Genomic DNA, 227,642 nt, shown 5'->3' with positions numbered 1-227,642 from the left:
GGGTCAACACAAAAAGTTGTGGAGTAAGGAAAAATAAAAGAACTTTGGAACAAAAATTTTCTATGTCCTCAGATTCACTATTATCTATTGCCAATTTATTACTCCCCGAAGTTCTTGTGACCTATTTTGATCTTAAAAAACACGAGGTCAAAGGCGAAGAGCTCCACTTTTATTTTACGGAACTGAACACCGTCCCCGAGGGACACAGTGGCATTAGGCTTCATTCCAAAGGATTCTTCCCTGAGGCCACGGTTCAGGATTTTCCTATACGTGGAAAGAACGTCTTTCTGCACATCATACGTCGCAGATGGGTTGACCGGGACACGGGTACAGTGGTAACCAGAGATTGGCAATTGGTAGCAAAAGGAACTAGGATCACTAGTGAGTTTGCTACTTTTTTAAAACAGATCCGTCAGTAACAATGCCTCGAGCACATCGCTTGTTGCCAAGTTCTATGGCGTCAGTCCCAGGAACCTGCAAAGGCAGTACAAGGACTATCTAAGCGATTTTAAGACCTGGGACCAGAAAGCGCATGCAAAGCAATGGCTCCTCTTCCCACAAAACCTTGGAGGCTACCTATCCCTTGATGAGACCGCTTTTTCCAATGGAGAACTATATACCATAGTGACCAATAAAAACGCCCAGGGAAAAAAGGGGGCCATAGTGGCCATGGTCAGGGGCACCAAGGCAGAGGATGTTATAAGGGTATTGCAGCAGATCCCTTTAAAACAAAGAAGAACGGTCAGGGAAGTCACCTTGGACATGGCCGGGAACATGGGTCTGATCGTTAGAAGATCATTCCCCGAGGCAACCTTGGTCATAGACCGTTTCCATGTCCAGAAACTGGCACTGGAGGCACTGCAGGAGATCAGGATCAAGCACAGGTGGGAAGCACTGGATGCTGAAAATGACGCCATTGAAAACGCCAGGACCAAATCCACAAAATACACTCCGGAGTTATTGCCCAATGAGGATACGTTAAAACAGTTATTGGCCAGGAGCAGATATCTACTTTACAAAGCAAGCAGTAAGTGGACTGATAATCAACAAAAAAGGGCAGCAATACTCTTTGCACGCTATCCCGATCTGGAAAAAGCATATAAATTATGTCAGAACCTTTCCTGGATATTCAACAACACAAAGGACAAGACATCGGCTCTCATAAGATTGGCAAAGTGGGATGAAAAAGTGAGACAGGCGGCATTTAAAAGCTTTAATACCATCTCCAGAACCATGTCAATCCATTATCAAAATATACTGAACTATTTTGACAACAGAAGTACCAACGCTTCTGCAGAATCGTTCAATGCAAAAATAAAAGCTTTTAGAGCGCAGTTCAGAGGGGTTAGAAACATGGAATTCTTCCTGTACAGACTTACAACAATTTATGCATAATCCTAAAATCCCACAACTTTTTGACTTGATCCATTAAAAGCCTAAAACCGCGAAGAGCGGTTTTACGTCTTTTTTTATTTACATGCTTATGCTCAACTGCGTTGGCAACGCTGCAAATAAAAAAAGCCTACAAAATCATAGATTTTGTAGGCTTTTAATGGTCGGGGTGGCAGGATTCGAACCTGCGACCTCCGCGTCCCAAACGCGGCGCGATAACCGGGCTACGCTACACCCCGAATGGTTATCTAAAAATTGCGGAGAGACAGGGACTCGAACCCTGGCGACACTTTCGCGTCGACAGATTAGCAATCTGCTCCATTACCACTCTGGCACCTCTCCTATTTTGTTAAAGAACATCTTCTAAATGCGGATGCAAATGTAGCCCTTCATTCCAAAGAAAGCAACTATTTTAAGGACTTTTTATAATGAATTTTTTATTCTGGATATTCTATCCTGAGATGGAAGATGTTAGCTAATTTATTTTTCAATATTTTCTTAATCGATTCAATCTCTTTGAAGGTAATATCGGCATTTAAAAACTGCCCGTCCTCCATTTGTTTGTTGATAATGTTTTCAACAAAGTGATTGATCTTAGTGGATGACGGGTCTTTCAAACTTTTAGAGGCTGCCTCTACACTATCACACATCATCAAGATTGCCGTTTCCTTACTAAACGGTTTTGGACCTGGATATCTAAAATCTTCAATGTCTGTCGCAATATCCAACTCCTTTTCCTTCATATAAAAATAGTATACCACACTGGTGCCATGATGCGTTCTGATAAAATCAATAACGCGGTCCGGCAGATTGTTCTTCTTTGCTATTTCAATCCCATCCAAGACATGCGAAAAAATAATGTTAGTACTTTCTCGCGGTGACAATTCGTCATGTGGATTGATACCCGTGGATTGATTCTCAGTAAAATAGGTCGGGTTTTTCATTTTCCCAATATCATGATAAAGCGCCCCAACCCTAACCAACATGGCATTAGCACCGATTTCATTAGCAGAAGCTTCAGCTAAATTGGCCACATTTAAGCTGTGGTGAAATGTGCCTGGTGCCTTATTTGACAATTCTTTCAATAAATTAGTGTTGGTATCTGAAAGTTCCAACAGAGAAACATCTGACACCAATCCAAACAACTTTTCATAAATATAGATAAGTGGTTGCACAAAAAGGGTTGCCAAGCCACACAATATAAACATTCCGAAAGCCTCAAAGTTGAGCGTGGCGATACTTCCTTCATGAATCACAAAGAATGCAAAATAGGTAATGATATAAATAAGGGTAATTTGCCCTACCGAAATAAATAAATTGGCCCGTTTATACAATTCAGAAACGGTAAGAATAGTGACAATACCAGCTATGATTTGCAAAAACATATATTCATAACTGTTTGGGACTATAAAGCCCAATAGGAGTACCGTCAAGACATGCGAGAACAATCCTAATCTCGCATCAAAAAACGCTTTTAGTACAAGTGGAAGCACACATAGCGGCACCACATAAACATATTTGGAATTATAATTGACAATGAGGGTTGTCAGTAAAACCATTAACAGAATATTGAAAAATATAAATGTCACTTTTGTATTATCTAAAAACACTTCTTTTCTATATTTTCTTAGAAACAAAAGCAGCATCAATAAAGTTAAGGCCACTAATATGGAATAGGAAATTACCACCCATGTGTAGTTTGAAGCGCTCCATACTTGAGACTCATATTCTGACTCCAAAGATTTTAAGATGTCATATTTATGACCTTCAACCAATTCGCCCTTAGATATAATCAGAGTTTCTCTCTCAACATTACCTCGTGTTGAAGAAATTTTATCCAATTCTTCGTTTAGTGCATTCTGAGTAATAGACTTATTGACCTTGAGATTAGGCTCAATCAGATCAAAAAACATTGAGACAAAAACTGCCTTGAACTTTGCATTGCCACGATCTTCAAGTTGTTTTTCCAATAATCCTCTAAAAGCCTCTATTTTAGAAAGCTCAGAGTAAGTAGTGGAGGCAATCTGGTTTTGACCATCCAACAAGATTACATTCTTATCGTTGGGATAATTATAATCTTCTTCCAAGACGCCATTTTTATAGATCTCGCTCAAGACAGATCTACCAATTCTAAATAACTCCGTTTTTTTTCTGCCTAATGAGTCGTCGAATGTAGCGTTGAATTTTGTGTTGTAATCTTCAAATACATAATCTTTAACTTCTTCCAAAAGATCAAAATACACTGCACTTTCCTTGACAATATTAGATTTTTCCTTCTGTAATTCTTCGGGAGACTTTTGAATGGCAAAGTCAAAAGGCGCATAAAGGTTTTCAGATTGCCATGGTTTATTTTTGTCGAAATTGTACTTGAACTTACCACTTTTCGGAAAGAGATAAACAATTAAAAAAGTAGTCCCTATAAATAAAAGGATTTTGTAAATAAGTGAATGATTCTTATACCACTTGTTTATAATGTTTTTCATCAAAGTCGCATCAATTGTCTTTCAAAAGTAATAAAATATTAAGGGATTTGTAGGTTTAACGTCAGGTTTCATTCCAAAATCAATTTAAAAATGTTTAATTTTGCATCATTCAAATCAAAACCCATTCAAAATGAGTAAAGAAGTCGTCATTGTATCCGCAGCAAGAACTCCAATAGGTAGTTTTTTAGGTGCCTTATCTACAATTCCTGCACCAAGATTAGGAGCTGTTGCCATAATAGGTGCTTTAAATAAAATTAACCTTAAACCTGACTTGGTACAAGAAGTAATCATGGGTAATGTTGTACAAGCGGGAACTGGACAGGCTCCTGCACGTCAGGCTGCCATCTATGCCGGTATACCTAATACAGTGCCATGTACTACGGTCAATAAGGTATGTGCCTCTGGGATGAAAGCCGTGATGCAAGCTGCTCAAGCTATTGCGCTAGGTGATGCAGATATTATTGTTGCCGGTGGAATGGAAAATATGAGTTTGATTCCCCATTACTTACACGCTAGGACAGGTACCAAATTTGGACCAGCTACCTTAATTGACGGCATGCAAAAAGATGGTTTGGTAGATGCCTATGATGAAAATGCCATGGGTGTTTGCGCTGATGAATGTGCTATTGAATATAAGTTCAGTAGAGAAGATCAGGATGCCTTTGCCATACAGTCTTATAAACGCTCAGCAGCAGCTTGGGATGCTGGTAAATTTGATAATGAAGTTGTTCCCGTGGAAGTTCCTCAACGTCGTGGCGACGCTATTGTTGTTTCAAAAGATGAAGAATATACCAATGTCAAGATGGATAAAATTCCGGCATTAAGACCTGCGTTTACAAAAGACGGCACCGTCACTGCTGCAAATGCGTCCACTATTAATGATGGCGCTGGTGCAGTTGTTTTAATGAGCAAAGAAAAGGCCGATGAACTTGGCTTAAAACCATTAGCCATCATTAGAAGTTATGCCGATGCCGCGCAAGAGCCAAAATGGTTTACTACGGCTCCCGCCAAAGCTTTACCGAAAGCACTGGATAAGGCAGGAATCTCGTTAAATGACGTCGATTATTTTGAATTTAACGAAGCCTTTTCGATCGTTGGATTGGCCAATATGAAAATTTTAGGATTGGATGACAGCAATGTTAATGTTAATGGAGGCGCGGTATCTCTAGGACACCCCTTAGGTTGTTCAGGAGTTCGGATTATTATCACACTGTTGAACGTACTGGAACAAAACAATGCTAAAATTGGAGCAGCAGCCATTTGTAATGGTGGTGGCGGTGCTTCAGCAATGGTTATAGAACGCCCATAAAAAAACGTATTTATATAGATTCTTTTCTTAGTATTTATAGATGGACTTTTTTTCAATTACAGCATTTTATCATCTTACATTATTAGGTTGTCGAGGCCCAATAATCAATAAAAACAGTCAATAGCCCTTATCGCCTCTATGACCTACGGAATTGCCAATTTAAGTATTGTTCCCTTAAGAATTGAACCGTCTGACACAACTGAGCTCGTGTCTCAGGTGTTATATGGTGAAATATTCAAGGTGATTGAACGTCGAAAAAAATGGAGTAAAATCCGTTTGGATCATGATCAATATGAAGGATGGATGCACAACAACCAATTTCTTGAGCTCCCAGAGTCTGAATATCATCGATTGACCGAGAGATCGCAAAAACTTTCAGCCGATTTAATAGAATTCGTTCAAGACAACAACAATCAATTACTCACAATTCCGTTAGGATCTTCACTTTCCGCCTTGGATTATCTTGAACACTTGTTTGACGGAACGAGTGTTGAAGGCACTCAGCAGAAATCAAAACTAATTGAAACTGCTTTTCTCTATCGTAACGCTCCCTATTTATATGGTGGCAAAACCCCTTTTGGCATTGATGCCTCGGGTTTGACACAAATGGTTTATAAGCTAAATGGTTATAATCTGTTCCGCGACGTAGAACAACAAGCTAAACAAGGGGAAGCCTTAAGTTTTATTGAGGAAAGTGAAGCAGGAGATTTGGCTTTTTTTGATAATAACGAAGGACAAATTGTGCACGTTGGCATTATTATGTCCGATAATTACATCATTCATGTTAACGGCAAAGTACGTATTGACCGCTTGGATCATTCGGGGATTTATAATACCGACCTAAAAATGCATACCCACAAGCTTCGGGTGATTAAAAAAATTATATAAAAAAAGTGCTATCCAATTCAGATAGCACTTTTTGTATTATTAAGAAGTCAATTTTAATTTTGACCACTTTCTAAAGCATCAACTTTAGCTTTCATTTCTTTTTGTTTTGCTGTATTACCCAAGGCACTGTAAATATTGACTAAGGTTTTTGCTGCTTGCAAATCTGTAGGTCTCAACTTAAGGGTTGTTTCCAAATAAGGAATCGCTTCTTCATAAAGTTTAGATCTTTCATCTTTAAGCTCATCATACTTTTTATTGTCCGCCGCAGAACTTCCAAGGGCATTCATCTCTTCAATAATGGCCTGCTCTTGGCTTAAGATCAATACAGCCATGTTGTTATGAACATCGGCGTAATCTGGTTTGATCTTGATTGCTTTCTCATAATAACCTTTGGCCGCTTCAACTTCTCCACCCTCTGCTGCAACAATTCCTAAGTTGAATAATAACTCTGGATTGTTAGGATCTTTGATCAGCGCTTCTTCAATTAGAGTTTTAAATTTATCTCTATTGCCCATTTTCAATTGCATATTCGCTTCTGAAATGATTAAGCTTGCATCATCAGGATTTGCTGCGCGAGCATCTTTCATTGCTTCAAGAGCCTTCTCATCATTACCTTGATTCATATAAATCAATGCAACATTTCTAACTATTTCAGCTTGCTTTGATTCTGTTTTCCTAGTGGTTGGTGCGACATGCGTACCAGACTTAACAGAAATATCCATCATAGCTTTAGATGGAAATGCCTCTTCCTCATTGGTTTCTTTGTTGGTGGCAATATATTCGGTTTCAACACCAACATAGCCTAAATTCTTAAGCTCTTCGTAATGTTTTAAAGCCGTTTCGTAATCTTCACCGTTAACAGCGGTTGCTGCCGCATAATAAAGGTACAAGGTATCTGATTTTGACATTTTATAAGCTTTTTCGAAGCCGCTAGACGACGCCGAAAAATTCTTTTTTTCTAAAGCTGCATTTGCTTTGGTCAAAAACGAATTGATCATTCCTTGTTTAATTTCCTGAACATCTTTAGAGTACTTTCCGTTTTTCCCTTCTACTTCCGCTACCTTATTTAGGCTTTCAATGGCAACATCCATATCAGCGTCGGTTCCGGTTCCATTGGCATAAAATGCCTGTCCTTTTACGTAATAAAACTGGGCTTTTAATTTATCATCCGCATTTCCTACTAAGGATTCTGCAGCGTTAATTGCAGATTTTGCCTCTGCAAAATTACTTTTCTTTATAGCTTTTTCAGCATCTCTGATTTCCCTTTTTTGCGAAAAGGAAAAAGAACTTACTAAAAGTGCCAAAGCGATAATGATTTGTTTTTTCATTTTTAGTTATTTTAATTTTAAGTGTTAATTATTGTTTTCGTCGTCTAAATTATCAAGAGTTGTGCCGTTTTCTTCATCGGGCGCATTTTCAATGGTCTCATCTAATCCTTCTTCTACTAGTAGATCTTCTTCCTCCTTCATCACTTTGGCGACTGCTGCAATAGAATCACTTCCTTTTAAATTAATCAATTTGACCCCTTGGGTAGCTCTGCCCATAACACGTAAATCGTTAACCGCCATACGGATGGCAATTCCTGACTTATTGATGATCATTAAGTCATCTTCATCGCTAACCGATTTAATGGCAACCAAATCACCTGTTTTCTCAGTAATAGAAATGGTTTTTACACCTTTTCCACCTCTGTTAGTAATTCTATAGATTGCTTCTCCATCTTCAGGGTCATCAATATATGTACGTTTACCATAGCCATTTTCGGAAACCACCAAAACAGATTCTTCCATTGGGTTCTCAATAGTAATCATCCCCACCACTTCATCTTTCTCGTTTGCTAAGGTAATACCACGTACTCCAGAAGCATTTCTTCCCATTGGGCGGGTTTTGGCCTCTTCAAACCGGATAGCCTTACCTGATTTTAAAGCCAACATGATCTGACTATTGCCAGTTGTTAGTTTTGCCTCCAATAAAATATCGTCGTCCTTAATAGTAATGGCATTGATACCATTGGTTCTTGGACGTGAGTATTGCTCTAAGGATGTTTTCTTAACCTGGCCATTCTTAGTTGCCATAATGACGTAGTGGCTGTTAATATAATCCTCATTCTTTAAATCCTGGGTACAGATAAATGCTCTTACCTTATCGTCTTGTTCAATATTGATAAGATTTTGTATGGCTCTACCTTTAGAGGTTTTACTACCCTCAGGAATTTCATAGACACGCATCCAGAAACATTTCCCTTTTTGAGTAAAAAACAACATATACTGATGGTTGGTACCTACAAATAAGTGCTCCAAGAAATCCTCATTACGTGTAGTGGACGCCTTTTGGCCTACCCCTCCTCTATGTTGGGTTTTATATTCTGTCAACGACGTACGTTTAATATACCCCGCATGAGAAATGGTAATGACCACTTGTTCATCAGGAATCATATCTTCAATACTCAGATCGCCTCCTGCATATTCAATTACAGATCGACGCTCATCGCCATACTTTTCTTTAACAACTACCAGTTCATCCTTGATGATTTCCATCCGACGCTCTTTTTTGTCAAGAATATCCTTCAAATCTTCAATGGTTTTCATCAGAGCCTCATATTCCGAACGCAATTTATCTTGCTCCAGACCAGTCAATTGACGCAAACGCATCTCAACAATGGCTTTTGCTTGAATTTCTGAAAGTTCAAAACGTTCAATCAATTTTTCGCGAGCTTCATCAGCGTTGGATGATGCACGAATTAAGGCAATAACTTCATCAATATTATCTGAAGCAATGATAAGTCCTTCCAATATATGAGCACGCTCTTCTGCTTTACGAAGTTCATACGTCGTTCTTCGGACAACAACATCATGTCTGTGTTCAACAAAATGATGAATCATCTCCTTTAAGTTCAATAACTGTGGACGACCATCTACAAGTGCAATATTGTTGACACTGAATGACGACTGTAATGCTGTATATTTAAATAAGGTATTTAAAACAATATTAGGAATGGCATCACGCTTTAACACATAAACGATTCGCATTCCGTTTCTGTCAGACTCGTCGCGTATCATTGAAATGCCATCAATTTTCTTTTCGTTGACCAGGTCTGCCGTTTTCTTGATCATATCGGCCTTATTGACTTGGTACGGAATTTCAGTAACCACAATTGATTCTCTACCCTGCACCTCTTCAATATTGGCTTTTGCTCTCATAACAATCCGTCCACGGCCTGTCTTGAAGGCTTCTATTACGCCATCATAGCCGTAAATTGTTCCTCCCGTTGGAAAATCTGGAGCTTTGATATGTGTAATCAATTCATCAATATCAATATCATGATTATCGATGTAGGCAATGATTCCATCAACCACTTCACTAATATTATGAGGCGGCATGTTTGTAGCCATACCTACCGCAATACCAGAAGCGCCATTGACCAAAAGTCCAGGAATACGGGTCGGTAAAACTGTTGGTTCTTGAAGTGTATCATCAAAATTCAGTTTATGATCTACTGTTTCCTTCTCAATATCTGCCAACATGTCTTCAGATATCTTTCGCATCCGTGCTTCTGTATAACGCATTGCTGCTGGACTATCGCCATCAACGGAACCAAAATTTCCTTGGCCGTCCACTAACATATAACGCAAACTCCACTCTTGAGCCATACGCACCATGGTGTCATAAACGGACGTATCACCGTGTGGGTGGTACTTCCCCAATACTTCTCCAACAATTCTTGCTGATTTTTTATGGGCGGTGTTAGATCTAATCCCGAGTTCATGCATGCCAAAAAGCACTCGTCTGTGCACAGGTTTAAGACCATCTCTAACATCCGGTAACGCACGTGACACAATGACCGACATTGAATAATCAATGTAAGCCGATTTCATTTCATCTTCAATGTTGATAGGAATCAATTTTTCTCCTTCTGTCATATATAAATTAATTAGATATTTTGTAGATTTTCAGCCCGAACACTCGGGCGTGCTAAGATAACCATTTTACGAGTCTTAATGCCACTTTATTGCGGGTTTTTTGGTATATTTTATTAACAATATAAAGGGCTTTTCATTTGATAAGTATCTCGTTAAATGTTTTGAGATTCTGAAGTTTTTTTTGTCACTTAGCCCATAAGAAAACATTTAAGGTATAGTTTTTGCCCTATTCAAGATGTTTTCATTAATTTTATGCAGAAAGGATTTTACTATGGATGATAATTTTTCCCCAAGAGTCAAAGATGTTATAGCCTATAGCAAAGAAGAAGCTTTACGGTTAGGACATGACTTTATTGGGACCGAACATTTAATGCTAGGGTTGCTAAGAGATGGTAATGGTAAGGCCATTGACATTTTGAGCGCTTTGGAAATTGACTTGAACCACTTACGACGCAAAGTTGAAATATTAAGCCCGGCAAACCCGAGCAATGCCACCATGTCAAATGAAAAGAAAAACTTGCACTTGACAAGGCAGGCTGAGCGAGCTCTTAAAACTACTTTTTTAGAAGCTAAGTTATTTCAGAGCAACTCTATTAATACCGCACACTTATTATTGTGCATCTTAAGAAATGAGAATGATCCCACTACAAAACTTTTAAATAAGCTTAAAGTGGATTATGATAACGTAAAAGAACAATTCAAATCTATGATAACTAACAATGATGACTACACAGAATCTCCTAAGGCGGAGTCGTTTTCTGATGATATGGGTGAGGATGAGACCAAACACAACCCATTCAGCCAGTCGGCAGCTAAAGGTGCCAAAAAGTCTAAGACGCCCGTTTTAGATAACTTTGGAAGAGATTTGACGGTTTTGGCAGAGGAAGGGAAACTGGACCCTGTCGTTGGAAGAGAAAAAGAAATACAAAGAGTCTCTCAAATTTTGAGCAGACGCAAAAAGAACAACCCACTTTTAATTGGTGAACCTGGAGTTGGTAAATCGGCTATCGCAGAAGGCTTGGCGCTACGGATTATTAAACGTAAGGTATCAAGAATACTTTTTAATAAACGCGTGGTCACCTTAGATTTGGCGAGCTTAGTTGCGGGAACAAAATACCGAGGCCAGTTTGAAGAGCGCATGAAAGCCGTTATGAACGAATTGGAAAAGAATGATGATATTATTCTTTTTATTGATGAAATCCATACAATTGTAGGTGCAGGTGGCGCTACTGGTAGCTTGGATGCATCTAATATGTTCAAACCTGCTTTGGCCCGAGGTGAAATTCAATGTATTGGCGCAACCACTTTGGATGAATACAGACAGTATATCGAAAAAGATGGCGCCTTAGAAAGACGTTTCCAAAAGGTGATTGTGGAACCAACAACGGTTGAAGAAACAATTCAGATCTTGGAAAACATCAAAGATAAATATGAGGAGCATCACAATGTACATTACACACAAGAAGCCATTGAGGCTTGTGTGAAATTGACCAACAGATATATGACCGAACGCTTCTTGCCAGACAAGGCTATTGATGCCTTAGATGAAGCAGGCTCAAGGGTTCATATCACCAATATCAATGTACCAAAACAAGTCTTAGAACTTGAAAAGCAATTGGAAGCGGTAAAAGAAACCAAGAACACCGTGGTCAAAAAACAAAAGTATGAAGAGGCTGCCAAATTGCGGGATGACGAAAAACGCTTAGAAAAGGAATTGGCTGTTGCACAAGAACAGTGGGAAGAAGAAACCAAATTGCACAAAGAAACCGTAACAGAAGACAATGTTGCGGATGTGGTTTCCATGATGACAGGAATTCCAGTCAATAGAATTGCCCAAACAGAAAGCAACAAACTTGCTCAATTACCGGAACTGATCAAAGGGAAAGTTATTGGCCAGGATGAAGCTGTTGCCAAGGTGGTTAAAGCCATTCAGCGTAACCGAGCCGGCTTGAAAGATCCAGGAAAGCCTATTGGTTCATTTATATTTTTAGGTCAAACTGGTGTTGGTAAAACACAACTGGCCAAAGTATTGGCTAAAGAGCTTTTTGACAGTGAAGATGCGCTTGTCAGAATTGATATGAGTGAGTATATGGAAAAATTCGCGATATCAAGACTTGTTGGTGCTCCTCCAGGATATGTAGGCTATGAAGAAGGTGGGCAGTTAACTGAGAAAATCAGACGCAAACCTTATGCCGTCGTATTATTGGACGAAATTGAAAAAGCGCATCCTGATGTGTTCAACATGCTTTTACAAGTGCTTGATGACGGATACCTTACCGACAGTCTCGGAAGAAAGATTGATTTTAGAAACACTATCATTATCATGACTTCCAATATTGGCGCTCGTAAACTTAAGGATTTCGGACAGGGTGTTGGTTTTGGAACGGCCGCAAAAGCCGCGCAGGCAAGTGATAACACCAGAAGTATTATTGAAAATGCACTTAAGAAAGCTTTCGCACCAGAGTTTTTAAACCGAATTGATGATGTCATGGTATTCAATACTTTAGAGAAAGAACATATCAATAAAATTATTGATATTGAACTTGAAAAGCTGATTATCCGCATTAAAGGTTTAGGCTACGAACTTATCCTTACCTCAGACGCTAAAGATTATATTGCTGAGAAAGGATTTGATCAACAATATGGAGCGCGACCGTTAAAGCGTGCAATTCAAAAATATGTTGAAGATACCCTGGCAGAAGAGATCATCGCTGCAAAAATCAACGAAGGAGATACGATTACAATGGATTTGAATAAAAAGTCAAATGAATTGGTAATCAAGATTGAAAATCCTGAGACACAGCCAGAATCGTAAACATTTTATCAAACCAATTGAAAAGCATCTGTAATTTAACAGATGCTTTTTTTTGATTTAAATTAGTTATTGAGTATCTTTAGTTATGACAGATTTACTAAAATTTGATTTTTGTGAGATGCACATTTTTGATGATTACGTTATTGTAATCATTGATGAGGGCATTACGATCACTCCAAAACACAATAAAGAACTAATCAATGTAGTGGAGACTTATTTTCGCAATACAAATTTTGTTTATATATCGCATCGGTTAAACTCCTACGCCGTAGATCCTGCAACGTATCTTGAAACGTCAAAAATTAAAAATCTTAAAGGATTTGCCGTAGTTTCAAAAGATTACAAGGCAAAATCGAATGCCCAAGTTGAAAAATTATTTCTTGATAAACCACTTGAAATATTCGATGACCTCATTAAGGCCGTTTCTTGGAAAGACTCCATTCTATACGACTAATGATAATGTATTAATCATTAATACAAGCACGCCAGCTATTTGGATCAATTAAACATCAAATCGTTGTCAATAGAGAAATCATCAATAAATTGAACAGACTTTTTCATTAGATCATGAAAAATTTCATCTTGAGTAACAAATTTTATTTCATCCTGATAACTCTTCAAAAACGCCTCAATTAAAGGAGATGACTTCTTTGGTTTTCTAAAAGAAATCGCCTGAGCTGCGTTCAATAATTCGATGGCTAAAATTCGTTCTACATTATATATTAGCGTATGGGCTTGCGTGGCCGCATTTGCCCCCATACTGACATGATCTTCTTGACCGTTGGATGAAACAATAGAATCTACACTTGCTGGCGTTGCCAACTGTTTATTGGCACTTACTATGCTTGCGGCCGTATATTGCGGAATCATAAATCCGGAATTGAGCCCTGGATTATCTACCAAAAATGTTGGAAGACCTCTTTGACCAGAAATCAACTGGTATGTTCGTCGTTCTGATATATTCCCCAATTCGGCCATGGCAATTTTCAAATAATCCAAGGCTAAGGCCAATGGTTGACCATGAAAATTACCTCCTGAAATGATTTCATTTTCTTCGATGAATATATTTGGATTGTCTGTAACAGCATTGATTTCAGTTTTTATGGTATGACGCACAAATTCCAAGGTGTCTTTGGTAGCTCCATGAACTTGTGGAATACATCTGAAAGAATAAGGGTCTTGAACATGTTGTTTCTGTTGTGAGATAAGCTGGCTGTCTTCTAAAAACTCGCGAAAACGTTTTGCGGTTATCAATTGACCATTATGTGGCCTAACCATATGGACCAGTTCATTAAAAGGCTCAATTCGTCCATCAAATGCGTCCAAAGAAATACTTCCGATAAGATCGGCCAAATAAGATAATTTATAAGACTTCAGTAACAAGTGTACCCCATAAGCACTCATAAATTGGGTACCGTTTAAAAGCGCAAGTCCTTCTTTAGATAGAAGCGAGATTGGTTTCCAGTTGAAACGGTCCAAAACCTCCTGCGCCGCAAACGTTTCTCCGTTAAAAAATACATCACCTTTACCAATTAAGGGTAACGCCAAATGTGCCAATGGTGCCAAATCACCAGACGCTCCTAACGAACCTAAGGTATAAATGACTGGCAGAACATCATGATTGTAAAAGTCTATCAATCGCAATACCGTATCCAATTGAATGCCACTATGACCATAGCTCAGCGATTGAATTTTTAATAACAACATCAATTTCACAATAGTCTTTGGCACTTGGTCGCCGATACCACAAGCATGAGACATCACTAAGTTTTCTTGCAGCTGGGTGAGTCTATCCTTAGAGATTTTCACATTGTACAAAGAGCCAAAGCCGGTATTAATGCCATAAATGGGTTCTTCTTGGCCTACCATCCTTTCATCCAGGTAGTTTCTGCAGGCCTTTATTTTAGAAACGACTTCTTCTGATAACTCTAATTTCTTATCGTAGAAAAGTATATCATGTATGGTCGCTAAGTCTAAAGTTCTTGACGATATGGTGTGTGTTAAAATCATGCGTAGTATTTCGGTGTTCAAAAATCAACATAACCATTGCATTTTGCAAAAAATGTTAATAATTAATAAAAATATGTACAAAGTGTCCACAAACTATTACTTTTGAAAAATTATAAAAATTAAATTATAAAAATGAAGAAATTACTTGTTTTCTTATGTGTAATAGCAATTGTATCATGTAAGGAAGAACCTAAAGATTATGTTACGTTATCGGGGAAAATTACCAATAAAAAGAGCGACTCTCTTTTATTGAGAAGCAGAATGGTAACAAAAACCATCCAGTTAAACTCAGATGGCACGTTCTCCGACACGCTTAAAATCGGTCAACCAGAAGTTTTTGGTTTTTTTAATGGTGATGTTGCCGCTCCAATTTTCTTAAAAAATGGATTTGATATCGAAATGACCGCAGACATGGACGATTTAGAGGAAACCGTCAAGTTTTCAGGATCTGGATCTGAACATAATAATTATCTGACTCAACAAATGCAGTTAGAGAAAAAATTATTGGATCAGGATAGGTTAAGTAGTTTGAGCTCTGAAGGTCTTAAAACAGAAATGGAAAGCATCAGAAAAGAATTGACTACATTTTATAATCACGATAAAAACATTGACAGTACGCTCACTAATATGGCTAAAGCTAACTTAGAGCCAATGCTGAATATGTACCAGAATTATTTTGCTGAGTCTATTGCCATTAGAGAGCAATTTCCAGCTGGATCCCCATCGCCGACCTTTGAAAATTATGAGAATCATAAAGGCGGAACAACATCCTTAGAAGATTTAAAGGGCAAGTATGTTTATGTTGATGTTTGGGCTACATGGTGCGGTCCTTGTATTGCTGAAATTCCTTCGTTAAAAGAACTTGATGCTAAATATGCTGATAAAAACATTCAATTTGTGAGCATCTCCATTGATGATGCCATGAGGAGTGGTGGTGGCGATTTAGAAGTTGCAAAAAACAAATGGAGAACCATGGTTGAAGAGGAAAATTTGATAGGTCTACAACTTTTTTCTGATAAAAATTGGCAATCAGATTTTGTTCGAGACTATAAAATCAACGGTATTCCACGTTTTATCTTAATTGATCCAAATGGAAATGTTGTAGATGCTAATGCTCCACGACCATCAAGCAAGAAACTTATAGAGTTATTTGACAGTTTAAATATCTAATCAGAAAGTCAAAACACTTATTAAAACCGCACTTATACATTCGATTTAAGTGCGGTTTTTTTATGTCAAGAATTCCCTGACTTTTCCTCTTGCTTTTGCTGGACTTGTGGCTTGGCAAACAGATCTAGATAGGCCTGCCCCAAATAATCTATGACATGGCTAGCGGTCAAGCTCTGGTATCCATAATCCTCCACAGCAATATCTGCTGACTTCCCATGTAGGTACACCGCGAACAAACTGGCCGTTAAAGGCTCATAACCTTGAGCAATAAGGCCTGTAATAATACCCGTCAAAACATCTCCAGTGCCACCAGTAGCCAAACCTGGGTTACCTGTGGAATTGATGTACAATTTATCTTCAAACACCGTAATGGTATGGGCATCTTTAACAACGAGAATACATTTGTATTTCTTTGAAAAAGCTTTTGCTTTTTTCAACTTATCAAAATCATCTTTCCAGGAGCCCAATAAACGTTCTAGTTCTTTGGGGTGCGGTGTTAAAACGGTTTGAGGTTTTATCAATTTAAAATCGTCTTTATGTTTGGCCAGCAGATTGATCCCGTCGGCATCAATTACTAAAGGGACTTCATTTGATTTAAGAAACTTCTGAAATGCGTGTTGTGTTTTTTGGTCCAACCCCATGCCCATACCCATACCTACAGCGGTTGGTTCAATATCAAATGTAATGCTGGTAAGCTTCTCATCATCAGCATCGGTAAGGACCATGGCTTCCGGAACAACGGATTGCATCGGAATATAACCACACTTAGGAATAAATGTGGTGACCAATCCCGCACCCGAGGCCATCGTACCTCTTGCTGAAAGTATCATGGCCCCCATTTTGCCGTGACTACCGCCAATGAGCAATGCATGCCCGTAAGTCCCTTTGTGCGAAAATTTTTCTCTGGGCTTATAGATGGTCAACATTTCATTCTTCCCAATCAATTCCACTTCAGTTTCGGTTTGTTGTAGAAACTCAAGGTCGATTCCTATATCAAGAACTTCCCATTGACGAGTATATTTTGAAGTATCGGGAAGAAAGAACACCAATTTAGGCGATTGAAAACTCAAGGTATAATCAGCCCAAACGACTCCATTTTCATCTTTAGGAACCTTATCTGCATACAGTCCAGAAGGCAGATCAATGGCTAAAGTAAAGGCTTTTGACGCTCTAAAATGCTGGAACAGACGTTTTACCCATTCGTTTGGAGGTCTATTTAATCCTATCCCAAAAACGGCATCTACTATTATATCATCGGGGCCAATTTCAGGAAAGTCTGCTTCACAATTCAGCATTATTGGCCATTTTTTTGTAGTTTCTTTGATACGATCATAATTGATTAAAAAATCCTTAGTCCGCTTTTCGCTGCAATTCACTACATAAATATGCACATTATAACCATAGTTGACCAATTGTCTCGCTAAGACCAAACCATCGCCACCATTATTGCCAATGCCACAAAATACGTGGATGGGTACTTGAGCTCCTTGCATTCGCTGATGGATCCAATTAAAAATTTGCGTCCCAGCACGTTCCATCAATTCGGTGGAACTGATATTTTGCTTTTCTGCAGTTAATTGATCGCCTTTATAGATTTGTTCTTTTGAGAATATCTTCATTTTAGCAGTCTTTTATTATGATATGCCTAATTCTTTAATAATTATCCCTAAAAAAGGGCTGTAAATTTTTTTATCAAAGTAAAAATAATACTTTTGACAGGTATAGACCAAGATATGCAAACTTTACAACACATAAAAGATGTTTTCATGACCTTTAACTCTTCTGAAGGCAACATTACTTTTAACATTATTACCCTTAGGGGTTAATTGTTATATTTTATCTCGTCCTATTTATTCCTGTTTTTTTCTAGTATTACTTCTAATCCATCATATTTTTAATTATGAACGTATTGAAATTTGGTGGAACCTCAGTCGGTTCCACGGAAAATATTAAAAGAGTCATCGCTATTCTCAATAATTATTCACAAGAGGAGCCCGTTATTTGCGTGGTTTCTGCAGTAGGTGGCATCACCGATAAGTTATTGAAAGCAGGTGAATTTGCGCAACATAAAAACGAACACTATCTATCTGAATTTAAAACCATTAAAGAGATTCATCTTAATCTTTTATCAGAGCTTATTCCCAATCAAAGCGAAGCCGTAAAAGAGTATGTTGAAAGCAAATTGGCAAGTTTAAAAAGCTTACTTGATGGCATTTATTTAATCAATGAACTTTCACCTAAAACCTCCGATAAGCTGGTGAGTTTTGGCGAACTACTTTCCTCTTACATTGTTGCAGAAACAATGAAAAGTCAAGGCTTAAATGCCGTTAGGAAAAATAGCCAGGATTTAATTGTGACCAACTCAAAATTCACGAAAGCAGAAGTTAATTACGGAATTACCAATATGAATATTCGTGAGTATTTTAAAAATGCCAATCAAAAAATCACGATCCTTCCTGGCTTCATTTCAAAATCCGATTCTGGAGAAATTACTACTTTAGGTCGTGGTGGCTCTGATTTTACAGCAGCTATTATTGCAGCAGCACTAAAAGTCAATCGTTTAGAGATTTGGACCGACGTGAATGGCATGTATACCGCCAACCCTAAACTGGTCAAACAAGCTTACCCCATTGAGCGCCTGTCTTATCAAGAAGCCATGGAGTTATCGCATTTTGGCGCCAAAGTACTCTATCCGCCTTCGCTTCAGCCGGTTCTTGTTCTGGATATCCCTATTCACATTAAAAATACAACAGATCCAAATGCCCACGGTACGGTCATCACTAGTGATAAGAGTAATGGTTTCTCTAAAGCTGCCAAAGGCATCAGTAATATTAGCAATATTGCCTTACTGACTCTGCAAGGTAATGGCATGATTGGGATCCCCGGGTTTTCAAAGCGGCTTTTTGAAACCTTGGCTCAGGAAAAAATTAACGTCATCTTCATAACACAAGCTTCTTCTGAGCATTCTATTTGTTTTGGAATTGATGAAAATGACGCGGCCCTTGCGGCGGAAAGTATTAATTTAACCTTCGAAAATGAAATTTCATTGCTGAAAATAGATCCAATTTTAATAGAGAAAGAATTATCAATTGTTGCCTTGGTTGGAGATAACATGAAAAACCACCAAGGTATAAGCGGCAGAATGTTTAGCGCCTTGGGAAAAAACAATATCAATATAAGAGCCATTGCCCAAGGAGCGTCAGAAAAGAACATTTCGGCGGTCATTGCTGAAAAGGATGTAAAAAAAGCATTAAACACCCTTCACGAGCGCTTTTTTGAAGACCAGACCAAACAGTTGAATGTTTATATTACAGGAGTTGGAAACGTAGGTGAACGCCTTGTAGAGCAAATTCATCAACAAAAAAAATATGTAAAGGAACACTTAAAAATCAATATGAGAGTCATTGGATTGTCCAACTCTCGTACGATGATTTTTGATGAATCCGGACTTTCCCTAAAATCTTGGAAAGAGCAATTGGCATCCGGAGAAAAGGCGACATTGGAAGGGTTTTTGGAGCGTGTAAAAACCTTAAATTTACGCAACAGCATTTTTGTGGATGTCACAGCCAACGAAGAGGTTTCAAAAATCTATGCAGATTATCTTAGAGAAAGTATTGCCGTGGTGGCCTGCAACAAAATTGCCTGTTCAAGTACTTTCGAAAACTATAGCAACCTCAAAAGACTTTCCGTAAAGTACAATGCACCGTTTCTATTTGAAACCAATGTTGGTGCTGGATTGCCAATTATTGACACCCTGAACCACCTCATTGCTTCTGGTGATAAAATAACCTCCATCCAAGCCGTGCTCTCGGGGAGTTTAAACTTTGTATTCAATAATTTTGATGATAGCGGCAGTTTTCATGATGTCGTAAAGCAGGCCCAAAAGGAAGGTTATACAGAACCTGATCCGCGTATCGATTTGAGCGGTGTGGATGTGGCCCGTAAAATATTGATTTTGGCCCGTGAAAGTGGTACAAAAATGAACTTGGAAGACATTGAAAATGATTCCTTTTTAACGGAAAACAATTTAAAGAGCGATTCTGTTGACGATTTTTATAAGACTTTAATAGCTGATGAAGCACATTTTCAGAAGTTATATGCTTCTGCCAAAAAGAACGATTGTCAATTGAAATATGTGGCAGAATTTGATGGTGAAAAGGCTAAAGTTGGTTTAAAGGAAATTCCTAAGGATCATCCGTTCTATAACTTAAAAGGAAAAGATAATATCGTCATGTTTTTCACACAACGTTATCCGGAGCAGCCACTAATTATTAAAGGCGCCGGTGCTGGTGCTGATGTGACTGCATCGGGATTGTTTGCGGATATCATTCGAATTGGGAATTAGAATATTAGTATTAAGTACAAAGAATTAAGTATTAAGAGCGCCCCGCAACCGCAAATGCTTTAATCAAGAATATGGGGCTCCAAAACCCACTGGTGGGAATAAACGAAATGAAAAATAATTGTGATTCCAATAGCTATTGGGACGTGGTAAAACATAAAAATTTGTGAATAAAGACGAAATCAAAATATTCTCACCAGCAACGGTGGCCAATGTGTCCTGTGGATATGACGTCCTCGGATTTTGCTTGGATACGATCGGTGATGAGATGATTATCCGTAAGACAGAAAGAAAAGGGATTTATATCACCAAAATCGAAGGATATGATTTACCTCTTGACGCCACAAAAAATGTTGCAGGCGTTTCGGCGTTGGCGATGATTGCCGACGCAAAGCCCGATTTCGGATTCGAAATTGAAATCTATAAAAACATTAAACCAGGTAGCGGTATTGGGAGTAGTAGCGCCAGTGCTTCAGGTAGTGTTTTTGCCATCAACGAACTTTTAGGAAGACCATATACTAAGACACAGGTTACCGATTTTGCCATGAAAGGTGAATCTTTAGCAAGTGGTAGTGAACATGCTGATAATTTAGCGCCTGGAATTTTTGGTGGATTTACTTTAGTTAAGAGTATATCGCCTTTGGAGATTTTACAATTACCAACTCCAAAAGATGTTTATGCGACGATTATCCATCCGCAAATAGAAATCAAAACCTCCGATGCCAGAGCTATTTTACCCAAGTCGTTTCCTCTAAAAGATGCTATTACCCAATGGGCAAACCTGGGAAGTTTTGTTCATGCATTACATACCAGTGATTATGAGTTGTTAAAAAGAAGTCTGCAGGATGTTATTGTAGAGCCACATAGAAGTCAATTAATTCCGCATTTTGCAGAGGTCAAGTTGGCGGCATTGGAACATGGTGCTTTAGGAGCAAGCATTTCTGGAGCTGGCCCTGCAATTTTTGCGCTTTCAAAAGGAATAGAAAATGCGGAAAATGTGGAGAAAGCGATGCGGGAGGTGTATTCTAAAACGGAAATTGCGTTTGAAACTTATGTTTCGAAGATTAATACAGAAGGGATTAGAGAAATAAAATCAGGCGGATGACGGATGACGGATGACGAATGACGAATGATAAGTTTAATTAAGAAAGATTAATGTATTTATGAATAAATTCAAATTTGAAAAGCTACTGATATGGCAAAAAGCAATGGATCTCGGTGAAGAAATCGATGATTTGGCTGAAACTTTTCCTGATAAAGAGAAATATAATCTTTCATCCCAAATAAGGAGAGCTGCCGATTCTATAGCCTTAAATATATCAGAAGGTTCAATAGGACAAAGTAATCCTGAACAAAAAAAATTTATAGGATACGCCATACGCTCCTTGGCTGAAGTCGTAACGTGTCTGTATAAAGCAAAGAGAAGAAATTATTTAAACATAACTCAGTTTGAAAATTTATATGATAAATCCTATGAATTAATGAATATGATGATCGCATTTAGAAATAAAATTAATTAAAAAATGACTTATCGATGTTGACTTCGGTCACCCGTCACCTGTCACCCGTCAATTATTATGAATTATTACAGTTTAAACAAAAAAGCCCCAAACACCTCATTTAAAGAAGCAGTAATTAAAGGTATTGCACCAGATAAAGGGCTTTATTTTCCTGAAACCATAACACCACTACCCGCTTCATTTTTTGAAAATATTGATAATTTGTCTTATGAAGCCATTGCTTTTGAAGCCATCAAACAATTTGTAAGTCCGGATATTCCTGAGGATGTTTTAAAAACAATCATTGCGGAAACCCTATCCTTCGATTTTCCTGTTGTGAAAATCAATGATCAGGTTTCCACTTTAGAACTCTTTCATGGTCCCACCATGGCATTCAAAGATGTTGGCGCCCGATTTATGGCACGCTGCTTAGGTTATTTCAATCAAAACAACACCGAAGAAGTCACCGTTTTAGTTGCGACATCTGGAGATACTGGTGGCGCAGTTGCCAATGGATTTTTAGGTGTGAAGGGCGTTAAAGTCGTCATACTATATCCAAGTGGAAAAGTAAGTGATATTCAAGAAAAGCAATTGACTACGCTTAAACAAAACATTACGGCTTTAGAAGTAGATGGTGTTTTTGATGACTGCCAAGACATGGTAAAGCGTGCGTTTTTAGATGATGAATTGACGAGTAAAATGCAGTTGACGTCAGCCAATTCGATCAATGTTGCACGTTGGTTACCTCAGATGTTCTATTTCTTTTTTGCTTACAAGCAGCTACACAAGACCCATAAAAAAATTGTGTTTTCAGTTCCAAGTGGCAACTTCGGGAATATTTGTGCAGGCATGATGGCACAACAATTGGGCTTGCCAATTCATCATTTTGTCGCAGCAAATAATGAAAACAATGTGGTCACAGAATATCTCACCACTAGATTGTACCAACCAAAACCTTCCGTCCAAACCATTAGCAATGCCATGGATGTGGGCAATCCAAGTAATTTTATCAGAATACAGGAAATTTATAAACATAATTTCGAGGCTCTAAAATCCAATTTATCATCCTTTAGTTTTTCTGATGATCAAACGCGTGAGGCTTTAAAAGAGCTTTATACTGATTTTAAATATATTGCTGATCCACACGGCGCCGTCGGTTATTTAGGGTGTAAATCATATTTGAAAGATAACGAAGATGCACATTGCGTGTTTTTAGAAACGGCACATCCTACAAAGTTTTTAAATGTTGTAGAAGACATCATTCCTGAAAAAATTGAATTGCCATCGCAGATTAAAGCGGTTATGGATGAAGAAAAAGCTTCTATTCCAATTGCGCACTACGACGAATTAAAAGCTGTTTTATTCAACACTTTATCATGAAATAAGAGGCCGAGTGCCTCTTATTTTATTTTGTTCCCCAGAGATATCATAGTCACTGGGGAAAATACGTTTCAAACTAAATCATCCAATAAAAGTCTTGAAATCTTAATCCTACAGCGTAGCGGTCTTGACTCAATTCGTATCTATTATAGAAATTATTTTAATAATCCTATTTTTCAGAAAATCCTTCCAGAGCCTTACCTATAAGGGTATCCCCATTTAAAATTTCAAAAGATACTTTATTTGCCGTATCGTCATTAAGAACCCGCACCAAAGTTTGGGCCACGTCTGCCCTACTGATTTCACCAGATTGGGACAGCTTTTCTTTTAGCTGAATATGGTTTGTGGCATTGTTGTTATTCAAGGTTCCCGGTCTTACAATGGTATAATTTAAACCGCTGCTTTTCAAATGTTCATCGGCATTATGCTTAGCCTTTAAATAATCTTGCAATTGATCAGCTTTTTCTGGAGCATCGGCCCCCATGGAGCTTAACATCACAAACTTATTGATATTGGCGTTTTTTGAAGCGTCAATCAAGCGTTTTGCACCTTCCTGATCTACACCAATCACATTTTCTCCACCTGAACCGGCAGCAAATATGACTTTATCCACATTTTTAAAAGCGTGGGAAACATCCTGCTCCAAATCGCCCAACACCGTTGAAATTCCTTTACTTTCAAACTGATCCATCTGCTCTTTTTTTCTAACCATGGCTACTGGTTTAAAATATTGCGTTTCTGATAGAAGTTTGACAATCTGTTTTCCTGTAGTGCCGTTAGCACCTGCTACTAATACGTTTTCCATACCTATAATGTAACAGAAATTAAAGCACATACAATTTTTATACAACATTTAACTTAAGTTTATCACCACGTTTACCCTGTTATATAATCTGAGAAATTTAATTTGAAACATTATTTCACCAGCATTATTTAGATTCCGAAAGCAGACTTTTCAACAAATTTTTAATCGGTGGGATTCATTTCTAAAACAGATAATTTTCGATACTTTTGTGACACAATGATGGAGGAGATTTTAACGGGAGTCTTGAAAATTCTTGGAAACACTATCGAAAGTATCGTTTCTGCTTCGGGTATTAAAAGATCAATTGTTATGGCTTTTTTAGTACTTGTTCTCGCTATTATCATTGCTTATTCACTTACAAAAGATTTTAAATAAGAAGTACGCCGTTGCGGAAATAAAAAAAACAAAACATGAAAAACACAGCATTAACAGCAACTCACGAAGCTCTTGGAGCAAAATTAGTGCCTTACGCAGGATTTAACATGCCTGTTCAGTATGAAGGCGTCAGTGCAGAACATGAAACCGTTAGAAATGGCGTTGGTGTCTTTGACGTATCACATATGGGTGAGTTTTTAATTGAAGGGCCTCATGCACTTGAGTTAATTCAAAAAATATGTAGTAATGATGCATCAAAATTGACCGTTGGAAAAGCACAATACAGCTATTTACCAAACGAAGAAGGTGGAATTGTTGACGATTTGATTATTTATCAGATGAAGGAAGACGCCTATTTATTGGTGGTAAATGCGAGTAATATTGAGAAAGACTGGAACTGGATCAACGCTAAAAATGATGTTGGTGCTACAATCAGAGACCTCTCTCCTGAGTATTCATTGTTGGCCATTCAAGGTCCTAAGGCGGTAGAAGCCATGCAAAGTTTAACGAGTCATGATCTTTCAGACATTAAATTCTACAATTTTGTAGTGGGTGATTTTGCAGGGATTGAAAATGTCATTATTTCTGCAACAGGTTATACTGGGAGTGGTGGTTTTGAAATCTACTGTAAGAACTCTGAAGTAAAACAAATTTGGGATAAGGTATTTGAAACTGGTGCCTCTTATGGTATCAAACCCATAGGACTGGCTGCGCGGGACACCTTGCGTTTAGAAATGGGTTATTGTCTTTATGGAAATGATATTGACGAGACCACCTCGCCTATTGAAGCTGGATTGGGTTGGGTAACCAAATTCACCAAGGAGTTTACCAATAGTGAAGCTCTTAAATTGGAAAAGGAAAACGGACCTAAAAACAAATTGGTAGGTTTTGAACTTGACGAAAAAGGTATTCCGCGTCATGGTTATGATATCGTGGATGATCAGGGTCAGCGCATCGGAAGGGTAACCTCAGGAACTATGTCACCTTCTCTCAATAAAGGTATCGGATTGGGCTATGTTCCCGCAGACTTGTCTGCAGTAGGCACCAAGATCAATATTCAAATCAGAAAAAAGGCAGTACCAGCAACCATTGTAAAAACGCCATTCTATAAAGTTTAATACATGTTTGATTTCCAAAATGTCATTGACACCGTACATCATAATTTAAAGGATGAAGTCTTTAGAGGATTGGTGGCTAATTATATTCCAGAATTAGCAAACATTGATGTCCAACATTTTGGAATCCATTTGAGACTATTAGACGGCCAGACTTTTGCAACCGGAGATTGGAACAAGAAATTCTCCATTCAAAGTATTTCAAAAGTATTGACACTTGCCATGGCTTTACCTATGTATCCTGAAAACTTATGGCAAAGGGTTGATGTTGAGCCCTCGGGAAACCCTTTTAATCATTTGTCACTTTTAGAACTCGAAAATGGCATTCCCCGGAATCCTTTAATAAATGCTGGAGCTCTGGTAATTGCTGATATTTTGGTAAGCCTTCTTGAAAACCCAAAGGAGGAGTTCTTGAATTACGTCCGCAATGTTGTAGATGACCACTCTATTGATTTTAATTTAAAAGTTGCCGAATCCGAACGTCTGACCGGCTATAACAATTATGCTGCCGCCAATTTGTTAAAAGCGTATGGAAATTTAAAAAATGATGTGGATGATGTCTTGGACTTCTACTTTCATCAATGTGCCATTGAAATGACCTGTGAGCAATTATCTAAAGCCTTTGTGATGTTTGCAAATCACGGCACATGTTGTTTAAAGACCAACCAACTTTCACCTAGCCAGGCTAAACGTATCAATGCCATAATGCTCACCTGCGGATTTTATGATGAAGCTGGAGAATTTGCTTTTGAAGTTGGCTTACCTGGAAAAAGTGGTGTTGGAGGTGGCATTGTAGCCGTTTTACCTAACCATTTTACCATATCTGTATGGTCGCCTGGGTTAAATATGAAAGGTAATTCACTATTGGGAATGCAGGCTTTGGAACAGTTTACCAGCATGACCAAATTATCCATCTTTTAGAAAATTTTGCCCCCAAAATGAAGACACCAGATAACAAACATCGCATTCTTATCCTTGGAGCCAGTGGTTTTATAGGAAATGCCCTGTATAAAGAACTGGCTCCCTATTTTAAAACCTTTGGCACTTATCACATATCTAATAAGACTTACGAAAACAACCAGCACTTTTTTCAATACCGTGTAGAAGAAGATGATGTTTTTGAAATTCTTCAAGCGGTCAAACCGTCCATCATTATTTCTTGTTTACGAGGCGATTTTCATGCTCAGGTGATTGCACACCAACATATAGCGGAATATGTTGCAACTCACGACTGTAAAATAATTTTCTTTTCTTCGGCAAATGTGTTTGACGCCTATAGCAAATACCCAAGTTATGAAGATGATAAAACTCTGAGCGACAGCATTTACGGACATTTCAAAATAAAAATTGAGAACATGCTACTTCGTTTACCCAAAAAGAACGTGGTCATTATCAGGCTGCCAATGGTTTTTGGCACCCAATCCCCACGTCTCAAGGAAATTAAGAATCATATAATAGAAGATACGGCCATTGAAGTATTTCCAAATTTGATAATGAATGTCACAACCGATTTTAAAATGACCCAACAAGTCCACTATATGATTAATCGAAGTAAACATGGCGTCTTCCACTTGGGGAGTTCAGATTTGGTTCACCACGACGATTTTATTATGGAAATGGTGGCATTGATTACATCAAAAAGCGTTCGTTTTAAACAAGTATATACCACTAACGAAGATCGGTATCTGGCCGTGATGCCAAAAAGCAATAAGCTTCCTAAACATTTACACATGAGCAGTACAGAACTTCTTGAAGAATTAGATAATTATATAAATTATAATCCTTAGAGTTCAGTAAATTGTCAATTATAATTTTTAATTTTAAGAAACTTAAAAACCATAATTATGTCTCCGTTATCTGAAGATACCATCGAAAAAAAATTATTGCATTTTCCTGATTGGGAATATTATGACAACGCATTGCATGCTGAGTTTGAATTTGACAATTTCAAGGATTGTTTCAGTGCCATGAGCCGAATTGCGTTTGAATGCGAAGCACAAAACCACCATCCAGATTGGAAGAATGTCTATAATGTATTGACAATTTCGTTGTCCACTCATAGCGCGAAAGGCGTTACAGAAAAAGATTTCAAATTGGCGGAAGCCATTGAAGCCATCGTGGAAGTTCAGGAATAAAATTAGATCCTGTTTCAAATAATGTGGAAATACCAGTTTTTAATGACAGTCATTGCATTTCTCCATATAAATTATAAAAAAATGCTGTTTAAATGAATGGGCAAATGCCATAACAATCTACTGAAATACTCATCGTATAAAACTAACCCTCTCATTGACAATTTTAGCGCTTTAGGCTCTTAATACTTGTGATTAAAACCATGTTATTAATGTTGGTTTTTAAAATACAACAGATTTTAATCTGTCGCCATTGTATCTAATCAATTTGCGATGCTATCTTTCATCTTGGCGCTTGGTTGAATGAGTAAATTGGTGTACCCCTGACTAAAGTTATATTCATTCACGGTGCTTTGGTAATTTTAGTAAATTTAATAGAACATATATGGCATTGAATACGTCAATATATTTGTATGATCATTTAGGATATGATAAGATGATTTTTTTAAATTTGCTCGGAGTTTGGGTTGATAAGAGTGAAACGACCGATAACTATTAAGTGTAGATTTAGAATTTTAAACCTTAAACAAAGAACTTATACCATGGGAAGAGCTTTTGAATTTCGTAAAGCACGTAAAATGAAACGCTGGTCAGCAATGAGCAAGGCCTTTACACGTATAGGCAAGGACATTGTAATGGCAGTCAAGGAAGGTGGGCCCGACCCTGACACCAACGCACGATTGAGAGCCGTTATACAGAACGCCAAGGCTGTAAATATGCCTAAGGACAATGTAGAACGCGCCATCAAAAGAGCATCCGATAAGAGCTTAGGAGATTTTAAAGAAGTTCTTTTTGAAGGTTATGCCCCGCATGGCATTGCCGTTTTAGTTGAGACTGCAACAGATAATAATACGAGAACAGTTGCGAATGTTCGGAGTTACTTTAATAAATGTGATGGGAGTTTGAGCACATCTGGTTCGGTAGTATTTATGTTTGATCATTCTTGTAATTTCCGAATACCTGCGGAAGGTTTAGATGTAGAAGAATTGGAATTGCAATTCATTGATTTTGGTGCAGAAGAAGTTTTTTTAGACGATGATGGAATTTTAATCTACGCCCCTTTTGAGAGTTTTGGCGCTATTCAGTCTGAATTGGAAAAAAGAGAGATTGAAATTCTTTCCTCGGGTTTTGAACGCATTCCTCAAGTAACCAAAAAACTAACCGTCGAAGAAGCTGAAGATGTCGAAAAACTCTTAGAAAAACTGGAAGAAGATGATGATGTACAGAACGTTTACCACACCATGGAAGAAACTTCTGAAGACTAGCCCATACATTCTACTTGATCATTTAAATTAAAAAAGCCAACAATTAAATGTTGGCCTTTTACTTTCTCATATCAATGATTTTCCAATCAAAAGAAAGTTGACATTAATAATTTAAAACCCCTATCCTTGATTAATCTATACGTAAATTTCATATAGACGGTTTTATATTGATAAATTTAAAAAGCTACCTTTTTTTAAAAGATAGCTTTTGGGACGCAAAATAAACTAATGTTTCTTTTTAGGGACAAAAAAATGTTTACTGTATGTTTCACTAGTCAACTGCAACATCTTCTATTCAAAATGCATGCCAAATTAAATTGTTTTTAGTTTTGAATTTAAAAAACTAAATTCTTAAGAATAGGATAAAACTTTGCCCTTAACACCTTTAAAAAAGTTGCGCATAAATTCAAAATCTGATTCTATATCTTCGGTTGGATAAAAAGGCTCTGAAATCTTGTTTTGTTTGTTTTCAAAATCAAAAGTAAACATGATAATAGGCACATTCGCTTTTTTAGCGATATAATAAAAGCCTGTTTTCCACTGCTCCACTTTCATCCGAGTGCCTTCTGGAGACAATGCAAGTCTAAACTCATCCCGACTCTCAAACAGTTTCGCAATAGCCTCTACTTTGTTTTGTCCAGGGCGTCTATCTAAAGGCGCACCACCAATCGCTTTAAAATAATATTTAAAGGGCCATTTGAATAGTTCCTTTTTTGCTACAAAATTTGATTTAATTCCAATCACTCTTCGCATTAAAAGCGCTATATAAAAATCATGCCAACTGGTGTGCGGTGCTGCAATGATGACCGCCTTCTTGATCGTGTCTTTTGACATAGTGACATTTCCAACTAAACGCCAGCCTAAAATTTTATGATAAATAAACTTTGATAACCATCTCATGCTACATTTTTTGATATAAAGCTTTCAGTTTTTCTCTAGTGATTGTCTTTTTCCAGTTCTTACCAATAGCATTTTCCCAAAGGGGCTCCAATCCTAAAGCGACATCAATCATAATATCAAACTCATCATCACTGAGTTGTGAACAAATTCCTTGTGGAATCTCAATGTTGTGTTTTTCTTTCATTTCCTTAAATAATGCTACGCCCTCAGGGTAAAACTCTTCTAAATGATCAAAAACAATACAATTACCTATGCCATGTTTTGTTCCTAAAAGGTAACCAAGCCCATAGCTCATAGCGTGTGCTGCGCCTACCTGAGAATAGGCAATACTCATTCCGCCATGCCATGAGGCCATCATCAATTTATCTTGTAGCTCTTCTTTCGATCCATCGCCGTCAATAAATATTTCTTTACATAAATCATATGCTTTTTCGCCATAACTCTGGCTAAAGGCATTTAAATAAGTGCCCTTTAAAGATTCAACACAATGGATATAACAGTCCATTCCTGTAAAAAACCATTGGTCTTTAGGTACATCTTTTGTTAATTCCGGATCTAAAATTACTTGGTCAAAAGGTGTGTAATCAGAATTGATACCCAGTTTTTTCTCTGGTCCTGTCAACACTGTAGTTCTTGACACCTCTGCTCCTGTTCCGGATATTGTGGGCACACCAACATGATAAATAGCCGGGGTTTTCACCAAATCCCATCCCTGGTAATCTTTAGATTCTCCAGGATTAGTAAGCATAATGGCCACTGCCTTAGCCAAATCCAATATGGTTCCGCCACCAATGCCAATAATGCCTGAAGGCCTATCTTTATGGGACAGGATAATCTGCTCTACCAATTGGTCCACTTGAGAAGTCTTAGGCTCTTCATCAGCAGATATAAAAATCACCTGATCGGCATAAGCCAAAGAAATTCTTGAGGTCAGCCAAGCATTTCCTTTAAAAACATCATCTACTAAATAAATAAAAGGTGCCTTAACGTTTAATCTTTTTGGTGACAGAATATCACTCAATTGATTGAAGCTACCACGTCCAAAAACAACCCTGGACACCATTGGATAATTTTTATAAGTCATTCTTTATGCTGTTAACTTTTGTTTGTCGGGTCGAGTTCAATATTGGAAGAATATCCAATAAACTCGATACCGTTTTAAATTTTTTATTGTCCTGCTTATTGGTCTCAACTTGCTCATGGACCCAAGTGGTATGAAATGGAATATGGATAGCACGTGCTTTAATATTTATCAGTGGCAATACATCTGATTTTAACGAATTACCAATCATCAAAAACTCAGAAGGTTTTACATCCAAATGGTTCAACAGTTTGGAATAATTAGCTTCTTGCTTATCACTGACCACTTCAATATGATGAAAATAGTCCATTAGCCCGGACTTCTCCAATTTTCTTTCCTGATCCAACAAATCGCCTTTAGTCACAACTATCAATCGGTAATCCAAAGATAATGTAGCCAAAACTTCCTCAACGCCATTCAAGAGATGTACAGGTTTGTTGAGCATATCTTTGCCAATATTAAGAATGGCTTCAATAGTTTGATTGCTCACGGAATTGTTGGACAGCTCCAAAGCAATCTCAACCATGGACAGGATAAATCCTTTAATCCCGTATCCATATAAGGGCAGGTTTTCTATTTGCCTCTTAAAGAGCTCTTGATCAATTTTATTTGCTGTTTCATAAGGCGCCATCAACTTTGCAAATGCGAGTTCAGCATCCCTAAAATAGGTTTCGTTGACCCAGAGCGTATCATCGGCATCAAAACCAATTACTTTTATGTTGGTATAATCTATTTCCATAAACGTTTTGCGCGTTCCAAATCTTCCGGCGTATCTATTTCAACACCTTCAATAGTGGTCTCAACCATTTTTATGCGTTTGCCATATTCTAAATAACGGATGCATTCTATCTTCTCTGTGGCCTCAATAAACTGCATTGGCAGCTTATAAAAGTCAAGAAGCGCCTCCTTTCTAAAGGCATAAATACCTTTGTGCTTAAAGTAGCGTGCCCCAGCTTCCTTGTCTCTAGGATATGGAATTGGGCTTCTTGAAAAATACAGTGCAAAATTATTCTGATCTACAATGACTTTTACGGTATTTGGATTGCTGATTTCATCCCAGTCATGAATTTCAACCATTAACGATGCCAGATCAATTTCTTTCTGATGGTCATCTTTGAATGCATTCAATACCTTCTCTAAACTTTCTCTCTCGGTAAAAGGTTCATCACCTTGCACATTCACCACAATGTCAACCTCCAAATCTTCAACTGCCTCTGCAATACGATCGCTACCAGACTGGTGTTCTTTTTTGCTCATGATTGCTTTTCCGCCATTGTTTACAATTTCGTCATAAATGATGGTGCTATCGGTTACCACAAATACATCATCAAAAAGATTGGTGTCAACGGTAGCTTCGTAGGTTCTAAGAATCACGGTCTTACCCCCTAAATCTTTCATCAATTTGGCTGGAAAACGTGTAGCACTGTAACGTGCCGGAATCATTGAAATTATCTTCATGGTTGGTCTAAAGTTTCTACCCAAAAATAACCCTTTTTAGATGATTTTATGGTTTGTAATGTTTAATCTTTTTATAAAGTTTAGTGCCGACTTTGAAGTGTATGTTGGTAATTAAAGGATGAAATAGTTGAATGGTAAGTGCAGGATAATTGATTATTTTAAAATCTCATAAATCTTGGAACGTTAAAACCCACTATTGGAAACAAAAAACTCGTCGGGGAAACCAATTAAATATAATTTATCCTTTGCCCTGGTAATTGCCGTGTACAGCCATCTCAAATAGTCTTTATCGATACCGTTGGGTAGATAGGGTTGCTCCACAAAAACCGTATGCCATTGGCCTCCTTGCGATTTATGACAGGTAATTGCGTAAGAAAACTTGACCTGCAACGCATTGAAATGCTTGTTATTCTTGATTTTTAGAAACTTTTTATAATTGGATGTTTCATCAACATAATCCTTTTGGACCTCTTGGTAGAGCCGGTTGGATTCTTCATAGGGCAATGACGGCGATTCCGACTCAATGGTATCTAAAAGGAGTACCGTTTCAAAAGGTGCCATTTTCGGATAATCAACCATTTGCACCTTGACCTCGGCAAATCTGAATCCGTACAAATCTTGCAAACTGAAAATTTCCAGAACTTGAATGATATCACCATTCGCAATAAATCCAGCTTCTGAAGTAGGTTTGACCCAAAAATAATTGTTTTTGACCACCATTAGAAAGTCCCCAACAGTAAGTTCATTTTCGTTATGTAATATGCGCTCCCTAACTTGTTTATTATATAAATTTGCCCGCTTGTTACTTCTTACAATAATCGCTGTCTCCTCATGCCCCTGATCTGAATACCCATCATTGATAGCGTCCATAATCTCATAACCATCAATTAATCTTACAACATCCGAGTAGCCCTCTAAATCAAATTTAAAGGCTTCGTAAAATTCGCCTTCCAATGTTTCACGCAGATTGGTTGCATTCATCAAAATTCCAGAATCCTGATCTTGTCTCACAACTTCATCCAGTTCAATGGCAATAACGTTTTTGTTGTAATTTAGGTTGAGCTGCACATTGTCCAAGGCCGGGCTTAAATCCGATTTAACTGGTGGAAGTTGGGCTTTATCACCAATCAGCAACAATTTGCAGTGATGCCCAGAATATACATATTGCATTAAATCATCCAAAAGCGATCCGTTTTCGTGAAATTTTGAATCTGAAGGTGCATCAGGAATCATGGAAGCTTCGTCAACTATAAATATCGTATTCCGATGCTTATTGGGCTGCATTACAAATTTGACACCTCCACCTTTATCTTTTTTTGGAAAATATATTTTTTTATGAATGGTGAAGGCTTCCTTGCCTGAATAATTGGAAATAACCTTGGCCGCTCTTCCTGTTGGTGCCATCAAAATGGCACTTTTTTTTATGTGCCATAAATTGGAAACCAAGGTCCCGATGATACTTGTTTTTCCAGTTCCAGCAAATCCTTTTAAAAGATATAATTGATTGGAATCTGTATTAAAAACAAAATCTGACAGTTGATCAAGAGCAATATTTTGCTTCGGCGTAGGTTCAAATGGAAATTTCTGTTTTAAATGTTTATAAAATTCGGAGGCGTTCATGTTATAATGCGTCATTTTCTAAAACGGAAAGGTAAGGTATATAAAGAATTGTTGTAACTTTATGACATACTTTTTAACAAGTAGAACTAATTTATTTTAAATTCATTTTTTTATTACATCATTTTTATTAGGTTTGGTTTTCGTGAATTAAAAAAAATTGTAGATTTGCGTTAGACCAATTATAAAAAATAAACACACAAACTATGCTAACAGTAATTCTTGCTATTGTAATTGTTATCCTTCTCACGATTGGAATCGTTTGGTTGATAGACAAATTTGTACCACAAAACTTTAAGCCAATTCTACACATTTTACTTTGGGGAATTATTGCTTTTCTCGGCTATTCTACCTTCATGTCTGTTTATGGAGAGATTCAATTTAATGAACTTAAGGAGAAACGCTATCATGTAGTTATTGAAAAACTAAAAGACATTAGAGATGCAGAATTAGCGTACAAACAAGTTAACGGGAAGTTTACGGATAACTTTGATAATCTGGTAAAATTTATTGATACTGCTAAATTTACAATTACTCAACGTAGAGATTCAACCATTGTAGATGAGGAAATGACCAGACGATTTGGTGGTGTGACAATGACAAGAGATATTGTGATTATTGATACTTTGGATTTTGTATCGGTAAAGGATTCTTTATTTGGTGCAGATACGAGATATAAGACCATGATGAATGTACCGGTTGGAAAACCTGGTGCAAAGTTCGACTTGAAAGCCGGATTATTGGATAATATTCCTGTGTTTGAAGCTAGCGTGGACAAAGCTATCATTCTTGATGGCGAAGACAAGAATCTAATTGCAAAGGAAAAACAAGTGGTTTCTGTAGATGGCGTTAACGGACCAAAACTTATGGTAGGTTCTATGGATGAAGTCAAAACCATTGGAAACTGGCCTAAAAACTATTCAACTGATTAGTACATTGGAATTAAATAACCTTAGAAAGCTGTCCATTCAAATTAGTTTGAGTGGACTTTCTTTTTGTATCTTTAACAGTCGTGATTCTGAAGTTGAATTTTTAAAGCGAATTGAATTTAAAAGCAAATTGACGCCAGAGGCAGTACTGGAAGAATTGCAAGCAGTCATTACTAATGAACCTTTGCTTTCTCAACCTTTCGATACGGTGTTGGTACTTTTTCAGAACGAACTTTCTAATCTGGTACCTGCAGCATTTTTTGAAGAACAAAATGCGGCAGATTATCTGAAATTTAGTTCAAAAATTATTAAGACCGACTTTATATCATACGATAAAATAGAGGCCATTGATAGCATTAATGTATTTGTTCCCTATATCAATATCAATAATTATTTATTTGAAACCTATGGCGAATTTGAATACAAACACGCTTCCTCCATCTTTTTAGAGCAAATTTTAAAAGAGATTAAAGTAGATGCTAACGAAGACCATATATATATCAACGTAGCACCCTATCACTTCGAAATGGTAGCGATAAAGGCAGGAAAACTTCAATTATACAATACCTTTGAATATTTCACAAAAGAAGATTTTATCTATTTTGTACTCTTCGCTATTGAACAATTAAAGTTGAACACGGAAACTGTTATTGTCAAACTGACTGGCCGTATCACCAAAGGAGATGAATTGTACCAATTGCTTTATACCTACATCAGATACGTCGAATTTGATGAGCCTTCAAAACCCTATACCTTTGAGGACGCTAATCAGATCCAATCAAAACATGAGCACACACTTATTTTAAATAGTTTCAACTAATGCGAATTATCTCAGGTCAATTTAAAGGAAGACGCATCATGCCACCGAAAAAGTTACCGGTACGTCCTACGACGGATATGGCAAAAGAGGCCATTTTCAACATTTTGAATAACCTCTATTATTTTGATGAGATTTCAGTATTGGACTTATTTGCCGGAACTGGAAGCATCAGCTTTGAGTTTGCTTCTAGAGGCACAGAGAACATCACCTCAGTGGATGAAAATTTTGGCTGTATCAAATTCATAAACAATACAGCAGATGAATTTCAAATGCCCATTAGAACAGTCAAAAGTGATGTGTTTAAATTCTTGGAGACTACAAAGCTTAAATCAGATGTTATTTTTGTAGATCCACCTTACGCTTACAGTTTGGATGAGTTTTCCAAAATACCTGAATTGGTATTTCAAAATGATCTTTTAGATGATGAAGGTCTTTTGATAGTAGAGCATGCCGAACAGATGGACCTTTCTCACCTGCCATATTTTAGTTACTTCAAAAAATACGGCAGTAGTTTGTTCAGTTTTTTTGAGAAAATTGAATAGAAAACAACGCTCCGCTTTTAAGTTTGAGTATAGATTCCCCGCCCGAAAGCAGGATTAGTTCAACCAACATAATCCAATGCGTCTTTGACTTTTAGAAAATGGCTTTCACTAAATAAACAAAGCTCCTTGAATACACAAGGAGCCTGTTTTAAATAAGTAAATCTGTAAGCCGAATTCTGTCCATTTTCAGTTTGAAATGAATTCCAAAAAGAAAAGTACCTTATCATTTATCTGAATGCACTGTTACCAGTACACTTTAGCTGTCTACCCTCCAACAATCGAGCGTGCCGCCCTTTCCCGATCCCGATTGGGACTGGACGTTGGTATACATGACATTGCACCACATAGAGTTTACCTGGTTTCACTACAGCTTAACCTGTACATACTTTCTGTTGCACTTTTCCTGATCTCACGACCGATGGCCATTAACCATTATGTTGCACTACGGTGTTCGGACTTTCCTCCAAATCCTCGCGAAAGCGGGGATCTCATAAATGAATCTTTCAACTCAAAATATGAGACGTTCAATCAAGTTGAACATTTAGCGATAAGGCGATTTACTTAATTGCAAAGTTAATGTAAAGTTTTAAATGCTTAACATTTAAACACCTAAAGTTGTAACTACTTAGGGTGCCCAAAGTTGCTTAACTACTCAAAATTTTTGGGTGTTAACAGCTTAGAGTACTTTTTTAGACATCATAAATCTCAACTCCTAACGCTTTTGTTAATAACTAATATTAAAATCATAGGATGTCATTCCTTTATTAGAACCGAATTTTTAACTTTGTTAATTCAAGTTTTGCATCATGATAACGCACAACTGAATTCAGTATAAACAATGGAACATTTTGTAGTATCGGCGCGTAAGTACAGACCACAGACCTTTAAGGATGTTGTGGGCCAGCAGGCTATTACCAATACGTTGATGAATGCCATTGAGAATCATCATTTAGCACAAGCGTTATTGTTTACAGGACCACGTGGGGTTGGTAAAACAACCTGCGCACGTATATTAGCTAAAATGATCAATAGTGATGGCACTGAGAAAGAAGACGAAGATTTTGCCTTCAATATTTTTGAGCTTGATGCCGCCTCCAATAACTCGGTGGACGATATCAGGAATTTAACAGACCAAGTTAGAATTCCACCACAAGTTGGAAAATATAAAGTGTATATTATTGATGAGGTCCACATGTTATCTCAAGCCGCTTTTAATGCGTTTTTAAAAACCTTGGAAGAGCCGCCAAAACACTGTGTTTTCATTTTGGCGACGACTGAAAAGCATAAAATTATCCCAACGATCTTATCGCGTTGCCAAATCTTCGATTTTAAACGTATCACGGTTAAAGATGCAAAGGACTATTTGAAATATATTGCCGAGGAACAAGGTATTGATGCTGAAGATGACGCACTCCACATCATTGCCCAGAAAGCCGATGGTGCTATGCGGGATGCGCTTTCAATATTCGATCGGGTGGTCAGTTTTTCTGGTAAAAACCTGACAAGGCAGGCCGTAACCGAGAACTTAAATGTTCTTGATTACGAAACCTACTTTACCAGTACCGACCTAATTTTAGAAAATAAAATTCCCGAGCTACTTATTTTATTTAATGATACCTTAGCCAAAGGTTTTGACGGACATCATTATATTGCAGGCTTAGCGTCGCATTTTAGGGATTTAATGGTCTGTAAGAATGAACAGACCGTAGAACTCCTTGAAGTTGGCGAAGACACTAAGATAAAATACATGGAACAATGTAGGAAAGCCTCCTATGAATTCTTGATGAAAGGTATCGAGCTTGCCAATGACTGTGATCTCAAATTTAAAAGCAGTAAAAATCAGCGTCTTCTCGTTGAACTCACGTTAATGCAGCTTGCCTCTATCACTTTTGATGGAGAAAAAAAAAATAGCAGTCACTACATAATTCCAGCTTCTTATTTCAAATCGAAAGGCATTACTCCTATTCCTGTAACGCTTCCAAAACATGAATCTCCAGCCAGAAACAAGGCTGCCGAACCTTCACCAACCGATACGGAAACAGGCACTACGAAGAAATCAAATCCAGCGGCCCAACAGGTGATTCCGAAAATTGATTTGAAACCTGATCCAAAACGTACTTCGGGACTTTCATTAAAAAGTATTAAGGCCAAAAAAGAGCATCTCATCAAACAAATGGAGGTGGTCATTGATCCTAACGATTTACCAAAAGAGGATTTTACCCCTGAAGCTTTCCATGAAGCATGGACGGATTATATAGCAGCTTTAAATCAGAAAGGAGAAAAAATCATGGTGTCCATTCTGGAAATGAGCAAACCAAGATTAGATGGCACAAAAATACATGTTGAATTTCCCAATGAATCCCTCAAGATAGAATTGGAGCGTGCACAGTTTCCGTTGATGGAACATCTCAGAAAGGCTGTTCGGAACTTTGATCTCACCTTATATGTTGATGTCAATGAGGAAGTCGCTAAAAAATATGCCTTTACTCCACTTGAGAAGTATGAGAAACTGAAAGAGAAAAATCCAAATCTTGAACTTTTGAGAAAAACCTTTGGACTTGATGTATAGGCGCAAAGTTACGTTTTTAATATGAAAAATTCCTTTATCATACTAATCCTAATTTCAGTCCTATGCTTCAACTGTGATAAACGACAAACCAAAAAAGAAGCATTGGAACAATCTATTTCAGAATTCAATCAAAAGCATAGAGTTTTAGAAACGGTCAAATATCATCCTGAAGCTCATGTGGAAATAGTGACCGACACACTTATTGCAAATACAACGAATGTCCACATTAAAAACTACTCTTTAAGTGATAATCAAATTTTAATCCTTAGTTCTACGAACTCCAACCTAGGGGAAGTTAATTATCATCGTGTTTTTGAATCAGAGGTTGTTATTTCCAAAGCATCTAAAGACATTTTCAGAACGCACATTTCTGCAATGCAATTTAAAGGCAATTCAACTGATCAATTCTGGAACAATGCCACCTTGCAACATGTCTGGCTAAATCAAGAACTTTCTACAGTTGATGATATCAAACTGGAAATGTCTTTTATCAACCCAAGAAATATGGCATTTAAAATGTATAGAATCTCCATTGACGGTTATGGTCAAAAGTCATTTAAATTGATTGAAGAACGTGGGTAGAGATAAATTTTCTGTTCGACATAAATAGCAGGGAAGAAAGAAAAGGATGTCGTGAAAATTATCGTTATGTTAGCGGCAGAAATTAGGAAATCAAATTGTTATTTAGATATATAATAAAAGGAGGTTAACCTTTTAAATTAAAAATTATGCTCGGATTAAAATTACCTACAGATCCACGTTGGGTCAATATTGTTGAAAAAAACATAGAAGACATCTTAACAGATCATGCCTATTGCGAACAAAAAGCGACCAGTACGGCCATATCACTCATTGTAAGTTTCCCTGAATATACGGAGTTAGTACAGGAAATGGTAGCTTTGGTTAAAGAGGAAATCAGCCATTTTAAAATGGTGCACGACAAAATACTAGAAAACGGTTGGACCCTGGGTAGAGATCGAAAAGACGATTATGTAGTGCAATTACTCAAGTTCTTCCCGAAAGGTGGTAGCAGGACTACGCAATTAGTCCATAGGCTACTCTATGCGGCTCTAATTGAAGCGAGAAGCTGTGAACGCTTCCGATTGCTCTCTGAGGAATTGGAGGATAAGGAGCTGGCAGAATTCTACCGAAAATTGATGGTTAGCGAGGCCAATCATTACACTATGTTTTTAGGTTTTGCCAGACAATATGGCGACCGAAAGGAAGTGGATAAAAAATGGAATGATCTGTTGGATTATGAAGCAGAAATCATGAAAAATTTAAGTAAGAGCGAAACAATTCACGGGTAATCTCTTATACATCAAATTTTAAGTCTTAAATAGGCTTAGAATGCATAAAGCTCCACAATGATGGAGCTTTTTTGGTCTCAGAATAAGTTAAAACTATGTACTTTAGTGCGTCTCGCTTTAGCTTCTAAAAATTTTGACCCCTCCCGCTAACTATCGGGATCACGAACCTGCCGGCCGATAGGTTTTCATAGATTCATTAGCTCCCTGAAAAAAGAGGCTTAATTTATTAGCATAAATTTCACGAACCTGATTGGCGTCAGGCAGGTGTAAGAGACTTTCAATCTGTTTTAGAAACCTATAGCACTTTAGTCCATGTGTGATTTAGCTATTTATGTTTTGAGCAATTTTAAAGTCTGTAGGTGAAGCCAAACTGCATCACACCTTGAGTTGCTTTAATGTTAAGCTCATCATCAAACACGTTTGAAATTCCGTACAAATAACGGAAATCAATTCCAAACTCCTCAGTAATCATATATTCAGCAAGACCTACACCTGAGAATACAAGGTTCTTAAATCCGTCACGGTGCTTATGGATTTTAAGCCCCACTTGAGGGCCAACACCAACCTTGAATCCTCCAAAAATATTGTAGTTCAATATCACCGGAAGGTTGAGGTAATCAGTTTTATAATGCTGTAAATTAGCACCTTCTGGCGAATACTGTAGCTCAGTCATAACAGCAAGCGTTTCGGTCAATCCAAAATCAACAAAGGCACCAAAAACAAATCCGTTTCGATGTGGATTGGTCCTGATCCCATCCACTTCATAATCCATATTAGAGACATTGGTGGCAAAGTGAACCCCATAACTGATGTCTTGAGAAAATGACAAAGTCGTCATACTTGCGATAAGCAATAGTGTAAATAGTTTTTTCATAATTCATGATTTGAGGCTGTGAATATATATTGAATATTATTATTCTAATGAAATATTAGATATGTAACAATAAAAAGAAGATAAACGGCTAATCTATACCAAGTTTACACTTGAGACCGTTCCAAAATAAACACTTTTTACAATCCCGTCAGAAAGCCCAATTTTCGGTACGTAAATATACTTGGCATTACTCCATTTCATGGCTGAAAGGTAAATTCGTGTAGCAGGAATAATTACATCGGCTCTATCTTGATTAAGGTCCAACTCTGTAATACGTTCTTCATAACTATAGGTTTGGAGCATGTTGTAGTAAGAGGTTAAATAGAAATAAGTTAATGGCTTACCTGCAGCCCTTCCTGAAATTTTGAAAATTTTATTAATGTTTCCACCGGAACCCAACAGTTCAATTTTCTCATAATCTTTAGTACTTTCTTTGATCCACGCCTCCAATTCCAACCAGACCTCTTTTTGAACGATATCATTCAATAATCTTACTGTTCCAATTTTAAATGATTTTGAAGCTGCTGTTTCCCCTTTATGAATCACAGAAAACTCAGTGCTACCACCACCGACATCCACATACAGATAAGTTTTTGTCCGGTCTATAAATTGGTTTAAATCTGTAGCGGCAATAATGGATGCTTCCTCTTCACCATCAATAACATCAATCTTTATTTTGGTTTGTTTTTTAATCAATTTCACAATGTCACTTCCGTTTTCAGCTTCACGCATTGCAGAGGTGGCGCAAGCTTTATAGGCAACTACCCTATGCGATCTCATGAGTAATTTAAAAGCGTTCATGGTATCTACCATACGCAATTCATTTTCTTTAGAAATTTTTTGATTTAAAAAAACGTCTGCTCCTAAACGTATTGGTACACGTACCAAGGAGCTCTTTCTAAATAGAGTTGGTTTACCTTTTTGTTCAATTATGTTTGAAATAAGCAAGCGTACCGCATTGGAACCAATATCAATAGCCGCATATTTTTTAATGTTCAGCATAGTTTAATCTTGTAGTTTATTGACGTAGTAGTTATAGATCTCAAATTGCGATCTTACTTTGGGTAAGTGGTTATGTCTATATTTGTTTTCATGCGTGCCACACAATAGGCGCGCCTTAACATTGTCGTTCCAGGCAATTTCAAAAACATCCAATAGCTCATTTTTAATGTCTTGATCATAAATAGGACAGGTGACTTCCACCCTATTTTCAATATTTCTTGACATCCAATCTGCCGAAGAAATAAAGATCTTGGGGTCATCGTTGTTACAAAATACCAATAACCTTGTATGCTCCAAAAACTTATCAATGATGCTGATCACTTCTATATTTTCACTCATTCCCTTGATGCCAGGAACCAAACAACAAATGCCCCTTACAATCATTTGGATTTTTACTCCCGCTCTACTGGCTTCGTAAAGCTTATCAACCATCATGTAACTTGAAAGACTATTGAGCTTCAATTTCATATAAGCTGGTTTGCCGTTTTTGACGTTTTCAATTTCAGCATCAATCAGCTTAAACAATTTTGTTTTGGTATAATGTGGAGATACGATAATATGTTTATATCTAAAAATTTTATAATTGATTTCAAAAAAATCAAAAACTTTGACCACGTCTTTTAAAATTCGTTGGTCGGAGGTAAATAAAGTGTAATCCGTATAAAGTTTAGCTGTAGATTCATTGAAATTACCCGTACTTAAAAACCCGTATCGTTTGATTTTATTATTTTCTTCTCGCTCAATGACACACATTTTACTATGGACCTTAAGTCCTTTAACACCAAACAGGAGATTGATACCATCCGTCTGCATTTGTTCAGCATAATCAATATTGGCCTGTTCATCAAAACGCGCCTGGAGCTCTATGGCTACGGTAACTTTTTTACCGTTTTTTGCAGCATTGATCAACGAACTTGCCACATGCGATATTTGCGCCAAACGATAAATGGTAATTTTTATGTTCTTTACTTTAGGATCCAAGGCGGCTTCTCTTAAAAACTTCACAACATAAGTAAAGGTCTGATACGGTGTATGCAGCAAATAATCCTTTTTTGCAATATTATTAAAGATACTCGTCTCTAAACTCAATCCTTTAATTGGCAATGGGGTTATTTTCTCATATAATAAATCGGTTCTTCCCAAACTCGGAAAATCCATATAATCACGCCTATTATGGTAACGCCCACCAGGAATAATACTGTCTTTAGAGTCAATACCCATTATGTTCATAAGCAGTTTCAAAGTCTCCTCATCAATGGTTTTATCATACACAAATCTAACCGGCTCTCCTAATTGTCGATGCTTGACACTATCAGAAATCTTTTCTATAAAACTCTTACTCAGGTCACTTTCAAAATCCAATTCGCCATCGCGAGTTATTTTAATCATGTGGGCCGAAACCGATTCATATTTAAAAATATTAAAAATATCATTCAGACAATAGCGTAATAAATCATCTATCATAATGATGTAATTATCACGTCCCTTTTTTGGTAAAACAACAAACCGATCTAATGTTTTAGGAATCTCAATAAGAGCAAATTGCTTTTTTTTGTTGCTAAACACCATTTTAACGGCAAGATACGCTGCACTGTCTTTTAATGTGGGCAGTTTCACCAGATCGCTCAAAATGATGATAACCAAGGCAGGGCTCACATGCTGAAGAAAATATTTTTTTATAAAACGGTGCTGAGAATCGTCAATTTGTGTTTCATTGACAATATGAATGTTTTGATCTTCCAACCGTTTGTGGATGGTTGCTAAAATTTCAAGGCTATCACTTTGTTGCTTGATTACAATTTGTGTGATAATTTCCAACAACTCGCCTGCTGAAATACCTCCAAGCTCACTTTTACCAGTTTTTCCTGCTTCATCGATTCGTTTTACAGTGGCATATCTCACTTTAAAGAACTCATCTAAATTGTTTGAAAAAATGCCCAAAAACCGAAGACGCTCAATAAGCGGAACAGTTTCATCTTCTGCTTCCTGCAGAACCCGTTCGTTAAACTGTAACCAGCTCAACTCTCTATTGATGTATGTATTGGAATTTATATCTTTTACCATTAAAGTGCGGACTGGTTTTAATCTATCACAAATATATTCTATTTAAAACTTAAAACGAAAGTCACTATATAAGATATAGCGATTAGTTTTTTCAGAAATCGATCCGAAATCTATAGAAACGGAACTGACTTTGTCTCAAAAGTAAGATCATTTATTTAAAATCTTTTGGTTTTAAGTACAATTTGGTCTCTCCTTGTCCTATATCTTGCCAATGATTCACGTTAAAGTCAATCATGACCAAACCAGATGTTGGTAAATTATCAATGTCTAAATCGCCAAAACTATTAACCAGCGAGGTAAACGCATGATTATGGCCAAATATCACGACTTTCTGCAAACCTTCGTTTAACGATTTTAAAAAACGTCGAACCTGATTACCTCCAAAATCGTAGATTTTATGGTCTATGGTTAACAAATCTTTCGAAAAATTCAAGTTTTCCATGAATATACTACAGGTCGTAATGGCTCTATTTGCTGGACTGGAATAAATAGCATCAGGGCTAAAACCATAAGATTTAAACGCTTTCGAAACCAGATTAGCATCAGTAAAACCTCGCTTGCTTAAAGGCCTGTTTAAGTCACTGACATCGTGGTCCCAAGAGGATTTTGCATGTCTTATCAGTACAATTGTCTTCATATTTTGTTCGATTAAGTGCATCTTTTATCGATAAAGTGTTGCGTATGTCCTTGTTATCGATTATTTTCGTCTCTTCAACATTTATTTTTGTTTTAACTAATTCTTATCTGTTGCTTTGTTCTAATAATTAATGTAAATGACCCCAAATCACAGACATGTTAATGAATCCATTCCTGCATTGTTATGCAATGCTTCTTCCCTCAACATATTTAAGCACATTCATTTTCGGCATATCCATTTATATCAAGGGGTAGCTTAAAATAAAAACATATTACCTGGCAGCCAGTAAAAAAGGCGACCATGGTCATAAAACAATTAGATAAATTAAACTATTTAGGACTATGAACTCCAAATTTAACACAAAGTTTTTAAGTATGATAATACTTATTGGACTTTTCTCTGGTACTGTTTTTTCACAGGAAAATGTCATTCACAATTTGTCTGATCGTGATCTGACAGTTACTCAGGGTGCTAGCATTCACAAAAGAAGTTCTAATGATACCTCCGAATTTCCATATGATTTGCTGTACAATTTAAATTCTACCGTTTTTGTAAAAAACAATGGAATTTTAAATGTTGAAGGCGTTGGCGCTCCAGTAGTCTTAAAATTCCTGGATACCCAATCGTTCAATTTTGTTTCAAAAAGAAACGCGCTTTATAATAAAATTGAACTCATCACCATAAACTTGACTTCTGAAAACGATTTGAGAAACACTTTTGACGTGGCTGCCATAAGAGGGTTTAGCCATTTGAAATATATTTATTTAAAATGTGAATTTCCTATTTCCGAAAACCAGATTAGGTCATTCCTTAAGAATGCTGATCCCGAGATCATATTCTTTTACAGTTCTTATAAACGTTCATAATACCTACTGACTTCTTTAAAAGTTATCACTATGAAAAAATTATACTCAGCAAAAACAAATAACCTAAAATCAATACTACAGCTCGTATTGGTTATGGTTGTCGCCTTGTCTACCTCACTTCATACCTATGCTCAGGTCAGGGTAGACTTCACTCCAAGGTCTTCAGTATTTACGCCCGACAAAACCATTTATAATATAAAGGGTGACTTTACTATGTTGGGAAATACCAATTTGACTTTGGTTAACTATGACAATAACGGGAACAACAGTTCCGCTATGAAATATGTCGATATTGACAATGATCCCAACACGTTCAATTCGTCCGCAGCAACGTTAACTTTCTCAGATGAGTTTGGAGCAAACCCAGATTGTTCCAACATTGTTTACGCAGGACTGTATTGGACCGGAAGATCAAGAGCCGACAACACGTTTTCGGTTACTAAGGATGTCAGTACCGGCAATAGCATTACACAACAAGTTACTTCTAGCGAGGTCATATATGATGGCGATGCCATTCCAAATACAAATTATTTCTTAACAAGAAGTGTCTCCGGTTCGGTTACCACATTTAGGTTTACCTCTTCTGGAAGTGGCGACACTGTTGAGTTCTTTTATAACACGAGCTTTAGCGCCGCCAATAGATATCTAAAAGTATCAGTAAATGGTGGTGCTCAAACCGATGTCCCAACGAGCAGCTTGAGTAATTTTAATGCCTATTTGGATGTACCTTATACTGTTTTTTCAAATTCTGACTACACCTTAAACCTTAACCGTTTACGATTACTTGGTTCAAATAGAGCTTATGTTGATGTTACATTTAACGAAACAATTCCAGAAGTTGTTCAGGTTTCTAAAACTTTCGATAAAAGAAAAATTTCCATTAAAGGCCCTAATGCAACGTCTTACACACAGTTAACTGCAAATGCGGACGATATTTATTATCCTTCAGGAATCGATGGTGATATGTATTCAGCTTATGTTGACGTTACTGATTATGTAAGAAACAATGGAAAAGATGGTCTTTATCATGTAGCAGATATAGCTCTTGTTGAAGGAGAAGGAGGTTCTACCGGTTATTACGGTGGTTGGGGAATGGTTGTAGTTTACGAGAATTCACAAATGAAATGGAAAGACATCACCGTTTTTGACGGTCATGCCTATGTAGAAGGTAGCACTACAGTTAACCACACCTTGGATGTTTCAGGATTTAATTCTGCACAAAATGGTCCAGTCAATTTGAAGTTGGGGGTTATGGCCGGTGAAGGAGATCGCAATATTTCTGGCGATTACTTCATGATTCAAAGACAGAGTGATAATGCTTTTGAGCCTCTAAGTCATAACGGAAACAGTATTACTAACTTTTTTAATTCCTCCATACAAACTGGGGGCACGAGAAATCCCTCACTACTAAATAACACAGGATTGGACATTAGTATGTTTGACTTAGATAATAGCAACAACGCCATTATTGACAACAATCAGACCTCTACACGATTTGAATATGGTACAACTCAAGACACCTATATTATATTCAATATTACTTTCTCGGTAGATGCTTATATTCCTGAATCGGAAGGATTGTTATCTATACAAAACATTGCAGGAAACACGGTAAACGCACCTTATGTTGCTCTTCCTGGAGATGAAATAGAGTATGGCTTGGAAATCAGAAATAAAGGTACAGAAGCTATTAAAGACGCAAAATTGGTACTTCCAATTCCGTTTACGTCTGAATTTGTTCCAGGTAGTATCACGTTTAATGAATATGACAATTTGTTTAATGCTACCGCGCCATATTTTGATCCTAGTGAGGGTGCAACGGGTTCCATTGTTTGGGATATTGCGTATTTACCTTTAGATACGGATTTAACAAAATTACTGGCTGATATTCGCTTTAGACTTAAAACAACTGAAGACTGCTCCATTTTAATCAATAATGACTGTGCTCCTAAAATTGTAATTTTAGGTGGCTATATTGCCGGTACCGGTGACACATCTAACGTTGAATATTCCTTACCTTTGATACAAGGATATCAGGAAGATGGGGTTTGTGAAGGAGAACCAAACACGGATCCAATTCAAGTAGATATTAATTCCGAACAGTATATCATTGATAACTGTACAGGCGTGTCTATTGAAAGAGAATTTTTATACTGTAATTTTGATTCCAACGGTATTCCTGTTTCAGAAATTCAAGCACAATTCCCTCAAGGTTCATTATTTTATGACTCCTACCCTGTTACAGATGGCTCCATTCAGTATGATGCTTCAAATCCATTTCCAGCTACTATAGGTAAAGTAACATATTATGCAGTACCTCCTGGAAGCGCAACTTGTAGTTATATTTTTACGATTGAAGTTACAGATATAACATCATCACCATCTGTTTCTGATGTAGATTACTGTTTGGATGAAACCGCAGATCCTTTAACGGCTCAAGCTTCAGATCCTAATTATACCTTGTTCTATTATGCCGACAACAATCCAACTACGGTAGGACAAAGCACATTGGTTCCAGATACAAGTGTGGCTGGAGAGTTTACCTATTATGTAGCAGAAGGAACTTCGGCCGATTGTGTGAATACGACGCGAACACCAATTACCGTTACGGTTTATGAAGGTCCGACCATTACTCTTGAAGAGCAAACAAATAACACATGTGCTAACAGCAATAGCGGTAGTATTGATATCAGCATCAGCGGTGGCTCAGGAAATTATACTTTTGATTGGGAATACAACGGGTTACAAGATCCTGACACGGATACCGAAGCCTTGACCAATCTAGCCGACGGTACTTATACTGTAATCGTTACAGACGCGGATACGGATTGTACCGCAACTGCCTCCTTTATAATTATTACAGAAAACACAGATGCTATTGAAATTACTGCACCTGAAGCAATTACCGTTAGTGGATGTACTACTGACGACATTACCAATGGTGATTTGACTTCATTAGCTTACAGTGAATCTTTGGTAACAATAGGTACTGCTGAGTTTTTAACTGAAGGTGGAACTTTTAGTGGTGACAGTATCACTAATGTCACTTATATTGATAGTTCTACAGGTGAATGTCCAATCATCGTAACCAGAACATTTTCTGTTACTGACGCTTGTGACCAAACAGCATCAAGCACCCAGATTATTACCATAGAAAATGATGTCCCTCCAACACTTGTGATACCTCAAGATGAAATTGTTGAATGTGGTGACTTGACTGATCCTTCTGCTACCGGAACTGCAATTGTATCTGATTCTTGCGGAAATGTTGAGATCACTTTCAGTGATGTCATTACGCCTGGCGCTTGTGAAGGTGAGTATGCTATTAATAGAACATGGACCGCAACGGACACTTGTGGAAATGTTGCTACTGCCGTACAAACCATCAGCGTTCAAGACACAATTGCACCAGTTTTTGCAGCACTGCCTGCGGATTCTACAATTGAATGTTCAGTAACACCTGAGTTTGCTCAAGCTGTTGCTACAGATGCTTGTGATTCTGACCTTACTTTAACTTTTGAGGATATTACAACTCCTGGCACTTGTGAAGGTGAGTTTGCCATCACAAGAACATGGACCGCAACGGACGCCTGTGGAAATAGCGCAACTGCATCACAAACTATCAATATGGTTGATACTGTTGCTCCTATTCTTTCCGTGCCGGTAGATGCTACGGTGGAATGCTCTGAATCTACCGATCCTTCAGCCACTGGAGATGCAACCGCAACAGATGCTTGTGGCGCTGCAACTATTACATATACAGATTCATTTGAAGAAGGCTGTGGCAATACCCAAGTTATAACCAGAACTTGGACGGCTACAGATGATTGTGGCAACACCACATCAGATACACAAACCATTAATGTGGTTGATACCACACCGCCTGTGTTAACAATACCGGCTGACGTAACTTTAGAGTGTAGTGGTCTTTCAAGATTGATTGGTGAAGCTACAGCAACGGATACCTGTGGAACGACAGTGGTTACTTTTGAAGATAATGTCGTGGAAGGGTGTGGTCTTACGCAAGTAATATCAAGAACTTGGACCGCTACAGATGAATGTGGTAATTCAGTTTCTGAAGTCCAAACAATTTCAATTGTTGACACCACCGCTCCAACAATAACACTTCCAGAAGATATAGTTGTTGAATGTTCTGAACCTACTGATCCATCGGCTACAGGATACGCAACTGGTGAAGATATGTGTGGTTCAGTACAAGTAACATTTGATGATGTTGTTGCTCCTGGAGCTTGTGATGGTGAGTATTCTATTTCAAGAACTTGGACTGTAACAGATGAGTGTGGAAACACGACTACGGATACCCAAACTATTTTTGTGGTTGACAATACCGCACCAGTTATTGAGAACCCGGCCACAGATATTATTGTTGAATGCGATGGCACCGGAAACAGTAACAATATTGAAGCTTGGTTAAACTCAAATGGTGGTGCCACTGCTTCTGATTCGTGCTCAACTAATTTGACTTGGTCAAATAACTATAATGGCGCAACGTCAGATTGTTCTGCGCCAATTGAAGTCATCTTTACCGTTTCTGACGGCTGTGGTAACTCCACATCAACTACTGCAACTTATGCGATACAAGATGTAGTTGCGCCAGTAATAACACCTGCCACAAATTTAACGGTGGAATGTGATGGTCAAGGCAATATGACAGATCTTGAAAACTGGTTAAATGGAAATGCGGGTGCTACTGCATCTGATAATTGCTCTATAGTGACTTGGTCAAATGATTTTAATGGTCTTTCTGACGATTGTGGTGCAACAGGCTCGGCAACCGTAACATTTACGGCTACCGATAGTTGTGGAAACGAATCAAGCACTACGGCTATTTTCACTATTGCTGATACCATAGCTCCAGTTATTGATACTTTACCAGCTGAGACTACAATTGATTGTTCAGTTGCGGTTGAGTTTGCTCAAGCTACTGCCTCAGACGCATGTAGTGGTGACGACATAACCTTCACTTTTGAAGATGTTACTACTGCTGGTACTTGTGAAGGAGCTTACTCTATTACCAGAACTTGGACCGCTACCGATGCTTGTGGAAATGCTTCTACTGCATCACAAACTATCAACGTTCAGGATATTACCGCTCCGGTTATTGCTGCATTGCCAGCTGAAACTACGATTGACTGCTCAGTAACACCTGAGTTTTCTCAAGCTGTTGCATCAGACGCTTGTGGTTCAGATGTAACTCTAACCTTCAACGATGTGACCACACCGGGCACTTGCGAAGGTGAATATTCTATTACGAGAACTTGGACAGCTACTGATACTTGTGGAAATGCTTCTACGGCATCACAAACCATCAACGTTAAGGATATAACAGCTCCAGTATTTGCCGAGTTACCTGCCGAAACGACGGTTGACTGCTCAGTTACACCTGAATTTGCTCAAGCTACTGCAACAGATGCTTGTAGTACTGAGGTAACATTAACCTTTGAAGATGTGAGCACTCCTGGAACTTGTGAAGGTGATTATTCTATTACAAGAACTTGGACGGCTACGGATGCCTGTGGCAATGTTTCAAACGCATCACAGACAATCCACGTCAAGGATATCACAGCGCCAAATTTGGTGAACGAATACGAGTCGGAAATATCCATTACGTGTGATAACATTCCTCCAGTTCCAGAATTGGTGTTTGAAGATGCTTGTTCGGATGACATTCAGGTTAATTTTAACGAAACATCAACTGCTTCTGAAGATAGCTTACAATATGTTATAACAAGAACTTGGACAGTTTCAGACCTCTGCAACAATGAGGCCGTTTACACACAAACCATTAATGTTGATAACACAGTTAACATCATTGTGGCCACCGGGACTGAGCTATGTAACGGCGATGACTTGAACTTTAATCTTTTTGATTTGTTGAGTGGCTCTTATGATACAAATGGTACCTGGAGTGTAGTTACAGGTACAGCAAGCTTAGATGGTAGCATATTCAATCCGTATGGATTGGAGTTAGGCACATACACTTTTATGTACGCTACAGATGATGAGTATTGTCCAACAGAAACGCTTGTTGATATTACATTGAATGACGATTGTGTGGTACTGCCATGTGGTGCTGATGATGTTATCATTTCAAAAGCAGTAACAACCTACGCCGACGGTAAGAATGATTTCTTTGCCATCACAGGTGTAGAAGGCTGTAACTTTACAGTAGAAGTTCAAATATTCAACCGTTGGGGTGCCATGGTCTATGAGTCCAATGATTATCAAAATGATTGGAACGGGACATCATCCAAAGCGTCTATCGGTAGTTCTAACTATGTACCAACCGGAACTTATTACTATGTCGTTAATCTAAAAAATAGTGGATTAAAACCTTTCGCAGGCCCAATCTACGTTGCAACCAAATAAATTTTAACCTATGAAATTTGTAAAGTTTAATATTATCGTTTTCATACTGTTCACAAGCTGGGTGGGCGTTGCACAGCAATTACCACAGTTTACGCAGTATATGTACAATACCATTTCTATTAATCCGGCTTATGCGGGCAGTAGAGAAACATTGAGTATTGTCGGATTGCACAGAAGCCAATGGGTCGGACTCGAAGGAGCGCCAACTACGCAAACGCTATCCATCCACACACCACTCCGCAATGAAAAGATCGGATTGGGTCTATCATTTATAAATGATGAATTGGGATATCAAAACTTCCAATACCTCTATGCCGATTTTTCATATACTATTCAAACAGGTCAAAATACAAAATTGGCATTTGGACTGAAAGCTGGCTTTACAGGATTTAGTTTAGATTCAGATTTCAGAGCTGCCGAATTTGATGACCCAGTCATCTATGGTTATGAAAATCGATGGAAACCCAATATTGGTGCCGGTGCATATTGGCACTCTGAAAGATGGTACTTAGGACTTTCTGCGCCAAGACTCTTGAATACAGACTATACTGGAGAGCAGGAATATGAAGCCTTAGAACGACTAAGTTATTATTTCACGGGGGGTTACGTATTTGACCTGAGTGAAACCACCAAATTTAAACCAGCTTTTTTATTGAAAGCAACCAACGGTGCACCACTATCTTTAGATCTCACTGCAAATTTCCTATTCAACGATGTGTTCTGGATTGGTGGATCGTATAGAATGAACGAAAACACCTCTGCATTAGGAGGTATTGCAGACTTTCAAGTGTCTAAACAATTACGTATTGGATACGCCTATGAATATCCCTTTTCTGACTTAAGACCTTACACTAGTGGAACGCATGAAATCTTGCTAATGTTTGAAATCTTTAAAAGTAAACGTATTAAATCGCCTCGATACTTCTAAAACCTATGACTATGAAAACAAAATTATTTATACTCTTTTTTGCGCTTAGCAGCACGTTCATGGTTGCTCAAAGAAAATTGGCAGATAAGTTTTTCAAAAACTTTGCCTATGTTAAAGCAACTGAACTTTATGAAGAAGCGGTAAAGAAAGGTGATAGCAGTGAACACGTATTAACCCGCCTTGGCGATTGTTATTATAACAACTCCAGATCAAAAGAAGCAGCGCTTTGGTATGGCAAGGCAGTTAATAAATATGACAAGGTCAATCCTGAGTATATTTTTAAGTACATTCAAAGTTTAAGAAGTATTAAAAATTACGAGGAAGCTGACAAATGGTTGGTCAAATTTAAGGACATACAAGGTAATGATAGCCGGGTAAAAGACTTTGATGCCAACAACCTCGATCTTTATCAGGATTTAGCATCTACAGAAGATGTTATTGTAAAAACACAAAACTTGCCATTCAACACAGAGTTCTCTGATTTTGGTGCCTATGTAGCCGGTGATAAGCTCTACTTTGCCTCTGCAAGAAATACGGATGTAAGCAAAAGATACGGTTGGAATGCCGAACCCTTTTTGGATATTTATTATGTAACAATTTCAGAAGGTGAAGACGGCAATAAAGAATACTCGAGTGCGGATTTTATTAACTCCTCTAAAATTAACAGCCCTTATCACCAAGCTTCTGTGGCTATTACCAATGACGGTCAAACCATGTATTTTACAAGAGACAACGTTAACAAAAGAAATAGATTGGGATATGACAGGAAAGGAACGTCACACTTAAAATTATACAAAGCCACATTAGAAGATGGTGTTTGGAAGAATATTGTTGAATTGCCTTTTAATAATGATTATTACTCCAATGGTCATCCAGCCTTAAGTCCAGATAATACAAAATTATATTTCGTATCGGATCGTGACGGTGGTTTTGGACAAACGGATATTTACGTTGTTAATATTTTGGAAGATGGTGAATATAGCGAACCAAGAAATTTAGGACCAAAAGTAAATACCGAAGGTCGTGAGATGTTCCCTTTTGTTAATAAAGATAACACACTTTTCTTTTCTTCTGATGGGTATTTAAACTTAGGATTATTAGATATTTATAAATCGGATATTCTAAAGAAAGATAATGCTGAACCTGAAAACCTTGGAGCTCCTTATAATAGTGGGTATGACGATTTCGCATTCTTTATGAATGATGACTATAAAACAGGGTATTTTTCTTCCAACCGACCAGGTGGAAAAGGAGGAGATGATATTTACGGCTTTAGTACCGCAACTTGTAAACAGATAATTGAGGGTATTGCCAGAAATATAAAGACTAATGAAGTTCTTCCAAATGTTGAAGTCAAACTGATCAACTCAACTGGTAAAATTATTGCTACGGTCATGACTTCCGAAACTGGTGCTTTTAAGTTAGATGCTGATTGTGACAAGACCTATACTGTTCTTGGCAGCAAAAAAGATTATAAAGATGGTCGAAAAGATGTGACTACAAGCTTGGAAGATGGTAAAGTCAATAATGCCGATCTCTACTTGACCCCATTAATTGATGACAACCAAATTGTAATCAATCCTATCTTCTTCGACTTTGACAAGTGGAATATCAGAACAGATGCTGAATATGAACTGGAGCATATTGTTGATGTGATGAGAGAACATCCAAACATGGTCATCAAAATTGAGTCTCATACAGATAGTAGAGGAAGTGACCGATATAATATGAAATTATCGGATAGAAGAGCCAAATCCACAAGAGATTATATTTTATCTCGTGGTATTGCACCAGAACGCATTGAGAGCGCTATCGGCTTTGGCGAAACACAATTGCTCAACAGATGTTCTAACGGGGTTAAATGTAGCGCCGAAGAGCACCAGTTAAACAGAAGATCATATTTCTATATATTAGAAAAATAATAGCTTCTAAGATTTTTTAAAAAGGCAGACCTTGAGTCTGCTTTTTTTATGTTGATTTGTCAGAGTCGGACATTGTGTGCCAATATTAATACACCCTTACCAAAGCATATAAACATTTACTGCTTGAATGGACCGACGCTTATCCTCTATGCATTTATGAAATAAAGGGTGTATTAAAACATTCTAAAGCGGACTATTTAATATTCAAAATAATTTTAGTTGTTCAGGAATTATAACTGCGGACGCGCAGCCAGAAAAAGCTTCAAATTAACGCGACATTTGAGTGTTTTGTTGTTAGATACTGTTGATAATGGACGATTGACAATGCCATTTTCTTGCCTCATGGAGACTGTTAGAACTTTTATTAAAGTAGGCATGCCACTTTACAAAGCTAATTGGCAAGGTTGACAGCCGAAGGTCATGCAGCCCAGCCAATCAAATCAAATCAAAATCGCTATGCATCATATTCCATATTAGTGATTAAGTACTTACCTTTATAATGGGGATCAACATAGAGCAATAAAATTAGAAGGTATTATTACAGCTTACCCTTATTTTCAACAAAAAAACCGCTCATATAGAGCGGTCCTTTCACAATAACTAACATTCTTAAAAACTCAATTAATAGACTAACGTTTGATAAATATATTTGTAAAATACCACTTGCCTTCAGAATTCTTCTCTGCAGAAATATCAAAATCGGTGAAATCTCCTTCAATATTTGCTTTATGACCAGGACTTTTTAACCACGCATTAACTACAGATTCAGCAGAACTATAGGCATACGCCACATTTTCCGTTACTTTAGTTGCAGCGGCATTCTCTACCAAACTCAATTTACGTTGGAAGAAATTGTCATGATTAACTTGATTTACAGAAACCATATAATCGGTATGTGTAAATGCAACCGACTTAATTATGCTTAAGTTGTTCAATGGTGCTAAATCCAATCCGATCCGATAATTATTGATCAACTCCAAAATTTCCAATTCAATGACTTTGGGTGCTGGAGCATTTTTTAATTGCACATGATCAATCTTGTCTTCTTGAAATTCATCTGATGAACAAGAGAAGGTAAACATGGCCAGTAAAGCCATCATTGGCAGGTAGGTAGTAAATTTCATAAGTAGGTTAATTCGATTTGGTTCTGCTAATTTAGGAGAGTAATACGAAAAAACTGTTAATGAAATGTTAAAATCGATGAAAAACACTCACTTAATCGGTTTTATATGTAAATCATCGATGAAATGCATGTTTCTGAAAAAAATACCATCTTTACATCGATGAATTTATGCGTTTCATCGGTAAATTTAAAACAATAAGTTTTGGAATTTACTTCATGCCTTAAATTCTTGTATGCTGGTTTTGATTAAAACTGACACGTAGCGTTTCCACTACTGAAGCTTGAAAAACAACCAGGAATCTCGAGTTCAAATCAATCAGAACTGGCAAACACCCCCAAGAGAAATGAGAGGACGGCAACGATCTTATCAATCGAGACAAAAGTCGAGATAATAGAATCCAAAAATGGGAATGAAATGAATGGAATTAAAATACTTATACTTTCAGAATCTCATCTCGGTTACAATAAAGACGTCATTATATCAGGGTGCCAGTCGTTCTATAACCCAATCAAATTCTTTGTTCAGTGTAAATCGTATTCTGTCGTGTAATCTATTTGGACGACCTTGCCAGAATTCAATGGAGACTGGCTTGACAATAAAGCCTCCCCAATGGTCCGGTCTTGGAATTTCCTTACCCTCAAACTCTGCTTCAAGTTGTTGCAGTTCATTCTCGAGCACTTCCCTATTCTTTACAACTTCACTTTGATGAGACACTAAGGCACCTAATTGGCTACCGCGTGGTCTGGATTCAAAATAACCGTCACTCATGTTAGGGGACACTTTCTCTGCACGTCCCTTAATGATTATTTGACGTTCAGCTTTTGGCCAAAAAAATGAAAGGCATACATTTGGATTAGCGATAATGGCTTTGGATTTTTCACTTTGATAGTTGGTGTAGAAAATAAAACCTTCATGGGTATATTTTTTTAGAAGCACTACCCTACTTTTAGGAAATCCATCAAGTCCAATGGTCGATATAGTCATGGCATTAGTCTCTGACTCATCAAAATTAGAATCCACTTCATAAAACCATTTTTGGAAAACTTCCATAGGATTATCACTTAAATTAACTTCTGTTAAAGCTTGCTTTTCATACGATTTTCTATAACTCCCTAAGTCTGCATCCATTATATAATTATTAAAAGTTAAAAGGCTCAATATATTTTTTTACTCATCAAATTCTTATAAATTTAACTATTATTTCACTGAAATGCGATTTGAAGAAAGTAAATATTTTGACCTACTGCCCCACACTAAGATAGAATTCTCATTTGGTAATTATTATTTTTGCAAGAATTTTGTCATCTCTGAACTTCAGGAAGGTGTGCATTTTGATTGGGAGAAAATCTTGGAAGTTATAGGTGCCATGTTGGATTATTATGGTGAAGGTATAGAAATTGCCTATATCTCAAATAGGGTCAATCCTTATTCTATTGAACCACAATTATGGTACAGATTTCATGAAGAGTTTGATTTCATTATTGCCACTGCCACGGTGGCTTATAATGATTTTGGATATATCAACGCTTCCATTGAAAAGCAATTTGCTAACATCAGCCTGAAACGGTGTGATAACTTAAGTGAAGCCTTGAGCTGGGTTAAACATCTTAAAGAGTTTAGTCAAAACTAAACCGCTTGCCATCTTTTGCTAATTCAACCGATTTAAAAATAGTCTGAGCTTCCAATTTAAATGCGTTCAAATCTTCATAACGTGTAGAATAATGCCCTAGAATAAGCGTTTTTACATTCGCTTTCTTTGCAATTAGAGCAGCTTGCTTGGCCGTAGAGTGCTTCGTTTTTGGCGCCAAATGAGCATGCTTTTCCAGAAATGTAGACTCGTGATATAACACATCTACGCCTTCAATTATTGGTACGATATCTTCTTTATAGGCCGTATCACTACAAAAAGCATAACTTTTAGGCGGGTTTGGAGGCAAGGTTACCTTTTTATGATCAATGAGTACGCCGTCATTATTAATTACATCATAGCCTTGTTTCAATTTGCTATAATAAGCCATATCAATATTAGCCTCAATAACGGAAGGCATATGCAAATGACGTTCTCCCACCTTCTCCTTAAATAAAAATCCGTTGGTATAAATACGATGGTCTAATGGAATGGTCCACACCTCTACTCTATCATCCTCAAAAATAAGCTCTGATTTATTGGAAGTCAATTCATGAAAATAAAGCGGATAGTTGGTCCATGAATCAGCTAATTTCATCTGTAAAGTTATGACCTCCTTTAATCCTTTCGGACAATGTATATGCAATTCAGTTTCCCTAGTCAACAATCGGAATGTGGAAATCAACCCGACCAGCCCAAAAAAGTGATCGCCATGCAAATGCGAAATAAAGATGTGCTTGATACGAGCGAACTTGATTTTATTCCGACGTAATTCCACCTGAGTCCCTTCACCACAATCAATTAAAAAATGATGATTTTTAATCTCTAAAACCTGAGCAGTCGGATTAGTATCCCTACGCGGGGTCGCACTGAAGCAACCAAGAATAGTTAATTTCATAGTATAAGTTTTAAGTTTAGGAGTTAACTAGATGGCCAATAGCAGTTTTTAAGGATCTTTAAACTAAGTACATCTCAACTTCAGACTCCTCAACTTATAAACTTAATCTTAAATTCCCAAATCACGCTCCATTTCCTCCATTTCAATCACATCATAGGCTTCTTTAAGTGTAGGTACAACCATTATTTCGTCAGGCTTGTCATCCAAATTTGCTTGTTCAGTAACAATAACGAAAGAATGTTTGGCTCGACGGTGTCTATTGGACAACTCTAAAAACTCAATAATGTCCTGTAAACCAATCTTGTTTAAGACAGATAAATTAATGATGACATTATCATTCTTAAATTTGGGATAGGTTGCCTCAAGTTTTTTAACCAGTTCTATGATGGTACTTTTCTCTTGGGTTATAAGTGTAATATTGTTTTCTTTATCAAAAATCATATAAGTCGATTTAATGTTTAATTTTTGAAGCTAATAAATAAATAACAGCCATCCTAATGGCCACGCCATTTTGAACTTGATCTAATATAATGGCCTGTTTTGAATCTGCTACATCACTAGTAATTTCTACGCCACGATTAATTGGCCCTGGATGCATAATAACAATCTCTTTATCCAGAGAATTAAGTAAGGCACTATTAACCCCGTATTGTTGAGTATATTCCCTTGTCGATGGAAAATAGGTCATATCCATACGCTCATTCTGTACACGGAGCATATTTGCAACGTCACACCATTGAAGCGCTTTTTTCAAATTTGTTTCTACTTTTACGCCAAGTTTATCAATATATTTTGGAAGCAATGTTCTTGGTCCGCAAACCATAACATTTGCTCCTTGTAACTGGAGGGCGAATATATTTGAAAGTGCCACACGGCTATGTAATATATCACCCACAATAACCACATTTTTACCTTTAACGGTATCGAAACGTTCCCTAATGGAATAACTATCCAATAAGGCTTGAGTAGGATGTTCATGTGCGCCATCTCCAGCATTGATGATACTTGCATTAACATGCTGGGACAAGAACACACTGGCACCTGGATTTGGGTGTCGCATAACCACCATATCCACTTTCATGGACAAAATATTGTTGACAGTATCAATTAAAGTTTCCCCTTTCTTTACGGACGATTGTGATGCCGAAAAATTAATAACATCCGCAGAGAGACGCTTTTCAGCCAATTCAAAAGACAGTTTGGTACGGGTTGAGTTCTCAAAAAATAAGTTGGCAATGGTTATATCCCTTAGAGAAGGTACTTTTTTGATGGGCCTATTGATGACCTCCTTAAAGTGATCGGCTGTTTCAAAAATAAGTTGAATATCCTGTGAATTCAGATCCTTAATTCCCAATAAGTGATTGACACTTAATTCGCTCATCGTCGGTTTTATTTATTCTTATTATTTATTATTTATTCCTATTGACTACCATATCCACTCTTAGAATTCAAGATTTAAAGTTTAGAGCTTGAGATTTTAGATTATAACTACACCTTTTACTCAATTTGGCTAAGATTAAACTCGAGCTCACTATAAGTGCCGTCCTCTTTATTGAACCTTAGATAGATCACTGCTTTATTTAAAAAATCAAATTGTAGCAGCATAGGTTGCATCAACTTAAATAATTCCTCGGCATTCCTTCCGTAGGCAAAAAGCCGACCATCAGTATCGTCCATATTGACTTCATGGCCATCATAACTGCCAATTTCTTCGGGGATATTCTCAAACATCATGGCATCTACGCGATGGATTTCATCTAAGCCATCAAAGGCCCCAAAAGAAACAATAACTTCATCTCTGTTTTCTGAGATTTTCTTATCAAGCATAAATAATTCTTCGCTAGTCATAATTAACTATTAACAAGATATACAGCATCCTCGCCACCATGTTCAACCCAATTTACTTTTACCTTTTCCTCATTAATGGCATCTACTTGTCTCCCTCTGTAATCAGGCTGAATGGGTAAATGACGGCTAAATCGTCGGTCAATTAAAGTCAATAACTCAATTTCATTTGGTCTGCCAAAAGATTGGATAGCGGTTAAGGCCGCACGAATACTTCGTCCCGTATAAAGGACATCGTCAATAAAGACAATATTTTTATCCTCCACAAGGAAATTGATTTCTGTGGTGTTAGCTTCCAATGGTTTTTCACCACGACGGAAATCATCCCTAAAAAAAGTGATGTCCAAAAGACCTAATTTTACGTGTTCTATATGATAATCACTCTTTAAAAGCTGAGCTAACCTATTGGCCAAAAACTTGCCTCTTGGCTGTATGCCAATAAGTACTGTATCGGAAAAGTCATTGTGTTTTTCAATGAGCTGACAAGCCAATCGATGAAGAATGATGTTAATTTCTTTGGCATTAAGTAGCAGTTTCTGACTCATAAACTATCCAAACAGGTTTGGTTAACAAAGATAATGCAAAATTTGAATTGATGCCTCTAGAGTTTATAAAAAACAGAAAGAAGCTTTTTCGAAAAAGCTCCTTTTCTATTAGCAAATACAACACTAATTCTTGACAAACTTACGTGCTTGGAATGCGCCGTTATTTTCAACAGTCAATATATAGACGCCTCTATCTAAACTTGATATATCAATAGATTTTAAGGTTTCATTGTTGTTTTTCGACATGACTTGTTTTCCATCAATGGCATTTATACTAAAATTTCTGTAATCTGTATTATTGTAAAATGTTATAGAATTGGGTTTAACAATAATCTTAAACGAATTATGATCAGGACTTTCAATTGAGAGTGTACTGTCATAAGATGACACCATAGAAATGGTTGAAGCCTCAGCTAAGGCTCTTAACTGAGCGTCTGTTAAACCTGTAGGCTTAAACACTCTCAAGTAGTAAACATCTCCTTGAGTTACGTTTTCTATAATACCCTGAGAAATTCCACCTACGCCACTCTCTACGGTATAATTAGCACAATATGATTCTTGTAAAGTATTAAGATCGCCATTTGTTGCTTTCAACAACTGAAAGGAGGAAGTAGCGCTTACTGCAACCGCCGTGGTCCTGATTTCAAAAACGAACTTATTATCTCCTGTTGAAATAGTGTGTTTAAAAAATATATCAGGTGCCGTGCTACATAAAGGTTCAAGACCAGAGTTGGTTGCCGGCCCTAAATTCAACAAATCCGGAGTAGTGGTTGACCCATCTAAATCAATAGGGTCATTAATGGTATTTCCATCTTGTGAGTAAGATGAAGATATGGCAAACATAGCTGCCATTGTAAAAATAAAAGTAATTTTTCTCATAGAGTAATAATTAAAGGTTTACAAATAATTTAATTTTTTGAATTAATTGATTTGCAGTTCTCGCTGGTGTTTAGAACCATAATTTGAAATCCAAATCTTAGTGCAAGCAAAGATTAGAATTTCAGCAAAAAAAATCAAAATATTCCTACATAAAAAAATCGATGAGAATTACTCTTTCAACTACAAAAACATCAACATACACCTTTTGGGCTTGTGCATTGGGTCCTAAACAACCTCTTCAAAATTGCAAGTTATTATATTAATAATGAAGCAATTACACATATAGACGTAAACCAAGTTGTTCACTCCTAATTAGGTGGTTTCAATCAAAATCAACCAAGAATGTTAGTCGTCCCACAAACTTTAGCACAAGACATGACAGTGTGAATGAAAACCTGTTCTTTATCTTGATTTATCTTCGAAGAATTTAAATCCACTAAAAATAATATTTAGGATTTTTAGCAAGACGGATAAAACCTGAGTGCTTATTGTTTTATTTAATTTGGAAGATATTTATAATAGAAAAAGCCTCCAATTTACATTGAAGGCTTTTTGATTGATAGAACTAAAAAAATGTATGAATTGATTCCTGTCTTCGCAGGAATTAGTTCTTATTTTTTCCCGTCCATTTTGTCTTTAAGAGCTTGTAAAGCATCATTGGCATCACCAAGTGTTGGCTTTGCTTCTGCTGCAGAAGCTTCTGCTTTAGCAACAGCAGCTTTTACGTTAGCAATTTCCTCTTCTTTAAAGATAGCTGTATGAGAAGCAACAACACGTTTGAATTCTTTATTGAACTCAATAATTTTAAATTCAGCGGTGTCACCTTTTTTCAATTTCTTACCATCTTCCATTTCTAAATGACGTGAAGGTACGAATGCAACGATATCTTCGTTAAATTCAACTGTTGCACCTTTATCTACGATTTCAGAAATTTCTGCTTTGTGTGTGGTGCCTAATGCGAATTCAGTTTCGTATTTGTCCCAAGGATTGTCAGTAGTTTGTTTGTGACCTAAACTTAATTTACGTCCTTCAACATCCAATTCCAATACCACAACATCTAAGTTGTCTCCTACGTTACAGAACTCACTTGGATGCTTGATTTTCTTAGTCCAAGATAGATCAGAGATATAAATCAATCCGTCAATACCTTCTTCCAATTCTACAAACACACCAAAGTTGGTAAAGTTACGTACAATACCTGTGTGCTTAGAGCCTACTGGGTATTTAGTAGTAATATCAGTCCATGGGTCTGGAGTCAATTGCTTGATACCTAATGACATTTTACGGTCTTCTCTATCAAGAGTTAAAATAACCGCTTCAATCTCATCTCCAACCTTTACGAAATCTTGAGCCGAACGTAAATGCGTTGACCAAGACATTTCACTTACGTGAACTAAGCCTTCCACACCTTCTTCTACTTCAATAAATGCACCGTAATCAGCAATGACAACTACTTTTCCTTTCACTTTGTCGCCCACTTTAATAGTGTCGCCCAAGGCTTCCCAAGGATGTTTGCTCAATTGTTTTAGACCTAATTGAATTCTTGATTTGTCTTCGTCAAAATCAAGGATAACAACGTTTAGTTTTTGATCCAATTCAACAATTTCGTTTGGATGGTTGATTCGTGACCAAGAAAGGTCAGTAATGTGAACCAATCCGTCTACACCACCAAGATCAATAAAGACACCGTAAGAAGTAATGTTTTTAACAACACCCTCCAAGACTTGTCCTTTTTCCAATTGGCTGATGATTTCTTTCTTCTGCTCTTCAATATCCGCTTCAATAAGCGCTTTATGAGAAACAACAATGTTTTTGAATTCGTGGTTGATTTTCACAACTTTAAACTCCATTGTTTTATTAACGTACTGATCGTAGTCTCTAATAGGTTTCACATCAATTTGAGAACCTGGCAAGAACGCTTCAATACCAAATACGTCAACGATCATACCACCTTTAGTACGACATTTCACAAAACCGTTTACGATTTCGCCAGTATCATGTGCATTGTTGACACGATCCCAAGCCTTGATAACTCTAGCCTTACGATGTGACAATACCAACTGTCCGTTAGCATCTTCACGTACATCAATTAATACTTCAACTTTGTCACCAACTTTTAAATTTGGATTGTAACGGAACTCATTAAGAGAAATTACACCTTCAGATTTTGCGTTGATATCAATAATAGCATCACGATCAGTAATGTGGATCACTTCACCTTCAACAACCTCATCATCAAGGGTGTCCACAAAATTTTCTGATACTAACTTTTCAAACTCCTCAAGTTTCTTGTCATCTACTTGCTCAATACCTTCTTCGTAATTGTGCCAATTGAATTCTTCTAAGAATTTTTCAGGGTTTGCTTGTGCTTCTGATACGTGTGAAGCTGTTTTTTCAGTAGTTTGAGTTTCTACTGCTGTTTCTGTTGCTTCGGTAGTTTCTACCTCCGCTTGATTTGTTTCTTTTTCAGACATGTGCTGAATACTAAATTTGTATTCTGAGTGCTCTGGGAAGTTTTACGCGATCAACACACAGAAGTGTTATTTGTTTTTTTGTGATATTCCTTTTATCTTCCACGGGTATCGCTAAAAGGAGTGCAAAAATACAATATAATTATCTTATTTACAAATTATTCGGAGAACTTGAAACAAGATATAAGCATTCAAGATTGAATCCGTTAAACATTAATACTTATCGGGTTATTGATTTGGGTATTAATTCGATATATTTACAGTTACATTAATTTTAAAAATAATTATCATGGTAAAATCTAAGTATCAAAGTGTTTTAGACTTAGGACAAGAATTAAACATAGAAAATGGCGATGTTTCTGAAGAAAATGGCGTCCTAAAAATCAAAGGAACTGCGAAGAATCAGTACGAAAAAAATCTTCTTTGGGATAAAATAAAAGCTATTGGTGGTGAAAATCCTTCAGACATTAAAGCAGATATTAAAGTAGCCGACACTTCCGTTTTTGCAAGGCATACTGTAAAGTCAGGTGAAACTCTTGGCAAAATAGCGAAGCAATACTATGGTGATCCTTCCAAATACCAAAAGATCTTTGCAGCAAATTCTGATATATTGAAGAATCCTGATTTAATCCATCCAAATCAGGAACTTATCATACCTAATCTGTAACTTTTAATCCATTCAAAATCAATTAAAACGGCCTTAGGGGCCGTTTTTTTATGGCGATGTTTTCATTCTGTAAAATACTGAATACGCTTATTTTTGCAGAACTTCACTGATCTTTGCGGTCATAATTTACTTACCCCAAATATTTCACTTGCGCCTCTCCAATTGTGAGCGCGGAATGAACTATGAATTATTGGTTTTGAATCGCTTGTTGCGCTAAAGCATATAGCTTCTTAAACTGCGCCTCTAAGGATAAGTTGGAGTTGTCAATTTCTATGGCATCTTCAGCTTTCATTAGCGGCGAGTCCTCCCTTGTAGAATCAATTAAGTCTCGTGATTCCACATTTTTTAAGACATCTTCATAACTAACACTTTCGTTACGTTCAAGCAGTTCCTTATAGCGTCTTTTGGCTCTTGTTTCGGCGGAAGCGGTCATAAAAAACTTTAATTCGGCATCAGGAAAAACAACGGTCCCAATATCACGACCATCCATAACCACTCCTTTCTCCTTCCCCATTTTCTGCTGTTGTAACACCAACATTCTGCGCACTTCTGAAATTTCAGCCACTTGACTTACCCATTGTGACACTTCTAAAGTACGTATGTCATGTTCCACATTGACACCATTCAAAAACATTTCAGCAAAACCTAAGTTGTCATTATATTTAAAACCAATAGTCAAGCTATCCAATTCCGAAATCAATTTTTCAATCTCAAATTGATCTTTGGCAATAATCTTTTTTTGCATGGCATATAGTGTTACAGCCCTGTACATGGCTCCGGAATCCACATACACATAGCCTAAAGCTTTGGCCAATTGTTTGGCAACTGTACTTTTTCCTGTTGATGAAAATCCGTCAATGGCAATAGTAATTTTCTTCATATTTGTTTCCCGCTGAAACGGATGTTTTTTAGTTTATCTTAAATCTATTTGTAGTCCAAAAAAACTTGTGTTTGATGCTCCAGTATATCTAGCGTGTGTATAACTAAATCGCATTTTGTTCATTTTAATGCCAACCCCAAATGAAAGCCCCGAAAAATTACGCTGATCGACTATACGAAGTTCTTCCGCACGCCTGAAATTATATCCAAATCGGAGATTGAAACCTCCTTCAGGAAAAAGCTCTGCACCAACGATGGTATGTCGCATCACTTCATTTAAAAAACCTACTTTTTCTTGCGTTTGGTTACCATCTAAATCGGTGGTTGCCCTTGCAGGATTTGAAACGCCAATAGGCCATTTTTGTAAATTTTCAAAAGTGAGATGCCATCTTAATGGAACATGCTGCAGCGTTTGTGACAACCCTAGATTAACCTCCAAAGGTAATTTTTCGTGCAGATCGGCATAGGTTGTAAACTGCGTTCCAAAATTTCTAACGGATAAGGCGGCATGAAAATCAAGGTTTTCATTAATATAGATTATTCCCGCATCAATAGCGCCTCCAATTGAATTGTATTGCTCCAATTTTGAAGTGATTAATTTCCCGCTGGCACCAACATAAAAATCAGAAAAGGGAATTCTAAACCCATACCCAAATGATAGTGCTGCCTCGCTACCTGTAAAAGTTCCGGTAGAGACGCCATTTTGATCATAGCCATCAAATTTACCGTAATTAATATAGGTCATGCCCACATGAAACGTCTGCACATGCCTGTCCCAAGTATAAGCATAAGCCCCTGTACCATAACTGATACCTCCCAAATAACTGGAATAATTTAATGCTAACTGATTGTCCATTTCAGGATTTATTGTAGCAGGATTGTACAATCCGCTCGTCACATCATAATCAAAATTTGTATTGACTTTCCCTCCTAATGCAGCCTGCCGGGGTGATGATACCAAGTTCAAGAATTGATAGGTGGATTCACCACCAAGTTGTGCGAAAACTGTGATGTTCGAAATAAATAAAAATATAACAGTTATCCGCTTAACCATAGAACGACAAAAGTAGTATTTCTTACTTAAAACGCTGATAAGTTTGATTTATTTTTAAACCGAAGGTATCCGTTCTATCCAACTTGTAGGGTCAGGAATCTTAATGAGTTATAAAAGAGCATTGGTATTGAGAATTGAAACAGGGATCAGAGATTCAAAACCAATTGTTGAACATCAAAAAACGGCAACACATGGTTGCCGTTTATTCTGTCAATACTCTGTATCTATTATAAGGTTTTTGCGTTCTTAACCTTTTCGTCCGTGAGAGCTACTTTTAATACATCTCGCATATCCTTGACATAATGAAAGGTTAGTCCTTTCAAATACTCCGGTTTTATTTCTTCAATGTCACGTCTATTGTCCTCACAAAGTAAAATCTCTTTGATACGTGCACGCTTAGCGGCAAGAATTTTTTCTTTGATGCCACCCACAGGCAACACTTTACCTCTTAATGTAATTTCACCTGTCATAGCCAGACCATTTTTAACCTTTCGTTGGGTAAACAATGACACTAAGGATGTCAGCATCGTTACCCCTGCACTTGGTCCGTCTTTTGGAGTTGCACCTTCTGGAACGTGAATATGGACATTATATTTTCCAAAAACTTCCGGATCAATGCCAAATTCCTCAGCATTAGACTTTATAAACTCCATGGCAATGGTAGAAGACTCTTTCATGACCGTTCCTAAATTACCTGTAATGGTCAGCGTTCCTTTGCCTTTGGAGAGAATGGATTCAATGAATAAAATATCACCTCCCACCTTTGTCCAGGCTAAACCTGTAACCACTCCAGCAACATCATTGCCTTCGGATTTGTCACGCTGCATTTTTGGAGTACCCAAAACCTCCAAGATATCTTCATTAGTTACTTTTATATTGTAGGTTTCTTCCATGGCAATATTCTTTGCCGCAAAGCGAACCATTTTTGCCAATTGTTTTTCAAGACCTCTTACACCGGACTCCCGTGTATAACCCTCAACAATTTTTTCCAATTGTGGTTTGGCAATTTTCAAATGCTCATTGGTTAGCCCATGTTCTTCAATTTGCTTTGGCAAAAGATGACGTTTGGCAATTTCCACTTTTTCTTCAATGGTATAACCCGTCACATCAATAATCTCCATACGGTCCAACAATGCCGGCTGAATAGTACTTAAACTATTTGCTGTTGCAATAAACATCACTTTGGAAAGGTCAAAGCCCATCTCTAAGAAGTTGTCATGGAACTCACTATTTTGTTCGGGATCCAAAACCTCCAACATAGCTGAAGACGGATCACCTTGATGACTGCTGGAAAGTTTATCTATTTCATCCAAAACGAATACTGGATTAGACGTTCCGGCCTTTTTCAAACTTTGAAGAATTCGGCCTGGCATAGCTCCAATATAGGTTTTTCTGTGTCCGCGGATTTCTGCTTCATCACGCAATCCACCTAAAGACACTCGCACATATTCGCGACCCAAAGCTTCGGCAACTGATCTACCCAAAGAAGTTTTTCCAACCCCCGGAGGTCCGTATAAACATAGAATAGGCGATTTCATGTCATTACGCAGCTTCAAAACTGCTAAATATTCAATAATTCGCCGCTTAACATCATCCATTCCATAATGGTCACGATCCAATATACGCTTGGCGCGTTTTAAATCAAACTTATCTTTACTGAACTCATTCCAAGGCAACTCCAAAAACAACTCTAAGTAATTCCTTTGAATGGAATATTCTGCAACTTGTGGATTCATACGTTGCAGTTTCATCAATTCCTTTTGAAAATGTGCAGCAACTTTCTCATCCCATTTTTTGGATTTTGCTTGTGCCTTCATTTCCTCAATCTCCTCATCATAAGACACACCACCTAATTCTTCTTGAATGGTCTTCATTTGTTGATGCAGAAAATATTCACGTTGCTGTTGGTTCATATCACTCTGCACCTTCGATTGGATGTCATTTTTGAGTTCCAATTTTTGAAATTCAACGTTCATGAATTTTAAAGTCGCTAAAGCACGTTCCTTCAGATCGTTAATTTCAAGCAGTTTTTGCTTCTCTTCAATAGAGAGATTCATATTGGACGACACAAAATTCACCAAAAACGAATTACTTTCAATATTCTTTATGGCAAAACTCGCCTCTGAAGGAATGTTTGGACTCTCTTTTATAATTTGAAGTGCGAGATCCTTAATGGAATCGATAATGGCAGAAAACTCCTCATTGTCCTGAGCTGGCTTTGCCTCTGCAACATCCTTAACGGTTGCAGTGATATAAGGTTCCTCGGTGATGATCTGATTAACTTCAAATCGCTTTTTTCCTTGAATGATAATCGTCGTATTTCCATCTGGCATTTTAAGAACCCTAAGGATGCGGGCAACCGTACCAATTTTAAAAATATCTTTAGCTTCAGGATCTTCAATACTACCATCCTTTTGAGAAACCACGCCAATAACTTTACTTCCATTGTTGGAGTCATTGATTAGCCTAATAGATTTATCTCTCCCAGCGGTAATTGGAATGACCACCCCTGGAAATAATACCGTATTCCGCAATGGCAAAATCGGTAAAGTCGCGGGCAGTTCTTCATTATTAATTTGTTCTTCGTCTTCTGGTGTCATTAGCGGAATTAACTCAGAATTTTCGTCAAACTCCTGAAATGACAAACTGTCAAGACTTAAAAATTTAGATTCTTTCATATTATGTTTAAGGTCATTATGTCAGAATAGTGACATAACTAAATTTATTTTGTTAGTAATAAACTCAAGACACACGCTGTCAATCAATGCATTAGCGCAGCATGTGTCATGATTGAACTGATAAGGTTTCAATAGTTATGCCATAGTCGGTTTCATCTATGGCGTTTATATTTTGACTATTTGCAAACGGGCATCGCTCAACGCGTATCGGCTTTCCGTCACAAAATATTTTCAAAAAACTGTAACAAAGTTTAATTACCTTCATCCTTATAACAAAGCCATACTTTTTTTGACACCAACCAATTCTCATATCGAAGATTTGCTTGAACAATGTAAATCTGGGAACCAACATGCGCAAATGGAGGTTTACAATAGATATTATAAGGCCATGTACAACACGAGTTTTAGAATTGTAAAGGACAGTTTTAAGGCCGAAGACATTATGCAAGAATCTTTTTTAACTGCTTTTAGAAAGCTTGAGACCCTTAAAGAGTCTTCAATGTTTGGATCTTGGTTGAAACGGATTGTCATCAACAACAGTATTTATGACTATCACAAAGCACAAAAAAGCAACACAGTTTCTTTAGAAGACGTCATGTATAAAATTGAAGATGATCAAAATGAGCCAAACGACAATGAATGGACGCACCTCAGAGCTACTGAAGTTATCAAATGCATGAAAAGCTTAAAGGACAATTATCAAATTATCCTGAACTTATCTTTAATTGAAGGTTATGATTATGAAGAAATAAGTGAAATTATGAACATCAGTTATGCCAATTGCAGAACGATGATCTCCAGAGCCAAAGAGAGTCTGAAACAGAAATTAAAGCCAGTGGAAGGGTTTTAAAGAAATAAAACTATGAAAACAGATAAATTAGAAGAATTATTCCGGAATTTAGATGGCGATTTCGACCTAGAAACTCCAGAATTAGGGCATCAAAAACGATTTTTCAACAAGTTAAACTCAATAAATACAAATCCAATTGTTCATGCGCCTAAACGAAAATCTAACACCTTACTCCTTTCGATTGCCGCATCACTACTGATATGTTTTGGACTGTTTATCTTTTTACAAAATAGAACAGATGTTAACGATTTGGCGAGCGTATCAGCAGAACTGTCTCAAACCCAGCACTTTTTCACCACGGCCATCACGGCTGAATTGAACAAAATAAAAGCACAACGAAATCCGGACAATGAAATCCTGATTTCAGACGCCCTAAAACAGCTGGAATTGTTAGAAAAGAATTATGAGCGATTAAAAGTTGACCTTAAGGAGAGTGGCAATGATCAACGCGTAATTTATGCCATGATCAGTAATTTTCAAAGCCGAATTGACATTTTGGAGAACGTTTTAACATCTATCGAGAATCTCAGGGAACTTAAGAAATCAGAACAAAATAAAATGACTATATAATTCAGCAGCTATGAAAACTAAATCACATTTTTTCGTAATCTTCCTTTTCCTGTCTCATTTGACTTTTTATGGAAATGGATGGAAGGGCAAGCACACCAAAGAAAAAACCATAAAGAAAGAATATGTTGTAAATAGCGATGCCCTGCTAAAAATCAGCAACAGCTATGGAAATATCAATATTATAACCCATTCAGGAAAAACAGTTAGCATTGAAGTCAACATCAAGACCAATGGCAATAATTTGGACAAAGTTCAGGAAAAATTAGATAATATAAATGTTGATTTTCAGGCTTCCTCAACCATGGTCTCTGCAAAAACCATATTTGACAAGAATAAATCGAGCAGCTGGTGGAGCTGGGGAAGAAACAACACTGTTACTATGGAAATCAATTATTTGGTAAAATTACCTATGAGCAACAGTGTTGATTTAAATAATGATTATGGCAGTATTAATTTAGATCGATTGGATGGCCACGCAAAAATAAACTGCGACTACGGAAAAATAACGACTAAGGAATTAATGGCCGATAATAATTCCATAACCTTTGACTACACCAATAACAGCTATTTTGAATACATCAAAAGTGGAAAAATAAATGCAGATTATAGCTCGTTTACGGTGGCAAAAACTAAAAACCTCGATATCAATGCCGATTACACCAAATCGGTAGTTGAAATTGCTGAAAACGTCAATTATACCTGCGATTATGGTTCAGTAACTGTTGAAAAGGCTAATAATGTGAAGGGTAACGGCGATTATTTGACCGCACGATTTGGCGAAATTTACAAGAACATTCAAATAGTTGCCGACTATGGATCCATAAAGATTGATAAAATGACGGCCAATGCGGGCCATGTTACCATTGATTCAGATTATACAGGAGTCACCATTGGATACGACTCCAACTATCAATTTAAGTTTGATATTAAACTGGATTATGCTTCGCTTAGAGGGGCGGACGATTTTCAGTTTATCAAAAAGAAAGTGGATTCCAACGATAAATATTACCAAGGCTATCATGGTGATGCCAATGCCAATAATCATATTAAAATAACTTCTGACTACGGGAGTGTCACCTTCAAGAAAAATTAATTATGTTTTCTGCGTTATTCAGAAACAAGAATACCAAACTTCATGAAAAAGTTAATTCTATTACTCACAGCAGTTCTCATTGCAACCACAATTCAGGCCCAAAAGAAAATTAAAGGTAATGGGAAGATTATGACCGTTACCCGAACAACATCCGATTATGACGTCGTAAAGTTTGCGGGGCCTTTTGACTATGTCCTAATTTCGGGTGCGGAAGGCACAATTCAAATTGAAGGCGAGGAAAATCTATTGCAATATATAGTTACTGAAGTAAAAAATGGCATCTTAAGTATCAGAACTAAAAATAAGGTTAATTTACAGACCTCAAGGAGCAAAACCATCAAAGTAACTGTTCCGTTTGAGGCTATTAACGCAGTGTCATTAAGTGGTTCTGGCGATGTTTGGAATGAAAATATAATTTTAGCATCAAACTTTCAAACTTCAATAACAGGTTCCGGCGACGTGACCTTAGAAATCGAAGCAACAACTATAGATGCTAGTGTTACCGGTTCGGGCGATTTGACCTTGAAAGGGAAAACAAACAGCTTAAAGGCAAGTGTTACTGGCTCAGGAGATTATAAGGGTTCAAATCTAAGCGCCTATGACGTCGATGTTTCAGTAACCGGTTCAGGAGATGCTAAAGTAGCATGCACTGGGCATTTAAAGGCACGGGTATCGGATTCTGGTGATATTCAATATACAGGCAATCCAAAAACTGAAGATTCGAAAGTCGCGGGCTCAGGGAGTATTAATAATTGGAACTAACATGTGATTTGCCCCAATAGTTATCCCTGTGTTAGTAACGCTTAACCGGCATCAGAATTGCGCCATCGGGAGTCACTTTTTGACACCAACCTTAAAATCAATCTTATAAATTTTAGAGCAAACGTTATTCCCGTCTTGGCACTCTGAAAAGCAATACTATTCCAATCAGAAAGAATATAAAAAGGAATAAAATCGCATTGCGCATACTTCCGGTTATTTGATCAATGGAGGCAAAAATAACCATTCCGATAACGATTCCTATTTTTTCAGCCACATCATAGAAGCTAAAATATGAAGTGGTATCCTTAGTTTCCGGTAAAAATTTGGAATAAGTTGATCGGGCCAGAGATTGTATCCCTCCCATAACAAAGCCTACAAAGCCTGCCGCAATATAAAAATCCAAAGGCGTGACCATAAAATAGGCGTAAAAACATAAGGCCATCCAAATAAAATTAACCGCAATTAAGGTGTTGATATTTCCGAACTTAGCGGATGCTCGCGAGGTTAAAATCGCACCGACTACAGCTACCAATTGGATAATTAAAATACTGATGATCAGTCCCATTGTTTTTCCATCGCTATCATCCCAAGCAATTTCTTCTTCACCAAAATAAACAGCTACCAACATAATGGTCTGTACCGCCATACTGAATACAAAAAAAGCGCCGAGATAACGTTTCAATCTTAAATTATTGGTCAAAGCTCTCCATACGTTTCTTAGTTCTTTAAAACCATTAAACACTATCGATTTGGTGACTTTATGTCCATTTGATACACCTTTTGGTAAAATATAGAATGTGTATTGACTAAACAGAATCCACCATAAACCTACCGTAATAAAAGCAACTCGCATGGCTTCAATAGATGCCGCGTTTTTGGCTGATTCTCTAGCGCCTTCAATGTCTGTTGCTGTTCCTGTTGCCAAAATATCGGGAGCTATGGAAATGTCAAATCCGAAAAACTCAGGTTTCATTACCATGGCCAAATTAATGATCAGCAACAGTACACTTCCAACATATCCCAATGAAAATCCTTTGGCGCTGATTTTATCTTGTTGTTCGGGAAAAGCGATATCAGGAAGATAAGAATTGTAAAACACCAAACTCCCCCAATAGCCTATCAAACCCATAAAATAAAACAGCAAACTTAAATGAATTCGGTCTAAGCTGAACCAGTATAATCCGATGCAACCCAGTCCGCCCACATAACAGAAAAACTTCATAAAACTTTTCTTGTTGCCAACATAGTCTGCAATACCAGATAAAATAGGAGATATCACTGCAACAATCAAGAAGGTGAATGCAGTAACAAATGTGATAAGCGCGGTACTTTTAAATTCAAATCCAAAGGCGCTTACTTTTTTGACCTCTGAAATAAAAAGTGCTGAATAAAATATTGGAAAAATGGATGACGCAATGGTCAGCGTATATACTGAATTGGCCCAATCATAAAATGCCCATGCATTCAGTAGTTTCTTGCTTCCTTTTTGATATTGCTCCATTTGTGGTTAATTAGGTGTTTGTTTATTGTTGTTTTTAAATTGTTCTTTCTGCAATTATAAAAGAAAAATACCAGGTATTCTGAAGCTTAAGAAAATGAATTTTAATTCCGAAGCAAACTGCAGTCATAATCATGATAGCTACTAAGGCAACCAGCAAACCCAATGCGCTTTGCTTTTGAGTTTTGCCTGCCTGCCCGGAGACAGGAGTTTCACAAAAAAAGCTGTTCGCTCCAATTATTGGTATGAACAGCTTTTAAAATTAGATATTTATTTTAAAACAAGACCGGATTAGGTTTTAAATGTGGTGACCCCAAACTTTCGAGCTTCTGATCTGGCTTTATCTGCATGAGCTTCTATGTTTTTAATACGCGTCTCATTGGCAGGGTGTGTGCTTAAAAATTCAGGCGGTGCTCCTCCTCCACTTTGAGCACTCATGCGTCGCCATAAATTCGCGGCTTCCATCGGTTCATAACCTGCAATGGCCATTAAATAAAGACCAATTTCATCTGCCTGCGATTCGTGGCTTCGGCTAAAGGGAAGCATTACCCCCACTTGCGATCCTACACCGTAAGCTTGATTAAAAAGGTTTAAGGTCTCCTGATCTTTGATGACAACATTACCGGCCACCGCGCCCAATTGTTGCAACATCCCAGCGCTCATACGTTGCTGCCCATGATTGGCAAGTGCGTGGGCAACCTCATGTCCCATAATCGCGGCTAATCCAGCTTCATCACCAGCAACCGGTAAAATACCTGAGTAAACCACAATCTTACCTCCAGGCATACACCATGCGTTCACTGTTTTATCGTCAACTAAGGTATACTCCCATTGGTAATCTTTTAAATAACCTTGATACCCATTGGCATCTAACCATCGCTCAGCGGCTACGGCTATTTTCTGACCAACACGTTTTACCATATCAGCGTCTTTGGTATTTCTGATCACCTTATTCTCCGTCAAAAACTCATCATACTGAGCAAAAGCAGTAGGAAAGAGTTGTGAGTTGGGTACAAGAGCTAAGGTCTTATTTCCAGTAAATGGATTTGTAGCACAAGATAAAAAAAGTGTCAATGCACCTATAGCTACTATCGAATTCTTATATTTCATCTTTACGATATGTTATGAGTTATTTGCTATAAAAATACAAAAACCATTCCCTTATTGATTAACTCAAAAAGAAATAGTTTTTGTCTAAGTGAAAACATTAAAGGTTCTACTTCCCGAAAATATGCAATTCGGAGAAACCTTTATCGATTGTCATTGAGTTACTTCCATTTAATTTAAGCTCACTCAGCGGTATCTCTTCATTATCAATCTGTACTTTAGTAATCGTAAAAGGAAGTCCATGTAGTTTTATATTAAACCTCTCATAGCCTGCATCGTACTTTCCTTCTTTATGCTGTTGTATAATAAGCTCATCAGATTTTCCTGTTAACTTAAAAGTTCTCAAGCTATAGCGTCCCTTTTTATAATCATAGCCATCATGGGCGTCGTCAAATAATGTTGAGGATTCTTTTCCGTTTTTGAAATAAACATCAAGCGTCACTTCATCAATTTCAAGTTCACCAACATATTGCTGCACAGGATATTTCGGAATTATTGCGCCAGCCTTTACGAAAACTGGAATGGTTTCAATATCAGCATCTACCCACATTTCCTTTCCACCTGAAACAATTTGATCAGTCCAAAAGTTAAACCAGTCCCCTCGTGGAATAAACATGCGTCTACCACGAGCATTCGGCTCTAAAATTGGGCATACCAAAATATGTTCGCCAAAGATAAACTCATCAGACCTGTAATGTGTGTGCTCATCATCTTGATCAAATAATACTAACGACTTTAGCATTGGACTACCTTCCTCTACATGTTTCCAAAAAGATGTGTATAGATATGGCAATAACTCATAACGTAATTCAATCCATTTACGGACAATATCGGTAACATCCTCATCAAAGGCCCACGGTTCTTGATTTCCATGATCTCCTGAAGAATGGACTCTGAAAAACGGATGGAAAATTCCGAGTTGAATCCATCTGGTGAATAACTCACCACTTGGCTGTTCAGCAAATCCGCCAATATCACTACCGGCAAAGGAGAATCCAGACATGGCCATACGTTGGGCCTGGATATTGGCAATCCATAAATGCTCCCATGTAGCTACGTTGTCGCCAGTCCAAGTTGAACAATAGCGTTGTGTTCCTGAGTATGCCGCGCGCGTAATCACAAATGGTCGTTTTGGATAGGCAAATTTCTTCACGCCGTGGTAGGTTGCTCTTGCCATTTGCATGCCGTAGACATTATGTGCTTTTCTATGGCTACATCGGTTGCCATCATATTCGTGTCTGACATCATTTGGGAACGTTTTATTTGGAACCTCCATAACCGCAGGTTCGTTCATATCATTCCATACGCCTCTTACACCAATATTTTCAACCAAATCCCTAAATAAATCTGACCACCATTCGCGTACTTTTTCGTTAGTGAAATCTGGGAAATAACATTCTCCTGGCCAAACTTTTCCTTTCATATACGGCCCATCAGCACGTTTACAGAAGTAATCATTTTCTAATGCCTCCTTAAATACAGAGTATTCTTTATCCACTTTAATTCCCGGGTCAATAATGACTACCGTTTTGAAGCCATCATCCGCCAATTCCTTGACCATCCGTTTAGGGTCTGGAAAATGATTTTTATCCCATGTAAAACATCTAAACCCATCCATATAATCGATATCCAAATAAATGGCGTCACACGGAATATTCAATTCCCTAAATTTTGAAGCCACTTCTTTTACCGTCGATTCTGGGTAATAACTCCATTTACACTGATGGAAACCCAAAGCCCATAAGGGTGGCAATTGGTGCGGCTTTCCGGTTAGGTCGGTATAATTGGCTACTACATCTTCCATTTGAGGACCGTAGATAAAGTAATAGTTCATTTCACCTCCTTGGGCCCAAAAACTCGTAACATTTCGTCGTTCTTGAGAAAAATCAAAATAAGTTTTAAAGGTATTGTCAAAGAAAATTCCGTAGGCTTTTTTATCCTTCAATCCAGTGAAAAACGGAATGGCTTTATAAATAGGATCCGTACCTTTTCCGAAGGCATAACTATCCGTTACCCAGTTTTCAAAACGTTTGCCTTTTAAATTAAGCTCAACAGGTTTGTCTCCCAATCCGTAATAACTCTCGCCATCGTGAGACACTTTACTCATTTTGACAATATTTCCACCATACTCATAACTCTCTTCCCAATGGAAACCCAATTCGTCTTCATTGATAAGCTTATGATCTTTGGCGTCAAAAATCAAGACTTGTAAATTCTCTTTCTTGACATGACAAACCAGTTTTGAAGTGGTAACCTTATAAGATTCTGCCTCTTCTTCAATCTGTAATAAATTATAACCTTTACTGGCATGTTTAGTAATGGCATAAGAAAAGTCATTTTCAAAAGTACCCGTTGTGGTATATCTAAAACGAAGAACGCTGTCTCTTACTATCGTCATTTCAAGAACCACATCATTATCTGTAGTAAAGTAAAGCGTATCAACGTCTTTCCTATAGTCTATTATTTTTGATGGGAATAAATTTCCCTTTTGTTCTAAATCAGTATTTATAATCATAATATGGTATTAAAACTCACAAAAAAACACATAAATTTTCGAATATAAAATTTAAGTTAATAGTACTTGTTAACTATAACGATTGCGAGTTGGTTATTTAATAAATTTACCTGACAATTATTTCTTTTTGTCTGCTTTATTGGGATTTAAGGTGGGTCCTGACCTTTTTGAAGTGGTTTTGGTCGCTTTCTTTTTGACCGATGTTTTAGCTGGTGCCTTAGAAGATTTGGTTTTGATTTCTTTTTCCAGCTTATTCGTCTTTTTTACGTTACTTTTCACCGTATCAGAGCTTTTTGTATCGATTTTTTTTACCAAATCTTTCGGCCTAGGTTTTACCTTGGCTACTTTTTTAGCACCTTTTCTAACTGGTGTTTTCTTTTCTTTTACTATCGATTTATCTGATGACTTTTTGGTAGTCTTTGTTGGTTTGAGATATTTAAAGGCAACCATTCCCAACGGCGGAATGATGATTTCTGCCGAATGATCCCGATTGTGCATTTCAGATTTTTTAGTCGTAATGACTTTATTCTTAAAATCGCCTGTGCCATTATAACTTAAATCATCGCTATTAAAAACCTCTTGGAGCTTACCTTTTTTAGGCACTCCAATGCCGTATCTGACCATGGGTGTTGGTGTCATATTACAGGCTACGATAACATCATTTTTAGAGTCATTACCTTTCCGTATATAAATCAAAACCGAGTTTTTATGGTCGTCATAAGCAATCCATTCAAAGCCTTCATCAGAAAATTGCTTTTCATACATGGCTGGTTCCGATTGGTACAAACTATTTAAATCGATAATCAGGTTTTGAATTCCTTGATGAAATTTTGAATCCAACAAGTGCCACTCCAAACTTGATCTGAAATTCCATTCGTTGGCTTGTCCAAATTCACAACCCATAAAAAGCAATTTCCCACCGGGATGGGTGAACATATAGCTGTACAACAATCTCAAGTTGGCAAAACGCTGCCATTCATCACCAGGCATACGTCCTAAAATAGAGCGTTTGCCGTAAACAACTTCATCGTGGCTTAAAGGCAACATAAAATTTTCAGAAAACGCATAGGTCATTGAAAAGGTCAAATCATTTTGATGGTATTGACGATAGATAGGAGGTTTACCAAAATACTCGAGCGAATCATGCATCCAACCCATCATCCATTTCATACCAAACCCGAGTCCACCAGAAAATGTAGGTCGGGATACCATTGGGAATGCGGTAGATTCTTCGGCAATGTTCTGCACATCCGGGTAATTGGAATAGACGGCCTCGTTCATTTCTTTAATAAACGCCACTGCTTCTAAATTTTCTCTTCCACCGTACATGTTTGGTTCCCACTCACCGTCATTTCTTGAATAATCCAAATATAACATGGACGCTACGGCATCTACACGCAGCCCGTCCGCATGATATTGATCCAGCCAAAAAAGTGCATTACTGATCAAAAACGATTTGACTTCGTTGCGTCCGTAGTTAAAGATCAAACTTTTCCAATCGTGGTGATAGCCTTTCCGTCTATCTGGGTGTTCGTACAAACAAGAACCGTCAAAGTATCCGAGGCCGTGTGCATCTTCAGGAAAATGTGATGGTACCCAATCCAATAGCACACCAATATTATTTTTGTGAAGTGTATCTACCAAAAATTTAAATTCCTCAGGATAACCAAAACGCGACGTTGGCGCAAAATAACCTGTTATTTGATAGCCCCAACTCGGGTCATAAGGAAATTCCATTATAGGCATCAGCTCTACATGGGTAAATTTCATTTTTTTAACGTAAGCCACAAGATCATTGGCCAACTCTACATAAGACATAAATCGATCTTCAGTCTCATGGCGTTTCCACGAACTCAAGTGCACTTCGTAAACAGAAAATGGCGCTTCTAAGGCATTATTTTTTTTACGTTTGGACATCCAATCGTCATCTTTCCATTTATAGTCGTCTTCCCATATAATGGATGCCGTTTGTGGCGGATGTTCTGCACGACGCGCATAAGGATCGGCTTTTTCCGTTTTTATATTGTTATGATGGCTGGTGATTTTATATTTATAAAGATTCCCCTGACCTACTTTAGGGATAAAACCTTCCCAAACGCCACTTTTATCCCATCTTACATTAAGTACATGTGAATTTTCATTCCAATTATTGAAATCGCCAACAACAGAAACTTTTTTAGCACTCGGTGCCCAAACTGCAAAATAAGTGCCTTTAACACCATCAACTTCCATGATGTGTGAGCCAAATTTTTCATAAAGCCTGTAATGCTTTCCAGCTAAGAACAAGTTGATATCAAAATCGGTAAAACGACTACAAGGCGTTACATTTGCCATATTTAAAGCTTCAAAAGGTTATACTATTTCAAATTAAAAACCTAAAATACTAAAATTACGTAGACAAAGTAACAAGAAATCCGTATTTAAATCCTTATGATTATCTTAACGCAGCATCGAGAAAGGAAACCGATTACCTTTCGACTTAATTTTAAACCCACAAATAGATCCTTATGAAAACATTACCATTAATACTTATATTAAGCCTTGTTTTTAGTTGCAACAGCTCTGCTCAAAAGAAAGCCAATGCTTCTTCGACAACCAACGACTTTAAAGTTACAAAAACTGATGCCGAATGGAAGGCGCAACTTACCGCTGAACAATATTATGTTCTCAGACAAGCGGGCACTGAACGGGCATTCTCCAGTCCGCTAAATGATAATCATGAGGTTGGCACCTATGTTTGTGCGGCGTGCAAAACCCCATTATATAAAAGTGAGCACAAATTTGATTCGGGAACTGGATGGCCAAGTTTTGATCGGGTTATTGAAGGCAATGTCGCTTTTTCAACCGATAAAAAATTAGGTTTTATGCGTAACGAAGAGCATTGCGCCAATTGTGGCGGACATTTAGGCCATGTTTTTGATGATGGCCCCAAAAGAACGACAGGAAAACGCCATTGCATCAACGGCGTTGCCTTGGAGTTTGTTCCAGCCAAAAAGTAAAGGTCCAGTTTGATATATTCTATATTCTCGCGAGTTGCCAATAACCTTTAGCAGTTGCTGATTGGAAGATTATAAATACAAAAGCAGACGACGTTTTACTGATAAAATGTAATAATTTTCAGTAAAATTTAAGTGGTATGTAATTTCCAAAAGCAGGGTTGTTTTATAGGATAGAAATTTGAATTTATTACTCGCTTTGGCGATTTAACAATGATCCATTGAACTTACGGATACAGTAACATGCACCCTTTACAAACAATTCTTAATAACTATTACCATATTTGGAATTGGTAATTTGCAATTTGAAATTTACTTTTTGTAACTTCGTAGCTTCTAATCACGATTAAAATAATCTCATGAGTAAATACGATATCATTGTTCTTGGAAGTGGTCCTGGTGGCTACGTAACTGCTATTAGAGCATCACAATTAGGTTTCAAAACTGCAATAGTTGAAAAAGAAAGTCTCGGTGGCGTTTGTTTAAATTGGGGTTGTATCCCGACTAAGGCCTTGTTAAAATCGGCTGAAGTTTTCGAATATTTAAAGCATGCCGATAAATATGGTCTTTCTGTAAAGGATGCCGATAAGGACTTTACTGCTGTTGTAAAACGCAGTCGTGATGTTGCAGGCGGCATGAGCAAAGGTGTTCAGTTTTTGCTAAAGAAAAATAAAATTGATGTCATTGAAGGTTTTGGGAAACTTAAACCGGGAAAGAAAGTTGATGTTGACGGAAAGGAATATAGTGCCGACCATATCATCATTGCTACTGGAGCCCGATCAAGAGAATTGCCAAGCTTAAAGCAAGATGGCAAAAAAGTAATTGGTTACAGAGAAGCTATGGTCTTAAAAGAACAACCTAAAAAAATGATTGTAGTAGGTTCAGGGGCTATTGGCGTAGAGTTTGCCTATTTCTACAATGCAATGGGAACAGACGTAACTATTGTTGAATTTTTACCAAATGTTGTTCCTGTTGAAGATGAAGAAGTTTCAAAACAACTGGAGAAATCATTCAAGAAAAGTGGTATTAAAATTATGACATCTTCTGAAGTGACCAAAGTGGACACGTCTGGAAAGGGTGTTGTGGCCACTGTTAAAACCGCAAAAGGTGAAGAAGCGCTTGAAGCAGATATTCTTCTTTCTGCCGTTGGAATCAAATCCAATATTGAAAACATAGGCTTGGAAGATGTAGGTATTGCTGTTGGCAGAGATAAGATTTTGGTCAACAATTACTACCAAACCAATATTCCAGGATATTATGCTATTGGCGATGTGGTTGAAGGCCAAGCTTTGGCGCATGTTGCTTCTGCAGAGGGCATTTTATGTGTCGAAAAAATTGCAGGTCAGAATGTAGAGCCTTTAGATTACGGCAACATTCCTGGGTGTACATATGCAACTCCTGAAATCTCGAGTGTTGGACTAACCGAAAAACAAGCCAAAGAGAAAGGTTACGATATTAAAGTTGGTAAATTCCCATTCTCGGCCTCAGGTAAAGCAAGTGCTTCTGGAGCTACAGAAGGTTTTGTAAAAGTGATTTTTGACGCCAAATATGGCGAATGGTTGGGCTGCCATATGATTGGCGCTGGTGTAACCGATATGATTGCTGAAGCTGTTTTAGGACGAAAATTGGAGACCACCGGTCATGAGGTATTAAAAGCTGTGCATCCACATCCTACGATGAGTGAAGCAGTTATGGAAGCTGTTGCTGCGGCCTATGGTGAAGTGATTCACTTATAATTTGGAAGCACGAAGCTCGGAAGATTGAAGAGTGAAGTACACAAATCAGAATAAGCATTTAAAAAAACGATTCCATTACAGGGAATCGTTTTTTTTGTGCCAATTATAAATATATATAGAGAGATTGAGGTGTTAGTAAAGTCACGATGTCTGTGTTAAACATGAGGTCCTGGTGTAGGCTACAGATCAGAATCGGGCATCACTATTTATGGCCCATCAGTACAAGGTTGTTATTTTATTTTTGAAATAGCTCCTAAAGCCTTTCCAGTTATACCTATAGTTTTAGGTATCTACACAGAACCGAATAAAGGCAACAGATTAGGCCTAAAAGAAAACGCCTATCGTTTTGATGTTGATGCTCTTATTGGCCATCAGTTTTTAGCATTCGATGTATTGACAATTAATCCATACATAGGACCTTAATCCTTATAGAAAAGCAGGCTGAATTGGGAATTGTTTTTGATGTTATTAGTAGAAGTTGTTGTTTAGTTCATTCATCAGAGCTTAAGTCCGATTCCAAAAAAAAGTCCATTTGGAGCTAATTCGTCTATCCCTAAAGCAAATTTGACATGGGCATCCAACGATTGTGTAATATCATAGCTTGAACTAATATCGGCACCAATTTTCATCTTATTTGTAAAAAAATCGAAAAAATAATTCACGCTGGGCCCGGCCATTAAGTGCAATTTATCGGCCACTTCATATTTCGCATATAGAGGAACATTCAGGAAATTGAAATCGCCAACTGAAATATAGAGCACCTCAGGTTGAATGGTCAAAAAATGATCAATTGGAAATTCCGCGAAGATACCACCATAATATCCCGTTTCAGATGTAGAATAAAGGCCTAAATCCTTTTGGTCTACAGTAAAAAACGTTTTGTTCAAGCCGCCTTTAACACCAAATCTATTTTCAAGATCTTGCGCATTGACAACTAAGGCGTAACCAATAAAAATCAGACTTAAAATACGCTGTTTAAAACTCATAGTCCATCATTTATAAAACTCTGAATGGCCAGTTCGTAGCTCTGCAATCCGAACCCGACAATTACACCTTTGGTATGTGGCGCAATAAACGATTGGTGCCTAAAATCTTCACGGGCAAAAGTGTTTGAAATATGAACTTCAACTACCGGTGTAGCAATGGCCCTTACAGCATCTCCAATACCTACCGAGGTATGTGTATAAGCGGCTGCATTCAAGATAATACCATCAAAGTCAAATCCTACCTCCTGTATTTTTGAAATCAGCTCTCCTTCTATATTCGATTGGAAATGGTCGATTTCAATATTGGTGTATTTGTTTTTAATGGTTTCTAAGAAATCCACTAAAGTCAGACTGCCATATACATCTGGCTCTCTTGTGCCCAATAAGTTTAAATTTGGGCCATTGATGATGATCAATTTTTTCATAGGATAAAAGTATTAAAAATAAGGACATAAAAAAACCGAAGACTAAGCTTCGGTTTTCGTTCAAAAATTTATTTTGTGATTAAAACAGATACCCCAATCCTACATGCAATGTATTGAATCTACCTTTTACACCAAGAGAACCATCACTGACCCTGTTAGTCAATTCAAATCCATATCTTGCTTCTACAAAGAAGTTTTGTGTAATTTTATAATTTCCACCAAATGTGAGGTCTACACCCAATGAATTTACACCATTTGGCATGTCTTCTAAAATTAAATTAGCTTGAGGACCTGCTAAAACTCCAAATTCTTCAGACACCATGTATTTAGCCAATACTGGAATGTACAAAAAATTTGCTTCAGAGGCATTTGCATAAAGTACTTCAGGTTGGATATGGAACTTTTCAGAAACCGTAAAATCTCCGACCACCCCAACAAAGAACCCAGATTCTGCTTGTGATGCGGATACGCCATCGTAAGAAGCTTTTTCCGAAATATTGGTATACCCTGCCATAACTCCAAATTGGGATTGCGCATTGACATTAGCCAATCCAAAAACTGCAAACGCAGCCATAAACATAAGTTTTTTCATTTTTTAAAATTTTAAGTTTTTAATAAATTTGAGACTACAATGATAGGTGGATTTTACAAATGAAAAAAATAAAAATCTTGCTATTTCCTTATGTATTTAGCTAATATTTAGGTATAAAAAAACCGAAGTTTTACACTTCGGTTTCTATATTGTTGACAGTGTTTGAGTTGTTCCTAGAATGAGAAACCAACTCCAAATTGCCAAACAGCGTTTTTAACATCTCTATCTGATATAAAAGGTGCATCGTCCTTAATCATATTGGACAAACCAAGATTATATCTTGCAGAAAGTGACACTCCATTGTCGAATTTGTAACCAGCTCCTAAAGCAAGATTAGTATCAAAATTTTTCACTACAGAATCGTCAGGATCAAACTCTATTTCTCCTCCGGTAGCACCTGATTCGTAGTCCACTTTCTCTTTCGCCTTAAAACCAAACTGTGGTCCTGCTTCTGCATACAAACCTTTAACGATATAAACTTTAGCCATTAATGGCACTTGGATATAGTCCAATTTATAGTCTGCTTGATTATTTATAGCAAAGCCTTGACTTGAATACAATACTTCTGGTTGGAACGAAAAACGTTCGCTTAACGGAATTTCCGTGAATAATCCCAAATGAAAACTGGTTCTTGAATCGAGATCACCAACATCATCTCCGGTAATCGTCGCGAGATTAACCCCTCCCTTGACACCAAATTGAATGGTATTATTATCGGACTGTGCATAAATGGATGTGGCACTAAAAAGGCCAATCATCGTAACTAAAAATAAATTTTTCATGTCTTTTTGTTTTTAAATTGATTCACAAAGGTAGGTAGGCATCCCCTTACATTTTTAAAGATTAACAGGGTTTAACGGGAATTGAATGTTTTTAACTTTTCTTTATATTTCTGACTTTAGAGCACAAAAAAACCGAAGACTAAGCTCCGGTTTTTTCTAATTATAATGTAAGCTGTTGATTTTTAAAACATAAACCCAACTGAAACTTGGATAACATTATTTTTTAAGTCAACCTCGTTAATTTCTGCAATATTGCTGAACCCTAAATTATAGCGCGCTCCGAAATTCAATCCAGATTCCATCTGATAACCTAAGCCGATAACACCACTAAAATCGGTTCCTTTAAGTTCATCTGTTATATCTCGCGTCTCTTCACCACCTTTGGCCTTGGCAGATAACAGGAAACCAACTTGTGGTCCCGCTTCAATACTTAAACCGTCAGCAACCATAAATTTGGCCAAAACTGGCAAATTGAGGTAATCTACTTGTACTTTACCTGTAACACCTTCAAAAGTCTGCTCTACTCCCTGAGCTGAGTACAAGAGTTCTGGTTGAACAGAAAACAGTTCAGAAATTCCAAAATTGGCTACACCGCCCACGTGAAAAGCCGTCCTGCCATCAAGATCATCGGCATCATCTCCACCGAAATTGGCAAAGTTAACCCCGGCTTTAGCACCAAAAGTAAACTCTTGTGCATTAGCATTAAACAATCCAAAGACTGCCAAAGCAGTCATTAACATAAGTTTTTTCATTATTTTAATATTTTTAGATTTGAATACATAACCTAAAGATTTTTAATCGGATAAAAAAATAAATCTTAAGTTGCAAACAACTGTTATCAACAATAATCAGAAAACACTCAATTTCAACATATTACACTTGGTTTTATTAACAATTTGGCAAGTAAAGCACTTTAATATATTTATAATTTGTTGATAAGTGATGTTTTCTGAAACTAGTCGTCCTGAAAAGTTGAAAATTATCGCTTTTAATCTACTTCCAAATCTTGGTCATTTTGAAGTGGTCCATCGTATTATTACCGTGCTACCCAATTTGACTTGTTATCCAACCTACAGGCTATATTCAAAATGTCTTCAAACAGGTTTTTATCAAAGAAGTCTTTAAGGGCCTCAAATTATAAGTTTGAAATGGTAAAAAAACATCACCGGTCCAAAGTTATTGTTGAACAGAAATTGTGGACACTGATCAATTTCATCCTTTGATTTGTCCTGTTTCTATATGAAAATGGTAATATTGTATGGTGCAATCTAAATGTATTGCTGTTTTGTTAAACTCTATTAAGAATTAGTGATGAAGTGGTATGATGCCTTAAATGACTATCAGTTGTATTTAAAAATTGAACGTGGTATGTCTCAAAATTCCATTACCAATTACGCCTATGACATTAAGAAACTTATTGGCTTTTTAGAGCGTCATGACCTAAATATTTCACCCATTGAAATTGATTATAGTACCATACAACAATTTATATATGAGATTTCCAAAAATGTTAATGCGAGGTCTCAGGCTAGAATTATTTCAGGTTTGCGCAGTTTTTTTAGTTATTTAGTGTTTGAAGATTATTTGAAAATCAATCCTTTAGACCATATAGAATCGCCCAAAATTGGTCGTAAATTGCCTGACACACTTAGTTTAGATGATATTAATAATCTTATTGGAGCTATTGATCTTACTAGAGAGTACAACAGTGTAAGAATTGGTGAACGAGACCGTACCATTTTAGAGACACTTTATAGTTGTGGCTTGCGAGTAAGTGAACTGACTGGTCTTAAAATCTCAGATCTTTTCTTTGATGAGGGATTTATTAAAGTAACCGGTAAAGGCGATAAGCAACGTTTTGTTCCAATTGGCACTTCTACGCAAAACTATATTACGATCTATAAGGACCATGTGCGCTCAAAAATAAATATTCAAAAGGAATTTAAAGACACGCTCTTTTTAAATCACCAAGGAAAACAGTTGACAAGGGCTATGATTTTTACAACGATTAAGCGACTGGCCGAAAAAATAAATCTTAATAAAACAATTTCCCCCCATACTTTTAGACATTCTTTTGCAACTCATCTATTGGAAAATGGTGCCGATTTACGTGCTATTCAAATGATGCTTGGACACGAAAGTATCACTACTACAGAAATCTATATGCACATAGATAGGTCGCATTTAAAAGATGTGCTCAATAAATTTCATCCAAGAGGCTAAGCTACTTTATTTCCGATCTGGCGTTTATATAATTCTATTGAAGTCAGCAGTAAATTTATGATTCTTGCGTCCCTTAGATAGCATAAGTCAGGCAATCTAATCAAAACCCTATAATTGCATTTAATAGGTTTTCGACTGATCCCAAACTGATAGTGTCTATCCTTTTACTGATTTTCACTATTAAAAACTCTATAAAAGATGTAATTTTATCTCTAGTTCACTACAATTCAAATTTTGTTTCAATCTGAAAAACAACTTTTTTTTGTTAGCAACAAGCTTTCCCACAAGTTCGTATTAAATAGGCCTCGTAAGTTTTGATCAATTACCAAAAGAGAATATCCGCTGACATCGCTCATCTAAAACAACACGCTTTAATTGGTTTTAAACTTAATGTGCTCGGACACAACAAGAAAAAACGTATGTATGGATAACTTTTTTTTAAAATTCATAAAAAAATCCTTAAATTTAGAATGATTTCCCCTGATTACAGTTTTAAAAATAGCATTTAAATCGTCAACTAGTTCCCCTGTCCAATAGTTGGTTAACACTATGGCACGTTTTAAACTAAATCTAAAGATATGACACCACTGAGATCAGGAATACCAAAACTCAATTTAAATTCAACCATGGTTGACGACCTCAAATGGCAGATTGCTTTAGAGTATTCAGGTATTGGTATGTGGGAATATGATGCTGTTTTGGAACAAGTTTACTTTTCTGAAGGTTCAAAAAAAATCTTAGGTGTGTCAGATCCGGATTTTGGAAAAAATGTCAATGCGTGGAATGATAGAGTCCATCCCGATGATAAGAAAGATTACTTAAAAGACTTTCAAGATCATCTCAAAGGTCTAAAACCCATGTATGAGAATGAACATCGGGTGAGGTGTGAAGACGGTTCTTACAAATGGATACGTGATAGAGGCAAGATAGTCGAGTGGGATCCTGACCAAATGCCTAAAAAAATCATTGGCACCCACACTGACATAACCGCACAAAAACAACACGAGGAGGCTGTAAATGATGCCTTGAGTGTTGCCACTGAACACAATAATAGGCTTAAGAACTTTGCACACATTGTAACCCATAATCTCAAGCAACACACCGCAAATTTTGAAAGTTTGCTTGATTTTTATGACGAGACGGACTCCTATAAAGAAAAGGCAGAGATCATGCAGCACTTAAGGACTTTGTCCTATGGTTTAACAAAAACAATCGTTAATTTGAACCAAGTGGTACACGTGCAAAACAACAAAAGCCAAGAAGTGAAAAAAATATACATTGCAAAGGAAATCAACAACACCTTAGCTCTTCTTGACTTTGTCATAAAAGAAAACAACGCAACAATACACAACAACATCAATCCAAAATTATTTCTGTATTATAACAGCTCCTATTTTGAAAGTATTATTCAAAACCTTCTGTCAAATGCGATAAAATATAAGCATCCGGATAGAGACCCCGTAATTTCAATAGACTGTAGTTACGATATTCATGAGTTTAAGCTCATTATTTCAGATAATGGGCGAGGCATTGATTTAAATAAATTCGGAAATCAAATTTTTGGATTGTATAAAACCTTTCATCAAAATAATGATTCTGAAGGTGTGGGTCTCTATTTAATAAAGAATCAAATAGAAAGTTTTGGAGGTAAAATAACAGTAGATAGCGAAGTAGACGTAGGCACGACTTTTACGATTCATGCTAAAAACAGAAGAGCTTAGCAAGGTAGCTAAGCTCTTTTTATAACATTATATGATTTTCGAAAATTAATTATTTTGCTATATTCACAGCTCTCGTTTCACGTATGACCGTTACTTTTACTTGTCCAGGATAGGTCATATCTGTTTGGATTTTTTGTGAAATTTCAAAAGACAGGTTAGCGGCCTGCTCATCAGAAACACGTTCGCTCTCAACCATCACCCTTAATTCTCGTCCTGCTTGAATAGCGTAGGCTTTATTAACACCATTAAAACCAAAGGCCACATCTTCCAGATCTTTCAGACGCTGGATATAAGAATCCAAGACCTGGCGTCTAGCACCTGGTCTTGCGCCAGAGATGGCGTCACAAACCTGGATGATAGGTGCCAATAATGTGGTCATTTCTATTTCATCGTGATGCGCACCAATAGCATTGCAAACTTCTGGTTTTTCACCGTATTTCTCAGCCCATTGCATCCCTAAAATAGCGTGTGGTGTTTCTATATCAGCTTCAGAGTCAGGCACTTTTCCAATATCATGGAGCAATCCGGCACGTTTTGCGATTTTCGGATTTAATCCTAATTCGGCCGCCATGACACCACAAAGTTTTGCAACCTCACGCGAATGTTGTAGTAGGTTCTGTCCGTATGAAGAACGGTACTTCATACGTCCTACCAACTTAATCAATTCGGGATGCAAACCATGAATTCCTAAATCGATGATGGTACGTTTACCAACTTCAATGATTTCCTGTTCTATTTGTTTCTGTGTCTTTTGAACGACTTCTTCAATTTTAGCCGGATGGATCCTTCCGTCAGTTACCAATTTATGAAGTGACAAACGTGCTACTTCACGTCTTACAGAGTCAAAACAGGATAAAATGATAGCTTCTGGTGTATCGTCAACAATTATTTCAACGCCTGTTGCGGCTTCGATGGCACGAATGTTTCGTCCTTCACGCCCAATGATACGTCCTTTAACATCATCAGATTCAATGTTAAATACGGAGACACAGTTATCAATGGCTTCTTCAGTGCCAATACGCTGAATGGTATTTATGATAATTTTCTTAGCCTCTTGCTGTGCTGTTAGTTTTGCTTCTTCAACAGTTTCTTGAATATAAGCCATAGCATCAGACTTGGCTTCATTTCTCAGAGATTCTATGAGCTGGGATTTGGCTTCCTCTGCAGATAAGGCAGAAATAACCTCCAATTGTCTGATTTGACTCTTATGAGCTTTATCAACCTCCTCTTTCTTTTTTTCTAAAAATTCAAGTCGGAAATCATAATCCTTAACCTTGTTCTCTATTTCTTGAGTTAACTTCTTGTTTTTAGAAAGCTCATTGGATACTTGAGATTCTTTGTCACGCGTTCTTTTTTCGGCCTCAGCCATTTTTTTATCACGTGCAAGAATAATTTTCTCGTGTTCCGATTTTAATTCAATAAATTTTTCTTTAGCTTGTAAAAGTTTGTCCTTTTTAATAGACTCTCCTTCGGCATTAGCTTGCCTTATAATAGCACTTGATTCTTCTTTTGCATTTTTTATAATTTTAGAAGCATTGTTTTTTTCAAGTGCTTTTGCTACAATATATCCCAGCAATATGCCTAAGGCTGAGCAACTCACAATTATTAAAATTGTATCCGTTTCCATGTTTAGTTTAGTTTAAAAAAATTTGAAATATCCCGTTGTTAAACAGAATCAATTCAACCAAACAACCCATCTAAAGAAGTGCCGTTTAGCCAAAAAAAAGCCTACATCAGTTTCGAATTTTGTATAAACTCCTTAAAAACAAGTTTAGGGCTAACAAGCTGATCAAAAATCTGCTCAATGGCAGCTCGATTTTACAACTTAAACTCACCCTTTTTAAAGAATTAGTGTTGAGTTTATCAAATATAAATAACTAATGTAGGCAGTAACCTAATATATTTAAAAGAACGTTAAGAGCTTAAATGTGAATGAAGAAGATCGTTTAAAGCGGTTAATCTATTGGTGACCTCTTCACTTACATGGTCTGTATCTATCGTTTTTTGTTCCACTTGGGAAGCAAACTGTAAGGCACACATGGCCAAAACATCTTGTTTGTCCCTCACGGAATAATTTTGCTCAAATTGACTAATCATTGATTCAATTTTCTTAGCTGCTTTTCTCAATCCTTCTTCCTGTTCAGGTGCAATAGTCAATGGATACACTCTGTTTGCTATGGAAAGCTTAATTTTTAGCTGTTCTGACATTAAATCCTATCCTTACATTATTGAGATAATTGTGCTATACAATGATCTATATCTTTTATTAATGTATTTATCTTGAGCTTCGTCTCTCTTTTGTTTTCATCACTGCCCAGCATCGAATTTGCAATTTTCAGAGCTTCATATTTTTCAATCCAAGAAGTTAATTCCTCCTGTTGTTGAATAATCTTTTGTTGGAGACCGGCCAATTCTTCGGAAAGCTTCGCATTGGTCTGTTTCAAAACCTCTTGTTTATGCAAAACTTTACTGATTTTATTCTCTAAAGAATCAACAATATCCTCAACTTTACTCATTTACATATTTCAATACTGATGAAACAAAGTTAACATACATAAACAAAAATCACAATTGTTTTATCATAAATTTTAAAAAAATAAGTTATAAGTGAGATAAAGCGTCCTAAGTATCTCAAATTCATCGGAGTTAAAAAACCAAAACTACATAAACAAGCGTGGCATCAGTCTTTCATTGACACCTCTAATCTGATTTATTACTCATAACTTTATGTCTCGTTATCTTTAGGCACTTTAAGTACTTTTTAATATTTTTAGCCTTTCAAATATCGCTATGAAATTTCTTTTTGCATCCCTCTTCTTAACTACCTTTGCATTTGCTCAAGTGGACTACCCTACTGATTATTTTAGAAGCCCGTTGGATATCCCAATTATTCCTTCAGGAACTTTTGCAGAGTTACGGACCAATCATTTTCATGCCGGATTGGATATTAAAACCCAGCAAAGAGAAGGTCTTAATGTCTATACAATTGCTGAGGGATACGTGAGCCGAATTAAAGTTTCACATTACGGATATGGTAAAGTTATCTATATTACACATCCAAACGGGTACACTAGTGTGTATGGTCATTTATCAAGCTACGCTCCTACCATTGAAGCTTACGTAAAAGCAAAGCAATACGAACAAGAATCTTACGAGGTTGAAATGTTTCCTGCGGTTGACGAATTAAAAGTCAATACCGACGAGATTATTGCTTATTCCGGAAATACCGGCAGCTCTGGTGGGCCACATTTGCATTTTGAAATCCGCGACCAGCAACAACGTACCATCAATCCTCTACTTTTTGGTTTAGAAGTTCAGGACAAGAAAACGCCTTTTGTCAAGGGAGTTTACGCCTATACAAAAGACGACAACGCCAATGTAAATGGTCAAAAAGGACGTGTAGAATTACGCCTCATCCCCAATAGGAACAAAGACTATCATGTAGAAAGTATCAATGCCTACGGCACCATCGGCTTTGGCGTAAAAAGTTATGACCAACAAGACTTTGCAGTCAATCAAAATGGCATCAATGGATTACAGACTTTTTTTAATGGGCATAAAAAGTTTGAAATGGATTTTAACCGATTTTCATTTAGTGAGACACGACATATCAATAGATTTCTTGATTACGAATTCTATAAAACAAGGAGAAAGCGAGTGCAAAAACTTTTCGTGGAAAAAGGTAATGTCTTGAGCCTTTACAAAGATCTTGACAATGATGGCTATGTAAAGATTGCCGACAGCACCGCTTCTGTCTATAAAATTCGGATCACAGATTTTCACGGTAACGAATCTTGGGTGACCATTCCAATAAATGGAAAAAAAATATCATCACCAGCCAAGACTATTGACACCTCTACTAAAACTTATATTTTTGCTGAACAGCCTACCAATTTAAATGAAAAGAATGTTAATGTCTTTATCCCTGCCAACAGTTTTTATGAAGATGCCTTTATCGATTTTAAGGTAAGCAATGACACCATTTATCTACATCAAGACATTATCCCTCTTCAAAAAAACGTAAGTATTCAATATGATGTCAGCAAATATAAAGACTCAGAAATAGACAAACTCTACATTGCCGAACTTATTGGAAGACGAAACTACCCAAGCTATCTCAATACCAGGCGTGGCGAGAACAAGATATTGACGGCATCTTCAAATGCTTTGGGCACATACACTTTGGTTATGGATACCCAAGGACCGAAAATTTCCCCAATCAATTTTCAGGACAAAAAATGGTTGAGCAACTACCGCTATCTTAAATTTAAAATTACTGATGATCTCTCAGGAATCAGTAATTACAGGGCTACCGTCAACGGTAAATGGATTTTGATGGAATATGAGTATAAAACCAATACCTTGACTTTTGATTTTAATGATAATGTGATCAATGACACCGAAAACGAATTGAAACTCATTGTGACAGATAATGTTGGAAATAGTTCTACATTTGAAGCAACATTTTTTAGAAAATAAAATACCAACCCTTTTGAAACTACACTGTCACCTTTTGCGCTTCATTTTTATCCTTTTGCCTTTTTTAGGATGGTCTCAAACCGCAACAATTAAAGGCATCATTTTGGATGATGCCAACCTTCCCATTTCAAATGTCAGCATTAAATCTGGTGACACTGGAACCACCACTAATGAAAACGGTTTTTACGAATTAAAAATACCAATCCAAAAGGACATTACTGTTGAGTTTACGCATATCTCACATAAACGTGTGTTGGCCATATTCAATCTTAAAAATGGACAGACCGTAGAATTTAATCCTGTGATGAATTTGAATGTTGAACAAATTGCCACGGTGGTTATCCATGGCAACCAACGCCAATCAGTAGAAGGTGTAACCACAATTCCCCCAGCCCTTATCCGCACCATTAAAGGCGCACAACCAGGAGTAGAAAACATTTTAAAAACATTGCCAGGAGTCAATATTTCCAATGAATTAAGCACACAATATTCCGTTAGAGGTGGAAATTTTGATGAAAACTTGGTGTATGTCAATGAAATTGAAGTTTACCGACCTTTCTTAGTACGATCGGGCCAACAAGAAGGCCTGAGTTTTGTCAATACCGATTTGGTACAGAATGTCGATTTTTCAGCTGGTGGATTTCAAGCCAAGTATGGCGATAAGCTTTCGTCAGTTTTGGACATTACTTACAAAAATCCCATCAAATTTGGTGTCAATGCAGACCTCTCCTTATTAGGTGGTAGTATTTCTGCGGAAGCGGTATCAAAGGACTCTAAATTGTCGGGGATTATCGGGCTACGCTATAGAGACAACAGTTTAGTTTTAAATTCATTAGAAACCGAAGGTAATGTAAAACCTGTATTTGCTGATGTCCAGACCTATTTGACCTATAAGTTTACAAATAAATTCCAAGTTAATTTTTTAGGAAACATCTCGAGCAACAAATACAACTTTCAACCACAAAACAGACAGACCAATTTTGGGACTTTAGCTGATCCGATTGCCTTATTGGTATATTATGAAGGCCAGGAAAAAGATGCCTATAACACTTATTTTGGGGCTTTTAAAGCTAATTATTTTGCCACCGACGACTTGACCTTAAAGTTAATTGCTTCCACCTACCATACGACTGAGGAGGAATATTTCGATATTTTGGCGCAATACCGATTGGGTGAAGTGAACAGTAATATTGGTGATGAAAATTTAGGAGAAGTTGAATTCAGCGAAGGGATTGGATCCCAACTCACCCATGCCAGAAACGATTTGGATGCCCTCATTACAACCATAGAGCATAAGGGCGATTATCAGTTGGACGACAATACTTTTGAATGGTCTGTAAAATATACGCATGAGGATATCCGAGACCGACTAGTGGAATGGGAAGTGATTGATTCGGCAGGATTTTCCATTAATCCACCAAAATTGGAGATTTTTAACAACCAACCATATCAACCTTACCAGGGACCATTAGTCGCTTTTCAGAATATAAGAGCTACCAATTATGTTCAGATTGATAGATTTCAAGCTTACGCACAATGGAGCAAACGCTCTGAAATAGGCCATCATGAGGTGTTTTATAACCTTGGAGTCAGAGCCCACAATTGGACGGTCAATGGCGAAGGCATTGAAAGTAAAACCCAAACTGTATTTAGTCCACGTGCACAATTTGCCATCAAACCTAATTGGAACAAGGACATGCTTTTCAGAATTGCCGGAGGTCTTTACTACCAACCACCATTCTATAGAGAACTCAGAGATTCTTCTGGGGTAGTGAGACCAGATGTAAAGGCCCAAAAATCAATACATGTTGTTTTGGGCAACGAATACAGTTTTAAAATGTGGGACCGACCCTTTAAATTAGTTTCTGAAGCGTACTACAAACATTTAACCGACGTCAACCCGTACACCTTAGAAAATGTGCGAATTAGATATCGTGCCACCAATAATGCCAAGGCTTATGCTTATGGTGTGGATTTGAGATTGAATGGCGAGTTTGTTCCTGGCACGGAGTCCTGGTTCAGTTTTGGCTATTTAAAAACCGAAGAAAACATTGAAAACCAGGGATATATTGCAAGACCAACCGATCAGCGTTTAAAATTCGGAGTGCTGTTTCAAGATTATGTGCCAAATATTCCTGAGTTAAAGGTGTACTTAAATCTGGTCTATAATACAGGAGTTCCCGGCGGGTCTCCAAGTTATGCTGACCCTTATGAGTACCAAAACAGACTGCGCGATTATAAGCGGGCAGATGTGGGCTTTTCTTATGTGATTGTGGACGGCAACAAAACTTATAATGCCAAGTGGAAAAATGCGTTTAAGGAACTCACCATTGGTGTGGAGGTGTTTAATATGTTTGATGTACAAAACTCAATAACCAATACTTGGGTCAGAGATTTGTATAGCAAACGACAATATGCCATTCCTAATTATTTGAGTCCACGGGTATTTAATGTCCGAGTTTCAATGAGGTTCTAAGGATAGGTTAATCTGTACGGGTACCGGGAGGACAGAAGTATTGAAAATCAATAATTTAATAACCGAGACCTATTTTATGAACTCCAAAATCGGTCTTTATTTTTTATCATCAGTGTTATTTACCGTGTTGTTCAAACGGACCAACATTCAATTTATCGTTCAGTTTTCCGCAACCATCCTAAAACATTTGAACCTCCAACTGTCCATTTGTCGTTATTAAATCGGAGTTTAAAATTCTCTCTTGACTCTTTCCCAACATTTTGTTGCACCACTTCAATCGAGGTTTTGTTCACTTTTGAAATGATAGCCACATGTCCATACCGATTGAAAATAGTGCCATCAAATATAATCAGATCGTTGACCTCAGGTTTCAATGAGCTTCCATTGGTGAACTGCACTAAGTTTCTATCCTTATTGTGTTGGTTATCCTTTAACGCCGGATTGAAAAAATCTTTCGCATGCCCATAGCTATTGGGCATCTTATGATTTAAATAATCGTAGTAATAGCGTTTGACAAACTCTACACATTGCCATTTCAGACCCAGATTATAGCCATCTGCCGCTAAGTTCCGTCCTGAAACGTTACCAATATTTTTATTGTAAAACACATAAACATCATTGAACACATCTAAGGTATCGCCTATATTTTTGACTTTGTAAGTTTTAGGTTTCGGGTCTTCCTGAGTATGGGATGCTGACTTGAGCATATGCGAATTGCGGTGTTCTTTATTACAGGACACCAACAGCAAAACGACTAAAATATAACCGCTAATTTTTAACAAATTCCTTTAAGGTTTCAATGACATAATCTACTTCATCTTCTGTATTGAAACAAGAAAAAGAAAATCTTACCGAAGGCTTCAATAGGTTTTCAGTGTCCAGAATCTCAGAAAGAACATGCGAGTTTTGATTGCTACCACTTTGGCAAGCGGAACCTTTAGAACAAGCAATTCCTTTTAAATCCAATTGAAAATGAAGCATCCCTCCTTTTTCGGGCGCAATGGGAAGGCAAACATTTATCAAGGTGTAGGTGCTGCCTTCTTTATCTTCACAATTGCCATTAAATGTCACCTCAGATGAAAGGCTTTGTAATTGGTCAATAAAATAATCTTTTAATTTTAAAATTTGCGACCGCTCCTTTTCTAAATTGGCATAACTCAATTTTAAGGCCTCTTCCATCCCTACAATATTATGAATGGATTCTGTTCCGGCCCGATAGCCTCTCTCCTGCTCGCCTCCAAAAATGGACGCTTTGATACCTGAACCCTTTCTGATAAAGGCAAAACCAATCCCTTTTGGACCGTGGAACTTATGGGCACTTGCCGCTAAAAAATCGAGACGAATGTCTTGTAGATCCATTTGGTAATGTCCAACAGACTGTACGGTATCACTATGGAACAATGCGTCATTTGCCTTGCAAAGCTCTGCTACCTTGTTGATATCCAACTTATTCCCAATTTCGTTATTGATGTGCATCAAACTGACTAATTTTTTGTTTGATGATTTCAGCAAACGTTCAAGATCAGTAAGATCAATCATGCCATTCTCAAGCAAATTAACGTAATTAACGTTTATATTGTATGTCTTTTGAAGATGCTCTACGGTATGTAAAACAGCATGATGCTCCAATTTACTTGTAATGATTTCGGTAACTCCCAAATCTCTAACGGCACTCTGCAAAACCAAATTATCTGCTTCGGTACCTCCTGCTGTAAAAACAATTTCTGAAGCACTCACATTGAAAAATGAAGCTATGGTTTTTCTGGAGCTTTCCAACAATGATTTTGCGGAACGTCCCATGCTGTGTGTAGATGATGCGTTGCCATATTGCGAACGCATAACTTCTGCCATTCGATCAATTACAGCATCGCGCATAGCGGTAGTTGCAGCATTATCAAAATATACTTGTTTCATGTAAAATTCTTTCGGATGACAAAAATACTCCAAATAAAATTATTATGAAGATGGCTCGTTATAAATTCCCAAATGGCGTATTTTTGCTATCAAAATGATTGAAATGCAGAAAATAATTTACTTCCTAAGTGTGTGCTTGTTGGTTACTGCTTGTAATGATGGTGATGTCATTGACGTAGAATTGGATTTTGACAGAACTTTATCGATATGTGATTTAAGTCCCGGGAATTATTTTTTATATGATACAAAACAAGATCCTTCAGAGTCTTTGAGCTTGATTTTTCCGAGAAACTCTGCTACAGAACTCATTTTCAATCCTACAGAAAATAATTACAAAACCACTTTTGCCATCAATGGTACAAATTCAAAGTTCAACTATCGTACTTATGACGGCAATGCGGAAGATTTATTATGCAACTTACTACCTGATGCCGTTACCAATATCATAAAGGATTATGCTGCCACGGCTGGTACAGTAACTACGGTGACTACTTTTGTAGATGATGATGGTGATGGTATACCCGCACATATTGAGGATGCCAATTTAGATGGTGATAATGACCCTGCAACTAATCCAACCGATTCTGACGGCGATGGCATACCGGATTATTTGGATCAAGATGACGATAACGACAATGTCTTGACCAAAAACGAAAAACACAATTACACTGAGGCCGATGGCCTCTCCAATGCACAGGATACTGATGGTGATGGCATCCCTGATTATTTAGACGATGACGACGACGGTGACGGTGTTTTAACCCGTTTGGAAGATGAAAACATGGATGGAAATCCGATGAACGACCGTGACGAAAGTTCTCTTACACCAAGTGTTCCGAGGTATCTTGATAAAGAAGCAAAGGATAAGTATGATTATCCACACTTCAATAAGAATGTTTATAAACGTACAATTACCGTCAGATTTTATATCAGCAACGTTAATTTGGATGTTATCAGTTTAACTGAAATAGATTTGGGCACGTACACCCATTCTATTATGATAGAAAGTGAATAGCAATATCTCAGGCTCTCAAAAATACCAACTTTATAATGACTGAATTAGTATTGCATGTTAGCCGCGTGACTATTTAAGCATTCTGATAGACATAGACCTCTGTAGCCCCTAAGCCATATTTTTTGAAATCGGCATCGTAGTATTTGACATTATTATACCGGGAAAAAAGTGTTTCCAATTCCATTTTCAAAACCCCTTCACCAACGCCATGGATAAATACAATTTTTTGAATGCGTTTGCGGATGGCAAATTCCAGCTGACTTCGTGCAGTATCTAATTGTAGATTCAACATATCGTATTTAGATAAGTTACGCTGATTTTCCGTTAAATTATGGATGTGCAAATCGACTTCCATTTTTGGCTGATTCCGATCTTTTGGCTTCACTTTTACAGATTGCCGTTTCGTAGGCTGTTCCTTTTCTGAAAGTACCTCCGTAAAGGAATGTTCAGAAAAAATTCGCGACCTCAAAGTGTCATTAGGGCCCATTTTAAGTAATTCATTTGTTTGGAAGTCTAAAAGAAAACCATCATCGGTTTCAATATAGACCGTCAATCCGTCAATTTTTGAAACTATTCCGGAAATATCCTCATCCAATACAGTCACTTTATCTCCTACATTTAAATCCATAGTTATTAGCTGTTATTAAAAGGGGGTTCTTCATCGTTCTTGCTCGGTATATTTCGAGAAATGCGATACACACCTATCATTAATATCAATATCCCGCCGATTAATAAATATTGATTTTGATCTGCTCCTGCTTTGGCATAAATGGCTATAAATCCGCCAACAATTATTAATAACAGGTTAATGGCTCTCGAAATACTCATGAGTGGGTTGTTTTATTAGGAAATACGAAATTAATCATTTAGAATCAAAACTGTATTGGTTTCATCAAATCTAAGCTCAAAAAGTTTAGGTAATAATTCTATACTTTTTATACATTTGTGCATGACGTTTTTTAATCTCATCAAGCCAGAAGATTTCATGCTCCCTTGTCTCAACAAGCAGCTCATTGGGCTTGATTGTTTAGGATGTGGCATTCAGCGCGCCACTTTATTAGTCTTTAAGGGCGACTTTTTGATGGCTTTTAAGATGTATCCCGCCATTTACACACTTTTTTTATTGGCACTTTTTCTTATATTTAACCTGTTTATCAAATTTAAACATGACTACACCATTAAGATGGGTTTGATCATCTTAAACGTGAGCATCGTGGTCATCAGCTATTTTATAAAAATTATCAACTAAAAACCAACCAAATGGAAAAACAACAATTGCCCAATGCAACACTTATTTTAGTTTTCGGAATTTTATCTATAGTTACCTGTTGTTGCTATGGTATCATTGGATTACCTCTTGGCATCATTGCTTTGGTGCTTGCCAACAAAGCCACTAAACTTTATATGGAAAGTCCTGAAATTTACACCGGATTCCAAAATGTAAAGACAGGAAGGATTCTTGCTATTATTGGTATCGTTTTAAATGCTATTTATTTAATTTATGCCATCTGGTTGTTCTCTACAGTAGGTATGGAAGGTATTCAAGAGATCCAGGAAGAGTTTATGAAAGGCCTCAATGAAGGTAGTGTTGAATAACCATTCATATTCGATATAAAAAAGCGGCTAAAAGTTAATTTAGCCGCTTTTTTTATTCACTGATTAAGTCACTTATAAGGTTCCTGCAATCATTGCAAACACAAAAATCAAAACATATAAGCTCATGATCACGATGGTAAAAATTCCGATAAATTTATAATGCGATTTTAAATTTGAAAAAGCAGCCGTCAATTGGTCGTTATTATTAGATCGTAAGGCACTTTTCATTTTTCGTGAAAAATTGAAAAGATAAAGCACTGGGAAAAAGTAAAGCAGAGCAATGACAACATAGATAAGCCCAAAGTAAGACATATCAACCCCTAGTCCTGCATACGGATTACCTCCTGGCATCATATTCATCATCAAACTAAAAAACAATCCGCCAAGAATCATTAGTGCAATACCTATAAACCCTAATATTGAAAGAAAATAAGTCCACGTTGAAGTTTCTTTTAGAAACCCCAAGATTGCTGGTGGAAGATTCAATTCAAAGGTTTCAAAAGCCGATTTTTCGTCCATAATTATGAATTTGGTTCAAACTGTTTCAATGTTTTTATAATAATACCAACACATTCTAAAAGTTGCTGCTCGTTCATTACTAATGGCGGTGCAAAGCGAATTATATTTCCGTGGGTAGGTTTTGCCAGAAGGCCGTTATCTCTTAGTGCCAAACAAATATTCCAGGCAGTATCACCCTCTTCACTATCATTAATTACTATGGCATTGAGCAGTCCTTTGCCTCTCACCAATTTAGCAATAGTACTCTTTTGGATATAGGAATCCAGTTCGCTTCTAAAAATCTGACCCAATTTTTCAGCGTTCTCAGCCAAATCTTCATCTTCAATTACTTCCAATGCAGCGATGGCCACTGCTGCAGCCACTGGGTTTCCGCCAAAGGTACTGCCGTGACTACCAGGTTCAATCACTCCCATTATGGAGTCGTCAGCCAATACGGCACTTACCGGATAGGCACCACCACTTAAAGCTTTCCCTAAGATTAAAATATCTGGCTTCACATTTTCATGATCTACCGCCAAAAGTTTTCCTGTTCTTCCAATTCCCGTTTGAACTTCATCGGCCAGAAACAAGATGTTGTACTTTTCGCATAAGGCTTTGGCTTTTTTCAAATAGCCTTCACTCGGTACATAAACCCCAGCTTCACCCTGAATAGGCTCTACTAAAAATCCTGCAACATTAGGATTGTTCTTTAGGGTATGTTCCAATTCCTGTAAATTGTCATACTCAATTTTTATAAAGCCTTGCGTAAATGGACCGAAGTTTTTACGTGCAATGGGATCATTAGAAAATGAAATAATGGTCGTGGTCCTTCCATGGAAGTTATTTCTACAAACAATTATCTCGGCTTGTTGGTCCGCAATACCCTTAACTTCATAAGCCCATTTTCTGCAGATCTTCAGCGCCGTTTCTACAGCCTCTGCACCAGTGTTCATGGGCAACACTTTATCATACCCGAAATATTTTGATGCGTAAGCTTCAAACTTCCCTAAAACGTCATTATAAAACGCTCGTGAGGTTAGAGTTAGGGTCTGGGCTTGAGCCACCATGGCATCAACAATTTTTGGATGGCAATGGCCTTGATTGACCGCAGAATATGCTGAGAGAAAATCATAATATTGTTTTCCTTCAACATCCCAAACATGTACACCCTCTCCTCTACTTAATACTACTGGAAGCGGATGGTAATTATGGGCGCCATACTTGTTTTCTAAATCTATCGCTTGTTGCGAAGTTAATTGGTTTAAAACAGTCATCTTATAGAAATTTACAGTTTCATGTCATCAATAGACACGGTTTGACATCGTATAGTTGAGATGCAAACATTAATAATTAAAACTCGCTTAGCGAGTAAAATAACCATTCCTACTGTACCTTTATTCTTTCGAACTCCCAATAGTTTCGGGAGGAAAAAGCAGCGTGAGAGAGAAATCATCCCTTAGGACTCGCAAATTAGCAAATATTTAAACTTCATAAAAATTTTCCGATTGAATTTGCAACCTAGGCGATAAAATAATGATCAAACGATAAAAGCAGGTTTATTTTGATTTTTTAGTTTTGCATCGATACCAATTTAGAATTTCATTAAGAAGGATAACCAATGGAATTTGTTCAGTGAGTTCTACTTTTTCTATTTCGATACTGCCGATTTTGTTAGTCACATAGAAGGATTGGTTCAATCCTTAACTATTTATACGCTCCGCTTTTAAATTTTGGGTTTCATTAATAAAATGGGGATTTGGAATTCGTAAATAGCAATTGGTTTCACTATTTTTGCCGCATGAGTAGAAGAAACAGAAAAAAAATCTTTGAGAATGTTGTCGTAGTTGATGCTGCCGCCAAAGGTAAATCAGTAGCGAAAGCGCCAGACGGGGCTGTCATTTTTATGCAAAACGTCGTGCCCGGTGATGTTGTGGACGTAGAAACGTTTAAAAAACGTAAGTCTTTTTATGAAGGCAATGCTATAAAATTTCACGAGTATTCTGATAAGCGTACCGAACCGAAATGTCAGCATTTTGGTGTTTGTGGCGGATGCAAATGGCAAGACATGGGTTATGAGCACCAATTGTTTTATAAACAAAAGGAGGTTGAAAACAACCTTAAGCGTATCGGCCATTTAGAATTACCGCCCATTACTCCCATTTTAGGTTCTGCAAAGACCTATTTTTATAGAAATAAAATGGAATTTTCGTTCAGTGACAGTCGCTGGTTAACTTTAGACGAAATTCGCTCTAACGAAGATATTGGCGATAAAAATGCACTTGGTTTTCATATTCCTGGAATGTGGGACAAAATTCTTGACATTGAAAAATGCTGGCTTCAGGAAGATCCATCCAATGCGATTAGAAATTCGGTCAAAGAATTCGCTGTCAAACACAGTCTTGAGTTTTTTAATACGCGTAATCAAACTGGTTTTTTGAGAACATTAATGCTTCGCACCTCCACTACCGGCGATATTATGGTACTTTTCCAGTTCTTTAAAGAGGATAAAGAAAATCGTGAGCTGCTATTGAACTATGTTGGTGATAAATTTCCGGAAATTACATCGCTTCTCTACGTTATTAACGGAAAAGCAAATGACACTATCTATGATCAGGAGGTCATTTGCTATAAAGGTCAGGATCATATTTTTGAAGAGATGGAAGGACTGCGGTTTAAGATTAATGCCAAATCGTTTTACCAAACCAATTCAGATCAAGCTTATGAACTGTATAAAATAACACGCGACTTTGCCGATTTAAATGGCCATGAACTTGTTTACGATTTATATACAGGAACTGGAACGATAGCTCAATTTGTGGCCAAGAGTGCCAAAAAAGTAATTGGTGTGGAGTCTGTTCCTGATGCCATAATTGCAGCTAAGCAAAATGCACAATTAAATGGAATTGACAACGTTGAGTTTTATGTTGGAGATATGAAAAATGTGTTCAATGCCAATTTCATTGCTAAACACGGTCATCCAGATGTGATTATTACTGATCCACCACGTGACGGTATGCATAAAGATGTGGTGCAACAAATACTTAATGTGGCGCCTGAAAAAGTGGTGTATGTAAGCTGTAATAGTGCTACACAAGCGCGCGATCTAGAATTGATGGATGCCATTTATAAAGTAACGAAGGTTCAACCGGTTGATATGTTTCCGCAAACACATCATGTTGAAAATGTTGTACTTTTGGAAAAAAGATAATTAGGATCGTCGATTAACGATTGGTAATGGATGATTGTTGATTTTTGATTTTCAATACGTCATTTAAACAGAAACCTGAAACAAAACAAACTTGAAACTAATAAAAGCCCTTCAAAACATCAAAACCCTAATAGTTCTTCTCATAATCCTGAGCTTATGGGGTTGCGAACGTGATGATATTTGTGCCGCAACAACACCAACAACGCCACATCTGATCATTCGTTTTTATAATATTGATGTTTTAACAGAGACAAAAACGGTAAGACGCATGAATGTTAAAGCAGAAGGCAACCCAAAGCTTATTGTCAATGATAAAACTACAGATTCTATCGTTTTGCCTTTAAGAGTAGAGGCCTTAAACACCATTAACACGTCGCGGTTTGTGTTGACAAGAGATCAAGATTTTGATCAGGATACAATTCAAAGCACAATTCCGAATCCCGATATTATCGAAATAAAATATACTCCAGAACTCATTTATGTTTCTCGAGCCTGTGGTTATAAAAGTGTTTTCAATAATATCAGTGCAACACGGGTAACAGACTCAATCAATTGGATTTTAGACATCGAAGTTATTAAAGACACCATAAACAACGAAAATGCAGCGCATATCAATATTTATCATTAGTCAACTTTTCTTGATGGTGTTGCCGCTAACATCATTTGCCCAAGAAACGCAAGAAGTGCAAGAAGAAAATGTTAATGACACAATTATTGTCAAACAAAAATATGGCTTGCGATTGGGCGCTGACATCGGAAAATTGACCCGTTCCTTTATAGATGACGATTATACAGGTTTTGAAATTTCTGGCGATTATCGACTTACTCAAAAATTGTACTTGGCTGGTGAACTGGGGACCGAAGAAAACACCATAAGAAACGATTACTTAGATGTAACCGCAAAAGGCAGCTACTTCAAAGCTGGAATAGATTACAACCTCTATAGAAACTGGCTCGATATGGAAAACCTGATTTACACCGGATTGCGCGTTGGTGTGAGTGCGTTCAGCCAAAACCTAAATAGTTATACTATCTATACCACAGATCAATATTATAACCCTCCATTTACTTCAACAGATTTGCAGGAATTTAAAGGGTTGTCAGCCGTTTGGGCGGAGTTGGTCATAGGAATCAAAGCCGAAATTGTCAACAATTTGTTCGTCGGTATCAATGCACAGCTTAAAGGTCTGGTCGCTGAAGATCAACCTACAAATTTTGAAAATTTATTTATCCCTGGTTTCAACAGAACATTTGATAGTGGACGATTCGGTTTCGGATTTGGTTATAATGTTTCTTATTTGATCCCTATTTTCAAGAAGAACAAAAAAATATCTGTAGAGGACTAAATCTCGATAAAAACTTCCTTTTTCACATTCATTCTTTAAAATAATTTACTTAACTTTTGCATACTAATACCAGTGTATGCATAAAGATGAGATTGCCGATTTATTGGAAGAAAATTACCATACTCTAATCAACTGGCTGCAAATTCAGGATAACGAAAAATGGACGCAAGGACCTGAAAACAAATGGACTACAGGTCAACAAGCACTTCATTTGCTTCAAAGTATCAAACCTTTAAACGATATTTTAAGCATGCCAAGATTTTTTTTCAAATATGCCTTTGGAAAAAACACGCGCGAATTACGTGACTACGATACCATTGTTAAGAATTATCAGGAAATTTTAAAAGACAATAAAGACTACGTTTTTAAGGCTTCCAAGAATATGAAGGCTCCAAAATTAAAGGATAAAAATTACATTTTGAATCGTCTGCAAGTAGAAAGCAAAAAGTTACAATATAAGATTAGAAGAATATCCGATAAAAACTTAGACACCTTGGTGCTACCACACCAATTAATGGGAAAAATGCCAATTAGGGAAGTTTTAATGTGGACTGCACATCATGTGGATCATCACACAAAGCAACTTCAGAAATATTATTAAATCTCATTTATCAGAATTTAATCATAGGCATGTCATCCCGGCTTTATAAATAGGTTTAAAATCTTGGATTTTCTTTCATTCCAACTTGCTAAAACAAAGTAAAGGCCGATACGACAATAGGTATTTTCGTCTTATCTTGAAATGCTAACCGATTGTTGTACCATGTTATATAATATCGTACAAAAAGCGATGTTGCTTACATTTTTCGTAAAGCGGTGATTGATTTACATAGTCTTAATTGAGGAAGTTATGACTAGTGAAATTATAATAGAATGGACAATGATTTACTTCAACGCAGCACTTCCTTGTTAATATGGTATTATTCCTTGTATTTCCTTTTTTTACTGCCTTCATAAATTTCGTACTTCACCAATCTTGCTTCCAGCTTTGCATTGACCAAATGAATTTTTCGGGAAGGTCTAAGACCCACATACTTCAATGCATCCAGGTTTGAGGTTATAAACCAGGCATCAGTACCCGGGTAATTTTGTTTGAGGGTATCACCAATATTTTTATAAAACGATTCCATTTCTATATCCAAACGTTCACCATACGGCGGATTGAACACCATGTGCAATTTCTCGTCGCCCGCTTTTTGGGTCTTAAAGAAATCTTCATGTCTTACTTCAACAAAATCGCCCAGCTCAGCATTTTTTATGTTCTCTTTAGCTTTATCAACGGCGCTCGGCGATTTGTCATAACCTATAATCCGATGATGAAAATCCCTCATTTTCTTTAAGAGTGATTCTTCTATTTTCTCAAATAAATCTACATCCCAATCCTGCCAACGTTCAAAAGCAAATTCCTTCCGCATTAAATTGGGAGGAATGTTGCAGGCTATCATGGCCGCTTCTGCCAGAATAGTACCACTTCCACACATTGGATCCATAAAATCGGTCTGTCCGTCCCAACCCGATAGCATGACCAATCCTGCGGCCAAAACCTCATTGATTGGCGCTATATTGGTGGCGGTTTTATAACCTCTTTTATGTAATGAATCACCTGAAGAATCCAAAGAAACATTACACATATTTCTATCAATATGAACGTTGATTTTTAAATCTGGAAATTTCAGATCCACATTTGGCCGCTCACCCACCGTATCTCTAAATTTATCTACAACAGCGTCTTTCGTTTTTTGGGCAATATAAAGAGAATGGGTAAATAAATGCGAATGCACGGTAGCATCAACCGCTAAGGTTCCCGTAGGCTTAAGGTATTGGTCCCAATCCATTTTATAAACTTGATCGTACAAGTCCTTTTCATTATTAATTCTGAAGCTATGAATAGGTTTTAGAATCTTAATGGCTGTACGCAAGGCTAAGTTTGCTTTATACATAAAACCTTTATCGCCAACAAAACTCACATTTCGCACACCTGTCTTCACATCTTGCGCTCCTAGTTGGGTCAACTCCTTGGCAAGTAGATCTTCAAAACCAAATAAGGTTTTGGCTACCATATTAAAATTATTATCCATTATTCTCCTGATATAGATTACAAAAATAAAGTATTTTTGCAGTCAGACGAATTTATAATGACAAAAGACATAACAGAGTGGTACGCCTCATGGTTTGATACCCCTTACTATCATATTCTTTATGCCGATAGAGATCATACGGAAGCCCAAAAATTCATGGATAGCTTGACCCGATATTTAAATTTACCAGAACAGGCTAAAATACTTGATCTTGCTTGCGGTAAAGGGCGTCATTCCATCTACCTCAATTCTTTGGGCTATGATGTCACGGGCGTGGATCTTTCAGAAAACAGTATCAAATACGCCAAGAGGTATGAGAATGACATGCTACATTTTGAAGTGCACGATATGAGCAATCCATACAATGCTAAATTTGATGCCGTATTCAATCTTTTCACCAGCTTTGGCTATTTTGACAGGTCTGAAGACAACCTTAATACCATAAAAGCCATAAAGGAAAATCTCAATGAATTTGGATTTGGAGTAATAGATTTTATGAATGCTGATTATGTGATTGACAATTTAGTGCCTGAAGATGTCAAAACCATAGGAGGTATAGCGTTCCATCAGAAAAGATATGTTGAGAACGGCCAAATTATTAAGGATATCAGTTTTAAGGATGATGGCGTAGATTATAATTTTCAAGAGCGCGTTAGAGCGAAAACATTATCCGATTTTGAGGCACTTTTTGAACAAGCTGGGGTTTATTTGCTGGATGTTTTTGGCGATTACAAACTACAGAAATTCCATAAAACAACTTCCGAACGGTTAATTATGATCTTCAAATGAAGCAATATTTCTTACCTTTCTTAGCGGTTATTATTGGTGTTATATTGGTTTTGATATTCAAACACAAAAAATCCAATTACACAAAATTTCTATTATCTTTTAGTGGTGCATTTTTATTGGCATTAACGCTTTTTGACTTATTGCCTGAAGTTTATGAACATTTAGACGCCAAACAAACGGGACTGTTCATAATGTTAGGCATTTTGTTACAAATTTTACTGGAGTTTTTCTCTAAAGGAGCTGAACATGGCCACGTACACGTCCACAAACAAGAAACAGGCTTTCCTTGGGTACTTTTTATCAGTTTATGTATCCATAGTTTTTTGGAAGGCTTCCCTATCCATCAACATAACGATATGGTTTACGGTGTGCTCATCCATAAAATCCCTATTGCCGCATTGATTACCACCTATCTGATAGAATCAAAGTTTACATCAAATCAAATTGTTGGATTTCTTGTTATTTTCGCAGTTATGACGCCAGTGGGCACGCTAGTTTCCAATACTGTATCGTTTACTGGAGATTTTCTATTTTTCATAAATGCAATTGTTATAGGTATCTTTTTTCATATCTCAACCGTGATCCTGTTTGAAAGTAATGAGAACCACAGGTTCAACCTTACAAAACTCATACTGATTGCATTGGGGATTTTGGTTGCTTATTTAATTTGAAATACTAAGGAAAGTCAAAATAATATAAATATAACTTAGCTTTGAAAAAGCAATAATAACGCCAAAAGATCCGCGTCTACGTGTGAAATGTTATGTTCAGCAAAGAAGAGTCAAGAAAACTTAGAGAAGAATTTTGGATCAGTTTCGGAAAATCATTCCCTCGAAAATGGATTCTTTATGACACCAAGTTGAAAGGTTTAGCTTTTAAATTCCATTTTGACACCAAATCAGCATTAGTTGCACTAGATCTTGAAGATGATTTGGAAAACCGGATCAACTTTTGGGAAAAACTACAATCACTGAAGGCTATTTTAACCGAGGAGTTTCTACCAGAAGCAATTTTTGAAGAAGAATATTATTTAGATAATGGGAAGGAAATCTCCAGAATCTATGTAAAATTAAATCAGAAAGTATCCATTCACAATAAAAACAGTTGGAGAGAGGTCATGGAGTTTTTTGTTGAAAAAATGTCCTTGTTTGAAGCTTTTTTTGAAGACTACAAAGATTTTATAGATTCATAACCAGCAAGCCTCAATGAATGCTGAATATGGTTCACTAGAAGGAGTGTATTTTGTAGTTTTGAGTACTAACAGAACGAAATCTCATTTTAGATTGACGGCTTTCAAATAAAAACTGATTCAGGCTTACTGAATTCTAAACTTGATTAGCTCCCATAATTTCTCGATAGTATTAACATTTAAATTAAAAAACATTATGATTATAGACGTCCATACCCATATCAATAACTACCATGAAGACCGTGTTGTTTCTTTAGAAGACTGTCTCAATAAGTTAACGGATACCATGGAAGAAAACAAGGTAGATTATTCATTGGTATTGTCGTCTTACAAAGTAAATGAACACAGGCCCAGTACAAAAAAGGTAGTTGAGGCCATTAGCGATCGGAATAATCTTGGCGTGGTGGCAGGCATAAGTTATCTGAATTACGATTATAAGGATTTACGTGAACTGAGTGAGTATCTTGATGCTGGTCTTATAAAAGGTCTCAAATTCTATCCTGGTTATGAACCATTCTATCCTAATGATATCAGATTTAAAGTCATGTATGATATGGCCATTGAGTTTGATGTTCCTGTAATGTTCCATTCTGGTGACACCTATGCCACAAATGGAAAAATAAAGTATTCCCACCCAATTCATATTGATGATTTAGCAGTAGATTATCCCGATTTAAAAATTGTGATTTGCCATGTTGGAAGCCCATGGATTAAGGATTGTATGGAGATTGTCTATAAAAATAAAAACGTTCATGCGGATATCTCCGGATTGACTTTGGGCGATTTCTCAGATAAATTTGAGCGCTATATGAAAAAGGAGATCGAAGAAATGATCATCTATGCTGGAGATCCCAAGTATTTACTTTATGGCACTGATTGGCCTATTAGTAATATGAAATCCTATCTTCGGTTTATGGATCAATTGGAATTGGATGACGGCAAGAAAGAATTGATCATGTGGAAAAATGCAGCAGAACTATTTAAAATTGATGTGAGTAAATTCAGTTGATATTTTGAGAATAATGTGATGGCGATAAAACATGCCAATGGACTGAAATTGGAGTTTGGGTGGCCAACCCGATTTCATGAGCATCGTACCGTAATTAACAAGCACTTAATAGTATTTAAAATTATATTAAAAGCAATCCAAAAATAATGAGACGTTGAAAAGTTTCGCTCATAACCAATGAACCTCAAAGAATATAGAAGAAGATCATCAGATAATGGCAAATTGCGCCACCAAGCACAAATAAATGCCATATCACATGATTATATGGAATTTTATGAACCGCATAAAAAATAATTCCTATGGTATAAAATGCTCCTCCAGCAATAAACAACATTAAACCATTCGGACCGAGCAATTTTGAGAGATTCGTAAAGTCAAAAACAATCAGCCATCCCATAATCAAATACAACAGGGTTGAAAAAATCTCAAATCTTCCAGTAAAGAACAACTTCAGGACCATTCCAAAACCTGCTATGGCCCAAACACTCCAAAATAAAGGCCACCCTAAGCTGTTGTTGAGTGCAATTAAGGTTACCGGTGTGTAGGTTCCGGCTATTAGGAGATAAATGCTAATATGGTCAATAATCCTGAAATAATGTTTCCGTTTTTCACCAGAAACAGAATGATAAACGGCAGAGGCAGAAAACAACACAATAATGGAAACTCCATAAATGATCACACTAAATAAGCTCCAATCTGTTTTATGGTTTTTGGTACTGATCAGCAAGATGAGACCCGCAATCCCCAACACTGCACCAAAACCATGTGTCCAGGCATTAAGCTTTTCCTCAAAATCAGATTGTATCCGCATTAGTTTCTAATGGTTTTGGCCGCCCATTTATTTGTAAGCTCAAAATAATCAATGGGAAATGCCGATTTCTGACGTTCCAATTGACCGTTTTGAAAAGCTCGTTCCAAGATGTCTTCTATCAAATAATCTTCGCTTACATGTAATGGATTAAACTCTTCTTTTAATGAAATGTCAAACAACCTGGCTGTATTATTAAACCAAAATGCCCGCCAGCCACTTCGCAATTCCTGAATCAATTGAAATGTTGTTTTTCCTGTTTGACGGTGAATCAATTTGACCAAAATCTGACCTTCCTTACGAGTTAATTTCTTGAGTTCCTCAGAAAACTCCTCTTCAATATATTTCTGAATGATTCTGGCATATCGTCGTTTTTCACTTTTACGTTCTAAAGTTTCTAAACGTTTGTTAAGTTCAACCAAACGTTCAGCAGCCAATTTTGCATAAGGATACACTTTAATAGTCCTTCGTTTTAAAATCAAATATCGAATACGGTCGTCCTTACTGTCAAACTTTAGTTTACGCAATACTAAAACAGCATCCAAATCGATTATTGAAACGGGAATCGAATCGCCATCAATATAATAATACTCAACAGCTGTAGAATCTTTCTCCACAGGGTCAACTTGAGCAAATAGCAACAAGGGTAAAAATATAAAAATGTAGGTCATCAACTTCATTGGTGCAATAGCGCTAAAATCAGTCCAAAATTAAGAATTTACATAGCCATTAACCTTAAATTCTTATTAATATTATTAATTTTAGACAAAATATATACCTATGCCAAAAAAGAACATTTTAGACAATAAATCATTAGAGTTTTTAGAAAACTATTTAAACAATGCATCCCCGACTGGTTACGAGTGGTCAGGGCAAAAATTGTGGATGGACTATCTCAAACCATATGTAGACGAATTTATTACTGATACTTACGGAACTGCCGTGGGCGTTATCAATCCGGAAGCAAAATATAAAGTTGTCATTGAAGGTCACGCCGATGAAATCTCGTGGTACGTCAATTATATTACTGATAATGGTCTTATTTATGTTATTAGAAATGGCGGCAGCGACCATCAGATTGCACCGAGTAAGATTGTAAATATCCACACAAAAAACGGCATCGTTAAAGGTGTTTTTGGTTGGCCTGCAATCCACACACGAGATAAATCTAAGGAAGAAACCCCAAAACCAGAAAACATCACCATTGATGTTGGTGCAAAAGACAAAGAAGAGGTTGAAAAAATGGGCGTGCACGTAGGCTGTGTCATCACCTATCCTGACACTTTTCATATCTTGAATAATGATAAATTTGTATGTCGTGCCCTCGACAATCGTATTGGTGGTTTTATGATTGCTCAAGTGGCACGTTTGCTGCATGAGAATAAAAAGAAATTGCCTTTCGGTTTATATATCACAAATTCCGTTCAAGAAGAAATCGGTTTGCGTGGTGCAGAAATGATTGCCGAGCGCATCCAACCCAACGTCGCAATTGTAACTGACGTTACGCACGATACGACTACACCAATGATTGACAAGAAAAAAGAGGGGCATTTAGAATTAGGCTTAGGGCCAGTTGTGGCCTATGCTCCTGCCGTTCAACAAAAACTAAGAGATCTCATTACGGAAACGGCAGAAGCCAAGAAAATTCCTTTCCAACGGTCAGCCTGCTCAAGAGCAACAGGAACCGACACTGACGCTTTTGCCTATAGCGGTATGGGCGTTGCAAGTGCCTTAATTTCATTGCCACTTCGTTATATGCATACTACGGTTGAGATGGTCCATAGAGACGATGTGGAGAACGTCATTAAATTAATTTACGAATCTTTATTGAACATCAGTGAAAACGATACTTTTAGTTATTTTGATAAATAATGAATATAACTGAACAAAAAAATCTATTTGATCTTCCTGAAGATATCTGCTATTTAAACACGGCGAGCCTATCGCCGTCGTTTAAAGCAGTGGAAAAGGCCGGTATTGCAGCTGTAGTGCAAAAAACCAGACCCTATTTAATTCCGTCAACTGATTTTTTTGAGCCTGTGATTGCCTTGAAGAAGAAATTTGCGCAACTTATTGATGTTGTCAATTATGAACGCATTGCAACAATCTCTTCAGTTTCTTACGGCATTGCCACTGTGGCAAGAAACATCAAGTTAAAACCAGGTGACACAGTCATTTTAATGCAGGAACAATTTCCCAGTAATTATTATTCCTGGAAGAAATTGACCGACACATATCAAGCCAAACTCAAAATAATTGAAGCACCACATCTAAAATCCAATCTGGGGAAAACATGGAATGATGCCATCTTGGAAGCCATTGACGAGTCCACAGCGGTGGTTGCCATGGGACATATCCATTGGTCCAGCGGTGCTTTATTCGATTTAAAGAAGATTAGAGCCAAAACCCAAGAGCATAATGCCTTATTGATTATTGATGGTAGCCAATCAGTTGGAGCATTGCCGTTTTCGGTAAAGGAGTTACAACCGGATGTCTTGATTTGTGCGGGCTACAAATGGCTTTTCGGACCTTATGGTTGCGGCTATGCCTATTATGGGCCTTATTTTGATGATGGCGAACCCTTGGAAGAAAATTGGACCAACCGATTGGATAGCCATATATTACCCGATTTAACACAATATCAATCGCAATACAAACCATTTGCCAATAGATATGTTATGGGAGAAAGTGGCAGTTTCATTTATGTAAAAATGCAATTGGAAGCTTTAAAACAAGTAATTTCATGGACGCCCGAAGCCGTTCAAAAGTATTGTAAAGAAATTTCGGTTAATGCGGTCAAGAGTTTGCGCGATTTGGGATGTGAAATTGAAGCTGATGAACACAGAAGTCATCACCTCTTCGGCCTCAAATTGCCTGAAGCAGTTGACATCAAAAGCTTTAAAAAAGCGTTAAAAGATGAAAATATTTATGTTTCCTTTAGAGGTGCCTATGTGCGTTTATCCTGCCATGTATTCAATACAGAAAAGGATTTTGATAAATTTGTGAATTGCTTAAAATCAGTAATGGACTAAAATGGCTACAGACGAATATATTGATGTTTTAAATGCCGACGGAACACCTACCGGAAAAAGCTGTCCAAAATCAGAAATCCACTCTAAGGGTTACTACCACAATACCGCCCATGTTTGGTTTTATAACGCCAATGCCGAAATATTACTGGCCCAGCGCGCCGCATCAAAAACTATTTACCCCCTATTATGGGACGTATCGGTTGCCGGCCATGTTGATTCTGATGAATCTATAACGCAGGCTACGGTGAGGGAGACATTTGAAGAAATTGGCATCAAAATTCCAAAAAACCTCTTGGAAAAAATCGGGGTTTTTGAATGTTTTCAAAGCTATCCAAACGGGATCAAAGACAATGAATTTCACCATACCTTCATTGCTAAGATTGACTATAGATTAAGTGAGTTTACTTTGGACCATAATGAAGTGGAAAAAGTAAAATTTGTAAGCATTCCCGAATTTCGCGAGTTATTGAAAAACAGTGATGTCAATGGCCATTTTATATCCAGCAACACACCTTATTACCTTGAGGTAATTGAGGCCATCGAACATCGATTATTGTAAGCAAAAAACATGACCTTATTAGCACTCGCCATTGCCCCCGTTGTCATAATCATCATTTATATTTTTATAAAAGACAAATATGAAAAAGAACCAAAGCAGCTTTTGGTTAACAATTTTTTATTGGGCGCTATTGTCAGCGTTATCATTACCACACTACTCTATATTCTCATTGACATTCCGTTACCATTAAAAAATGATAATAGTATTTTTGAGCAATTCATCAAGGCCTTCTTTGTGGTTGGTCTTTCAGAAGAATTTAGCAAATACATCATCATTCGCTATTACGCTCAACCGCACCACGAATTCAATGAACCTTTTGATGGTATCGTTTACGCGGTTATGGTTTCTATGGGATTTGCTGCTACTGAAAATATCATGTATGTTCTGCAAGGCGGCATTGAAGTAGCCATTATTAGAGCATTTACAGCGGTTCCTGCCCATGCGACCTTTGCTATCTTGATGGGTTATTTTATGGGAAAAGCGAAGTTTTCAAACAATCGCGTCCTACTCAATCTGACTGGACTTTTTCTGGCAGTCCTTTTTCACGGCGCTTATGATTTTTTCCTCTTTATAGACTTTATTCCGGGTGTGTGGATTGGTGCTTTTATCTCTCTTTTTATCGGAATTGTCCTATCTCGGAAGGCTATTATAAGACACCAATTCAATTCTAATTTCAAAATTCATAAAGAAAAGTGAAACAAAGCGTATTGGGAGTTGATGACCACTTTTTTTGATTAATTTTATCGGAATGAAAAATACAATAGCTGAAAGAATTGCAGATTTTATCAAAAATTTTCCTCCTTTTGATCAACTTTCAAAAGAGGATGTATACACCATTTCCAAGGAAGTCAATATCACCTATCTTGAAAAAGACAAGAACGTCTACTTAGCAAATGATGCACCTCACGATAGATTTTACATGATTCACAAAGGTGCCATTGCACTTAAACAGAATATCAATTCGAAACTTGAAACCGTCGATCGATTTGATGAAGGGGATATTTTCGGTCTACGACCTCTTTTCGCCAATGAAAATTATACCACAGACGCAGTCACTGAAGAAGAAAGCATACTTTATGGCATTCCATTAAGCATTTTTAAACCTTTGATAAGCCAAAGCAGGGAGGTTGTAGACTTTCTTATTCAAAGTTTTGCTTCCAATACCGAAAATCCCTTTTCAAAAGAAATGTATGGTTCATTGTATGACGATGATTTGGATGCTGTAACACACGAAAAAGAACTTTTTGAACTGCAGCCCGTTCGTTATACCAAAAAAGTGATAACTGCCAAAAAGGATACAAAAATCAAACATATTGGGCAACTCATGAGGCAACATCGGATTAGGTCTATTATCATCGAGGACGCCAATATTCCAATTGGGATTATAACCGATGAGGATTTGCGCAATAAGGTCATCACTGGCGAACATACCATTGAAGACAGTGCAGACCACATTATGAGTTCGCCTGTTCTATGCTATCCAAAAGGGGTGTCCATAAGTCAGGCGCAACTGACAATGATGAAACACAATATCAGCCATTTATGCATCACATCAGATGGCACGCCAAATTCAAAAATCATAGGTGTCATTTCCCAACAGGACATTACTGTGATGCGCGGCAGCAGTCCGACGGTTTTGATGAAAGCCATCAAAAGGTCTAAGTCCACCAAAGAATTGAAACACATCCGGAAAAGGATTATGGTGCTTCTGGAAGGTTTCGTCGAACAAAATATCCCACTGACACAAACCAGTAAAATTATTTTTGAACTAAATGATGCCACCGTTAAGCGCATCATTGAGCGCTGTATTTTAAAAATGGGAGAACAGCCTCCCGTCTCGTTTGCCTGGATGTCTTTAGGTAGCCAGGGACGGAAAGAACAATTGTTGCACACCGATCAGGATAATGCCATCGTATTTGAAAATGTTGAAGCGGAGGAATTGGAACCTGTCAGAGACTATTTCTTGTTGCTGGCAAAGAAAGTCAACAAACGACTGAATAACATTGGTTTTGATTTTTGTCCAGCGGACATTATGGCTAAAAACCCTAAATGGTGCTTAAGTTTAGATGAATGGAAACTTCAATTTGATCATTGGACCTCCAACACCGGAGATGATGAAATTTTACTATCCTCCATATTTTTCGATTTCGATATCACTTATGGTGATGCGGCGCTCACAAACCAACTCTCTGAACACATTTTCAAAATCACAAAAAACAATCATTCTTTTTTGTTTAAGCTTGGAGCCAGTGCACTACGAAGCGCCTCTCCTCTTGGTTTTTTTAGACAGTTTTTAGTAGAACAGGATGGAGCATACAAAGATTTTTTCGATATTAAAAAACGGGCCATTATGCCCATTGTTGATGCTGGTCGTCTCTTTGCGCTTTCCAATCAAATTAAGAATATTAATAATACTGCAGAAAGATTTGAGAAAATGGCAGAACTATATCCTGAAGATGAAGAGTTTTATCTTTCCTGTTCATACACCTCTAAAGCCTTGCTCAAATTCCGGACTAAACATGGCCTACTCCATAATGATGACGGTAGGTTTATTGAATTGGCCGCCTTGACCAAAGAAGAAAAGATGAAGTTGAAACGTTGCTTTAAAACCATAGCAAAGGTTCAGGAACTGATAAAGTTAAAGTTCAATTTAAATAATTTTATGTGATGCTCTGGAGTTTTAAAAAGAAAAAACATCCCGATTTTTGGATCACGTATCTTGCTCACTTTGATAAAAAGGAGAAAAAGAATTTACACACGTCACGTTTTGTCGCTTTAGACTCAGAGACCACTGGATTTGATATTTATAAGGACCGAATCCTATCCATTGGTGCCGTATCTATTGTTGGAAATGAGATTTCAGTGGCAGATACGTTTGAGGTTTATTTAAAACAATCGCATTTCAATCCCGAAACGGTCCACATCCACGGTATTCTTCAGCATGGCACTAAAAAGAAACTTTCTGAAGAAGAGGCCTTAAAACAATTTTTAATCTACATAAAAGACTCGGTATTGGTGGCGCACCATGCGATATTTGACATTAAAATGATCAATCAATCCCTGAACAGAATGGGTTTGCCCAATTTAAAAAACAAGGTCATTGATACCATGGAGCTTTATGCAGATACAAGGATCAAGTCGAATTTTATTGATAAAAACATTCGTTATTCGCTTGATGATATCGCGGAAGCTTATGCCATTAATTTAACCGACCGACATACAGCACCTGGCGATGCACTGATTGCTGCCCTAATTTTCCTTAAGACAACAACAATTCTCAGAAAATCAAAATATTTTAAATTAGAGCACTATTTCCTTAAGTCAAATAGATTTTAATTTACCTTTTTAAATTCGTAACTTTTCAACCAATAATGAATTCTATATGAACAAACACTATCTATTGAAGGTTAATGGAGCGCTGGAATTATCAGTTTCCAACGACGATCTAAAATCGTTAGACGCCATCAAAATATCCGACTCTAAATACCATATACTTCAAGATGGTAACTCTTACAATGCCGAAATAACAGACAGTAACTTTAACGATAAATCATATAGAGTCAAAATCAACAATAACACTTATGACATTGACATTTTCAGCGATTTAGACCAATTAATTATTGCATTGGGTTTTGAAATTGGCAATGCTAAAACAGTGGATAAAATCATTGCGCCCATGCCTGGATTAATATTGGAAATAAATGTTGGAGTTGGCGATGTGGTTAATGAAAATGATCCGCTATTGATTCTTGAAGCCATGAAAATGGAGAATGTCATCAGTTCGCCAAGAGATGGGATTATTAAATCTATTACCGTTAATAAAGGAGATGCGGTTGAAAAAAATCAGCTGTTGATTACGTTTGAGTAGATTGCTGTGATGATAGAAACCAACCGACATAGTATAACACCCAAATAACCATAAGCAACCAATAGCATAACTGTCGTGTATTTATGGTAAAAACCACAACTGCTTTCGCAGGTATTGGTTCACCGCCTTAGCGGGAATAAAAATATAATTATCAATGAAAAAAATACTCATAGCCAACCGAGGGGAAATTGCCATCCGAATTATAAAAACCGCCAGAAAAATGGGCATTCAAACGGTGGCCATCTACTCTACTGCTGATAGACGATCTCCTCACGTAAGATATGCCGATGAAGCGGTACTTGTTGGAGAAGGTCCGTCCAATAAATCTTATTTATTAGGCGATAAAATTATAGATATAGCCAAGTCGTTAAATGTTGATGCCATTCATCCGGGCTACGGATTTCTAAGTGAGAACGCTGATTTTGCAGAAGCCTGTGAGGCCAACGGTATTACATTTATCGGTCCAAAATCGAGAGCCATAAAAATCATGGGCAGCAAATTAGCAGCTAAAGAAGCAGTTAAACGTTATGATATTCCAATGGTTCCTGGGATTGATGAAGCCATAACAGATATAGATAAGGCTCATGCCATTGCCAAGGACATCGGATTTCCTATTTTAATAAAAGCTTCCGCTGGTGGTGGCGGTAAAGGAATGCGCGTAGTTCAAAAGGATTCAGAATTGGTGTCGCAAATGAAGCGCGCCATCAGCGAAGCCACATCAGCATTTGGTGATGGCTCCGTGTTTATTGAGAAATATGTCAATTCACCACGCCATATTGAAATTCAAATCATGGCTGACACCCATGGGAATATCATTCATCTTTTTGAAAGGGAGTGCAGCATTCAACGCCGTCATCAAAAAGTAGTTGAAGAGGCACCATCAGCTGTTCTAACTCCAGAATTAAGAATCAAAATGGGTGAAGCTGCCATCAAAGTTGCCAGAGCCTGTGATTATGTGGGTGCTGGAACAGTTGAGTTTCTTGTAGATGAGCATCTGAATTTCTACTTCTTAGAAATGAACACCCGTTTACAAGTTGAACACCCTGTCACAGAACTTATAACCAATACTGATTTGGTAGAATTGCAAATTCGAGTGGCCCGTGGCGAAGTTCTTCCAATAAAACAGGAGCATTTAGAGATTAAAGGTCACGCTCTGGAGTTACGTGTTTATGCCGAAGACCCATTGAATGATTTTCTTCCAAGCGTTGGGCATTTGGAAGTTTATAAATTACCGGAAGGCGATAATATCCGTGTGGATAATGGTTTTGAAGAAGGGATGGATATTCCTATTTTTTACGATCCTATGCTTGCCAAATTGATTACCTACGGCGAAACAAGAGCCGAAGCTATTGAAAGGATGTTGGATGCTATTAGCAATTATCACATTGCAGGCATTGAAACTACACTTACATTTGGCACATTTGTTTTTGAACATGAGGCATTTCGTTCAGGGAGATTTAATACTCATTTTGTTAAAAAATATTATTCTCCCGAAAAAATTGAAGAACAGAATAAGCAAGAAGCGCATTTAGCTGCATTGATTGCGGTGAAACAATATTTGGAAGACCAAAAGATATTGCGTGTGCCGGATGGCGAGTGAAGTTGAAGTTTAGGTTAAAACTCAGGTTGTAACACAAAGAAAGCACAAATCTCAACAAAGTTCCACAAAGAAAAAAGAAGTAAATTGATATAAAAAGCACGGCCTCTGCGCCGCTGCCAGAATGAATAAATATGGAATCTAAAATAAAAGATCTTAACGACAAGCTTGCCCTAGCCTATTTAGGAGGTGGACAAGACCGCATTGACAAACAACACGAAAAAAAGAAACTGACCGCAAGAGAGCGTGTTCTTTATTTATTGGATGACGGTTCCTTTGAAGAAATTGGTGCTTTGGTCACCCACCGTACCAAGGATTTTGGAATGGAAAAACAACAGTTTTATGGTGATGGTGTTGTCACTGGATATGGTACGGTCCACGGGAAACTTGTTTATGTTTTTGCACAGGATTTTACGGTTTTTGGAGGGTCACTTTCAGAAACGCATGCGGAAAAAATCTGTAAAGTCATGGATTTAGCCTTAAAAGTTGGAGCGCCCATTATTGGATTGAATGATTCAGGTGGTGCCAGAATTCAAGAAGGTGTACGCAGTTTGGGAGGTTATGCAGATATCTTTTATCGAAATGTGCAAGCTTCAGGAGTGATTCCGCAAATTTCTGCTATTATGGGTCCGTGTGCAGGTGGCGCTGTTTACAGTCCAGCCATGACAGATTTTACCATTATGGTACAAGACACCAGCTATATGTTTGTAACCGGGCCCAATGTGGTCAAAACGGTCACCAATGAGAATGTAACCTCAGAAGAATTGGGAGGCGCCAGTACACATTCAACCAAATCTGGTGTGGCCCATATCACAGCGACCAATGATGTGGACTGTCTGGAAGATATTAAAAAACTTATCAGCTACTTACCTCAAAACAATACAGAAACTACCCCTCTACTGCCCTATGACTTAAAAGATGAAATCAGAGAGGAGCTTTCCGAAATTATTCCTGACAATGCCAATAAGCCTTATGACATGCATAGTGTGATCAATGGAATTATTGACACCGATTCGTTCTACGAAATCCACAAAGATTATGCAGAGAATATAGTTGTGGGATTTGCCCGACTTGGCGGCAGAAGCATTGGCATTGTTGCCAATCAACCGATGTATCTGGCAGGTGTTTTAGACGTGGACAGTTCAAAAAAAGCAGCACGATTTGTACGTTTTTGTGATTGTTTTAATATTCCACTATTAGTTTTGGAAGATGTGCCAGGGTTTTTACCAGGAACTGATCAAGAATGGCGTGGCATCATCTTACATGGAGCTAAACTACTCTATGCTTTTAGTGAGGCCACAGTACCAAGAGTGACGGTTATTACACGAAAGGCTTATGGTGGGGCTTATGATGTGATGAACTCTAAACATATTGGTGCCGACATGAATTTTGCTTGGCCTAGTGCTGAGATTGCGGTTATGGGTGCTAAAGGCGCAGCAGAAATCATCTTTAAAAAAGAAATTAACAAGGCTGAGGATAAAGAGGCTAAATGGAAAGAAAAGGAAGCAGAATACGCACAACTTTTTGCAAATCCGTATAGCGCCGCTGAACGAGGATTTATTGATGAAGTAATCCTTCCGAAGGATACACGCCGAAAATTAATTAAGGCTTTTGCCATGTTGAAAGACAAAAAAGTGGATGGTCCAGAGCGTAAACACGGAAATATTCCATTATGATATCATTTAAAACGGAATAACTTTCCCAAGTTCCGTACAAAGGATCTAGCATGCAGAAACCTAAAAAATGATAACCTACTCTGGATAAGAGTCAATTGGAATAATCAAGAACCTCGGGGTCCGTCCGACCCGAACGGGCAGGAAGCCGTATTGAATGATTCTGATATTGGTGTTTTTTGATTACTGTAAACCCCGGCGGATTACTCCCTATTGGTGGGAATTAAAGTTTTGAAATCAACTTCTTTTTACCATTTGATTTTTTGGTCGATTTCGACTTTGTTTTTGGTTTGGGCTGATTGTTTTCTTTAAGCCTCACATAGATAAGTTTGAAATGGCCTTTGGAATCTTCACGTCTATCAATCTCAAATTCGTTTATGGATTTGATCAAAGGGGTCAGTTTTTGGAACCCATAATTCCGCGAGTCGAAATTTGGCTGTTTCTTCTGCAACAGACTACCAACATCACCTAAGAATGCCCAACCGTCGTCATCAGCAACATCATCAATGGTGGTTGCAATAAATTTAATGTCTTTTGCCGTTATCTTATCAATACCGCTCTCCGTAGATTTAGTTTTCTGATTAGAGGTACTTTCCTCCTCCTGGCCTTGATTTTTAAGAATTTCAATATAAATAAACTTGTCACAGGCAACAATAAATGGATTGGGGGTTTTCTTTTCACCAATACCGTAAACTTTCATCCCTGCTTCTCTCAGCCGTGTTGCCAAGCGTGTAAAGTCACTATCACTTGAGACCAAACAAAAGCCATCAACTTTTCTTGAGTAAAGAATATCCATAGCATCAATAATCATGGCAGAGTCAGTGGCGTTTTTACCCACAGTATAACCATATTGTTGAATGGGCGTAATGGCATTTTCCAATAACAGATTCTTCCATTTAGAGAGATGAGGCTTTGTCCAATCACCATAAATTCGCTTAATTGTCGGGTTTCCGTATTTGGCAATTTCTTCCATCATTTCCTTAACATGCGCGGAAGGAATATTATCGCCATCTATTAATACTGCAAGTTTGATATCCATTTATTGGTAATTATTTAATTTGTCTAAAATTTGGAAAGTTAAAGATAGTATTTAATTACAGGAAACTGACTGAAGCGGTTCTTTTTTAAGGGTTCTATAACAAAAAGACAAGCCATAATCAAAATTGACTATGGCTCGTTTTTTAAATGCTTTTTTAATGTTGTTCACAAAGTGCAACAACACTAAAAAAGTAGTCTTTGGTAAACTTTATTTTTCACGACACGGTATTGGGTAACGCAGTCCATATACTTTTCAAAGACATGATCATGATGGCGCATATAGAATTGGTCGCATTCCAACTCATCACATTCCTTGACGTTGTTCAACAAGTTTCTATACGTATAGAATTCATTTAACAGATGAATATTTTCATTAACATCATCAAGTAACTCATTTCGCAATTCTTTATCCCCAATTTTATGGACAATGATTTTCGCCAGCTGGTCTGCTTCATTAATCATGGCGTCCAAATGGGATATCCAAGTACTAAGCTCTCGATGCCTGTGGCGTTTGACAATTTCGTCGTCAGTCTCATATCCGTAATTAACTAAGGGTTTCATTAGGCAATGTTTAATTTTGTTATATTATTTTGTTTGACATCCAAAATGGTGATGTCCTTATCACCACCTGGAAACGTCCAACTAATACTGTCATCTTTAGCATAGCCTAACACAGCAGCTCCCATTGGCAAAAGCAAAGAGATTTTCTTTTGGGAATTATTGCTTTCTGCAGGTAAAACTACTTGGAAAGTATAAGACCATCCGTCTTTAGTAGCAATGGTTATTTCTGAATTGATCCTTACAACGTCGTCAGGCATCTTGTCGTCATCCAAGATTTCAGCGCTCTCCATTTCCGTCGCAAATTTGGTCAACGAAACTTTCTGGGTTGAGTCTTTATAATCTTTAGTCAGATTTAACAAACGTTTGATGGCCACATACTCTTTTTTTTCTAATATTAATTTACCGTATTTCATGTCTTTTATTGTTTTTAATTATACCTAAGGCAATACTATTTATACATGCCTTCTAAATATGTTCTTTTATATTTCAGATTAAAATGCATAAAACCCGATGCTGCATCAAATAGCTGCATCGCGTTTTTCAACATAGTTTATTTTGATTTTATTTTCTCAGGATGTTGGTTTAAGTGAGTTCCAAATTCCTGTAGGAGGCAGTTAAATCATGACTTGGTTTCAAAAGTCTTTCGTGATAAATTTTACCATGGCTGATTGATAGATCATATTCACTACAAGACCATATAAATCTCTTATTGTTTGTTAAATTACAATATGCAAGATGCTCACACGTCGCACATAAACTATTTTCTATACTGTTCATAATTTATTGCTTTAGACTACCTTATTACTGAAGCAATAGATATGCCGCTAAAGTAAAGAAACAATCAAAACAATATACGGCACTGACTTTCAATTAATTACTGTGATATTTAAAAATCATTAGAACAGATCAAACGGGTAAAAAACACCCACTGAGGAATTATTACCCAATAGAGATTGGCTTATTTTATTTTGTCGCGAAGTGTTTTACGGTCAATTTGAAGAATCTCAGCGGCTTTGGTCTTATTATTATTTGTGGCTTCCAAAACTTTAAGAATATGTAATTTTTCGACTTCTTTTAGAGAAAGGAAAATATCCTGTCTCGGAAAATCAATTTGATATTTTAAATTTTTTGGCAGATTGTCTATTTCAACTTGTTTATCGCACATAATGACTGCACGTTGAATACTGTTTTCAAGCTCCCTAATATTCCCCGGCCAATCATAGCGTTCAAGAGCCATAAGAGCCTCTTCAGATATTTTAACGATCCTATCCTTATACTCAACACCGTATTTGAAAAGAAACTTATCTACTAAAAGCGGAATGTCAGACTTCCGATCCCTGAGTGGAGGCACCTCTATTTGAACGACAGTAAGCCGGTAGTATAAATCTTCCCTAAAACGTCCATTTTTAATCAAATCTCTTAAATCGACATTGGTAGCAGCAATCACCCTCACATTAACTTTCTCAGTTTTTTGTGAGCCAACCCTCATGATTTCCTTTTCCTGCAACACCCTGAGCAAGCTCAATTGCGTGGTCATGGAGGCGTTTCCAATTTCATCCAAAAACAAGGTACCGTTATTGGCTGCTTGAAAAAAGCCACTACGGTTATCGGTGGCACCGGTAAATGCCCCTTTAGTATAGCCAAACAATTCCGCCTCTAACAAACTTTCAGGAATGGCACCACAATTGACCGCTACAAAAGGTGCCGCAGCAAACTTACCTGTATAGTGAATAGCTCGCGCTACCAATTCTTTCCCTGTACCACTTTCTCCCTGAATAAATACAGTAGCTTTATTGTCCTTTACCCTATCAATAACATTCAGAACATTCTGCATACTCTCTGATTCTCCAATAATTTCTGAAAAAACAGGATTGCCCTGTGGAGTCCTTTTTTTATTATGGATGGGCTGGCGACTTAAAACCAGCGATTTTTGAACAGCTGTTTTAAGTTCTTCTTTGGTAAAGGGCTTTATAAGATAATCCATAACTCCAGATTTCATGGCTTTCAAAGCACCATCCACAGAAGGGAAACCTGTAACGGCCAATTTAGGAATATCAGGAAAATGTTCAGAAACATACTTAACCAATTGCAGCCCGTCAACCCCCGGCATTTGAAGATCGGTAATCAATAGATCAATAGATTGATCCTGTAAAATTGCTATTGCTTCCTTTACAGAAATAGCCTTGTAGGTGTGATAGTTTAAGGATTGCAAGAGCCTTTGGATCAATTCCAAAATCTGAACATCGTCATCAACAATCAATATGTTTTCCCGCTCTAATGGCATCTTTTATATTTTAGGAAATGTAAGCGTAAAAATAGTGCCTTTAGGCCGATTAGCGGTATGTTTTATAGTGCCTTTATGGCTTTTTATGATGCCATGCACCACACTCAAACCAAGCCCTGAACCTTCACCGACCGGTTTTGTTGTATAAAACGGATTAAAAATATATTCTGAGATCTCTTTTGAAATCCCAGTGCCTTCGTCCTTAATGGTTAAAACCATCTCTCTCTCTTCATTGTCAACGTCAATCGTTATCTGTCCATTCTGGGGTGAAAAATAAATAGCATTGATTACCAAATTAAATATCACCTGAGTTAGTTGGATGGCATCTACCCTCAGATTGATTTCATCATCACTAAAATTTAGATGACAAATGAGCTCTTTTTTTACAAAACTCGGCTTTAACAGATTAATAGCATCAGTTATGATTGGATTAATATTGACAAGTTCCATCTGCTGAGGCATTACGCACGAAAAAAACATCAGCTTTTTAACCACTTCTCTTGAAAAAATGGCACTATTCATAATCTTATCCAAATCTTCCAAGGCCTCTGCATCATCAACAAAACGCTCTTTTAACAATTCAGAAAACCCTAAGATGCTCGCCAATGGAGTATTCAGTTCGTGAGCAATGCCTGCAGTGATTTCTCCCAAAATAGAGAGTCGGTCCGCCCGTTCCATTTGGCGTTTGGTCAACTCCTCTTTATCGATAATTTGTTTGCGTTCAATCAAGTTGCCAATCTCGATGGCTAAAGTCCTGACCAACTGTTTTTCTTCCTCCAAAAAAACATTCTGATTATATTTTGATTTTGGATAGCCGATTTTAATAGAACCATACGGTAAATTAAAAGCTTTTATGGCAGTTAGAATAAATACATGCTCTTTGGATTTTTCACCCGAATGCACGATACTGTCTCCAAGTTTCATTTCTACGAAGGCCTCATTACTGTAAAGAATGGCTTCCTTTAGACTGACCGTTATAGCTTTAAAGGTTGGCTCTAGATCATAGAGGTTAGAATTGGCAATATAGGAGCTTACATTATACAGACAGGTAAGCTCCTTAATTCGTTCTCTTAATTTGTCTTCGGTAGAAACAAGAGCCATGGTTTTTATAACTTGTTGTCAATAATGTCTTGCACCACTTCAGGATTCAACAATGTGCTGGTATCACCAAGATTGGACATATCGTTCTCTGCAATTTTACGAAGGATCCGTCTCATAATCTTACCACTTCTGGTTTTTGGCAATGCATTAGAAAATTGAATTTTATCCAGTTTTGCAATTGGCCCAATACGTTCTGAGATCAACTGATTGATTTCTTTGCGCAAATTCTCATGGATTCGACTTTCACCAGTTTCTTTTAAAGTGACAAACCCGTATAGTGCGCTTCCTTTAACATCATGAGGGAAACCTACAATAGCACTTTCTGACACCGCTGGGTGCTCATTAATGGCATCCTCCAAAGGCCCTGTACCAAGATTATGCCCTGATACAATAACCACATCATCCACACGCCCAGTAATTCTATAATAGCCCACTTCATCTCTTAAAGCACCATCACCAGTAAAGTACATATTTTTATACGTGGAGAAATACGTTTCCTTATAACGTTGATGATTATTCCATATTGTACGCGCCATACCTGGCCATGGAAACTTAATACATAGGCGCCCGTTGACTTGATTCCCTTTTAATTCTTCGGTATCATCCATAATGGCAGGTTGAATCCCTAAAAACGGTAAAGTGGCATAGGTGGGTTTGGTTGGTGTGACATAAGGTAATGGTGAAATCATAATACCTCCTGTTTCGGTCTGCCACCAGGTATCGATAATAGGGCTTTGACCCTTACCAATAATATCATTATACCAGTGCCAAGCTTCTTCGTTAATTGGCTCGCCTACGGAACCCAAGACTTTAATGGAAGAAAGATCAACATTTTCAGCAAAAGAAAGATTCTGCTTTGCTAAAGCTCTAATAGCCGTTGGTGCGGTATAAAACTGATTGACTTTATGCTTCTCAATAATTTGCCAAAACCTTCCAAAATCTGGGTAATGTGGCACGCCTTCAAACATGACCGTAGTAGCACCATTGGCCAAAGGCCCATAAACAATATAGCTATGGCCTGTGATCCAACCGATGTCTGCGGTACACCAGAATACATCATTTTCTTTGTACTGAAATGCGTTTTTAAACGTATAGGCCGAATAAACCATATATCCTCCCGTTGTATGCACCATCCCTTTAGGATTTCCTGTAGAACCAGAAGTATATAGAATAAATAACGGATCTTCTGCATCCATGACTTCCGCATCACAGACAGAAGAAGCCTTATCAAGCAGCGGCTGCAACCACACATCTCTATTTTCAACCATTTGTATATCGGCGTTGGTTCGTTTTACCACCAATACCGTTTTGACATGATCACAGTCTAAAAGCGCTTCATCTACAATACTCTTAAGGTCAAGGCTTTTATTGCCTCTAAATGAGCCATCAGCCGCAATCACCATTTTACAATCGCTGTCATTGATACGCGTGGATAAGGCTTTAGATGAAAATCCTGCAAACACCACATTGTGTATAGCTCCAACGCGCGCACAGGCCAATAAGGTTATTGCCAATTCTGGAATCATAGGTAAGTAGACACAAACGCGGTCACCTTTTTTGATTCCTTGGTCTTTAAGAACGTTTGCCATCTTACAGACTCGTTCATGAAGTTCTTTGTAAGTAATATGCTCTGCTTCTTCATTTGGGTCGTTCGGCTCAAAGATAATGGCCGTTTTATCCCCACGGTTGAGCAAATGCCTGTCCAGGCAGTTTTCTGTAATGTTCAACTTTGCACCTTCAAACCACTTGATTTTTGGCTCGCTAAAATCCCATGTGAGCACCTTATCCCATTTTTTTCGCCATAAGAAATGTTCTTCTGCGATCTCTTCCCAAAAATTTTCAGGTTCACGCACTGATTTTCTATAGACTTGGTAATATTCTTCAAGATTTTTAATGCTGTAATGACTCATTGTTTTTTATGGTTTTGGTTTGTTATAAAATATAGTCGTTGATTTATACCCTAAAAACGGAAACGACCAAGGGTTCTTCTTTCAAAAATATAAATAAATTTCAATAGAAACGACTTATTCAAGTTTTCTATAAAATCATTTGGAATAAATGTAATGCCATCTAAAAGAAATTAAAAAATAGAGGTTTCATTGGCTTCGAAAAATATTACAACTTCATCTTTTTGGAATACGCTTTAATTTCCTTAACCACCTTTGGCGCTAATAAAATTGTAGCTGTCATTGTAGGAATTGCCATTAAAGCAAAGGTACCGTCAATAAGATTAAGCATCATGCTTAAAGGTGTCACAGCACCAAGGATGATACTGGCTATATAGAAATAATTGTAATAATGTTTGTTATGAGCCCCAAATAAGAAGGACATACACTTTGATCCATAATATGAATATGTAAATAATGAAGATATGCTAAAAGTTGCAATACAGATCAACAACAAATAGTTTCCATAAACGGGAATGGCATCATTAAACGCTGCTGCGGTTAAACTTACGCCGTTTGCCTCTGTGGTCTGCCATACGCCAGTTACCAGTATGGCAAGTGCTGTTAAGGTACAAACAACAAGAGTATCGATGGCCGGTCCGAGCATTGCCACCAGGCCTTCTCTGACGGGCTCATTGGTTTTTGATGCTCCGTGGGCCATTGGTGCTGTACCTATTCCCGCTTCATTTGAAAAGGCACCTCTCCTAACACCTAATAATATCAATCCACCAACGACACCGCCCAAAAATGAATCGCCACTATAATTATTGGCCGCAAATGCATCCGTAAACATGAGTCCAAGATACTTAGGCACCTCTTCAATATAAACTCCTAGAATGATCAAAACCAATACAAAATAGAGGAACACCATAGATGGCACCAACCTTTCTGCGGTTTTACTAATCCTATCTAACCCACCCAAAATAACAACAGCTGTTATAGCCACTAATATGAGACCAATGATAAAGTTTGATGTGTCCGTCTCAACGATACCGTTTGGTTCCAGCAAAATAAAATTTATAGCCTGCTTTAATTGATTGACATTAAAAACCGGCAAAGCTCCAATAAGCCCACATATACTAAAGAAAACAGCCAATGGTTTCCATGATTTACCTAAGCCTTCCATAATAAAATACATGGGCCCTCCTTGCACATCACCATTACTGTCTTTTCCTCGAAACATAATGGCCAGGGTACAGGTAAAGAACTTGGTGGACATTCCGATAATGGCACTGATCCACATCCAAAACATAGCTCCTGGCCCGCCAATATGAATGGCTACTGCAACACCTGCAATATTCCCCATCCCAATTGTAGATGCCAATGCGGTTGAAAGGGCTTGAAAATGGGTGATTTCCCCAACTGCATCAGGGTCATCATATTTCCCCCGAAGGACATTTATGGCGTGAAAAAAATAACGGAATGGTAAAAATTGAGAGCGTACCAACAGGTATAAACCGCCGCCAATTAATATAATCAATAATGGCAAACCCCATGCGTAGTCTGCATAGGATTGAAGGATCAATTCTAAAGTCTTCATTTCTTGGTTTTGATTAGCGATTTTAAAGATATAGTTTTCGATTTAGAAACTCCAAGAATGTCTTACAAAAAATCAGGAAACCCTTTAAAAGTTATTAATTTTGGATTTTAACATTATATTTACATTTACTAGCCAATACCTGATTGAAAGCAAACCGACTTTATTTTATTGATGCTGTTAGGGCATTCGCCATTTTAATGATGTTACAGGGTCATTTTGTGGACACGCTTTTAAATCCGATCTATAGAGATGATTCCTATACGGCCTACACCGTATGGTCTTACTTTAGGGGCATCACGGCACCTGTATTTTTTACAATTTCGGGACTTGTTTTTTTGTATTTATTATTGAAAGCCCATGCCAAGGGCAGTGACAAACGGCGGTTGCGAAAAGGGGCCACAAGGGCCGTCATGTTAATAGGGATTGGGTATGCGCTTCGAATCCCGTTTTTTTCATGGCTAAAAGGCAGTTTTGACACTTATTTTTTGGTAATAGACGTCCTTCAGTGCATTGGACTTTCACTTCTTTTATTAATTGGTCTCTATCTGCTGTGTAGAAGGAACAGCTATATTCTGTCAGTTGCCCTATTAACTATAGGGTGCCTTATTTTTGTTACTGAACCTTTGTATAGAAATTTAACTTTAGAAAAAGTACCTCTGGTATTTGCTAATTATTTGAGTAAATCAAACGGCTCTGTATTTACAATGTTGCCGTGGTTTGGCTATGTGGCATTTGGCGGTTTTTTTGCCACCTTATTTTTTAGAAATTCTCAAAAAAAATATTTTAAACCAATTACAGTGACGGCGTTTTTTGTACTCGGCGCTATATTATTGCAATATTCAACTATAATTTTGCAAAGACTGTTTGAGATAACCCATGTTGAACTCTTTGAGCGATCGGCAAATTATAATTATCTTTTTTTACGCTTAGGAAATGTGCTGGTGTATTTCGGTTTTTTCTATATGCTTGAACGCTTTATGAAACAATCCATAGTAACCCGAATTGGTGAAACCACCTTAAACATCTATATCGTACATTTTATAATTATCTACGGTAGTTTTACAGGAATTGGCTTAAAACATTTCTATTATAAATCATTAGAACCATGGGAAGCCGTATTTGGAGCTATACTATTTATTGTTGCCGTATGCTTTATTGTGTTCCATATTGGAAAAACAAACGCATTTATCTATAAATATCTTAGAAAATTGTTGCATTTGGTCAAACCACCAAAAGTTAATTTGGAAAAATCTAAAAACGAAAATCAATAATGTTCTGCCAAGAAACGCTCTACATTGGTTCTGATGCGTTCTTGAATTTGGCTAACATCCGCTTTAACAAACGGTTCTCCCATAATTTTCTCATAGAGTTCAATATATCGATCCGAAACAGTCTCAATATAATCATCAGTCATTTCCGGAACCTTTTGTCCTTCGAGGCCTTGAAATCCGTTAGAAATCAACCATTGGCGGACAAACTCTTTTGATAGTTGTTTTTGCGATGCGTCTTTGTCTTGACGGTCTTGGTAGCCTTGTGCATAAAAATACCTAGAAGAATCGGGTGTGTGAATCTCATCAATCAATACAATTTTACCATCTTTTGTCTTACCAAATTCGTATTTGGTATCCACCAAAATTAAACCTCTACTTGCAGCAATCTCTGAACCTCTTTGAAAGAGCTTGCGTGTATAATCTTCTAATATTACGTAATCAGCTTCACTCACAATACCTCGTTTCAAAATTTCTTCTCTTGAAATATCTTCATCATGATCTCCCATTTCTGCTTTGGTAGCTGGTGTAATAATAGGTTCTGGGAATTTATCGTTTTCCTTCAATCCCTCAGGCATCGGGACACCACATAAAACGCGTTTACCAGCTTTGTATTCACGAGCGGCATGGCCAGACATATAACCCCGAATGACCATTTCTACTTTAAAAGGGTCACACAAATGCCCTACTGCCACGTTGGGATCTGGTGTTGCTATCAGCCAGTTTGGCACCAAGTCTTTAGATTGCTCCATAAATTTTGTAGCAATTTGGTTGAGAATCTGTCCTTTATAAGGAATTCCCTTGGGCATGACCACATCAAATGCACTTAAGCGGTCGGTGGCAATCATGACCAAAAGCTCATCGTTAATATTATAAACCTCTCTTACTTTGCCTTTATAAACACTTTTTTGGTTTGGAAAATTAAAATTAGTGGCTGTGATGGTATTCATGATGGAAACGTTTTTAGCAATTTAGATGATTACAAAAGTAAGGTTATTGGCAGTAAGTTCGCAAAAAAAAAGAGCAGTAAAACACTGCTCTTTTTGAAATTTGTTTTTGGATCAATTAGAATCTCAAATTGTAAGTTACACCAATACCAAGCACCTGAATATCTATATCATTTTCAGCAAACGTGTTTTGGTAGTAGGCATAAAAATTCCAATCTCTATTGTGGTAGCCTATTTGCGGATTTAAATAAAGTCCACCTTCATTGTTATCAACATTGGTTAAAAATCCGTAACCAAAGTCGGCACCAATAAACAGTCCTTTAGGTTTGAAATAATACCTCGCAAATGCAGCCGCTGGAATAATTCCGAAGTCGTCAAAGCCATCTTTCCCAAATAAGTGGTTGTAGCCTGTTGTCAACCCGATCCCAAAATTAGGAGTCACTAGATATTGACCTTTCAATTCCATTCCGAGTGCAAAAGATGAAACGTCATCGATGTCACCCATTGGAACGCCAGCGTTCAGACCAATTTTCAACCATGAGTTTTTTGAGGTCACGTCAACCTCGTGATTTTGCGCAATCGTGGTTCCCGCGATAAAGAGCGCAAGTAATAGAATAACTTTTTTCATTTGTAACAATTTTTAAAATTAATTATATCAAATGGACAAAAGGCATACCATTACAGGCATTTTTATTGATAATTTTAAAAAACAGATTCAATAGGTTGATCCTGAAATTATTGCTACTTCTGACAAATTTACACCATTGTCAGATGCCATGACAACATGCTAATTTATTCTCTTGGTTCAATTTCCTTATAGGCCTGAATAATTCTTTTTACGAGTTTATGGCGTATGACATCCTTTTCGTCTAAAACCACAATTCCAATACCTTCCACATTTCTTAAAATTAAAAGAGCTTCTTTCAGTCCAGAGGTGGTACGTCTCGGCAAATCGATCTGACCAGGATCTCCTGTCAATAAAAACTTGGCGTTTTTGCCCATTCTGGTCAAAAACATTTTCATTTGGTTAGGTGTGGTATTTTGACCTTCATCCAAGATTACAAAGGCATTATCCAAAGTACGTCCCCGCATAAACGCCAGCGGCGCAATCTGAATGGTTCCTTTTTCCAGCAATTGTACCAGCTTTTCGGCTGGAATCATATCTCTCAAAGCATCGTAAAGCGGCTGCATATAAGGGTCAAGCTTTTCTTTCAAATCGCCAGGTAAAAAACCAAGGTTTTCACCAGCTTCAACGGCAGGCCGCGTTAAAATAATTCTCTTGACTTCTTTATTTTTCAATGCTTGAACTGCCAGTGCAACGCCCGTATAGGTTTTTCCTGTTCCCGCAGGACCAATGGCAAAAACCATATCATTTTGTCGCATACTCTCAACCAATTTCCGTTGGTTGACCGTCTGAGCTTTAATGATCTTACCGCCCACACCATGAAGTATTGCTTCGCCACTCTTTTCAGTAGTTGAATATTCGTCACTGCTTGCACTAGTTAACACACGCTCTATGGTATTTTCGTCAATTTTATTGTATTTAACATAATGTGCCGTTAACATCGCCATCCGCTTATCAAATTCCTCCAATACATCTTCATCACCATAGGCTTTAATTTTATTGCCTCTTGCCACGATTTTCAATTTGGGAAAATACTTTTTAAGAAGTTCAATATTAACATTGTGCGCTCCAAAAAAATCTTTTGGAGCTATTTCTTCTAATTCAATTATAAGTTCATTCAAAAGCTACCGATTTAATATATTAATCTCTTAAGTTTTATTAGTTTTGCGTGGGCAGAAAAAGACTGATATTTTCACCCAATTATACAAATCTAAATGAAATATTCTATATACGTTTCAACAAAACATATATTATAAGTTATTTCCTAAATTGATGCAGTAAAATAGTCATAACGCACAACCCAACAAAACAAAGAACAGAATAAAATTCATGGCAATCATAACATTAACCACTGATTTTGGAGAAAAAGACCATTTTGTAGGCGCTGTAAAAGGTGCTATTTACAACGAACTTGATGATGTAAAGATTGTTGATATTTCTCACGCAGTTTCACCTTTTAATGTTTTGGAAGCCGCCTATATTCTACAAAATGCTTATAGTAGTTTTCCAAAGGGATCGATTCATCTCATTGGGATTGATTCTGAATTAAATCCAGAAAACAAGCATATTGCCGTGAAGTTGGATGATCATTATTTTATATGTGCCAATAATGGCATAATGAGTATGATTTGCAATGAAATTACACCCGAAAAAATTGTTGAGATCAATATTCACGATAAAACATCAACCAACTTTCCTGTTCTTGATGTTTTTGTTAAGGTAGCTTGTCATATTGCTAGAGGCGGCACTTTGGAAGTGGTCGGGAAAGTGATAAACGATATTAAGCCCATCAAAAACCTTAACCCATTTGTCAATGACGATCAGTCACAAATTATAGGTAGCGTCATATATATTGACAATTATGGTAATGTGATCACCAATATACGCCGGAAATTTTTTGATCAGGTCCGAAAGGGACGCGCTTTTGAAATCTCGGCTCGTAGTTATAAATTTAAAGAAATCCATAAAAGATACAGTGATATTGTTAATTTCGACATTCCAGAAGAACAACGCCAAGATGAAGGTCGCGGTTTGGTAGTCTTCAATTCGTCCAATTATTTAGAGATTGCCATTTATAAAAGTGATCTTGCCACTGTAGGGAGCGCATCAAGCTTAATGGGATTAAAGATGAGGGATACGGTGACGGTGAATTTTTTGAAGTAAGGGAATATTGGAAGACGGAGGACCGTGAACTGTATAATGAAAATTGAACACTATAGACTGATGGCCCAACGGCAGGATTAGCGAACGCAGGAATATTTAATACTGAAAATATGTTTGTAAGAATTGTAAAAATGAGTTTTGAGCCTTCAAAGATTAAATCGTTTCTTGCTTATTTTGAAACAAAAAAACACCTTATTAGAGGTTTTGAAGGTTGTGAGTTTTTAGAGCTTTACAGAGACAAAGAAAACAGTAATATATTTTTCACCTATAGCTATTGGAAAGCCGAGTCAGATTTGGAAAATTATAGAAATTCTGACCTTTTCAAAACCGTTTGGGCAACAACCAAACAATATTTCAATGACAAACCAGAAGCTTGGAGTGTGGATAAATTGGTATCACTTAAATAATTTAGAATTAAATAGATGTTTGCAATACTTAAAAAAGAAATCAATTCCTTCTTTGCTTCTCCAATAGGTTATCTGGTGATTGCACTGTTTTTGGTGCTTAACGGACTATTTCTCTGGCTTTTTAATGGCGATTTTAACATCTTGGAAAGTGGTTTTGCCGATTTGACGCCATTCTTTCTTTTAGCACCATGGATTCTTGTGTTCTTAGTTCCGGCGGTAACCATGAGGAGCTTCTCTGATGAAAAAAAGCAGGGCACCTTAGAGCTTTTAGTGACTAAACCTATATCTCAGCTACAAATAGTTTTGGGTAAATACTTTGGCGCTTTAGTATTGATAATTATGGCCTTATTGCCAACGCTGCTATATATTTTAGCCCTCGATAATTTAAAAATGACCACAGACATCCTTGATTATGGGGGTGTTATTGGGTCTTATTTAGGACTTTTCTTCTTAGTGGCTGCCTATGCAGCAATCGGTCTTTTTGCATCCACCATCTCTGACAATCAGATTGTTGCATTTATTAGTGCCGTTTTTTTATGCTTTTTCTTCTATTTTGGTTTTGAAGGATTGTCAGGATTAAGCGCTTTACCATTAGAGCAGTTTGGCATGGAAGCCCATTATAACAGTATTAGTAGAGGGGTTTTAGACACTAGAGATTTGTTGTATTTTGTTAGTATTTCGGTCTTTTTCATCATTTTGACCCAGTTCAATATTCAAAAAAAATAATATGATCATAACACCGCTCTTTGTCATTTTCTTAATTATCGTGTTCGTACTTATATTTCTTTTTATGACCACGATAGACAAGCGGAAGTGGCTTACTATTCCACTCAGTCTCATCTTGACACCATTTGTGTATTTCTACGCATTTTATCCTCTGATCAATATTTTCAGCAATTATCATCATGAAAAATATTTTGATTCTGAAATATGGCTAAGCAATCCGGGGTTTCGCTATGAAATGTTTGATAACGTTCAAGAAACGGATACCCTCATGGGGAAATCCAAAGAATCTGTAAAAGAAATTTTAGGCCCTTATGAATGGCTAAGTTGGGATGACGCCAGCAATGGACATGATGTTGATAAATGGAATTACGGTCTTGGTGTTCTACCTGGAGCCTTCAACAGTAAATCGGAAGCCGTTGAAATCATATTTGAAAATAATAAAGTAAGTCAATTAAACCATTATCAACAAGACATTAAATTTGATGATAAAGAATAAATCAAACCTTATAAAAACCGTCCTTGTCCTTATCGTGTTACTCATCTTAAATTGGATTGGCACTAAGGTCTATAAACGTTTTGATCTCACTCAAGACCAACGTTACTCGCTCTCTCAATCGGCACAGGCAATTGTTAAAGATGTCAAATCTCCCTTAATTGTTGATGTGTTTTTGGAAGGGAATTTCCCATCAGAATTCAGACGTCTAAGAAATGAAACCCAACAGTTATTAGAAGAATTTTCTTTAGACAATCCTCATATTAAGTTCAATTTCATCAATCCCCTGGAAGATGAAGCCTCTCGCGATTCCAATATTGAACAATTAATCCAACGTGGATTGGAGCCTTTACAGTTGAGCGTTAATGTAGGTGGGAAAACCTCTCAAGAATTGATATTTCCGTGGGCATTGGCGAGCTATAATGATCAAACAACCAAAATCCCATTAATAAAAAACAAAATTGGTGCGACACAGCAAGAAGTTGTCACGATTTCCATACAACATTTAGAATATGCATTTGCTGAGGGTTTTCAGAAGTTAGTTACGCCAAAAAGTAAGAAAATTGCCATTTTAAAAGGAAATGGTCAATTGGAGGATAAGTATTTAGCCGATTTTCTTCAAACCGTCAAGGAACATTATTTTATTGCGCCTTTTACATTGGACAGTGTAGCCTCCGATCCGGAAGCTACCTTAAAAAACCTCAATGATTTTGATCTTATTGTCTCTGCAAAACCAACAGAACCCTTTACAGAAAAGGAGAAACTGGTTTTAGACCAGTATACTATGAATGATGGAAAGAGCTTGTGGCTTACCGAAAGCATATTGATGGATAAAGACAGTCTTCATAATGATGAAGGTCGTGGTGTAGCCATGATAAACAATCTAAATTTAAATGATTTTTTCTTTAAATATGGCGTCCGAATTAATCCTGTAATTGTCAATGACATGTACTCTGCTCCCATTACTATTGCAATGGGTGAAGGCAGCAACGCACAGTTTCAACCATTAAAATGGCCATATTCGCCATTAGCGGCCGGGAATCCAGAACACCCAATTACGAGCAACCTGAACTTAGTGAAATTTGATTTTGCCAGCCAATTGGACACTTTAACAAGCAGCACTAACAAAACCATTTTATTGCAGAGTTCACAGCTCACTAAACTGGAAGGTGTTCCAAAAGAAATTAGTCTACAGATTGTAACTCAAGACCCAGATCCATCAACTTACACGCGAGGCCCACAGAACTTGGCCGTATTATTGGAAGGTCAATTCACCTCCGTCTATAAGGACCGAATTAAGCCATTTAATAGCGCCTCAAACAAAGATTCAAGTACAAACACCAAAATGATTATTATTGGCGATGGAGATGTCATTAAAAATGATGTGGTCAAAAATCAGCCTCAAGAATTAGGTTTTGACCGATGGACCGGACAGAGTTTTGGCAATAAGGATTTTTTATTGAATGCCGTAAATTATCTATTAAGTGATGGCGACTTATTAAATGTGCGCACTAAAGACATCAACATTGCCTTTTTAGATGCTCAGAAAATAGAAGACAAAAAAACAAAATGGCAATTGATATCTATAGGCTTGCCCTTAGTAATCTTGGGGCTCTTTGGATTGGTATATAATTATATGAGACGCAGAAAGTACACTTAAAACAGTAAAGTAAATTTTATGCAATTTTGAGCCTTTGAGTTTCTGTAAAGAAATCATTAATTTCAGAGCTTCAATAAGCAAACTGTTAATAAAATTGTATAACTAAGACTCACTAATATCAGTTTATTAAAATATCTTTGCTTGGTCTAATAATATAATATACAAAATAAACAAATACATGAAGTTTATCGTATCAAGTACCTATTTGCTCAAACAGTTACAAGTGCTGGGGGGTGTCATAAATAGTTCAAACACCTTGCCTATCTTGGATAATTTCTTATTTGAACTTAACGATTCACAGCTCACTGTTTCTGCGAGCGATTTAGAGACCACTATGTCTTCTATTATAGACGTTGAAAGTACCAGTACGGGAAATATTGCTTTACCTGCTCGATTACTATTGGACACTCTTAAAACATTTCCGGAACAACCTTTGACCTTTGTTGTTGAAGACAACCACACTGTCGAGATTAGCTCTAACCATGGTAAGTACGCCTTGGCTTACGCTGACGGAAATGAATTCCCAAAAGCGGTAGCTTTAGAAGACCCAAGTACAACAACGGTCATGGGAGATATTTTGGCAACGGCTATTAGCAAAACAATCTTTGCGGCAGGAAACGACGATTTACGTCCAGTAATGAGTGGCGTATTTTTTCAATTTTCAACGGAAGGATTGACATTTGTAGCCACTGACGCGCATAAATTGGTCAAATACACACGTGAAGATATTACCGCAGATCAGGTGGCAGAGTTTATAATGCCGAAAAAACCGTTAAATCTATTAAAAGGTATTTTAGCGGGAACTGACGATACTGTAACCATAGAATATAACGACTCCAATGCCAAGTTTACTTTTGAAAACTCAGTCTTGGTCTGTCGATTGATCGATGGGAAATACCCTAATTACGAAGCAGTAATTCCGAAGGAGAATCCTAATAAATTAACTATTGATAGAACCCAGTTTTTAAATTCTGTAAGGCGTGTCAGTATCTTTTCGAATAAAACGACACATCAAATACGCTTAAAAATTGCTGGTGCAGAGCTAAACATTTCTGCAGAAGATATTGACTATAGCAATAAAGCTGAAGAGCGTTTGACTTGCGATTATCAAGGTGATGACATGCAGATTGGATTCAACTCACGTTTCTTGACAGAAATGTTAAATAATCTGGGGGCAGATGATGTTCAACTTGAAATGAGTTTACCAAACAGAGCAGGAATCCTAACCCCTATTGATGGCCTTGATGATGGTGAATATGTCACCATGTTGGTGATGCCGGTAATGTTGAATAACTAATTCCTGCGAAAGCACCAATTCCTGAGAAAGCAGGAATCTCGGGATAAAACAGACGAATGATAAAAAAGCGCTTACTCTATCCATTTGAGTAGGCGTTTTATTTATAGGAGATAAAACAAGCACATTAAAATTATTAAAACTAAAAACGCTTATACCAATTACTTGAATGGGCGCTTGAAACTGAGATTCCCACTTTCGTGGGAATTAAGCGAAGGCAGGAATCTCATCATAAAACAGACGAATAACTAAAAAGCGCTTACTCTAACCATTTGAGTAGGCGTTTTTATGTATAGGAGATAAAACCCTGCACAGTATAATTATAAAAACTAAAAACGCTTATGCCAATTAGTTGAATGGGCACTTCAACCTGAGATTCCCACTTTCGTGGGAATTAGGCGAAGGCAGGAATCTCGTCATAAATCAGACGAATAACTAAAAAGCGCTTATTCTAACCATTTGAGTAGGCGCTTTTATGTATAGGAGATAAAACCCTTCACAGTATAATTATAAAAACTAAAAACGCTTATGCCAATTAGTTGAATGGGCACTTCAACCTGAGATTCCCACTTTCGTGTGAATTTGTTTCTTTCGTGGAAATTTAGGAAATAAAATTAATAGATAGCGGATATATTGGGGTTTCTCCATTGCTGGCCTTGATAGCATTGACAACAGGAAAAACAATAGAAATGATACCTAAGGCGATAAATCCTAAAAGCCCCAATCCAAAAAATAAAATCAGTGGAATGCAAATAAAACAATAAACAATCAGGCTCAACTGAAAGTTAATGATGTTTTTTCCATGGGCATCCATTTGATAAACCTTCTCCTTCTGGGTGACCCAAAGAATTAATGGTAAAATTAAGCTTCCAAAACCTGTTACTAAAGTTATTAACTGGCTTAAATGTGTGATGACGATTAAGGTTCTGTCTTCTCTCATTTTGATTTTGTGTTTTAGATGTTAATAAATTGTGTTCATCTAAAATCATCTTTATAAGGACTTAAAAGAAGTTCGGATTATGATGATTGATGTAACTATATGACGATCAACCATCAAAAATGTTACACTTTTTAAAATTGAAAATTCAATGTCACACCACCATAATAGTTTCTCGGATTTCCAGGATAGTAATATCGTGGCTCGGAATTGCCAAAACCTGTGGCATTGATAAGAATTGAAGATGCATATTTAGTATCCGCAAGATTATTGACCCCAAAAATGAGCTTAAAATTTAGAGCTTTAAAGAGTTGACCAGAATAGTCAATCTTTAAGTTTAAGAGACTGTGGGCGTCGCTATACAGACTATTGGCATCGTTCATTGGCATTTCTCCAACATAGAGATGACTCATATAGAAAGCCAAATTATCATAACTTAACGCCATCCCTGATGCCAGCGATAAATTTGGAACCCCTGTGAGGTCGTTGCCTGAATAATCAACATCCTCGCTTACAAACTCTTCAAATCGATGCCAATTAAAAGCCGCATTGAAGTATGGCATCACATTTATGGCATCTGTTATATAAAGTTTATAGTCAGTTGCTATTTCTAACCCTTTGTGTAAGGTGCGTCCGGCATTTCTCCCAATATATTGGTCATCTCCCACGCGTTGAGCCACTAATAAATCCTGAATGTCCATAATGTAATAAGAAGCCATGATATGCCATCTCTTTTTAAAGAAATAAGCGTCACTCCCTAATTCGTAGTTAAAACCTTTTTCTGGACTAATCTCTGGATTAATGACACCATCAGGCGTTAAGGTTTCTTCCAAACTGGGATAGTTGAAACCGTAACCCACATTTGCAAAGGCCTGTAGGTTCGACGTCAATTGATAAGATAAATTAACATTTGGTGCAACAATAGCATCAAAATTTCTTGAGGCACTCAAATTGGCACTTTCAAGATTGAATTCATCCTGAAAATCGTATTTGGTTTTGTTGAAATTAATCCCCACCTGGAGTGTTACTTTTTCCAATACAGGCAGTGTGATACTTGAAAACACATTCAATTGTGATCTATCTTCACGGTTATCGCTTAATAGCTCGCCTTCCAAACTGCCATTTCCATCGTTTGAAGCATACCGGTTTTCAATGGTTTTCCAATGGAATTCATCCTTGAAAACTTCAGTACCAAAATTCCAGACGGCTTTTCGACCTAAAAAATTAAAATTGTTGGTAAATACACTTCGCACACCAAAACCATTGGTAAATTCATCCAAGATATTAAAAGGCCGCGGTTCATAATGATCATTATAAGTATAAAATACGCTGGTGCTGTTCTCAAAACTTTCAGATAACTTATAATTTAAGTTCAACCCAACTAAACTGTTCTTATCTGCTACATAACCTTTGGCTTGCCCCCAGGTAAAAGCTGCTTTTGCTGGATTTTCCAGATAATCCGTCTTTCCAATAGAGCTTGGAATCTGTGCCGTAAAATTGGTATGACTAACCAATAACGACAACTGGGTTTTATCGTTTAACTTATAACTCGTATTTAAAAAATAGGAGTTTCTATTATACTGGCCATTCTCCCGATACCCATCCATTTCCAAATGATCGTAATTAAAATGGAGTGAAAAGTTCTCATCAGAAAAACTTGATGATGTACTGTTTTTAAACAAGCCGAAAGAACCTACGGTGGTTCTATTATCAATTGAATAGCCTTTTGATTTAGGGTATTTGGAGTTTAGAAGGATCGTTCCACCGAGGTTGGTGCCGTACAAAGTGCTTTTAGGACCTTTAATAATTTCTATAGATTTCAAATCTTCCGGATCATAGGTATCCAACGCTGTTTCTCCCACACCATTGGTAATTGGAATTCCATTAAAATAGGCTTTTATTTTATTGGTGCCATATAAGGTACGTGATCCAACCCCGCGTATCGTAATCCGATTTGTGTTTATTGCGCCGCTTTGAATATAAACACCCGAAATTTTATTTAGGGCATCTACAACTGCCACCGGACTTTGCTGATCGAGTGCTGCACTGGTGACTTTTGCTGAAGGAATAATGGCGTTGCTTTTTATTTCTAAGGGCGCATTGATCATTACCTCACTCAGCTCTTCAATTTCAATCTTCGCTTTTAGATAAAATATCTGATCGACTTTAGAAAATAGATGTTTTCCTATTCGATAATTGGGATGCTCAAATTTGATGTTCAGTGGAATATTAAAATATCTCGGAAGTATGAAAACACCATTGGCATCCGTTTTTGAGATTACTTTATTTTGGTTTACAACAGATACATTAGGGATAGGGATACCTTCTTCTGTAGTAACGAATCCCTTTAGCTCTTGTGCTTGGAGCATATTAAAAAAAACGATCATGAAAGTCATAATCGTTTGCAAAAATAAAAATCTCATCTTTTTTTCCGTGTTTTTTAAACTGACTGTTTAAATGACAAAGTCAGTGATATCATTAACGCATAAATTGGTATCTATATTGACACTCAAAACATTAGGGTGTTCAATGCATTTGTATTATCAATACTTAGAGGCTACGCATCAAACAAGGTTCAATTTGGAATGTTTTCAATTGTCAAAAGTAATGAACTATAATCAGAAATGATCAGATATTTTGGCACCAGATGAAGCTTTAGGGGTATTATTTTGAGACCAATCAAAAAACATAAAATCTCAAGATTTTTATTTTTTTTTAGAACAATAATCGTCATTTGGTTGTCCCTCTCAGAACCAACTTGGTTTTAATAGTGGTGGTCACGTGTTCTGAATTGGATTTTTGATTTAGTCTATCAATGAGTAATTGTACGGAAGATTTACCAATATCAAATGTGTGCTGGGAGATTGTAGATAATTTAGGCTCAGTAAAAACCAGTACATTTTTATCAGAAAACCCAATAATAGATAAATTTTCCGGGATTTTATAGCCCCTCTTTAAAGCTTTATGAAGGGCCACAACCCCCGAGGTATTATCTACAGATAAAATACCGTCTACATTTTTGTTTGAGTCGAACAAGTTATCAACAACCTCTTCTAAATTATCGTCTTTGGTTACGGAAATAACAACAGGCTCCTCTTTATATAAAACATCGTCCTGCAAAGCCTTGAGATACCCATTGGTTCTAAGCTTTCCGACGCTCAATTTTTCAATATCGCTAATGAGGACAATATGTTTCCGTCCTTCATTTAATAAATGTTTGGTAGCCTCATAAGCTGCACCAAAATCGTCAATAATGACCTTATCGCACTCGAGATCGTCACATACCCTATCAAATAAGACCATAGGCACGCCGCGGTCTATAACTCTCGAAATATGATCTGTTTTGTTTTGTTTCTGGGTTTCTTCGGCTATGGACATGATAAACCCGTCAACACTGCCATTGGATAGTAATTGTAAACTGTTTTCCTCTTTCGACAATAGTTCATTGGAAACACAGGTGATGATATTATACCCTTGCTTTGACGCTTCCATTTCAATGGCATAAAGTGCTTTTGCAAAAAAATGATTAAGAACATCCGGAATAATGACGCCCAAAGTATTGGTTTTATTACTTTTTAGGCTCAACGCCATTTTATTGGGTTGGTAATTGAGATGTTTCGCCAATTCCTTAACACGTTGGATCGTTTCTTTACCGATTTCCGGGCTATTGTTCAAAGCTTTAGAAACTGTTGATACGGACACATTTAATTGTTCTGCTAAGTGTTTGAGCGTTACCATGGCTATTTAAAATTAAAAAAGAGTATACTTTATAAAAGTACACTCTTTATTTTTAATACAATATGGTTGCTTAAATTTTTAACAACTTTATAAACTTATCTCAATTAATTATTTCACTTATTGAAATTAAGCACGTATGAAAGTTGTCTCTTTAGTTCTTAAAGACTTTTACATAATCAATGCTAAATTCTTGGGGAAATATATTATCATCCACTTCCGGACCTCCAAAATTGCCGCCAACCGCTAGATTGAGCAATAGGTAAAATGGTTTGTCAAATGGCCAAGTGCTGTCATTTTTCACTTCTGGAGAAAACGTATAGACCAAAACCCCATCAATATAGAACTTGATAAAGTCTTTGGTCCATTCGCTTTTGTAAACATGAAAACCGTCTTCAACATTTTCAATGGTCGTGACCTGTGAATTTATTGATTGACCATGACTATCGGGTGTATGCAATGTGGTGTGAATTTCGTGGGGATTCTTACCAACATATTCCATAATATCAATTTCACCCGATTGAGGCCAACCTACTTCTGAAATATCACTGCCCAACATCCAGATAGCAGGCCAAACGCCTTTACCTTTCGGTAGTTTTGCACGCACTTCAATAGTGCCGTATTGGAACTCTATAGTCTCCTTAGTGTTTATCTTCCCAGAAGTATAGGTGGTACCATCAAACTTTGCGGTAATAACCAATTTTCCATCTTTGACTTCGACATTTTCCTTAACATAAATTTGTCGTTCATTATTTCCCCAGCCACAAAGGTCAGGACAACCATCGCCAAGTTCATAATTCCAAATGGCCTCATTCAATTGGTCGCCATCAAAATGCTCCTCCAAGATAAGTTCTTGCGATTGCGCCGTATTGAATACTGCGAGCGTAATGATGAGGATGGTATTGATCAATTTCATTTTAAATCGAATTTCGAAGTTAAGGTGGCATCAGAACTGCCTCCTACAAAAACACTGAAAGTACCTGGTTCCACAATATATTTTCCGTTATTATCATAGAATCCCAATTCTGCATGTGTTAATGTAAATTCTATAATCTTGGATTCCTTCGGATTCAACTCCACCAATTCAAAACCTTTCAATTCCCTTACAGGTCGGGTAACACTGGCAAATTCATCTCTTAAATATAATTGGGCAACTTCCTTTCCTTTGACATCACCCGTATTGGTCAATTTAACCGATACGGTCACTTTATCGTTTGAAACAACATCAACCTTCAGGTCACTATAACCAAACGTGGTGTAGCTCAACCCATAGCCAAAAGGATATAAAGGTGCGTTACTCACATCTGTATAGTGTGACCAGAACACCTCGCCTTGACCTGGATCCAATGGTCTCCCTGTACTTTTGTGATTGTAATAAATTGGGACCTGTCCAACGTTTTTCGGAAAAGTCATTGGCAATTTCCCACTCGGGTTATAATCGCCATAAAGCACTTGTGCAATGGCATGACCACTTTGAGTACCCAAATGCCATCCTTCTACAATTGCTGGAATATGCTCATCTGCCCATTCAATAGTTAAAGGCCTCCCGTTATTGAGCACCAATACGATGTTTTTATTCGCTTTATAAACCGTTTCCAATAATTCTTGCTGCACGCCAGTCAGACCAATTTCTGATCGACTTCTACCTTCTCCCGAGTTCAGACCGTGCTCGCCCAACACCATTACCACAACATCTGCATTTTTGGCCGCAGTTACGGCTGATGAAAATCCGCTTTTGTCCGAAACATTAAGTGTTAATTCTTTAGGGAAAAGTGTTTCTCCAGTAACCACATCAGCACCTTTTTCATAAGTTAAGGTATTGCCTTTATAAGCTTGCATACCTTCCAAAACTGTTACTGCAGTTTCATCATCAGCGGCAATTCGCCAACTGCCCAATGGACTTGTTTTATCGTTGGCCAAGGCACCAATCAGAGCTATTTTTTGACCGTTCTTTTTCAATGGCAGTAGATTGTTTTCATTCTTTAACAAAACAATAGATTTTATTGCCATATCTAAAGCAGCATCCATAATTCTTTGACTTCCAATGACTTCTTTTTCAACGGTTTCATCTAAATATTTATACGGATCATCAAAAAGTCCGAGTTCATATTTTACCCTTAAAATTCGCTTTACAGCATCGTCAATCAAGCTTTCATCCACTCGACCTTCTTGTACGAGACTTACCAATTCATTAACATAGGCGTAAGATTCCATATCCATATCCGCTCCAGCGTTTATGGCAAACTCAGCCGCTTGACGACGATTTTTGGCATATCGGTGTGCTATCATTTCATTGATGGAGCCCCAATCGGTAACCATAAAACCGTCAAAATCCCATTCGCCTTTTAAAATATCACGTTGCAAAAAGGCGCTTCCTGTTGCAGGAATCCCATTCAGCTCATTAAAAGCATTCATAAACGTTCTCACTCCTGCTTCTTCTGCAGCTTTAAAAGGAGGTAAAAGGACGTTATATAAAGTGGAAGTACCCACATCAACAGTGTTATAATCTTTACCAGCCACCGGGAAACCGTAGCCTACAAAGTGTTTTGCACAGGCCGCAATAGTATTTGCCAATGACAAATCATCACCTTGAAAACCTTGTACGCGCGCTACGGCAATTAATGAGGCTAAATAAGGATCTTCTCCCGCACCTTCCATGACCCGTCCCCATCTTGCATCACGCGAAATATCAACCATTGGCGCAAAGGTCCAATTAATACCAGAAGCTGCAGCTTCTTCAGCCGCAACTTGTGCGGATAGCTTTATCGCTTCCAAATCCCAACTTGCAGCTTCAGCAAGCGGAATTGGACTGATGGTTTTATATCCATGGATGACGTCAAAACCGATAATCAACGGAATGCCCAAGCGCGTTTCTTCAACTGCAATTTTTTGGACTTCCCGCACTTCTTTGACCCCTCTTACATTAAGCATGGAACCAACCATACCTTTTTTAAGATGCTCATACTTGTTGGCTGCATCGCCTTCAGACGGCGCAGGACCTGTGACATCCCAAAACCCATTATATTGGTTCATTTGACCAATCTTTTCCTCCAAGGTCATGCGCGCTAAAAGCGCATTCACTTTAATCCCAATAGAGTCTACTTCAATAACCGAAGTCCCTTCATCACTACTCCTGGCATGGGCGTCTTCACAAGAAACCAAGCCAACGAGTAGGCTGCTACTAATCAATAATAATAAAATGTTCTTCATTTACTGGTATACTTTAACATAGTCAATTTCCAAAGTCGATGCCGTAAAATTGGGATCGATTGCTCCGCCCAAATTTCCACCCATAGCCACATTCAAAATCAAAAAGAAATCGGCATTGAAAGGTGTTGAGACGTCGTTTGCAAACGTGTGAAACACTTTATCATCGACTAAAAACTTTATAAACTCTGGCGTCCATTCTACACTGTAGTTATGGAATTCAGTTGAGGCTGTAGGTAATGTGGTGGATTGAGTTACCGCATTTCCGCCATAATTTCCAGGAAAATGTAAAGCGGAAAGAATGGTATTTTGGTTATTCCCGACATGTTCCATGACATCAATTTCTCCACTGGCCGGCCATATGTCGGTTTGATAATTTTGGCCTAACATCCAAATCGCTGGCCAGGTACCGCCTCCCGAAGGAAGTTTTGCCCTCACTTCTACCCTACCGTAGGTAAAGGAATATATGCCATCGGTTTTGATTCTTGAAGAGGTGTAAGATCCATTTTCAGCCTTGGCAGTGATTTTTAGAATACCATCTTCTATCTTGACGTTATCAGGATTATTGGTGTACGATTGTTTCTCGTTATTGCCCCATCCATTATCGCCTGTACCAAGGTCATAGGTCCATTTATCAGGATCTGGAGCACCATCAACATCAAAAGTATCTTCCCAAACCAAATCGTTATAAACTGAACTGAACGGTTCATCCACTTCACCTTCGCCTGGCTCTTGAGAGGTGATGATAAACCACCAACTGAACTCCCCGTTGCCATCATTGGTAGTGATGAGCAATTCATTGGAAACCGATCTATCAAAGATGCGATACTGATGATTTCCGCCTACATAGTACCCAATAAATCCTTTGCCAGTTAAGGTTAAAGTTTCTACACCCCCTGGAGCAATTAGCCCCCAATTTTCAGTGTAATCATTTAACGGATAATTTAAGACATCAGCTTCTTGTTGGGTTCCGCCACCAACACCACCTAACTCGTTGATCAAATTCTCACGTCCAAAGACGGTGCCCTCTGGATTATAGGTAGGATCATCGTTGGTACTATCGGTAATATGTGTGAACGTACCATCACGATCAAAAATATAGCGGTCCGTATACATCCCTGATCCCGCTTTTTCCTCTGGTTGAACACCAAAATACTCTACTGGAACATTTCCATCCACAGGCCCTAAACCGAAGTGGCCTTTCTTTTCAGATTTTATACGCCATGTTTTACTTCCATCGCCTACCAGTTTTTCCAATAAATCTGCTGGAGGTTCATAGGTTACAAGGACTTCCACATCTACAGTAACAGATGAAGTTACGCCTCCCGTTCCAATAGCCACAACGGCGACTTGGTAAGAATTGATTCCCACATTTGTAAAAGTGATTGCCGCATTTCCTGAGGCTGACATTTGTTGTCCTCCAGGCGTTACGAATTTATACGACAAGGCGTTGTTTGCACGTGCAGAAAAATTAATGATTCCAGTACCGTCTCCAAAAGGATTATCGGCATCTTGTCCTACAATTTCTGTCGTGACCACAATATTTGTTGGCGCAATGATATCTCCGATGGTGGGATCGTCTTTTTCACAGCTTCCGAAAAATGCCAATACGGCAATTAGGCCTATTATTTTACTTAATTTTTTCATCTCTTTGATTTTATTAATTATAATCTCACAAGCTTATATTGCCAAAACGCGCCATCACCTGATTCTATAAAAACATCCATATTATTGGCATCGACAAGCGTTACATTGTAAGTGATAGATTCAGCAACAGGTACATTAGGCAATTCACCTTCATTAGTAACTTTGGCAAGACCTATATAAGCACCAACGCCATTAATGGTTACCGTCCCTGCGGCATGGTCATAAGTAAAAGTTGCTGGGGCTGAGCCGTCATGTGGTGCAACAGGTGCACCGCAACCTTCGTCGCCACCTTGCCAACCTTCTACCCAAGTTTCTGAGCCTAGATTGTTTTTGAAAGATCCGTCTGCTCCAAAAACATACGTATCATCATAGAAGCATGCTCTTTCAATAACACAAGCATCATCGCAATTGAACCAACCAATGTCTCCAACCCAAGGTCCTACACCAAGCGCACCAGCTTCGTCAGCCAACTTCCATGTGCCTTGTAAAGGGGATGGTGGTGCACTCGCTCTAACCAATGTGAATTGCCAGAAAACGCCGGACCCTGATTCTACATAGGCGCTGATGGTGTTTTCATCCACAATTTCAACGGTGTAGGTTATAGAATTGGCAATTTCAACATTAGGCAGCTCCCCTTGGTTGTTCGCTTTAGGAACACCAAGATATGCTCCGGATCCATTTAAGGTGATCGTGCCTGCAGCTGCATCATATTCATATGTTGCCGCTGCCGATCCGTCGTGAGGTGCCACCGGTGAACCACAACCGTCACTACCGCCTTGCCAGCCTTCAATCCAAGTGTCATCACCTAAATTATTGGTAAAACTTCCGTCAGCATTAAACACGTAAGTGTCATCATAGAAACAGGCTCTTTCGACCATACAATCGCCGTCACAACTGAACCAACCCTTATCTCCAAGCGCAGGTCCTACGCCTAACGAACCTGGTTCATCAGCTAATTTCCAGCTCCCAGCCAAAGTGAAAGGGATGGATGGTGCTCTGAAAAAATAGAGATTATCAATAAAAATTGTTCCTCCGGCAGGATCGCCATCAAACTTGAATTGGAAGATATCGGCTAAATTGAGCGACGGATTTTGATCCGTAAAATACGCTAATGGAATATTGAATGACGTCCATTGTTGCGGCGTCAATTCCAATTCGAAAGCTGCTTCATTTGGCCCTGAGCTGATAGGGGATATTTTTGCATTATTATCATCAGCGGTCCAGATATCGATATGAACAAATTCCATAGCCGAGGCATCTGCTGGTGCCCCTAACATAATGCCTTGATAATTTAAATTTCCGTATTGGATAATCTCACTATTATCTATCGTAATCTGGTTGAACGTTGTGCTCTGTCCCCAATCTGGATAAAAATCAGTGTTTTGGATGTTGGTATAGGCATCACTATAAACAGAAATCACATCATCTTCCGATCGTGATGGCGGTTTCGGTGCTGCTTTCAACGGTTGTAAAATAGCCGTCACTTCAAACTCTTCCGTATAGCTTATATTTTCTATAGCGGCACTAAAGGCGGTAACTGTAATGGTGTAAGTTCCGGTTTCTTGATATACGAAAGATACGGTGTCATCAATATTTCCTTCTATAGGCTCGCTGCCTTCCTCACCAAAATCAACTTGGAAGTAAAGCGCATAATCTGCCGATACATTGACATTGACTTGTTTTGATATGGTAGGGTCATTAGCAATAGTGACCTCCAAGTTTTCTGGTGCTTGGAACGAAACTTCCACGGTTTGCGTTACGGTGGTGGATAAGCCGTTTAATCCGTTGGCTTTAACCGTCATCTCATAACTGCCTTCCTCATAAATGTGGTTGACACTTTTACCTGGTTGGATAATTTCTGAGGGCTCTGAACCGTCCCCAAATTCAATAACAAAACCAACCGCTCCGTCGCCTAAAGGCGTTAGGGTGGTCAATCCTGTATTGTCGTTTGTTACTCTAACTGCTGCCGAAACATTTGTTGGTGCGGCAATCTCATTGATATTCACTATGTCGTCATCCTGAGAACAACTATAAATGGCAACTACCAACAAGGCAAGACTCAATGTGTATTTTAAAACTTTCATATGCTTATATTTTAGTAACCTGGGTTTTGTGTCCATCGATTTCCTGCCAATTCAATCTCAATTCGAGGAATTGGGAACAATTCATGTTTACCTGGTGTAAACCCTTTAATGGTACTGGTCTGACCAGTTCTTACCTGATCAAAAAACCGATGTCCTTCTCCAGCCAATTCCAATCGTCTTTCTCTATAAATGTCCTGTGTAAGATTCCCGCCTGAAGAGGTTACATCTTCCAGTCCTGCTCTTTCTCGCACTAGATTAACGTAATTTCTTGCTTTTGAATCATCAATGGCGCCTCTATTGTAAGCTTCTGCTGCCATCAATAAAACATCAGAATAACGGATGGAACGGTAATTATTACTATGAGTCAGATTCACATCTGGCAAGTTTGCCTCAGCGTAAGGAATGTATTTCTTATTATAATAGCCTGTGTAATCATCGGTGTTTCCTTGACTGAAAGTCACATCCGGTCTTTCGGCTACAAAAGCTTCCATATCTAAAATGGTTGCATCTCTTCGGACATCATCGGAAGAATAACTGTTGAAAATTTCAGCGGTCGGAGGATTAAAACTAAACCCACTGGTATAAGGTGAAAAGTCGCCATTTAAAAAACGTGGTCCCATAAACCCAACTGCAATATTACCTTCCACACATTGAAAACAATCAAAACTGGCGCCTTGGCCACCAAAATACTGAACTTCAAAAACCGACTCTATATTATTTTCGTTGGAATTTAAAAAGATGGTGCTAAAATCAGAAACCAATTGGTATTGCCCCGAAGTAATGACCTTATCTAAAGTAGTTGCGGCATCCTGGAATTTCTCTTGGTAGAGGTATATTTTTCCCAACAGTGCTAATGCGGCTCCTCTAGTAGCACGTCCATTCTGCGCTTGTTCCCAAGGCAGGCTTTCAATTGCTGTTTTTAAATCGGCTTCCAATTGTGCATACACTTCTGCTTTTGGAGTTCTATCGATAGCTTGAGAATCTTCCAAAGAAATTCTACCGTCCAAATACATTGGAACGTCCCCAAAGAATTTCACCAATTCAAAGTAGAAATACGATCTTAAAAATAAATTCTCGGCAAGCAATTGCTCTTTCCCCTGAAAATCCATTTTATCTTTAAATTCTACGATATAATTGGCGCGACTGATTCCGGCATACATCCACTGAAAAACATTTCGTAAAGCACCGTTGTCCGCGGTATGGATCATATCATCGATCTGCTGCCAATCTAAAACATCGGTTTGATCGCCACCTCCACAATTGCTGTTATCGGAAGCTATTTCTCCCAAAATATTACTGAGATAGGTGGTTCCCAACAAATCATAGACACCGATTAACGCATCTTCATAGTCAGATTTCGAATTAAAATAATTCTCGGTGTTTTCTTGACCTTCTGGCAATATCTCCAAGTAATCATCACAGGTCAAAAGTGTGGTGAAGAGTACGATTGCCAATATTTTTTTTAAATTCCCTTTCATGTTTATATAATTAAAATGAAACATTAATTCCTGTTGTAAATGTTCTGGTATTTGGATATTGTCCCAAATCTACCCCAGCGCCATTAGGACTGGAATTTGAAACATCAGGGTTATAGCCTGAATATTTAGTAAATGTGTAAAGGTTATTCACCGCTACATACACTCTAAACTTATCAATTCTAGTTCGCTGTAAAAGTTTAGGATTGATAGAATATCCCAATTGAACATTTTGAATTCTTAAGTAAGAACCGTCCTCCACATAAAATGAGGAAAATAACTGATTGTTTGAAGCGGTGTTTGAAGCTCTCGGAACAGAATTAGAAGTTCCAGGCCCTGTCCAACGATCCAAATACAAATCTGGTTTGTTGCTATAGGTCAAGAAACGCTCGTAGCTTCGTACAACATCGTTACCCAAAGAAGCATACAATGAAGTTCCAAAATCAAATTGGTAGAAGTCTAAATTCAGATTGAAACCCATAGTGTAATCTGGGATTGGGTTTCCAATCATCGTTAAATCGTCATTACTTCCAAATTCAATAACGCCATCACCATCCACATCTACATATCTCAAATCTCCTGGTTGTGCGTTCGGCTGTACTGCATGCGCATCAATCTCTGCCTGATTTTGGAAAATCCCATCGGTTTTAAGACCGTAGAACACGCCAATAGGCAAACCGGTTTGAAATCGTGATGTGTTATTTGCCAAGTTGTGCAATCCGCCGGGTAGAAATCCAGCCGAGTTATTGACTTCAAGAGCCTTGTTTTTAATACTGGTCAAATTGTAGCCAAGACCCATTCTAAAGTTGTCATTGAAGTGATGGTTAAAATTCAAGCTTAAATCAATACCCTTATTTTCAATGGTTCCTGCATTGACCACTGGAGGTGAACTTCCAGGAGCTGAACTGCCCAATACTCCAGAGATTTCTGGAACCAATAACAAATCGACCGTTTTTTTACGGTAGTAATCCACGGTTAAATCCAATTTGCTATTAAAGAAGGAAACGTCCACACCAACGTTGGTTTGATAATTGGTTTCCCATTTCAAATCAGGGTTGGCCAAAGAACCAATAGCATTTCCTCTGGCTAATAATTCATCAAACGGATAGTTGGCCGCACCGGTTCTACCTTGCAAGAGGCCGATCCATCTGTAGCTTCCAATTTTATCGTTTCCGGTAATACCCCAGCTTCCTCTAAACTTTAATCGGTTGATGGCCTCCACGTTATAAAAATCTTCGTTGGAAAGCACCCAACCTGCAGAGACTGATGGGAAATTACCTATTCTGTTATTTGGTCCAAATTTGGTTGAAGCATCTCTTCTTATCATGGCAGAAAACAGATACTTGTGATCATAATCATATTGAACACGGCCAAAAAAGGAATACCAGCGATCTTCATTTCTACCGTCGGATACCGACACCAAATTTTGGGTGACTTCCCCATCTACTACCTGAATAATGGACTGTGAATTTCCTAGAAATGCGTTTTCCCAAGTTTCAGGACCACTATTTAATGGGCCAGAACCAAAGAAACCTTTATATTTTTCACTTCTAATAGACGTTCCCAATAAGGCATTCAAATTATGTTTACCGAAAGATTTTGAATAATCCACAAAATTCTCCCAAGTAAAATCGAACGATCTTTGTGAATTTTCCGCCACGGAACCATAGGCATCTCTTGTGCCATCCTTATTTCGGTCTAGGTCAAAAGCAGTTCTATCGTTAGGATCTAAACTAACGTTATTGACCACTTTTCCAGGACCATAATATTGTAGTGGCGAAAACGATCGGCCACCATAATTGGAATAATTGAAGTTGAAACGACTTGTCGCCTTTAAATCAGAAAACACATTCCACTCCAATTCCACCTTTCCAGTAAAACGATCGGCCTGTCCTTCGTTGTAGGTATTATCGATCAATGCCATTGGGTTGATAATTTCACTGCCTTGCTCTGTCCCTATATAGGAGTAGCCTCTTGAAATGCCACTGCCATCCGTTCCATCATATACAGGCGTTAACGGCGATGCATTCAACGCATAATAAAGCGCTGAACCTCTTCCGCCTTCCGGAATAGATTGACTTCTGATATTGGTATAAAGTAAGAAGGTGTTTAGTTTTAATTTTTCGGTAAGATCGATTCCGAAATTATTTTTTACCGTCCATCTTTGATAGTTGGATTTATCACTCGCAATGATACCGTCCTGGGCAAAATAACTGGCACTGAATCCATAGGTTGTGGTTTCTGACCCGCCTACGGCACTCAAGTTATGGCTGATCATTGGCGCCGACTCAAATAATTGATCTTGCCAATCAGTATTGGTAGTCAAGTTTTGAAGATTCGGATAAGGAATCACATTGCCATCAACCGCTTCTGTTTCATTAAGGAACAAAGCATATTCTAAGTTATTCATTAAATTAATGCGATTTTCAGCCTCTTGGATCGCATAATAGGAGTTGTAGGAGAATTTAGTCTTTCGATCCTTTTTCCCTGTTTTGGTAGTGATCAAAATAACTCCGTTGGCACCTTGCACCCCATAGATGGCAGAACTCGCATCCTTAATAATATCCATGGTTTGAATATCATTAGGATCAATGATGCTCAAATCGGTTCCGATATTGACCCCGTCCACAATAACTAGAGGCGAGTTATCACCGTTAGTAGTGATCCCTCTAATTCTAATGTTTAGAGATGCTCCTGGAGATCCGGAATTTGAGGTCACTTGAACCCCAGCTGCATTTCCTTTAAGCGCTTCTTCAATACGCGTGGGATTGCTTTCTGAAATTCTTTCTGCATCCAAACTGGTAAACGCACCAGTGACGAGTTCTCTTCGTTGCGATCCGTACCCAATCACCACAATTTCATCGAGTGCTTCCGCATCTTCTTTAAGAATAATGGTCAAGGGCTGATCATTCAGAACCTTTACTTCCTGATTTTGATAGCCTACATAGGTGACTACTAAAACAGAATTAATGTCAACCGCATCAATACTGAAGTTCCCATCAAAATCAGTTGAAGCACCCTTTGTGGTATTCTTAACAACGACATTGACTCCAATAAGAGGTTGACCGCTTTCAAAATCCTTTACTGTTCCTTTAACATTAATCGATTGACTAAATACTAAGGTTGTAGATAGGAGAATTAAAAATGAGAGAAATTTTGTTATCATAGTTTGAAACTTTATTCCATAAACTTATACAATTCAATTGTCAAACAATTAAATCTCACCACTACAATGAATATACAGCACCTAAAACTGAGATGTTATTTATGCGAGATGTAAAACAACCCCCATAGCACCGCTTATTCAATGGTGTTAATTAATTTAACACTACATCGAGATAGATTTTGCAAAACAAGGTGATGTTGTGGTAATGTATGGGTGAAATAAAGAGATGTAGTAGACCTACAATTCCAAGATGTAATTTGTTAAGCCGGTTTCATGTGGCAATTCCATCTTTTTACGCAAACGGTATCGTTTCACTTCTACGCTTCTAGGCGAAATGTTCAATAAAGGTGCAATTTCTTTTGAGGAAAGATTAAGCCTAAGATAGGCACAGAGTTTAAGATCGTCTGGTGTTAGTTTAGGGTGTTTGCTTTTCACCTTTTTAAGGAAATCTTTGTCCGCATTATTGAAGGCTTCTTGGAAGAATTTCCAGTCGTCTGTAGTGTTGATGTTTTTATCAATTATCTTGATAACTGGCTTTACACTTTTTAAATTGTCCGTGTTTTTCAATTCATCCTTAATCTGACTTAAGAATTCATTCTTTTTAATAAGGCTCATTGTAGAAATTGCCAGTTCCCTACTTTTATTTTCTACGTCCTGTTTGAGCTTTTCGTTTTTGAGTTGCATCAACTGTTGTTCTACCTCAAGTTCCTTTAATTCCAAGTCACGTTTGTTTTTCAACATTAACTTTTCCCTCTGCTTTTTATAATACCGTTTGTATAGATAGTGGATCATAACCGCTAAAACGATAAGAAGCAAGAGGTAAACGGCTACCATTATGTTGGAAAGATACCAAGGCTTGGCGATCTCAAAATGATAAACAGCTTGGGTATGGGAAACGTTATTTCCTACCTTTGATCGTGCCTTAAACACATAAGATCCATGAGGCAAGTTTTTAAAAGATGCAGAAGGCTGTGAAGACCATGAACTCCATTCGTCATAATAACCAATGAGTTTGTACTGATATTCTGACTCTAAATACTTATTATACTGAGCCACACTATAATGGAACTCGAGATTATTTTCATTATTGGTAAAGCGAGATGGTTTGGTAATATCCACAGAAAATGCATCGCCATTGATGGCATAATTGGTTATGCCAGTGATGTCCACATCGTAGGATTTAAGATCCATTTTTCTAAGATCTAAAATAATATATCCTGAAGAGGTACCAAAAAGATACTTATCCTCTGATAAGTAAGAGATGGTCTCATAGCCAGTCATATCGTTTCTCAAGGATTTTGGTAAAGGTATTCTTGTTATAACGGGCTTCTCACTAAATTTCCCTGGCGACACGTACGAGATATTCTTACCTGAAAAACCCCATAATTTATCGTGCTGACCATCGGAAATCAATTTACCTGAGATGTACTCCCCTGATGGAAAAATAGTACTCAACAAACTATCCCTTTTAAACTTTTCTTTTTGATTGTCATAAACAAAAACTCCTTTTTCATAAGCATACAGAATCTTATCCATATAGGTGACCAAACTTGAGCCGAAGCCTTTCTCTACAGATGTATCTTTCTCAACCGACAGTATTTCGGTCCAGTCGTCATTGGTTGAAATTTCAAATACACCTTTGTATTCATGACTTACCAAAAGTTTATGAGCGTCCACTATAGCAAAATGTTTGGATGATATATTAAAACCTTCCAGCTTATTCTTATAAGACCACTGTCCATTTTGTTTCTGTAGAAAATGGAGTCCATTGTAATTTCCTTGTATAACCAGGTTATCATCATCGAGAAATGTCTGAACATCCCAAGTGCCAGGAATTGACGCCACCAATTTCGCGGTATCTCCTTTAATGACAAAAGTTCCTAAGTTATGACCACAAAAAAGCGTATGGTCTATTCTTTTTAAACTCCATACCTGTCCTTTAGTGCCCTCAATAAATTTAAATCGATCATTGGAGTCCAGTGCTTTATAAAAAAGTCCTTGATTTGTACCGAGATATAAGTTTCCATCAAAACGTGTAGAGGTATAAACCGTTCCTAAATCGCCATTTTTATCATTATAGATACTTAATGCCGATTTTAAGTTGAGGCAATTGATTCCATTATCCAGAGCCAACCACACATTATTATTGCTGTCTTCAAAAAGCCCCAGTACGGTATTATTTGAAAGCCCATCAGCCTGATCAATGGTATATACAATGGCACCGGATTGGTCTAAATAAACCATTCCATTAGATATTGTTCCTAATATAAAATCACCATTTTGAAGTCGGATACTGTTATATACACTCAAGCTTTCAATCGTATTTCTGGCAGAAATATCCCAGTCAGAAAGGCGCCCATCTTTCCACTTATAAAACCCCTGTTCTTGGGTTTGAATCAACAGATCGCCATGAAGATTGAACATATTGACAATAATATTTGTTAAAAATATCGCATCATCAATCAATAGAACGGATTGCCCACTTTCAATTTTATAAATACCTTCGCCATAAACGTGATAATAGATAATATCATCCACACTGAAAATTTTGGTGATCGTACTTTGGGAATTTATTATTTTGAAACTGCGCTTTTCTAAATCATAAATATAAATTCTATTCAAGGATTGAAAGAGAACGAAATGATCCAAGGACAAAATATTCCAGAACTGCTCGTCTTCTATCAACGGCACGTCTGATTCATCAGAAATTGAGGTGTAATCCAAACTGCCAAATTCGTTGCGCTCCCAATACCCAAAGTTCATATAGAACCCGGTGTAAATCAGGTCGCCAATAGCTTTTACCGAACGTAAGACCGATTGGTTTGGCGTAGGATACAATTGCCAATCGGCTCCATTAAACTCCAAAAGTCCTTGATTATTAGCTACATAAATATACTGTTCATCCGATTGGGATACGCTCCAGTTTTGGTTTTCAGCTCCATATTGCTGTGGTTGATATATAGTGAGTGGCGGCAACTCCTGTGCAACCAAAATTGATGAAAACAGGAGTTGAATATATAAAATGACGGTTTTAATTTTCAAAATTGAAGTTTTGCATGGTGTGAGATCCAATATAAGTTGAAATTACAAATTCCAAACCATAAAGCAAAAGTTTTTAGTTTGCCTAAAAATTCTTCCATATAACCATATCAAAGCACAAACACAATGCAATGGAAATCAAAACGTCTAATAAGAACTAACAACCATCATTACAGATGTCGCGGTTATTCTATAAAAACAATCTCGCTTCGCTGAGAAATCCCGTTTTCATTGAATGCTTCTACTTGTAAATAATACGATTGATCGGTGGTCAGTGCCCGCAATTCATAATCAGGATAATCATACATCATGGCATTAAGATTCAATTTATCTTTTTCAATGCCCCAATAAATCACATATCCCGTGGCATCTTTGACCGCATCCCACGTTAAATTGGCGTTACGTCTATCCTTTTGTCTGGCCACTTTAAAATTGGAAGGTGTTTGAGGTTTGGCTTCATTTCCTATTGGTCTCTTGTTGTGGTTGCGTTTCGGCAGTAACTTATGGTTTAGTAATGCACGATTGAAAAGTATCATGAATCAGTAATCAACATCCTAACTTTTTCATATTTTCTTGATTATTCTTACAGTTTGTATGATCTCTTTTCTAAAAACAGTTTGATCAAAAAAAGCAAAGACCTCATCCAATTGATCAAACGGGATGGATGACAGTTCATGTTTGCCGCCAATTACTTTATAGAAATAGTAGGGCATTTCCAATTCAACCAATCTGTCGACAATGGTTGACGATCCATCCAATATGATATAGCCTTTCTTTTCTGATTTACAAAGATGATGCGCCGCACTCGCAAAAGGCACTAAATTATCTGCTGTCCCGTGAAAAAATACTGAAGGTAACGCGTTATCTGCAGACACGTAATCAGCGTTAACCATGGCTCCTGCCAGAGAAAAAACACCAGCGAAATTGATATGCTCATAATTTTTTAAATTGTCAATAAAATATTCACGCATATATACTGCGTTGAGCATCCCTTCCGCCCCGGCACTACTCCCACCGGCGATGATCTTAGTCGTATCTGCACCCAACAAATCCTTATTCTCATAAATAAATTTTGCAGCGTCCAGAAAGTCAATGGCTGCATATTTAAAAGTCAGCAGTTTATCAGCTCTAGGACAATCACATCCAAACCCGGTCGGTTGGCCTTTTCTTGTCAATCGATAGGAGATGGAAATACCTAAATACCCTTTCTCTGCAGCCAATTCAGCCAATTTCACTTCACTTGAATTATTCCTACTCCCACCCACAAATCCGCCACCATGCATCCACAATAAAACCGGAACGGAATCATTAGTTTTCATTTTTTTTGGTGTGTAAACATCCATTTTTAAGGTGTCCAAACCTTTTATGGCATACGTATAAGTGGTGACATTAGCTTGGGAAAACCCAAAACTGAAACTACATAGCACTAAATAATATATTATTTTCTTCATTTGTTAATCTTTTATTTCCAACAAAATGTCCACTAAGAAGTATATCCCTTAAATCGGCTTGAGGCTTATGTTTAAGCCTTCGTTATTACAATATTTGTTATAGTAGCGCTACACTTATCCAGTAATGTTTTTGTCATATCAAAACGACTTTCGAATAAGAACGTCATCGGCTTTAGATATACCCCAATTCTGATTTCCGGCATTATATTGCGAGAGATCATAATTTTGAAAATATGGCGCGTACTGGGCCTCTAACCTATTTTGAAAAAACAAACAGCAAAGCAGCGTTACCCAAAATTGTATACGTACTAATATTTGACCATTAGAAATCATCGCTATAAAAATATCAATTATAGATTAGAATACGTAAATGTAAACGAAATGGAATGGGGTCAAATAAAATATTCTTCTAATTAAAAAAAGTTTAAATTCAAAAAGCTCACAATACTTTACAAGAGTAATGTGAGCTTTTAAAATGAATTTGTTTTATTGTGACGTTATTTCATGAATTATATTTTTACAAACTTGAACGTCTTTGTTTCTACATTCAAAAAATAAACGCCTGGTTCCAATGTGTTTAATTCAACACTTGGTTTATCTCTTGACAATTCCATTTCTAAAATTCTTCTTCCATTCAAATCGAAAATTATTGCTTTTGAAGGCATGGTGATTCCTGAAACAAAAATTTCATTTGAAGCGGGATTAGGATAAATTTTATATTTTAAGGATTCAGCATTAGCGTCTGAAATACTTAACGTAGATTTCTTGACGGAAATCCGCACACCATCGGTATCGCTATACTCCACTGCGTCCCACTCCTTGTCTGCAGAAAGCGTAGGTAAATTTACTGTAGCAAATGAACCTACAATCCCATCCCCCTGATATAAGACAGTAAAAACATCACCTATAGCAGGTTCAAAACCATTTATCAATGTTACATTTAATGTGCCACCTAAAGTTGCTATTTTTTTGACGATAACTTGGTCATGAGAAACCCCAGCAACAGTACCGGCCAATTCAATATTCAATGACCCAGACGCAGTTTGGGTGTAATTATTTATAAAATCATCAAATCTATAGGTGCCGATAGCAGTACTTGAATTCCCTGGAGATAAAACCCCATCGTTTGAAAAATGAGACCCATGTTCTATATTGATTCCAGTTAGTGTACCTAAATTGGTTATCTGGGCACCCAGATTCTTTAAAGTACCATTATTTTCCAATTCGCCACTATACCGAATAAGTATTTCAGTTTCATTGTTTATGGTACCATTATTTAGCACCTTTCCCGCCCTTAATTCAAATGCAGATGCTCTATTTTCAATTTTGCCATTTGCAGATACAGTTACTGTACCCGACTGGATAATAAAGCTACTATCATCTAACATATTAAGCGTCGTGCCATCACCTACATGTACGTTTTTATTATTATGAAAACTTCCAGCGTTAATTAATGACGATGTAAATTCTGAAATTGATAATTCTCCACTGTTAATAAGCAAGCCTGTAACTTCATTATTAAAATATCTTTTAATATGTAAATGGCCATTATTATCATTACTAAAGCCTCCTCTATTTATTATTTCCCCGCCAGTAACTGTCATTGTAGCACCGTTTCTAATGGCATGCATATATGTGTTGTTATTTTCTAATTTCCCATTAAAAACGTTTACAGTTCCATAATTTGTAAAAAGCCCAGTGGTATCATTTATTATGGAAGATGTTGAATTATTAAGGGTTAAAACACCACCCGCAAAAACTACTACTTTACCAGAATTAGTGAAAGTGGAAGAATTAGTAATTATGGTTTCCGAATCTGACAATACTACGTTACCGGTAGTAGTGACATTAATTTGTATTCTACTAAATTTAATTGTGTTTAAATTTTTAAATTCACCTCTAATTGTTAAGTCTGGAACAGCTCCATTTGCCGAACTAAAACTTTCAATAGTGCCATTATTAGTTACCGATATATCCTCTGGAATTATAAGCTTTCCTAGAATTTCAACTGTATCATTCAAGTTTACCGTTAGGCCAGGATAATTTCCATCTTTCCATTGTGTCTCATCGGTCCAGCTTCCATCGCCATCGAAGATATATGTGGTTTGTCCAAAGGTGTTAAATGTAGTTAGTGCAATCAGTAATAAAAGTAGTTTACATCTCATGTTTTTTTGTTTTAATATTAGTTTTTTTAAAAAATAAGACCATAGTGAATGCTACTTTTAAAAACATTTTTAACGATGTTTTGAAACTCTATAGTTTTAAAGACTGGTAATTCAAATCATATATCTTAGCTGTTTAGTAATAAATTTTAAATTAATGAATGGGGCTCTGCGTACATGGACAATTACTAATGCCCTGCAAGAAATCCAAACCGATGGTCACCATGTGTGTTCCCGAGTTATAGCCTGCCATAGCATTGGTGGTAACTTGGTAGGAATAGGCAAAATAGAATTTAGACTTCATTATTCCCACCATGGGACCGATGTTTAATGGCTTAAACAATTGATCGTTAAGGAAACGATAAGAAATTCCCGCCCAATAATAGTCCCCAGAATCACTTCTACCGTTATATTTTCGGTATTTAAAGTTGACATCGGTACTGGAGCGCTTGTCACTACTGAACATTTGATAATACACGGAAGGTTCAAATTCCACACTATTATCGTTCTTACTCGGAATCACAATTCCAGTATAAATTTGATAATTCAACAGTAATCTCGGCTCAATACCTATAAAATCATCAATATCCTTTTTAAGAATGTTATTGGCATTAAAACTGAAGTAATAGCCTTTGTTTCGGTAAAGAACACCCGCATCAAAGTTATTATTATTTGTTGCCCGGTCATCGGTAACATAAGGGTCTATAACCGGCGTTTCATAATTGGGTTGGAAATTCTCAATATCAATCCTAAAACTGTTGATATTGTAAGAAACCCCGAAAGACAGATATTGCTTTGAATAATAATCTAGGGTCAAGTGGTGCGCAAAAGAAAATTTAACGCCCTTTTGTCTGGTGTTCCCGTTTTTATCATTGTATAAGGACACGCCAACTCCCGTACGATCAGAAATCCTGAAATCAGCATATAAGGATTGATTATCCGGAGCTCCTTTAATACCCACCCATTGTGTCAAGCCGTTTGCTCTTATCCGGAAATTATCACCAATACCGGCATAAGTCGGAGAAATCACAAAGTCGTTATCAGCCAAATACTGGGTAAACACCGGAAGATTCAACTCTTGGGCATAACCGTAAGTCATCACTAAAAAGAGCGTAAATGATATAATTTTTTTCATCTGAATAGCTTTATTTTTTAACCTCATCTTCATTAGTTCTTATTACCTATAAAGTGTAAAGTGTCCTACAAAATCACGATCATCTTTACCATCATTTAATTTAACGATGTACCAATAATCACCCGTAGGAAGTTCTCTTCCTCTATATTTTCCATCCCAAGACTGGCCTTGACGATAGGTTCCAACTTCACGACCATAGCGATCAAAAATCTTGAACTCTAAGTTGGCATAGTTGTTTGAACAACCAGGAGCCCAAGTATCCAAATGATTGTCGCCATTAGGTGTAAAATAGTTTGGAATACAGATGTCTATATATTCAAAATACCTGGTGGCGGTCGCAACGCAACCACTACTATCAGTTACCGTTACCGTATAGTTTCCAGATTCGCGTATCACGAAAGTGTTCTCAGATCCCATATCCTCTCCATTTAAAGTGAATAAGTAACCTTCGGTCCCACCTGTAGCGGTGGCCACAATCTGATTCATATCTCCATCACTCAATACAAGCGATAATGCATCAACTTGATCGATATCAAACAAGGCAGTTCTTTTGATGCAACCATTGGTATGTCTGACATCAATATAATGCCCTACTCCTGCAACAATATTATTGAATACGTTGCTTGATTGGAAAGCCCCGCCATTTAAAGAGAAATCCAAATCAGACATATCCTGTATACTATCGTCAAAGGTTACGGTTACCCTATTGCCTGGCATATTGCCTTCGCATAAATATTCTATCTCGACCATTGGGTCAATTTTAACCGACTCAGGGAAGGTGATGTTCCATTCAGACTCACAGCCCTCACTGTCTCGTACAAAGACACTATGGTCTCCTCCTTTTAATCCAGTAAAATCAAACTGTGTTTGAGTAGCTGTTCCGGTGGTATAAGGTCCGTCGTAATCATCTAAGCTTACGCTGTACGGCGCCGTACCGCCTGTTATTGTAATACTAAACATACCATCAGTATCACCTTCACAAATTTCAGGTACGCTAGATCCAGGAATTAGACTTACAATTACAGCAGCTGGTTCAGTAATGGTGACATTAAGGTTTACATAACATCCCAATTCATCTTGAGCGATGATGTCATAAGTGCCAGGAGCTAAGTTTTCAAATACATTCTTCTCAAAAAATTGATTTAATTGCGGAGAAATCGCGTATTTTATAATTCCTGTTCCACCTGTTGCAGTAATTTCAACCGAACCGTTATTACCTCCAAAACAACTAACGTTTGTTGTTATGGCAGTAGCCTCAATTGCGGCCAAAGGTTCCTTAATTTCTACCATCTTTGACGTTGTATCACAATCGCCGCTATCCACCTTAACGAAATAAGTTCCTGCAACAAGCTCAGTAAATACCCCTGGTGTATTTTGGACCGCAGAAGGAATCGGATTCCCCGAAGCATTTAATAAGGTGTATACGTAATTACCCAGTCCACCTTGGGCAGTTGCTACGATAACTGCCGAGTTATCCCCTGTACAATTAATTGTAGCATTGGTCAATAATAGGTCCAAGGTTAAATCAGGAACTGGATCAATTTTAATATCATTGGTTACGGTTGCTACACATCCATTGGCGTCTCTTACATAATACTTGTAAGTTCCAGCAGCCACTGAAATAGTTGTTGCGTTTGTAAAGGTTCCCAAGATATTCGTAAACGTGCTGGTATCACTATAAGTGTAAAGTCCAGTTCCTCCATTGGCACTTAAGGTCAACGTGGCTTGAGTGATACACGTTGGCGTGGTCACAGCGGTCAAACTTGCTTCAATTGGCGTTGGTTGTGCAATGACAATGTCTCCTGAATTGAAACTACAATTATAACCATCGGTAATGGTGTATGTGTATGTTCCTGCGCTCAAGCCACTAAAGACTGGTGTAGATTGCGGACCAGAAGAACTTGGCGTTGGCGATACCATATTCAAGGTGTAAGTATAGTTACTACCTTGTCCACCTGTAACGTTAGTGATGGAAATGCTTGCAGTTTGATCACCAAAACATGGTAAGGTTGTCGCACTTGCCGTGAAACTTGAAGCGATTGGTGTTGGCGCCACAAGCGTTACTGTTTCTGTTGCAATACAACCACCAGCATCTCTAACATTAACGACATAAACACCAGCTGATAAACCTGTAAAAGTTCCATTTGGAGAATAAGCTACGGTTGCAGCACCGGTCAATTCATATTCGTAGCTTCCCCACCCACCTTTTGCAAGCGCGGTTATGGTGCCTTGGTCATCATCACATGTGACATTGGAAGTTTCGGAAACTTCTAGTGTTAATGGTGTCGCCGGCGAAGCAATGGTAACCACATTGGTAACGGTAGCACAGAAAGGACTATCCGTTTCAGTAACGACCACCGTATAATTTCCACCGCCCAATCCATTGATAACTTGTGGGTTTGTTGACGTATTTGCATTGGTTGGCGCAATAACTGCAGCACCTGCATTGTCTAAAACCTCATAGGTATAGTTGCCAGAGTAACCTGACACATTGATTTCCAAAGCACCGTTAGTGTTTCCATAACAAGTTACAGCGGTTGTAGGTGTTGCCACCACATCAATCACATCAAATGGATCTACGGTAAAAGCGAGGGTTTCAATATAACATCCAGTAACCACATCAGTCACTTGGAAATAGTAATCGCCCGGCAATGTGATGTTAAAGATATTGGAAGCTTGAGGCGTCCCACTTGGAAGCATTTGGTATAGGAAATCTCCTGAACCTCCTGTGACCTCAATTCTTACCGAGCCCGTTTCATTACAATCAATTGCATCAACGATAGTTACCGCGGCAGCAGTCAATTCTGGCAATGGCAAGATATTGACGGTATCTGTTGCCACACATCCGTTGGCATCTTTAGCGTAAACGTCAATAGTCTGCGCAACTCCCGTATCGATGATTTCAAAGGTATTGGTCGTAAAATAATTAGTGCCGTCAATACTGTAAGTATAATCCGTGGTTCCTCCCATCGCGGTAATCGTCAGCGTTGAAACACTTTTTGAATTATCTAAGGCACAGGCAAAGTCTGTAGCAACACCAGAAACCGTCAATTCAGTAGGTTCAGTAACCGTCACATCTACTGTTGACGAACATCCTCTTCCTGAGGTGACTTCAACCGTATACGTCCCTGCGACAAGTCCTGTAAACACTTTTGAACCTTGAGCTGCAACCAAAGATGGCCCTGCTATGATGGCATAAGTGTACACTGGATTGTCATTACTTGCTGGAAGGTTAACCGTAATCGTTCCGTCAGATCCACCAAAGCATGATACGTGGGTTGGATCCGCTGTAAAGAGCACTGGAGTTGCTGCCTCTAAGGTTACTGAAACATCAGTTGTACATAACGTATTTGTATCAGTTACCGTAATCGTATAAGTTCCAGATGGCACTCCGGAGAATACATTTCCGGTCAATGTTATGGAGCCCGCATTAGGACTAATCGCATAGCTATAACTACCCGATCCACCAATTGCTGTGACCGTAATCACACCATCATCATTTGCACAAGTTGGCAGTGCAGTGATGGCTGGAGTAATACCAACTGGCGGCTCAATTGTAATCGTCTCTAAGTTGCCACAACCATTAGCATCTCTAACTTCAACGGTATGAGTCCCTGAGGTTAAATTTGTGATGGTGAATGGTGCCGTTCTTGTTTGGAAGGCACCTCCATTTATACTAAAACTATATGGTGCGATTCCAGCCGTTGGAAGGCTAACTTCAATTTCGAAATCACCTTCTGCTGTGTCACATTGGTTGGTTAGATCAAGTGCAACAATTGGCGTTGGGTCTTGTGGTAAAACCACCACGGAACTCGAAACAATACATCCATAAGCATCCATAACATGAACAAAATAGCTACCAGCATCTCTATTGAAGGTATTGGCTGAGGCCCACGCTGGGTCTGTCGCCAATGGTGCAGTGGCAGAGTTCGTCAATTGATAGGTATAAGGCGCTGTACCATCGCGACCAACAGCACTGATCAATCCGGAGTTGACATTACAGTTCGCATTTTGGTCAACTGAAGTCGTTAAACTTAATGGAATTGCAGATTCGGTGATGTTAAAAGGCACAGTGATTACGCTACATCCCGAATTTGGTCCTGAAGTTTCTGAAATCAACACATAGTAATTTCCGAATGGTAACGGGCCTAAATTATCGACATCTAAAGAACCATTTGCAGGTACACTTCCAGAACCATTGATTCCTGTTGAGACCAATGAATAGGAGTTAAATATTTCGTAGTTAACGTTAGTCGCTGTCCCATAAGGGCTTTCTATAGTGAATGACACATTTCCATCAGCACTTCCAGTACAGGTGATATTGTTTGAACTTAATGCCGTTGCCGTCAAATTGGAGTTTGATGGAATAGCATCTGGTGCCACTTCATAATGCGTACAACCGGTAGACTGGTCATAAACGATGAAAGTATAAGTAACTCCTGGAGTTAAATTGGTGAATGTTGTCGATTTTGATCCTACGGCATCCTCAGCAACCCATGATCCTCCTGGTGCAGTACCCGTAGCAGGATAGGTACTGAAATAGAATGGTCCAGCACTTGCCAACGCAGTTCCAACACTTACAATTGCTTCTCCTCCAGTGGCACAGTCTACCGTTGATTGAATATTAATTTGTAAATCATCTGGTGGTGATGCCACCAAAACATCTTGAACCAAAACGGAACAGCCGTTCGCATCAACCACATTGATCTGATACAAACCAAAATCAACCACGTCAAATGTATAAGACGTTGATCCGTCGGTATTCAATTCAGATTCATCGTAGCCATTGGTACCTGTCACAAAATAGTTATAAGGGGGTGTACCACCCGTAACGCCGTCAATAATGACTGATCCTTTGGATATACCACCATTGGCAGAATCGCAAGTAATAGGTTCAGCATGAGACGCTACATTAATAGCATCTGGCTGGTCAATGATGACAGTTTCAGTAACCGTACAAGATTTTGCATCGGTAACCGTTACCGTGTACGTTCCGGCGGCCAATCCTGAGGTTTGGGTCCCATAGTCAGTCCCGGTAGTGTCATTGTGAATATTGATTACAAAAGGAGGTGTTCCAACTGATGTATCTATGGTTACCGTAATTGAACCGTTGTCATCACCAAAACACAATATATCCTGTGCCTGTACCGCTGCGCTAATGGCTGGTGGTGAAAGTGGATCGATGGTAGTAATGCCAGATTCTACAATACATCCCTGGGCATCAGTTACTCTAAATTGGTAAGTTCCTGAGTTAGCCGTAGCATATACGAATGATGAACCAGTTGCTCCTAAAGCTGTGTAAGCACCACCATTAATAGCAACTTCATGGGTAAATGGCGCATAGCCACCAACGATTGTTCCAGTGATTTCAGCGTCAGGAGAACCTGTACAATCTAAATCTTTTGTAAAAATTGTGCTCATTGACAGTTGCGGTTCTATAACCTCAGTAGGTAAAGTCAATTCGCAACCGTATGCATCTCTTACAATAATGGTATAAGCCCCTGGTACAAGATTTATAAAAGTAGTATTACTTTGAAACGCATTTCCATTGATGCTATATTCAAAAGGAGCTTGTCCTGCGGTCACGTTCACTTCAATAGTTGCACCGGTGTTCGTGTTATAACAAAGATTAGCACCTTGTTCAATTGTTGCAACAATGGCGTCCGGAGTAGCTAAAACAAAAGTCTCAGTCACTATACAGTTTTTGGCATCAGTTACACTGACCGTATAAGTTCCATCTTGGGTTAAATTAGAAAAGGTGTTATTTGCTTGGGCAGGTAGAGCCGTGCCGTCCGGCAAGGTTAAACTGAAGGTATTTCCTCCCCAACCGCCAGAAGCATCAATTTTGACACTACCATCTTGCAAGCAAGTAATCGGTTCAATAGTTGTGGCCATTGTCAATGCTGCAGATGATCCGTTTATTGTTACAGAAGCTGTGGCGGTACAATTGGTTGCAACATCCGTCACAACAATGGTGTGGGTGCCCACTGCCAAGCCGGTCAAGACAACCGGAGAAGTTCCTGTAGTTGCAGTACCACCGTTAACCGTATAGGTAAAATCAGTAGTCCCTGAAACTGTAAATCGTGCTGAACCATCATCAGCTCCAAAACAGGTCTCATCATTTATAGGTTGTGCCACAACCTGAAGTGTAGGTAATGATGCGATAGTGAAAGATTCACTATAAGTACAATCATTGGCATCCTTTACCTGAAAGGTGTAAGTTCCTGGAGCCAAACCTGCAAATGTGGTTGAAGTTTGGTAAGCTGTTACCGCTGCTGCTGGAGCGATAATCTGATATTCCAACTCCCCTGTTCCACCAGTGGTTCCAGTAATGGTCACATCGGAAGTGTTAGTTGGACAAGTTAAGGCCGTACTGTCAAAGGTTAAATTCGTTGGTGGATTTAGCGCTTCAATAGTAATGCTATTGGTCGCAAAAGTACATTCCAATGCATCTTTAACGGTGATGGTATACGTACCAGCCGTTAAATTAGTAAACGCAGGTGATGCTTGGAAATTGACACCATCAATACTGAATAGATGTGGTGCTGTGCCTCCACTAACGCCTGAAACCGTAATGGTACCATTGGAATCGCAGGTAAATGGCGCCTCTAAAGTTGCTACACCTTCCATAGCCACGGAAGGATCTATGATCACTGTTTCCGGATCGGTCCAACATGAAGCAGTACCAATCATGTACTCAACCACGACCTCATAAGAGCCTGCTGTAAGTCCTGAAAACGCACTTGAATTTACAAAAGTTTCACCGCCATCAATACTGTATTTTAAAGTCGTTCCGTGAGCATTGGTAACATTGATATTAATTGTTCCAGAATTAGGGTCATCGCATAAAATATCAGTTGATGCAACCGTAAACTCCGGTGCTGGTGTTTCTTCAATCTGAATGGTTGTTTCAGTGCTACAGTTGTTGGCATCGACCACCCTAATGGTATAGGTACCAGGTGCTGTTACAATAATTTCTGGATCAGATTGGAATTCGGTAGCACCATTTACAAAGTAATAATAAGGTGCGGTTCCTCCATTTGGATATACCGTGATAATACCACCTCTTGGTTCTGCACCAACGTCGCCATCACTATCCCCGTCACCTTCCTTTCCGTCATCAGGGTCATCATCTGGATAGTCACAAGCCAATAGTGGTCTTGTTATGGCGGAGGTAGCCGTTAGTAACTCAGGATTAATTATTTCAAAATCCACTATTTCACTACAGCCATCTTCGGTAGAAATGGTTGCTGTATACGTTCCTGGATTTAAATTGTTAAAGGAATAATCGCTTTCCATAATCGGACCGACCTCATGGATTAAGGTTGCACCTTTTGAGAGCGAATAAAAATATTGAGCACGTGCATCATTAGCGGCCAACTTGACGCTTCCTTTATCATCATGACAGAGCGGCTGCGTAACAACGGCCGTTCCTGTAAAATTACGTTCTCTTATTTGGATGTCCGGTACAGAAAAAATACATGGACTTGAATCGAAACCAATTTGTTTAACATATACACTATAAACGCCCGGTGTAGCGACTGAAAATACATTACTGCTTTGGTAATTTGAACCGTCAATACTGTATTCGTAACCGTTTGGCACGCCACCTACGACAATTTCACCCGGAATGTCACATATAATATCTTTTGACGTTGCCGTTGGAACTAGAATATTTGAATATACATTGAAATAATATTGACTAAAACATCCTCCTTCATAATTTAAGGTGATCCGATACTGCCCGGCTAGATTAATATTATAATTAGGGCCTGTAGCCACCTGATTCCACGTGCATGAACTATCTTCATTGGCACAATCTTCCAATGGCACAGCTGAACAACTGGTCTCATCCAATTTTTCCCATATAATAGAAGATGTATCGGTAATATTGGTTTCAATGTTACGAATATCATTGGCACCACATAAAAAGAAATTTGGCAATTGTTTACCATCGTTTGGACAAGTCACTACCTCATCAGCAAACGGAATCAGCGGATTGACGTCATTTTCACCATAGGTAACTACAACAAATCTTTGGTCAATGGACTGACAAGGTGCCGAAGCTGTATTATGAACATAATAAGTACCCGTAGTTGTAACGGTTATCGATTGTGTGGTCCCGATTACCGGTGAACCCGTAGGGCTGGTGGACCAAGTATAAGAGTCATATCCACTACCCGCGGTTAGCGTTACACTTGAGCCACATAAAATGACTTCCTCTTCAAAATCACATGTAATATCTGCCAAAAAGTTAGTGGCTCCTGGTGTTAATAAACAACCTGTATTTGAACTGAAACTTGGATCGTCAGAAATGGTGAAATTTGGATTGTCCGTACCATTATAGGTAGAGTAAGCCTGGTTACTAATAATATTTGAACAGGCATCATTTAAAAGACTACAAGTTTTTACAACCGTAACCTTAAACCGAATTTCTTGAACAGGATCATCAATCTCAACAACAGAATTATCAACCGCAAATATGATTTCTCTCGTGGCAGGGTTATAGCTTTGCACTGTGACTCCAGAAGGGAGCAATCCCAAATCTTCCGGATAGTTGAAGACAATATTTTGAGGAAGTACATCTCTAATGATTAAGTTGGTGGCATGATCATTACCAACATTCTGAAAACCAATGACATAATTAAGTTCATCACCCAAATTAACCAATTGCCCTCCGATGTCATTACCCGCAGTATCTTCCACAATTTTAGTAAGGACTATTTTAGGGGCAATGATTTCAATGGCAAAAGCGCTAAAGTAGAAATAATAAATATCCGTATTGGTCCCCAACTTAATGGTAGCGGAGGTGTCTCCATTTCCAATCACATTATTTCCAGCATTGGGAATATTGATAATTCCCGCGTCAAATCCTAACGTATTGGAACTCGCAGGATTTCTATCCGTAAAAAGCATCGGGGTATTCGTAATGGGATCAATAATTGAGACGGAGCTATTAAAGAAGTTGTTGTTAGGGCGTATGGTTGTTCCCCCTGCCGTGGTTGCGCTGATTCTTGTGCCATTGATTTCCAAATAATCATTTTCCCATGATTTATCGCCTTCCAAAGCACTAAAAGCATATTTTGCGCGGACCGGTCCTACAGGAATTGTTCGAAATCCGACAATATCAAAACTTTGTTCTCTGTCCGCAACCGGACCAGTATTATTAATTTTTGTAAACCCGTCAAATGACGTGATGTACTTACTTGGTAATAATGGATCCTCATAAATCACAAAAAGAGACCATCCGGAGGACAGTCCTTCTCTATTACGTCCACCAGTCATCATGGCCGAGGTTGCTGAAGAGATATTAGCAACTGTATAGGTTCCGTCCGCATCACTTAATCCAGACATGATGTCCGTTACATTTTTATAATACACATAGGCATTGGAATTTCTATCATCTGAAGAATCTTGATAGTAAATTTGTTCGCCAGTTATATCAATATAACCTCCACTCTCTGGCGTCTTAAATTTAATATCTGACATTGGAGTGTCTCCTTTTACAACGGCCGTCCAATATAATGCCGCATAGACCACTTGATAACAATTGGTATCACTCGGCACATTCAAATCGGCACTACTGGAATTAAAAGTACTGCTGTCACCATCAATGTCAACATATACCATTTTATCTCTGTTCCTCCAATTCTCATTATTGGTGTTTCCAGTATACGGATTTGTCCGGTGTACGCTTAAATTATTATTTCCTATTAAAAGCATGTCGCCTTTAATGGCCTCATCATACCTGGGTACGAATGGAACATGATTTTGTGCGATGGATTCAAGACCCATGAGCAGCAATAATGCAATAAAGGCTATTCTAGAAAAAGTAGGTTTTTTCATGATTTTGGTAGATTTGGATGGTTCGTTTTTGTCAAGGGGCATTGAAAAAAACGAGGGGGCTTTTATTCTTTTTAGTTCTCTATTTTAATAATTGACATTTTTCCGTTATAAGGTTGGTTTCCTTTAGTTTTCATTTCTTCACTTGCTGCACTTATACTATCCAGTTTTTTATAGTAAATAAAATATCTACTCGTGTTGACATCGTAGAAGAAATCGATATTAGACTGACCTGCAGCGACTGCTTTGGTTAAAAATTCGTCTCTACTGACAGCATCATTATGAACAGCAACAACAACATAATAACCACTTTCAACATTCTTAACATTTTTAATAATTTGAATATTATTGCCTTGTTCTTCACCAAAATTAAAATCTTCAGCTTTTAAAGGAACTGGGCTCAGCGGTGTATTTTCTTTAATTCTCGTCAATGTGGCTCTATCTTGCGCATATCTATCTTCTTCATTGTTAAAAGCAGCACGTTTAATTCTCCGCTTTCTCTCAAATTCTGTAGCCTCATTAATACCTTTTAAGGTGGTACTCAATTGAGTTCTGGTCTGAATGGCCCGTGCTTGTTCGGCCTTTAATGTTTTAATTGTCTTTTGATAATACAAGGTGACCTCATCATTTTTAAGTGTCGGTACCTTAATACGCTCCGCATATAAATCTTCCAGCTCCTTAATTCTTTCAGTATTGACGTCTATCATATTATCTAAATCTGATCGAATAGCTTGAAGGACATTGTTTTCTTCAGTAATACTCTTAAAGGGTTTTGGTGCACTGAAAATTCCTTGCTCTCTCAAATCGTTTTCTTCTTTCAAATCCTTGAGATCTTGATTTTTACTAACCACCATTGCATCGAATCTGGCCAATAATTCATCTTGAGTGCTTTTTGAAGCCTCCGTCATATCAGCAAGAGATTTCATTGAAATACCTAAAGCATCTGTTGGATTCACTACAGCCTCTTGTTCTTTTTCAGTTTCTTCTGCAAGTGCTGCATTTTCCGCTTCAAGCTTGGCTAAAGCCTCAGCTTCCTGTTTAGCTTTTGATTCAGCCATGGCTGCTGCTTGAGCTGCTTTTGCTTCTTGCTTCGCCTTTTCTTCTGCAGCTAATTTTGCAGTTTGTTCAGCTTCAAGCCTCGCTTTTGTTTCCAACGCCAACTGGGCTTCAGCCCCTTGTTTAGCTTTTGCTGCTGCCGCATCAGCTTTAGCTTTGGCTTCTGCTGCCAACTTAGCCTCTGCTTCTTCTTTGGCTTTCGCTTGGGCGGCCAATCTCTCTTGTGCTTCTTTCGCAGCTTTTGCTTCAGCAGCGAGTCTTGCCTGTGCTTCTGCTCTAGCTTTAGCCTCCGCTGCTAATTTAGCCTCTGCTTCCTCTTTGGCCTTCGTTTGGGCGGCCAATCTCTCTTGTGCTTCTTTGGCTTCTTTGGCTTCAGCAGCAAGTCTTGCCTGTGCCTCCGCTCTGGCTTTAGCCTCAGCGTCTGCTTTAGCTTTCGTCTCGGCCGCTAATCGTTCTTTTGCTTCATTGTATGCTTTTGCTTCAGCAGCGAGTCTTGCCTGCGCGTCAGCTCTGGCTTTAGCCTCCGCTTTGGATTTTTCTTGAGCCGCTAGTGCTGCTTGTGCCTCTGCATCTCGTTTGGTTAGAACATTGCTTTCAGATTTTGCTTTATTTTGCGCGTCTAAGCTCTCGTCAGTTTCTGTTGGTTGATTTTCACCGCTTCCAGTTGTAGCAATTGTTTCAGATTTTGCATTTTCTACCAGAGTTGGGTTTGCAACGGCGCGTTCTTGCTCTTCTTGTTTGGCCTTGTTTTCTGCCGCTAATCTTGCCTCTGACTGACGTTCAATTCTGGCCCTGTTTTCAGCCGTAATCTGTGCACGGGTTTCTGCTCTTTCTTTTGCTCTTTCTCTCACTTCCTCTCTTCTGGCGGACGACTCTGCCAATAGCTGCGCTCGTGTTTCAGCATCCATCCTAGGCTTGCTTGAGGCTAAGACACGTTTATTATCTGAATTGATAAGTGCAGACATTTCATCTTCGGCACTGTAATCATAATAAGAATTGTTGTTAAGTTTGAAAGCTAGGGTTATTTCATGCGATGGTCCAAAGTGGGTCAGATCGCCTAAGGCTTTTTCGAAATTGTATTCAATGGCAATTTGTTTCGTAATATTAAGCCCTAAACCGGCCGATGCGCCGTAAACCGTATTATAACCTACTTGTGCCCAAATTCCCTTAGGCACGGTCAACATAGCAATGCCTGAAATTGAAGTATCCTCTTCACCAAATTCAGACCTCAACAATCCAGAGAATTTTGACTCATCAAAAAAGCCACCACTATATATATAACCCGTGTACATAATATGTGCCTGAAGCGTTTGACGTGGATCGTCATTCAGAAGTTCTGAGGCTTGCACATTATAAAGTATCAGGTTATTGATAGACGCGCCAAAATCCAAAAACTTAGTACCGTAGTTAATGCCTGGGTTTACAGTAAGTAAAAGATGTGATGGGACATGCTCAAGAGATGGGTCAGAAAAATTAGTGACCACCCGTCCTGTATTTATGCCACTTTTATAAACGCCCAAATTTAAACCGAAAGTCAAATTACTATCCCGTTTCAATCTCACGTTATAGGCAAAATTCAATAGTCCACCAAATGTAGTAAGCACACCATAATCTTGTTGAAACACGCCCACACCTGCGCCAATATTTTCTGCAAACCTACCATAATAGCCTGCTAAATAGGTTTGTGGCGCATCATCAAACTGAACCCACTCCCGCTTATTATAAACACTGATATATCTATTTTGTTCTCTAACAAAACTAAAGGTTGGATTGATTGTGTATCTATTGTAGGTTAATGAGTTTCTTACAGGTATACTAAGCGAGACGACGCCATCTTCCTCTTGGGAATAGAACATCTGGATGGAACAGAAACTACATATTATGGTCAGCAAAAAAGTTTTCATTGGGCTATGCCATACGTATTTATTGATGTACACTTGGAACATTCCCGAGAGACCTTTTCTTATATGATTGCTATTTAGGAACGTCTGTTTCATATTATTTCACTACGGTAATGGAACCTTTTTTGGTTTGCTGATCTTCAGTGATGATGACGTAATAATAGACTTGGTTAATACTGTTCAAATTCAAAGAAGTTTGAGGCCAATTGTTCAAATAGTCTTTAGTTTGAAGCACCACCTTGCCTTGATTTGTCATAATTATCACTTCAGTATTGGTACCGCTCACATATTTTGTAGGAATGATCCAGGTGTCGTTAATGCCATCACCGTTTGGACTGATCAAATTTGGAATATGTTCTACCTCTGGGAAAGGTTCCAGCGCTTCACTTATAGAAAACCTATGCTCTACATAGACCATACATCCAGAGGTTTGTGTAACCTTTACTTTATATTCTCCAAAAGAGGTAGCCTCATACTCATCGCCCTGAGCTCCTGAAATAAGGACGTCATTAAAAAACCATTCAAATTTTGGATTGTTCGCAGTGGTGGTTACGATAGCCCATAGTTTATCGCCCTGCTCCATAATATTAGTGTCATCCACATCTATTGCACTCTCAAAGTCTGTGCTTTCTAAATCAATGGATCCAGACGCCGTACAACTACCTAAATCAACTTTGACTGAAAAGGTGCCAGATTCGTTGGTTTGATACATTTGATTGGTAGCATCCGCTATGGCAATACCATCTTTAAACCATTGGTAGCTTACACCCCCAAGGGTACTTAATGTGGTCATGCCCTCGGCTGGGCAATACGGATTTCCTAAACTTGATACTATCGCCGCATCTGCTTCACCTGAAGTGGCTTCACTTATCTTTACCCGATTGGAGAACGAACTTGACGTACAAGTGCCATAATTGGTTTTCACAAAATAAGTACCTGCTTGGCTCACAGATAAAGAAGACCCATCTCCCACATACACAGAAGTTGTTGGACTCGTTTCTCTATACCATTTATAGGTGAGTGAAGGGTAATTTAGTGGTGAATCATTAGACCCGTTTCCTGGATTATCTATTGTCAGCAAATAACTTCCACCGCTACAAAAGGCCCCAGAAGACACCAAATTATTGATCGTAAACGGACTGTCCTGAAGTTTATAATACGCGGCAAAAGCCACAGAATTTGAACTGCTTGCTACGGGTCCTGAGCTTTTAATTCTGATCCTGTACGCCTCGCCTGCTGTGGTTTCAGGTATAGAAAAGTTTAATGTGGCTGGAGATGTAGTCACGGCTCCAGGCTCTGAAGTGAATACTACTGTGCTATTTGAGAAATTCCCAGTCGCATCAGACATTTCAATCGAGAATTGATTGGTTGAACTGAGTTCAGATTCGGGAGAAAATACAAAGGTTACATTGTAGCTATTGAAAGCATCACTAGCACATGCTCGAGTATAACCGAGATTAGGTGTACCAATTACGACCTGGGCGTTTATTTGTCCAGATAATAAGAGCAGAACAAAAATACCAAGTACAAAAAAATAGCTTTTTAGAGTAGTAGTTTTATGCATTCAGGGTGTATTAGTAATTATCTGTTTTGTTATTCTTAAGTGCTATTTGCAGAAAGAATGCCTTACTAAATTTCAATACCACTGTCTTATATCAGGAAAACTTGCCAGATAACTGACAAGTGTTTAAGATGGAAAGCGTGTAATGATTTGGGGTCATATTTCTAACTACAAAACTCTCAGGTTAATCTTCTCTGTCATTTGATGCAATAATCTTGTTAATGCGGAGTCTAAAATCGGGACGTCTATTGTTGTTAACATCAATAAAGGTCTCGGTATCATTTCCTTTTGAATACACATTAAAAAAGACGCTGTTACCATACCAATTTTCTAAATCGGCATTATTTGAATCATTTTCAGTAAAAATGTTTCCATTACAATTATTGAAATACATATCACTAAACTTTAAGCGGTCTAAATTTTCAGCGTTTACCTTAACTTTATCGTTAATAATAACCGCTGGATTAAATCCTGATATCACGCTTTTGCGAATGTCCAAATCAGCATCTTCAGAGATATACAGTGCTTCTTTAACCAAACCGACCTTTATATCTGCTTCTAAATTCTCACTAACACTGATTAAAGTTAAGTTTTCAGCATGTACCGAAGTGCCTTTCTTACTAAAGTCCACTTCATCTTTCTTATCGTAAGACGCTATATACATGGCACGTGAGCCATCTGATCCAGATACATAAGGAGACCTTATGGCCAAAGAATTTCTAATAGTACTTTGCGTGCCAAAATTAAATTCATAGTCGTTGCTCTTAGTTCTGAAGGACACCAGTTTTTCTAAATTCACTTCGCCACCTATAATGTTGAAGGAATTACCATCAGAATAACTTACCATCACATTTTCTATTACTGTATTGCTGCCAACTCCAGCTAAGGTTAACGAATTGAAGTATCCATAATCTCTTGTCCGTCTTCCGGCATACTCAATTCTTACGTATTTAAAAACACCAGAATCGCTGTAGGTATTATCACCTCCATAACTAATGTTTTCAAAAGCAGATGGGCGCAAACCGTAATTTACTGAAGAAGCATTACCGAACTTATTAATTGGAGCATCTCCTAAAATAAAAACACCTCCCCAATCACCTTCTTTCTTCACACCTCTATTGGAAGTAAAAACTATAGGGTCAGTTTCCATCCCTTCGGCTATAATTTTAGAACCTCTTGTGATGATTAGCGCACCATTAGTTTTAAAGTCGCCTATGATCACGGTTCCTGGTTCAATGGTAAGCGTGGTACTATCGGTAACAAATACACTCCCTAATAATAGATAGGTATCACGTTTAACAAGTTTGGTGTCTTGGGTAATATTTCCGCTTAAGATTTGCGTAGGTTCACCATGCTCTACTTGATTGGGCCTAAATTCTGTCCAATTGCTCAGCCAGTTATTCTTGCCAATAATTCCTTTTTCCTGCTGAGCAAAAGTGCTGCTCACAATCAAAAGAAATAAACATATAGTTGGAGTAAAGATTTTCATAAATAATGGAATTAGTAATAGATTTAGGATTCTTTAACTATTGGATTCAAACATATATATAAATCCTATGAAATACAAATAAAGTCGATGAAATGCATAATTTAATTTCAAAATGTCTAACTTTTCCTACATTTAAAATCAATACACAGAAAATACCTACAAAAAAATTGTTAATATTATTAGCGTGATGATCGATTATTTGAGCCTTAAGTACCCTTATAAAAGGGACTCAAAATCCATGAAAAATCCCTTAGAAAATTCTATGATTTTCGAATTAATAACCGAGTTGTTAAAAATGATTATGACTATAGAAGGTCAGCGCTAATTAATATTGGTTGAACTCACTATAAGTATGAAGTGATTTCAAGGTTTCCTCATAAAATAAGATCGCTGATATTAAATTAGTTTTATCAGAGTACGGCAAAACTTTGTTCTGGAAAGACATTGTACTGTCAAAATAAGTATTAACGGCTTTAACATTTTCCTCTAGCGCTTTCCGATTATCCTTCGTATCAGGAATTCCTAAAGATGACATCGTCACACCAGGTTTTGTGGCAAAAGCGATATTGGGTAAAATTTTAACTATAACTTCAATACGTTCATTATACAAGGTTAAAAGATCTCCTTTTGGCAATTGATCCAATTCAGAACGATCGTGATACTTTGCAATGGACACTTTTCCTGTAATGATACTTTGAGGCTCTTTTTGGGCAAAACCGTAGCTTGTCATTAGTAAAAATACCATACAAAGTAAAGTAAGTTTAGTTTTCATAATTGAGATTTTAGGGGTTGTCGAAGCAAATTTATGCAATTAAACGAAAAAAACAAGCGTTTGGTCGATTATTTTGGCTTATTAAATTAATAAAAATTGCAATTGACTGAAATATAGTTTCTTCATTTAAAATTATACTGCAGTCAATAGCTGGTATTCTCAATTAAACGACATGGGTTTGATAAGGATGAGGGCGACTTTAAATGTTTCTTAATCAAGATGCTTAGAGAGCTATACGAACACTATTTAAGAGGTTATCATTTGCATCAAGGCTATCCATAGCTTAAAAATCGCTTTAGGTGCAATCTATTATAGTGTGTCACGCACTCTTTTATTCCTACGATGGTTTAATCTAATTTTTGGGTTATTTTTGCCAAGTTTATGGATTCACTTACACAAATTATATTAGGTGCCGCCGTTGGCGAGGCTGTTTTAGGAAAAAAAGTGGGCAATAAAGCCATGCTCTATGGTGCTATTGCTGGCACTATACCCGACTTGGATGTTTTTTCATCGCATTTTACCGATACCGTTACAGCACTAGAAATACATAGAGGCTTTACGCATTCCATTGTGTTTTCGGTAATTTTCGCACCTATTTTCGCTTGGATTGTTACCCGCTACGAATCATATAAGGATATTAAGGGATGGTCTTGGTTATTTTTCTGGGCATTCTTTACCCATCCGCTTTTAGATGCTTTTACAACTTGGGGCACTCAATTGTTTTGGCCATTGGACACCAGACTTGCGTTTAAGAGTATTTTTGTGATTGACCCGCTTTACACCTTACCTTTTTTAGTGTTTTTAATTTTGACAATGTTTCAAAAACGAACCTCTCGGAAACGTCGTATTTATAACAATATAGGCCTAATTGTGAGTTCATCTTATTTGGCATTGACATTAGTATTGAAATCGGTGGCATTTACCAAGTTTAAATCGGCTTTGGAGGACCAACAGATAGCCTACAAGCAAATTGATGTCCGACCTTCTCCACTCAACACCATTCTTTGGAGTGCCAATATAGAGACCGATGATGCTTATCTTTTGGCTTATTATTCATTTTTTGACAGCCAGCCGATAGCTTTTCAAACCTATAAAAAGAATCATGAGCTATTGGGAGATCTAGTAAACACCGAAAAGGTTCAACGTATGATTAACATCTCAAAAGGTTGGTACACCATTATTAATAAGGACGACAAACTTTTATTCAACGATTTGAGATTTGGATTATTAAGTATGGACGCCGGAGCCCAGAACTTCGTGTTTCAGTATGAAGTTGTGCGTAATGACCATGGTGAAGTCTGTTTTGTAGAACAGGAAAAAAGTCCGCGCGATGGTAAGAAATTGATGGGCGACTTATGGACACGTATCAAAGGGAATTAGACATTGAAATGGGTCTCATAGATCTTGTTAAGATCATTTGGTTAAATCCTTTACCAAACTCTCATTTGGCAGCACTTAGATATTTTCACACCATTCATGTTTAACATAAAAAAAAGAAGGTCGATGTGACCTTCTTTTCTATTTTATTAAGGAACTAAAAATCAATTCCCTTGGCGCTCCATCAAAATTGCCTGAAGTCTTTCTTGAAGACTTCTTTCTTTCTGAATGGCCGTAGCCAATGATTTATAGCGATCTATAGAAATACCAGCAGACTCTATCTCGTCAACTGCTTTTTGCTCCAATTCAGGCTGCAGTTTTTCCATTTTTGACATGGCACTGGCATGTTTTTTCATTTCTTCAGCCGTTGCATCCGACTCTTTATTCGGATCAATCGCTGCTTCTTGGATGGCGCTAAAACGCTCTACCGCTAAACCTTCGTTTTCTATGATGGTCATCATTTCTTGTTGAGCTACTTGATTCTGCATTTGTACCTTAATATAGGCATCGGCAAACTGGTTTAAATCTGAATCAGAAACATTTTGCTCTTGCGCAGATAATGTCAGCGATCCAATTAGTGCTGCAAATAAAAATAAACTCTTGACTTTTACTGATTTGAACATAATTATATTTTAAAGTTTTTCAAACTTACAGGCAATCGCTTTTTTGAGCAAAGAAAACCAACGTCTTAACTTTAATTTATAGTTTCTCGGAACATATTATAGTTTATTTAAGAAATGACAATAGTAAAGCAGAACTTAAAAATTCAATAATGATCTCTTAAAAAATAAGCCAATTGAATAGTCTCGTCGTGAACCTTTAATCTATGCTATCAGTTTTTTGGTCCATACCCTTCCAAGAGGATAGTTCCGTGATGACAGAGCACAAAATCAGGCATAAATAGCTGTTCAGAGATTGTTACGCAATATCTAGGATTTAAAATCATTTTCATTAATACCACCTATCATTGCTTACCACCCACCTGCTATTGCCTTTTCAATGTTAACCTCCATTACAAATCCAATTCTTTCAGCTCAGTATTTTTGAGCACATAACGCTCATTACGTTTTATTTGAAAACTAATATCGTCTCAATATCAGTAACTAAATCTTATGGAAGTCAAAAGAGCAATGATAAATCTTTAGGCTTTTACAATGCACCCACTATAGAATCTTAGTAAAATAAAGACATAAAATCGTTTAGAGTTATTTTAATTATCTTACAACAAGCACCTTTTGGCAACAGGGTCTTCTGTTGTAAGAAAAGACTCAAGCCGTTCAAAGTCTTATGATAAAACCAATGGTATGATCACCATTTTCTTATATTTTCGTAACCTCCTTCGTAAGCCGCTATTAATCATGTTATATATAGAGATAAAGCCTTTTATATATTCAGATAAAGCCTTAGTTTTGCATTACTAGTAAAAATGTATTTTCAGTTCAGTCGGATAAATAAACAACAGCATGAGACAGCATATTTTAATACCAACAGATTTTTCAGATAATGCATGGAGCGCGGCACGTTACGCTCTAAGTTTGTACGCTGATGAGCCTTGTACGTTTTATTTTTCCTACGCCTGGACTTTTCTAAATTCAGGTGCTCGGACCCATATTTCTCAGAGTTATATAGATCCACTAATTGAGAAATCGAAAGAACAATTAGCTGAGGTCAAAGCGCGTGCTGAGAAAGAAAGTACAAATCCTGAACATAAGTTTGAAACAATTTATACGGTCGGCTCTTTGGAAGAATGTATAGAAGTATCTATTAAAAAGCACAACATCAATTTGGTTTTTATGGGTACTAAAGGTGCTACAGGTGCCAAAAAGTATATTCTTGGAAGCAATACTGTTTCCGTTATTAACAAAGTAAGGTTGTGCCCTATAATGCTTGTGCCAACAAAGTGTGAATTTGTGAAACCGGACCAAATTGCTTTCCCTTCTGACTTCAGTAGGTTTTTTGGCGAAGATCTATTGCCAATAACACAATTAGCCGATATGACCAAGGCTACTATTAACGTCCTGCACATCAAAAGCAAGGATGGATTAACCGAAACACAAAACGAAAATTTTGAACGGTTGAAGACACATTTAAAAGACTATGCACACACTTTTAATTGGCTACCAAGTAATCGTGCAAAAGCCGATGTAATATCTGATTTCATTAAAGAAAACAATGTCAAAATCCTGACTATGATCAATTATGAGCATAGTTTTATCGAAAACATCATCAAAGAACCTATCATAAAGAAATTAGGGTTTAAGTCTAAAATTCCATTTTTGGTGATTCCACGTAAAGACTAAACGCCTTTATTTTTTAAAAGGAGAATCCTTCTAATTTCAAAGCTTATAAATTGAATTTGTCATTAGTTCCACTATCAAGATACATTTATTTAAAGTGCCTGTTTTGAAGGTTGCCGTTAAATAATTTCAATAGACCATTTTATTTTACCGATTATCCAGTTTTTATCGATTTCACCATAATTCTATCGTTAAACAAACAAGTCCTTGCAGCATCTCAAGTTACACATTGAAATATTGAGTTGGCAGATCTTGGAAGACATACCAAGCGCCTCTGGGATTGTAAAATTTAAAGATGGTTACTATGTGATAGGTGATGATTCTCCGTATTTATTTCACCTGGGTAAGAATTTCGATCTGGTTTCAAAAACTCCGATTTTTTCCTCTGAAAAGTTAGAAGGAACTATAATTCCAAAAATCAACAAACCTGATTTTGAGGCGATGGAAATGATCAGTACCACTGAAATTCTTGTTTTTGGTTCTGGATCTAAATCGCCTGAACGCGATGTTTGTGTATTGATTGAAATTGGAGACGAAGCTTCCTATCAGGAATATGACATCTCTTTATTTTATGACCATATAAGAGAGATGGATATCATGCAGGGCTATGAACTTGATATTGAAGCTCTCGCCAGGGTTGGAGACTTACTATATCTTTTTAACAGAGGTCGAAATATTATATTTAGCTTTTCACTTCGTGAATTTTTAGCTTATTGTAAAACAAAGTCGTCCTTCCCTATTCCTAAGACTCACTTATTTTCTTTACCTAAAATCAAGGGTTTGCAAGCAGGTTTTTCAGGAGCCACTTCGTTTCAAGACCAACCTTATCTCATTTTTACGGCTTCTGTTGAAGATACGCCCAATGCTTATGATGACGGCGATATTTTAGGCAGTTATCTAGGCATTATAAAAATGAAGAACGGACAGCTTGACAATGACCATGTATTTCAACAGATTCCCAATCCAGAAAGTCCCTTAAAAGTGGAATCTGTAATTATTGATAAAGTGATATCCGATACTGAAACTGAATTGGTCCTTGTAACGGACAACGATGGAGCACCATCTGAAATATTAAGATTACGAATGATCTTAGATAAGGATCAGCATAAATATCAATAAGGATTTTCAGAGATTCAAAGTATAGCTATGCTCTCCATGGAAATCAAGAAACTCGGGCTCCATCCGACCAGCACGGACGGTCAAGTCCACCAAAGCGTGAATAAGGAGTTATATCTTGGATCGAGCAAATTTGGGAGTATTAAAACCATTTGGCGGGAATAAAACTGTCTAAAGATTTAACCTTCTGAGAATAAGCTGATAGGACTATTTTGCTGTCACCACCCCTGCTCTACTAACTCAAATCAAAACCGAGAGATGACAAAAATCATGGTATTTGTGGGTATTATCTATTATGTTTACACTATAAGATTAAATTGATAATAATTATGAGACATCATATTTTACTACCGACAGATTTTTCAGAGAACGCATGGAGTGCCGCACTTTATGCCATAAGATTATACGCCAAGGTACCTTGTACCTTTTATTTTTCGCACGCTTGGACATTTGTGAATACAGGATCCAGAACCTATATTTCGCCAAGTTATATAGACCAACTACAAAACACTTCTAAAGAACAGTTAGAAACTTTAAAAGAGCGCGCAAAATTTGTAAGTCCTAATTCTGAACACAAATTTGAATCAATTTTTAGTGAAGATTACCTTACTGCATCCATCAAAACTGCCATACAGGACAATGCCATAGATCTTGTTGTCATGGGCACTAAGGGTGCTACGGGAGCTAAAGAGCTTCTGCTTGGCAGCAATAGTGTAAACGTGATCAAGAAAGTTAAACTTTGCCCTGTTTTATTAGTGCCCTATAATTATGAGTATGCTACAACTGACCGCATGGCATTCGCTACCGATTTTAAACGACCTTATGGTGATGAAATTCGTCCGCTCCTAAGTTTAGCGAAGTTGCAAAAGTCCGATCTCGAAATCTTACATATTAGCGGTCCTGATGATCTAACTGAGAAGCAACAGAACAATTTAAATGCACTCACCCAACATCTTAAAGATCAACCGCATAATATACATTGGATTCCTGAAATAGGGACTAAAGAGGAAATTATTTCTGCTTTTATTGAAGAAAACAATATCAAGCTCATTACCATGATAAACTATACGCATAGCTTCCTCGAATATGTACTCAATGAGCCTGTTATTAAGAAATTAGGATATCATTCGCCGATTCCTTTTATGGTGATTCCACATCAAAGCTGATTTCGTCATAACCAAAGATAGGTCAATTGAAGGGAATCCCAGTTGTTAGTAAGTCCAACTGGGATTTTTTTATTTAATTTTTCAAACTCAAGTTTCTGACCAAGGTATCAAATTCGTATCCATCTGCTTTCAAAGTGGTAATTAACTCATCAAGCTTGTTATAAAACTTATCTGTTCTATCAGGATGTGTTCCGATATGCGACAAAAGTAAAAATCCATTTAATCCATCTGTTTCCTCCAAATTAAGGATAGAATTTACAATTGCTTCAGAAGATCTATAATTCTCCATCTCTGGAGTGGTATAGTCTGCGTGCGAAATTGTACCTGGACTATAGTTGATTATTTGAATACTCATTTGATCTGCCCACTGAGTGATGATATGATCGTTCCATTCAAACGGAGGTAAAAAGTAAGGAGCATCATCTTTCTGTATGCCATACTTTTCCATTTCGTCATAATTCGCTTTTAAATCGTTCTTAAATTCATCTTGGCTCACCAATAGTTTCTTTTCTTCTGTCCAATCGTTATACAGCAAATGCTTATCGGAATGTGCACCGAGATAGTGCCCCGATGTCTTCGCATTTTTGATGAATGGCGCAAAATTTTCGTTTCTATAAAAATTTCCAGTAAGAAAGAAAGAAGCTTTTATGTTATGCTTCTCCAAAACTCTTAATATTTCTTCCGCACCATCGGCGTATTCATCACCTGAAAACAGTAAACTGATTTTCTTTGCAGATCTGTCTCCTCTAACAATGGCACCGCTCGAATCATAAGTATATCGTTTCTTTTTATTTCCATTTCTAATGCTTTCGCTTTCTAAGGATGATAGGTAATAGACCAAAGAAGCAGTCCCATCCATTGTTGGCTCGTTGGTAGAGTAGCTTCCCACATCATCCTGATATACCACCAAATCAGATTGAAACTGCGCGTATTCATCTTTCTCATGAAGCTCGACACCTATTAAGCTGTTTGCAATAGACGCGTAAACCGGACCGTCTATCAATCCGCCATTGGTCTGATAAACTTCCAAGAGATAAAGTGATGAGTGCGGATCTGTAGGCGAATCGCCATCAGCAGGAAGCCCAACAATCATGGAAGTTCCCCAAATATTACATCCAAAAAGCCAATCGCGCAGTGCTGCTTCCATTTCAAGATAGGTATCATCATCAGAAAGATTATAATATAGTCTGCTCTGTGTAACTGCGGCAGTCACAAAATTATTAGAGCACCAAACAAATGGAATTCCAATATAGAACGGATTGTCTTTGCCACGCTCATGAAGCATCTTTAGTCCCTTGGCATAATAAGAGGTGACTTCTTTTCGATCATCCGATTTAAGTGCTGTGGCCAATTCATGATGGCCAGCGTTCAAGAAGGGATAATACTGATAATGTAAAATGGTATCCCGGCCAATCCAAGGTGTTATTTTTTCTTCTGAAGCGTACTTCAGGGCACTTTTTTTAAACCTTTCATCACCTGTAAGTTTATAAAGACTACTCGCCGCCAATTCCATATCATCAATCCAATTGTCTTCTTCGTAAAAATAAGGGGAGCGTCCGGGTGCGGTTTGGCTTACCCCTGGATGCAATTCGCCATACCGATAAGCCTCTTCTGCGCGTTTTCCCATATACCTTGTATATTCAGGATAAAAATCTTTTAAGACTGTGGCACCAATAGCAAATGCCGATGCAAACTTCCCTGCGGTGGAGGCCACCCCTGTTGATCTATTCTTATATTTTAAAACACCTTGTTTCTCAGCGCTTGCCAAATATACAGGACGCCCTTTACGATTAGGGTCATAGACAACCGAATCTTTATTGGGCAAGCGATACCCAGAATGATCCCGATCATCGGCAATTTGGTTATAATATTCTGTGTCGGATGGGTTCATTTTTTTAAGCCAATCCATACCAAATTTTGCTTCATCGATAATATCAGGAATCCCATTTGGTCCTGGTAGTCCATCAGCGTCATAGGCATCGTCAAACGCTTCTGGATTGTCACGATATGCAAACAACAACTGGAAGACTGCATTGGCTGAAGTGGCGGTGTATTGTAGATAATCGGAGGCATCATGCCACCCACCGGTGACATCAATTCGCTCTCCTTCCTTCCCTGGATTGTACAAAATATAGCCGTCATCCAAATGACATGACGCCGTCAAATAGGGATTATAGCCGCAACGTTGCTGACGCATATATTCCAGTAGAAAATCGGCGGTATGGTCATAAACATCAGTGTTGATTCGGAATTCAGGCGATTTAATGCCGTTAGCCATGAGATAGTATTTCCCTGGTGTTTCAAATTCGCTAAAATTCAGACGATACGACGATTTAAATGGTCCGTAAGCTCCTTTTGAAATTGGTCTTTTCGATTGAAAAACCACTTTATCCGTTAATGCGTCATGAAGAGTGAATACCTCAATCTTGGCGTGCTCAATGGCACCAAACACCGCAACTTTTATGGAGGTTGGTGTATATCCCAACTGATTGATCCGAATGACGGAAACTCCCACCTGCTTTCCTACAGATGGCTGCGCTACAGCGGAAATTAGAAGAAAACTAAGACTTGCAACAAATAATAATTTTTTCATGTCTTTATAATTAATTTTAACAAACCGATCGTCTTATGATTATAGACTTAGCATAATACATAGGTTGGAACTATTAAATTTCAGAATGCTCAATCGATAGCTTCTCATAATAAGATCTCTCTTTTTTGTTAGTTATATATCAAATATTTTTCTCTCGTTTTTGCAAAAGTCTCCAATCGTGGTTTCCAGCTTTCTCTGATGTCTCCAATAGACATTCCCTCTTCAATCTGTTGTTGCAGCTTTTTAGTCCCAGCCAGCTTTGGAAAGAAATCATTAAAGAATGTCTGTTGATCTGGTGTAGCATTGTATGTCTCTACCAGCCAATCCAACTTGACTTCATTAAGCCGTTTCACATTTCTTAAATCTCTTCCATAGCACACTTCTCCTTGATGTTTTGGCGTTTTTGCCCCAAAATTGGGTTGCGGTGTAAAGCTGAAATCGAATTTGTCTTTTGGTAAAAATGGCGCCCCAAAAACCTGAAACTGCATTTCCGTACCCCGTCCGCAGCTTAATGTGGTACCTTCAAAAAAGCAAACACTCGGGTACAAATTGATGGATGTGGCATTGGGAAGGTTTGGTGATGGCTTAATAGGCAAATCGTATTCTGAATTGTAAGTGTAGTTTTTAAGCGGAATTACCGTAAGTTCACATTGAATGCCATTCTCCATCCATTTTTCGCCATTGATCATCTTTCCATATTCACCAATGGTCATTCCATATACAATAGGTACTGGGTGCATGCCCACAAAACTTTTAACCTCGCTTTCCAAAATAGGACCATCAATATAATGGCCATTAGGATTTGGACGATCTAAAATAATGACTGGAATATTAAGCTCTGCGGCAGTTTCCATCACATAATGAAGTGTGGAGATATAGGTATAAAAACGAACGCCAACATCCTGAACATCAAACAGCATCACGTCAATATCCTTTAAATATTCAACCGGAGGCTTTCTATTTTTACCATAAAGAGAAAAGATAGGCAAACCTGTTTTTTCATCAATGCCATCCTCTATATATTCGCCAGCATCCGCAGTGCCACGAAAACCATGCTCAGGTGAATAGACTTTGGTCACCTTGACGTCCAATGCCAATAAGGAATCGACAAGATGGGTGTGGTTTTGTTCGCTTTCATCCTTAAAAATAACGCTGGTTTGGTTTGCCACTACACCCACATTCTTACCCTCTAAAAGCTTAAGATAAACATCGGTTTGATTTGCTCCTGTTACAATTGCCAATTTTTCAACTTCCGCAACAACCATGCTGTCCTCTTTAACTTGATTTTTCTTAGTCGTTTCATTACAAGCTATAAGGCTAATAAAACATAAAAAAAGATATTTCATAATATTCGAGTTTTAATTTATGAGTAAATAATAAAATGATATTGTAGTCTTATTTATTAAAATTTGATACGTTTTTTCATGTGCCGCAAACTTTTCATAATCAACTAATTGGATTTTAAAATTTTGAAGGTGGCTTGGGCACCTTGATCATCTTCAACTTCTAAAAAATACAATCCGTTTTCAAATGGCGTCATGTTTATATTTTCAAAATGAGAGGTCATCTTTAAAACAGAAGCGCCCATAATATTGAACAGTTCCATTTTAGTGAATTTAACAGCGTTGGTATTTGTTATATTTACATAACCTGAAGTCGGATTGGGATGGACTTTAATCTGATTCAAACTCGCATCACCAACAGAAGCCGTTGCACCAAACTTAGTATTGATCAATTCCCAAAGCTCTGGTCGGCCTCCGTCATAATTTAAGGCCCACATCCCTACACCTCCTAAATTGTTGTCTATGGCCAAATCGAATTTTTTTGAGATGCTCAATTCGTTATCGGTCCAAACTTGGTTCCAATTGGCCCCGTCGTTCCATCTATACCATGGATATTCAAAATCTGAATTCCATATAAAACCACCGTGGCTATCTGCCTCCGTTACTGTATTTCTATAACGTGTGGACGATACATGCGATATGGTTACCGATTCGGAGACGTTGGTCTCTGTTTTCCAATGTTGCCCGTAGTATGGAACTGCCATAATCAATTTTTCAGGAGTATTTGCCGTTGGAACGGCATAGGTACCTGTCTCTATGGTACGCTTAATAGAACGTTTCCATGAAGTATGGTGTGTTAATGGTGCAATTGGGCCTGAATTTGCACTGTTTGCAGACGTATAATCATAAGCCATAATGACCACATAATCTACACTATCGACCAAACCCTCTATATCCCATCCGCCCCAATTGACAGCCGGTCCATCAAAAGAAACTTCCTTTCCTGGGAGTTCGGTATGGATATATGTGGTTAGATCAGACAAGAATGCATTCAGTTCTGCACCCCGATGAGCGGAGGACATTCCTTCAAAATCAATATTGACGCCGTCCAAATTGTAGGTTTCAATTAAGTTTTTGACATTATTGAAGAATAGATTTTTTTTGGTTGGATTGGTAATCAATTCCCAGACCACGGCATCTGCTCCATCGGCACCGCCAAAATTAACTACAGTCATTATAACTTTAACGCCTTGTGCATGGGCAGCATTTATTTCAGCCGTCCATGGCCATCCCGCAGGTGTAGCAATAGATGCATCCAATTGCACCAAAAAATCAAAGCAGGCCAAATGGGTCAATAAATCATAGCGAATATTGTTATGAGCCCCAGAACTCTGCTCCCAGTATGGCAAAAAGCCAAATACTTTTTTACTCAATGCGGGTGCTCTTGAAGCATTTAAACCAATTAGCTCTTCAGCCGTTTTACTGGCATCTCGTTGGGTGGCATCTGTCGTAACTTTACCAAATTCTTCTTTTTGCATTTGGTGTGGACCTACCTGAATAATTTCCTGAGAAAACATGGTATGAATCGCCATACAGGCCAATAAAACGATGAGCTTGTTGTGTAGAGTTCTTTCCATGTTTAATTGTTTTAGGTTAATTATTAATAGTTTACTGCGAAATATTAATTCCAATTTGAACAGGAAAATCCTTGGAAATTGATGCAGGCAAAACACCATTTACCTCTGATTCTCCAAAAATAATTTCAGCAGTAGCCCTGTTCGCCACTTCTGAATTTTCAAAGGAAATAAGCACACTTTCCACATTGTTTAAATTGGTCTCTTTTAAACTGTATTGACTAGCAAAAACGGTTAGAATAGTTTTGTGGTTTTTTGAAATGGTTTCGATAAGTCGTTTATCGGCGGCTGAAATAGCTCTCGTAATTCTACTATTTTTTCTGTGATATCCTATGATTACCCTATCAAACTTGCGCAGTTTATTTAACAAATTCCGCGATGAAGAATATTTGATATCAGTCACATTTCCTTTTAATTTCAAAGCTTCGAAAAAGAGATCGCCAGTGTCATTGCCCAAATTTACAAAGGCAATTTTTTCCTGATCATTTTCAGTCAGCGGCAATAACTGCTCTTCATTTTTAACAAGTGTAATAGCATTTCTTATGGCCTCTTGGTATAACTCTTGGTTTACATCTCGGTTTAACTCCTCAACAAGGTTTTCCAATTCAATAGGCTTATAAGCATTCAAACCCACATCGTATTTTGCGTTAAGAATTTTCTTTACAGAATGAGCCAGACGTTGCTCCGTGATCTCCTTTTCTTGATATGCTTCCATAATCCTTGAGATGGCTTTTGGTGCGTCCTCTGTAAAGAGAAGCACATCGTTACCTGCCTTAAAGGCCGCCAAATCGATATCACCGGGCTGCCCATAGTCAGCGACACCTTTCATATTTAAGGCATCGGTAAAAATAAGTCCCTCGTAGCCCAGTTGCTCTTTAAGCAATTCAGTAACTATTTGGTAGGACAATGAAGAAGGTAATCCTTCTTGACGTTCTAAATTGGGCACGTTCAAATGGGCGACCATAACACCTGCAACCCCTTTATTGAATAACTCTTTATAAGGATAGAGTTCTACCGTGTCCAATCTTTCTTTCGTGAACGCCACCGTTGGTAGTGTTTTATGGGAGTCAGAGGCTGTATCGCCATGGCCCGGAAAATGTTTGGCACTGGCCAAAACTCCAGCACTTTGCAGTCCGTCGGTAAATGCCCAAGCCTTTTCTGTTACATTAACTTTGTCTTCACCAAAAGAACGAACGCCAATGACAGGGTTTTCCGAATTGGTATTGATATCAACCACGGGCGCAAAATTGATATGAATGCCCATTCGCTTACAATCCTTTCCAATTTGCTCTCCGATCTTTCTGATAATTTTATTATTAGTTATCGCACCTAAGGTCATATTATACGGATATCTTGATGTACTATCCAAGCGCATGTTTAACCCCCATTCACCATCAATCCCTATAAATAAAGGAATTTTAGAAGCAGATTGGTAGAGATTGGTTTGTGTTGCTTGTCGGATTGGTCCTCCTTGAAAGAAGATAAGTCCGCCTAAGTGATAGTCATTGATCAGTTTATGAATAGAATCGGTATGGGAATCATCTCTGTTGGAATACGCACTGACCATAAATAATTGTCCCACTTTTTCTTTAAGCGACATGCCGCTATAAATACTATCGACCCATTGGGCCCGTTCATCGATTTCGACTGGACGCTTATTAGTGACCTCTGTGCAGGAGGTTATCATGAAGAGCATAATGCCCATTATTGTTAAAAACTTTTTCATTTCTTTCTTAGGGAATTATAGCTGTCAATAGCGCTTCTTACATTTTTATGCTCGGCCAATAATTTATCTGCAAGTTCTTCATCTACCTGAAGTTCGTTCATGATCATTTGAACTGCTCTATTCACCAATTTCTTATTGGACAGCTGCATATCTATCATTTTATTGCCTCTAACCCTTCCCAATTTGATCATCACTGTAGTAGAAATCATATTCAAAGCGAGCTTTTGGGCAGTTCCGGCTTTCATTCTGGTGCTACCTGTAACAAACTCTGGACCTACGACCAACTCGACAGGAAAATCAACCTCTGCGGCCAACGGGGAGTTTTTATTACAAGTTATGCAGCCGGTAATTATACCCTGTTTTTTAGCTTCCTTAACTGCGCCGATAACGTAAGGCGTAGTTCCTGAAGCCGCAATTCCAATGAGCACGTCATCTTTACTTATCTTATATTCCTGCAGGTCTTTCCAACCCAATTCAGAATTATCCTCTGCATTTTCAACTGCTTTTCTCATCGCCACATCGCCCCCTGCAATGAGTGCTATCACCATGTTATCCGGAACACCAAACGTTGGTGGACATTCAGAGGCATCCAAAATACCCAAACGGCCACTGGTACCAGCACCGATATAAAACAAGCGGCCACCATCTTTCATTTTATGATATATGGTATCTACCAATAGTTCAATTTGTGGGATGGCCTCTTCAAGGATAACAGGAACCGTTTTATCTTCTGTATTCATATTTGAAAGCAGTTGAAAGGTGTCCATCTTTTCTAAATTGTTATATGCAGAACTCTGCTCAGTGGTTAATTTATTTTCCATAATAGTTAAGGTGATTTTAATTTCTTATTGAGTATATCGTATCGATTATAAGGGTTATATAACTTTCTTTTTCGCAAATAACAGACAGATCACAGTGAGGGCGGCATTCACAAAAATATTCATGAATCCAAAGTCAAAATTGTACCATTCTATAAACGCGTAGTTTAGAAAATAGGTCACCAACGGCATCGCAATACAGATATACGGTACGGCTCTGTCATAAACATTTACTTTGGTAAAAATACCCATCATATACAGGCCTAACAGAGGACCATAAGTATATCCTGCCACTTTAAAAATAGTAGAGATGACATCTCCCTTACTTTCCGAAAACAGCATAATAATGAGAAAAATAAATGCTGAGAAGCCAAATAAGGTACGATTTTTTAATTGTAATTTTTTCTTGGCACTCTTAGTCTGAATATTTAAAAAATCATGTGTGAATGAGGTAGTCAAAGCTGTTAAAGCTGAGTCTGCACTTGAAAAAGACGCTGCAGTTATTCCTAAAATAAAACTGATTCCGGCAATCATTCCAAAATGGTTGAGAGACAACATTGGGAAAAGATTATCAGTATTGATAAATTGTCCATTTTCTATTTCCAATGAAATCCCCATTTGTTCGGCATACAAATAAAGCATCACGCCTAATCCCAAAAACAAAAATTGGGCAATCGCTAAGAAAATGCTGAAAGTGAGAATGTTTTTTTGTGCTTCCTTTTTATTTTTACAGGTCAAGGTCTTTTGCATCATATTTTGATCAAGGCCGACCATAGCTACAGCAATTAACATCCCAGATATGAATTGTTTAAAGAAGTTGTTTCCCGAATGAGAATCCCAATCAAAAATTTTAAAATACTCGTGATCGGTCACTGCTGTTATCGTTTCTGAAACATTTAAATTCAAAGAGGTCTTCACCACATAAATTGAAACAAAAACAGCCAACAATAAGAAAAAGGTCTGCAGGGTATCTGTCCAAACGATGGTTTTAATTCCGGATTTATTGGTATATAACCAGATAAGCACCAAGATGAGAATAACTGTAACATAAAACGGAATATCAAAAGCATCAAAGACAGCATATTGCAGAATCTTTGCTGCGAGCATCAATCGTAAGGCGGCACCAAATGATTGAGAAATCAAGAAAAACATAGAGCCCGTCTTGTAAGTCTTAGCTCCAAAACGCGTTTCTAAATAGGTGTAAATGGACACCAACTTCAAATCATAATAAATAGGAACCAGGACGTATGTTATAAAAACATAGCCCACTACATTGCCAAAAACAAACTGTAAATAGTAAAAGTAGTTATTGCCCACCATGCCAGGAATGGATACAAAAGTGACGCCTGATAGAACGGCACCAATCATCCCAAAGGCAACAATCTGCCATGGCGATTTTCTATCGCCCGTATAATAGGATTCATCACTTGTATTTTTGGAAACGATGTTGGATATTAACAGTAATAGTCCAAAATAGCCGGCTATGATTATTAGAATTAAAGTTGCGCTCATTGGTATTATTAGTTTTTATAGGTTAAAATTCAATAGTCAGGATTTCAGGATTAGTATTTCATATCTCAATGGCTTTTGGTGTTTCCAATCAAACAGTTACATTTATTAAAGTTTCGATCGTCAATATAAAATTTTCACCATAGCCGTTATATTTTAATAAAAATTTTCTTTCGGTACAGCAAGTAACAAATCAGCCAAAAGACAATGATGTGGCTGACGGCAAACATTAACGACCCGTTCATATTGCCAAATAGAGGAGCAAATACTTTTGAAAACAGATAATTATACAAAGAGATTGATGATGAACTTTCCGAAACAGGTATTTTTATCAAATAGCTAATGGTCTTAACGTAGATTCCTGAAAGCACAAAAATGAACAAAGGATTGGATCCAAAATGGACTATCGGTTTGGTCCATTTACGGAATCCTTTATAGTCTATTATATAAATCAAAAGCGCCAAAAGAAGTGTTCCCAGTCCCGCTGTGTATAATACGTAAGAACTTGTCCATAAAGGTTTGTTTAGAGGCAATACGAATGACCAAGCCCAACCAAGAATGAACATGATTGAACCATAAATCAACAATTTTCTGATTTTTAATTTAAGAGAGCTTTCGAAGTCCATCGTCTGACCGATGAGATAACCTATAATAACGGTTCCCACAGCTGGGATGGAAGATAGCACGCCTTCTGGGTCAAAGGGAATTCCGAAACCCTTATAAATATGATCTTCTCCAAGGAGGAAAAGATCCAAACGTCTTGCTATGTTTTCTTCCAAGGAATACGGATCAGATTCTGCGCCAAAGTACAAGAGTGCCCAATAACCTAATAAAATGCTCGTTAGCATAATCAACAACTGCTTTTTATTCAATGCCAAACAAAGTATGGCACCGACTCCATAGGCCAAAGCGATCCGTTGCAGAACACCCATGACCCTTACCTTCTCAAAATTAAAATAAGGGTATAAATTCAAGATAAGTCCAATTAAAAATATAAGAATCGTTCTCTTAATTATTTTAAATGCTGCAGCTTTGGTTAGTGTGGTGTCATATTTTTTAAATGAAAAATACAAAGACATGCCCACAATAAATATAAAAAACGGAAAAACTAAATCTGTAGGCGTACAGCCATGCCAAGCGGCATGCCTAAAAGGCGCATAGATAAAACTCCAGCTCCCAGGCGTATTCACCAAAATCATTAATGCAATGGTGAGCCCTCTTAAAACATCTATTGAAATCAATCTTTTAGAACTCCCCATAATTTCCTATTTTAGCGACATTTAAAATAAAGAATCTCAAATATAGAATATTTTAGCTCATGTTGCTACATCAAGCGCTTAAACATGCAGTTTTTTGCATATATTTAAAAAAAATTCGCATTCTATTGCTATTTTTGTTTAGATAATACAGTTGGTATGAAGAAAAAAGAGCGTCAGCAAAAAATAATTGATGAAGTCAGCATCAATAGAAGGGTCAGTTCCAGCTTTTTGTCGGAAAAACTGAAAGTCTCTGAAGACACCATCAGAAGGGATATCAAGGAATTGGATGACCGTGGACTACTTACCAAGGTTCATGGTGGTGCCATTTCAACAATCCAAAAGCTTTACCATTATAATGAAGACATTATATACAATCGTGAAAACAAGGTTAGAATAGCCCTTAAAGCCATTAACTTGCTCAAAGACGGGATGGTCATTATCATGAGTGGCGGAACCACAAATTTAATGCTTGCCAAACTGCTGCCAAAAAAACTAAAAGCTACTATTTACACCTACAGCTTACCAATAGCCATGCAATTAACGGAGCATCATTCCATTGAAACCATCTTTATTGGAGGTAAAATCCACCGCAGCTCAATGGTTACCACTGGTATTGATGTGATTCAATATTTATCCAGTCTACGGGCCAATATCTGCTTTATAGGGGTGAGTGCCCTAAGTCTGGAACAGGGCATTACTGATGAAGGCTACGAAGTCTCACTGGTTAAAAAAGCAATGATCAATGCTTCACAGCACACAGTCTTTTTATCAACATCCAATAAACTAAACTCAATACTCAATTATGAAGTGTGCAACATAAAAGAAGTTGAAACCGTGGTTACCGATTATGATCCAAATAATCCAAAATTAAAAGATTATCAAAATGCCGGCATCAATTTCGTCTAAACCAAAAACCGTGCATTCGGAAATATAATTATACCTAGGCTACTTTCATAACCACCTAACAACTTCACCTGATAGGAACACAAAAAATGCTTCATACTGGTTAGGATGACCACCCTGTACCCCCATCTGATTAATGAGAATGAACGGTTTCTTAAAAGCTTCACAGAAACATATCCCAAGAAAAAAACTTAAGGCCTTTAGTTATGGCGTATCTACCTACCAAAATCAATTAGCAATCTCCAATTGATCCATAATGCAACGACATTCTATTAAAGAATGCGCAATCATTAGAAATTTTACAAGCGTGGTCATACGCATTAAATCGAAATCCAATCGCGTTTATTCTAATTTCCCCTTCAGCAGACAGGCAGGTTAAAACTTAATTGTTATTTTTACATCAATAAAACAAAAAACTATGTCCGTAGCTAAAAAAGATTACAAAAGAATTACCGTAAAAACCTTGGTAGACATGAAAACCAATGGCGAAAAGATATCAATGCTCACCGCCTATGACTTTACCATGGCTAAAATTGTTGATGGTGCCGGTGTTGACGTTATTTTGGTTGGCGATTCTGCAAGTAATGTCATGGCAGGTCACGAAACAACCTTGCCAATTACCTTGGACCAGATGATCTATCACGCTGCTGGTGTGGTGCGAGCTATCGATCGGTCGTTAGTTGTTGTTGATTTACCGTTTGGCAGCTATCAAAGTGACCCGAAGGAAGCTTTGCGTTCGGCAATTAGGATCATGAAGGAAAGCGGTGGTCATGCGGTAAAATTAGAAGGCGGCAAAGAAGTTAAGGAATCCATCAAGCGGATATTGCATGCCGGTATTCCTGTGATGGGCCATTTGGGACTCACCCCACAATCCATTTATAAATTCGGAACCTATACCGTTAGAGCTAAAGAAGATGCAGAAGCTGACAAGCTCAAAGAAGATGCAATGATGCTGGAACGAATTGGTTGTTTTGCAATTGTGTTGGAAAAAATTCCCGCAAAATTAGCTCAAGAAGTAGCCGAGAGTGTTTCCATTCCGGTAATTGGTATTGGCGCTGGCAATGGAGTGGACGGACAGGTCCTTGTGCTTCATGATATGCTCGGAATGACCCATGAGTTCCATCCGCGCTTTTTACGTCGCTATATGAACCTCTATGAAGATATGACGAATTCAATTTCGCAGTATGTTTCGGATGTGAAAAACTTAGATTTCCCCAATGATGAAGAGCAGTATTAGGGTTATGAGTTATGAGTTATGAGTTATGAGTTATGAGTTATGAAAAATACAATAATTTAATTGTAATGACATTCCTTATCTCTTTGGTCTTAACTCTTAATACTTGATAACTATACACTTACGCCCCTTCATCCCAAAATAAAACATTCGTTTATTCGTGGCAAAAAATCAAAATAAAATTCTTTCCAATAAGGATAACCTGCAAGTTTTATATGAAGACAATCATCTGATTATTGTCAATAAACGAGCGGGTGATATTGTGCAAGGTGACAAAACAGGCGATGCACCTTTGAGCGATGTGGTTAAAAACTATATAAAAGAAAAGTACAACAAACCCGGAAATGTCTATCTCGGAGTTGCCCATCGTTTGGACCGACCGACCACAGGTGTCATTGTTTTCGCTAAAACAAGTAAAGCCCTACCACGACTTAATAAAATATTTGCTCAGAAAGACGCCAAAAAAACCTATTGGGCCTTGGTCAAACAACCACCACCAAAAACAGAAGATACGCTGATCCATTGGTTAAAAAAAAATCCGAAGAATAATAAATCTACAGCGTACAGCAAGGAAATTCCTGATGGAAAAAAAGCGATTCTTCACTATAATATTTTAAAAAGCTTAGATCATTATTATTTGATTGAAATTCAATTGGAAACGGGACGACACCATCAAATTCGCGCACAACTATCAAGCATTGGCTCGCCTATAAAAGGCGATCTAAAATATGGGTTTGACAGGAGTAATCCTGATGCCAGTATTAGTCTGCATGCGCGTGGTCTATCATTCATCCATCCCGTGTCAAATAAAGAAATTGATATCGAAGCCCCACTGCCCGACGATCCACTCTGGAGGGCGTGCTTATAACTTATTTTAGAATCTGGATGACAGCCCGTTGGGCTACAAGAATAAAAACTTAACGGCGAAACGTACTAAAGTTTAAATTTTTAAAACACAACGTGGACATTCGTATTTCTTTCGTAATAAAAATCGTTAAGTATTGAAGTAAATGAGTCAGACCTTTGTGTAGCATGATAGTTAATCTGACGCAAATAAGGATATAAGCAAACCAAAAACTGATGAACAAAGCCCTCATAATTTTATTATTGACCATTGGATTTGTATCCTGTAAAAATCCCGAAAAAGAAACTGATAGAGTTGAAATCGTGAAACAATACGTCAAGGCTCTTGACGCATCGGACCATTCTAAAATGTCTGATTGGATTGCGGATAGCTTAACTAAAATTGAAGGCGAACACAAACAAATCTATTCAAAAAGCGACTATTTCGAGTTTTTAAAATGGGATTCTGTTTTCGACCCCAACTACGATATACTCGAAATTTTGGAAGAAGACGAAGTTATAAAGTCGAAAATTTCAAAGATGGATCAAAGAATCTCTTTTCTTCACGAAACACCTTTTATTACGAATCAAACTATAACATTTAGTAACCATAAAATAAGTAGTGTAGCAATTGAATACGAGAATTTTGACGAAGTGACTTGGGAACGGAATAGAAAAGCACTTTTAGATTGGATTGATGGAAATCACCCTGAACTCAACGGATTTTTATACGATCAAACTGAGGTTGGGGCGATAAAATTCTCAAAAGCGATTGAACTCTATAGGAACAAAAAATAATGTACTCAGGCCATTTCCGTATACTTAAAAAGTAAAGTCACATTAAATTAATATCACCATAGAGCAATCAAGTATAAGCTCCACGATATAAAAAAAATCACCCTATGGCATCTCTTTTTAACGCGCGCTCTTCAATTGGATAATGAATCTCGAGCTGTGTTCCGTTATTGGGTTGTGATGAAAAGCTAAAGGTTGATTCCGTCAACTCTGCCCTGTTTTTCATGTTTAACAACCCTGAACTATCTTTTACCGCATCTAAGTCAAAACCTTGGCCATCATCAGCAGCTTTGATAATTAACATAGCGTCTTGCCTATAGTCCAATAAAATTTGCAACACTTTAGCCTTGGAATGTTTTACAGTATTCGAAATAAATTCCTGTAAAATCCTGAATAAAATAATTCCATCCTTTTTGTTCTTAAACGGAGTAACCTCACCAAGAACAACAAATTCAGCAGTAATCAATTTCATCCGGTTGAGACGTACTATTTCTGCATTAATCGACTTCTCAAAACCTCGGTTCTGTATCACATCAGCATTTAAAGATTTTGACAAAGCTCTGACCTCATTCAAGCTTTCCCTGATTATTTTTTGGGTTTCAGTGAATGGCTCTTTAATATCCGGCGTGATTTTAACCCCCAACATCCCCATTTGCATACTTGCCAAGGATAGCAATTGACCTATATTATCATGTAACTCCTCGCCCAAATATTTAAGTGTTTGTTCCTGAATCTCTTCACTCGTCTTGGCTACAGTTTCTTCAAATTGTTTTTGCTGTTTAACTTTTTCCAACAGCAATTTGTTTTTTCGTTTTTGAAAAGCAACAAAAAATACAATCACCATAGTCGCCAGCAGCACCACCACCAATGTCACATAACCTATTAGAGCTATTTCTTCCTTATTGACCGTTTGCTCTTGTAAAGCGGATATAAAAATGCCAAAGCGAAGCTTGAATATGTACATATATTTATAAATAATAAAAGTAAAGTTCTAAACCTTCCAAAATCTGAATTTATAGATCTGAAGTACCCATCAAAAATGAATAAGGGTATGATACAAAGATAGTAAAGTAACAAAATGACACTGATATAAAAAGAAGGCAGTTTATAATAATCGAGAATTTTATCGCTGTTTATCAGTTGTAGAAAATACAATAACACATATAAACAAATTATCGAAATACTAATAAAAAAGTGATACGGTAATGTAGTAACAAAAAATGCATCGGTCAAAGTAAAGTAAAAAATTGAAAACAGACTAAAGACCCCCATAGTAGACAATATGGTTACTTTGGTTTTAAAACTAGACATGAGACTGTAATAAAATACACTAATAAAACCGATTGATAAGTAAGAATAAATATTATAAAGCCAGGTATTCCGACTAAACACACTGTTTTTAATAGCTCTAAACCATTCGTAATCGAAATCATATAACATCAGATAGCTGTAGTTCCCAATGGTTTCGACACCAACTGTGAGCCAAAGGTAATACACAAAAACCCTGAGCGCACTGTCATTGACCTGCCTGAGGTAATAGCTTCCAGATAATGCTGCAAGCAGCTCAAAAACTATAGTAATTACAGCGCGGTAATCAATAAAAAATTCTGCTAACATTTATCTCTATTGAGGGTAATTTGCACCAGGTGGATAGCCGTGATTTCCATAATCCAAACCTTCTCCGCCAGGAATGTCACCGCCATCAGATTGCATGGAAAAATTAACTAAGGCTGCGTTTGCTTTATTTGGGGTTCCGGTAGGAATAAAAAACACGGTGGTATAGCCAGGTTTATCATTTTCAATTGGATGTGCACCCAAATAAAGTCGGATACCGTTCATAGTATATCCTTTTTCCTTAGCGTCCTTTTCAGCATAATTGAGGTAATTTCTCACCTCATCCAGCCCATACCACGACGATCGGTTATCGCCACCTTCACGTTTCACAAGAGAATCACTTATCAATCGGTGTCGGGCATTATAGGCTTGATCCAGTGCTTTAGCCTGATCAGCAGATATAAGCCCTTTGGGAGCACTAACAATCAATTCTGTTTTAGATTGACAGCAATAAAAATAGACTGCCAAACCACCAATAGCGACTCCTAAAATGAGTATTACAAAATTTTTCATAAGGGGTTGGTTTTAATTTTTAAGAGTATGAAATTATATAAAATTTAGGTTTAATGCCAACTAAACCTCAAAATGTCGCATAAAATATTATTGAAAATAAAAATCTGAACTGAAAAATTTACAAATTTAAGCGGCGCGTTTGCTAAATGAATTTAATCACTATTAAGCACTTTCAGAACATTAAAAATCAATGGTGAAATTATTTAAAACTGGGTCAAAATCTAAGATCAATGGGGAGACAGTTGGAACCGAAATCCTTGTCCCGGCGTTTTTTGGGATAAGCGATTGATGGCCATTTCGGAAAGCTGTAGAATTCGTGGATACCCGCCGGTGGTCTGGCAATCGCGCATCAAAATCAATAATTGTCCCGAAGGAGTCAGTTGTACGGTACCTGGCAAAACAGGTGCGGTAATAATGGGCTCCAACGAGTTCTCCAAACGCTCATCCAGTTGATATGCCATGCGATTGCTAGCGCTTGACACCGTAAAACTCTTATTAAACAATTCATTCTTATAGTCCGTATCAATCAACTCATAATCAATACCTTTAAACACCTCTATTTCTGTCGATTCAAAATGTTCTTTGGGTGTTTTTAGAACAGCATTCGTGTTTTTGGTTGTCGCCAATTCATGGGATACCTTTAAGTAGTCGCCCGTTTTTAGACGGTGCTGTTCGGTTATGGATGTATAAAAACTTCGACTCTGCATGACTTTTTCTGTCTGGAATCCGCCAATTACGGCAAGATAGCCACGACAGCCATATATTCTGTCACCAAAAGAAAGCAGGTCATTTTCTTTTACAATAACAAAGGTGTTGTTTTCAATGGGCTGGCCATTAATTTTGGCCCGACTCACCATCCCCGTGATACATATTGCAGTATTGCTATGAAATTTAAGTTTTGGCGCAATTAACGTGAATTCCAAAACAGCTGCATCATCTGAGTTTCCTAAAATAGCATTGGCCAATTTTGCCGAATACCCATCCATAGCTCCAGAAATTGGAACACCAAATTGCTGATAACCAATGCGCCCCAAATCCTGAATACTGTCATACAGGCCTGCTTTTAAAACTTCAACCATCAAGCACCTCGCTTTCTATTTTATAAGTTCCGTTTTTCACCTGTGATGAAATTTCCTGATGGGTTTTAAAATCGACTGGAACAAACTGAATACAGTCTCCAGCCTTAGCAAAACAAGGTTGTTCTAATTTGGGATTGAAAAATGCGATGGGGGAATTTCCGATAATATTCCAACCACCCGGGCTTGCATTGGGATAAACGCCCGTTTGCTCACCACCAATACCTATCGCTCCCTTTTCAATTTGAGACCTCGGACTTGCGCGTCGTGGCGTAAACAAAAGCTTATCCAAACCTCCGAGGTATAAGAACCCCGGAAGAAAGCCAATAAAATAGACCTTATAAATGGCTTCAGAATGTATGCGGACAATTTCAGGAATTGACAGTTTTTTTGCTTTTGACAATTCCTCTAAATCCAAACCAAAACTGAAGTCATAACAAACAGGGATTTTCCATAACTTTTGAGGTCCAATTTCAAAATTCTGTCTTGAATCATATTTAGCTTTCAATGTTGTAATTTGGGTATCTATATCGACATCATTAGATGTGTAAGTAATTAAAATAGAGGAATATGCATTGGTTATTTGAATGATTGATTCACTATTCTCTTTTAATAAATAAGTTTTGAACAGCAGTATATCACTAAGGATTTCAGGTGCAATGTATTGTGGCCATTCCACCAAAATGGAAGTTTCTGAATATCGCGAATATGTCAATTTAAAATGGTCCAAAATTCTATTTAATCTGTATCCCTTTTTTATTTAATTCTGCTGTCAGAATCTGCAAATGCTGTTCGGCCTGAGGATGATCACCATGAATACAAATCGTATCTACTTTGATCTCTTTTTCCGTACCACTGATAGTCTTTACTTTGTGATGTTGTAACATAAAGAGAACATGGTCGCTTAATTCAGCCGCATCTTCAATTAGTGCATTTGGATGTGATCTTGATACCAAGGTCAAATCGTCATTATAATTCCTATCGGCAAAAACCTCATATATAACCGTAATCCCGTTCTTTTCTGCCATTTTTGATACTATCGATCCATACGGAGCATAAAGTTTGACTGATTTATCATAATGTTTCATCAGCGAAATGACAACTTCAGCATAAGTTTTCTCGGTATTGGCAAGATTATAGAGCGCACCATGAGGCTTGATATGGTGTAAAAGTTCATTTTCAGCTTTTAGAATCTTGATAAGATTGTTTACTTGAGACTTTAGAGATCCCAATAATTTTTCTGATGAGATGTCCATTGCAAGCCGTCCAAAATTTGCTTTATCAGGAAAAGATGGATGCGCACCAATCTTAACCTGATGTCGTTTTGCCAATTTCACAACGGATGCCATCGTCATTTCGTTTCCCGCATGTCCACCGCAAGCAATATTACACGAGGATAGAAATGGCATGAGTTGGGCTTCGTTATCGAGGCCTTCGCCGACATCGGCATTGATATCTACGGATATTATTTGGTTTTCTTTCGACATTGATTTCTAATAAAATACTGATCTTTTTCTCGGTTAAGACCGATAGCAGTTATAGTTCTAATTTTACGATGTTTTTTTTAGACACTTAACGATAGCTATCGGGATCAGCTCTTTACAATTCATTGTAACCTTGCATCTCTCCTGCTCTGTGGCTCTGTGGCCCTGTCTGTCAACATGCAGGTCTACGAGAAAAACTGAATAGCCCTCATATTAGGCCAATTTCACCAATTACTAACTATTCAACTGGAATTTGGAATTTTATTTTTGAAATTTTATAAATCCTCAAAAACATTAAATTACCTCAAACACCATCAAAATACTCTTCGCTCCAAGAAACACAGCCACTCCAACAATAACACACCCAATGACATTCTGAATTATAGTATTCTTATACTTTCCTAAAATACTGGATTTATTCATCACCCACAATAAAAACCCTGCGATAATGGGCAACAACAACCCATTGGTAATTTGAGCAAATTTGATAATTTCAATAGACTTAAATCCGATGGACGAAAACAAAACGCCCAAACCCAAAATAAACATCCAAACCGCTTTAAATTGTTTGGATTTCATACTTGTTGACCAGCCCATACAACCAGTAGCTACATACGCTGCGGCCAAAGGTGCAGTAATAGCGCTGGTAATTCCTGCAGCAAATAGACCAATTGCCAAAAAGTACTTAGCAAAACGACCGAACAGGGGTTCCAATCCTTTGGCCAAATCGGCAGCACTGGAAATATTCTGAGTGTCAATAGCTGCAGCCGAAATAATGATACTCATGGACACAGTGCCACCCAAAACAACAGCGATTATCGTGTCCTTTCTTGCGTATTTTAAGTCGGATGCATGATGCCATTTTTCTTTTACAAGCGAGGCATGTAAAAACAAATTATATGGTACCACCGTAGTTCCAATCAACCCAATAATAGTCAGTAAATTTTCCTCCGAAACCTGAGGAACAAAAAGTCCGCTGAAAATATCTGAAAGATTTGGTTGTGTAATAAAGGCAGTTACCAGAAAAGACACACTCATCAAAATGACCAACGACACTAAAACCCGCTCCAAAACCTTATAATTCCCGATATAAAGCACTGAAAACGCTATAATTCCAACGATAACACTCAATATGTTCAAATTAAAACCGGCAAGAATCACTGTAGGATTTCCTAAAATAGTTTCCATTCCCAAAACACCGCCGCTGATATTTCCAGCTTCATAGGCTGCATTGCCAATAACAATTGCTGAGAGAATCAAGAGGATTGTAAGTCCTTTAAGTATCGGATTTTTAATTTCCGACCGTATGATTTCCGAAAGTCCCTTTTGTGAAATGAGACCCAAGCGTGCGGACATTTCCTGGAGAACAACAGTTGCAATAATAGACAAGCCCATGGCCCACAACAAAGCAAATCCGAAATTGACGCCAGCTAAAGTGCAGACAGTAACTGTGCCAGGCCCGATAAAAGCTGCGGCAACTAAAGGACCAGGACCAATATTTTTAAACCAGTTTTTAATCACGCGCTACCGTATTTAGCGCATAGATGGCAAAACTGCCCAGCCAATGGCCTCCTTCATAACTATCACCCACAATACTTGGCAGGGAATAATTTATGTGTGCATTGGCAATATTTTTCAGATGTGCATATTCCGGCAAGTCTTTAGAAATCTCATATAAACTCCATGCTCTCGAAAAATTGACGCCATCGAGATGCACCAATTTTCCATCCGTTCTGTCGCTTACCTTTCCCGTTTCCAAAGCAAAGTTTTGATCTTTTAATTGGGGAAGAAAATCGGATAACCAAGTTTTAAATTCTTCTTTTGGCAAGACACGTTTCATCAAGGCAGCTTCTTCCAAACATGGCGATAGAAAATCAAAACCACTTGGTTCCCAGCTCAAAGGACAATTGGCGTCTTTCAAATAAAAATCTTTCGATCGCTGAACGATTAAGGATTTTAGTGTTTCGTTCCCAACAGTATTCGCATAATCGTAGGCAAACGACAATCCGAAAGCCGTATTGGGATGTTCCCCAACCCGAATGGGATAGTTGAGCTTTGGTAAAAACTCGATGTATTTTTCGACCATCAGATCAGTTAAAGGCTGCAAATTAGATTCCAGTTCCCTTGCCAACGGCGCATCCCATGTATGAAGTTCTTCTGCAAGCTTTAACAGCCACGCCCAACCATAAGTGCGTTCGTAAGTAGCGTTGTGTTTTCCAAAAAAATAATCCACTTCAATTTGAATATTTTCCTTGGACATATTTTGCAACAACATATCTTCAATATCTGCTTTTTTATCCAACTCAGGAAACTGCTTCAACAAACTCACCAAACTCCAATGACCATGGACTGAGGAATGCCAGTCAAAACACCCGTAGAATGCGGGATGAAGCGTTTTAGGAGACTTTAAATCGTCCGAACTGCCAATAGTTTGATTGAGTTTGTTGGGATATTCAACCTGTACGCAATTTATCGGCAACTCAGCTAAACGATTGGCCTCTTCCAAATGTAGGATTGGAGCTTCAACTTGTACGATTTCTGCTGATGCCTCGGGTTTGGGTTGTTCTTTTTCCTTAGAATTGTTGCAAGCAAAAACGAGAAGGATTGGAATTAGGTATTTTAAGGTGTGGGTCATAGTGAAGATATTGATGTTTATAAGTTTAAATTATCGTTTTGTTACTCAGATTAATTTGTTGAATCTAAAGGTTTCCTGCTTTCACTAAAATGTGGACATACGACCACAGTTTATATCTTTAAGGTCTTCTATATGGAGATAGTTCTTGACATCTATAGAATCCTGTCGTTGAATCAATCCATAAATTCAAATTTAAGGCTTTGATCATAGAGTGAACGATTTTTTTATAGAATTAAAATTGTCTTTTGTAACCTGAGATTAACTTTTTGAATCTAAAGGTTTCCTGTCTTCGCAGCAGTCCTTTAGCCTAACCACCCTTACCTATCCAGACTTCGGTATCGAATGGCTTCACTGAAATAATAAAACTAAAACTTGTTAAAACTGGTTTTAAATTATTTAAAATTGGCAATTTCATCCTAAGATTAACTTCGTTGAACCTAAAGGTTTCCTGCCTTCGCCGGTCTGCCGGACAGGTAGGCAGGAATGGGGTAGCTCAACTTCCCTTCCTTATACAAACTTCGGCTTCACTAAAATAATTAAACAAAACCTTGTTAAAACTGATTTTAACTTTTTAGAATTGGCATTTTTTTCCTAAGATTCCTGCCTTCGCAGGAATGCATTATCCCAACCACCCTTCCCTATCCAAGCTCCTATATTGAATGGCTTCACTGATATGCGATCCGTTTAAAGTTTCTACACCTTCTAGGTCAGCGATAGTTCGTGATACTTTTAAAATACGATCGTAGGCTCGGGCCGATAGATTTAAACGTTCCATAGCCGTTTTAAGTAATTGTAAGGATGCTGCATCCAATTTACAATAGTCACGAATCTGCTTGCTGCTCATCTGCGCATTATAATGGACATTTTCATATTTTTCAAATCGTTTGGTTTGCCGCTCTCTCGCCGCGGTAACCCGTTTACGGATGTCTATGGACGATTCGCCTTTACGTTCATCCGATAATTTCTCAAAAGGCACCGGCGTCACTTCAATATGAATATCGATACGGTCCAACAGCGGACCAGAAATTTTGCTTAAATACCTTTGCATTTCATGAGGTGACGAGGTCACAGGCGCATTCGGATCATTGAAATAGCCACCCGGACTCGGATTCATACTCGCTACCAACATAAATGACGAGGGATAGGTGACCGTAAATTTGGCTCGTGAAATGGTTACTTCCCGATCTTCCAAAGGCTGACGCATGACTTCCAAAACATCGCGTTTGAATTCTGGCAATTCGTCCAAAAACAAAACGCCGTTATGAGATAGTGAAATCTCTCCTGGTTGTGGGTAACTTCCACCACCTACTAGGGCGACGTTCGAAATCGTATGATGGGGACTTCTAAACGGTCGTTGTGACATTAACCCTGTATTGGCCTTGACGCGTCCCGCTACCGAGTGAATTTTAGTGGTTTCCAAAGCTTCTCGCATGGTCATAGGTGGCAAAATACTTGGCAAGCGCTTGGCCAACATGGTTTTTCCTGCTCCAGGAGGGCCGATCAGAATGATATTATGTCCGCCAGCCGCCGCAATTTCCATACAGCGCTTGATGGATTCCTGACCTTTTACATCTGAAAAATCAAACTCCGGAAAATCTAAACTTTTGTAAAATTCCTCTTCAACATTAATAATCGTGCGCTCCAACGGCTCATTTTTATCAAAAAAATCGATGACTTGCTTAATGTTTTCAACGCCATAAACTTCCAACCCTGCAACAATACCTGCTTCTTTGGCATTTTGCATCGGAAGGATAAAACCTTTATAGCCTTCTTCTTGGGCTTTAATGGCGATTGGCAAGGCACCTTTAATGGGTTGCAGATTGCCATCCAAGGACAATTCGCCCATAATCAAATACTCCTCCAGATTCTCGGCCTGAATCTGCCCGGTGGCGGCCAAAACTCCAATGGCCAAGGTCAAGTCATAACTGGAGCCTTCCTTGCGTAAATCGGCGGGCGACATGTTAATGATGATTTTTTTACCAGGGATTTTATAGCCATTATTTTGAAGGGCTGCGGCAATCCGGAAATTACTTTCTTTAATGGCATTGTCGGGCAAACCTACCAGGTGATAACCAACGCCGTTATCCACATTGACCTCAACGGTGATGGTTGTCGCCTCAACGCCAAAAACGGCACTTCCGAAAACTTTTTTGAGCATAGCAGGATTGGTTTGGTTAAATGTATGAAGAATGCCCCTAACTTCAAAGGGGAAAGTTTGAAGGCGGTTATTGGTCTATGGAATTGAGTTATATATACGCAAAAGAAAACATCTTGAATATAATAACTCAGAAACGTTAGTGGAAAACACCAACCTTGACAAAGTGATTATGAATCATAAAATCCTAATTGAGAATGGCACCAAAAAATAGATAGATCTGATATTAGCCATGGTAGTATAAATAGGTCTAAGACTATCTATTAGGATCCAATACCACCGAACTATCAAAATCCAGTCCCCATTGGATACCAAAAAGAACCACAGTGGTACCTTCGCTTACAAAGTTTTTTCCGAAGCCTCCATTTATGGTAAAGGCCTCACTGATTTTATATCTGATGCTGCCAATAGACCGTTCTTCATTATTATTTTCTGAATCTCTTGTGATGTATTCATAGCCAAAAGAAAGCTTATCCAATTCCAAAGCAATTTTAGCGCCATAGTCCGTGGTATTTTCAATCCTCAACTCTCCAGAATCTGGATCTAAATTTAAACCATCCCTAAGATATCTGAATACGCCATAAATATGAACGTGGCTTTGTTTTCCAATAGTTGGTGTATAAAATGCCAGATCGCCCGTTGCCCAAAACCCAAGACGGCCAAAGGCATCATCCATGTCCTGACTTTTATCGCCCATAAAATGGCTATAGGCAACGGCCACATCCAAGGCGAAAAATGGTTTTCGCTGTATGGATTGCTCAAAATTTTGAACTATAGTTTGGTAACCTTCCAAGCTGTTGATGGCGGTGTTTATCTCCGATAGACTTAAACTGGGGTTGGCAAAAACCGCAATGACTTCAGGACTTGACATGAACTCCTCGTACCCTGTGTATTGAGATTTGATCTCGGCAATTTGATTCTTGGTCTTAACCGTTAATAACCGTGTTCTCACACCAACAGACACAAATGATTGTGGCACTTCAAAGACATTGAAAGTACCGTCCATCAATGCCAAAGAAACGGATGCCTTTTTCCAAACGTCACCGAACACATTGTAACGCGTATAGTCATTGACACTTATAGTTTCTCCTTCAGGCTTATCAGTTTTGAGATTATTATATTTAAAGAAGTTCATCTTTTCTCGTTTCACGTACCAGTAGGGCTGAAACTCCACAGCGTAATTGTTGTTTCCCAATCCGTCCTTGCTATTTCCTGAAAACGCATTGATGGTCTGAATAGAAAATGCCTGAATATTGTCGGGGACGATAATATTGGAAGGTGCAATATCCATTAATACAAATGCTGGAGAATTTGGAGGCGCCAGGTTTTTCAATCCCGCTGTCGGATTTGTATCCGATTGCGCAACTAGTACCGACGTTACCAAAACACATAAGAATTTTAAATATGTCATAGGTCTCGTTTTAAATTAACTTAATGCCACTTTCTAAAACGCAAGATTTATTCTCATAAAATGCCTTCAATTTAAATGGTATGGTATAAGGGCCATCATCACCGCCATTGATACTGGGTTCATAAGTATCTTCCACTTGTTTTATGGCCAGTTTAAACGTTTTTTCATCGGGGAAATCATTGAAAAACCTTAGGAAGGTTAAGACTCTTAAAATCGTACCATTCACTGGATTTCCACCGTCCAATTGCTTCCAACCTGTTTTTTGGGTGGGATCAAAAGGTGGAATGGAACTAAAAAACTCCTTGTCATCAATAGTATGATATAAAAAGGCATAGCTCATGGGTATGGCTTCAGTTTCAATTGCTATTTTTAGTTTGATGGGAGCGTTTGTCCCTACGTTATAAGCCTCCATAATTTCTATTTTTTATGTGATTTATTACTGTCCGATTTTAGGACCTCGTCAATTACAGATTCCACATCAAGATCGTACTTTATACTAATGATCCATTTTGAGGTTTCAGTATGATCTAAAAATGAATTCAATGCTTGTCTCACCTCTTGTTTTTGAGCCGTTGGCAAGGTATCTATGACAGCTTCCAGGTTATCCATTAATTCAATTGGGCTTATTTTGTCTTCACTAAGTTTAAATGCAATCTTAGCAGTCAAGTCTAAAAACTTCAAATAGTTGACAATGGTAGTGATGGGCTCGGAAATTTTGAGCCGTTTAAAAACTTCACTTGTAAATCCCCTGGTCTGTGGACCGGAAATGCCATCGATAATTACTGATTTTCCGTAGATATATTTTAATACCATTTGAAGGTAAAGCGTTTCTGATTTTGAAGATTCATGGTAATCGACCGAAACGCTGGTATCGAAATGCCAATGGTCTGCGTGTTTTGGATAAAAGTGGTTCAGGACCATTCCGAAGTGTTTCCGAAGAATGGATTCGACACCCAGATAGAGCTGCTTTTGATGAACAAAGTTTAAGGTAACCAATGTTGCATCCTTCCAAAATATAGCATCCAAATCGAAAGCGCTGCCGTGACCATGTTGTCCAGATTTGGCAACAAAAATTCCAGCAGTAGTTATAGCTACCGGAGAACCCAACGGACATCGTTTAAAGACTTCATCAAATGCCTTTTCAAGAATCTTTAAAAAATCATCATCAATCGAAAAAAAGCGCTGTTCACCTATGGTTCCATAAGGATGATTGGTTAATCGAGCGTAGTGCAACGGAATACCATTAATGGAGTTGATTGATTTCATGGGCGATGGGTTTTAGTTTTTAATTCGGCTGTAATTTCCTCGATCTGATCGGTTATCAGTTCGCTTTGGATAACACGGTCATAATAGGCGATTGTGCTTTTACTTAAATGCCTGGCCAAAGTGGGTTCGTAAGTCTGCCAAACGGAACCATTGTCATTAATTTGTTTTTTCACCTTTGCATTTTGCCGATCTAAAAAATAATTGAGTTCAATGATTTGATCTGAATCGATCAGTTTACCTCCCAAATAGGCTTCTACTTCTTTTAATTCAATTTGAAACGGCAGATAGATGGGAATATAACTCACCAGTGGATTTTTACTCCAATCATTTAAGAAATCACTTAAATAATTCGGGATTTTATCCAAGTTCAGACCGGTTTTAAGATCGGCCACAATATTATCCTGTTCCTTTTCTTCAATAAAGAAATGATCAACATCCTTCTCTTTTTTAAATTTCTGAATGAGATGCCAGATATAATTGTTGCGTCCGTTTATTATTTCAACAAAAACTTTCTTGGTAGTATTTAAGGTTGAATCCTTTAGCAAGTAATTATGCAAATCGATAGAACTCAGCAGTCCACTATTGTCAATGGCGCCAGCATCGATATAGTGCCCGTAATTTTTAATTTTTGCCGCAGGACTGAGTGCAGGAAACCTATTGGTGGACGATACGGCTTCATAAAAGGCAATAGCGCCATTATGCAGTTGCGATAAGTTGTCTGAATTATAAAATAAGGTGGAATCCTTTGGATACTTCACCGAATAGAAGACGCCACGTCTACCATTGGTTTTGGCAGTATTGATAATCAGCGATGGAAAATATTGGTTTTTATTATCGAAAATATTGGTCTTCCAATAAGCATTGAACGACAAGGAATCCAAGGTTCTGCCTGTTTCATTCTCTAAAATATTCCGATAGGTCACCATTGCGTAATACGACCGATCGCGATATTTTCCTAATTTATTGAAAGGAAACAATTTTCTAAATCCATCAAAACCAAATGTCAAAGCTAAATCCTTAGAGGCAAAATTCTCAGTGGCCACCTCATCTATTTTCGCTCCAATGGCGTTAAAGTCGCCAGTGTATTCCCCACTCAAAACCGAATATAGAGACAATCCCATCATACCTCCCGAAGCTCCAGAAAACGAGATGGTCTGATTAAGAAATTCGCCTTCCGTCTTCATCTGAATTTCGTTTAAGACCTTCATGGTCCATATGTTTGCCTTTAACCCACCCCCATGCGATGCAACGAAAAACAAGGGTTTTTGGGTACGTTCCCTGAGTCTCATTTTAAAGGCTTTCATATCCATCACCTCTTCATTTTGAGCTTTTTCATAAACTTTCAGCTCATGGATGGCACTTTCTGAGTTTAAAGAAATGATGCCAAGCACAATGACCACCATTGTAATCACTGAAGCTACCAAGCGTCTTCGTTGGGAGAAAGCCTTTTGTTCCGTAAGAGGAACCAAATGGTGTCTGTTTTCCTTTTTTACGCCCGATGTATATAAATAACTTTTAGGGGTGACATGAGGATTAGCTTCCAGATCCTTTTTTTGCGTATCGAAAATGGACAGCATAAAATAGTATTTCACCAGACACGCCACTATATAGTAGAAAATAAAAAGGTAACCCAACAATATCAGCATTGCGTTAGACAGTTTCCAATTGAAATAAACGGCAAGATTGCTATAGATTAAAAACAAGGCAACCACAACGGCAAACACAAAATAATACCTTAAATAACCAACACTACTGCTCAAGTCATGTAACTTATAATATACTGTGATGACTTGAACCCGAAACACCCTGAACAGAATGTACATCAATGCCAATAGAAATGTGAATATCTGGAGCAACCAATAGCCCGTAAAGTTGAATTTCAGGCTAACGATCAACAAAACCGCAAAAACAATGACAATACCCATACTCAGCAAGAGGGCGGTGACACCTAAAGTAACAAATTTCTTTTTTTCGTCTTTTGCTTTTATAACTTCCTCATCATCGTCTTCACCATTTATTATTCTATCTTGATAGTTATCAAATCTATCTAAAAGAACTATTAAAATTATCGCGGGAATAACCGTAAACAAGAGTGACATAGTTTGGAAGAACTCAATCTTATAGTCACCAAAGATCAGCTTTGGATAAAATGTCTGATAGATATAATAGTGCCAAATAATAAATATGATCAAGCCTAAACAATGTCTAAAAAACTTCGCTTTGTAATCCTGTTTATAGGCTCTGTCTATTTTTGAGAAGATAAAAATTGTATAGCCAAGCCATTTATAGGCGTACCATTGGTGATCGTCACGGCTATCGTTAATATTTTCGGCATAATAGATATAGCGAGGGTAGTGAGACAGCACAGAGGCAAAAACAGAAATCAATATAAAACAACAGATCAATGACACTTTATCATGCTCTATCATGTCCACTAATAATGTATTGGCCTGTTCCATGGCCTGAACCAACAGCAAGATAATCCCAAGGAAGAGAAGACTCAAATAAGACGACTTACCAAATTTTCCGAAAGAGGAAATCACATTGTCAACAAAAACAAGAAGACGTTGTACTAAGGCTTTCAGATTATTTATAAACATAAGCGTTGTTTAAAATTATCAGTCTTGTGGGAATCAAGAATTAATTTTAATCAATTCTAGGGGAAGTCATGGCTCTAAGCTACGAAAAAAACAGTTTAAATTTATCGATCTTGCCATTTATTATTCAGATAGATGCATGGTATTCAAAACGATAGCGCTAAAATTGGGTCTCAGATCTCTATTACACCTATAAATTAAGAACCTCTGACCCTTTCGATCGGCTCGAGCGGGCAAGCCCACGAGATATGAATAAGCAATTGTCTTTTTGATTGAGGCAAGTCTCGAGGTGTTAAAACCCACCGGTGGGAATTAATAGGCAAAAAAAACAAGTTTGAAACTGCTATAAATTTATATCTTAGTTGCACTAATCAACCTTCAAATGAACCCTACCAAACGCATCGGTTTCCTCTTAGGCCCTTTGGCTTTTATCCTCATTATATTGTTTTTTAAACCTGAAGGCCTTTCGGAAGAAGGCAGGGCCATATTGGCATCTACAGCATGGGTAGCCATTTGGTGGATTACAGAAGCCATTCCAATTGCCGTAACGTCCTTGTTGCCCATTGTCCTTTTTCCTTTATCTGGCGGATTGGATCTGAGTACTACAACGGCATCCTTCGGACATAAATACATATTCTTGTATATAGGTGGATTTATCATAGCCATTGCCATTGAAAAATGGAACCTTCATAGGCGAATTGCACTCAATATCATCAATTTTATTGGTTCTGACATAAAAAAAATCATTCTCGGGTTTATGGTTGCGACTGCATTTTTGAGCATGTGGATATCCAATACAGCCACTGCCGTAATGATGTTACCCATTGGCATTGCCATTGTTACTCAACTTAAAGACAACCCTAATACTGTTGAAAACGAAACTAACTTATTTGGAAAGGCCTTAATGCTTGCCATCGCCTACAGTGCGTCTATTGGCGGGATTGCCACATTGATCGGAACTCCGCCTAACTTGGTTTTGGCTGGGGTAGTCTCGAATATCTATAATTATGAAATCACCTTTTTACAGTGGTTTATGTTTGGGTTTCCCATCTCTGTCGTATTGCTTTTTATTTGTTGGAAATACTTGACCACTTATGCCTTTAGCTTTCAACAAAAGGAATTCCCAGGGGGCAAAGCAGAAATCAAACGCCTGATGAAATTGCTTGGAAAAATTAGTTATGAAGAAAAAATGGTCGCGTTTGTCTTTGGTACAACCGCCTTCTTTTGGATCACCCGTTCGTTTTTGTTTAATAAGTTAATTCCGAAATTGGATGATACGATCATTGCTATAATTTTTGCAATTGTCTTATTTCTAATCCCTGCTAAGGATAACAAAAGAAAATTGATGACTTGGGAGGACGCTGTAAAACTGCCTTGGGGAATTCTCCTGCTATTTGGTGGTGGATTGGCGATTGCTAGCGGATTTGAATCGAGTGGCTTAGCGGTTTGGATAGGGAATCAGATGACCACCTTTGCAGGAATAACAACAATTATTCTTATCCTCTTGCTCATTGCTGCGGTCAACTTTTTAACGGAGATCACGTCCAATACAGCCACTACAGCCATGTTACTACCAGTTTTGGCACCCATGGCGGTCATTGTAGATATTCATCCTTTTATTTTGATGGTGGCTGCTGCCGGAGCTGCATCATGTGCGTTTATGTTACCTGTGGCAACACCTCCAAACGCGGTGGTTTTTGGGTCTGGGTATCTGAGGATTCCTGATATGGTCAACAAAGGTTTTGTGATGAATGTGATATCCATTGTCATCTTGACCTTGTTTGTCTATTTTTTATTACCGATTCTTTGGGATTTGACGGTTGAAGGTTTTCCAGAGTCATTGAGGCGGTAGAATAGAACGACATGCCCGTCCGTTCAGACGGAAACACTGATGCAACTGACCATAACTCATTTAAAAGTTGTGACACAGAGTTCCACAAAGGTTACACAGAGGTTCACAGAGAGCGGAGAAATTTTAAATCCAGTATTGGAATTGTAGTATAAAATGGACTTATAAATGAAGTATATTGAAATATTTAAAATTCGATTTCACGTTCATCACTGATTTTTTTTAGATCAACATAATCCATCCTTTCTTTGTGGAACCTTTGTCGCCTTTGTGCAATAGCTTATACGGCAATATTATACCCGAAATCTTAAATTGAACTTTATTTATTTTGAGTTTTCCTTTACAAACTCCAAAGCCCTTTTCTCATTATAATATACGCCACCACGCTGTATAAATCCGACGTGTCCTCCATGTTTTGGCATTTCCAAATAGAGATTGGGATTGTTTTTGGCGGCTTTCACCGGAAAACATTCCGGCGTTAAAAACGAGTCGTTGAGCGCGTTTATAATTAAAGAAGGTACTTTTATATTAGGCAAAAACTGGAGACAACTGCTTTTCTCATAATAGTCCAAAGCATTTTTGAATCCGTGGGCTCTTGAAGTGTACACTTCGTCAAAATCATTGAGTGTTTTTATAGAATTTACTTCCTCCTCTGATATTTGCTCTGGAAATTGACTTTGCTTTAATCGTAAGTTATGGACCAATTTTCTTTTAAATCGGTCGTGAAAAGGTTTGTTTATAAAATGATGCAAACGTTTAGCGGCGTGTTGCAAACTGCAAGGCACCGAAATTCCAACACAGACTTTTACTTGAATTGGCACTTCATCACGCTCTCCTAAGTATTTCAAAGCTAAATTTCCACCCAAACTGATCCCATAAATATAGATTTCGGCATAATTTCTTTCTTTAATGGCGTGCATGACAATGGCATGCAAATCGTCCGTTGCTCCAGAATGGTAGGCATAATATTTCCGATTAGGTTCGCCACTACATCCTCTAAAATTAACACTTATGGCGTCCACACCATTTTGATTGAATAATTTTGCGGTTCCTGTGAGATAAGGTCGCTGGGCGTGACCTTCCAATCCGCTTAATAATATAATGACCTTATCGGATTTTTTCTGGGCATAGCTCCAATCCAAATCGATGAAATCGCCATCTGCCAACTCCAAGCGTTCGCGCTTTTGTTCTAAATCAACTTTTCTGAACAATCCGGAATATACGGTGGCGACAAAACTTTTACGAAAAAAATAGGGTGCTTTAAATGTGGAATCGAGGATGGGCATGTTTTAGTTGTGTGTTGTTGATTTGGTTTCTTATAAATAGCTATTACGCAAAGTTTCACAAAGGAGGCACGAAGTTACACAAAGAGTTTTTAATCAATTTCTCCTTCGTGCCTTTTGTGACTTCTTGGTGTCTTTTGTGAAATAATTACAAATTATAAGTTTTAAGTGTTAATGTATGGTCGAAATAACGCTCTGCGTCATTTACGTGAGATCTCATAAGAATTATGCAATTTATAATTAAGAAGCTATTACGCAAAGTTTCACAAAGGAGACACGAAGTTACACAAAGAGTTTTTAATCAATTTCTCCTTCGTGCCTTTTATGACTTCGTGGTGTCTTTTGTGAAATAATTACAAATTATAAGTTTTAAGTGTTAATGTATGGTCGAAATAACGCTCTGCGTCATTCACGTGAGATCTCATCAGAATTATGCAATTTATAATTAAGAAGCTATTTGCAAAGTTTCACAAAGGAGACACGAAGTTATGCAAAGAGTTTTTAATCAATTTCTCCTTCGTGCCTTTTGTGACTTCTTGGTGTCTTTTGTGAAATAATTACAAATTATAAGTTTTAAGTGTTAATGTATGGTCGAAATAACGCTCTGCGTCATTCACGTGAGATCTCATCGGAATTATGCAATTTATAATTAAGAAGATATTGCACTGATTTACAGGGAGAAGACACAGAGATACGCTGAGTTTTCAATCAATTTCCAGGGTGGTGAACTTGAAGTCTTTCCCGTTAAAAAGACCTTTATCACTTAGTTTTAATGCTGGAATGACTAAAAGTGCCATAAATGATAAGGTCATATAAGGTGCTTTTAAAGTACTGCCCAGTTCCTTGGCTATCTGATCAAGCGCAGCATACTGCTTTCCTACGGTTACACCATCTTGATCGCTCATAATTCCGGCAACTGGTAATGGCAAGATGTGTTCCTCAGAATCTGAAACCGCGCAAATTCCGCCTTTATTTTCGATAAGCAAATTCACCGCTTTACAAATAGCCTCGTCAGAAGCACCAACAGCAATTATATTGTGAGAGTCGTGACCAACAGAGCTAGCAATCGCTCCTGTTTTCAATCCGAAATTTTTAATAAACGCAACAGCCGGCGGTTGATCTTGATAGCGATTGACCACGGTCATTTTCAAAACATCCTTTTCAACATTAGAAATCAAATTACCGTTTTTACTCAAACTGGCCGTTATAATTTCATTGGTCACCAATTGGCCTTCCATGGCTACAATCACCCGGATGTTCTTATAAGTAGATTCAAACTTAAAATCACTTAGCTTCTTTTTAGATGTGTTGAAATTATTTAGATTTTTAAAAGAAATTCTCTCAATCAAAGAGATACCGCCATCAAAAACCAATTGGCCATCACTATAGGTTTGCAAGGTTTTGAATGTTTTTAAATCCTCAACTACAATGAAGTCAGCGGCATCTCCAACGTTTAATGTGCCAACTTCCAAACCATAATGTTTTACGGGATTGATGCACGCCACTTGTAACACCTTAAAGATGTCCATACCTTTTGCAACCGCTCTCGCACAGAGGTGATTTATATGATGTAATAGCAAATCGTCAGGATGTTTATCGTCACTGCAGAACATCATATTTTCATAATGCTCCGGTAATAAATCAATCAAGGCTTCAAAGTTTTTGGCAGCACTACCCTCTCTGATCAAGATTTTCATGCCTTTTTGAAGCTTTTCAAGCCCTTCTTCATAAGAAAAGCACTCGTGATCAGTTGTAATGCCTGCATTGATGTATTTAGTAATGTCGTCTCCTAAAACTCCTGGTGCGTGTCCATCCACAGGTTTGTTAAAATGTTTCGCCCATTCGATTTTCTTCAAAACTTCAGGATCATCAAACAATACACCGGGATAATTCATCATTTCCGCTAAGTATTTTATATCTGGATTTTCAAGAAGTTTTTTAATCCCTTCAGAATCAATTATGGCCCCAGCCGATTCAAATGAGGTCGCTGGAACACATGACGGTGCGCCAAAATTAAATTTAAACGGTACTTTTTTTCCGTTTTCAATCATAAATTCGACACCTTCAACGCCAAGCACATTCGCTATTTCATGCGGATCTGAAACGGTTGCCACAGTACCATGTTTCACAGCTAAACGCGCAAATTCACTGGGCACCAACATGGAACTTTCAATATGAATATGTGCATCTATAAAACCCGGAAGGATATAGTGATCAACGTCATGTTCAAGCTCTACAATACTAACTATCTTTTTATTCTGTACTGTGATTTCGCCCTTAAAAATGCGTCGATTTTCAATATCAACAATTTGCCCTTGTAGTTTCATTTAATATACTTCTATTTTTAAAATATTTGTGGTGTTTTCATTCACTATAAACCGTTCATCAGCCCGACGCCCTATCACCCAGACCACTTTTTCATCTGAATAGAGAATCCATACGTTCTCTTTATCAAACAAAGAAAGTTTTTCGTCTTTAAAATATTTACTTAACTTCTTCTTTCCCTGCATTCCTTTAGGATAGAAAAATTCGCCATGACGCCATTTCCTCACTTTCAAAGGATACTGAATGGCGTCGGCATCAACAAAAATGATGTCTTTTGAAGCGTCAGACGTTTTCTCAACTAATTCAAAAATCAGATTTCCAAAAGGTGTTTTTATTTTCTTGTCGTATTTTAAAATGGAGATGATCTCCTCTTCTTCGCCTTGCCCTATTTCGCTCAACAACAAGAAATTCCGATCCTTTAGCAACCGATGGGTGGAAGAAAAGACTTGTTTTCCTGATTGTGCATCGAGCAAATTGACCACGTCATTCCAAGCTGTAAAGTTATAGCCTTTTAAAAGTTGATAGAGATACGCTTTGGGATTAGACCGTTTTTTTAGCTTCTTAATATTGAGTTTAATAACATTATCCTCTAGTTTGGCAATTTTTTTCTGCATCCTTACCACCGCATCATCAATCAAATTTTGACTGTCCTGCAAATTCGAAATCGTGGTTTGAAAATTTTGTAGCAATTGTGGGTTCACCTCTTTTAATGTCGGAATCACATCGTGCCGTAATTTGTTTCTCACGTATTTTGTGGATGCATTCGTAGCATCCTCTCGCCACTCAATTTGTTCCTTTTTCGCATAAGTTTCCAATGCTTCTCTTGAAAATGGCAACAATGGTCGCACAATTTTATCAGATACTTCAGGAATCCCGGTTAACCCATCCAATCCAGTACCCCGGGTCAGGTTGATCAAAAATGTTTCGAGATTATCATCGGCGTGGTGTGCCGTTAGGATATAGTCAAAGTCCAATTGCTCTGCCAACTCAAAAAACCAAGTATAACGGAGTTCCCGAGCTGCCATTTGAATGGAAATATGATGTTCTTTAGCATAAGTCTCCGTATCGAAACTTTCAATATAAACATCCATGTCCAAATCATCCGCCAACTCCAATACAAAGTCCTCATCAGCATCACTCTCAGCTGCCCTCAAATTAAAGTTGCAATGTGCCAAGGAGATCTTTAATTTTAATTGATGACATAAATGCGTTAAAACAACACTATCCAAGCCTCCAGAAATGGCCAAGAGCAGTCGGCTGCCGTGGAGCATGCCTAAATGCGTGTCAAGATGTTTCTGAAAAGTCTGTAACATTATTTTGAGTTTTATGGTATCTGTCGATTTTTATTGCGCATTCTTATTTTGATCGTCAACCTGAAAAATTAATTGTATTAATATAGCTAATTTTCAAGCACTTGCTTCATTGCCTTCGCCTTGATCAAACATTCCTCATATTCCTTTTGGGGATCACTTTTTGCAGTAATCGCACCACCTACCGAATAAGAAACATAGTGATTTTCTGCATTATACAAGATACTTCTAATAACGACGTTAAAATCAAAATCGCCCGTCGGACTAAAATAACCGATGGCACCAGAATAAAGTCCGCGTTTGGTTTCCTCAAGATCTTCAATAATTTTCATTGCTGAAATCTTAGGCGCTCCTGTCATACTTCCCATAGGAAAAGTTGTCCTTAATATAGTAACTGGAGAGGTTTCCTTCTCAACAACTGATGTGATGGTCGAAACTAATTGATGTACCTGTTCAAAGGAATATACTTCACATAATTCCTCCACCTTGACACTACCTTTAATAGCGGTTTGTGAAAGATCATTTCGCACCAAATCTACAATCATGATGTTTTCACTACGTTCCTTTTGATTGTTTTTGAGCTCCTCTTTTAGTTGTTCGTCCACTCCAGGATCTGACGAACGTTGAGCAGTTCCTTTAATAGGTTGCGAAATCACAACAGTGCCGTCCTTTTTCAAATAGCGTTCAGGAGATGCCGACAAAGCGTAATACTGCTGATTTTTAAAAAAAGTCGTAAAAGGCGCTTTTGAGATGCTGTTCAGTTTTTGGTAGGTTTCCAATGGATCAATTGGCGTGTTTTCAGCATAAAACTCCTGACAGAAATTAGCTTCATAAATATCGCCTCTTTGAATGTGCGATAGCATCTTATTGACCTTTTCAAAATAGTGATCCTTGGTCAATCGTAATTTTATATTAATTTTTTCTGAAACATGGTCAACCTTATTGTTCGTCCATTGCTCTATTTCTTTAAGATCAGATTCAAATTCGTCATCCACCATTTTCAAATAGTGCATTTCAAGAACATCGCCTTTAATCAAAAAAATTTTCTTTGGTTGAAAAAAGAATAATTCTGGAAAGTTTAATCCATCAAAGTTATTGGAGTTTAGATCTTCAAGATCATTTTTTAAATCGTAAGTCAAATAGCCAAAAACCCAATCCTTGGTCACGCTTTGATACTCGTGTAGTTTATCAAATGCCTGATAGCTATCGGTAGTGATACTCGTAAACGCATCAACTGCCAAAACCGCGTCATAGCTACCATATTTTCGAGAATATTTATTGGAGTCCAACCAAACAACTTCATAAAATTGTTGGCTCCACTGCAAAAGCTGGGTCTTAAAATCAGGGGATAGAATGGTATAGGTGTGCTGTGTTCTCAAGGCTCAATTTTCCGAGGTAAAGTTAATGAGATTCTACAAACTAATTAAGAACTTTGTACTTTAGTTAAAAATATCAAAACCATGTTTACCTTAAAGAATTCGCTTCTGGAAATTGCCATCCACCCTGTAGGCGCAGAATTACAAAAAATTTCAGCTGTGAAAAATGGCTTAGAATTTATGTGGGATGGCAATCCTGAAATATGGAATGGCCATGCCCCCAATTTATTTCCCATTGTAGGCGAATTGAAGGACGGCAAGTTTACTTATCAAAACAAAGCCTATCACTTATCGAGACACGGGTTTACAAGACGTAGCAACGCTTTTGAATTAGCTGAACAAAGCGAAAACCTCTTAAATTTTAAATTGACATATTCTGAAACAACGCTACTGAATTACCCGTTTAAATTTGAATTTCTGGTGGGCTATTCATTGGTAGAAAATAAAATTAAAATCACCTATACCGTTAAAAACAGAGATGACAAAACCATTTATTTTTCTGTAGGTGGACATCCAGCATTCAAGTGCCCTTTATATCCTGGGGAATCTTATAATGATTACAGTTTGCAATTTGAACATCCTGAAACCTCACATACCCATCTACTAAACGTAAGTACAGGACTTTTCACTTCAGAAACCGAGGCTGTATTCAAAACTCCTGATACAATTCCGCTACACGCGCATTTGTTTGATAAAGATGCGCTTGTTTTTAAAGATTTGAAATCGAAGAACGTCGCGTTGATCAGCAAAAACCATGGTGAAATTTTAAATTTTGAATTCGAGGATTTCCCTTTTTTAGGAATATGGGCAAAACCGAAAGCCAACTTTGTCTGTATTGAACCATGGCAAGGCTTAGCTGATTCTGAGGACAGCAATTACATATTGAAAGACAAAGAAGGCATTGTGGCTTTAGAAAAGAACAACACTTATATCGCTTCCTACACCATCGAAATACACGAAGGGCATTTAGTGTAAGTTGATTATTAGTTTTAACTTTGGCCAGAATAAAGATAGAGTTATCGGTTATCCGTTATCGGTTATCCGTTGTCGGTTATCGGTTGGCGGTTGGCGGTGGTTGGTTGAAATAAAATTTTACACCCTATCAAATTAAAAGTTATCACCCATCAATAGTTTAACATAAAAAAACATCACACATCTTGAGCTTTAAAAACCTAAATTTAAACACCCCGTTATACAACGCCTTAGACGACTTAGGTTTTACCACACCTACTCCTATTCAGGAACAAGCATTTAATGTTGTGGCCTCTGGCAAGGATGTGGTGGGTATTGCACAAACTGGTACAGGTAAAACTTACGCCTATATGCTGCCCATACTTAAGAACTTACCTTTTTCTAAACAAGATAATCCGCGAGTGATGGTTTTAGTGCCCACACGCGAACTGGTTGTTCAAGTGGTTGAGGATATTGAAAAGCTGACCAAATATATTAACGTGAGAGTGCTCGGTATTTATGGTGGCGTCAACATCAACACTCAAAGACAGGCCGTTGCACAAGGCTTGGATATTATTGTGGCCACCCCTGGACGCTTATTTGATTTGGCGGTGAGCCATGTCTTACCATTGAAATCCATTCAAAAGATGGTGATTGACGAGGTGGATGTTATGCTCGACTTGGGATTTAGGTATCAACTCTTAAATATTTTCGATATTCTACCAGAACGTCGTCAGAATATCATGTTTTCTGCGACGATGACTGATGATGTGGATGAATTGATTACTGACTTTTTTACCAATCCAGAAAAAATTACCGTTGCTGTCTCAGGGACACCACTGGAAAATATCGTTCAAGCGCGTTATAATGTGCCCAACTTTTATACTAAAGTAAATCTCTTGGAGCATTTGCTCAAGGATAAAGAAGCTTTCAATAAAGTGTTGATTTTTGTGGCCTATAAGAAAATGGCGGATTTATTATTTGACAAGATCGAAGCACTTTTTCCTAATGAAAGCTCCGTCATCCATTCCAACAAAACACAAAATTATCGATTGCGGAGTATTGAGCAATTCCGAGAAGGTGAGAATCGCATCTTAATAGCTACCGATGTGATGGCTCGTGGACTCGATATTGACCATATCAGTCATGTTATCAATTTTGACACCCCACACTTCCCGGAAAACTATATGCATCGTATTGGAAGGACTGGTCGCGCGGAGCGAAAAGGTCATGCCTTAATATTTTCTACCGAGGCTGAACAAGAATGGGTAACAGCGATTGAAGGTTTGATGCAAATGGAAATACCGCTAAATGAGATTCCCGATGCAGTTTCACTTTCAACAGAACTCATTGAGGAAGAACGTCCACAAAATAAGGAGCGTTACAACCCTATAAAAAGACGTGATGAAGATCTTCCAGGACCTGCCTTTCATGAAAAAAAGGATAAAAATAAGAAGGTAAATCAGGGAGGCTCATACAAAAGAGACATCGCGAAGAAGTATAAAAAACCTAAAACAAGAGGCGATAAAAACTACAATAAAAGAAATAAGAGAAAATAGTTTTATACAATTATGAGATCAATAACAATATTTATTATTACTACAGTTCTACTTTTCAACACCAATAGTTTCGCCAACAAAAAATGGGGTGCTACTGGACATCGTGTTGTAGGAGCCATAGCCGATCAATACACGAGCAATAAAACAAAGCGTCATCTCAAAAAACTATTAAATCACCAATCCTTAGCCTTCGTATCTACCTTTGCCGATGAAATTAAGGCCGATCCGCGTTACAACGAATTTGACTCTTGGCATTATGTGAATATGTCCCTTGATGAGGATTATGAGTCGTCCAAAAAAAATCCAAAAGGCGATTTGGTCACTGGTATTGCCTATTGTAAAAAAGTCATTAAGGACGATAAAGCCTCCGATGCTGATAAAGCTTTTTATTTGAAAATGTTGATTCATTTGATTGGCGATTTACACCAACCATTACATATTGGGCGGGAAGAAGACCGTGGCGGCAACGATATTAAAGTAAAATGGCAATTTAAAGACACTAACCT

The 227,642-nt window shown here is 37.7% G+C and carries 177 protein-coding genes, 2 tRNA genes, 2 other RNA genes and 1 pseudogene (1 of these 182 running past the window's edge); 77 read left to right on the top strand and 105 right to left on the bottom strand.

The genetic code is table 11. From position 1 onward, the window contains the following. On the top strand, positions 1 to 419 hold a 419-nt coding region (locus tag H3Z82_RS19525), incomplete at its 5' end, for an ISAon1 family transposase N-terminal region protein (RefSeq protein ID WP_317172434.1). 55 nt (positions 420 to 474) lie between these two features. Continuing rightward, entirely contained in the window at positions 475 to 1,395 is a 921-nt protein-coding gene (locus H3Z82_RS07815; protein ID WP_220459144.1) for an ISAon1 family transposase, read from the top strand. Between the two features lie 158 nt (positions 1,396 to 1,553). On the opposite strand, the gene H3Z82_RS07810 is transcribed toward H3Z82_RS07815, so the two are convergent. From H3Z82_RS07810 to H3Z82_RS07800, 3 genes are all read right to left on the bottom strand, one after another. Then, positions 1,554 to 1,631, bottom strand: a tRNA-Pro gene (locus H3Z82_RS07810). A 19-nt stretch (positions 1,632 to 1,650) separates the two neighbouring features. Next, a tRNA-Ser gene (locus H3Z82_RS07805) sits at positions 1,651 to 1,734 on the bottom strand. Between the two features lie 95 nt (positions 1,735 to 1,829). Continuing rightward, positions 1,830 to 3,875: an HD family phosphohydrolase gene (locus H3Z82_RS07800; RefSeq protein ID WP_182204461.1), complete on the bottom strand. Its 2,046-nt coding sequence runs from the start codon at positions 3,873 to 3,875 to the stop codon at positions 1,830 to 1,832. A 130-nt stretch (positions 3,876 to 4,005) separates the two neighbouring features. On the opposite strand from H3Z82_RS07800, the gene H3Z82_RS07795 reads away from it, so the two are divergent. Together H3Z82_RS07795 and H3Z82_RS07790 are read left to right on the top strand one after the other, a co-directional pair. Then, the gene (locus H3Z82_RS07795) at positions 4,006 to 5,184 is read left to right on the top strand and encodes an acetyl-CoA C-acyltransferase (protein ID WP_182204458.1); all 1,179 of its coding nucleotides are present in this window, start codon (positions 4,006 to 4,008) and stop codon (positions 5,182 to 5,184) included. 138 nt (positions 5,185 to 5,322) lie between these two features. Continuing rightward, positions 5,323 to 6,072, top strand: a complete 750-nt coding sequence (locus H3Z82_RS07790) for a C40 family peptidase (RefSeq protein WP_182204456.1) — start codon at positions 5,323 to 5,325, stop codon at positions 6,070 to 6,072. Positions 6,073 to 6,125: 53 nt separating this feature from the next. Here H3Z82_RS07790 and H3Z82_RS07785 read toward each other — a convergent pair whose 3' ends face one another. Together H3Z82_RS07785 and gyrA are read right to left on the bottom strand one after the other, a co-directional pair. Next, positions 6,126 to 7,400 (bottom strand): tetratricopeptide repeat protein, encoded by a 1,275-nt coding sequence (locus H3Z82_RS07785; protein WP_182204454.1) that lies wholly within the window; start codon positions 7,398 to 7,400, stop codon positions 6,126 to 6,128. Between the two features lie 24 nt (positions 7,401 to 7,424). Then, on the bottom strand, positions 7,425 to 9,992 hold the full coding sequence (gyrA, locus tag H3Z82_RS07780; RefSeq protein ID WP_182204452.1) for a DNA gyrase subunit A: 2,568 nt from the start codon (positions 9,990 to 9,992) through the stop codon (positions 7,425 to 7,427). A 271-nt stretch (positions 9,993 to 10,263) separates the two neighbouring features. Between gyrA and H3Z82_RS07775 the strand changes: the two genes are divergently transcribed. Further along, on the top strand, positions 10,264 to 12,807 hold the full coding sequence (locus H3Z82_RS07775) for an ATP-dependent Clp protease ATP-binding subunit (RefSeq protein ID WP_182204449.1): 2,544 nt from the start codon (positions 10,264 to 10,266) through the stop codon (positions 12,805 to 12,807). 85 nt (positions 12,808 to 12,892) lie between these two features. Further along, positions 12,893 to 13,261: a hypothetical protein gene (locus tag H3Z82_RS07770; RefSeq protein WP_182204447.1), complete on the top strand. Its 369-nt coding sequence runs from the start codon at positions 12,893 to 12,895 to the stop codon at positions 13,259 to 13,261. A 44-nt stretch (positions 13,262 to 13,305) separates the two neighbouring features. Here the strand turns inward: H3Z82_RS07770 and hutH are convergent, their stop codons facing one another. Then, a complete protein-coding gene (gene hutH, locus H3Z82_RS07765) occupies positions 13,306 to 14,817 on the bottom strand; it encodes a histidine ammonia-lyase (protein WP_182204446.1) in 1,512 nt (503 codons plus the stop codon). 132 nt (positions 14,818 to 14,949) lie between these two features. Between hutH and H3Z82_RS07760 the strand changes: the two genes are divergently transcribed. After that, the gene (locus tag H3Z82_RS07760; protein ID WP_182204445.1) at positions 14,950 to 15,987 is read left to right on the top strand and encodes a TlpA disulfide reductase family protein; all 1,038 of its coding nucleotides are present in this window, start codon (positions 14,950 to 14,952) and stop codon (positions 15,985 to 15,987) included. 65 nt (positions 15,988 to 16,052) lie between these two features. On the opposite strand, the gene H3Z82_RS07755 is transcribed toward H3Z82_RS07760, so the two are convergent. Then, positions 16,053 to 17,606, bottom strand: coding sequence for an NAD(P)H-hydrate dehydratase (locus H3Z82_RS07755; RefSeq protein WP_182204444.1), 1,554 nt, complete (start codon positions 17,604 to 17,606; stop codon positions 16,053 to 16,055). Between the two features lie 281 nt (positions 17,607 to 17,887). Between H3Z82_RS07755 and thrA the strand changes: the two genes are divergently transcribed. From thrA to thrC, 4 genes are all read left to right on the top strand, one after another. Further along, positions 17,888 to 20,332, top strand: a complete 2,445-nt coding sequence (thrA, locus tag H3Z82_RS07750; RefSeq protein WP_182204443.1) for a bifunctional aspartate kinase/homoserine dehydrogenase I — start codon at positions 17,888 to 17,890, stop codon at positions 20,330 to 20,332. 163 nt (positions 20,333 to 20,495) lie between these two features. Beyond that, on the top strand, positions 20,496 to 21,434 hold the full coding sequence (locus H3Z82_RS07745) for a homoserine kinase (RefSeq protein WP_182204442.1): 939 nt from the start codon (positions 20,496 to 20,498) through the stop codon (positions 21,432 to 21,434). A gap of 58 nt (positions 21,435 to 21,492) precedes the next feature. Beyond that, positions 21,493 to 21,849 (top strand): four helix bundle protein, encoded by a 357-nt coding sequence (locus tag H3Z82_RS07740; RefSeq protein ID WP_182204441.1) that lies wholly within the window; start codon positions 21,493 to 21,495, stop codon positions 21,847 to 21,849. A 57-nt stretch (positions 21,850 to 21,906) separates the two neighbouring features. Further along, positions 21,907 to 23,208, top strand: a complete 1,302-nt coding sequence (thrC, locus tag H3Z82_RS07735) for a threonine synthase (RefSeq protein WP_182204440.1) — start codon at positions 21,907 to 21,909, stop codon at positions 23,206 to 23,208. A 169-nt stretch (positions 23,209 to 23,377) separates the two neighbouring features. Here the strand turns inward: thrC and H3Z82_RS07730 are convergent, their stop codons facing one another. Beyond that, the gene (locus tag H3Z82_RS07730; protein WP_182204439.1) at positions 23,378 to 24,013 is read right to left on the bottom strand and encodes an SDR family oxidoreductase; all 636 of its coding nucleotides are present in this window, start codon (positions 24,011 to 24,013) and stop codon (positions 23,378 to 23,380) included. 410 nt (positions 24,014 to 24,423) lie between these two features. On the opposite strand from H3Z82_RS07730, the gene gcvT reads away from it, so the two are divergent. The 5 genes from gcvT to H3Z82_RS07705 all read left to right on the top strand — a co-directional run bounded on the left by gcvT (position 24,424) and on the right by H3Z82_RS07705 (position 28,900). Further along, positions 24,424 to 25,506, top strand: a complete 1,083-nt coding sequence (gene gcvT, locus H3Z82_RS07725) for a glycine cleavage system aminomethyltransferase GcvT (RefSeq protein WP_182204438.1) — start codon at positions 24,424 to 24,426, stop codon at positions 25,504 to 25,506. A gap of 3 nt (positions 25,507 to 25,509) precedes the next feature. Further along, positions 25,510 to 26,424, top strand: a complete 915-nt coding sequence (locus H3Z82_RS07720; protein ID WP_182204437.1) for a glutaminase — start codon at positions 25,510 to 25,512, stop codon at positions 26,422 to 26,424. A gap of 17 nt (positions 26,425 to 26,441) precedes the next feature. Beyond that, positions 26,442 to 27,290 (top strand): sugar nucleotide-binding protein, encoded by an 849-nt coding sequence (locus tag H3Z82_RS07715; RefSeq protein WP_182204434.1) that lies wholly within the window; start codon positions 26,442 to 26,444, stop codon positions 27,288 to 27,290. A 57-nt stretch (positions 27,291 to 27,347) separates the two neighbouring features. Then, positions 27,348 to 27,638, top strand: a complete 291-nt coding sequence (locus tag H3Z82_RS07710; protein WP_182204432.1) for a 4a-hydroxytetrahydrobiopterin dehydratase — start codon at positions 27,348 to 27,350, stop codon at positions 27,636 to 27,638. Between the two features lie 539 nt (positions 27,639 to 28,177). Further along, complete coding sequence (locus tag H3Z82_RS07705; RefSeq protein ID WP_182204430.1) at positions 28,178 to 28,900, top strand: YebC/PmpR family DNA-binding transcriptional regulator; 723 nt, start codon at positions 28,178 to 28,180, stop codon at positions 28,898 to 28,900. Between the two features lie 351 nt (positions 28,901 to 29,251). Here H3Z82_RS07705 and H3Z82_RS07700 read toward each other — a convergent pair whose 3' ends face one another. The 5 genes from H3Z82_RS07700 to H3Z82_RS07680 form a co-directional block, all read right to left on the bottom strand. Further along, positions 29,252 to 29,800 (bottom strand): 1-acyl-sn-glycerol-3-phosphate acyltransferase, encoded by a 549-nt coding sequence (locus H3Z82_RS07700; RefSeq protein ID WP_182204427.1) that lies wholly within the window; start codon positions 29,798 to 29,800, stop codon positions 29,252 to 29,254. A gap of 1 nt (position 29,801) precedes the next feature. Continuing rightward, positions 29,802 to 30,884 carry an iron-containing alcohol dehydrogenase family protein gene (locus tag H3Z82_RS07695; protein ID WP_235982401.1) on the bottom strand — a complete coding sequence of 361 codons (1,083 nt, stop codon included), beginning with the start codon at positions 30,882 to 30,884 and terminating at the stop codon, positions 29,802 to 29,804. Then, the gene (locus H3Z82_RS07690; protein ID WP_182204425.1) at positions 30,874 to 31,620 is read right to left on the bottom strand and encodes an HAD family hydrolase; all 747 of its coding nucleotides are present in this window, start codon (positions 31,618 to 31,620) and stop codon (positions 30,874 to 30,876) included. Before H3Z82_RS07690 ends, H3Z82_RS07695 begins: the two co-directional genes overlap by 11 nt. Then, positions 31,611 to 32,339: a 3-deoxy-manno-octulosonate cytidylyltransferase gene (gene kdsB / locus H3Z82_RS07685; protein ID WP_182204422.1), complete on the bottom strand. Its 729-nt coding sequence runs from the start codon at positions 32,337 to 32,339 to the stop codon at positions 31,611 to 31,613. Before kdsB ends, H3Z82_RS07690 begins: the two co-directional genes overlap by 10 nt. 183 nt (positions 32,340 to 32,522) lie before the next feature. After that, a complete protein-coding gene (locus H3Z82_RS07680) occupies positions 32,523 to 33,959 on the bottom strand; it encodes an ATP-dependent DNA helicase (RefSeq protein WP_182204500.1) in 1,437 nt (478 codons plus the stop codon). Between the two features lie 203 nt (positions 33,960 to 34,162). Between H3Z82_RS07680 and H3Z82_RS07675 the strand changes: the two genes are divergently transcribed. The 3 genes from H3Z82_RS07675 to H3Z82_RS07665 are packed head-to-tail and all read left to right on the top strand — an operon-like array spanning position 34,163 to position 36,247. Continuing rightward, a complete protein-coding gene (locus H3Z82_RS07675) occupies positions 34,163 to 34,888 on the top strand; it encodes a hypothetical protein (protein ID WP_182204420.1) in 726 nt (241 codons plus the stop codon). Beyond that, the gene (locus H3Z82_RS07670; RefSeq protein ID WP_182204417.1) at positions 34,839 to 35,705 is read left to right on the top strand and encodes a DUF3822 family protein; all 867 of its coding nucleotides are present in this window, start codon (positions 34,839 to 34,841) and stop codon (positions 35,703 to 35,705) included. Before H3Z82_RS07675 ends, H3Z82_RS07670 begins: the two co-directional genes overlap by 50 nt. Beyond that, positions 35,705 to 36,247: an RsmD family RNA methyltransferase gene (locus H3Z82_RS07665; RefSeq protein WP_182204415.1), complete on the top strand. Its 543-nt coding sequence runs from the start codon at positions 35,705 to 35,707 to the stop codon at positions 36,245 to 36,247. Before H3Z82_RS07670 ends, H3Z82_RS07665 begins: the two co-directional genes overlap by 1 nt. A 149-nt stretch (positions 36,248 to 36,396) precedes the next feature. Here H3Z82_RS07665 and rnpB read toward each other — a convergent pair. After that, positions 36,397 to 36,758: RNase P RNA component class A (gene rnpB, locus H3Z82_RS07660), an RNA gene on the bottom strand. 327 nt (positions 36,759 to 37,085) lie between these two features. Here rnpB and dnaX point away from each other — a divergent pair. The 3 genes from dnaX to miaE all read left to right on the top strand — a co-directional run bounded on the left by dnaX (position 37,086) and on the right by miaE (position 40,126). Continuing rightward, positions 37,086 to 38,816 (top strand): DNA polymerase III subunit gamma/tau, encoded by a 1,731-nt coding sequence (gene dnaX / locus H3Z82_RS07655; RefSeq protein ID WP_182204413.1) that lies wholly within the window; start codon positions 37,086 to 37,088, stop codon positions 38,814 to 38,816. Positions 38,817 to 38,837: 21 nt separating this feature from the next. Further along, a complete protein-coding gene (locus H3Z82_RS07650; RefSeq protein ID WP_182204411.1) occupies positions 38,838 to 39,398 on the top strand; it encodes a hypothetical protein in 561 nt (186 codons plus the stop codon). A 146-nt stretch (positions 39,399 to 39,544) separates the two neighbouring features. After that, a complete protein-coding gene (gene miaE / locus H3Z82_RS07645; protein ID WP_182204408.1) occupies positions 39,545 to 40,126 on the top strand; it encodes a tRNA-(ms[2]io[6]A)-hydroxylase in 582 nt (193 codons plus the stop codon). A gap of 346 nt (positions 40,127 to 40,472) precedes the next feature. On the opposite strand, the gene H3Z82_RS07640 is transcribed toward miaE, so the two are convergent. The 4 genes from H3Z82_RS07640 to H3Z82_RS07625 form a co-directional block, all read right to left on the bottom strand. After that, complete coding sequence (locus H3Z82_RS07640; RefSeq protein WP_182204406.1) at positions 40,473 to 41,000, bottom strand: outer membrane beta-barrel protein; 528 nt, start codon at positions 40,998 to 41,000, stop codon at positions 40,473 to 40,475. 93 nt (positions 41,001 to 41,093) lie between these two features. After that, complete coding sequence (locus tag H3Z82_RS07635) at positions 41,094 to 42,002, bottom strand: Ppx/GppA phosphatase family protein (protein WP_182204404.1); 909 nt, start codon at positions 42,000 to 42,002, stop codon at positions 41,094 to 41,096. 3 nt (positions 42,003 to 42,005) lie between these two features. Next, on the bottom strand, positions 42,006 to 44,066 hold the full coding sequence (gene ppk1 / locus H3Z82_RS07630) for a polyphosphate kinase 1 (protein ID WP_182204402.1): 2,061 nt from the start codon (positions 44,064 to 44,066) through the stop codon (positions 42,006 to 42,008). Between the two features lie 151 nt (positions 44,067 to 44,217). Further along, on the bottom strand, positions 44,218 to 44,703 hold the full coding sequence (locus tag H3Z82_RS07625; RefSeq protein ID WP_182204399.1) for a SixA phosphatase family protein: 486 nt from the start codon (positions 44,701 to 44,703) through the stop codon (positions 44,218 to 44,220). 341 nt (positions 44,704 to 45,044) lie between these two features. On the opposite strand from H3Z82_RS07625, the gene H3Z82_RS07620 reads away from it, so the two are divergent. The 4 genes from H3Z82_RS07620 to H3Z82_RS07605 are packed head-to-tail and all read left to right on the top strand — an operon-like array spanning position 45,045 to position 54,809. After that, positions 45,045 to 45,569 carry a hypothetical protein gene (locus H3Z82_RS07620; protein WP_182204397.1) on the top strand — a complete coding sequence of 175 codons (525 nt, stop codon included), beginning with the start codon at positions 45,045 to 45,047 and terminating at the stop codon, positions 45,567 to 45,569. 30 nt (positions 45,570 to 45,599) lie between these two features. After that, entirely contained in the window at positions 45,600 to 51,959 is a 6,360-nt protein-coding gene (locus tag H3Z82_RS07615; protein ID WP_182204395.1) for an HYR-like domain-containing protein, read from the top strand. Between the two features lie 10 nt (positions 51,960 to 51,969). Beyond that, positions 51,970 to 52,887, top strand: a complete 918-nt coding sequence (locus tag H3Z82_RS07610; protein WP_182204393.1) for a PorP/SprF family type IX secretion system membrane protein — start codon at positions 51,970 to 51,972, stop codon at positions 52,885 to 52,887. A gap of 11 nt (positions 52,888 to 52,898) precedes the next feature. Continuing rightward, positions 52,899 to 54,809, top strand: a complete 1,911-nt coding sequence (locus H3Z82_RS07605) for an OmpA family protein (RefSeq protein WP_182204391.1) — start codon at positions 52,899 to 52,901, stop codon at positions 54,807 to 54,809. A gap of 629 nt (positions 54,810 to 55,438) precedes the next feature. On the opposite strand, the gene H3Z82_RS07600 is transcribed toward H3Z82_RS07605, so the two are convergent. Together H3Z82_RS07600 and pdxH are read right to left on the bottom strand one after the other, a co-directional pair. Further along, positions 55,439 to 55,933: a CAP domain-containing protein gene (locus tag H3Z82_RS07600; protein ID WP_182204389.1), complete on the bottom strand. Its 495-nt coding sequence runs from the start codon at positions 55,931 to 55,933 to the stop codon at positions 55,439 to 55,441. A 480-nt stretch (positions 55,934 to 56,413) separates the two neighbouring features. Beyond that, positions 56,414 to 57,061: a pyridoxamine 5'-phosphate oxidase gene (gene pdxH / locus H3Z82_RS07595; protein WP_182204387.1), complete on the bottom strand. Its 648-nt coding sequence runs from the start codon at positions 57,059 to 57,061 to the stop codon at positions 56,414 to 56,416. Between the two features lie 82 nt (positions 57,062 to 57,143). Here pdxH and H3Z82_RS07590 point away from each other — a divergent pair, with 82 nt between their 5' ends. After that, on the top strand, positions 57,144 to 57,563 hold the full coding sequence (locus tag H3Z82_RS07590; protein ID WP_182204384.1) for a hypothetical protein: 420 nt from the start codon (positions 57,144 to 57,146) through the stop codon (positions 57,561 to 57,563). Here H3Z82_RS07590 and H3Z82_RS07585 read toward each other — a convergent pair. The 7 genes from H3Z82_RS07585 to rpsA form a co-directional block, all read right to left on the bottom strand. Next, positions 57,550 to 58,458 (bottom strand): ribonuclease Z, encoded by a 909-nt coding sequence (locus H3Z82_RS07585; protein ID WP_182204382.1) that lies wholly within the window; start codon positions 58,456 to 58,458, stop codon positions 57,550 to 57,552. The genes H3Z82_RS07590 and H3Z82_RS07585 overlap by 14 nt on opposite strands. 108 nt (positions 58,459 to 58,566) lie before the next feature. Then, complete coding sequence (locus H3Z82_RS07580; protein ID WP_182204380.1) at positions 58,567 to 58,899, bottom strand: ribonuclease Z; 333 nt, start codon at positions 58,897 to 58,899, stop codon at positions 58,567 to 58,569. Positions 58,900 to 58,909: 10 nt separating this feature from the next. Continuing rightward, on the bottom strand, positions 58,910 to 59,839 hold the full coding sequence (locus H3Z82_RS07575) for an aspartate carbamoyltransferase catalytic subunit (RefSeq protein ID WP_182204378.1): 930 nt from the start codon (positions 59,837 to 59,839) through the stop codon (positions 58,910 to 58,912). 116 nt (positions 59,840 to 59,955) lie between these two features. Continuing rightward, the gene (locus tag H3Z82_RS07570; RefSeq protein WP_182204375.1) at positions 59,956 to 60,306 is read right to left on the bottom strand and encodes a hypothetical protein; all 351 of its coding nucleotides are present in this window, start codon (positions 60,304 to 60,306) and stop codon (positions 59,956 to 59,958) included. Positions 60,307 to 60,308: 2 nt separating this feature from the next. Continuing rightward, positions 60,309 to 60,848 (bottom strand): bifunctional pyr operon transcriptional regulator/uracil phosphoribosyltransferase PyrR, encoded by a 540-nt coding sequence (gene pyrR / locus H3Z82_RS07565; RefSeq protein WP_182204373.1) that lies wholly within the window; start codon positions 60,846 to 60,848, stop codon positions 60,309 to 60,311. A gap of 123 nt (positions 60,849 to 60,971) precedes the next feature. Continuing rightward, the gene (locus H3Z82_RS07560) at positions 60,972 to 61,727 is read right to left on the bottom strand and encodes a T9SS type A sorting domain-containing protein (protein ID WP_182204371.1); all 756 of its coding nucleotides are present in this window, start codon (positions 61,725 to 61,727) and stop codon (positions 60,972 to 60,974) included. A 611-nt stretch (positions 61,728 to 62,338) separates the two neighbouring features. Then, the gene (gene rpsA / locus H3Z82_RS07555) at positions 62,339 to 64,201 is read right to left on the bottom strand and encodes a 30S ribosomal protein S1 (RefSeq protein ID WP_182204368.1); all 1,863 of its coding nucleotides are present in this window, start codon (positions 64,199 to 64,201) and stop codon (positions 62,339 to 62,341) included. Positions 64,202 to 64,487: 286 nt separating this feature from the next. Here rpsA and H3Z82_RS07550 point away from each other — a divergent pair, with 286 nt between their 5' ends. Then, positions 64,488 to 64,865 carry a LysM peptidoglycan-binding domain-containing protein gene (locus tag H3Z82_RS07550; protein WP_182204365.1) on the top strand — a complete coding sequence of 126 codons (378 nt, stop codon included), beginning with the start codon at positions 64,488 to 64,490 and terminating at the stop codon, positions 64,863 to 64,865. Positions 64,866 to 65,052: 187 nt separating this feature from the next. On the opposite strand, the gene cmk is transcribed toward H3Z82_RS07550, so the two are convergent. From cmk to lon, 3 genes are all read right to left on the bottom strand, one after another. Beyond that, positions 65,053 to 65,745 carry a (d)CMP kinase gene (gene cmk / locus H3Z82_RS07545; protein ID WP_182204363.1) on the bottom strand — a complete coding sequence of 231 codons (693 nt, stop codon included), beginning with the start codon at positions 65,743 to 65,745 and terminating at the stop codon, positions 65,053 to 65,055. 33 nt (positions 65,746 to 65,778) lie between these two features. After that, the gene (gene porQ, locus H3Z82_RS07540) at positions 65,779 to 66,798 is read right to left on the bottom strand and encodes a type IX secretion system protein PorQ (protein ID WP_182204361.1); all 1,020 of its coding nucleotides are present in this window, start codon (positions 66,796 to 66,798) and stop codon (positions 65,779 to 65,781) included. Between the two features lie 227 nt (positions 66,799 to 67,025). Next, complete coding sequence (gene lon / locus H3Z82_RS07535; protein WP_182204358.1) at positions 67,026 to 69,476, bottom strand: endopeptidase La; 2,451 nt, start codon at positions 69,474 to 69,476, stop codon at positions 67,026 to 67,028. A 289-nt stretch (positions 69,477 to 69,765) separates the two neighbouring features. On the opposite strand from lon, the gene H3Z82_RS07530 reads away from it, so the two are divergent. From H3Z82_RS07530 to H3Z82_RS07515, 4 genes are read left to right on the top strand one after another with little or no spacing between them, the layout of a single operon-like run. Continuing rightward, complete coding sequence (locus H3Z82_RS07530) at positions 69,766 to 70,326, top strand: RNA polymerase sigma factor (RefSeq protein WP_182204356.1); 561 nt, start codon at positions 69,766 to 69,768, stop codon at positions 70,324 to 70,326. 12 nt (positions 70,327 to 70,338) lie between these two features. Next, a complete protein-coding gene (locus H3Z82_RS07525; protein WP_182204353.1) occupies positions 70,339 to 70,896 on the top strand; it encodes a hypothetical protein in 558 nt (185 codons plus the stop codon). 10 nt (positions 70,897 to 70,906) lie between these two features. Further along, complete coding sequence (locus H3Z82_RS07520) at positions 70,907 to 71,989, top strand: hypothetical protein (RefSeq protein ID WP_182204351.1); 1,083 nt, start codon at positions 70,907 to 70,909, stop codon at positions 71,987 to 71,989. A 42-nt stretch (positions 71,990 to 72,031) separates the two neighbouring features. Beyond that, positions 72,032 to 72,751: a head GIN domain-containing protein gene (locus tag H3Z82_RS07515; RefSeq protein WP_182204349.1), complete on the top strand. Its 720-nt coding sequence runs from the start codon at positions 72,032 to 72,034 to the stop codon at positions 72,749 to 72,751. Positions 72,752 to 72,875: 124 nt separating this feature from the next. On the opposite strand, the gene H3Z82_RS07510 is transcribed toward H3Z82_RS07515, so the two are convergent. The 4 genes and pseudogenes from H3Z82_RS07510 to glgB all read right to left on the bottom strand — a co-directional run. Further along, on the bottom strand, positions 72,876 to 74,252 hold the full coding sequence (locus H3Z82_RS07510) for an MFS transporter (protein WP_182204347.1): 1,377 nt from the start codon (positions 74,250 to 74,252) through the stop codon (positions 72,876 to 72,878). Between the two features lie 288 nt (positions 74,253 to 74,540). Beyond that, complete coding sequence (locus H3Z82_RS07505; RefSeq protein ID WP_182204344.1) at positions 74,541 to 75,359, bottom strand: M48 family metallopeptidase; 819 nt, start codon at positions 75,357 to 75,359, stop codon at positions 74,541 to 74,543. 106 nt (positions 75,360 to 75,465) lie between these two features. Continuing rightward, positions 75,466 to 77,871, bottom strand: a complete 2,406-nt coding sequence (locus H3Z82_RS07500) for a glycoside hydrolase family 31 protein (protein WP_182204341.1) — start codon at positions 77,869 to 77,871, stop codon at positions 75,466 to 75,468. Between the two features lie 432 nt (positions 77,872 to 78,303). Beyond that, positions 78,304 to 80,205: pseudogene (glgB, locus tag H3Z82_RS07495) on the bottom strand (1,4-alpha-glucan branching protein GlgB); the annotation flags it as partial. Between the two features lie 173 nt (positions 80,206 to 80,378). On the opposite strand from glgB, the gene msrB reads away from it, so the two are divergent. Further along, positions 80,379 to 80,870 carry a peptide-methionine (R)-S-oxide reductase MsrB gene (gene msrB / locus H3Z82_RS07490; RefSeq protein WP_182204337.1) on the top strand — a complete coding sequence of 164 codons (492 nt, stop codon included), beginning with the start codon at positions 80,379 to 80,381 and terminating at the stop codon, positions 80,868 to 80,870. Between the two features lie 356 nt (positions 80,871 to 81,226). After that, positions 81,227 to 82,603, top strand: a complete 1,377-nt coding sequence (gene lpdA, locus H3Z82_RS07485) for a dihydrolipoyl dehydrogenase (RefSeq protein ID WP_182204334.1) — start codon at positions 81,227 to 81,229, stop codon at positions 82,601 to 82,603. Positions 82,604 to 83,100: 497 nt separating this feature from the next. Here the strand turns inward: lpdA and H3Z82_RS07480 are convergent, their stop codons facing one another. The 5 genes from H3Z82_RS07480 to H3Z82_RS07460 form a co-directional block, all read right to left on the bottom strand. After that, the gene (locus H3Z82_RS07480; RefSeq protein ID WP_182204332.1) at positions 83,101 to 83,589 is read right to left on the bottom strand and encodes a PorT family protein; all 489 of its coding nucleotides are present in this window, start codon (positions 83,587 to 83,589) and stop codon (positions 83,101 to 83,103) included. Then, entirely contained in the window at positions 83,586 to 84,014 is a 429-nt protein-coding gene (aroQ, locus tag H3Z82_RS07475) for a type II 3-dehydroquinate dehydratase (RefSeq protein ID WP_182204330.1), read from the bottom strand. The genes H3Z82_RS07480 and aroQ overlap by 4 nt, the downstream gene beginning before the upstream one ends. A gap of 79 nt (positions 84,015 to 84,093) precedes the next feature. Beyond that, a complete protein-coding gene (locus tag H3Z82_RS07470) occupies positions 84,094 to 84,606 on the bottom strand; it encodes an outer membrane beta-barrel protein (RefSeq protein ID WP_182204328.1) in 513 nt (170 codons plus the stop codon). A 173-nt stretch (positions 84,607 to 84,779) separates the two neighbouring features. Continuing rightward, the gene (locus H3Z82_RS07465; protein WP_182204326.1) at positions 84,780 to 85,388 is read right to left on the bottom strand and encodes a porin family protein; all 609 of its coding nucleotides are present in this window, start codon (positions 85,386 to 85,388) and stop codon (positions 84,780 to 84,782) included. A gap of 182 nt (positions 85,389 to 85,570) precedes the next feature. Next, positions 85,571 to 86,140 carry a porin family protein gene (locus tag H3Z82_RS07460; protein WP_182204324.1) on the bottom strand — a complete coding sequence of 190 codons (570 nt, stop codon included), beginning with the start codon at positions 86,138 to 86,140 and terminating at the stop codon, positions 85,571 to 85,573. Positions 86,141 to 86,699: 559 nt separating this feature from the next. Here H3Z82_RS07460 and xerA point away from each other — a divergent pair. Together xerA and H3Z82_RS07450 are read left to right on the top strand one after the other, a co-directional pair. Then, on the top strand, positions 86,700 to 87,611 hold the full coding sequence (gene xerA, locus H3Z82_RS07455) for a site-specific tyrosine recombinase/integron integrase (protein ID WP_182204322.1): 912 nt from the start codon (positions 86,700 to 86,702) through the stop codon (positions 87,609 to 87,611). Between the two features lie 578 nt (positions 87,612 to 88,189). Continuing rightward, positions 88,190 to 89,332, top strand: coding sequence for a PAS domain-containing protein (locus tag H3Z82_RS07450; protein ID WP_235982400.1), 1,143 nt, complete (start codon positions 88,190 to 88,192; stop codon positions 89,330 to 89,332). Between the two features lie 49 nt (positions 89,333 to 89,381). Here H3Z82_RS07450 and rny read toward each other — a convergent pair whose 3' ends face one another. The 4 genes from rny to H3Z82_RS07430 form a co-directional block, all read right to left on the bottom strand. Further along, positions 89,382 to 90,959 carry a ribonuclease Y gene (gene rny / locus H3Z82_RS07445; RefSeq protein ID WP_182204320.1) on the bottom strand — a complete coding sequence of 526 codons (1,578 nt, stop codon included), beginning with the start codon at positions 90,957 to 90,959 and terminating at the stop codon, positions 89,382 to 89,384. A gap of 125 nt (positions 90,960 to 91,084) precedes the next feature. Next, a non-coding RNA gene (gene ssrS / locus H3Z82_RS07440) (6S RNA) lies at positions 91,085 to 91,192 on the bottom strand. 54 nt (positions 91,193 to 91,246) lie between these two features. Beyond that, complete coding sequence (locus tag H3Z82_RS07435) at positions 91,247 to 91,540, bottom strand: cell division protein ZapA (RefSeq protein WP_182204318.1); 294 nt, start codon at positions 91,538 to 91,540, stop codon at positions 91,247 to 91,249. A gap of 17 nt (positions 91,541 to 91,557) precedes the next feature. Beyond that, complete coding sequence (locus tag H3Z82_RS07430; RefSeq protein ID WP_182204315.1) at positions 91,558 to 91,848, bottom strand: hypothetical protein; 291 nt, start codon at positions 91,846 to 91,848, stop codon at positions 91,558 to 91,560. 274 nt (positions 91,849 to 92,122) lie between these two features. Between H3Z82_RS07430 and H3Z82_RS07425 the strand changes: the two genes are divergently transcribed. Both H3Z82_RS07425 and H3Z82_RS07420 read left to right on the top strand, forming a co-directional pair. Next, positions 92,123 to 93,811, top strand: a complete 1,689-nt coding sequence (locus H3Z82_RS07425; protein WP_182204312.1) for a M23 family metallopeptidase — start codon at positions 92,123 to 92,125, stop codon at positions 93,809 to 93,811. Positions 93,812 to 93,824: 13 nt separating this feature from the next. Further along, on the top strand, positions 93,825 to 96,287 hold the full coding sequence (locus H3Z82_RS07420; protein WP_394368098.1) for a TonB-dependent receptor: 2,463 nt from the start codon (positions 93,825 to 93,827) through the stop codon (positions 96,285 to 96,287). 152 nt (positions 96,288 to 96,439) lie between these two features. On the opposite strand, the gene H3Z82_RS07415 is transcribed toward H3Z82_RS07420, so the two are convergent. Together H3Z82_RS07415 and H3Z82_RS07410 are read right to left on the bottom strand one after the other, a co-directional pair. Further along, positions 96,440 to 97,069: a CHAP domain-containing protein gene (locus H3Z82_RS07415; RefSeq protein ID WP_235982399.1), complete on the bottom strand. Its 630-nt coding sequence runs from the start codon at positions 97,067 to 97,069 to the stop codon at positions 96,440 to 96,442. Further along, on the bottom strand, positions 97,056 to 98,201 hold the full coding sequence (locus tag H3Z82_RS07410; protein ID WP_182204307.1) for a cysteine desulfurase family protein: 1,146 nt from the start codon (positions 98,199 to 98,201) through the stop codon (positions 97,056 to 97,058). The genes H3Z82_RS07415 and H3Z82_RS07410 overlap by 14 nt, the downstream gene beginning before the upstream one ends. A 103-nt stretch (positions 98,202 to 98,304) precedes the next feature. Here H3Z82_RS07410 and H3Z82_RS07405 point away from each other — a divergent pair, with 103 nt between their 5' ends. Next, the gene (locus H3Z82_RS07405) at positions 98,305 to 99,216 is read left to right on the top strand and encodes a hypothetical protein (protein WP_182204304.1); all 912 of its coding nucleotides are present in this window, start codon (positions 98,305 to 98,307) and stop codon (positions 99,214 to 99,216) included. 73 nt (positions 99,217 to 99,289) lie between these two features. Here H3Z82_RS07405 and H3Z82_RS07400 read toward each other — a convergent pair whose 3' ends face one another. Both H3Z82_RS07400 and H3Z82_RS07395 read right to left on the bottom strand, forming a co-directional pair. Further along, positions 99,290 to 99,844, bottom strand: coding sequence for a Smr/MutS family protein (locus H3Z82_RS07400; RefSeq protein WP_182204302.1), 555 nt, complete (start codon positions 99,842 to 99,844; stop codon positions 99,290 to 99,292). 5 nt (positions 99,845 to 99,849) lie between these two features. Further along, positions 99,850 to 100,044 (bottom strand): hypothetical protein, encoded by a 195-nt coding sequence (locus H3Z82_RS07395; protein ID WP_182204505.1) that lies wholly within the window; start codon positions 100,042 to 100,044, stop codon positions 99,850 to 99,852. 121 nt (positions 100,045 to 100,165) lie between these two features. Between H3Z82_RS07395 and H3Z82_RS07390 the strand changes: the two genes are divergently transcribed. Both H3Z82_RS07390 and H3Z82_RS07385 read left to right on the top strand, forming a co-directional pair. Continuing rightward, positions 100,166 to 100,465, top strand: coding sequence for a DUF2752 domain-containing protein (locus tag H3Z82_RS07390; protein ID WP_235982398.1), 300 nt, complete (start codon positions 100,166 to 100,168; stop codon positions 100,463 to 100,465). 11 nt (positions 100,466 to 100,476) lie between these two features. After that, entirely contained in the window at positions 100,477 to 100,812 is a 336-nt protein-coding gene (locus H3Z82_RS07385; RefSeq protein WP_182204300.1) for a CCC motif membrane protein, read from the top strand. A gap of 72 nt (positions 100,813 to 100,884) precedes the next feature. Here H3Z82_RS07385 and H3Z82_RS07380 read toward each other — a convergent pair whose 3' ends face one another. Together H3Z82_RS07380 and rocD are read right to left on the bottom strand one after the other, a co-directional pair. After that, on the bottom strand, positions 100,885 to 101,331 hold the full coding sequence (locus H3Z82_RS07380; protein WP_182204298.1) for a DUF5362 family protein: 447 nt from the start codon (positions 101,329 to 101,331) through the stop codon (positions 100,885 to 100,887). 2 nt (positions 101,332 to 101,333) lie between these two features. Next, positions 101,334 to 102,584, bottom strand: coding sequence for an ornithine--oxo-acid transaminase (gene rocD, locus H3Z82_RS07375; protein WP_182204296.1), 1,251 nt, complete (start codon positions 102,582 to 102,584; stop codon positions 101,334 to 101,336). Positions 102,585 to 103,108: 524 nt separating this feature from the next. Here rocD and rlmD point away from each other — a divergent pair. From rlmD to H3Z82_RS07355, 4 genes are all read left to right on the top strand, one after another. Beyond that, the gene (gene rlmD, locus H3Z82_RS07370) at positions 103,109 to 104,518 is read left to right on the top strand and encodes a 23S rRNA (uracil(1939)-C(5))-methyltransferase RlmD (protein ID WP_182204294.1); all 1,410 of its coding nucleotides are present in this window, start codon (positions 103,109 to 103,111) and stop codon (positions 104,516 to 104,518) included. A 91-nt stretch (positions 104,519 to 104,609) separates the two neighbouring features. Beyond that, positions 104,610 to 105,146 (top strand): DUF6452 family protein, encoded by a 537-nt coding sequence (locus tag H3Z82_RS07365; protein ID WP_182204291.1) that lies wholly within the window; start codon positions 104,610 to 104,612, stop codon positions 105,144 to 105,146. Then, positions 105,118 to 105,864 carry a DUF6048 family protein gene (locus H3Z82_RS07360; RefSeq protein WP_220459141.1) on the top strand — a complete coding sequence of 249 codons (747 nt, stop codon included), beginning with the start codon at positions 105,118 to 105,120 and terminating at the stop codon, positions 105,862 to 105,864. Before H3Z82_RS07365 ends, H3Z82_RS07360 begins: the two co-directional genes overlap by 29 nt. 76 nt (positions 105,865 to 105,940) lie before the next feature. Beyond that, positions 105,941 to 106,465, top strand: coding sequence for a DinB family protein (locus H3Z82_RS07355; RefSeq protein ID WP_182204290.1), 525 nt, complete (start codon positions 105,941 to 105,943; stop codon positions 106,463 to 106,465). Between the two features lie 319 nt (positions 106,466 to 106,784). Here the strand turns inward: H3Z82_RS07355 and H3Z82_RS07350 are convergent, their stop codons facing one another. Beyond that, positions 106,785 to 107,942 carry a THUMP domain-containing class I SAM-dependent RNA methyltransferase gene (locus H3Z82_RS07350; RefSeq protein ID WP_182204288.1) on the bottom strand — a complete coding sequence of 386 codons (1,158 nt, stop codon included), beginning with the start codon at positions 107,940 to 107,942 and terminating at the stop codon, positions 106,785 to 106,787. A 57-nt stretch (positions 107,943 to 107,999) separates the two neighbouring features. Here H3Z82_RS07350 and H3Z82_RS07345 point away from each other — a divergent pair, with 57 nt between their 5' ends. From H3Z82_RS07345 to H3Z82_RS07330, 4 genes are all read left to right on the top strand, one after another. Continuing rightward, positions 108,000 to 108,731, top strand: coding sequence for a class I SAM-dependent methyltransferase (locus H3Z82_RS07345; protein WP_182204285.1), 732 nt, complete (start codon positions 108,000 to 108,002; stop codon positions 108,729 to 108,731). Beyond that, complete coding sequence (locus tag H3Z82_RS07340; RefSeq protein WP_182204282.1) at positions 108,728 to 109,402, top strand: ZIP family metal transporter; 675 nt, start codon at positions 108,728 to 108,730, stop codon at positions 109,400 to 109,402. Before H3Z82_RS07345 ends, H3Z82_RS07340 begins: the two co-directional genes overlap by 4 nt. A gap of 92 nt (positions 109,403 to 109,494) precedes the next feature. Continuing rightward, the gene (locus H3Z82_RS07335; RefSeq protein ID WP_182204279.1) at positions 109,495 to 109,923 is read left to right on the top strand and encodes a DUF4268 domain-containing protein; all 429 of its coding nucleotides are present in this window, start codon (positions 109,495 to 109,497) and stop codon (positions 109,921 to 109,923) included. A 193-nt stretch (positions 109,924 to 110,116) separates the two neighbouring features. Then, on the top strand, positions 110,117 to 110,929 hold the full coding sequence (locus H3Z82_RS07330) for an amidohydrolase family protein (protein ID WP_182204277.1): 813 nt from the start codon (positions 110,117 to 110,119) through the stop codon (positions 110,927 to 110,929). A gap of 184 nt (positions 110,930 to 111,113) precedes the next feature. Here the strand turns inward: H3Z82_RS07330 and trhA are convergent, their stop codons facing one another. Then, positions 111,114 to 111,740 (bottom strand): PAQR family membrane homeostasis protein TrhA, encoded by a 627-nt coding sequence (trhA, locus tag H3Z82_RS07325; protein WP_182204274.1) that lies wholly within the window; start codon positions 111,738 to 111,740, stop codon positions 111,114 to 111,116. Then, positions 111,740 to 112,417, bottom strand: a complete 678-nt coding sequence (locus H3Z82_RS07320) for a DUF4294 domain-containing protein (protein ID WP_182204266.1) — start codon at positions 112,415 to 112,417, stop codon at positions 111,740 to 111,742. The genes trhA and H3Z82_RS07320 overlap by 1 nt, the downstream gene beginning before the upstream one ends. Before the next feature lie 100 nt (positions 112,418 to 112,517). On the opposite strand from H3Z82_RS07320, the gene H3Z82_RS07315 reads away from it, so the two are divergent. From H3Z82_RS07315 to H3Z82_RS07275, 9 genes are all read left to right on the top strand, one after another. Continuing rightward, positions 112,518 to 113,609: a M42 family metallopeptidase gene (locus H3Z82_RS07315; protein ID WP_182204264.1), complete on the top strand. Its 1,092-nt coding sequence runs from the start codon at positions 112,518 to 112,520 to the stop codon at positions 113,607 to 113,609. Then, positions 113,609 to 114,769, top strand: coding sequence for an aminotransferase class V-fold PLP-dependent enzyme (locus tag H3Z82_RS07310; protein ID WP_182204262.1), 1,161 nt, complete (start codon positions 113,609 to 113,611; stop codon positions 114,767 to 114,769). Before H3Z82_RS07315 ends, H3Z82_RS07310 begins: the two co-directional genes overlap by 1 nt. A gap of 1 nt (position 114,770) precedes the next feature. Further along, positions 114,771 to 115,328 carry an NUDIX hydrolase gene (locus H3Z82_RS07305; protein WP_182204260.1) on the top strand — a complete coding sequence of 186 codons (558 nt, stop codon included), beginning with the start codon at positions 114,771 to 114,773 and terminating at the stop codon, positions 115,326 to 115,328. Positions 115,329 to 115,337: 9 nt separating this feature from the next. Next, entirely contained in the window at positions 115,338 to 116,024 is a 687-nt protein-coding gene (locus H3Z82_RS07300) for a PrsW family intramembrane metalloprotease (RefSeq protein ID WP_182204258.1), read from the top strand. 52 nt (positions 116,025 to 116,076) lie between these two features. Further along, a complete protein-coding gene (locus H3Z82_RS07295) occupies positions 116,077 to 117,996 on the top strand; it encodes a DUF294 nucleotidyltransferase-like domain-containing protein (protein WP_182204256.1) in 1,920 nt (639 codons plus the stop codon). After that, positions 117,996 to 118,664, top strand: coding sequence for a 3'-5' exonuclease (locus tag H3Z82_RS07290; protein WP_182204480.1), 669 nt, complete (start codon positions 117,996 to 117,998; stop codon positions 118,662 to 118,664). The genes H3Z82_RS07295 and H3Z82_RS07290 overlap by 1 nt, the downstream gene beginning before the upstream one ends. Positions 118,665 to 118,710: 46 nt before the next feature. Further along, positions 118,711 to 119,196 carry an acetyl-CoA carboxylase biotin carboxyl carrier protein subunit gene (locus H3Z82_RS07285; protein ID WP_182204247.1) on the top strand — a complete coding sequence of 162 codons (486 nt, stop codon included), beginning with the start codon at positions 118,711 to 118,713 and terminating at the stop codon, positions 119,194 to 119,196. A gap of 154 nt (positions 119,197 to 119,350) precedes the next feature. Beyond that, positions 119,351 to 120,796 (top strand): acetyl-CoA carboxylase biotin carboxylase subunit, encoded by a 1,446-nt coding sequence (locus tag H3Z82_RS07280; protein WP_182204246.1) that lies wholly within the window; start codon positions 119,351 to 119,353, stop codon positions 120,794 to 120,796. A gap of 131 nt (positions 120,797 to 120,927) precedes the next feature. Next, positions 120,928 to 122,469 (top strand): acyl-CoA carboxylase subunit beta, encoded by a 1,542-nt coding sequence (locus H3Z82_RS07275; protein WP_182204244.1) that lies wholly within the window; start codon positions 120,928 to 120,930, stop codon positions 122,467 to 122,469. Positions 122,470 to 122,689: 220 nt separating this feature from the next. Here H3Z82_RS07275 and H3Z82_RS07270 read toward each other — a convergent pair whose 3' ends face one another. The 7 genes from H3Z82_RS07270 to H3Z82_RS07240 all read right to left on the bottom strand — a co-directional run bounded on the left by H3Z82_RS07270 (position 122,690) and on the right by H3Z82_RS07240 (position 130,936). Then, positions 122,690 to 123,505 carry an NYN domain-containing protein gene (locus tag H3Z82_RS07270; RefSeq protein ID WP_182204242.1) on the bottom strand — a complete coding sequence of 272 codons (816 nt, stop codon included), beginning with the start codon at positions 123,503 to 123,505 and terminating at the stop codon, positions 122,690 to 122,692. 182 nt (positions 123,506 to 123,687) lie between these two features. Further along, positions 123,688 to 124,065, bottom strand: coding sequence for a hypothetical protein (locus H3Z82_RS07265; RefSeq protein WP_182204240.1), 378 nt, complete (start codon positions 124,063 to 124,065; stop codon positions 123,688 to 123,690). Continuing rightward, positions 124,065 to 124,478: a GreA/GreB family elongation factor gene (locus tag H3Z82_RS07260; protein WP_182204238.1), complete on the bottom strand. Its 414-nt coding sequence runs from the start codon at positions 124,476 to 124,478 to the stop codon at positions 124,065 to 124,067. Before H3Z82_RS07260 ends, H3Z82_RS07265 begins: the two co-directional genes overlap by 1 nt. Positions 124,479 to 125,023: 545 nt before the next feature. Beyond that, the gene (locus H3Z82_RS07255) at positions 125,024 to 126,349 is read right to left on the bottom strand and encodes a sigma-54-dependent transcriptional regulator (RefSeq protein ID WP_182204236.1); all 1,326 of its coding nucleotides are present in this window, start codon (positions 126,347 to 126,349) and stop codon (positions 125,024 to 125,026) included. 3 nt (positions 126,350 to 126,352) lie between these two features. After that, entirely contained in the window at positions 126,353 to 127,450 is a 1,098-nt protein-coding gene (locus H3Z82_RS07250) for a sensor histidine kinase (RefSeq protein WP_182204234.1), read from the bottom strand. A gap of 5 nt (positions 127,451 to 127,455) precedes the next feature. Beyond that, positions 127,456 to 129,360 carry an acetate--CoA ligase gene (gene acs, locus H3Z82_RS07245; protein WP_182204232.1) on the bottom strand — a complete coding sequence of 635 codons (1,905 nt, stop codon included), beginning with the start codon at positions 129,358 to 129,360 and terminating at the stop codon, positions 127,456 to 127,458. 205 nt (positions 129,361 to 129,565) lie between these two features. Beyond that, a complete protein-coding gene (locus H3Z82_RS07240; protein WP_182204230.1) occupies positions 129,566 to 130,936 on the bottom strand; it encodes an alanine/glycine:cation symporter family protein in 1,371 nt (456 codons plus the stop codon). Between the two features lie 143 nt (positions 130,937 to 131,079). On the opposite strand from H3Z82_RS07240, the gene H3Z82_RS07235 reads away from it, so the two are divergent. Beyond that, positions 131,080 to 132,207, top strand: a complete 1,128-nt coding sequence (locus H3Z82_RS07235; protein WP_182204227.1) for a heparan-alpha-glucosaminide N-acetyltransferase domain-containing protein — start codon at positions 131,080 to 131,082, stop codon at positions 132,205 to 132,207. Here H3Z82_RS07235 and H3Z82_RS07230 read toward each other — a convergent pair. The 3 genes from H3Z82_RS07230 to H3Z82_RS07220 form a co-directional block, all read right to left on the bottom strand. Next, a complete protein-coding gene (locus H3Z82_RS07230; RefSeq protein ID WP_182204225.1) occupies positions 132,201 to 133,154 on the bottom strand; it encodes a phosphoribosylaminoimidazolesuccinocarboxamide synthase in 954 nt (317 codons plus the stop codon). The two genes, H3Z82_RS07235 and H3Z82_RS07230, sit on opposite strands and share 7 nt — an antisense overlap. A 115-nt stretch (positions 133,155 to 133,269) precedes the next feature. Continuing rightward, a complete protein-coding gene (locus H3Z82_RS07225; RefSeq protein ID WP_182204222.1) occupies positions 133,270 to 133,779 on the bottom strand; it encodes a hypothetical protein in 510 nt (169 codons plus the stop codon). 164 nt (positions 133,780 to 133,943) lie between these two features. Beyond that, positions 133,944 to 134,897, bottom strand: coding sequence for a PhoH family protein (locus H3Z82_RS07220; RefSeq protein WP_182204219.1), 954 nt, complete (start codon positions 134,895 to 134,897; stop codon positions 133,944 to 133,946). 208 nt (positions 134,898 to 135,105) lie between these two features. Here H3Z82_RS07220 and H3Z82_RS07215 point away from each other — a divergent pair, with 208 nt between their 5' ends. The 6 genes from H3Z82_RS07215 (at position 135,106) to dnaN (ending at position 140,522) form a co-directional block, all read left to right on the top strand. Further along, entirely contained in the window at positions 135,106 to 135,939 is an 834-nt protein-coding gene (locus H3Z82_RS07215) for an SAM hydrolase/SAM-dependent halogenase family protein (RefSeq protein ID WP_182204217.1), read from the top strand. Between the two features lie 110 nt (positions 135,940 to 136,049). Further along, entirely contained in the window at positions 136,050 to 136,346 is a 297-nt protein-coding gene (locus H3Z82_RS07210; protein WP_182204214.1) for a putative quinol monooxygenase, read from the top strand. 15 nt (positions 136,347 to 136,361) lie between these two features. Beyond that, positions 136,362 to 137,072: a gliding motility-associated ABC transporter permease subunit GldF gene (gene gldF, locus H3Z82_RS07205; RefSeq protein ID WP_182204213.1), complete on the top strand. Its 711-nt coding sequence runs from the start codon at positions 136,362 to 136,364 to the stop codon at positions 137,070 to 137,072. A gap of 64 nt (positions 137,073 to 137,136) precedes the next feature. Continuing rightward, complete coding sequence (locus H3Z82_RS07200) at positions 137,137 to 137,568, top strand: hypothetical protein (RefSeq protein WP_235982397.1); 432 nt, start codon at positions 137,137 to 137,139, stop codon at positions 137,566 to 137,568. Next, positions 137,555 to 139,225 (top strand): gliding motility-associated ABC transporter substrate-binding protein GldG, encoded by a 1,671-nt coding sequence (gene gldG, locus H3Z82_RS07195; RefSeq protein ID WP_182204211.1) that lies wholly within the window; start codon positions 137,555 to 137,557, stop codon positions 139,223 to 139,225. The genes H3Z82_RS07200 and gldG overlap by 14 nt, the downstream gene beginning before the upstream one ends. Before the next feature lie 178 nt (positions 139,226 to 139,403). Next, entirely contained in the window at positions 139,404 to 140,522 is a 1,119-nt protein-coding gene (gene dnaN / locus H3Z82_RS07190) for a DNA polymerase III subunit beta (RefSeq protein WP_182204210.1), read from the top strand. A gap of 598 nt (positions 140,523 to 141,120) precedes the next feature. Here the strand turns inward: dnaN and H3Z82_RS07185 are convergent. The 19 genes from H3Z82_RS07185 to H3Z82_RS07095 form a co-directional block, all read right to left on the bottom strand. Further along, complete coding sequence (locus H3Z82_RS07185; protein WP_182204209.1) at positions 141,121 to 141,459, bottom strand: DUF4870 domain-containing protein; 339 nt, start codon at positions 141,457 to 141,459, stop codon at positions 141,121 to 141,123. Positions 141,460 to 141,590: 131 nt separating this feature from the next. Next, positions 141,591 to 143,879, bottom strand: a complete 2,289-nt coding sequence (locus tag H3Z82_RS07180; RefSeq protein WP_182204207.1) for a TonB-dependent receptor — start codon at positions 143,877 to 143,879, stop codon at positions 141,591 to 141,593. A gap of 307 nt (positions 143,880 to 144,186) precedes the next feature. Continuing rightward, positions 144,187 to 145,194 (bottom strand): LacI family DNA-binding transcriptional regulator, encoded by a 1,008-nt coding sequence (locus tag H3Z82_RS07175; protein WP_182204205.1) that lies wholly within the window; start codon positions 145,192 to 145,194, stop codon positions 144,187 to 144,189. Positions 145,195 to 145,345: 151 nt separating this feature from the next. Beyond that, entirely contained in the window at positions 145,346 to 146,107 is a 762-nt protein-coding gene (locus H3Z82_RS07170; protein ID WP_182204203.1) for a glycoside hydrolase family 16 protein, read from the bottom strand. Continuing rightward, entirely contained in the window at positions 146,104 to 148,401 is a 2,298-nt protein-coding gene (gene bglX, locus H3Z82_RS07165; protein WP_182204200.1) for a beta-glucosidase BglX, read from the bottom strand. The genes H3Z82_RS07170 and bglX overlap by 4 nt, the downstream gene beginning before the upstream one ends. Then, positions 148,402 to 150,045 (bottom strand): glycoside hydrolase family 16 protein, encoded by a 1,644-nt coding sequence (locus tag H3Z82_RS07160; protein ID WP_182204198.1) that lies wholly within the window; start codon positions 150,043 to 150,045, stop codon positions 148,402 to 148,404. A 17-nt stretch (positions 150,046 to 150,062) separates the two neighbouring features. Further along, on the bottom strand, positions 150,063 to 152,129 hold the full coding sequence (locus H3Z82_RS07155) for a hypothetical protein (protein WP_182204196.1): 2,067 nt from the start codon (positions 152,127 to 152,129) through the stop codon (positions 150,063 to 150,065). An 11-nt stretch (positions 152,130 to 152,140) separates the two neighbouring features. Continuing rightward, positions 152,141 to 153,607, bottom strand: a complete 1,467-nt coding sequence (locus H3Z82_RS07150) for a RagB/SusD family nutrient uptake outer membrane protein (protein WP_182204194.1) — start codon at positions 153,605 to 153,607, stop codon at positions 152,141 to 152,143. A 10-nt stretch (positions 153,608 to 153,617) separates the two neighbouring features. Beyond that, positions 153,618 to 156,770: a SusC/RagA family TonB-linked outer membrane protein gene (locus tag H3Z82_RS07145; RefSeq protein ID WP_182204192.1), complete on the bottom strand. Its 3,153-nt coding sequence runs from the start codon at positions 156,768 to 156,770 to the stop codon at positions 153,618 to 153,620. 237 nt (positions 156,771 to 157,007) lie between these two features. Continuing rightward, positions 157,008 to 159,812, bottom strand: a complete 2,805-nt coding sequence (locus tag H3Z82_RS07140) for a helix-turn-helix and ligand-binding sensor domain-containing protein (RefSeq protein ID WP_220459140.1) — start codon at positions 159,810 to 159,812, stop codon at positions 157,008 to 157,010. A gap of 182 nt (positions 159,813 to 159,994) precedes the next feature. Next, positions 159,995 to 160,345, bottom strand: coding sequence for a fibronectin type III domain-containing protein (locus tag H3Z82_RS07135; RefSeq protein ID WP_235982396.1), 351 nt, complete (start codon positions 160,343 to 160,345; stop codon positions 159,995 to 159,997). A 27-nt stretch (positions 160,346 to 160,372) separates the two neighbouring features. Further along, entirely contained in the window at positions 160,373 to 161,260 is an 888-nt protein-coding gene (locus H3Z82_RS07130; protein WP_182204190.1) for an alpha/beta hydrolase, read from the bottom strand. 509 nt (positions 161,261 to 161,769) lie between these two features. Further along, positions 161,770 to 163,425 carry a T9SS type A sorting domain-containing protein gene (locus tag H3Z82_RS07125; protein WP_182204188.1) on the bottom strand — a complete coding sequence of 552 codons (1,656 nt, stop codon included), beginning with the start codon at positions 163,423 to 163,425 and terminating at the stop codon, positions 161,770 to 161,772. A 151-nt stretch (positions 163,426 to 163,576) separates the two neighbouring features. Further along, positions 163,577 to 164,557 (bottom strand): PorP/SprF family type IX secretion system membrane protein, encoded by a 981-nt coding sequence (locus H3Z82_RS07120; protein WP_182204187.1) that lies wholly within the window; start codon positions 164,555 to 164,557, stop codon positions 163,577 to 163,579. 42 nt (positions 164,558 to 164,599) lie between these two features. Then, positions 164,600 to 174,403: a T9SS type B sorting domain-containing protein gene (locus H3Z82_RS07115; RefSeq protein WP_235982395.1), complete on the bottom strand. Its 9,804-nt coding sequence runs from the start codon at positions 174,401 to 174,403 to the stop codon at positions 164,600 to 164,602. 71 nt (positions 174,404 to 174,474) lie between these two features. Further along, on the bottom strand, positions 174,475 to 177,453 hold the full coding sequence (locus H3Z82_RS07110) for a PorP/SprF family type IX secretion system membrane protein (protein WP_235982394.1): 2,979 nt from the start codon (positions 177,451 to 177,453) through the stop codon (positions 174,475 to 174,477). A gap of 1 nt (position 177,454) precedes the next feature. Then, a complete protein-coding gene (locus H3Z82_RS07105) occupies positions 177,455 to 178,921 on the bottom strand; it encodes a T9SS type B sorting domain-containing protein (RefSeq protein WP_182204180.1) in 1,467 nt (488 codons plus the stop codon). Positions 178,922 to 179,102: 181 nt separating this feature from the next. Beyond that, positions 179,103 to 180,407, bottom strand: a complete 1,305-nt coding sequence (locus tag H3Z82_RS07100; protein WP_182204178.1) for a hypothetical protein — start codon at positions 180,405 to 180,407, stop codon at positions 179,103 to 179,105. 325 nt (positions 180,408 to 180,732) lie between these two features. Continuing rightward, on the bottom strand, positions 180,733 to 181,179 hold the full coding sequence (locus H3Z82_RS07095; RefSeq protein WP_182204176.1) for a hypothetical protein: 447 nt from the start codon (positions 181,177 to 181,179) through the stop codon (positions 180,733 to 180,735). Positions 181,180 to 181,560: 381 nt separating this feature from the next. Here H3Z82_RS07095 and H3Z82_RS07090 point away from each other — a divergent pair, with 381 nt between their 5' ends. Next, a complete protein-coding gene (locus tag H3Z82_RS07090) occupies positions 181,561 to 182,559 on the top strand; it encodes a metal-dependent hydrolase (RefSeq protein WP_182204174.1) in 999 nt (332 codons plus the stop codon). Between the two features lie 161 nt (positions 182,560 to 182,720). On the opposite strand, the gene H3Z82_RS07085 is transcribed toward H3Z82_RS07090, so the two are convergent. Continuing rightward, positions 182,721 to 183,179, bottom strand: a complete 459-nt coding sequence (locus tag H3Z82_RS07085; protein WP_182204172.1) for a DUF4168 domain-containing protein — start codon at positions 183,177 to 183,179, stop codon at positions 182,721 to 182,723. Between the two features lie 840 nt (positions 183,180 to 184,019). Between H3Z82_RS07085 and H3Z82_RS07080 the strand changes: the two genes are divergently transcribed. The 3 genes from H3Z82_RS07080 (at position 184,020) to H3Z82_RS07070 (ending at position 187,135) form a co-directional block, all read left to right on the top strand. Next, positions 184,020 to 184,856, top strand: coding sequence for a universal stress protein (locus tag H3Z82_RS07080; RefSeq protein ID WP_182204169.1), 837 nt, complete (start codon positions 184,020 to 184,022; stop codon positions 184,854 to 184,856). A gap of 204 nt (positions 184,857 to 185,060) precedes the next feature. Further along, positions 185,061 to 185,972: a DUF6929 family protein gene (locus tag H3Z82_RS07075; protein WP_182204167.1), complete on the top strand. Its 912-nt coding sequence runs from the start codon at positions 185,061 to 185,063 to the stop codon at positions 185,970 to 185,972. 326 nt (positions 185,973 to 186,298) lie between these two features. Then, the gene (locus tag H3Z82_RS07070; protein ID WP_182204165.1) at positions 186,299 to 187,135 is read left to right on the top strand and encodes a universal stress protein; all 837 of its coding nucleotides are present in this window, start codon (positions 186,299 to 186,301) and stop codon (positions 187,133 to 187,135) included. A gap of 73 nt (positions 187,136 to 187,208) precedes the next feature. Here the strand turns inward: H3Z82_RS07070 and H3Z82_RS07065 are convergent, their stop codons facing one another. From H3Z82_RS07065 to H3Z82_RS07035, 7 genes are all read right to left on the bottom strand, one after another. Further along, on the bottom strand, positions 187,209 to 189,728 hold the full coding sequence (locus H3Z82_RS07065; RefSeq protein WP_182204163.1) for a glycoside hydrolase family 9 protein: 2,520 nt from the start codon (positions 189,726 to 189,728) through the stop codon (positions 187,209 to 187,211). A gap of 128 nt (positions 189,729 to 189,856) precedes the next feature. Then, positions 189,857 to 191,074, bottom strand: coding sequence for an exo-beta-N-acetylmuramidase NamZ family protein (locus tag H3Z82_RS07060; RefSeq protein ID WP_182204161.1), 1,218 nt, complete (start codon positions 191,072 to 191,074; stop codon positions 189,857 to 189,859). Positions 191,075 to 191,178: 104 nt separating this feature from the next. Further along, a complete protein-coding gene (locus H3Z82_RS07055) occupies positions 191,179 to 192,648 on the bottom strand; it encodes a glycosyl hydrolase family 18 protein (protein ID WP_182204158.1) in 1,470 nt (489 codons plus the stop codon). 31 nt (positions 192,649 to 192,679) lie between these two features. Beyond that, a complete protein-coding gene (locus H3Z82_RS07050) occupies positions 192,680 to 194,371 on the bottom strand; it encodes a glycoside hydrolase family 3 protein (protein WP_182204155.1) in 1,692 nt (563 codons plus the stop codon). After that, the gene (gene murQ, locus H3Z82_RS07045) at positions 194,368 to 195,192 is read right to left on the bottom strand and encodes an N-acetylmuramic acid 6-phosphate etherase (RefSeq protein ID WP_182204153.1); all 825 of its coding nucleotides are present in this window, start codon (positions 195,190 to 195,192) and stop codon (positions 194,368 to 194,370) included. The genes H3Z82_RS07050 and murQ overlap by 4 nt, the downstream gene beginning before the upstream one ends. A 54-nt stretch (positions 195,193 to 195,246) precedes the next feature. Next, positions 195,247 to 196,701: a sodium:solute symporter gene (locus tag H3Z82_RS07040; protein WP_182204150.1), complete on the bottom strand. Its 1,455-nt coding sequence runs from the start codon at positions 196,699 to 196,701 to the stop codon at positions 195,247 to 195,249. A 146-nt stretch (positions 196,702 to 196,847) separates the two neighbouring features. Further along, on the bottom strand, positions 196,848 to 197,957 hold the full coding sequence (locus tag H3Z82_RS07035; protein WP_182204148.1) for an acyltransferase family protein: 1,110 nt from the start codon (positions 197,955 to 197,957) through the stop codon (positions 196,848 to 196,850). Positions 197,958 to 198,113: 156 nt separating this feature from the next. On the opposite strand from H3Z82_RS07035, the gene H3Z82_RS07030 reads away from it, so the two are divergent. From H3Z82_RS07030 to H3Z82_RS07015, 4 genes are all read left to right on the top strand, one after another. After that, entirely contained in the window at positions 198,114 to 198,863 is a 750-nt protein-coding gene (locus tag H3Z82_RS07030) for a DeoR/GlpR family DNA-binding transcription regulator (RefSeq protein WP_182204145.1), read from the top strand. Between the two features lie 415 nt (positions 198,864 to 199,278). Next, positions 199,279 to 200,097, top strand: a complete 819-nt coding sequence (panB, locus tag H3Z82_RS07025) for a 3-methyl-2-oxobutanoate hydroxymethyltransferase (protein WP_182204142.1) — start codon at positions 199,279 to 199,281, stop codon at positions 200,095 to 200,097. A gap of 157 nt (positions 200,098 to 200,254) precedes the next feature. Continuing rightward, on the top strand, positions 200,255 to 200,962 hold the full coding sequence (locus H3Z82_RS07020) for an RluA family pseudouridine synthase (protein ID WP_182204139.1): 708 nt from the start codon (positions 200,255 to 200,257) through the stop codon (positions 200,960 to 200,962). A 212-nt stretch (positions 200,963 to 201,174) separates the two neighbouring features. After that, the gene (locus tag H3Z82_RS07015) at positions 201,175 to 201,735 is read left to right on the top strand and encodes a hypothetical protein (protein WP_182204137.1); all 561 of its coding nucleotides are present in this window, start codon (positions 201,175 to 201,177) and stop codon (positions 201,733 to 201,735) included. Positions 201,736 to 201,832: 97 nt separating this feature from the next. Here H3Z82_RS07015 and H3Z82_RS07010 read toward each other — a convergent pair whose 3' ends face one another. The 12 genes from H3Z82_RS07010 to H3Z82_RS06955 form a co-directional block, all read right to left on the bottom strand. Beyond that, positions 201,833 to 202,696, bottom strand: coding sequence for a sensor histidine kinase (locus H3Z82_RS07010; RefSeq protein ID WP_182204135.1), 864 nt, complete (start codon positions 202,694 to 202,696; stop codon positions 201,833 to 201,835). Positions 202,697 to 203,355: 659 nt separating this feature from the next. After that, positions 203,356 to 203,859 carry a hypothetical protein gene (locus H3Z82_RS07005; protein WP_182204132.1) on the bottom strand — a complete coding sequence of 168 codons (504 nt, stop codon included), beginning with the start codon at positions 203,857 to 203,859 and terminating at the stop codon, positions 203,356 to 203,358. 227 nt (positions 203,860 to 204,086) lie between these two features. Continuing rightward, positions 204,087 to 204,938 carry a 5-oxoprolinase subunit C family protein gene (locus H3Z82_RS07000; protein ID WP_182204130.1) on the bottom strand — a complete coding sequence of 284 codons (852 nt, stop codon included), beginning with the start codon at positions 204,936 to 204,938 and terminating at the stop codon, positions 204,087 to 204,089. Then, positions 204,931 to 205,665 (bottom strand): 5-oxoprolinase subunit PxpB, encoded by a 735-nt coding sequence (gene pxpB / locus H3Z82_RS06995; protein WP_182204127.1) that lies wholly within the window; start codon positions 205,663 to 205,665, stop codon positions 204,931 to 204,933. The genes H3Z82_RS07000 and pxpB overlap by 8 nt, the downstream gene beginning before the upstream one ends. 4 nt (positions 205,666 to 205,669) lie before the next feature. After that, positions 205,670 to 206,422: a 5-oxoprolinase subunit PxpA gene (gene pxpA / locus H3Z82_RS06990; protein ID WP_182204118.1), complete on the bottom strand. Its 753-nt coding sequence runs from the start codon at positions 206,420 to 206,422 to the stop codon at positions 205,670 to 205,672. Positions 206,423 to 206,713: 291 nt separating this feature from the next. Then, the gene (locus H3Z82_RS06985) at positions 206,714 to 207,940 is read right to left on the bottom strand and encodes an Nramp family divalent metal transporter (protein WP_182204116.1); all 1,227 of its coding nucleotides are present in this window, start codon (positions 207,938 to 207,940) and stop codon (positions 206,714 to 206,716) included. Further along, positions 207,933 to 209,054 (bottom strand): DUF2891 domain-containing protein, encoded by a 1,122-nt coding sequence (locus H3Z82_RS06980; protein ID WP_182204114.1) that lies wholly within the window; start codon positions 209,052 to 209,054, stop codon positions 207,933 to 207,935. Before H3Z82_RS06980 ends, H3Z82_RS06985 begins: the two co-directional genes overlap by 8 nt. A 619-nt stretch (positions 209,055 to 209,673) precedes the next feature. After that, a complete protein-coding gene (locus H3Z82_RS06975) occupies positions 209,674 to 211,212 on the bottom strand; it encodes a YifB family Mg chelatase-like AAA ATPase (RefSeq protein ID WP_182204111.1) in 1,539 nt (512 codons plus the stop codon). 253 nt (positions 211,213 to 211,465) lie between these two features. Further along, the gene (locus H3Z82_RS06970) at positions 211,466 to 212,620 is read right to left on the bottom strand and encodes a hypothetical protein (protein WP_182204109.1); all 1,155 of its coding nucleotides are present in this window, start codon (positions 212,618 to 212,620) and stop codon (positions 211,466 to 211,468) included. Positions 212,621 to 212,630: 10 nt separating this feature from the next. Next, positions 212,631 to 213,032: a hypothetical protein gene (locus H3Z82_RS06965; RefSeq protein ID WP_182204106.1), complete on the bottom strand. Its 402-nt coding sequence runs from the start codon at positions 213,030 to 213,032 to the stop codon at positions 212,631 to 212,633. Positions 213,033 to 213,037: 5 nt separating this feature from the next. Further along, a complete protein-coding gene (locus H3Z82_RS06960; protein ID WP_182204103.1) occupies positions 213,038 to 213,886 on the bottom strand; it encodes a hypothetical protein in 849 nt (282 codons plus the stop codon). Next, the gene (locus H3Z82_RS06955) at positions 213,883 to 216,486 is read right to left on the bottom strand and encodes a DUF443 domain-containing protein (RefSeq protein WP_182204100.1); all 2,604 of its coding nucleotides are present in this window, start codon (positions 216,484 to 216,486) and stop codon (positions 213,883 to 213,885) included. Before H3Z82_RS06955 ends, H3Z82_RS06960 begins: the two co-directional genes overlap by 4 nt. Positions 216,487 to 216,865: 379 nt before the next feature. On the opposite strand from H3Z82_RS06955, the gene H3Z82_RS06950 reads away from it, so the two are divergent. After that, complete coding sequence (locus H3Z82_RS06950) at positions 216,866 to 218,335, top strand: SLC13 family permease (RefSeq protein WP_182204097.1); 1,470 nt, start codon at positions 216,866 to 216,868, stop codon at positions 218,333 to 218,335. A 320-nt stretch (positions 218,336 to 218,655) separates the two neighbouring features. On the opposite strand, the gene H3Z82_RS06945 is transcribed toward H3Z82_RS06950, so the two are convergent. The 4 genes from H3Z82_RS06945 to pabB all read right to left on the bottom strand — a co-directional run bounded on the left by H3Z82_RS06945 (position 218,656) and on the right by pabB (position 224,629). Continuing rightward, positions 218,656 to 219,618 carry a YheT family hydrolase gene (locus H3Z82_RS06945; protein WP_182204094.1) on the bottom strand — a complete coding sequence of 321 codons (963 nt, stop codon included), beginning with the start codon at positions 219,616 to 219,618 and terminating at the stop codon, positions 218,656 to 218,658. 701 nt (positions 219,619 to 220,319) lie between these two features. After that, entirely contained in the window at positions 220,320 to 221,942 is a 1,623-nt protein-coding gene (gene ade, locus H3Z82_RS06940; protein ID WP_182204092.1) for an adenine deaminase, read from the bottom strand. Beyond that, the gene (tilS, locus tag H3Z82_RS06935) at positions 221,943 to 223,253 is read right to left on the bottom strand and encodes a tRNA lysidine(34) synthetase TilS (protein ID WP_182204089.1); all 1,311 of its coding nucleotides are present in this window, start codon (positions 223,251 to 223,253) and stop codon (positions 221,943 to 221,945) included. It lies immediately after the preceding gene. Positions 223,254 to 223,339: 86 nt separating this feature from the next. Further along, positions 223,340 to 224,629 (bottom strand): aminodeoxychorismate synthase component I, encoded by a 1,290-nt coding sequence (gene pabB, locus H3Z82_RS06930; RefSeq protein ID WP_182204081.1) that lies wholly within the window; start codon positions 224,627 to 224,629, stop codon positions 223,340 to 223,342. 81 nt (positions 224,630 to 224,710) lie between these two features. Here pabB and H3Z82_RS06925 point away from each other — a divergent pair, with 81 nt between their 5' ends. From H3Z82_RS06925 to H3Z82_RS06915, 3 genes are all read left to right on the top strand, one after another. After that, on the top strand, positions 224,711 to 225,601 hold the full coding sequence (locus tag H3Z82_RS06925) for an aldose 1-epimerase family protein (RefSeq protein ID WP_182204078.1): 891 nt from the start codon (positions 224,711 to 224,713) through the stop codon (positions 225,599 to 225,601). A 182-nt stretch (positions 225,602 to 225,783) separates the two neighbouring features. Further along, on the top strand, positions 225,784 to 227,136 hold the full coding sequence (locus tag H3Z82_RS06920) for a DEAD/DEAH box helicase (protein WP_182204075.1): 1,353 nt from the start codon (positions 225,784 to 225,786) through the stop codon (positions 227,134 to 227,136). Positions 227,137 to 227,148: 12 nt separating this feature from the next. Next, positions 227,149 to 227,642: the 5' portion of a S1/P1 nuclease gene (locus H3Z82_RS06915; protein ID WP_182204072.1), read on the top strand. 286 nt of this gene lie beyond the right edge of the window; the window shows 494 of its 780 coding nt (coding positions 1-494); its start codon is at positions 227,149 to 227,151; the stop codon falls past the right edge of the window.

Source organism: Gelidibacter maritimus, assembly GCF_014062315.1.
Lineage (GTDB): Bacteria > Bacteroidota > Bacteroidia > Flavobacteriales > Flavobacteriaceae > Gelidibacter > Gelidibacter maritimus.
Note: the sequence above shows the minus strand (reverse complement) of the source record. Positions and strands in the feature narration are given on the sequence as shown.

Excerpts from the sequence above, each read along its gene's own strand:
- H3Z82_RS07255 (WP_182204236.1), bottom strand. The coding sequence starts at position 126,349 with ATGCCATTAGAGCGGGAAAACATATTGATTGTTGATGACGATGTTCAG.
- H3Z82_RS07270 (WP_182204242.1), bottom strand. The coding sequence starts at position 123,505 with ATGGATATCAAACTTGCAGTATTAATAGATGGCGATAATATTCCTTCC.
- H3Z82_RS07125 (WP_182204188.1), bottom strand. The coding sequence starts at position 163,425 with ATGAGATGTAAACTACTTTTATTACTGATTGCACTAACTACATTTAAC.
- H3Z82_RS07590 (WP_182204384.1), top strand. The coding sequence starts at position 57,144 with ATGCGATTTGAAGAAAGTAAATATTTTGACCTACTGCCCCACACTAAG.
- H3Z82_RS06925 (WP_182204078.1), top strand. The coding sequence starts at position 224,711 with ATGTTTACCTTAAAGAATTCGCTTCTGGAAATTGCCATCCACCCTGTA.
- H3Z82_RS07650 (WP_182204411.1), top strand. The coding sequence starts at position 38,838 with ATGAAAAATTCCTTTATCATACTAATCCTAATTTCAGTCCTATGCTTC.
- H3Z82_RS07060 (WP_182204161.1), bottom strand. The coding sequence starts at position 191,074 with ATGAAATATCTTTTTTTATGTTTTATTAGCCTTATAGCTTGTAATGAA.
- H3Z82_RS07785 (WP_182204454.1), bottom strand. The coding sequence starts at position 7,400 with ATGAAAAAACAAATCATTATCGCTTTGGCACTTTTAGTAAGTTCTTTT.
- H3Z82_RS07160 (WP_182204198.1), bottom strand. The coding sequence starts at position 150,045 with ATGAAAAAATTAAGTAAAATAATAGGCCTAATTGCCGTATTGGCATTT.
- acs (WP_182204232.1), bottom strand. The coding sequence starts at position 129,360 with ATGAGTCATTACAGCATTAAAAATCTTGAAGAATATTACCAAGTCTAT.
- H3Z82_RS07390 (WP_235982398.1), top strand. The coding sequence starts at position 100,166 with ATGACGTTTTTTAATCTCATCAAGCCAGAAGATTTCATGCTCCCTTGT.
- H3Z82_RS07405 (WP_182204304.1), top strand. The coding sequence starts at position 98,305 with ATGCAGAAAATAATTTACTTCCTAAGTGTGTGCTTGTTGGTTACTGCT.
- H3Z82_RS07340 (WP_182204282.1), top strand. The coding sequence starts at position 108,728 with ATGAAGCAATATTTCTTACCTTTCTTAGCGGTTATTATTGGTGTTATA.
- H3Z82_RS06970 (WP_182204109.1), bottom strand. The coding sequence starts at position 212,620 with ATGACATATTTAAAATTCTTATGTGTTTTGGTAACGTCGGTACTAGTT.
- H3Z82_RS07080 (WP_182204169.1), top strand. The coding sequence starts at position 184,020 with ATGAGACAGCATATTTTAATACCAACAGATTTTTCAGATAATGCATGG.
- aroQ (WP_182204330.1), bottom strand. The coding sequence starts at position 84,014 with ATGAAAAAATTGATCATCATCAATGGCCCAAATTTAAACTTATTGGGC.
- bglX (WP_182204200.1), bottom strand. The coding sequence starts at position 148,401 with ATGAAGAACATTTTATTATTATTGATTAGTAGCAGCCTACTCGTTGGC.
- H3Z82_RS07050 (WP_182204155.1), bottom strand. The coding sequence starts at position 194,371 with ATGAAAAAGTTTTTAACAATAATGGGCATTATGCTCTTCATGATAACC.
- H3Z82_RS07605 (WP_182204391.1), top strand. The coding sequence starts at position 52,899 with ATGAAAACAAAATTATTTATACTCTTTTTTGCGCTTAGCAGCACGTTC.
- lon (WP_182204358.1), bottom strand. The coding sequence starts at position 69,476 with ATGAAAGAATCTAAATTTTTAAGTCTTGACAGTTTGTCATTTCAGGAG.
- H3Z82_RS07430 (WP_182204315.1), bottom strand. The coding sequence starts at position 91,848 with ATGAGTAAAGTTGAGGATATTGTTGATTCTTTAGAGAATAAAATCAGT.
- miaE (WP_182204408.1), top strand. The coding sequence starts at position 39,545 with ATGCTCGGATTAAAATTACCTACAGATCCACGTTGGGTCAATATTGTT.
- pyrR (WP_182204373.1), bottom strand. The coding sequence starts at position 60,848 with ATGAGTCAGAAACTGCTACTTAATGCCAAAGAAATTAACATCATTCTT.
- H3Z82_RS07505 (WP_182204344.1), bottom strand. The coding sequence starts at position 75,359 with ATGAAATATAAGAATTCGATAGTAGCTATAGGTGCATTGACACTTTTT.
- pdxH (WP_182204387.1), bottom strand. The coding sequence starts at position 57,061 with ATGGATGCAGACTTAGGGAGTTATAGAAAATCGTATGAAAAGCAAGCT.
- gldF (WP_182204213.1), top strand. The coding sequence starts at position 136,362 with ATGTTTGCAATACTTAAAAAAGAAATCAATTCCTTCTTTGCTTCTCCA.
- H3Z82_RS07345 (WP_182204285.1), top strand. The coding sequence starts at position 108,000 with ATGACAAAAGACATAACAGAGTGGTACGCCTCATGGTTTGATACCCCT.
- H3Z82_RS07355 (WP_182204290.1), top strand. The coding sequence starts at position 105,941 with ATGCATAAAGATGAGATTGCCGATTTATTGGAAGAAAATTACCATACT.
- H3Z82_RS07510 (WP_182204347.1), bottom strand. The coding sequence starts at position 74,252 with ATGGAGCAATATCAAAAAGGAAGCAAGAAACTACTGAATGCATGGGCA.
- H3Z82_RS07700 (WP_182204427.1), bottom strand. The coding sequence starts at position 29,800 with ATGAGATGGTTATCAAAGTTTATTTATCATAAAATTTTAGGCTGGCGT.
- H3Z82_RS07410 (WP_182204307.1), bottom strand. The coding sequence starts at position 98,201 with ATGAAACAAGTATATTTTGATAATGCTGCAACTACCGCTATGCGCGAT.
- H3Z82_RS07040 (WP_182204150.1), bottom strand. The coding sequence starts at position 196,701 with ATGAGCGCAACTTTAATTCTAATAATCATAGCCGGCTATTTTGGACTA.
- H3Z82_RS07070 (WP_182204165.1), top strand. The coding sequence starts at position 186,299 with ATGAGACATCATATTTTACTACCGACAGATTTTTCAGAGAACGCATGG.
- murQ (WP_182204153.1), bottom strand. The coding sequence starts at position 195,192 with ATGGAAAATAAATTAACCACTGAGCAGAGTTCTGCATATAACAATTTA.
- H3Z82_RS07320 (WP_182204266.1), bottom strand. The coding sequence starts at position 112,417 with ATGAAGTTGATGACCTACATTTTTATATTTTTACCCTTGTTGCTATTT.
- H3Z82_RS07575 (WP_182204378.1), bottom strand. The coding sequence starts at position 59,839 with ATGAGCGAATTAAGTGTCAATCACTTATTGGGAATTAAGGATCTGAAT.
- H3Z82_RS07250 (WP_182204234.1), bottom strand. The coding sequence starts at position 127,450 with ATGGCTCTTGTTTCTACCGAAGACAAATTAAGAGAACGAATTAAGGAG.
- H3Z82_RS06965 (WP_182204106.1), bottom strand. The coding sequence starts at position 213,032 with ATGGAGGCTTATAACGTAGGGACAAACGCTCCCATCAAACTAAAAATA.
- gldG (WP_182204211.1), top strand. The coding sequence starts at position 137,555 with ATGATAAAGAATAAATCAAACCTTATAAAAACCGTCCTTGTCCTTATC.
- H3Z82_RS07770 (WP_182204447.1), top strand. The coding sequence starts at position 12,893 with ATGACAGATTTACTAAAATTTGATTTTTGTGAGATGCACATTTTTGAT.
- H3Z82_RS07200 (WP_235982397.1), top strand. The coding sequence starts at position 137,137 with ATGACCACGATAGACAAGCGGAAGTGGCTTACTATTCCACTCAGTCTC.
- H3Z82_RS07310 (WP_182204262.1), top strand. The coding sequence starts at position 113,609 with ATGAATATAACTGAACAAAAAAATCTATTTGATCTTCCTGAAGATATC.
- H3Z82_RS07100 (WP_182204178.1), bottom strand. The coding sequence starts at position 180,407 with ATGAAAATCTTTACTCCAACTATATGTTTATTTCTTTTGATTGTGAGC.
- H3Z82_RS07240 (WP_182204230.1), bottom strand. The coding sequence starts at position 130,936 with ATGAAGACTTTAGAATTGATCCTTCAATCCTATGCAGACTACGCATGG.
- H3Z82_RS07625 (WP_182204399.1), bottom strand. The coding sequence starts at position 44,703 with ATGAAGACAATTGTACTGATAAGACATGCAAAATCCTCTTGGGACCAC.
- H3Z82_RS07215 (WP_182204217.1), top strand. The coding sequence starts at position 135,106 with ATGGCAATCATAACATTAACCACTGATTTTGGAGAAAAAGACCATTTT.
- H3Z82_RS07465 (WP_182204326.1), bottom strand. The coding sequence starts at position 85,388 with ATGAAAAATTTATTTTTAGTTACGATGATTGGCCTTTTTAGTGCCACA.
- H3Z82_RS07400 (WP_182204302.1), bottom strand. The coding sequence starts at position 99,844 with ATGGATTTAAATGTAGGAGATAAAGTGACTGTATTGGATGAGGATATT.
- gyrA (WP_182204452.1), bottom strand. The coding sequence starts at position 9,992 with ATGACAGAAGGAGAAAAATTGATTCCTATCAACATTGAAGATGAAATG.
- H3Z82_RS07145 (WP_182204192.1), bottom strand. The coding sequence starts at position 156,770 with ATGATAACAAAATTTCTCTCATTTTTAATTCTCCTATCTACAACCTTA.
- H3Z82_RS07170 (WP_182204203.1), bottom strand. The coding sequence starts at position 146,107 with ATGAAATTGATCAATACCATCCTCATCATTACGCTCGCAGTATTCAAT.
- H3Z82_RS07115 (WP_235982395.1), bottom strand. The coding sequence starts at position 174,403 with ATGAAAAAACCTACTTTTTCTAGAATAGCCTTTATTGCATTATTGCTG.
- H3Z82_RS07580 (WP_182204380.1), bottom strand. The coding sequence starts at position 58,899 with ATGATTTTTGATAAAGAAAACAATATTACACTTATAACCCAAGAGAAA.
- H3Z82_RS07065 (WP_182204163.1), bottom strand. The coding sequence starts at position 189,728 with ATGAAAAAATTATTATTTGTTGCAAGTCTTAGTTTTCTTCTAATTTCC.
- H3Z82_RS07695 (WP_235982401.1), bottom strand. The coding sequence starts at position 30,884 with ATGACTTATAAAAATTATCCAATGGTGTCCAGGGTTGTTTTTGGACGT.
- H3Z82_RS07090 (WP_182204174.1), top strand. The coding sequence starts at position 181,561 with ATGGATTCACTTACACAAATTATATTAGGTGCCGCCGTTGGCGAGGCT.
- H3Z82_RS07795 (WP_182204458.1), top strand. The coding sequence starts at position 4,006 with ATGAGTAAAGAAGTCGTCATTGTATCCGCAGCAAGAACTCCAATAGGT.
- H3Z82_RS07640 (WP_182204406.1), bottom strand. The coding sequence starts at position 41,000 with ATGAAAAAACTATTTACACTATTGCTTATCGCAAGTATGACGACTTTG.
- H3Z82_RS07360 (WP_220459141.1), top strand. The coding sequence starts at position 105,118 with ATGCAGCGCATATCAATATTTATCATTAGTCAACTTTTCTTGATGGTG.
- H3Z82_RS06945 (WP_182204094.1), bottom strand. The coding sequence starts at position 219,618 with ATGCCCATCCTCGATTCCACATTTAAAGCACCCTATTTTTTTCGTAAA.
- trhA (WP_182204274.1), bottom strand. The coding sequence starts at position 111,740 with ATGCGGATACAATCTGATTTTGAGGAAAAGCTTAATGCCTGGACACAT.
- H3Z82_RS07180 (WP_182204207.1), bottom strand. The coding sequence starts at position 143,879 with ATGAGATTTTTATTTTTGCAAACGATTATGACTTTCATGATCGTTTTT.
- H3Z82_RS07015 (WP_182204137.1), top strand. The coding sequence starts at position 201,175 with ATGAACAAAGCCCTCATAATTTTATTATTGACCATTGGATTTGTATCC.
- porQ (WP_182204361.1), bottom strand. The coding sequence starts at position 66,798 with ATGGTTAAGCGGATAACTGTTATATTTTTATTTATTTCGAACATCACA.
- H3Z82_RS07350 (WP_182204288.1), bottom strand. The coding sequence starts at position 107,942 with ATGGATAATAATTTTAATATGGTAGCCAAAACCTTATTTGGTTTTGAA.
- H3Z82_RS07520 (WP_182204351.1), top strand. The coding sequence starts at position 70,907 with ATGAAAACTAAATCACATTTTTTCGTAATCTTCCTTTTCCTGTCTCAT.
- H3Z82_RS07690 (WP_182204425.1), bottom strand. The coding sequence starts at position 31,620 with ATGGAAATAGATTATACCAACATAAAAGTAATTGGTTTTGATGCCGAT.
- H3Z82_RS07315 (WP_182204264.1), top strand. The coding sequence starts at position 112,518 with ATGCCAAAAAAGAACATTTTAGACAATAAATCATTAGAGTTTTTAGAA.
- H3Z82_RS07260 (WP_182204238.1), bottom strand. The coding sequence starts at position 124,478 with ATGAAATACGGTAAATTAATATTAGAAAAAAAAGAGTATGTGGCCATC.
- H3Z82_RS07705 (WP_182204430.1), top strand. The coding sequence starts at position 28,178 with ATGGGAAGAGCTTTTGAATTTCGTAAAGCACGTAAAATGAAACGCTGG.
- dnaN (WP_182204210.1), top strand. The coding sequence starts at position 139,404 with ATGAAGTTTATCGTATCAAGTACCTATTTGCTCAAACAGTTACAAGTG.
- tilS (WP_182204089.1), bottom strand. The coding sequence starts at position 223,253 with ATGTTACAGACTTTTCAGAAACATCTTGACACGCATTTAGGCATGCTC.
- H3Z82_RS07120 (WP_182204187.1), bottom strand. The coding sequence starts at position 164,557 with ATGAAAAAAATTATATCATTTACGCTCTTTTTAGTGATGACTTACGGT.
- H3Z82_RS07740 (WP_182204441.1), top strand. The coding sequence starts at position 21,493 with ATGAATAAATTCAAATTTGAAAAGCTACTGATATGGCAAAAAGCAATG.
- cmk (WP_182204363.1), bottom strand. The coding sequence starts at position 65,745 with ATGAAGAAAATTACTATTGCCATTGACGGATTTTCATCAACAGGAAAA.
- H3Z82_RS07330 (WP_182204277.1), top strand. The coding sequence starts at position 110,117 with ATGATTATAGACGTCCATACCCATATCAATAACTACCATGAAGACCGT.
- H3Z82_RS07550 (WP_182204365.1), top strand. The coding sequence starts at position 64,488 with ATGGTAAAATCTAAGTATCAAAGTGTTTTAGACTTAGGACAAGAATTA.
- H3Z82_RS07800 (WP_182204461.1), bottom strand. The coding sequence starts at position 3,875 with ATGAAAAACATTATAAACAAGTGGTATAAGAATCATTCACTTATTTAC.
- hutH (WP_182204446.1), bottom strand. The coding sequence starts at position 14,817 with ATGATTTTAACACACACCATATCGTCAAGAACTTTAGACTTAGCGACC.
- rpsA (WP_182204368.1), bottom strand. The coding sequence starts at position 64,201 with ATGTCTGAAAAAGAAACAAATCAAGCGGAGGTAGAAACTACCGAAGCA.
- dnaX (WP_182204413.1), top strand. The coding sequence starts at position 37,086 with ATGGAACATTTTGTAGTATCGGCGCGTAAGTACAGACCACAGACCTTT.
- H3Z82_RS06980 (WP_182204114.1), bottom strand. The coding sequence starts at position 209,054 with ATGACCCACACCTTAAAATACCTAATTCCAATCCTTCTCGTTTTTGCT.
- H3Z82_RS07380 (WP_182204298.1), bottom strand. The coding sequence starts at position 101,331 with ATGGACGAAAAATCGGCTTTTGAAACCTTTGAATTGAATCTTCCACCA.
- H3Z82_RS07435 (WP_182204318.1), bottom strand. The coding sequence starts at position 91,540 with ATGTCAGAACAGCTAAAAATTAAGCTTTCCATAGCAAACAGAGTGTAT.
- msrB (WP_182204337.1), top strand. The coding sequence starts at position 80,379 with ATGAAAACATTACCATTAATACTTATATTAAGCCTTGTTTTTAGTTGC.
- H3Z82_RS07150 (WP_182204194.1), bottom strand. The coding sequence starts at position 153,607 with ATGAAAGGGAATTTAAAAAAAATATTGGCAATCGTACTCTTCACCACA.
- H3Z82_RS07615 (WP_182204395.1), top strand. The coding sequence starts at position 45,600 with ATGAAAAAATTATACTCAGCAAAAACAAATAACCTAAAATCAATACTA.
- kdsB (WP_182204422.1), bottom strand. The coding sequence starts at position 32,339 with ATGAAGATAATTTCAATGATTCCGGCACGTTACAGTGCTACACGTTTT.
- H3Z82_RS07005 (WP_182204132.1), bottom strand. The coding sequence starts at position 203,859 with ATGAAAAATTTTGTAATACTCATTTTAGGAGTCGCTATTGGTGGTTTG.
- H3Z82_RS07155 (WP_182204196.1), bottom strand. The coding sequence starts at position 152,129 with ATGAAAGTTTTAAAATACACATTGAGTCTTGCCTTGTTGGTAGTTGCC.
- H3Z82_RS07720 (WP_182204437.1), top strand. The coding sequence starts at position 25,510 with ATGTTTGATTTCCAAAATGTCATTGACACCGTACATCATAATTTAAAG.
- H3Z82_RS07210 (WP_182204214.1), top strand. The coding sequence starts at position 136,050 with ATGTTTGTAAGAATTGTAAAAATGAGTTTTGAGCCTTCAAAGATTAAA.
- H3Z82_RS07290 (WP_182204480.1), top strand. The coding sequence starts at position 117,996 with ATGCTCTGGAGTTTTAAAAAGAAAAAACATCCCGATTTTTGGATCACG.
- H3Z82_RS07135 (WP_235982396.1), bottom strand. The coding sequence starts at position 160,345 with ATGATACTTTTCAATCGTGCATTACTAAACCATAAGTTACTGCCGAAA.
- H3Z82_RS07285 (WP_182204247.1), top strand. The coding sequence starts at position 118,711 with ATGAACAAACACTATCTATTGAAGGTTAATGGAGCGCTGGAATTATCA.
- xerA (WP_182204322.1), top strand. The coding sequence starts at position 86,700 with ATGAAGTGGTATGATGCCTTAAATGACTATCAGTTGTATTTAAAAATT.
- H3Z82_RS07610 (WP_182204393.1), top strand. The coding sequence starts at position 51,970 with ATGAAATTTGTAAAGTTTAATATTATCGTTTTCATACTGTTCACAAGC.
- H3Z82_RS07280 (WP_182204246.1), top strand. The coding sequence starts at position 119,351 with ATGAAAAAAATACTCATAGCCAACCGAGGGGAAATTGCCATCCGAATT.
- H3Z82_RS07105 (WP_182204180.1), bottom strand. The coding sequence starts at position 178,921 with ATGCATAAAACTACTACTCTAAAAAGCTATTTTTTTGTACTTGGTATT.
- H3Z82_RS07675 (WP_182204420.1), top strand. The coding sequence starts at position 34,163 with ATGCTAACAGTAATTCTTGCTATTGTAATTGTTATCCTTCTCACGATT.
- H3Z82_RS07230 (WP_182204225.1), bottom strand. The coding sequence starts at position 133,154 with ATGAATACCATCACAGCCACTAATTTTAATTTTCCAAACCAAAAAAGT.
- H3Z82_RS07715 (WP_182204434.1), top strand. The coding sequence starts at position 26,442 with ATGAAGACACCAGATAACAAACATCGCATTCTTATCCTTGGAGCCAGT.
- panB (WP_182204142.1), top strand. The coding sequence starts at position 199,279 with ATGTCCGTAGCTAAAAAAGATTACAAAAGAATTACCGTAAAAACCTTG.
- H3Z82_RS07110 (WP_235982394.1), bottom strand. The coding sequence starts at position 177,453 with ATGAAACAGACGTTCCTAAATAGCAATCATATAAGAAAAGGTCTCTCG.
- H3Z82_RS07085 (WP_182204172.1), bottom strand. The coding sequence starts at position 183,179 with ATGTTCAAATCAGTAAAAGTCAAGAGTTTATTTTTATTTGCAGCACTA.
- H3Z82_RS07760 (WP_182204445.1), top strand. The coding sequence starts at position 14,950 with ATGAAGAAATTACTTGTTTTCTTATGTGTAATAGCAATTGTATCATGT.
- H3Z82_RS07570 (WP_182204375.1), bottom strand. The coding sequence starts at position 60,306 with ATGACTAGCGAAGAATTATTTATGCTTGATAAGAAAATCTCAGAAAAC.
- pxpA (WP_182204118.1), bottom strand. The coding sequence starts at position 206,422 with ATGTCGAAAGAAAACCAAATAATATCCGTAGATATCAATGCCGATGTC.
- H3Z82_RS07305 (WP_182204260.1), top strand. The coding sequence starts at position 114,771 with ATGGCTACAGACGAATATATTGATGTTTTAAATGCCGACGGAACACCT.
- H3Z82_RS06950 (WP_182204097.1), top strand. The coding sequence starts at position 216,866 with ATGAACCCTACCAAACGCATCGGTTTCCTCTTAGGCCCTTTGGCTTTT.
- H3Z82_RS07095 (WP_182204176.1), bottom strand. The coding sequence starts at position 181,179 with ATGAAAACTAAACTTACTTTACTTTGTATGGTATTTTTACTAATGACA.
- H3Z82_RS07175 (WP_182204205.1), bottom strand. The coding sequence starts at position 145,194 with ATGGTAACGCTCAAACACTTAGCAGAACAATTAAATGTGTCCGTATCA.
- H3Z82_RS07775 (WP_182204449.1), top strand. The coding sequence starts at position 10,264 with ATGGATGATAATTTTTCCCCAAGAGTCAAAGATGTTATAGCCTATAGC.
- H3Z82_RS07460 (WP_182204324.1), bottom strand. The coding sequence starts at position 86,140 with ATGAAAAAACTTATGTTAATGACTGCTTTGGCAGTCTTTGGATTGTTT.
- H3Z82_RS07600 (WP_182204389.1), bottom strand. The coding sequence starts at position 55,933 with ATGAAATTTACTACCTACCTGCCAATGATGGCTTTACTGGCCATGTTT.
- H3Z82_RS07225 (WP_182204222.1), bottom strand. The coding sequence starts at position 133,779 with ATGAAAAAAGTTATTCTATTACTTGCGCTCTTTATCGCGGGAACCACG.
- H3Z82_RS07395 (WP_182204505.1), bottom strand. The coding sequence starts at position 100,044 with ATGAGTATTTCGAGAGCCATTAACCTGTTATTAATAATTGTTGGCGGA.
- H3Z82_RS07010 (WP_182204135.1), bottom strand. The coding sequence starts at position 202,696 with ATGTACATATTCAAGCTTCGCTTTGGCATTTTTATATCCGCTTTACAA.
- H3Z82_RS07790 (WP_182204456.1), top strand. The coding sequence starts at position 5,323 with ATGACCTACGGAATTGCCAATTTAAGTATTGTTCCCTTAAGAATTGAA.
- ppk1 (WP_182204402.1), bottom strand. The coding sequence starts at position 44,066 with ATGGTAAAAGATATAAATTCCAATACATACATCAATAGAGAGTTGAGC.
- thrA (WP_182204443.1), top strand. The coding sequence starts at position 17,888 with ATGAACGTATTGAAATTTGGTGGAACCTCAGTCGGTTCCACGGAAAAT.
- H3Z82_RS07635 (WP_182204404.1), bottom strand. The coding sequence starts at position 42,002 with ATGCTGAACATTAAAAAATATGCGGCTATTGATATTGGTTCCAATGCG.
- H3Z82_RS07680 (WP_182204500.1), bottom strand. The coding sequence starts at position 33,959 with ATGAACGCCTCCGAATTTTATAAACATTTAAAACAGAAATTTCCATTT.
- H3Z82_RS07730 (WP_182204439.1), bottom strand. The coding sequence starts at position 24,013 with ATGGAAAACGTATTAGTAGCAGGTGCTAACGGCACTACAGGAAAACAG.
- H3Z82_RS07670 (WP_182204417.1), top strand. The coding sequence starts at position 34,839 with ATGAAGTCAAAACCATTGGAAACTGGCCTAAAAACTATTCAACTGATT.
- H3Z82_RS07055 (WP_182204158.1), bottom strand. The coding sequence starts at position 192,648 with ATGGAAAGAACTCTACACAACAAGCTCATCGTTTTATTGGCCTGTATG.
- H3Z82_RS07130 (WP_182204190.1), bottom strand. The coding sequence starts at position 161,260 with ATGAAGAAAATAATATATTATTTAGTGCTATGTAGTTTCAGTTTTGGG.
- H3Z82_RS07295 (WP_182204256.1), top strand. The coding sequence starts at position 116,077 with ATGAAAAATACAATAGCTGAAAGAATTGCAGATTTTATCAAAAATTTT.
- H3Z82_RS07470 (WP_182204328.1), bottom strand. The coding sequence starts at position 84,606 with ATGAAAAAACTTATGTTTATGGCTGCGTTTGCAGTTTTTGGATTGGCT.
- H3Z82_RS07035 (WP_182204148.1), bottom strand. The coding sequence starts at position 197,957 with ATGGGGAGTTCTAAAAGATTGATTTCAATAGATGTTTTAAGAGGGCTC.
- H3Z82_RS07300 (WP_182204258.1), top strand. The coding sequence starts at position 115,338 with ATGACCTTATTAGCACTCGCCATTGCCCCCGTTGTCATAATCATCATT.
- thrC (WP_182204440.1), top strand. The coding sequence starts at position 21,907 with ATGAATTATTACAGTTTAAACAAAAAAGCCCCAAACACCTCATTTAAA.
- gcvT (WP_182204438.1), top strand. The coding sequence starts at position 24,424 with ATGAAAAACACAGCATTAACAGCAACTCACGAAGCTCTTGGAGCAAAA.
- H3Z82_RS07585 (WP_182204382.1), bottom strand. The coding sequence starts at position 58,458 with ATGAAATTAACTATTCTTGGTTGCTTCAGTGCGACCCCGCGTAGGGAT.
- H3Z82_RS07560 (WP_182204371.1), bottom strand. The coding sequence starts at position 61,727 with ATGAGAAAAATTACTTTTATTTTTACAATGGCAGCTATGTTTGCCATA.
- lpdA (WP_182204334.1), top strand. The coding sequence starts at position 81,227 with ATGAGTAAATACGATATCATTGTTCTTGGAAGTGGTCCTGGTGGCTAC.
- H3Z82_RS07710 (WP_182204432.1), top strand. The coding sequence starts at position 27,348 with ATGTCTCCGTTATCTGAAGATACCATCGAAAAAAAATTATTGCATTTT.
- H3Z82_RS07665 (WP_182204415.1), top strand. The coding sequence starts at position 35,705 with ATGCGAATTATCTCAGGTCAATTTAAAGGAAGACGCATCATGCCACCG.
- H3Z82_RS06955 (WP_182204100.1), bottom strand. The coding sequence starts at position 216,486 with ATGTTTATAAATAATCTGAAAGCCTTAGTACAACGTCTTCTTGTTTTT.
- H3Z82_RS07515 (WP_182204349.1), top strand. The coding sequence starts at position 72,032 with ATGAAAAAGTTAATTCTATTACTCACAGCAGTTCTCATTGCAACCACA.
- H3Z82_RS07000 (WP_182204130.1), bottom strand. The coding sequence starts at position 204,938 with ATGGTTGAAGTTTTAAAAGCAGGCCTGTATGACAGTATTCAGGATTTG.
- rocD (WP_182204296.1), bottom strand. The coding sequence starts at position 102,584 with ATGACTGTTTTAAACCAATTAACTTCGCAACAAGCGATAGATTTAGAA.
- H3Z82_RS07620 (WP_182204397.1), top strand. The coding sequence starts at position 45,045 with ATGAACTCCAAATTTAACACAAAGTTTTTAAGTATGATAATACTTATT.
- H3Z82_RS07185 (WP_182204209.1), bottom strand. The coding sequence starts at position 141,459 with ATGAGAGAAGACAGAACCTTAATCGTCATCACACATTTAAGCCAGTTA.
- H3Z82_RS07385 (WP_182204300.1), top strand. The coding sequence starts at position 100,477 with ATGGAAAAACAACAATTGCCCAATGCAACACTTATTTTAGTTTTCGGA.
- H3Z82_RS07425 (WP_182204312.1), top strand. The coding sequence starts at position 92,123 with ATGAAATTTCTTTTTGCATCCCTCTTCTTAACTACCTTTGCATTTGCT.
- H3Z82_RS07275 (WP_182204244.1), top strand. The coding sequence starts at position 120,928 with ATGGAATCTAAAATAAAAGATCTTAACGACAAGCTTGCCCTAGCCTAT.
- H3Z82_RS06960 (WP_182204103.1), bottom strand. The coding sequence starts at position 213,886 with ATGAAATCAATCAACTCCATTAATGGTATTCCGTTGCACTACGCTCGA.
- ade (WP_182204092.1), bottom strand. The coding sequence starts at position 221,942 with ATGAAACTACAAGGGCAAATTGTTGATATTGAAAATCGACGCATTTTT.
- H3Z82_RS07500 (WP_182204341.1), bottom strand. The coding sequence starts at position 77,871 with ATGATTATAAATACTGATTTAGAACAAAAGGGAAATTTATTCCCATCA.
- H3Z82_RS07335 (WP_182204279.1), top strand. The coding sequence starts at position 109,495 with ATGTTCAGCAAAGAAGAGTCAAGAAAACTTAGAGAAGAATTTTGGATC.
- H3Z82_RS07525 (WP_182204353.1), top strand. The coding sequence starts at position 70,339 with ATGAAAACAGATAAATTAGAAGAATTATTCCGGAATTTAGATGGCGAT.
- H3Z82_RS07755 (WP_182204444.1), bottom strand. The coding sequence starts at position 17,606 with ATGAAGATATTCTCAAAAGAACAAATCTATAAAGGCGATCAATTAACT.
- H3Z82_RS07480 (WP_182204332.1), bottom strand. The coding sequence starts at position 83,589 with ATGAGTTTTAAACAGCGTATTTTAAGTCTGATTTTTATTGGTTACGCC.
- H3Z82_RS07030 (WP_182204145.1), top strand. The coding sequence starts at position 198,114 with ATGAAGAAAAAAGAGCGTCAGCAAAAAATAATTGATGAAGTCAGCATC.
- H3Z82_RS07265 (WP_182204240.1), bottom strand. The coding sequence starts at position 124,065 with ATGAAACCCTTAGTTAATTACGGATATGAGACTGACGACGAAATTGTC.
- rlmD (WP_182204294.1), top strand. The coding sequence starts at position 103,109 with ATGAGTAGAAGAAACAGAAAAAAAATCTTTGAGAATGTTGTCGTAGTT.
- H3Z82_RS07450 (WP_235982400.1), top strand. The coding sequence starts at position 88,190 with ATGACACCACTGAGATCAGGAATACCAAAACTCAATTTAAATTCAACC.
- rny (WP_182204320.1), bottom strand. The coding sequence starts at position 90,959 with ATGGAAACGGATACAATTTTAATAATTGTGAGTTGCTCAGCCTTAGGC.
- H3Z82_RS06975 (WP_182204111.1), bottom strand. The coding sequence starts at position 211,212 with ATGCTCAAAAAAGTTTTCGGAAGTGCCGTTTTTGGCGTTGAGGCGACA.